The organism is Stenotrophomonas sp. NY11291 (assembly GCF_023277365.1).
Classification (GTDB): Bacteria; Pseudomonadota; Gammaproteobacteria; order Xanthomonadales; family Xanthomonadaceae; genus Stenotrophomonas; species Stenotrophomonas geniculata.
In genome coordinates, this window is record NZ_CP096975.1 from 2,589,696 (window position 1) to 2,819,203 (window position 229,508).

Genomic DNA, 229,508 nt, shown 5'->3' on the forward strand with positions numbered 1-229,508 from the left:
GGTGCGCCGGGTCGTGAACTGCTGCTGCAGACGCCGCAGCTGCAGGTCCATGTAGGAGGCGCCGAGGCCAATGTTGCGGTCTCGCTGGCCTGCCTGGGCCACGATGTGCAGATGGTCAGCACGGTACCCGGCAACGCGCTGGGCCGGCATGCCGTGGCCGAGCTGCGGCGGCATGGCGTAGGCGTGGCCGGCGTGCGCGAAGTGGATCGCGACCGCATGGGCCTGTACTTCCTGGCGCCCGGTGCGGTGCACCGCGCCAGTGAAGTGGTGTATGACCGGGCGGGGTCTGCATTCGCAAACAGCAGCGCCGAGGATCATGCGTGGCCCGCTCTACTGTCCGGCGCGCAGCTGCTGCATGTCTCCGGCATCAGCCCGGCGCTGGGCGACAACGTGGCCGGGTCCGTGCTGGGGGCCGTGCGTGCGGCGCGCGCGGCGCGCGTCCAGGTGTCCTTCGACGGCAATTACCGTCCCTCACTGTGGCGACGTTGGGGCGGCGACGCCGGGGCGATCCTGCGCGAAGTCTTCGCCGAGGCCGACATTGTCTTTGCCGATCATCGGGACATCGAACTGGTGCTGGGGCTGCACTTTCCGCTGGACGATGCCGTCGCCCGAACCGAAGCCGCTGCGGCCGCCGCCTTTGCCGCATTCCCGCATCTGCAGTGGTTGGCGTGCACCCAGCGCGATGTGGTGAGCGCAGACCATCACATCCTGGGCGCGCTGCTGCTCGGCCGCGACGGCTCGCGGGCGCAGGCACCACCGCGCCCGCTCCCCGGTATCGTTGATCGCATCGGGGGCGGCGATGCCTTTGCCGCCGGCATCCTGCACGGAATGCTGTCCGGGCTCGACGCAGAAAGCACAGTGCGCTTCGGACTGGCTGCGGGCGCGTTGAAGCACGCCATTCCCGGTGACTTCAGCCCGGTAGCTGAGGCGCAGGTGCTGGCCCTGCTGGGCGATGGAGGTGCGGATGTCCAGCGCTGAATGCCGAACGCGCGTGGTCACCCCGCCGGGGTGGCGACGAAGCGACGGTTGGGACGCAGATAGATGCTGCCGGAACGGGCATCCAGCAGGATATTGAACTGCTGCAGGACTTCGCTGCCAAGCGTCCCGTCGTCCGTGGAGCCATCGTCATCGACGGTGATCGAGGCTTTCGGCCCCTTCAGTTGCAGGGTCGAGATGCTGGCCACGGGCACGCGCACGTCCACCGCGCGGATCTTCCGGCCCGCGCTGCCGCTGAACTGTGATGTTCCAAGTCGTTCCGGAAACGCTTCCTGCAGGCGGTGGGCGCTGCCGAAGGCGTAGGACAGGTCGATGTTGCCGTTGCTGCCGGTGTCCAGGGTAAGCCAGGGTGCGAAAGTGCTGCTGCCGTTGCCGAGCGTGACCTGGATGGCTGGGATATTGTCGATCCAGCGCACGTTGGCCCGGATATACCCGGCAAGGTCGGGAACATCGTCGTGCACGCGCAGCAGGCTGCGGTCGTAGTCGATCTCCAGCACCTTGCCCTGGAAGAAGGTCCAGCCCAGTACTGCATCGAAGGGGCGCCCCGTGTAGTCGATCACCACGGCCCCCATCGGTCGCTGCACGCCGCCGATCTGCACGGCGTTGTGCGTGCTGTAGTCGAGAAGCGTGACGCCATCGGAACCGGTGTTCTCACTCTGGTCGTCAATGACCAGCTTCGCGTCCTGCTGGATGCGCCTGGCAACGGCGATGGCCGACGCGCCTGTATCGACGAGAAAGCGCAGTGGTCGCGAGCCGTTGATCGTACCCTCCACGTAGATCCGGTGATCCTTGCCCAGCTCGAACGGAACTTCGGTGACCGCAGCACCTGCTGCGAAAGGCACCAGCATGATCAACATCGCGCATTGAAGCGCAGTACGAGGCAGTTCGCACATCCGAGGGCTCCTTCGGTCAGTAGAGCTGCAGCAGCGGTTGCCGGGCTCATTGCGGGTTGGATGCAGCTGCCGGTGAAAAGGTTTAATGCGCCGGAACTGCTTCACCGGTACGCCACCAGGACGGGATCATCGTCCGGAGATCCACGCCTCAAGTGCTGCGGTGTCCCGCATGTCGCCGGTATAGCGATGATCGGGCACGTGTGGTTCGTTCGAACCACGCACCCGCCCCCGGAACACCTTCATCGGCACCGAAATCCTGGCCAGCCCGCTTGGCAGCCGCTCTGGCCGCACGTCCATGTAGAGACTGTCGGCCGATGTTTCGACGCCCACCTGCACCGCGCCCAACCGCTTCCACAGGTCCAGCGCATCCAGGCAGGCCGAACCACAGGCGGCATCAGCCACGATCACCACCCTGCCCTTGCGCAGCGGTGCGGCCGGGCCTGAGGTTGGTGCTGTATCTGCGCTGGCCTCGGATGGCTCGCGCCACAATGCCTCACCCCGGCCGCGTGCCTGTGCCATGCCCGCCGTCACCGACTCCAGCATACGACGCAGCTCTGGCGACGCGTCGGGCGCCTGCACCAGCTTCTGCAGGAAGCTGCGCAACTGGGCGATGTTGGCCTCGGAGGTCCGCCACTCCACCCAGCTGGGGTCGGGCAGCACGTCCACGGCGGCCCGGCCCCAGATCAATCGCGACAGTTCGATGCTCCATTGCGAAGCTCCGCCGCTGTTGCCGCGCAGGTCCAGCACCACCGACGGTGCCTGCTGCAGTGCTTCGGCTTTCGGAGCAAGCTGCTCAAGCAGGGCGGTCAGTTCCTTGAAGTTCTGCTCCGTGGGGTCGGCATTGAAGCTGCTGGTGGTGATCCAGTAGCCGCCATCGGGCATGATGTGCCAGCCGTTGGCCGGGCGGAAGCTGCGCCGGGTATCGGCCAGACGCTCCTTGCGCTGTGCCGCCTGCAGTGGCTGCCACTGCAGTGTGTAGGATTTCTCGTGTCCATCCACCTGGAAAACGCAGGTGCGCAGCGTGGGCACGAACGGATTGCCCTGATCCAGCAGCACTTCGCCACCGCCGTGGATGCGGCTGGCCTGCAGGTTCCAGCGCCCGCTGAAGTCCCCGATCCGGCGCGCAGCCAGCGTCTGTGCATCGATGCCATCACAGGACAGCAATCGCGCCCCAAGTGGCGGATGGCCATGGCCACCATCCACGGTCATGACCAACTGCGCATCGCCGTCGAAACCGGTCAGGAACCCGGGCCATTGCGTTGGAACATCGGGAGCGTCGGCAAGCGCGTTGAGGCTGACATGCCCATCGTTGAAGAACGCCGCATAGCCTTTCATCGCCCACCAGTAGCCCTGGTAGTTGGTGACCCGACCTGCACGCGAACGTGCAAGCGCCTGGGCCTCGTCGAGCTGCGCGCCGAACCCGGGATTCCGCAGATCCACTGCGCCCGGATGACTGCCACGCAGGGCGGCGTCGGCAGCGTCCAGATCCTTCAACAGCGTGTCCGGCCAATCGATCGGCGCACCTTTCGCGGTGGGTGCCGCGAGCACCGCACCGAGCAGCAGCCATGCAATGACCATGGATTCATCCGTTTGCCGGGACAAACACGAGTCTCGCAGTTTTCCGGCCCGGTGTACCGCGCCCGCCGCAACGGGCGCGGCCGCACATCAATGCAGCGGCACTTTCAGCACCGACGGCGCATTGGCTGGCGAGGTGAAGGTCACCGCCCCACCCAGCTGGCTGATGCCCGCATAGCGCAGGTCCACGGTATCGACCACCAAGGTCAGGCGGCTGCCGGCTGGAAGGTTCCAGCTGCTCGCTTCCAGCCGCAGGTCGAGCGTTTTCGCCTGGCCCGGCGTGGCACCGCGCAAGGTGTACGGCTTGTGGCTGATCAACTGACCATTGCCCAGCACATCCTCGGCGTACAGGTAGGCGTACAGCGTGGTGTTGGCACGGCTGGGCGTGACCGTCAGGCGCACTTCCGGCGCACCGTCCAGGCGTTTGGCGCTCCACTGGATCGGCCCCTGCCAGACACCGGCGGCACTGCGGCCAACAAACGGTACGTAGGCACCCGGCGGCAGGTTGATCATCTGCAGCGCGCCGGAGGCCATCGCCACGCCGGAATTGGCCGCAGTCAGCAAACCGCTGCCGATGCGGTAGTTCCAGCCGGTGCCGCCACCGTGCTCGGCCAGGCCGCCGGTCGGCAGCAGCAAACCAGAGGGTGCGGTCAGGCCGTAGCTGACCGCACCCTTGCTGGTCGCCTGCCAGTCCGGGTAACTGCTCCAGCTGCCCTTCTGTGACTTCAGCTGCACCGCCGGCTGGCGGTCGATGCCGTTGGCCACTGCCTTCAGATAGTGATCGAACCAGTCACCCACCTGGTCATAGACTTCGTTGGGAATGCCCAGTGCACCGAGCGCTTCGTTGAGCGCGTGGTCACCGTGGCGCAGCTGCAGCTGCTTCGGGCCTTTCAGCCGGTTGAAGAAATCAACCAGCTGGCCCGGCGGGAACAGGCTGTCGTTGAAGGCGTTGGCCAGGAACACCGCCGGCTGGTTGGCGTTGATCTCGTCGATGCTGGCCGCGGGACTGCGCTGCGCCGCCACCGGCAACAGCGAATCCACCGCGCCCTGGTAGTTGCCCGCCAGAACATTGCGGTTGATCGTGGCCAGCTCCGCGCCAGGGCGTCCGGTCACCAGGCCGGCCGCAACCAGCAGTGCGATGCCCTGCGCGCTCGGGGTGTCGTTGCTGTACAGCGAGGCCTGCAGATCGGCCCAGCCACTGAGCGCGGCCACGGCCTTGATGCGCGGATCGCGTGCCGCCGCCAGCAGGCTCGTGCCCGCACCGTAGGAGATGCCCGAAACGCCGATCCGGTCCGGGTCAGCGCGGGTGTTGTCCAGCGCCCAGTCGATCAGCGCGCTGACATCCTCCACCGTGGAGGGCCCGGCGATGTCGATGCTGCCGCCGGATTCCCAGAAGCCACGCGAGCTGTAGCTGATCACCACATAGCCGCGCTGTGCCAGCGACTGCGCCACCCCCACGTACTCCACGCTGGGCACCGCCCAGCTGCTGGGCATCACCAGCAGCGGATAGCGCCCGCCGCCCGCATCCTGCGGTTCGATGACGAAGGCCCCGAGAGGCGTTCCATCCCAGCCGGCAATGGTGCGATGGGTGGTCTTGACCGTCGCGGCCCAGGCAGTGGGCGCCAGGCCGGTCAGCAGGATCAACAGCAGCAATACCTTGCGCATCGTCGTCTCTCCCCGTCGGTGGTGGTGCAACGGGTTGGACCGTACCAGTGCGAATGGTGCGTGGCACCTTGCGACGCAGCATGACGTTTGCTGCACGTTCGCAGCGCTTGTTGGCTGAACAGGGGGCGCTGCACGCCCCCTGCCCTGCATTGCCTTACAGGTCTACGCCGAAGCCCATGCCGGCAGACCTCTCGCCATTGCTGAAGGCACCACCCAGCGAGAAGGAAGCACGCTCGCCGATCCGTTTACCGTATCCGATCGACAGCGCCTGCTCGCCGCCCTGGAAGCCGGCACCCACCGCAATGCGACCGCGCGGGCTCTGTGAGCCGGCGGCGTTGATGGCCATGTTCAACATCGCCGAGCTCATCGCGCCCATGCGATCGATCCGCTGGTCCTGATGACGCAGGCGGCGTTCCATCTCCTGCTTCAGCCCGTTGTTGTCCAGCGCGAACTGCGCCAGGCGCTGGTCGGTGTAGGCATTGGCCGTCGTCACCGCCTGCGCGGACTTCGTATCGGTATAGGAGTTGGCCGAGGAGAGCGTGGTTGCGCTACTGGCATCGGTATAGGCCTTTGAGGTCGTCACTGCCGCGGCGCTGCTGGCATCGGTATAGGCCTTTGAGGTCGTCACTGCCGCGGCGCTGCTGGCATCGGTATAGGCCTTTGAGGTCGTCACTGCCGCGGCGCTGCTCGCGTCGGTGTAGGCGTTGACGGAGTTGATGGTCGCCGTGGCCCGCGCATCGGCATAGCTGTTGGCCGAAGTCAGCGTATTGGCGTTGGCGGTATTCATCTGATTGAGGTTCACCGCATCGGTGCCCTGCGTGGCGGCGGCCACGTTGGTCAACTGGCGTTCGTTGCCGGCGCTGCCTACCGATACCGAGTTGGCACGGTCGGCGACGGAGCCATTGCCCAGTGCAACGCTGTCGTTTGCAGAAGCGATGGCACCATTGCCCACGGCACTGCTGTTGTTGCCACTGGCTTCGGACAAGCTGCCGAGCGCGGTGCTGTTTTCGCCCGTGGCGTTGCTGCCAGCGCCTGACGCGGTGGAGAACGAGCCCGTTGCGGAGCTGCCCGAGCCACTGGCACTGCTGAAGTCACCACTGGCGGTGGCGCTGTCGCCGATCGCCGCACTGTTGGCGCCGGAGGCGGAAGCACCCACGCCCACGGCTGCGCTCTGGTCGCCGGAGGCGCTGCTGGCTGCGCCGATCGCCGTACTGCCGGTGCCGCTGGCACTGGCGCCGGTTCCGACGGCCGCCGATAGATCACCGCTGGCATCGGCACCACTGCCGCACGCCAGCGAGGCGGCACCACCGGCGCTGGCGCCACCGTTGGACACGCCGCCGAAGCCATCGTCCAGCTGGCAGGTATCACCGGCCCACGCCGGTGCGGTTGCCATGGCCAGTGCCACGGCAAGGATGTGCTTGTGCATCGTCTTCACGGTACCCCCGAGGTCCATCAGGAAGGGTTCCCGGCAAGCGCCGGAAACGGTGGGAAACCGGCCGCCCCTGCACAGGGGCGGCCGGGATGCTGCAGGCGCCTTACGGCGTTACGGTCAAGGCGACACGGACAGCAGTCTTCGGCGTGCTCGGGTCATTGCTGCCGACACAGACGAAGCCCGAATAGCTGCCCGGCGCGAGGCCGCTGGCATTGATCTGCACCTGCGTGCTCTGGCTGCCGCCTGCGGAGATGCGGCCCAGGGCACGGGTCGGTGTGCCGATCCAGCCGGCGCCGCACGCATTGCTTCCGCCCAGCCCATAGGCCAACCCAGGCGCGCCGGCGGTGGCGGACCAGGCACCGCTGCCATCGGGATTGATGATCGCGCTGCGGTACACGCTGTCGCCGCTGGTGGCGTTGAACCAGAACCAGCTGGTAGCCAGCGGCGCGCGCACCGAGACCACCAGCCAGTAGCGGCCTGCCGGCAGGTTCACGTTCTGGCCTGCAGCGGCCAGGTCAAGGTTGATGGTGGCCAGCGTGGCCGACGTTCTTATGCCCGGACCGCTGACGGTGGAGGTGTAGCTCCACAGCGCCAGCTGCGGGCTCGATTCCGGATTGCCCTCCGGATTGCCGCCAACATCCCGGTAGATCGACCAGTTGATGTTGGTCGAAGTTGCCAGCGAGCCACCGTTGACGAAGCCGTCAGCGACGATGCGGGTAATGCCGGTGGCCTCGCCCAGAGTGAAGTCATCGGCACCAAGCTGTGCACGTGCACCCACTGTCGCCGCATCGGTGAAGCGCGTCGAGCGACGGCCATTGGCGTTGTTTGGCGCCTGCGCTACCAGCGTGCGGGTGCCCACTCCGGAATTGTCGATCTGCCATTCCAGCGGTGAGCCGCCGGTATTGGCGATCTGCAGGTTCACCGTTCCACTGCCACCGGCCGGCAGGGTCAGCGAGTTCGTCGGCGGCGTGGCGGCGATCTGCGGCGGCGGCACCGACACGGCGATCGGCAGGCGCAGCAGCGGCTGGCTGGTATCACCGCCCTGCGGTGAGAGGGTGAGCCTGGCAAAGCGCCAGCTGCCATCGTTCGGTACCGAACCGGTGGTGACGATGACCCGCACCGACTTGCTTTCACCCGGCGCCAGGGTAAACACCGATGGCGAGACAACCGCGGTCAGGCCCTGCACCTTCGCCGTCCACGTCTGCCGGGTCGGCAGCACATTGCGGAACACGCGGGTGAAGCTGCAGCTGTCCGCGCAGCTGCGCTTGCCGAGGCTGGCGATGTTGAGCGACGACACTTCACCCCCATTGGCTGGATTGGCGGCCAGGAAGTTGGTCTTGGTCTCGTTGAGCACCAGCCCTGCGCGCAGTGCCTGGTCCACCTGGATGCGTCCAGCGCCCATCGCGAATGCGTCGGCCGGTGTGACGCCATCTTCCTTCAGCACCTCCTGCCGCGCGGTCATCATCAACGCCGAGCGTGTCTCCTGCACGGTCCAGTCAGGACGCGCCTGGCGCAGGAGCGCGGCGGCACCGGCGTGATGTGGTGATGCCATCGAGGTGCCGTCCATCAGGCCGACGGCGTTCTCCGAGCCGGTCACCTCATTGCCTGCGATCACGGCCAGCACACGCACACCCGGGGCGGTCACGTCCGGCTTGACCAGATCAAAGATCCCGGCCGGGCCGCGCGAACTGAAGTCGCCCAGCACATCCGGCGTATTGCTGATCTTGCTGGCCGGATAGGCAATGCCGGCGGTTGCGTTGTTGCCAACGCTCGACGCAAAGGTCCGCAGTGCATTGGCGTCCGACTGGTCGATGGCGAAGGCGGGAATGGTCGCCCCGGCCACGTTGGGCAGGATGGGGGCCGGCTGGTTGTTGCCGATCAGCACGGCGATCGCACCCGCTGCAGCGGCGTTGTTGACCTTGTCGCTGAAGTTGCACGAGCCACGGCGGATCACCGCAACGGCGCCCTGGAAGGTATTGGCCGGGAACGGCGCGCACCCATCGTTGGCACTGTCGATGCCTGCACTGACACGCAGCGGCGTGGTTGCAGGAATCGGCGTTGCGAACGGCACGCCGCCCGAGCCTTCGGTCAGCAGGATGGCAGTGAGCGCCGGCGGCACGCTGCCGGGGCCGCTGACCGCAGCGAACAGCACGATGTCGCCGCGGCCATGCGTGGCCGCCGCAGTGCTGCCGGTCCAGGGTTCCAGATGGCCCATCGTGTTCGGACCTGGGCCGGAGTTGCCGGCCGAAGTGGCCACATAGATGCCGGCATCGGATGCGTTGAGGAACGCCAGCGAGACCGCCTCTCCCCACGGCGCGGTGCCACCGGCAATGGAGTAATTGATGACGTCGACCACGCCATCGGCGAGGGCCTGGTTGACCGCTGCCAGCGTCGAGGTGTTCGGGCAGAAGCCGCGCCCGGTAGAGACCTCGGTGTAGCAGGCGTCGTAGGCGATGATGTTGGCGCGCGGCGCAACACCGGAAATGTGGATCTGGTTGCCACGGTAGGACGCAGTGTGCGGGTTGCCGGCGGCGGTGGAAGCGGTATGGCTGCCGTGACCGTTGGTGTCACCAAATCCAGGCTCCTCGCGTACGTCCGCAACGCCACACTGGTTGCCCGGCGCACCGCAGACGAAGTCGTAGCCGCCGATCAGCTTGCTGTTGCAGCGACCTTCGTCGATGCCGCCCGGCGCGCAGGTACCGAGGTAGTTGCCTGCGCCCAGCGGATTGACGTGCTCGTAACCATCTTCGGCGCGGGCGGTGAAGGCCGGGCTGCCGAAGTTGATGCCCGAGTCGATGACGCCGACCACCACACCTTCGCCACGGAACGGCGCAGGTGTGCCGTTCCACAGCGCAGGTGCGCCGATCAACCCCGGTCCGACGTCGGTGTCCTGCTCATACTCCCTGTACTCTTCAACCAGCTGCACATCGGGAAGTGCGCGCACGCGCTCCGCTTCCTGCGGGTTCATCTGCAGCACCGATGCGTTGATCGCATGCTGCATGCGCCGTTCGACCTTTACGCTGCGACCCAATGCTGCATTGATGCGGGCCTCGTGCTGTACCTGGCGGTCAGCGAGGAAGCGCACATAGTCCTGCGAGCGTGCCCCCTTTACAGCGATGCGCGGTGTCGGCGCATTGCCGGTGGCTGCCGCTGCACGCGCGGCGCTGGCGGATGGGCGCATGCGTTCCGGTGCCGCGAGGCCCTGGATGTCGCCCTTGTAGGTGGCCAGCGGCTCCTCGCGGTAGACCACGATATAGCGGTTGGAGAGCTCGGCGAAGCCGCTACCCGGACCGCGTGCCGCAGGCCCGGACGGATTGCCGGCGCGCGCGTCCACCGAGGGATTGCCGGTCTTTGACTGGGCACCGGTACTGCGTATGCCCACGGCAGCGGCGGCCAGTGCGGCACCCGCCACCAGGGTCAGTGCAACCCATTTGCTTCGTTTGATCCATGCATTGCGCATCGAATACCCCCTTTTCATTGAAAGCCCGAGATGCACGCCGGCGTCAACGCCGGCGCTGTGATGTCTGGTGCTTCAATTGCGGGTGCGGCGCGTAGTCCCCGACGCCTTGCACCCCGCTGCGCCCCGGCAGCAGAATCGACACTACCTCAAAATTTGACGCGGCGCACAGTTTTTCGTGACAGCGGCAAGACAGAGATCAGTACGCGAAAGTATGGATGCGCGCCTGCATGGCGTAGCCATGGCCCCGGCCGCCGAAGCGGCAACGCGTTCGTTGCCCGTCGTTGAAGGGCAACGGTGTCCAGTGCTATGACTGCCTGCGCCCATCAACGCACGGATGCCATGGATATTTTCCGCACTGCACTGATTGCCGGTGTTGCCTGTGCAGCAGGACCGGCATGGTCCGCTGAATCACCGATCGCAGACGCCGACGCGCGCGGAATCTTCATCGAAGCACAGCACCTGTGCCAGGTCGATGGCGGCCAGCTGTGGGGGCAATCCCTGTGCGGGCCGATGATGCTGGTCGATCCGAAGAGCCGCCAGGTCACCGCCTCGCATGCGGATGTACACGGCGCGTTGAAGGGGAGTGGCGAGGTGTTCGTGGGCCAGCTTCCGCCCGATGCGATCGTTGCCAACACCGCCGTGGAATGGTCCGGCATACGCTGGACGCAACTGCTCTGGCCATTGCCGCAGGACGTGTCCAGGCGCAGTACGCTGCTGGCTCACGAAATGTTCCATCGGTTGCAACCGGCGTTGCCCATCACCGCGCCGACCGAAGGCGGCAACGAGCACCTCGACACACTTGAAGGACGCTACTGGCTGCAGCTGGAATGGCGCGCGCTTGCAGATGCGCTCACGGCCACCGATGCAATGGCGCAGCACACTGCGGTGAACGACGCACTCGCCTTCCGCGCCGAGCGCCACCGCCAGTTCCCTGCGGCAGCGCAGGAAGAAGCGGCGCTGGAATTGAACGAGGGCCTGGCCGAGTACACCGGCGTGTTCGTCGGCAACCCAACGCGCTCCACACGTATCCAGGCGGCGCTGCATGACCTTCGCGCGCACGTTGCCGATCGCAGTTTCGTCCGCTCTTTCGCCTATGCCACCGGTCCGGCCTATGGCCTGCTGTTGGACCAGGCGGCCCCCGGCTGGCGCAACCATCTCGCCCACCCCGCCCGGGACCTCGGCACGCATCTGGCCGAAGTGACCCGGACCCCGATGCAGCGGGGTGCGACCGAGCTGCGGGCCGCTGCTGCGCGCTACGGCGGACGGGCACTGCGCGAAGCCGAAATGCTGCGCGAACGGCAGCGCATTGCGCAGCTGGAACACAACCGTGCGCGCTTCGTGACAGGCCCGGTCGTGCGGCTGGATCTGCGCAGCATGCGCATCCAGTTCAATCCCAACACGATGCAGTCGTTGCCGGGCCGTGGCACGGTATATCCAACGATGCGGCTGACCGACACCTGGGGCAGCCTGGACGTCACCGACGGAGCGTTGATGCAGAGCGACTGGAAGGCCGTGTTCGTGCAGGCACCCGCAACTGCCCACCCGCCGCTACAGGGTCCAGGGTGGTCGCTGAGTCTGAAACCAGGATGGTTACTGGTGCCGGGAACACGCAACGGCGATTACGTGTTGAAGGCGACCCCCTGACAACACCCGCAGGCATCGCGATGCTCTAGCACGCGAGCGTTTCAGCCACGTCCTGCTCCATTTGACACATCTCCAGTGCTTGCGCGCTGTCACAGCTTCGTCTTTTCATCGTTGACCGAAAGACGACAGCTTGTGACGCTTACGACACCGCACGGCCTCCACGGCCCTGTCATCGCGGTCACGTCTCACCGCAATCCGTAGCACCCGTCTCCGCAACGTCCCCCATGACCTCGCCTCGGCCCGGTCGTGGCGGACGGCTGCGCCCTGAACTTCTGCTGGAGAACCGCAATGCGCCTTGCAAGCCTCTTCTTCGCGTTCGTCCTCAGTGCCTTCGCTGGCGCTGCCCAGGCCCAGGTCGTCACCCTCAACAAGGGCGGCTTCGTGCTCACCTACGACTGCAGCATCCACAGCGCCACCCGCTACGAGTACACGCTCACCGCCGACACCGGCTCGGCCGCGCGCCCGTCCAGCTTCTACAAGGATCCGGACCTGCCGGCAGGCTGCCTCGGCCAGACCAGCACCGCCTCCTACGCCAGCATCAAGTCCGGCTACGACCGTGGCCATCTCGTCACGTCCAATCACATGGACTACAACGCGACCTACATCCGCCGCGCCAACTACATGACCAACATCGTTCCGCAGGTGTCCAGCTTCAACCAGGGCATCTGGGTGAAGGCAGAGAACGTGGCCGAGTGCTACCGCGACATCGCGCCGGTGGATGTCTACGGTGGCGTGGTCTACGGCGACGCCTCCAACGACTACTTCCTTTCCAGCCACGGCATCCCGACACCGGAGTTCTTCTGGAAGACCATCATCACCCGTGACCCGAACACCGGCACGGCCAAGGCGATCAGCTGGATCATTCCCAACGAAGCCAATCTCGGCAGCCTCGACAGCTACCTGGTGACCATCGCCGATCTGGAGGAGCTGCTGGGTGCGAGCTACGTCGCGATCAACGCACCGGCCTCGCTGAAAAACATGCTGCCGGCCAGCACCTGGCCGCAGCCGGCGGGGTGTGACCTGGGCTGACCGGCCTGCCGGGAATGGGTGGCACCCTGCCCGGGTGCCACGCAAGGATGGCTGTGGGAAAATGACGGGCAATTGCACCACCGCATTGCCCCCTGGAGCTGTAGATGTCCCGTTTTCCCTTCGATGCCGTGCTGTTCGACTGCGACGGCGTATTGGTTGATTCCGAGCCGCTGGTGGCCCGCGTCCTCTCCGAGATGCTGACCGAACGTGGCTGGCCATTGACTCCGGCACAGGCGGGTAAAGTCTTCCTTGGCCAATCCGTTGCCCACTTGGCCGGACTGATCGAAGAACGCACCGGCAAGCCGTTCACCGAGGCGTGGCTTGAAGAGTTCCGCCAGCAGCGCAACCGGGCACTGGAACGTGACCTGGAAGCGATCCAGGGGGCACCCGAGGCCGTGCGTGCGATCGCTGCGGCCACCGGTGGGCGGATCGCCTGCGCCTCCGGCGCCGATCTGCTAAAGGTGAAACTGCAGCTGGGCAAGGTCGGCATCCTCGATGCCTTCGGCGACCACGTCTACAGCGGCCAGGACATGCCGAACACCAAGCCGCACCCGGACGTCTACCTGGCGGCCGCTGCCGCGCTGGGTGTGGATCCGAAGCGCTGCGCGGTCATTGAAGACACCGTGACCGGTGCGACCGCCGGTGTGGCCGCAGGTGCCACCGTGTTCGGCTTCAGCGAGGGCGGCCCGCACCACAGCACGCCCGAGGCTCTGCGCGCGGCCGGTGCCCAGGTGATCTTCCAGCGCATGGAAGATCTTCCCGCACTGCTGGCGGCCTACACTGCCGACGCTGCCGCCTGACCCGGCGTCAACCCGCAGCGCCCTGCCCGGCGCTGCGGCACCTGCCGCTGTAGTGCAGCGCAAACAGGTACAACCCGGTGAACAGCTGCAGGAACAACGGCGGCAGCGGCGAATAGGTGATCCACGCCGCAGGCTCGCCCTGCCCCAGCCCGCGCACCACGAAGTTGGCGATCACCGCCAGGGTGAACACGATCGAGGTCCAACGATGCACGGGCCGTGCCCAGCCACCGCGGCTCATTGCCGGCGCCTCGCTTCGGAACGGGCTTCGATCATCTTCCAGCCATTGCCCGATGGATCGCGGAATCCGGCGTCGACGGCGCCAAAGCGCTCGATCGGCTCCTGGGTGAATTCCACGCCCTGTGCCAACCACTGCGTGTAACGCGCCTGGCAGTCATCCACAGCCAGCACCAGGGGCGGCATTGCGCCTTTGGCCACCAGCTGCTGCAGCGAAAGCGCGGTGGCCGCATCGTGGGTGGGCGGACCCGGCACGAACAGGCCCAGCTGGAAACCGTCCTGGCCTGAGCTGCGTACCGTCAGCCAGCGGTAGCTGCCATTGCGCACGTCGGTATGCACTTCGAAACCGAGCTTGCCGACGTAGAACGCCAGCGCCTCATCCTGGTCGCGCACATACAGGCCGACCGTGTTCACCATATCTGACATGCAGCACCTCCTCTCAAGTGCGCCTACGTTACGCCCCGACGAGGCGGTTCTGCTTCTCCAAAACTGCGCCAATGGCTGGGACGGCGAACGTGAAGGAATCAAAAGTACATGGCCTCCCCAAAAGCGGATGAATACGCAGTTCCGCGACGGCGGATAATCCGCCCCGGCATTAAGTCAATCTAATGTGATGCCAATCACGCACGCGCCTGAGGGCGCATGCGATAACCGCGCGGACCGGGATTCATCGGTACCATCACGCCGACAGGGAGCGCATCATGCAGGACGTAACGCAACGCCAATGCAAAGTTGTGTCCGACAGCCGCTGGTCGCTCAGTACCTTCATGGAATTCTATGAGCGGATATTGAGCCCTCGCATTTTCCAGCCTTACGGGATGCTGCTGGCCGGGGAAATCGCCAGCGACATCGATGCAGGGTTCGCGGTCAAGGACGTGCTGGAAGTGGCATGCGGCACCGGGGTGATCACCGCCAGCCTGTATGAGGATCTTGCGCGGCCACGGGGCTTGCGGCTGGTGGCCAGCGATCTCTCGCAGATTGCGGTGGACATGGCCCGACGTGTCCTGAACCCCGAGATCCAGCAGAACGTTCCGTTGTTGGCCGACGTGGACATGGCAGAGCTTCCATTCGATGACAACAGCTTCGATGTGATTGTCTGCGGCTTCGGCCTGATGTTCCCGCCCGACAAGGCGCGCGTGGCCAGGGAGTTCCGGCGCGTGCTGCGGCCGGGGGGGCGTGTCTACGCGACGATGTTCCACTACAACCAGCTCTTCGAACTCACCCGCCAGCAATCGCAGCTGCATTTCGGCATGCCTTCCCGGTTGATGGACGCGGCGCTGAGCCTGACCGACCCGTCGCCGATCACCCGCGCCTTCGCGATCGAAGGGCTGTCCCGGGCCAACGACGTGCCTGCTGGGCTGCATCCCCTGTCGTTCTCGCTCGACGCAGCCGGTGCGCGCGAGTTCCTGTTCAATGCCTGCATCCTGCTCGAAGAGTTCAACCAGTGCGACACCCGCACCCGTGAGCACTACCTGGACCTGATGCTGGCGCAGTTCGGCAAGGACGTGCCTGACCAATGCTACCGGGTGGAGGCATGGTTGCTGCGCGGCCAGGCCGATCCCGCCAATGCGGGCACGACGGTGGACATCGCGTCGCCCGACTTCTCGCCGCTGGTGCGCTGCCAGCAGCTGACCCATCGCGCGTCCAGCGCGGGCGTCGAGTGCGCAATCTCCGTGCAGGAGGCACAGGGGCTCGCTGCATTCACCGCTGCCAAGGCGGAGTTCCTGGCTGAGTATCCCGGCTTCCCCGACGCATCGGTAGAGAAGATGCGCAACGAGGAGTACGCACGGCTGGACGAGCAGCACGTTACGTATCTGGATCATGTAGGCGGAACCCTGCCACCCGAAAGCCTGCTCGAACAGGACCTGCAGGCGTTGAAGCACGCAATCCTGGGAAATCCGCATAGCGGATCGAAGGCCTCGCAGGCGGCATACCAGGAGGCGCGGGATGCCATCTACGCCTTCTTTGACTGCTCTCCGGACGAGTACGAAGTGATATTCACTGCGAACGCCAGCAGCGCGATCCGGCTTGTGGCGGAATCGTTTCCGTTCCAACCGTGCACGCAGCTGCTGTTGACCAAGGACAATCACACGTCGGTGCATGGACTGCGCGAATACGCCAGGGCCAAGGGCGCCTCGGTGAAGTACATCCCTCTGGACGACGATCTGCTGCTGCACGACGACCTGATGCGGCGTGCGCTGCAGCGGCTGGGCGACGGCGCCCCACACCTGCTGGCCTTTCCCGCCCAGTCCAACGCGACCGGCGCGCGGCATGACCTCGCCTGGATCGCCCGCGCGCAGGCGCACGGTGCGATGGTGCTGTGCGATGCAGCCGCACTGGTCCCGCAGGCGCGGCTGGATTGCGGCACCCTTCAACCGGATTTTGTGGTGGCCTCGTTCTACAAGATCTTCGGCTACCCCACCGGCGCAGGCTGCCTGCTTGCCCGCCGCTCGTCGCTGCAACTGCTCAGGCCACCGTCCTTTGCCGGTGGCGGAGTCTGCTACTACTCAGGCCCCTGGTCGCCCACCGAGCGGCTGCTGTATCGCGATGCCGGGCAACGTTTTGAGGTGGGAACACCCAACTACGCCGCGTTCCCGGCGATCGCCCGGGGCTTTGCCTTCGTGGCACGGATGGGCGGCGCCGAAGCCCTCGCGCTGCACTCCACTGCACTGGCCCGGTGGATCGAGGTGCGTCTTGCCGCGCTTCGCCATACCGTGCGCGGCGACACACCACTGTGCCGCGTGTACGGCCCGCCGGCACAGCGGAAAGGAGCGACGGTGATGCTCAACTTTTTCGACTGCTATGGCTCGATCGTGCCGCATGCCCGCGTCAAGCACCTCGCCGACCGCTTCGGCATCACCCTGCGCAACGGATGCTTCTGCAACCTCGGAGCTGTCCAGCAGGCAACCTATGCAACTGCGGGTGCCGAGCACTGCGAACTGGACAAGACCGGGAAGATCCTCGACTGCACCGCCTTCGATGAGAAGATCCTGGACAAGGGAGATTGTGGCGCGGTCAGGATTTCATTTGGGCTCGGTTCGAATTTTGCCGACGCCTACCGCTTCCTGATGTTTGCGACCTGCCTCCTGGACACCGACGTTTCTGGTCTTGAAGGTGTGCTCGCCGCGAGTGACCCTGAAGCCGATGCCGGCAGTCCTCGTACCGCTCCTGCCGTGCCGGCCTGACGCTCCACGGCGAGTGCCACCGCCGGCGCGCGACGGCGACGTTGTTCCAGCACGGATGTGTCCAGGCGGGGGCGCTGCGCGGCGCGTGCGTGGCATTCCGGCACACTGGCCGACGCCGCCTGGGCTGCACGCTCACGCTCGCGCACATTACCCGGGCTGTCACCGGTGATGTCACGGAAGATGCGGCCAAAGGTGCCCAGGCTGCGCCACCCGGTCTGCGCGGCGATTTCGGTCACCGCCAGATCGGTATCACGCAGCAGCGCCACCGCTCGTTCGATGCGGCGGCTGAGCAGATAACGGTGCGGCGGCAGCCCGAAGGCCTGCTTGAACGAGCGGGCGAAGTGCGCCGGCGACACCGCACTGACCTCAGCCAGGCGCGCGACGGGCCATTCCTCATGGCTGGCCCGATCCATCCGGTCCTTGGCGCGCAGCAGTCGCCGCAGCAGTTCGGGGCTCTGGCTCATGGCATTACCGCCCGGGCCAGGTAATGGCGGGCTGCATGCCGCGCCTCGGCGGCCTGCTGGACCAGCCAGTCACGGAATGCAATGACCTTGGCACTGCCACCTCGCGCCGTGGGTGCCACGAACCAGAAGCTGCGACCGTCGCTGGCCACCCCCGGATGCGCCTGCACCAAACGCCCGCTGTCCAGCTCGGCCTGGAACAGGATCGGCGAACCAATGGCGATGCCCTGCCCTGCGATCGCGGCGCCGACATCCAGATGCTCGACGGCAAAGGGCGCGACGAAACTCTCCGGTGCCGGCGGTGGAAGGTCCCCGTGCGCGGCAAACCACAGGGCCCACCAGTCCGGCCGCCCGAGCAGGGGAATTTCCAGCGCGCTGCTGCCCAGCCCACGGGTCGCTGGCAGCAGCGCCGGCGCACACAACGGTGTGAACACGCTGGGAAACAAAGGAGTTGCCTGAAGACCTGGCCATTCGCCCTGGCCATTGCGGATGGCCGCATCGAAGTGACCGGCGGCCAGATCCTGCGGCGCTGCCGACAGGTCCAGCTCCAGCACGAACTGCCGGTGGCGGGCGCGGAACGTGCCCAGCCGCGGCGTCAGCCAACTGGTGCCCAGCGTGGGCAGTACAGACAGGCGCAGTCGCGCCGCATCCATGTCTGCGGCGCGCATGAAGCTGGCGCGCAGTGCATCGAATGCCCGGGTGGCCTCCTGCGCGACGCTGGCCCCCGTCGCCGTCAGTTCTACGTGCTGTGCATGGCGCAGGAACAGGCAGGTACCGGTCTGGGCTTCCAGCCGCCGCACGTGGTAGCTCACCGATGCCGCGCTGGTGTCGAGCTCTTCGGCGGCACGCGCGAAGCTGCCCAGCCGCGCCGCCGCCTCGAAGGCACGGATGGCGGCAAGCGACGGAAGCTGGCGTTGGGTCACCATAAGTGTGGCTTAGCCTGAGCCCCGATACCTGCGTGGTCAATCCCCCCTCGTGCCCGCAACGATGGAGGCACCTTCGGTAGCGGATCAGCACATGGATCGACGGCAGTTCCTGGCCACTTTGGCCGCCGCGGCAGCGTCCACCGCCCTGCCCTCCGGGTGGGCCCTGGCCAGCCACAGCGAAGATTGGACATGGTTGCAGGGCAACTGGCGGGTCCGGCACCAGCGCCTGAAGGAGCGCCTGGTGGGCGATACCCGCTGGGAGTCTTTCACCGGCTCCAGCGCGGTATGGCTCACCCTGGGCGGACTCGGCACCATCGATGACAACGTCATGGCGCTGCCTTCGGGCCCCTACAGGGGCCTGGGCGTGCGTGCATTTGATCCGGTGTCTTCCATGTGGTCGATCTGGTGGATCGATGGCCGCAATCCTGCCCATATCGAAGCCCCCGTGCGCGGGGGCTTCGAGGGCGATGCCGGCAGCTTCCGTGGCACCGACCGGATCGACGGGCGCCCCATCGATGTGTGGTTCCGCTGGCATGACATCCACGGCGAGGAGCCGTGGTGGGAACAGGCGTTCTCCGACGATGCCGGTGCGCACTGGGAAGTGAACTGGCGCAACTGGTTCCGCCGCACTGCTGCGGCCCCCTCTCCGCTTCCGAAGCTGCCGGATGCACCGGGCGACTTTGATTTCCTGGTGGGCCATTGGAACGTGCGCCATCGTCGCCTGCGCGCTCGGCTGGCAGGCAGCGATGCGTGGGACGCGTTCAACGGCACCCTGCACAACTGGCCGGTCCTGGGAGGATTCGGCAACGTGGGTGACAACCTGATGGACGTGCCTGGAGCACCGCTGCGCGGCATGGGCATCCGTGCCTGGAATGCGACCGAGCGGCACTGGCTGAGCTGGTGGCTGGATGGCCGCGAGCCGACCCGGATCGGCGCGCCACTGCGTGGTGGTTTCCAAGCCGGTGTCGGCCGCTTCTTCGGCGAAGACCAGCACGACGGTCGATCAATCCAGACGCGGGTGATCTGGTCACGCGTTACCCCGCGCTCGGCGCGCTGGGAACAGGCGGCCTCGGCCGATGGTGGGCGCAGCTGGGAAACCAACTGGGTCAGCGACTTCGAGCGACAGGCATGAAGGCGCTGCTGGCCGTGATGCTGCTGGTTGCTGCGTCGCCTCCCGCGTCTCCATCAAGGGTGCTGCGGATCGTCGGCCCCGCCGAGCGCTTTGCCCCGGGCGTTGCATCCACGCAATACGACGAGATTCGACTGACCTTGAGTCCGGACGGGAAAACCGCACTGTGGTTCAGCCGCAACCGGCCCGGCGGTCCGGGCGGGTATGACATCTGGGTCTCCCGCAACGATGGGCAGCGCTGGCGGCCGGCGACGCCGGTGCCGTTCAACACGCCGGGGCGCGACTTCGATCCCGCCTTTTCCGCCGATGGCCGCGTGGTGTATTTCTGTTCGGATCGCGCAGGCGGCCAGGGCGGCGACGATCTGTATCGGGTCAGCATGGGGAGCGACGGTCGATTCGGGGAGCCGGTCAATCTTGGCCCCGCAGTGAACAGCGCGGCCGATGAGTTCGCGCCGATGCTCTCGCCGGACGGTCGTACGCTGTTGTTCTCCAGCGATCGTGCGGGCGGTGCCGGCGGCCATGACCTCTACAGCGCCACGATGATCGGCGGCGTGGCGCAGCTGGCACGGCCGCTGGCGGGAGACCTCAATACCGCAGCGCAGGAGTTCGATGCCACCTTCCTGGGCGACGGCCGAACGGTGGTGTTTGCCCGCGCCCAGGACTTCGGCAGTGCACCGGTGCGCCAGTTCATTGCCTACGCGCGTGGAGGCCGTTATGACGCAGGCCATGCATTGCCCTCGCCCTTGAACGAGGCCTCCGGCGACAGCTACGGCGCGATGCTGGATGGATCGCAACCCGACACCTTGACCTATTCGGCGCGGCGCGCGGACGGTGCAGGGTTGGACCTGTACCGCATCCGCTATCGGATGATGCGCCCTTGAAGGCAGATGTTGTCGATTCCCGGCGCCCCGATTCGTCGAGAGGATGACTACCCCAGGAGAAAACGCAGATGGTCTCACACCAGTCCCTTGCCTGCGCCTGCGGCCAGGTCCGCCTGACCGCCACGGGCCAACCCATTGCCACCGTCGAATGCTGCTGCGACAGCTGCCGCAAGGCCGGCGCCATGCTGCAGTCGATGCCCCGAGCACCGGCCGTGCTGGGCCCGCACGGCCAAACGCTCTTCGTAATGCACCGCAAGGATCGCGTCAGCATCGATGCCGGGCATGCCATGCTGCGTGCCTTGCGATTGTCCAGCAGGGGCGGCAGCCGCCGCGTGCTGGCGGGCTGCTGCAATACGCCGCTCTTCCTGGAGTTCAGCGGCGGCCATTGGCTGAGCCTGTATGGCCTGTTGTGGCCGGCATCGACAAGACCTGCCGTGGAGATGCGGACCATGGTCAGTGATCTTCCTGATGCGTCTGTGCTTCCTGACGATGTGCCGAACCTGAAGACCCGGTCGCTGCGCTTCTATGCGCGGTTGATGAAGGCGTGGATCGCCATGGGCTTCCGCAGCCCACGCATCGAGGTCGCGGGAGATACCCATGCCTGAGCCCGGACGGATCGAGATCGAAAGCATCACCACGCCCGGGCACATCCAGCGCGTGGATCGCGCCAAGTACCTCGCCATGCGCCATGCCTTGCTGCGGGCGCTGCCCGCGCAACCGCCCGGCCTGACTGTCGCGCAGGCGAAACAGGCACTGCTGCCACACCTGCCCGCCGCGCTGTTCCCAGCAGGTGCCACCGCCGGCTGGTGGTTGAAGGCCGTGCAGCTGGACCTGGAAGCCAAGGGCGTGATCGAGCGCGTCGCGGGCAAACCGTTGCGCCTGTTCAAGCACCTGGCGGCCGGCTGATCAGCGCTGTGCAGGCAGTTCCAACCGGTGCTTGCGGCACAGGCGATACACCGTGACCCGCGATATCTGCATCTGCCGCGCGCACTCGGAGACGTTGTAGCCGGTCTGGCGCAGGGTCTGCAGTAGTACATCGCGCTCGGCCTGGCCGCGCGCGTCGTGCAGCATCGCCGCGGGCAGGACCGCTGCCAATGCGCCCAGCTCCAGGTCACGCTCACTGATCAGCTCGCCCTCGGCCATGATCGCTGCACGCTGCACACGGTTCAGTAGTTCGCGTACGTTGCCGGGCCAGTCGAAGCGCCGCATCGCCTGCAGTGCGGCCGGTGCGAAGCCGCGTGCACGCACGCTGTGGCGCAACCGGAAGCAGCGCAGGAAGTGCTCGGCCAGCAGCTGCACGTCGGCACCGCGCTCGCGCAGTGGTGGCATCAGCAGGCGCAGCACGTTCAGGCGGTAGTAGAGATCGCTGCGGAACCGCCCCTGCGCCACCGCGTGTTCCAGTTCGACGTGGGTCGCGGCAAGTACCCGCACGTCCGCGCGCAGCGGCTGGCTGCTGCCCACGCGCTCGAAGGTTCCCTCCTGCAGCACGCGCAGCAGGCTGGTCTGCGCTTCTGCCGGCAGATCGCCTACCTCATCAAGAAACACCGTACCGCCATGGGCGGATTCGAACACGCCGATCTGCCGCTTGTCGGCACCGGTGAACGAGCCACGTTCGTGGCCGAACAGCTCCGACTGCACCAGGTTGGCCGGAATCGCACCACAGTTCACCGCGATGAAAGGCCTGCCGGCGCGCCCCGACAGCGCATGCAGCGCATGTGCAGCCAGTTCCTTGCCTGTACCGGTTTCGCCGGTGACCAGCACCGGCAGTTCCACCGGCGCGAACTTGTGCAGCACCGTGCGCACCGCATGCAGCGCAGCGCTTTCGCCAATCAATGCGTGCGGTCCGTATCCACTGCAGGTTGCATCGACAGGCGGATCATCCGCATCGAACTGCTGGCGCATTGCGCAGACCAGGTCCTGCAGGCCGAACGGCAGCGTGAAGCGCGCGCCGCATCGCTGCAGCAACGGCAGCCAGGCCGGCGATGTGGGTCCGGCCCCCGGAGGCAGTACCGCCAGCCAGGGCAGATGCTGGTGCTGCTCGATCCACGGTGCCAGCAGCTGCAGCGCCGCCGCATCGAGATGGCGCAGATCGAGTACGGCGAGCAATCGATCGCGTCCACGCAGGCCTATCGCCATGGCGGGATCGGGATGGATGCTGCGCACGTACCAGCCCGCTGCCGCCAGCGCACTGCGCTCGTTCGCCAACGGCTCGCCAAACCAGAGCACGCAACGTGACGTAGAAGCCTCCGGGACCGCTGCCATGCTTCCCCCAGCATCCGGACACCGTCGGCGGACTGTCAGGCAATCACCGGCGTGCCGCCCCCCCGCCGGGACCTCTACGGCCACCGGGGCGGCCTTTGTTGGGCGGATCCTAGCGCTTCCCTAAACAGCGACGCAATGAGCAGTGCGTCAAGGAATTCGAGGCTGAAGCGGCACCGTTGCAGACGGCGACGCCGCCTGTAACACCCATGCAACAGTTGCACGCCGCCCTTACCCTGTGGTGCCTGGGGCTTCGAAATCCCAACAATTCCGCGACGTGCCTGTAACAGCGCGGCAGCAGCCCGGTCAGGTACTGCACGGTCCCATTGTTGGCGGGTGGGCACTTCGAGGTTGGCACGGTTGATGCGTGGTTCCGCCGCACCCATCGCGGGAGATCGGCATGGACGGCATCACCCTGATTCGCGGCCTGGCCGCAGCACTGGCAATCGCCCTGCTGTCGGTTGGCACCGTCGCGTCCGCATCGGGCGCCCGCCAGGGCGTGAAGGCACAGCCGGGCGAAATCGTCCTGTTGCGGGACGTATCCGCGCGGCCTGCCTATCGCATGGCACCACCGGGCATGGCGCTGATTGCCGACCCGAAGCCACAGCACGAGATCGCCACCGCATTGGGCGCCGGTGGCACGACGAACGGCATGGACGAGTTGAGCGATGAGGACTATGCCGGCATGGGTGCCGGCCAGGCAGCGTCCATCGCGGCGCCGGGCGGTACCACCGTTGAACGTGTCACCCAGCAGGCCCTGGGCGGGACGCTTGGCCGCAGTGGTGATGGCATGGTCGGCAGCAACCTGGGGGGCGCCATGAGTGGTCCGCTCGGTGCTGTCGGCAGCAGCACCCGCGGTATCGCCGATACCGTGCGCGGCGCACTGGCCCAGTTCCCCCTGCAGGGCACGGCCCCGGCAGGTGGAAAATGAAGGCCCTGCACGGGTTGCTCCTGCTGCTCGCCGCCGCGCCCTGGGCAACCCGGGCCGATGACTACAGCGGCATGCTCGCCTATCTCGACGTGGCCCACATCGACGGCCACGCACTGGCCGGGGCGACGGGTGCCATCGCCGTGAACCAGGCCGCCGGCGACCTCAACGTGCAGGCCAACCTGCGGGGCATCGCCAAGGGCGATCGCGCCGACGTGGCGATCAATGCCCGGCAACTGCAGCAGGGCAACCGCGTGCTGTCCGGGCCGCTGCAGGCCACCGCGCTCATTGGCGGTGACGCACTGGCCGGTGCCAGTGGCATCGCATCCATCAACCAGGCCAGCGGCATCGCCAACACGACGCTCAACGTCGTCAGCGCGACGCTGGCCCGACAAGGCATACGCGAAACCGACGATACGGCCTTGGCCGCCGAGGGTTCCGCGTTGGCAGGGGGGCGGGACGACACCGGTCGCGGCGTCGCGACGGGCACCCGCAGCGCCGGTGTAGCCAGCACCGCACTGCGGGGATTCGACGGGGTCCTGCAACTCAATCAGATCGCGGGCAACGGCAACGACACGGCCAACGTACTGGGCCTGGTCGTGCAGGACCGCCCGTGACAACCACCCAACCGATGCACCACCTGATGAGAGAGAGGGCACCATGAAAGCGACCGTCAAACAGACCATGCTCGCCATGGCGATTGCCACTGCCTCGACCGCCGCTGCGGCCAATGGCTGGGACAACCAGAACGCCAACGCGAACATCAACCACAACCACACCGTCAGCGAGACCCGCAACGACACGCACAACCACACCGACAACGACGTGCGCAACCGCACCGTCAACGTCAATGTGCAGAAGCACAGCAACATCCAGGCCGACGAACGCAAGGAAAAGAACAACCACGGCGTCGACGTGAACCTGGAGAAGGACCTGCGCCTGAGCACCGACATCAATTTCTCCGGCGACCCGAACATCACCGGCGACATCGACCTCGACTCGGCGGCCATTGCCGTGATCGACAACCGGCAGTCGATCAGCAACAACGCCACCAGCAACAGCCTGGTCACCAACAGCGCGTCGATCGGTGACAGCGTCGGCGCCGGTGCCTCGGGCAATCTGGGCTTCAATGTCGTCTCCGGCGACAACAATGCGCAGGACAACGCGGCCTCACTATCTGCGGCCGATGCGTCCTTCAGCTTCGGCATGGCCGACGCCGAGGTGTTCGTCAACCAGGCCGGCTTCGGCAACGCCACCATGAACTCCGGTGTCACCAACGCCGCAGGTCTCAGCGGCAACGCCTTTGGCGGCGCGTCCGGCAACATCGGCGTGAACATCGCCTCGGGCAACAACAATGAGCAGAAGAACGCGCTCGCGGCGTCGGTAGCGACCACGGCGGTGGCCCAGTCGAGCATCAGCTCCAACCAGGTCTCCACCGGCAACACGGTCAGCAACGCCGGCTTCGTGCAGTCCTACACCGATACCGTGCAGGTCGGCATGCGTGGCGGCGTCAGCGGCCTGACACTGGCCTATGGCGCGGGCACCTACCGCGGCACCGGCAACGCCTACCAGATGGCCAACTACTACCTGGATACGTGGAGTGGCGAGCTGCCGCACCCGGGTGGCAACAGCACCGGCCATATCGATCTGGACAACCAGATCCAGAACGCCACGATTAACCCCAACCGGCCAGGGGTGGGCGGCCTGGGCTTCGATACGCGTGAGAGTGGCACCAGCCAGTTCGTCGAACTGGGCGTGGCTGACCTGTATGCCAGCCTCAGCGGCACGGTCAGCACCACGCGCTGGGTGAACGTCAATGCGACCAACACCTCGGCCTTGTCCGGCAGTGCCTTCTCGGGCGCCTCCGGCAACATCGGCGTGAACGTTGCTGCGGGCACCGGCAACCTGCAGGCCAACAGCCTTGCCCTGGCAGTGGCCCAGCCCAGCACCGGCGGCGGTGGTGGCAGCGGCGAGTAAGCGCAACACCCCGGCCGTCCGCCAATGGCCGGGTCCCCGGGAGCCCCTGTTCCTCCTCCCCCTTGGGACAGGGGCTCCCCCCTGCTGCCGGAGAACGTAGATGATCCGTTGCCCTCCATCGATGCGCCTGCTTGCCTTCCTGTTGCTGATGGGCACCGCATCGGCATGGGCGGGCGAGGTCCACTTCGCCGGCGTGCTGCCCAATGGCGCGCTGCTGCAGCAGAAGGTGGAAAGCATGCAGGAGCGGCGCTACCGCAACGTGGTGCGCCAGCACACCGATTACAGCTGCGGGGCGGCCGCATTGGCGACCATCCTGCGCCATGCCTATCACCTGCAGACCGACGAAGCGACGGTGATCGAAGGAATGATGGGGGTTTCCGATCCAGCGCTGGTGGCCGAACGCGGCTTCTCCCTGCTCGACATCAAGCGCTACGTGGAATCGCTGGGCATGCGTGGCCGGGGCTACCGCATCGATGAAACACGACTGCGCACCCTCCGCGTGCCAGGACTGGTGCTGATGGATTTGCGCGGCTTCCGCCATTTCGTGGTGCTCAAGCAGGTGCGCAACGGCATCGTGGAAGTGGCTGACCCGATCCTCGGCAACCGCAGCCTGGCGCTGCCGGAGTTCCTGGCCGCCTGGCCATCGCGCGCGGTCTTCGTGGTGATCGGCAGCGACTTCGATCGCAACACCGTTCTTCTGCAACCCAGCGAACGGCCAAGCGCCCGCGCGCTCTACGCGCGGCAAGGGCCGATCACCGATGCCGAACTGGTCGACTTCGGCTTCAGCCACGCCGACCTGTTCTGAGGAGGTACGACCATGTTCCGTCAACACGTATGGATGGCTCTGCTGCTGATGGCCCCTGCCCTGCCCCTGCAGGCCGCCGACGGCAGGACCGGGCGTGGACTCACGGAAATCCCCGACCCGGAGCTGAGCCTGATGCGGGGGCGCTACACCGTGGGTGGCAACAACGTTGCCTGGTTCGGGGTCACCATGGTGTCGCAGTGGCAGGCCAGCAACGGCACGACCCTGCAGGGCAGCCTGACCCTGGGCATGGACTTCCGCGGTGGTGGCGCGCCGAAGCTCAGCTTCCAGCCCAGCGTGCATGTCACGGCAGCCGATGCGCCGCTGCCCGATACCCACGGACGCAGCATCGACAGCAGCGGCCTGGCCAACGCCAGCGGCCTGGTGCAGAGCGTGCAGGTGGCCGGCGATGGCAATGTCGCGCGCAACGTCACCACGCTGACCGTCCGCGAGGGTGGCGTGCCGGCTGTTCTCTCTGATGGCGCAGGCAACATCACCGCGCAGCAAGCCGGCGCCAGCGCGACGGCCGTGCTGGAAGGCAACCAGGCACGCCTGCTGCTGCAGGTGGATGGCCAGGGGCTGGTGCAGCAGTGGATCCGCAATGGCAGCGTCGGCCAGGGCATCGCCCTCGCTGGTGACGGCCAGATCGCCAGCAACCAGCTGCGGCTGGAGCTGGTGCGCAACGCCGTGGGCGGCAACCTGCCGTTGAGCCAGAACGTGGCCCAGGCGATTGCGTTGAACCGCGGCATGGGGCCGGGCCAGTAGCAGGGCCTGGCATTGGGGGAAACGCTCCACAACGCAGGACACGAACATGCACACCCTGATGAGGATCACCCCGTTGGCGCTGGCGGCGCTGGCGGGCACCGCCCTTGCCGTGCCGCCGACGCCTGACGATGGCGCAGACGTGCAGGCCCTGGCCAACCAGCTGGAACAGCTGAAAGCCAACTACGCACAGGAAGTGCGGCGGCTGCGCGAACTGGACATGCAGGTGCAGGCCATGCAGGCACGCTTGGGCGGGCGGGTTGGCCCAGCCTCGACCCCACCGGCCGCACCATTGGCGCAGGCAGCGGCCGCCGCGGTTCCACCGAGCAGCGAGGGCTACGCCAGTACCGCTGCCGAGGCCCAACAGGCCAAGCAGGAGTCGCGGCGCAGCGTGGACGACGTGAAGCAGCAGCAATCGGCCCTGTTCTCCCGTCGCTTCACCATCGAGAACAGCCTCACCTACGCCCGCTATGACCGCAAGCAGCTCACCCTCAACGGCTTCCTCGCGTTGGACGCCATCTTCCTCGGCAATATCGCCATCGAGAACGTGGAGTCCGACTCGCTGACCTATAACGTGGCGGCCCGCTGGGGCGTCAGCCCGAACCTGACCCTCAACCTGGATGTGCCCTACCTGGCGCGGCGCACCGTATACCAGAAAGGCGGCGCCGGCGGTGCAGCGGCCGCCATCGCGCAGGAGCAGACCAACGGCAACGGCCTGGGCGACATTGCACTGAGCGCGAACTACCGGCTGTTCGGCGAACGCGGCTGGCGCCCGGAGACCGTGCTCACGGCCGGTGTCACCGCCCCCACCGGGCGCGCACCCTACGGCCTGGACTGGAAGGTGATCGAGCGCGATGACGACGACTACATCCGCTTCGCCGTGCCGCGCGAGCAGCCCACTGGCAACGGCGTATGGCAGGCCAACCTCGGCCTGTCGATGGTGAAGACCGCTGACCCGGCCATCCTGTTCGCCAACATCGGGTACGTGCACTCCATCCCTCGCGGCTTCAGCGACATCGACAGCAATCCGGATACGGTCAGCCCAGGCGACGTGAAGCTGGGCGGCTCGGTGTACTTCGGTGCAGGTGTTGCCTTCGCATTCAACGAGCGGACCAGCCTGAGCCTGTCCTTCAGCGACCGCATCAGCGCCCGCGCCTCCACCCGCTTCCAGGGCGGCAAGTGGATGAAGGTGATCGGCAGTGACGCCAATGCGGCATCACTGAACCTGGGCGTGACCTATGCGTTGAACCAGCACACCACGCTGGTGACACTGCTGGGCATCGGACTGACCCCGGACGCACCGGACTTCACGCTGGCGTTCAAGATTCCTTACATGCTCTAGCGGCCACTGCCCATGGCATGATGGGCGATCTGCGGCCAGCGGACGTCCATCATGCGCATCGGATTCCTGGGACTTGGAGTGATGGGAACGCCCATGGCGACCCATCTGGCTCGCGCAGGTTACGAGGTATGCGGCTGGTCGCGCTCCGACCGCAACCATGCGGCCGCGCGCACCGCCGGCATCAACGTCTGCGAGGCGGTGGACGAGGTATTCGCGGCCTGCGACACCCTCATCCTGATGCTGGCCAATGACGATGCCATCGACAGCGTGCTCGATCGGCATGGCGCGGCGTTTGGCGAGCGGGTCGAGGACCGCCTGCTGATCAACATGGGTACCAGCTCGGCAGCGTACTCACAGGCGCTGGCCGAACAGATCCGCGCCGCGGGCGGCCGCTACGTGGAAGCGCCGGTGTCTGGCTCACGCGTGCAGGCCGAAGCGGCGCAGCTGGTGATCCTGCTGGCCGGTGCCGATGTCGACCTCGCGGCAGCCGCCCCACTGGTTGCACCGATGGGCAGGCAAACGGTGTGCTGTGGTGCAGTGCCGTCCGCACTGCGCATGAAACTGGCGGTGAACCTGTACCTGATCACCTTGGTCACCGGCTTGGCCGAAGCGGTGTACTTCGCCGAAGCACACGGCATCGAGCTTGATCGCTTCGCGCAGGTGCTCAACGCAGGGCCGATGGCCAGCGAAGTATCGCGAATCAAGCTGGACAAAATGATCCGTGGTGACTTCAGCGTGCAGGCGTCGATCACCGACGTGCGCAAGAACAGTGGGCTGGTAGCCGCTGCCGCCCATGAGGTGGGCATGCATGCGCCCTTGATCGACGCCAGCGACGCGCTGTTCGCACAGGCACTGGCGTCCGGATCGGGGGCGCTGGACATGGCGGCCGTGCTGCAGGCGGTACGGGCCGGGCCAACCGGCACTGGCCGGCGCTGATCCGGATTCATGTTCCGGCACTACTGCCGTCCTCCACCGCTGCTATATTCAGTCCAGCTCGGCAGGCATGGTGCCTGCCTTCGAATCACAGGGAGTTGGTCATGGGTCTGGTACAGGCGGTGAAGGGTGCGGTTGGCGGTGTGCTGGCCGACCAGTGGAAGGACTTCTACACCGTGCCGGCGGGCCTGCCGTCCACGGCCGCCCTGTTCGCGGCGGTGCCGCAGGGCACCAACGCCGGCCGCGGCTCCAACACCAGCGGCTCGTCCAACATCATCAGCAACGGCTCGAAGATCATCGTGCCGGAGGGCTACGGCCTGCTGCTGTTCCAGGACGGCGCGATCACCGCGTTCGTCGCCGAACCGGGTGGCTACGAGTGGCGCTCGGACGATCTGAACTCGCAGTCGATCTTTGCCGGCGACGGCCTGGTCAGCACCTTCATCAAGCAGAGTTGGGAACGCTTCAAGTTCGGCGGCCAGCCAGGTTCGCAGCAGGCGGCCTATTTCGTCTCGCTGAAGGAGCTGCCGGACAACCGCTTCGGCACCCAGTCGGAAATCTACTGGGACGACGGTTTCCTCAACACCCAGGTAGGCGCGGTCACCCGTGGCTCGTACACGCTGAAGATCGTCGACCCGATCCTGTTCGTGAAGAACTTCGTGCCGGCCAGCTACCTGCAGCCGGGCCAGGTGTTCGACTTCACCGATCTGGACAACGCCGCCGCCAGCCAGCTGTTCAATGAAGTGGTCGGTTCGCTGGCGCCGGCCTTCAGCCTGTATACCAACGATCCGGGCAAGGGCAACCGCATCACCAAGCTGCAGCAGGACTCGCTGGGCTTCGCGCAGAGCCTGTCGGCCGCCGTCGAACAGGGTTACCAGTGGAAGTCCGACCGCGGCCTGGCCATCGTCAAGACCGCCATCGTCTCGATCGAGTACGACGCCAACACCCGCGAGCTGCTGAAGACCGTGCAGCGCGCCGATGCGCTGTCCGGTTCGCGCGGCAATTCCAACCTGCAGGCCAGCGTCGCCCAGGGCATCCAGTCGGCCGGCGAAAACGGCGGCGCGGCAGGTCTGGTCGGTGTCGGCATGGCGTCTGGCATGTTCGGTGTCGGCGGCATGCAGCAGCCGGCCACCCCGGCGGCCGACGATCCGGTCGCCAAGCTGAAGAAGGCCAAGGAAATGCTCGATCTGGGCTTGATCACCCAGAGCGATTACGACGCGCTCAAGGCCAAGGCATTGGGCCTGTAACGGCAGGACGCACACCCAACATGTCCGATCCCCGAAACGGCCCACCGCCGCTGCCCGGATCCGCGCCCGCGCCGCCGCCGCCCCTGCCGGCGGCGTCGTTGGATGGGCCCGGTTCGCCGCAGGACGCCCCTCCCCTGCCCGGCAGCTTCCCGCTGGACACCTCCAAACTGCCGCAGGCCATCCGCGATGAAGTGGAAGCGCCCGATCCTGTTGCCATCGATACCTCGGCCAGCGAGCTCAAGGACGGTCTCAACCGCTGCCCGAAGTGCGGCGCCACCGACATCCGGCCCAAAGCCGGGACCGATATCCTGGTCTGCCTGTACTGCCGTCACGAATGGCATGGCGCGCGGGTCGAGGAAGAATTCGGCCTTGGCGAAGCCATCGACCAGCTGCGCGGTACGGTCATCGCCTCCGGCGCGCGTGACATCGATGCCGACACCTCGGCACTGATGACGTTCAAATGCACCGGGTGCGGCGCCGAAGTCACGGTCAATACCGAGAGTACGATGACGGCGCGTTGCCACTGGTGCCGCCACGTCTTCGGCGTCAACGAGCAGATCGCCAACGGCGCGGTGCCCGATGCGGTGCTGCCCTTCCATATCAAGAAGGACGATGCGGTCGCGCGCATCCGCCAGTTCGTCGACAAGCGCCGCATGTTCGCGCTGAAGGCATTCAAGGACCAGTTCACCCCGGAGAACGTGGTGGGCGTGTTCCTGCCCTACATGATCGTCGACAGCAATGTCAGCGCGGCTGTGGCCGGCAAGGGCGAGATCCAGACCCGGCAGTACACCGTAGGCAGCGAGAAAAACAAGCGCACCCTGTATGACGCCGACGTCTACCAGGTCGAACGCCAGGTCGATTTCACCGTGGATGACCTTCCGCTGGAATCCTCGGCCGAGCGCGGCAATCTGGATACCCGCGCCAACACCAACAACATCATCAACACCATCCTGCCGTTCGATACCAAGAACGCGGTGAAATGGAACGCTTCGTACCTGGCCGGCTTCACCTCTGAAAAGCGCAACCTCGACGTGGAGAAGCTGCGGCCGCGGCTGGAAGACCAGCTGCTGTCAATTGCCCGCGCACAGGTGGAAGGTTCGGTGAAGCGCTACAACCGTGGCGTGCGCTGGGAGCAGGAACAACTGGAGGTGCATGGCACCCGCTGGGTGTCGATGTACCTGCCGGTGTGGTTGTATTCGTACCACCAGCCCGGCAAGAACGGCGGCATGTTGCACTACATCGCAGTGAACGGCCGTACCGGCGAAACCATGGGCAGCGTGCCCGTGCAGCAATGGAAGATGCTGCTGGCGGCCCTGGCCACCGGCACCGTCATTGAAGCCCTCGCAATTGCCTTCCTGGTGGCATCGACATGAGTGACGACAGTGGCCTCTGGCTGTTGGCGGCAGGTCCGGCCGGCGCAACCGCGCTGTACTGGGCGTTGTACCGCTATTACCGCAACACCGACAAATCGCACTCCTTCGAGCACGAGACCGAGATCGAGGCCAAGCCAGTCACTGGTTCGGACCAGCAAGTCGGCCGGGTCACCGGCACCGAGGAGAAGCGCATCCGCGGTGACAACGTGTACGAGTACCGGAAACGGGTAGTAAGGGTGAAGCCCGAACGGTAGCGCCAGGCCATGCCTGGCGGCGGGGAGTGCCGGCCGAGGGCCGGCATCCCTTCGGTCTCTGGACGTCAAAGGGGAGCCGGCCAGCGGCCGGCACTACCTATCAGCCGGCCTGCCCCAGCCGCGCCTTCAACTGCTGGATCTCCTGTTCGCTGACCCCGATCGCCTTCAGGTAACCCTCCGCACCACCATACTGGCTGTGCAGCGCCGCCAGGAACTGCTCCATGTTGTCCGGCGCAGTACCTGCCATGCCCGCCATCTTGCGACCGATCTCCGGGTTCTGCTTGACCAGCGCCATGAGCTGCGCGTTCATCGCGCTGTCCTTCGGCTGCCCTTCCAGGTAATGCGCGGAGATCGCGTAGTTGTGCACGATCTCGGCCTTCGACACGCCGGCCAGGTCCAGCAACAGGCCGGCGATGATGCCGGTGCGGTCCTTGCCGGCCGTGCAATGGAACAGCACCGCACCATCCTGCTGCGCGGCGATGCGCCGGAACACCTGCTTGAACTGCGGCTGGCTGTGGTCCAGCCACTGCACATAGGCTTCGCCCAACGAATCCGGGAAGCTGGCCATCATCTTCTGCAGGTCCATCTTCTCGGTGCCCATCAGCGAGATGCGCTGATAATCGAAACGATCATCGCCGGCCAGCAGGTCCGGCGACTGTGCTTCCTCATCGGCGGTGCGCAGGTCGATGTCCAGCTTCACGCCCGCGGCGACCAGGGCATCACGGTCGGCATCGGTGAGGCGGCCGAGGTCGGCGGTACGCACGAACGCATTGGCTGGAATCGGGCCGTGGCGACCCTGCAGGCCGGCGAACGTACGTACGTTCCAGGCGCCCTGCAGCGGAATCACCCGCTGTGTGTCGGCGGCGACAGGCTTCACATTGGCGGCGGTCGTCGCCTTCGTGGAGGCCGCCTGCGATGCGTCGGCGGCAACCGCGGTTGCGGCCATCGGCAGGCTCAGCATCAGGGCCAGGGCGAGTTCGGTATGGCGGATCTTCATGGGGCTCTCCGTTCGAATCAGAAATTGACGGCCATTTCCAGGCCGAAAGTACGCGGGTCGTTGAAGATGCCGCTCTGGCCCAGCGCCGCGCTGTTGATCTTGTAGAACAGGTGCTGCTCATCGAGCAGGTTGCGTGCCCACAACGAGAACGACATCGTGGTGCCGGTGCTGTTGACCGGAACATCCACCAGTGCCACCCGTGCATTCACCACGAAGGAGCTGTCGGTGAGCATCTGGTCGTACTCGCTGGAGTAGTAGCCATCGGACCAGTTGCCATCCACATGGAACTTCAGTGCCGAGAAGTTGGCGAACGGCACCAGGTAGTCCACCGACAGGCTTCCTGCATTTTTCGGGGCCAGCAGCGGCTGCACGGTCACCTGCACGCCGGCGCCGAACGGGTCCGTTGCGGTCTGCGCATCGATCTTCGTGTAGGCGTAGTTGAGGCCGAGCGTGAGGTTGTCCATCGGCATCACGTTGAACTCCAGCTCCGCACCCCGGGACTTGCCATCGCTCAGCGCATTGGTGGTGACCATGGTGGTGCGGGTTTCACCGCTGTTCGGGTCGAACGGCAGCGAGAAGTCCATCTGCTTGTGCGCGATGGTCGAATCGAACACCGCCAGGTTCAGGCGCGCACGGTTGTCCCAGAACTGAGACTTGAAGCCCAGCTCATAGGCCGTCACTTCCTCTGGACCGAAAGCGGTGTAATTGGTCGAGCGCGAGTTGGCACCGCCGGCCTTGAAGCCGGTGCTGTACTTGGCATAGACCATTGCGTGCTCGCCAAGGTCGTAGGCGATGTTCACCATCGGGTCGAAGCGGCTCCAGCGGTCCTTGAACGCAAGGTTCGTTGCCGCGCCATTGACGATGTACAGGCTGCCCTTCTTGTCGTCACGGGTGTAGCGACCGCCGGCAGTCAGGTGCAGTCGCTGCAGCGCTTCGGGCGTCCACGTGGCCTGGCCGAACACGCCCAGGCTGTCGGTCCACGCCTTGCTGGCGCGGTCGATCCGTACACGGGAAAGATCCAGCGGGCTGGTCGCCGGGTTCACCGTATAGCTGTTGCCGCCCGGCCCCCACACCAGCATGTTCGGCGTCTGCGCGTTGTCGCCTGCGGTTTCGTGGTAGTAGAACGCGCCGCCGAGGAACTGCACCTGCGAGGTGTTGCCGATCAGCTGGAGCTCCTGGCTGTACTGGTGCTGGTAGACCTGCGCCAGGCTGTAACGGCCGAAGGGCGTGCCGGCGCCGCCGTAGGCCGAAATCGCATCGACCAGGCCCATGTCGAACTGGCCCTGGGTCAGTTCGCGGTAGGAACTGATCGATTTCAGCTCAAGGTTGTCATTCAATACCCACGACAGGTTCAACAGATGGCCACTGGTGCGGCCGATGTTGTCTTCCTGCGGTCCACCCAGGATGGCGCTGCCGCGACGGTCCTGGCTGGCACCGGCCTTCTGCAGCGGGCTGAGGTAGGCGCCCGATGCCAGCACCTGGGTGTGGTACGGCGTGGTGGCATCGTAGGAGCGGTCGAAGGCGTACAGCAGCGAGAAGTCATCGCTTGGCTGCCACAGCGCGCTCAGGCGGGCGCCGCGCTTGTCATAGCTGTTGAAGTCACGCTCGCCGCGCATCGGGTTGTCGGTGGTGCCGCCGCGCTTGGCCTGCACGGCGTCGATCTTGAAGCTGACATCGCCCACCTTGGGCAGGTCCAGGTGCAGCGCGCTGTTGTAGCCGCTGAAGTTGGACACCCCCGCGCTGACGCTGCCGCCAAACTCGCCGGTCGGCGCCTTGGTCACGATGCTCACCGCACCGCCTTCGGTATTTCGGCCGAACAGCGTGCCCTGCGGGCCCTTCAGCACTTCGATGCGCTCCACGTCGTAGAGCATGCTGCCCAGGCCCTGCGCACGGCCCATGAACACACCGTCGACGTAGATGCCGACGCCGGCATCGCGTGCGGGTTGGTTGGCGTCGCCGGAGGCGCCGATGCCACGGATGCCGATGTTCAGTGCAGAACTGCGGGTGGCGAACGGTGTGACCCGCAGCGACGGGATGGAACCATCAGACAGGCTGCCGAGTGAGATCGCGCTGCGATCCTTCAGCGCTTCGGCATCGACCACCGACACCGAGATCGGCGTCTCCTGCAGGTTGGTAGCGCGCTTCTGCGCGGTCACCATCACCTGGTCGAGGGCGACCACGGTGCGCGCTGCATCAGCGGATGCGCTGGCATCCGCAGTTGGACTTTCTTCGGCATGGGCCAGCGCCGGCAGAGCGGCAGCGATGGCGAGGGTGAGCAACGGGCGGTGCAACGTGGCGTGGCGCATCGGACTCATTCGCGGAAGGAGAAGGCCGGCGCAGTCTGGGAGGCGGGAATTACAAATGAATGACCGTTCATTCACATCTTTTGTGACGTACTATCCCGCCTCTGGACGCCCTGACCTCACGCAATGACGCCGAAATCCACCGTAGCCCCGACCTCCGAAGATCCCGCTGCGGCCCATGCCGAGGCCCAGCGCCGCCGCATACTCGACGCCGCCCAGAAGTGCTTCATCACCCGCGGCTTCCATGCCGGATCCATCGGCGACATCGCTGCCGAGGCCGAGATCAGCCAGGGGCTGATGTACCGCTATTTCGCCAACAAGCGCGCCCTGATCCTGGCCCTGATCGAGCGCCAGCTGCGCCACGACCAGGCCTCGATCAGCGAGATGCCCGCAGCCTCCGACCTGGTCGACGGGCTGCTGGAGTGCTACCAGCAATGGGCGCGTGGTGAGGTACTGCCGATTCACGGCAACGCGATTGCCAGCGTTGCGCTGTATGCGGAGATCAATGCCGAGGCCCATCGCGATCCGGAGCTGGCCGCTGTGCTGCGTACCCACGACAAGCAGACCAGCGCCGCCATCCAGGCCTGGCTGCGACAGCGTGATGCGAGCCTTGGCCGGGCGCTGGACGAAGAACGGATTGCCGGCCGCACCCTGTTGCTGCGGTTGCTGGTGGAGGGACTGGCGATGCGTGCCGTGCGCGATCCGGACCTGCCGCCGGCGCGGGTACGCGCCCTGCTGGCCGATGCCATTGGGCGCGTGATGGCCGATTGAACGGTAGTGCCGGCCGCTGGCCGGCACCCCGGGCCCAAACGGTGGTATCAGATGAAGAAGCGGGCCGGCAGAGCCTTCTGCGCGGCCTGCGCGCTCGCCCTGAAGTACCAGGACGCCAGCGCAAGAAACCCCATGACGATCAGCAGCCCGTATCCAGGGGGTCCCCAGCTTGCGATCGGGGCTGCACTTGCCGCTACGAGAAACTTGCCACCCGCAGCGAGCAGGAGGGTGTTGGAGATCCGCGCGACGCTGGCGCAGAGCAACAGAATGAGGAGGGCGCACCAGGGAAATTTGTGATTCATCGAAGTCTCTTCAGGTTATGGAAAATGGTCAACGTCGCTTCGAACAGGGTTGGCAACGAGGACTGACCCCAGCGTAGGGCCTGGCGTCCGCAGTCACGTCGTCTAACCGGCTTGATCGCAGTGGCAGTTAGGCGCCAGCCCGGCCCCGGCACATCGGACACCTGCACATCCCGGGAACATCCCCGTCCGGAAGATCAGGCATCCACCTGCCCTCCCCCTTGCCTTGATGTCAGTCCCCACCGGTTCCCGTCTGGTCATCTACGCCGCCCTCGCGGGCAACCTGGCCATTGCCATCGCCAAGTTCATTGCCGCAGGCATCTCCGGCAGCTCGGCCATGCTCAGCGAGGGCGTGCATTCGCTGGTAGACACCCTCAATGAGGTGCTGCTGCTCTACGGCCTGCGTCGTGCAGGCAAGGCCCCTGACCCGGTACATCCTTTTGGCTATGGCCGCGAGCTGTACTTCTGGAGCTTCATTGTCGCCCTGCTGGTGTTCGCCGCCGGTGCCGGCGTTTCGGCCTACGAAGGCATCCAGCACATCCGCCGGCCGGAGCCAGCTACCAACCACGCGTTGAGCTACAGCGTGCTGGGCATCTCCATCCTGTTCGAGGGGGCTTCCTGGTGGGTGGCGCTGCGTGAGTTCCGGCGCACCAAGGGCAGACTTGGCTACTTCGAAGCATTCCGCCGCAGCAAGGACCCGTCCACCTTTACCGTGCTGCTGGAGGATAGCGCGGCCCTGCTGGGCCTGGTTTTCGCATTGATCGGGCTCGTGGCCGCCCAGGCCCTGGACATGCCGGTGCTTGATGGTGTGGCGTCGCTGTGCATCGCCGGCGTGCTTGCCGCCACCGCCTTTCTTCTCGCACGCGAAACCAAGGGACTGCTGGTAGGTGAGCCGGCCCACCCGGCCGTGGCCGAGCGGATCATGGCCGTGGCGGAAACCGATCCAGACCTGCGCCGCGCCAATGGCGTGACCACCATGCAGATGGGACCACAGCAGGTCGTGGCCATGCTCAGCGCGGAATTCGAGGATGACCGGCGCACGCCGCAGATCGAGGCCTGCATCACCCGCATCGAAACTGCAGTGAAGCAGGAGTTTCCGGAATTGGTGGCACTGTTCGTCAAGCCGCAGACGCCGGAGGTCTATGCTGCCCGGCGCGCTGCACTGGCCACGCCGCCAGCACCGGACTGATGATGTCTCTGTACGCGCTTTGCCCTGCAGATCCTCCGATGCAAGCTCCGCCGGCGCGCGCTCGTTCGCGACCACCGTCACGCTTTTTCACCCCTCGCGTGCAGTTCGCAAACGCAGGCGGAAGCGCGTCACGTCGGCATCACCTCACCGTAGCGATACATAACGTGGTGCGCACTAGCGTAGTACCTGACAGCCGCCGAAGCCGCCCTCGCCACCCAGCCCTGCAAAGCGCCATGGACGAAGCCGACCGCCTGCTTGAAATCGATCGCCTGCACCTGCTCGACACGCCAGCCGAACCGGTGTTCGATGCAATCGTTGCTGCCGCCCGCGCAGCGACTGGCATGACCATGGGCCTGATCTCGGTGGTCGCCGAGGAGCGCCAGTGGTTCAAGGCCAATATCGGCCTTGAAGGTGTCAGCGAGACTGCACGCAACATCTCGTTCTGTACTCATGCCATCGAGCAGGACGAACTGTTCGAGATCCCGGATGCCCGGCAGGACCCGCGATTCTCCACCAACCCCCTGGTGACCGGTGGCCCGCGCATCCGCCACTACGCGGGAATCTCGCTTGGGTCAGCGCAGGGTGCCCGTATCGGAACACTGTGCCTGCTCGATCCGATGCCGGGCGTACTGTCGCCCTCGCAGCGCGAACTGATGGTGCATCTGGCGCGGGTCACCACCCAGGTGCTGGAACAGCGCAGCACCCTGATGGCACAGGTCGGCCAGGCCAAGGCACTGCACCGCGAACTGAAACGCAGCGAGGACTTCCTGGAACGCACCAACCGCGCGGCACGGGTGGGCGGCTGGGAGATGGACCTGCTCTCCCACGAAGTACGCTGGACCCGCGAAACCAAGCAGATCCACGGCGTGCGCGGCAACTATCAACCCACGTTCGACACCGCACTGTCCTTCTATCGGGAGGACAGTCGCAACATCATCCGCAGCGCGGTCCAGCGCTGCATCGAGGAAGGCACCTCATGGGAAGTGCAGCTGCCAATGACCACCGCCGATGGGCGCTCCATCTGGACCCGGGTGGTCGGTGGCCGTCAGCAGGTGGATGGGCACCCTCGCCTGGTCGGCGCCATCCAGGACATCACCGAGGAGCGTGCCGCGCTGGATGCCCTGGAGGCGAGCGAAACGCGCTACCGGCGCCTGTTCCACTACAGCCTCGGCCTGATCTGCACGCACACGCTGGAGGGCGTGCTGACATCGGTGAACCCGGCGGCCGTGCAGTCGCTGGGCTTCGATGAGACTCATATGATCGGGCGCAGCCTGTGCGATCTGATGCCTCCCGAGAAGCGTGCTGCATTCAAGGCCTATCTCGCGCGGATCACGGTCAACCACACCGATGCCGGCGTCATCGAACTGATCGCTGCCGATGGCACCCGCCATTTCTGGGCGTATCACAACGTGCTCGACAGTGAGGCGAACCCACCCTATGTGCTGGGCCATGCACAGGATGTTACTGCACTGCGGATGCAGGAGCAGCAGCTGCGCGAGATGTCCTTCAAGGATCCGCTGACCCAGAGCTACAACCGCCGCTTCCTGCCGCGCCTGGACGAGCTGGTTGATCAACCCTGGGCCTGCCTGATGTTCGATCTGGATCATTTCAAGCAGATCAACGATACGCAGGGCCATGCGCGAGGTGACACGGTGCTGGTCGAGTTCGCCGCCTTCCTGCGCGCTCCATTGGGGGCAATGGAAAGCGTAGTGCGTATGGGCGGCGACGAGTTCATGGTGGTGCTGACCTGCCCGGAGCCGGGGCGGTTGGCCGCGCTGGAGCAGTGGTATACGCAGCAGGCCGGTCGGTCACCCACGCCCTTCTCACTGGGTGCGACCCACCACGCCCCGGGTGAGTCGGTGGCCGACACCCTGCAGCGCGCCGACAGTCGCCTGTACCGCGAGCGCGCACGCGTGCGCACGCACCCGCGACCGGCAACCTGAGACTCTCCCCGCAGCGGGCGCGACCCTACTCCGCCGCCAACGCCTGGATCGGGTCGAGCTGTGCGGCACTGCGCGCCGGGAAGTAGCCGAAACCGAGCCCGATGGCAGACGAACATGCCAGCGCGGCGAGCACCGGCCCAGGCGTGAACAGGAACGGCACCCCCAGCGACAGCAGGCTGGACAAGGCGCCCACAGCCAACGCGAACAACACCCCGAGTACCCCGCCGAACAGGCAGATCAACACGGCCTCGATCAGGAACTGGCGCAGGATGTCGCCCTGACGGGCACCCACCGCCAGCCTCACACCGATCTCGCGCACGCGCTCCTTCACCGACACCAGCATGATGTTCATCACCCCCACGCCACCGACCACCAGCGCCACCGCTGCAATGGCCGAAACCAGTGCCGCCATGGTCTGGCTGGACTTCATCACCGCCTTGCGGATCTGGTCGGCGTTGTAGATGAAGAAATCACGCCGGCCGTGCAGGCGTTGCAGCTCCGCACCCAGCGAGGCTTCAGCGGCGGTGGTTGGCACGTCATCCCGCACGCGTACGGTAATGCTCTCCAGCCGCTGGCTGCCAAGCAGACGCGAGGACGCGGAGGTGTACGGCGCATACACCGTCGGCGTCGCTCCGCCGGCGAATGCGTTGGGGCCAACCACGCCGATCACTTCCACCGGCATGCCGCCCAGCAGCACCGTGCCGCCGATCGGATTGCCGCTGAACAATGCCTTGGCCGCCTTCTGGTCGACCACGCCCACCGCGCGATGTGCCTCCACCTCGGCATCGGTGAAGAACCGGCCCGCCTTCAGGCGCAGCCCGCGCACACGTGGTAGATCAGCGCCCACGCCAAGCACCTGCGTGTTGGCGCGCCGGTTGCCCTGCAGTGCGGCCACCGAGCCGCTCAGGTTGGGGCTTACGCTATCCACGTAACTCAACGCGGCCAGGTGATCGGCATCGTCCACCACCAGCGTTTCAATCTCGCCCGAGCGCGGGTCACCGAAGTCCGCGCCCGGGAAGATGTCCAGCGTGCTGGCACCCAGTTCGTTGATCTGTGACTCGACCTGTGCCTGTGCGCCCTTGCCCAACGCAACCACGGCCACCACCGCAGCCACGCCGATGATGATGCCCAGCATGGTCAGCAGGGTGCGCAGCCGGTGGGCCAGCATCGAACGCACCGCCATCCGTGCAGCTTCCCTGATTGCATCCAGGCGCGCGCGGCGCTCGGCGGCCGGTTCTGGACGGCGCTCGGGCACAGCGGCACTGCGTGCAACCGCAGGATCACCCATGCCACGGTCGGATACGACCTGACCGTCTGCGATCTCGATCACGCGTGAAGCGTGCGCGGCAATCGCTGCATCATGGGTCACCAGGATCACGGTATGGCCCTGTGCATGCAGGCGCTTGAGTTCCGTCATCACCTGCCGGCCGCTGGCATGATCCAGCGCGCCGGTCGGCTCATCGGCCAGCACGATGGCGCCGCCATTCATCAGCGAACGCGCAATGGAAACGCGCTGCTGCTGGCCGCCGGACAGCTGGCTGGGCCGATTCGTGGTGCGCTCACCCAGCCCCAGCGTTTCCAGCAGCATGCGGGCACGGGCGGTGCGCGCATCGGCATCCACGCCCGCATAGACCGCCGGCAACGCCACATTCTCCGTGGCGCTCAGGTTCTCCATCAGGTTGTAGCGCTGGAAGATGAAGCCGAAATGCTCGCGGCGCAGGTGCGCCAGTTCATCGGGTGACATCTGCTCGGTTGCCACGCCCTGCACGCGGTAGCTGCCTTCGGTTGGCCGGTCCAGGCAGCCCAGGATGTTCATCAGCGTGGATTTGCCCGAGCCGGACGGGCCGATGATGGCGATGAACTCGCCCGCCTCGATGCGCAGCGACACGTCCTTCAACACCACCACCTCACCGGCGGCCGAGCAGTAGGCGCGCGATACGCCATGCAGTTCCAGCAGCGCGTCGACCATGCTCACATCCCCAGCAGGCTGGTGGGCTCGGCTTCCGCGCCGCTGGGCGCCTGCCCGACCACCACGTTCTCGCCCGCTTCCAGGCCAGACAGGATCTGCACGGCGGTGGCGGTGCGCAGCCCGGTGGTCACTGCGCGCTCGCGGGCACGGCCTTTCGCATCGACCACCTGCACGGTTGCGCGGTTGCTGTTCTTGTCGTCGGACTCGCCCAGCGCTGTCAGCGGCACCTGCAGTGCATTGGCCACGCGTGCCAGTTGGATCGTCACCTTCACCGTCATCGAGGGCTTCAGCATCAAGCCCGGGTTGGCCACGTCGAACAACCCGGCGTAGTACACCGCCTTCGGCGTCTGCGCCGATCCACCGCTGTTGCCACTGGCCACATCGGCAATCGACGACGGCGCAGGCTCAAGCTGTTGCAGGCGCGATTCATAGCGGCGCCCGCTCGGCCCCAGCGTCGAAAACCACAACGGCTGGCCGGGTGCGATCAGTTCCACGTCGGCCTCGGCGATCTCGGCGCGTACGGTCATCGTGTCCATCTGTGCCAGCATCACGATGGTCGGCGTGGTCTGCATCGAGTTCAGCGTCTGCCCGGCATTGGTGACGATGGCCACGATGTAGCCGTCGGACGGTGAGACGATGCGGGTGTAGCCGAGGTTGATACGGGCGGTCTCCACCTGGGTCACCGCCTGGTCGATCTGCGCCTGCAACGCGGCGGCCTCCGCGCGCGCCGCATCGCGCGCCACACGGGCCGCTTCGAAGCCTTCCTGCGAGACCAGCCGCGATGCCACCAGCTGCGACTGGCGCTCGTACGTGCGAAGGGCCTGGCTGTAACGCGCCTGGCTGGCCGCGTGCTGCGCACGCAGTGTGTTGGTGGCTGCTTCGGCGCTGCGCAGGGCGATGCGCTGCGGCTGCGAATCCACTTCGGCAATCAGGTCGCCAGCGTGCACGCGCTGGCCCAGCACCACATGCAGGCGCGTGACCTGGCCCGACACCTGCGCGCCCACCGCCACCAGTTCCTTGGGGTTGACCCGGCCGACTGCCTGCACAGTCTTTTCCAGGTCCGCCACCCTTGCCGGGGCCGTGATCAGCGCGGCATCATCACCTTCGGCGAACAGCCACCCACCGGTGCCGCCTGCAAGAAGTACAACGATTGCGGCAATGATCCAGGTCCTGCGGTTGTTCATCGGAAGGCTCGCATGCACGCAGCCACCGGATGTGACCGCAGAAGCCGCAGTCTGGAAGGTGGTGGTGGATGTTTCTTGGAGCCACTGTGGAGATTGCATGGAGGCCGCACATCCGTTCAGGCACGGGGCCCGCTCCTGAACGGCACGGATCGCGTCCACGAAATCTCGACACAATCTCGACCAAGTCTCCATCAACGGCTCCTAGCCTTGTCGGCCTCGCCGACTGCGCTCCCGCCGTGTCCCTTCCGTTTCCAGACCTGCCTCCCATCGATATCCGCCGCGCCTACCTTGCCTGGTGCGCGCCTTCGCCGTGGCTGCTTGCACTGGTGCTGGCGTCGACCAGTGCCTGGATGCTTGCCAGCGCGAACCCGGCGCCGCCCCTGCTGGCGGGCGCCTGTGCCGCCGCGTTGGTGTGGTTCCGCAGCGAAGGCCCCGGTCATTCGGCGCGCGCGGGCACCCTGGCGTCGGCGTCGCTGATCGGCCTCGCGGCCTGGTCCGCCTCCGCCGCTGACGTGAGCCTCATGCCAGCAGGGATGGCGGCTGTCCTGGTGGCTGCGTTGCTTGCCCTGCGCCTGCGGGCCGTGGTCCGCATGGCCCGTCGCCTGCAGGACCGGGTGGACGCAACGGGCATGCAATCGCGGTGGAGCAAGCTGCCTGCGGCCGTATCGACCCTGCTCGCACAGCACCTGCGCGCCACCACAACACTGGCGCCCGCCCTGCAGCACACGCTGGTGCTGGCCACCCTGGCCTGGGCCGCCCACGAAGAAGCGCAGACCCTGGAACGGCCACGATGACACCGTCGCCGGCGTTTCCCATTCCTTACTTGAAACCGCAGCATGCAATGAAATCCGATGCCCGCACACACCTGGCGCCCCTGGTGCTCATTGCCGAAGATGAAGGCGAAATCGCGGACATTCTCGGCGCCTACCTGGCCCGCTCCGGGCTGCGCAGCGCCCGCGCCGCCGACGGCGAAGCCGCCCTCACCAGCCACCGCCAGCTGCGCCCCGACCTGGTGCTGCTGGACGTGCAGATGCCGAAGATGGACGGCTGGCAGGTGCTGAGCGAGTTGCGCCGGCGCGGCAACACCCCGGTAATCATGCTCACCGCACTGGACCAGGACGTGGACAAGCTCACTGGCCTGCGCGTCGGTGCCGACGACTACGTGGCCAAGCCATTCAATCCCGCCGAGATCGTCGCCCGCATCCAGGCGGTGCTGCGCCGTAGCGCGAAGCCCATTGCAGAAGAGCCCAACGGGCTGATCCGGCAGGGGCCGTTCGAGATCGACCTGCGCAGCCATGAAGTCACCGTGCGCACCGATGACCACGTGCATGCTCTGAGTTTCACGCTCACCGAGTTCCGTCTGCTGGTACACATGGCGCGCGCACCGCGCATGGTGCACAGCCGGCTGGATCTGCTCCAGAGCTGCCTGCCGGAAGGCGATGCGCAGGAGCGCACCGTGGACAGCCACGTCAGCAAGCTGCGCCGCAAGCTGGAGGAAGCAGGCGTCATCGGCATTCCCGCCACCATCCGCGGTGTCGGCTACCGCTTCCTGGACTGAGCCGATGAACCCCAAAGGCAAGAGCATCGGGCGCCAGATCACGCTCTCCATCACGGTCGCGTCGCTGTGTTCGACCGTACTGTCGATCAGTGGTTTCTACCTGTTCTATTACCTGATGGAGGTGTTCTATCCACGCTGGTACGACGAACCGGAAACCATCATGCCGTCAGGCCTGGAATGGCTGTGGATCGGCCTGACCGCCACCGTGGTCGTTGCGCTGGCCACATTGATCGCCTCGCGCCTGACCCGGCGCATCATCACCCCGCTGAACTCGGTCGCCGAAAGCCTGCGTCGCGTCGCCAGCGGTGATCTGGAGGCGCGTGCGCGCGGCGGTGACACCTCGATGACCGAGGCCGCCACGCTGGTCAGCGACTTCAATTCCATGGCCGAGCGATTGAGCCGGATGTCGGAGAACCGCGTGTTCTGGAACGCGGCGATCGCACACGAACTTCGCACGCCGATGACCATCCTGCGCGGCCGCCTGCAGGGCATCGCCGAAGGCGTGTTCGAGCCGGGGCCGGAGCAGTTCAACAGCATGCTCACCCAGCTGGAGGGCCTGACCCGCATCATCGAAGACCTGCGCGTGGTCAGCCTGGCCGAGAGCGGCCACCTCGATCTGCGCCTGCAGCGCAGCGACGTCAGCGTGCAGGTGGCAGCGGTGGTCGAAGCGATGTCGGAGGCGCTGACCGAGAGTGGTTTCTCGGTGACGTTGGACGCACGGTCTTCGCTGGCCGACTGCGACCCGGCGCGCATCCGCCAGGCGGTGCTGGCGCTACTGGAAAACGCACGCCGCCATGCCATTCCCTGCCCGCTGCGAGTACACGTGACGCTGGCCGAAGGCCATTGCACCGTAACCGTTGAGGATGGTGGCCCCGGTGTGCCGGACGACCTTCGCGACAGCATCTTTGAAGCCTTCCAGCGCACCGATGTATCGCGCTCGCGGCAGAGCGGCGGCTCCGGTCTCGGCCTGGCGGTGGTGCGGGCGATTGCCGTGGCCCATCACGGAAAGGCGCGATGCCGGGCGACCGAACGTGGCGGCAGTGCCTTCGAAATACGCTGGCCGGTGCACGCGCGTCGTTGAGAGCGCGGCGTTGCGGCAGACGCTGCCCTGGTAGCGGCCCACCTTGGTGGGCATCGGCACACTGCGGCGCCAACCAAGGTTGGCGACCACCACGACTCTGGTAGTTGCCCACCTTGCTGGGCACCACGCCCTCCGCTGAACGCCGCCGGTTCCTCCACGCAATCTCCATCGTCCCTCCATGCCCGCTCCAAAGGGCTGCAGATACTGGGCGCGACCCGGGAGATGGCAGGCATCGTCCCCTGCCCTGTCCCCGACCCACCCAGGCACCCCATGAAACACCCCCATGATCCAGCGGCCGCCGCCGGCAGCATCGGCCAGCAGAATGCGGCCGCCACCCTGAAGGCCATCCTGCGCACCTACCCCTGGCAGCTCACCGGCACGTTCTCGCTGGTGGCACTGGAGAACTCACTGCTGCTGGCCTATCCCTTGTTCGCCGGCTTCGCGGTGGACGCGATCATCAGCAGCAACATCGGCCATGCCGTCTCCTATGCCGGCGTGGTACTGATGTTCTGGTTGGTCGGTGCCGCCCGTCGAGCGGTCGATACACGCACCTTCACCCGCATCTATGCCGATCTGGCGGTGAACGTGGTGCAGGCGCAGCGTCGGCTGGGCCAGGCCACGTCCACCTCGGCGGCACGCGTGGTGCTGGCCCGCGAGTTCGTCGACTTTTTTGAAAAGCACGTGCCGATCATCGCCACCGCGCTGGCATCGATGTTCGGTGCGGTGGCCATGCTGCTGGCGATCGAGCCGATGGTCGGTGCCGCTGGCCTGGTCACCCTGCTCGGCGCCCTGCTGGTGCTGCCCTCGTTCGCACGCCGCAACGAGCAGCTGCATGGCCGCCTGAACAACCGCCTGGAACACGAAATCCGGCTGGTCGACCGGGTCAGTCCCTCGGTGCTGCGCCGCCACTACACCACGCTGTCGCGCCTGCGCATCCTGTTGTCAGACCGCGAGGCCGGCGCCTACGTGGTGATCGGACTGGCTGCCGCGGCATTGTTCGCGCTGACCATCGGCCGCCTCGCCACCACTGAGGGTGTCACGCCGGGCCACGTCTACGCGGTGATGACCTATCTGTGGACCTTCGTCGGCAGCCTGGACGATGCGCCGTCGATGGTGGACCAGCTTGCACGGCTGAAGGACATCGGCCGGCGAGTCAGTCCCGGGATGGACGACGCGGAGCACAAGGACGCCGCTTGACCGGTAGATGCCACCTTGATGGGCACCGACACATCGCGGGGCCAACCAAGGTTGGCGACTACCGGGAGCGATAGCTACCAATGCGCCGCTCGGCGCTACAGGAACTCCGCCATGCGCTGCAGCTCGTCTTCCAACGCGCCACGAAACACCCTGTCGCGGGCCAGCGACTTGCCGGCATAGCCCACACTTGATGCCAACTCACCCTCGTGCACGCTGAGATTGGCCCAGCCCACCACCTGGTCGTGCCACAACACCGGCAGTGCGTAGTACCCATACTGGCGCTTCGGTGCAGGTGTATACGCCTCGAACTTGTACACCCATCCCCACAGCAGCTCGAAGCGGCGGCGGTCCCACACCACCGGGTCGAACGGCGCCAGCAGGCGCACCTGTTCGTCCGGTGCATGGCGGCGCGAGCGCGGATTCTCGTCCACCGGCCAGTACCAGGTGGTGCACTCCAGCGTGCAGCTGGCCAGTTGTTGCTTGGCCAACGCCAACGCCTGCCGGGTCTGCTCGGCCAGATGTGGGGCGCCATAGCCCAGCAGGCGCACCAGATAGGTCAGGCTGGCCGAGGGCAGCGGCGCGTACTTGCGCACCACCAGATCGATCAGGGCGGCGGCCCGTTCAACCTGCGCCTGCTCGCTGGCGTCCGGCTCGGCGTGCTCGGCCACTGCATAGATGCGGGTGCCACTGTCGCGCCGCTGCACCCGCAGCAGGCCACGGTAGTGCATGCCGTCAAGCAGATGCGTGCTTGCGTTGCTGGTGCCGCCCCAGTAATTGGTCACCCGCCCATGCGCGAACGCCTGGTCCACCTCACGCGGGTGCACGCTGCCGCGCTCGCGCACGAAGGCCAGTACGTCGGCCGCGCGGCGATGGGTCTCGGCGTCCCATTCGCGCTTGGACACGCGCGGGTGCATCAGTGCCAGATGCTCGCGCGGCAGGAAGCCGTAGTTCACCAGGCAATCCTCTTCCACCGGCAGGCGCGTGTAGCGCCGCTCAAGATCGCCTGCGCGGTAGTCCTTCACCCGGTGGCGCAGGGTCAGGTCCTGTGCGCGCGCCGGTGCCCTGATCGGGTCGGCCTGCACGAAGCCCAGCCGTCGTATCGCGGTCAGCAGCGTAGTCGGCTTGAACAGGGTGCGCGCCACCGCGTAGCGGCGAAGATCATCGAGAGTAGGCGTGGCAGGCATGGCCGCATTGTATTCTCGACACCACGCGATCCGTCCAGTAGAGCCAGGCCATGCCTGGCTGGCGTCAGGGTGAAAGGCCAGGATCGTTCACGCATGGCGTGCATCTACCGAAGCCGCGATACCTCCAGCGAACCGATCACCAGCGCCCGCATGCCCTGCTTGAACTCGGTGATCACCTGTCCTTCCTCGTCGTCCGCAATCGCATAGATCGTATCGGCGCCGGCGATGCAATAGAACGCGATCGTGGCCAGCAGCCAGCGCGCCTTGTCCACCGGCAGGCCGAACACATCAGCCACGTGTGCCTGGTGCGAGGCGATCTTTTCCAGCATCGGCGCGGTCGCCACCGTGCGCCGCAACAGGTACGGTGGCAGCCCGGGATGCGCCTTCACCACCTCGCACAGTGACTCCACGAACCGCATCAGGTAGGCCTCCAGCCCACCCGGTGCGTCGACCGACGCGCGCGGAATCTGCCAGCGCTGGAACACCGCCTCGGCCACCAGGCGTTTCAACGCCTCCAGGTTGGCCACGCGCTTGTACAGCGCCGCCTGGGTCACCGCCAGTTCGGCGGCCACGTTGGCCATGGTCAGGTTGGGTAGGCCCAGGCGGATGCCGATGTCGGCCAGGCGCTCCGGGGTGATGGTGGGCGGGCGGCCACGGGGCGGCGCCGTTGGATCGGAGTGAGGGCTCATACGGTGCGTGCTCATACCCTGCTGAGGGTGCCAGCAAAGGGACCCTCTTGTCCGCTTCGATTGATTTAGTTTAATTTACTCAACTAATTCGGAATGCGTCCAGCACGCTGCCCGTAGTCGAGCCCATGGCTCACCTTCCGCCAGGTCCCCACCCAGCCAACAACCCTGCGCTGCGCCCTCTCCCCGTGCTTGCCGTCGGCAGCGCGCCAGGCGCGCTCGCGCCTGCGATTCACAGGAATCTGGCATGACCGTGTACAACTTCTCTTCTCTGCAGCATCGCGCTGCCGCCGCATCTTCCGGCCCGATGCATCCACCAGGCATCGCCCGGCGCTACCGGATGTCGGCCCTCGCGCTAGGGCTGCTGGCCTCGTTTGCCGCGCTGGCCGACTCCGCGCCGTCCACCCTGCCCTCGGTGCAGGTGCAGGAACAGCGCCGGGTCACTGCAGACTATGCGGGCGGGCAAGTGGCCGCTGGCAGCCGCGTCGGCCTGCTCGGCGACAAGGACTTCATGGACACGCCGTTCAATACGGTCAGCTACACCGAGTCCTTCATCCGCGACCGCCAGGCCAAGGACCTCACCGACGTCATCGCCGCCACCGACCCCACGGTGTTCAGCAACGGCGTCACCGGTTCGTGGAGCGAGAACTACGCGATCCGAGGCTTTGCCTCCAACACCAGCGACACCACCTTCAATGGCCTCAGCGGCATGGCGCCGTACTACCGCACTTCGCCGGAAATGTTCGAACGCATCGAGGTGCTGAAAGGCCCCTCCGCGCTGCTCAACGGCATGCCGCCGGGCGGCTCGGTCGGTGGCAGCGTCAACCTGGTCCCCAAGCGTGCCGGCGATCAACCGCTGCTGCGGGTCAGTGCCAACTTCGCCTCCGATGCGCAGTTTGGCGCCCATGTGGATGCGGGGCGTCGCCTGGGCGCGGACAAGCAGTTCGGCATCCGCTTCAACGGCGCGTACCGTGATGGTGATGGCGCGGTCGGCAAGCAGAGCAAGAAGGTGCAGCTCGGCGCACTGGCAGTGGACTGGCGCGGCGAACGTGCGCGGCTGTCGGCCGATCTGTACAGCGCCGATGACCGCGTGGACGGCCCGGCACGCGGCGTCGGTCTGGCACCGGGCGTGGCCATTCCGCGGCCGCCGCGTGGCGATACGCTGATCAACCCGGACTGGGCCTACGTGGACAGCCAGGACAAGGGCGCGATGCTGCGGGGCGAGCTGGACATCAATGACACCCTGATGGCCTACCTGGCCTACGGCACCAGCAAGACCGACTACCGCTACAATGGTTCGATCAGCGCGCAGATCCTCAATCCAGCCGGCGACTTCACCACAGTGATCGGCCAGCTCGCCTTCGATATCAAGAAGCAGTCCGCAGATGCCGGCCTGCGCGGCTCGTTCCACACCGGCAGCATCGGCCATCAGTGGGCCGCCAACGTGACCCACTACCAGCACACCCAGAACGATTACGGGCGCCGCAGCGTGCCGGGCTGGGACTGGACCACCAATCTGTACAACCCGGCATGGGGCCCGGCGGCACCGTTCGTAGCGCCGCACATCTCGCACACCGAGCTGCGGCTGGACAGCCTCGGTTTCGCCGACACCCTCGCCTTCGCCGATGACCGCGTGCAGCTGACCCTGGGCGTGCGCCGCCAGCAGGTGGTCAGTGAGACCTTCAATGTCGCCAGCGGTGCGCGCACCTCGCGCTACGACGAGAGCGCCAACACGCCGGCAGCGGCGCTGCTGGTGAAGGCCACCGGAAGGGTCTCCATCTACACCAACTACATCGAAGGCCTCAGCCAGGGCGCCACCGCGCCGATGACCGCTGCCAATGCCGGTGATGTGTTCGCACCGTTCCGCACCAGGCAGAAGGAGCTGGGCCTGAAGCTGGACCTGGGCAGCTTCGCGCACACCTTCAGTGTGTATGAAATCAAGCGGCCCAGCAGCTACACCGACCCGGTCACGAATATCTTCTCGTTCGGTGGCGAGCAACGAAATCGCGGCGTGGAATGGGGCTTCTTCGGCACGCCACTGGATGGCGTGCGCCTGCTCGGTGGCGTGGCCTACGTGCAGCCGAAACTGACCCGCACGGCCGGTGGCGTGAATGAGGGACGCATCGCCACCGCCGTAGCGCAACGGCAGGCCAAGCTGGGGGTGGAATGGGATGTACCGACCTTGCAGGGCCTGACCTTGACCGGCAATGCCACGGCGATGTCGAAGCAGTACATCAGTGCCGACAACAGCCTGTCGGTGCCGGGCCGCACGTTGTTCGATGTCGGGGCGCGCTACAGCACCACCGTGGCGGGTCGACCGCTTGCGCTGAGAGCCAGTGTGAACAACGTGACCAACAAGGCGTATTGGGGCATGCCGTTGCTTTCCAGTCTAGCGCTGGGAGCGCCGAGAACGGCGCTGGTGTCGGCGACGATGGACTTCTGAGGCAGGCGCCTCCACGCCAGACATGCATCACCTGTGGAGTCGAGCCTGCTCGGCTCGCTTTGCCGGTCACGCATGGCGTGGATTTCCCAGAACGTGTAGAGCTGAGCCATGCTCGGCTCCGGCTCGCCCGCTGAGTCGGGCATGGCTCGACTCTACACACGCCGATGGCGGCATGCTTCACCCCCACCTGCGACGCGCATTCCTTGACCGCATCCGGCATTCAAGACACTCGACATGCCAGTTCCGAAATTACACAAGCAGATGGGCAACCAACGCCAGCACCGCCAGATGCCCCACGTAATACCCGTAGAACGCCCACCGCCAGCGCGGCAGCTGCCACGGCACCCGCGCCGCCAGCAGCACTACCGGAATGGCCAGCAGTGCCCAGCCGTTGTGGTTGGCCCAGCACACCGCTGCAAGCGCAACCAGCAACAGCCACCACGCCCGGTGCCGGAACGCGATCCAGGCCAGCAGCACGCTGCCAACCCCGGCCCACTGATAGTCCACGAACATCGGCAGCACGCCGGCAGCCAGTAACAGCTGCACCGGCCGATTGTTCGCCAGCGCATGTACGGCTACTGCTGCAACTGTAAAGGTGAGCAGGATGTTGAGCGGCAGCCAGAAACCGAACGCCAGTGCATGCAATGGCTGCGCGATCAAGCCCCATAGTGCCAATCGGCGCATCGACTTGCGCAGGTCGGCCTCCGGCTGGGCGAGATTGCAGGCCATCACCAGCGCGAACAGCGGGAAGGCGATGCGCCCCAGTTCGCTGACCACCGGCACGTAGCCGCCGAAGACCACCTTGGCCACGTGGTCACCCGTCATGGCCAGCAGTGCGATCCACTTCAGCAGCTCGCGCGCGCCGCTGCTGAGGGTGAAGAAGGTTGACGTCCCGGTCGTGGTCGCTTGCATCGCGGAAGCTTATGCGCATCGGCCAGCGCATTTCCAGCGCCGCGCAGGAGCACGACGCTGCAGGCAGCAGGCGGGGGCGCTATGCTGGCCGCCCCTGCTTGTGAGACGTCCGCCGTGCGAACCCTATACCCCGCCATCGAGCCGTACCGCGAGTTCACCCTGAAGGTGAGCGATCTGCACACGCTGCACATCGAAGAGTGCGGCACGCCAGAGGGCATTCCGGTGGTGTACCTGCACGGCGGCCCGGGTGCTGGCATCTCGCCCACCCACCGCCGCTTCTTCGATCCGGCGCGGTACCGCATCGTGCTGATCGACCAGCGCGGCAGCGGCCGCTCCACACCGTTCGGCGAACTGCGCGACAACACCACGCAGGATCTGGTGGCCGATATCGAGAAGGTGCGTGAGCACCTGGGCATCGAGCGTTGGCTGGTCTACGGCGGCTCATGGGGTTCGACGCTGTCGCTGGCCTATGCGCAGGCGCATCCCGAACGCGCCACCGGCCTGATCGTGCGTGGCGTGTTCCTCGGCCGCGAGATGGAGAACCGCTGGTTCGCCGAGGCCAACGGCGGTGCGCGCTGGATCTTCCCGGAACGCTGGGAACGCTATGAGGCCTACATCCCGGAAGCCGAGCGTGGCGACATGATCGCGGCCTACTGGACGCGCATGGATGGCCCGGATGAAGCGACCCGCATCGAAGCCGCGCAGGCTTGGCTGGGCTGGGAAGACAACGCCGCCACCCTGCAGCACGACGTGGATGCGCAATCCACCGACGACCCGCTGGAAACATTGGCAAAGGCCCGCATTGAAGCGCATTACTTCCGCAACAGCATCTTCCTGGAGCCGGACCAGCTGCTGCGCGATATCGATCGCATCCGCCACCTGCCCTGCGTGATCGTGCAGGGGCGCTACGACATCATCTGCCCGCCGCGCAGTGCGTGGGATCTGGCCAAGGCCTGGCCGGAAGCCCGGCTGGAGATGGTGACCTCCGGCCACAGCGCGAACGAGCCGGCCACGGTGGATGCGCTTGTGCGGGCGACGGACGCCTTTGCCGACCGTTTCTGAGCAGATGGTGGTGCCGGCCGCTGGCCGGCATCCCACCGTTCGAGGGTAGCGTCGACTCCGCGCAATCGCTGCTGCGCGGCCAGGTGAATGGCGACCCACCGGCAACGGTCCACGGCCCCATTCTTCGCAGCCCGCTTACAGCTCCGCGCAGAAGATCCGGCGGTGACCACCGCACCGGTGGTTCGCCCTTTCCCCAGGAGCACGCCATGACCGGTTATCGCTGCCTTCCCATCGCTCTCTCGCTATCTGCGGGCCTGCTGCTGGGCGCCTGTACCAATCCGCAGGAGGCCAGCAAGGCCACCGCCGCCGAGGACGTGACAGAAGTAAGGCTCATCCCTGCCTACGAATCGCTGGACAAGGACAAGGACGGCATCGTCACGCTGGCCGAGGTGGATGCCGTGGCACCGGACTGGGCCGAACGACTGCACGCCTGCGACACCGACCGCAACAAGACGCTGAGCCGTGGCGAGTACGACGTGTGCAAGCAGACCAGCGCTTCGCATTGATCCATCATTGAGCCCTCGACTGACGCTGCGCATGCCGGCTATACCAAGGTATAGCCGGGCTAACCCACGAGCCTCTAGGCCCGTCCCATTCAGGGGCGGACAATAGCGCCACTGGCCAGGGCAATCCTGGCCGGCACCCTCCCCTCATGGAGACGCAGATGGACCCCGACCCTGCCGGGCGCACCGCGCCCCGGATGACCGCTTGTTGCCTGTTCCTGGCGCCTGCCCGCCGGTCCCTGCCTGCCTGAGTGACGGGGGACCGCCAGGCGCCGCTTGCCTGGAGATCGCCCCATGTCCTACAAGATCCTCTACATCACCCTGCGCCGCCTGATCGGCGAGCGCGATGTTGCCGCGCTGCGCAGCCAGCTGCTGCAGCACGGCCCCGTGATGTTTGCCCGTTCGCTGTCACTCGGTTCGCCACGCGTGGTGGCCGACGCCTTGTCGCTGCTGCCGATCAGCGAGCGCATCACCGTGCTGCGTCATCTGCCCTATCCGCTGCGTGATGCGATGAAGCCGCTGTGCATCGGCGGCAGCCAGCGCCTGCACATGCAGCCGTGGTCGCCGGCGGTGCTGGCGATGCGCCACGCCTGATCGGTTGCATCCGTTCCGTTCGTGTTCCGGCCCCGGCCGGCTCTGACATTCGAGGAGAGTCCCATGAGCCTGCTCAACGCCTGGTTCAATGCCTTCCTGCGCAGCCGTCGCGCAGGCAACCTGTTCCGTCGCCGTGCGATGCCCGAAGCCGGGTTTGGCCCGGGCAGCGCCGACGCGGCACCGTTCGCGCTCACCACCGGCCTGGTCACCCTGGCCCAGCAGGAGGAAGCCGAGCTGCTGGCCACGCTGGGGTCGCATGCCGATGGCCTCAGCCCGCATGAGGCCGAGGAACGGCTGGCGACGCTCGGCCCCAACGAGGTGGATCACGAAAAGCCGCTGCCGTGGTGGCGGCACCTTTGGCAGTGCTACCGCAATCCGTTCAACCTGCTGCTGACCGTGCTGGCGGCGGTGTCCTGGCTGACCGAGGACATCAAGGCCACCATGGTGATCGGTGCGATGGTGCTGCTGTCCACGCTGATCCGCTTCGTGCAGGAGGGCCGCTCGAACCGTGCAGCCGAGCGGCTGAAGGCGTTGGTCGGCAATACCGCGCGCGTGCTGCGCCGCAATCCCGGTACCGAGGCCGCCGATGTGGCCGACCAGTACTTCGGTGCGCACCTGCACAGCCGGCGCCCGGCGCGCCTGCTGGACCTGCCGATCCGCGAACTGGTGCCCGGCGACCACATCGTGCTGTCGGCCGGCGACATGATTCCGGCCGACTGCCGCGTGCTGACTGCCAAGGACCTGTTCGTGGCACAGGCCGCGATGACCGGCGAGTCGCTGCCGGTGGAGAAGTTCGCGCACCCGGGCGACGGCCTGGCTGGCCTGCTGGAACAGCACAACCTGCTGTTCATGGGCACCAATGTGGTGTCCGGCACTGCCACCGCCGTTGTGCTGGCCACCGGCAACCGCACCTATTTCGGCACGCTGGCCCTGCGCAGCACCGCCACTGACCGCGCGCCGACCGCATTCCAGGCCGGCGTCAACAGTGTCAGCTGGCTGCTGATCCGCTTCGCGCTGGTGATGGTGCCGTTCGTGCTGCTGATCAACGGCTGGACCAAGGGCGACTGGACCGAGGCGTTCCTGTTCGCACTGTCGGTGGCAGTGGGCCTGACGCCGGAAATGCTGCCGATGATCGTTACCTCCACCCTGGCCAAGGGTGCGGTGCTGCTGTCGCGGCGCAAGGTGATCGTCAAGCGCCTGGATGCAATCCAGAACTTCGGCGCGATGGAAGTGCTGTGCACCGACAAGACCGGCACCCTCACCCAGGACAGGATCGCGCTGGAGCGTCATACCGATGTGTTCGGCCACGATTCGGAAGACGTGCTGAAGTTCGCCTATCTCAACAGCCACTTCCAGACCGGGCTGATCAACCTGCTGGACCGTGCGGTGCTGGAGCACGTGGAGCTGCAAAGCTCGCTGCGGCTGTCGCAGGACTACCACAAGGTGGATGAGATCCCGTTCGACTTCGAGCGCCGCCGCATGTCGGTGGTGGTGTCCGAGCGCGAGGACCATCATGAGCTGATCTGCAAGGGCGCGGTGGAAGAAATGCTGGCGGTGTGCAGCACCGTGCGCGAGAACGGCCAGGACATGCCGCTGGATGAACATCGCCTGGCCCGCGTGCGGCAGACCACCGAAGAGCTGAACGAACAGGGCCTGCGCGTGGTGGCGGTGGCGATGAAAGAGACCGCCGCCAGCCAGACCACCTATTCGCAGGCCGACGAATGTGGCCTGACCCTGGTCGGCTACGTCGCCTTCCTGGACCCGCCGAAGGAATCGGCAGCGCAGGCGCTGCAGGCGCTGGCCGCGCATGGCGTGGAGGTCAAGGTGTTCACCGGCGACAACGAACTGGTGACCGCCCGCGTCTGCGCGCAGGTGGGGCTGGACGCCGACACCATCCTGACCGGCCCGCAGATCGAGCGCATGGATGATGGCGCATTGTCACGGGCACTGCACCACCACCGCGTGTTCGCCCGGCTGACGCCGCTGCACAAGGAACGGCTGGTACGCGAGCTGCGCGCCCAGGGCAAGGTGGTCGGCTTCCTCGGTGACGGCATCAACGATGCCCCGGCACTGCGTGCGGCCGATATCGGCATCAGCGTGGACAGTGCCGTGGACATCGCCAAGGAGGCGGCTGACATCATCCTGCTGGAAAAGAACCTGATGGTGCTGGAGGAAGGTGTCATCCAGGGCCGGCGCACGTTCAACAACATGCTGAAGTACATCCGCATGACCGCCAGTTCCAACTTCGGCAATGTGTTCTCGGTGCTGGTGGCCTCCGCCTTCCTGCCGTTCCTGCCGATGCTGCCGCTGCAGCTGCTGGTGCAGAACCTGCTGTACGACATCTCGCAGATCGCCATTCCGTTCGACAACGTGGACGAGGAACTGGTACGCAGGCCGCTGAAGTGGAACCCGGCGGACATCGGCCGCTTCATGGTGTTCTTCGGGCCGATCAGCTCGATCTTCGACCTGACCTGCTTCGCGCTGATGTGGTACGTGTTCGATGCGCGCACCGCCGGCGACCAGAGCCTGTTCCAGTCCGGCTGGTTCGTGGTCGGCCTGCTGACCCAGACCCTGATCGTGCACATGATCCGCACGCCGAAGGTACCGTTCCTGCAGAGCATCGCCGCGCCGCCACTGCTGCTGATGACCGGCCTGATCATGTCCATCGGCGTGGCCCTGCCGATGAGCCCGTTGGCCGGTTACTTCAAGCTGCAGGCGCTGCCGGCTGGCTACTGGCCGTTCCTGGTGGCGATCCTGTTCGGCTATGCGGTGCTGACCACCGCGCTGAAGAAGTTCTACATCCGCCGGTACGGCTGGCAGTAAACGCCCGCCGCTTGTCCAGGGAGAAACACAATGGACATCAATCCCAACCTGCCGGCCTTCAACGCCGGCGCGACCTTGAGCTCGCTGATCAGCCTGTCGGTGGCGTTCGTGCTGGGCACGATCATCGGCCTGGAGCGGCAGCTGCGCCAACGCACCGCCGGCCTGCGCACCAATACGCTGGTAGCGGTGGGCGCGGCAGTGTTCGTCGATCTGGCGGTGCGCTTCCATGACCTGTACGGCGGTCCACCCTCGCCGCTGCATGTGGTGGCCTATGTGATCTCCGGCGTCGGCTTCCTCGGCGCCGGTGCGATCATAAAGGACGGCGCCCAGGTGTCCGGCCTGAACACCGCCGCCACCCTGTGGGGCTCGGCGGCGGTAGGTGCGTGTGCCGGTATCAAGCTGCTGCCCGAGGCGGTGCTGGCGGCAGTGTTCGTGCTGGCCGCAAACACCCTGCTGCGGCCGGTGGTGAACCGCATCCAGCGGCAGCCGCTGCCGGAAGCGTTCAGCGAGGCGACCTATGCGATCAACGTGGTCTGCCAGCGCGAGCAGCAGGCCGAGGTACTGGACCGGTTGTTGCTGCTGCTTGAGCAGGCGCAGTACCCGGTGCGCGCGGTGGACCAGCGGCCATTCGGCGAGCGTGACGTGGAGATCGAAGCGGTGCTGTATGCCACCACGGTGCATGCCGGTGAGCTCGATGCCGTGCTGGCCACGCTGGCGACCACGCCCGGCGTACTGCAGGGGTTCTGGAACGCCAGCCTGGAGGAGTAGTGCCGGCCGCTGATGGACGCATCCCGCCGGGCATGGCCCGGCGCTACCGTGCACCGCCTTGGTAGGTGCCGACCGTGGTCGGCACAATCCGTCAGGCACCATGACCGCGCACAACCCATGCCGACCAAGGTCGGCATCTACCGAACAGCGCTTTGCTATCCTTTCCACCCACGCCAGGGAGCCATCCCGATGCCATCGCTGTCGCCCCGCCGCCCCCTGGTCGTGCTGGCCCTGATCATCGTGATGGCGGCCATCTTCCTGGTCGATACGGTTACCGACTACGCCGTTGCCGCCGCCTGCTTCTACGCTGCCGTCATCCTGGCGGCGTCACGGCGCCTGCCCGCACGCGGTCTCATCCTGCTTGCCGCGGTCTGCATCGCGTTGACCGGCCTCAGTTTCTTCCTGACCCGCTTCGGCACCTACCGCATCGGCCTGGTCAATTCAGCGATCGGCATGCTGGTGATCGGCATCACCACGTATCTGGCATTGAAGATGGAAGCGGCCAAGGCCGCGGTGCAGGATGCGCAGGCCCGCCTGCTGCGGGTTGCCCGCGCCTCCACCGTCGGCGAGCTGACCACCTCCATCGCGCATGAAGTGAACCAGCCGCTGGCGGCCATCGCCAGTAGTGCCGAAGCCTGCCAGCGTTGGCTGGCGCAGGATCCGCCGAACGTGGACAAGGCCCGGCAGACCGTGGCCCGCATCCTGGCCGACGCGCACCGTGCCGGTGACGTGATCGCCCGCATCCGCGGACTTACCCAAGGCGCCGCTCCGGAACGGCACGCCTTCGACCTGAACCACGCGGTGGAGGAAATGCTGGCGCTGTCACGCAGTGAACTGGACCAGCACGGCGTGGCCGTGGCCCTGCTGCTGGATGCCGACCTGCCCCCGGTGCAGGCCGATCGTGTGCAGGTGCAGCAGGTGATCGGCAACCTGATTCTCAATGCGGTGGACGCAATGGAAACCGTGCCTCCCGCCGACCGACGCCTGTCGCTGCTGACCCGACGTGACGGTCAGCGGGTCAGTCTCAGCGTGCGCGACCGCGGCGTCGGCCTGCCCGCCGATCATCCCGAGCGTGTATTCGATGCCTTCTGGACCACCAAGTCACACGGGCTGGGACTGGGCCTCAGCCTGAGCCGTTCGATGATCGAGGCCAACGATGGCCAGATCCGCGCCGAACGACCAGCAGGCGGCGGTGCCTGCTTCGTCTTCGACCTGCCCATCGCCACGGACGTTCAACATGCGTAAGCCCGTTGCCCCTGCCATCGACCCAGCACCCATCGTCTATGTAGTCGACGACGATCCGTCGGTGCGCGCCGCACTGGAAGACCTGCTGGCCTCAATGGGCCTGCAGGTGCGGGCGTTCACTTCCACCCAGGCCTTCCTCGAACACGAACTGGAAGATGCGCCGGCCTGCCTGGTGCTGGACGTGCGCATGCCCGGCCAGAGTGGGCTTGAATTCCATCGCACGATGGGCAGTCACGGTCTGCAGCTGCCGGTGGTGTTCATCACCGGCCACGGCGACATTGCGATGGGCGTCAACGCGATCAAGGACGGCGCCATCGAGTTCCTGACCAAGCCCTTCCGCGACCAGGAACTGCTGGATGCCATCCACAAGGGCATCGAGATCGACCGCCAGCGGCGCCGCGACGGCGACGTGCTCGGCGCGCTCCAGCAACGCTGGGATTCGCTGAACGCGGGCGAGCGCGAGGTGGTCGATGGCGTGGTACGCGGCCGCCTCAACAAGCAGATCGCCGGCGACCTCGGCGTCAGCGAGATCACGGTGAAGGTGCGCCGTGCGCAGGTGATGCGCAAGATGGGCGCACGCACCCTGGTCGACCTGGTGCGGATGTATGACCGCCTGCAGGCCGGCAGCGCTTGACTCCGGGAACGGTCTATTCCGGCTCCGGCAACACATAGACCAACCGGTAGTCGTGGCGGCCTTCACTGATGGAGATCTCCAGTGTGCCGCTCAGACCGAGCAGTCCTTCACTGCCCGAATCGGGCACCACCACCACGTTCAGCTCCGGCGTTCCCCGAGTCATCAGACCGTTGTGCTGCAAGGTAAAAGCGCCCTGACGCCCAGCCAGCGTGGCCGTTACCCGTTCCATCGCCACATAGCCCGCTGAGCCCTGCACCGGGCTGCGGAATGCCAGCATCTGGCCGACACTGCTGCCCTGCAGGTCACCATGGAAGACCTTGTCGATCGACATCACCCCGATCGGGCCGTCGTTGCCACCGATCGGCAGCAGCTTCACTTCAAAGGTTCCGCGCGCTTCGCCCTGCATCCTGCTCTCCCTCGTCGATAATGCGGCAACGGCACGTGCGGATCATGCGCGCCGCAGGCGACGCTTCAACTGCGTATCCATCAAGCCCACCGCCAGCAGCACCGCGCTGGTCAGCCAGCCGGCGCCCAGCAGATGGGTGTGCGGCAAAACCACCCCCAACACGACCAACGCCACTGCACCGACCAGATGCGAATACGGGGCGCGCCCGTACACGATGCGCTTGTACAAGGCGCTGCCCAGCAGGTAGATCAACGGTCCGGCAACCAGCACCGTAGCGTAGACCAGGGTCACCGCCGCGCCAGGATGGTCCATGACCAGGTCATTGCCGACCGCGGTGGCGATGATGCCGGCGATCAGCAGCGCATGCACGTAGTGGAAGTTGGCCCCCATCCGCCCGGCGTCCTCGGAATGGGTGATCGCCGCGGTGGCATCGCGGCTGGAGATGCCGAAATACAACCACCACATGGCGATGGTGCCGGCGAAGGTGGCCAGCACCGCCGAGACCACATCGCCGCTCCAGTGCTCGACCTCGCTGAGCACGCCGCCAGTGGCCAGCAACGTTTCACCCAGCGCGACGATGACGAACAACTGGCAACGTTCGGCCAGGTGCCCGCCTTCGATGGTCCACTCGCGGGTGTGCGAACGGCCCAACCCCGGAAACGCGAAGCCGAACATCGGCGAGATGTACTCGCAGGCCACCGCCACCGCCCACAAGGCCAGGCGCAGGTTGCCCTCGGCAGCAGCGCCTGCCAGCCAGAAGCAGGCCGACACGCTCACCCACGCCAGCATGCGGCGGAAATTGGGCGCCAGCGGATGGTTGCGCCCGACCTCCAGCAGCACGAACACCGTGCGCCCGACCTGCATGGTGGCGTAGGCCCCCGCGAAGACCCAGGCGCGTTCAGCGAAGGCCTCGGGAATGGACGAGGACATCAGCAACGCCAGCAGCATGGTGACGAACAGCAGGCTGCGGATGCGTGGCGTCTCCGGATCGAACCAGTTGCTGACCCAGCAGGCGTACTGCCAGCCCAGCCAGACCGCGAACCACAGCACCAGGGTCTGCATCACCCCGACCAGATCCAGGTGATGCAGCAGATGGTGGCTGAGCTGGGTAACCGCAAACACGTAGACGAGGTCGAAGAACAGCTCTTCGTAGGTCACGCGGGCGTGGTGGCCATCGCGCTGGCGCAGGGCAGGCAGTCGCAGTCGTGTGCTCATGGCCGTCCTTCAGCGCGCCAGGCGCCAGTACAGCAGACCGGCCAGCAAGGCCGGCACCGCGAACACCAGCAGCAGGATCGGCAGTTCCTCCCGGACGGCGTAGCCGGCCTTGCTCACGCCCACCCACATGTTGGCCACCGTCACCAGCAGCCAGGTGGCGATGAACGCGATCAGGGCCGTGGGCAGCTGTGACTGGCCTACGCTCCACAGCCGCCCGAAGAGCAGGAACACCCCCAACAACAGCACCCCACCCACCATCACCAGAAGCACGTGCATGGTCCATCTCCTTGAGCCTGCTGGCAGGCTAGCCGCGGCCGATTCTGCGCTCCAGCCGATGATCGTGGTTTCACTTTCCAGCCTCGCCGAACAATCCCGATCCCCGAACCACATAGCAAACGAGAACGGTTCCCATTAGTATTGCGTCATCGCGCAGGGATGCCCTCCCCGTGCCCGCCCCTTGCCCCTGCTTCCGGTCCGGATGTCCCAACTACCTTCCCCACACCCTCCTGCGCTGCCGCTGGTGTCCTCGCTGGTGCGCCACTACGAGGAACTGGTGGAGTACCTGCGCTGCCGTTTCCGGTCGCCAGGGCTGGCCCGTGAAGTGGTGCACGACGTCTGCGTGCGGCTGCTGGAACGCCCCGCCGCCTACGATGCACGGCAACCCATCGCACTGCTGCGGCGCATCGCCCACGATGCGGCGGTGGACCGCTGCCGCGCCGAGGATCTGCGCCGGCACTGGGTGGAGTCGCGTGCCGAACTGCCCGATGATGCCTGCCCACGCCCAGGCCCCGAGCAGCAGGCGCAGGGACAGCAGGCGTTGCAGCGCCTGAGCGCGACCATCGAGCGCATGCCCTGCCGGCGCCGGCAGGTCTTCATCCTGCACAAGATTCACGCGCTGCCGCAGGCCGACGTCGCGCAGCGCATGGGCATCGGCCTGAAGGCGGTGGAGCGTCACCTGCGGCTGGCCATGGCCGATTGCCGCCAGCAGGGCACGCTGCAATGAGCGATGCACCTGCACCACCGCCGCCACCCGAAGTCCCCAGCACCGACCAGATCCTGGACCAGCATCGGGACGCCCTGAAGCAACGCTTTCCGCTGCCCGACCCGGAAACGCTGCGCCGCCGGGGTGGCGGCGCGAAGCGGGTACTGCCCGTGTTGCTGGTGCTGGCCGGCGCCGTACTCGTGGCCGACCCGGCCTGGCAGGTCCGCGATTACCAGACCGGCGTGGGCGAACGCCGTGAACTCGTCCTGGCCGACGGCAGTCGGGTACAGCTGGATGCAGGCACCCGCGTGCAGGTGCGCCGCCATCTGCGCTCCCGGCAGGTGCTGCTGGAACAAGGGCGGGCACGCTTCGAGGTGCAGCACTCGGCCTGGCGACGCTTCGGGGTGGATGCCGGCCCGGTCCACGTGCGCAATTACGGCACGGTGTTCGACGTCGACCGCCAGGGGGAACTGAGCGAAGTGACACTGTGGCGCGGCGAGGTCGGCGTGCGCGTCGACGAGGGCGGCAGCGAACAGCGGCTGAAGCCAGGGCAGCGCCTGCTGGCCCAGCGCGGTTCGCTGTCACCTCCGGAAGCCATCGATCCAGAGCAGGCGGACTGGACCACCGGACGCCTGCAGTTCGACCGCATGCCACTGACCGAGGTCCTGCGCATCCTGCAGCGCTATCACGACCGTCCCATCGTGCTGGACGACCCAGCGCTGGGGCCCCTGCAGGTGTCGGGCGTCTTCGATGCCGACCGCGCCGAGACCGTACTCGCGCTGCTGCCCGAGATCCTGCCGGTGCAGGTGCATGCCGGCACCGATGGCAGCCTGCATCTGCGCGCCCGCGATTGAATGCCACACCGAGGGTGGGTTGCGCGCCGTCCCATCCGGCAAGTGCTTGAAACCTTCCGAAGGACCCCCGCATGACCCGCCCTGTTCCGCCTGCCGCTCTGCGCCGGCTGGCCCCCACCCTGCTCGCTGCCTGCCTGTGTGCGGCCCTGCCCGCCACGGCGCAGACCGCTGCGTCAGCGCCCATCGAGCTGCACCTGCCGGCCGGCCCGTTGCAGGCTTCGCTCAACTCGCTGGCGCGGCAGAGTGGCATCCAGCTGTTGTTCGCCGCCGACAGCGTGAGCGGCCGCAGCGCCCCGGCTGTTGATGGCCGCTACACCCCGCGTGAGGCCCTGCAGCGGCTGCTGGCCGGGCAAGGCCTGGCGATGCAGGAACGTTCGCCGGGTGTGTTCGTGGTGAGTGCCGCGCCAGCGCCGGCGAAGCCGCGCACCCCGGCCCGGGCCGCATCATCGGCGCCGTCATCCGCCACGACGACGTCGCTGGCCCGCGTTACGGTCTCGGCCTCGACCGCGCGCATGCCGCAGGGCGAGACCGCCATGCCCAATACCATCACGGTGCTGACCCGCGAGGACATCGCCCAGCAGCTGGCGCTGGGTTCGGATGTGTCGCGGGTGCTGTCGTCACAGATCCCGGCATTTGCCCCGGCGCGCGAAAAGATGTCCAACTACGGCGAAACCCTGCGTGGCCGCGGCATCCTGTACATGGTCGACGGCGTGCCGCAGTCCACGCCGCTGCGCGATGGCTCGCGTGATTCGCACACCATCGACCCGGCGATGATCGAACGCATCGAGGTCATCCACGGCGCCAACGCGCTGCAGGGCATCGGCGGCACCGGCGGCATCGTCAACATCATCACCCGCAGTGCGCCCAGTGAGCCGGGCGCGTTCCTGCTCGACACCAACGTCAGCTACAGTGCTGCCCTGCCCAGCCGCCACGACGACAATGGCCAGCGCGGCTCGGCCCTGGTGGGCGTGCGCGGCGAGCAGTTCGACCTGGTGGCTGGCCTGGCCTATGAGAAGCAGGGCCTGTACCACGACGGCGAGGGCCGATCGATCGGCACCAACGCGCAGGGCGAGCTGATGGACTCGACCTCATCGAACGTGTTCGCCAAGCTGGGCTGGAACATTGCCGAGGGCCATCGCCTGCAGGTCATGGCCAACCGCTACGAACTGCGCGGGATGGACAACTACCTGGCCATCAACGGTGACTATCGGACCGGTCGCCCGACCATTTCGGTCCCCGGCGATACGCCACTCGATCCGCCGATGAACCGCTCGCGTTCGCTGACGGTGGACTACAGCGCCGCCGACCTGCTCGGTGGCCGTTTCCAGGCGCAGGCCTTCGCGGTGGATTTCGAAGGCCGCTACGGTGCCAGCCAGTGGGACCCGTGGGGCAACACCGGCGCCAACGCCGCCTGGGACCAGACCCAGAACGAATCGGACAAGCGCGGCTTCAAGCTGACCCAGAGCTGGACCCGCGTCGCCGACACCACGCTGGACGTGACCCTGGGCCTGGACGGCCTGCGCGACCGCACCCACCAGGTGCTGCTGGCCAGTGGCATGAACTGGGTGCCGCAGACCACCTACCAGAGCCTGTCACCGCTGCTGCAGCTGCACTGGTGGCCGACCGATCACCTGATGCTGTCCGGCGGCCTGCGTTACGAGAAGGGCGAGCTGGAGGTGGGTGACTACACCACGCTGCCCCGTTACGGCGCACGCAAGGTAGCCGGCGGCAAGCCGACCATGAGCGAGACCCTGCCCAACTTCGGCGCGGTCTGGTACATCAACGACCGCCTCAACGCCTACGCCTCCTATTCGGAAGGCTACACCGTGGCCGACGTCGGCCGCGTGCTGCGCGCGATCAACCGCGACGGACAACGCGTGGACAGCCTAATCGACCTGTCACCGGTGGTGTCGGACAACCGCGAGATTGGCCTGGAGTACGACGATGGCCGCTTCAGCGGCGACATCGCCTACTACACCTCCGAATCCAAGCTCGGCTCGGTACTGATCTACGATCCGGGCATCGATGCCTATGCGGTGCAGCGCCAGGCCACCCGCGTGGAAGGCTTTGAAAGCAACCTGCGCCTGCGGTTGGGCGACAGCCGGCTTGGCCTGGGCTATGCGCGCGCCAACGGCCGCTACGACGCCGACGTCGACGGTCGTCTCGACAGCGACCTCGCCGGCGTGAACATCGCACCGAACCGGCTGACCGCGTTCTGGGAACAGAGCTGGACGCCGCAGCTCAGCACGCGCCTGCAGGCCAGCCATGCCTTCGACCGCGATTTCGACCTGCGTGGCGCGCAGGTGGCGGAGTTCAAGGGTTACACCACTCTGGATCTGGTCGCGCGCTATACGCTGGACAAGCACGCCTTCACGCTGGGCGTGCAGAACCTGGCGGACAAGCAGTACATCAGCTACTACTCGCAGACCACGCCGTCGAATCCGAGCTATTTCTCCGGCCGCGGCCGGGTGCTGACGCTGGGGTGGCAGTACCGGTACTGATCCATGGCGCCCTTATGGGAGCCATGAAATCTATGCGAGACGCGATGAAGGGGGCCCATGCTAGTTTCTGGGCCTCCTTCAAACGGACGTGAACCATGCGTTGTTCCCTGCTCGCCTTCGCCCTGACCGCTGCTGTTCCGGTCGCGCACGCCAGTGCCGCCGACGCACCACTGCCGCAGCTGCGGGCCTACACCGTGGACACCTCCTGGCTGCAGCCGATGGCACCGCTGCAGATCGCCGACCACACCTGGCAGATCGGTACCGAAAACCTGACCGCGCTGCTGGTGCAGACCGCCGAGGGCGCAGTGCTGCTGGACGGCGGCATGCCACAGATGGCCGGCCACCTGCTGGACAACATGAAGGTGCGCGGCGTGGCCCCGCAGGACCTGCGACTGATCCTGCTCAGCCATGCGCATGCCGACCACGCCGGCCCGGTGGCCGAGCTCAAGCGTCGCACCGGCGCGCACGTGGTGGCCAATGCCGAATCAGCGGTGCTGCTGGCGCGCGGCGGCAGCAACGACCTGCACTTTGGCGACGGCATCACCTATCCGCCCACCAGCGCCGACCGCATCATCATGGATGGCGAAGTGGTCACGGTGGGCGGCATCGCATTCACCGCGCACTTCATGCCGGGGCACACCCCGGGCAGCACCGCCTGGACCTGGACCGATACGCGCGACGGCAAGCCGGTGCGCATCGCCTACGCCGACAGCCTGAGTGCACCGGGGTATCAGTTGAAGGGCAATCCACGTTATCCGCGCCTGATCGAGGACTACAAGCGCAGCTTCACCACCGTGCGTGGCCTGCCCTGCGACCTGCTGCTGACCCCGCACCCTGGCGCCAGCAACTGGAACTATGCCGCCGGCAGCAAGGCCGGCGCCAAGGCACTGACCTGCAGCGCCTACGCGGATGCGGCCGAGAAGACGTTCGACGCGCAGTTGGCCAAGGAATCTGCGGCACACCGCTGATCCTGTAGAGCCGAGCCTACGCTCGGCTTGCCGGAAGAAAACAGCCGAGCGTGGGCTCGGCTCTACACAGGACACGTGGGAAGGTGCCGGTCAGGGCGACCGGCACCTGCGACCATCAGCCACCCTGCCCGTGCTGGGCAAACGGCTCGGTGCTGCCGTCGGTGCGCACCAGCTCGACGGTATACGGCTGCACGTAGCCATCCGGCATTTCCATGCCCGGCGAACCGGCCGGCATTCCGGGCAGCACAAGCCCGCGCACCGCCGGTCGCTCGGCCAGCAGTCGCTTGATGTCCTCGGCCGGAATGTGGCCTTCAACCACGTAACCACCGATCTCGGCGGTGTGGCAGGAGGCCTTGCCGACCGGTACACCCAGGCGGACCTTGATCGGGTTCATGTCGTCGGTGTCGCGCACATCCACCTGGAAGCCTTCGGCCTTCAGGTGATCGACCCAGATGCCGCAGCAGCCACAGCTGGCAGTCTTGTGCACGATGGCGATGGGCAGTGCAGGATCCACCTGCGACGGACCGGCCATGATCGGTGCCGCAGGGGCTTCGCTGGCAACCGGCGTGGCGGCGGATTCTTCAGCGGCACGCGCGCAGGCGGTGGTGGCCAGCACGGTGCCCAGCAGCAGGCCGAGGGAGAGAGAACGGTTCATGGTGTTGATTCCTTTGCAGATGCGGGCAACGCGGCCCGCTGCCTGCGCATCGAAGGCACAGGCAGAGTCGAGAATGAGTCGAGCAGCTATGGCAGGTACTTGAGGCCTGCAGGGAATCACACGATGGGAGGTCGTAGCGGATCCGGCAACGGCGGCGGTGCGCGTTGCTGGGCGCTGGCTGGCAAAGGCGCCTCACGCCATGGCGAGGCGGGCGTTCCGCTCAGGGAGGCGAGCATGCCGAGGCTGGCCGGCGGGCATTCGCACTCATTGCTCTGGCAGACCGTTGATGCTGCATCGTCGCAGCATCCGGCCATGGCCGCCGAATGCGGTGCAACGCAATGGTCCTGGCTGGCAGGGCCGCTGTACGAAGACGCGGCGAGCGCCAGCGCCGGTGCATTCAGCACCAGGGCGACAAGCAACATCCATCGCAGCAGCAGGCCAGACAGGTTCACACGCCGATGATAGCCGATGCGCGCTACGCAATCGCCGCGGCCATCGCCTGCACCCGCACCGGAATCGACTTGGCGGCGGGCGTGCCGCTGATGCGGTCGTAGTAGTCCAGCGGCAACAACGGGTTCAGCTCCGGGTAGTAACCGGCCAGCGCGCCGCGCGGCATCGGGTAGTCCAGCACGGTCAGGCCCTCGATGCGCCGCTGCACGCCATCGCCGCTGATCGTCTCCAGGCTGACCAGCGCCTCCTTCTGCAGTCCGCGCGCCAGCCGGTCCTCGATATTCATGAACAGCACCATGCGATCGTTGTACACGCCGCGATAGCGGTCGTTGTAGCTGTAGATGGTGGTGTTGTACTGGTCGTGCGAGCGCACGGTGGCCAACCGCAACATGTCCGGATCGTGCACCGGATCGTCCACGTCCAGGCCGGGCATCACCAGGATGTTGGCCTTGCCATTGGGCGTGGGCCAGACGCGGCGGCGCGGCGGAATGTCCAGATGGAAGCCGTGTGGCTGCTGGATGCGCTCGTTGAAGCCGGTGTAGATCTCCGGGTACACGGCAGCGATCAGATCGCGGATGGGCGCATAGTCGTGCATGCACCGCGCCCAGTCGACCTTGCTGTCTGGCAGTGCGGCCATCGCCATGCGGCAGACGATCTCGACCTCGGGCAGCACCTCGGTGCTGACCGGTTCGAGCACGCCGCGCGAGGCGGTCACGTTCGACATCGCGTCTTCGATGGTGACGAACTGATCGCCGGCCGGCGTGACGATGCGCTCCGAGCGCGCCACCACCGGCAGGATCAGCGCATCGCGGCCATGAACCAGATGACCGCGGTTGAGCTTGGTGGCGATGCCCACGGTCAGGTCCAGCCCACGCATCGCTTCATACGCGCGAGGCGTATCGGGCACCGCATGGATGAAGTTGCCACCCAGGCCGATGAACACCTTGGCGCTGCCGTCCAGCATCGCCTCGATGGATTCAACCACATGATGGCCATGCTCACGCGGCGGATCGAAGCCGAACACCTGCTGCACGCGGTCCAGATAGGCCGGCTTGGGCTTCTCGTCGATGCCGACGGTGCGGTCGCCCTGCACATTGGAATGCCCACGGATCGGCCCGATGCCCGCACCGGGCTTGCCGAAGTTGCCGCGCAGCATCAGCAGGTTGGCGACCTGCTGCAGCAGGCGCGAGCCATACTGGTGCTGGGTCAGCCCCATGCCGTAGCAGATCACGGTGGCCTTGGAGCGGATGTAGATCTCCGCACAGCGTCGGATCTGCGCCTGCGAAATGCCGGACACCTGCACGATCTCGTCCCAGTCCTGCGCCATCACGTCTTCGCGAAGCGCCTCCAGCCCCACCGTGTGTTCTGACAGGAAATCATGGTCGAGCACGCGCTCGCCCTGCGCCTCGCGCTCGAACATCACCTTCATCATGCCTTTGATCAGAGCCAGGTCGCCGCCGATACGGATGTGCACGAACTCGCTGGTGATCTCGGTCGAACCGAACGTGGCCATCTGCACCACGTCCTGCGGCTCGGCAAAGCGGATCAGCGCGCGCTCGGGCATCGGATTGACCGCCACGATCGGGATGCCGCGTTTGCGCGCCTCGACCAGGTTGCTCATCATCCGCGGTGAATTGGTGCCGGTGTTCTGGCCGATCACGAAGATCGCCTCGGCGTGCTCGAAATCCTGCAGCACGATCGTGCCCTTGCCCACCCCGATGGCCGGCGGCAGGCCGCGGCTGGTCGGCTCGTGGCACATATTCGAGCAGTCCGGGAAGTTGTTGGTACCGAACTCACGCACGAAGATCGAATACAGGAACGCCGCTTCATTGGGCGTGCGCCCGGAGGTGTAGAACTCGGCCTGGTGCGGGCTGTCCAGCGCCTGCAGGTGGCGGCCGATCAGCGCGAAGGCATCATCCCAGCTGCACGGCACGTAGTGGTCGGTGGCTGCGTCGTAGCGCATCGGCTCGGTCAGCCGGCCCTGCATCTCCAGCCAGTAGTCGGTCTGCGCCATCAGTTCGGTAACGGTGTGCTGGGCGAACAACTCGCGGCCGGCGCGGAACTGGGTGGCCTCCCAGGCCAGCGCCTTCGCGCCGTTCTCGCAGAACTCCAGCTTTTTGCGTTCGTCGGCGTCGGGGAACGCGCAGCTGGGGCACTTGAAGCCACCCGGCTGGTTCATCGCCAGCAACGCCTTCGAGCCTTTGCCGATCACGCTTTGCTGCAGCAGCACCTTGGCCGTGGCACCGGCGGCACCCCAGCCACCGGCCGGCTGGTTGTACGGCTTGTAACGCGGTGGCTTCTGCTCGGACATGTTCGGGAACCTGGCGGGAGGAACGCGGTAACAATGGGCACAACGCGGTCCGGCGGTGCTTTCCAACGCACGGCCAGCCCCACAGTCAAACACGGCCTGCACGGCTTCGCCAGTGGGTGCACGCTGTTTTCAGCGCAGCCTGCCATGACAACGGTTACACCCGCGTCAGCGCATGGCCACTGCGCTATTCTCGACGCCATGGGTGATCCACCACCTGCGTATCTCCTTAGTCCGGACGCGCTGCATGCCTGATTCGACCCCACCGCACACCCCGCCTGCCGGCACGGCCCTGCGCCCGTTGCAGCGCTGGCGCAGCGAGGGGCAACAGCCGCTGGTCGACGTGGTGGCTGAGGAAGTGCCGGTGGCGCTGCGTTACAACGGCGCCGCCTTCGCGGTGATGATGGCCACACCCTGCGACCTGGAGGACTTTGCGCTGGGGTTCTCGCTCAGCGAGGGATTGATCGCTACACCTGCCCAATTGCTGGCCATCGAGGTACGACCGCAACTGGAAGGCATCGAGCTGCAGATGACCGTGACCGAGGATGCACCCGGTGCCGACCTGGATCCGGCCAACGGGCGCCTGCTGCCCGGCCGCGGTGGCTGCGGCCTGTGCGGCACGCGTCAGCTGGAGGAAGTGCTGCGGCCGCTGCCCGAGGTGCGCGAACGGCGAACCTACCCGCCAGCAGCCCTGCAACGGGCGCTGGCCACGCTGGTGCAGCATCAGCCGATGAATGCGGTGAGCGGTTCGACCCATGCCGCGGCCTGGGCCGACGCCAGCGGTCGCATCGGCTGGGTGCGCGAAGACGTCGGCCGCCACAACGCGCTGGACAAGCTGATCGGCGCCCTGCATCACAATGAACACACGATCGAGGGGGGGCTGCTGGTGATTTCCAGCCGCGCCAGCTACGAAATGGTCAGCAAAGCCGTACGGGCCGGCGTCAGCGTACTGGCTGCTGTCTCGGCACCGACCGCGCTGGCGATCGACCTTGCCCGTAGTGCAGGCCTGTGCCTGGTCGGGTTCGCGCGGGAGCGCGGATTCAACGTGTATACCCATCCCGAGCGGCTGCAGGCGAACGATAACCGGGACGACTGAGAACGACCGGGAGCACGACGCCCCCGGTCTGGCACAGCTCAGCGCAGCGCCACCTTCGGGAAGTCCACCGGCACGTCGAACGCTACGTTGACGTAGTTCGTGAACAGGTTGAGCGCTACGTGGGCGAGGATCTCAACGATCTGCTCATCGTCGAAGCCGGCCGCACGCAGCGCCTGCACATCGCCATCGGTGACCTGCGCACGCTGCTCGACTACCTTCAGCGCGAAGTCCAGGGCAGCGGCGGTAGCCGGGTCACTGGACTGACCGATCTGTGCAGCGGCCATCTGCTCGCTGCTGGCACCCGCCTTGCGGCCCAGCGCGGTGTGTGCGGCCAGGCAATACTCGCAGGCATTGCGGTTGGCGATGGCCACGGCGATCTGCTCGCCCAGCAGCGGCGACAGGCGACCGCCGCCCAGCGCGCCGAACGAACCCCACATGCTCTGCAGGGCGGCTGGCGAGTTGGCCACGGCGCGGAACATGGCCGGGGTGGCGCCGAAGGCAGCGTGGACCTGACCCAGCAGGGCCTCGCGGTCGGCGGTGGTGTTGGCGGCATCGATCAGGGGGACACGGGACATGGTGGATCTCCTTGGGAAAGCGCCCGGGATTGGACGACCCGCTCATCCTAGGTAGACTCGCTGGACGATTCAGGCGCAATCAGCCACACATGTTGTCCATTCATCCATGAGCACGCCCACCGATACCTCCCCACCCGACCGTCTCTCCTCCCTGCTGGAACGCTTCCGGGTGCAGGCCGCGCTGTTCCACAGCGGTCCGCTGTGCGGGCGCCATGTCTTCGAGCCGCAGCCCGGTCGTGCCTTCCTGCACATCCTGCGCCAGGGTGAAATGGAGGTCCGCCAACCAGGCGGCGATATCGCGCTGCCCCGGTTGAAGATCGACACACCCAGCCTGCTGCTGTATCCGCAGCCGCTGCACCATGTGTTCTTCAATGCACCGCTGGATGGCCCGGATTTCACCTGCGCCACGCTGGATTTCGATGGCGGCGCGCGTAATCCGATCGTGCAGTCGCTGCCGCCGGTGATGGTGGTGCCACTGGCCGCGATCGGCGAACTGGATGACACCCTGCACCTGCTGTTCGCCGAGGCCGATCGCCAGCGATGCGGTTCACGGCTGCTGACCAACCGCCTGTTCGAGGTGGCGCTGATCCAGATCCTGCGCTGGGTGGTCGATCACCCGGATGCGGCCGGCGTCAGCCATGGGTTGATGCGGGGGCTGTCGGATGCGCGGCTGGCCCGTACGCTGGTGGCGATGCACCAGGCGCCGCAGGACGATTGGACGCTGCCGCGCATGGCCGCGACCGCCGGCATGTCGCGCAGTGCCTTCGCGGCCGTGTTCAAGGACGTCATGCAGGCGACGCCGGCCAGTTATCTGCTGGACTGGCGGCTGAGCCTGGCCTGCGCGCAGCTGCGGGCCGGCGTGGCGGTCAAGCAGGTGGCGATCGAGGTGGGGTTTGCCGATACCGCCTCGCTGTCGAAGGCGTTCCGCAAGCGGCTGGGGGTCTCGCCGCGGGCGTGGTTGGCGGCGAGCGCAGCGCCGGCTGGGTAAATAGGTAGCGGGTAGAGTCGACCGCGGGTCAGCTATCGCGCGAAGCGCGGGGTTTTCGTTGCCTGACCGAAGAGCAGTCGAGCATGGCTCGACGCTACAAGTGCGGTGACCCATCAGGCTTCGCCAGCAGCCCGGCGATGCGCTCGGCAACCTGGGCACGTACGCCTTCATCCAGCTGCCCTTCGTACATCGCCTCGTAGATCCACAGGCCATCGGCGGCCAGCCGCGCCACGAAATTGTCGAGCGCGGCGCTATCTTCCGCTGCACCCGCCTCCGGCGGCAGCGGTGCCCAGCGACGTACCGCCGGCCCCCACGGACGCTCATCGGCGTCCGGGTCGGCCGATTCGAGCATGAACATCAGTTCGGCACGGGTGGCACTCTGCGCCGAGACACGCACGAAGGTCTGGTAGCGCTCCAATGCCGTCGCTTCATCCGCGCGCTTGCCGAGTAGCGTTTCCATCGACGTTTCCCAGGCCTGCACCAGGTGCTCGTCGATGCCGCGCAGCAGCACCTCGCGCGACGGGAAGTGGTACAGCAGGCCACCGCGGGTCAGCTTGGCCTCGGCCGCCACCGACTCGAAGGTCACCGCGCGCACGCCGTCACGATTGATCACGTTGACGGCGGCGTCGAGGATGCGATCGCGCTTGCTGGTTCTCATCGCTTCATTTTACGCGATCGGCCGCGCCCTCGCGGCTGCCAACGCGGCCACGCAGCAGCCGCGCCAGAACCGCCGCGCCCAGCGCCAGCACCACAGTGATCACCAACAGCACGATCTGGTAGCCGCGGTCATACGCCGCCGCAGCCAGCACGAACCACTCGCCCTGCCCGCTCTCGCGCGCGGCATGCAGCGCCTGGGTGAAGCCTTCACGGGCCAGCTCCGGCATGTCAGCCGAGACCGGCAGGAACGCGCTGTACATCGCGGCACTCAGGCTGCCCAGCATCGCCACCGCCAGCAGGCCACCGAACTCATAGGACACTTCTTCCACCGACGAGGCCATGCCCGCACGGTGCGCCGGCACGTTGTTGAGGATGGCGGTGGACGCCACCGAGATGGCCGAACCCATGCCGAAGCCGGTGATCGCCATGCCTGCGACCACCCAACCAAGGCCGTGCGGGAAGCCGAACGCCACCACGCCGACGCCCAGCGCACCTGCGGCCAGGCCACCACAGATCAGCGGGCGCAGGCCCACCCGGTGCAGGATGCTGCCGCCGAGCAGCGCACTGGGCAGGCTGCCCAGTGCCGCCACCGACACCAGCAGGCCCGCCTGCAGCGGCGTGAAACCTGCCACCAGCTGGAAGCGCTGCGTGGTGACCAACTGCAGGCCGGCCATCGCGAACAGGGTGAACACCGCCGACAGTGTGCCGGCCAGGAACGCCGGATTACGGAAGATCGCAAAGTCCAGCAGCGGGTACGGCAGCTGCTGCTGGCGGCGCGCGAACGCCGCACCGCTGATGACGGCCAACACCAGCGCGGCTGCGCCCAGCGCATATGAGGGCGGCGTGGCGATCAGCGACTTGATCGCCAGCACCAGGCCGGACAGTGCAGCCAATGCCAGCACTGACGACACCAGGTCCCATGGCCGCGAGGTGTCGCGCTGTCCTTCCGGCGCCAGCAGCAGCGTGGCCACGAACGCGACCACCACCACCGGCACGTTGATCAGGAACACCGAGCCCCACCAGAAGTGCTGCAGTAGCCAGCCGCCCATGATCGGGCCGAGCGCCGCACCGACGATGGCGACCGAACCCCAGATCGCGATGGCGATGTTGCGTTCGCGTTCTTCGTGGAAGCTCAGTCCGATCAACGCCAACGTGGCCGGCATCATCGCAGCCGCACCGATCGCCAGGAATGCACGCGCGGCAATCAGCTGCGTTGCGGTGTCAGCGAACGCCGCTGCCAGCGAGGCGACGCCGAACACCACCAGGCCGATCAGGAACATGCGCCGGTGACCGATGCGGTCGCCCAGCGTGCCCGCACCCAGCAGCAGGCCGGCCATCACCAGCGGATAGGCGTTGATGATCCACAGTGCCTGGCCGGCACTGGCCGAGAGTTCCTCGGTCAGGGTGGGCAGTGCGGTGTAGAGCACGGAGTTGTCGAGCGTAACCAGCAGCAGGCCAGCGGCGACGGTGAACAACAGTGCCCAGCGACGGGCACGCGACAGGGCCGGAGCACCGGCCAAGGGCTGGGACAAAGCCATGGGAGAACCTGATGGGGGTGGAGTACGATCATAACTATACAGGATGTCCTGTATAGTTATGAAAACAGCGCCGCCGTTTCAGATTGGGGCCCGGGCAATGTTCATGTTGTCGTGCCCCTCATGCCGGGCCGTGGCCGGCGTCAGGGATCATCACCGGCAGTCTTCCGGCAGCGCGGCAATCGCCGATACCACCGCCGCCTGCATGCCCTGCCCCACGGCCATGTCCAGCTCCCCACCAGTCCCCCCATGCTGGCGCCGCAGCTCGTCTTCGCATACCCCGCGCACCCGCGCCCGGGCATTCGCGCGCAGGCTGCTGCAACGCCAGTCGACACCACCCAACGGCAGCACCGAGTACACCACGCTGTTGCAGGCGTTGCCGGCGCGCTGCTGCAACGACAGTCCACCGAAATCGCGTGGTTCGCTGCTGCGCTGCGGGTCGAAGTAGCTGTCCGGGAACGTGCGCGCGTACTGTTCGATGTCCACGGCCATGCGGCGCCCACCGGCCAGCGGCATCTGCAGCGGCTGCCCGCATTGCGTCGCATCGGCGCGATGCTGGATGTACTGGTAGATCGGCCGATCCAGCGATGGGTCCTGCTGGGTCACCGCGCTGACTGCCGCCAGCACCGGCAGCGATGCACGATTGGCCATGCGCGCCAGCAGCCCGGCCTGCGCCGGCTGGCAGCGGTCGCGCAATGTTGCTGCGAGCAGGAAGAGCACGTCGTTGCGAAACGTGTGGTCATCGGCCAGGCGCTGTTCGATACGCTGGCTGGCATCGGACGCCGGTGCCGGAAACGCGACCGCCGGCGGCGCGGTGGGTGCGCGCTGCCGCTGCCACCACACCAGCAGCACCACCGCGCCCAGCAGCACCCCGGCAGCCATGAGCCAGCGCCTGCGCATCAGTTGCGGATCGCCGTCAGCGTCGCCGCCGCGGCATCGTAGGACGCGCTGGCGATATCCGCGTCGAAACGCTTCACCTGCAGGCGGCCGGCAAGCCGGTACGGATCCCACAGATCGCCCAGCGCAATCGGCGTCGCCAGGGTCACATGGATGATCTGGTTCGGCGGCGGCGGCGGCACGTGGATGCACGCGCCATAGAACGGTACGAACAGCAGTTCATCGACCAGGCCGGCATCGTTGGTGCCGAGCGGCACCACGTAGCCATCCAGGTCCACCGCGCGCCCGTCGACAGCGTCGACCACGCGCGAGGAGCCGAACTGCTTGGCGCGGTCCGGGCTGGAATGGTCGATCTCCAGCCCCGGTGGCGTGCCCGAGCCGGTGTCGTCGATCAGGCCGCCCACGCCCTCCATGCCATTGCGTGACAGGCCAATCTGCGGGGGTGGGCGCTGGTAGGTCACTTCGTCGGGCCGCAACGCGTCCCAACGGTCGATGGGGGCTTCGGCCGTGGCGGAGGGCGTCGGCTTGTCCTGTGGCCCGACCACCAAGGCATCGCCGCCCGGCGCCGTACAGCCTGCCAACCACAGGCATCCCAACGCCAGCAACAGGTGACTACTGTTCATAGGGCCTCAGCTCTGCGTCACGCATGGTGTAGGCCGAACCGGCCAGATCGTCATCCAACCGTTCGGCGCGCAGGGTGCCCGCCAGGAAGAACGGCGAGTACATGTCCGGCATCTCGATCGGGCGCGGCAGCACCACGTGCACGATCTGGTTCGGTGGTGGTGGTGGCACGTGGATGCAGGCGCCGTAGTACGGCACGAACAGGAATTCGGTCAGCCGCCCGTCCTGCGCGTTGGCCAGTGGTACCACGTAGCCCGGCAGGCGCACCGGCCGCTGCAGGACCGTGTCCACCGTGCGGAAGGTGCCGAACTGCGGCATGCGCCGGTTGCCGTTGTGCTCGACCTCCGGGCCCTCGCCCCGCTCCAGTGCGGCCAGCTCGTCCTTCGGCATCATCTGCAACCAGTCCAGCTCCTGCTCCACAGCGCCTGCAGGGTCATCGCGGTCGACGACCGGCGAGGGTGGCAAGGCCTGTACGCCGGTATCCACCGGCCGCTCACAGGCGGCCAGCGCCAGCACCATTGCCACTACCCGCATCCATCGCATGCTCAACCTCCCGGTGAAAGGCCATCGGCCAAGGTGCGCCGGTAAGCGAGCAACGCCGGGACCAGCCCGGCTACGGCGCTGATCAGCAGCACGCCCGCTGCCCATGCCAGTTCACGGCCATCCGGCCAGACATGGGTGATCGACAGACCGAAGGTGGCCAGTACCCAGCCGCGCCCGGCAATGCTGGCGACCACCAGCAGCGACAGGGCCAGCACGCTGGCCACCGCACTGGTCGCCACCGCTTCCACCACGAGCAGGCCCGCGATGTAGCCCGGTCGCGCACCGGTGGCACGCAGGATGGCCATCTCGCGCCGGCGCTCCTGCAGGGTGGAGACCAGCAGCGCCACCAGCGAGACCATGCCCAGCAGCACCACCATTGCACTGATCAGCTGCAGGGCTCGCTCGGCGGTGCCCAGCGACTGCCACAGCTGCTGCAGGGTCACGCCGGGCAGGATCGCCAGCATCGCCTCGTCCGGATACTCGTTGATCCTGCGCTGTACCGAGAACGTGGCGATGCGCGAGTTCAGGCCGAGCATGAAGGCGGTGATGCTGGTCGGGGTCAGGTCCAGGTGGCGCGCCTGCTCGGCGCTGACGCTCTGGCTGCGCAGCTGCACGCCCGATCGCCAGTCAACATGGATCGCCTCGATGGCCGGCAGCGAGACCAGCAGCGACGAATCCACCGGCGTGCCGGTGCGCTGCAGGATGCCTGCAACGCGGAACGGCTTGTCGGCATGCGTGGCCAGCGTGACCGCGCCGGTGCCGTGCGCCAGCACGATCTCGTCGCCGAGGCCGACCTTCTGCGCGCGAGCCACCTCCGCGCCGATCACCGCGTCATACAGATCATCGAAGGGCCGCCCCTGTGCAAAGGCCAGCGCGTGGCCGGAACCATAACGATAGTGTTCAAAGTAGCCGCCAGTGGTACCCACTACCCGGTAGCCGCGCCAGGAATCGCCCAGCGACAACGGCACCGACCACTTCACCTGCGGCAATGCGGACAGCTCCTGGTAGGACTGCCAGGACACGTTGTTGGTCGGGTCGCCGATATGGAACACCGAATACAGCAGCAGGTTCACCGGTCCCGAACGCGCACCGACGATCAGATCGGTGCCCGATACGGTGCTGGCAAACCCCTCGTGCGCCTGCGTGCGTACACGCTCGACGCCCAGCAGCAGCACCACGCTGAGGGTGATGACCAGCACGGTCAGGCCCACGCTCAACGCGCGGCTGCGCAGGCTGGCCCAGGCAAGCTCAAGCATGGCCGGCACCTGCCTGGTTGATCTCGGACAGTGAAATGGTGCGATCGAACAACGGCTGCAGGCTGTCGTCATGGCTGACCACCAGCACCGTGGTGCCGGCCGCCTGGCACTGCGCGGACATCAGCTGCAGGAAGGCGCTCGCCGCTTCGCGGTCGAGCGCCGAGGTGGGCTCATCGGCCAGCAGCAACGCCGGCCGGCCGATCAGGGCGCGCGCTGCCGCCACGCGTTGTTGCTGGCCGACACTGAGCGTACCCGCCCGCCGCTGCATCAGCTCAGGATTGAGCTGCAGGGCCTGCAGCAGGCGGGCGATCTCGGCATCCAGCGGCCCGCTGATGCGTGCGCTGCGCAGGCGCGAGAAGCGCAGGCCCAGCGCGATGTTGTCGCGCACGGTGAGGAACGGCAGCAGATTGAACTGCTGGAAGATCACGCCCAGCTGGTCGGCACGGAAACGATCCCGCGCCGCACCCCCCATGTCCTGCAGTGCGTGGCCGGCCACCTCGACACGGCCCTTGCCGGGCAGCAGCACGCCCGCCAGCAGGCCCAACAGGGTGCTTTTGCCGCCACCGCTGATTCCGCGCAGCAACACGCTGCTGCCCTGCTCGACCCACAACCGCGGGATGTCCAGCACCAGCCGCGTGCCGTAGCCGAACTGCACGTCTTCCAGCGAGATCACCGGTGCCGCGCTCACGGTGCCAGCACCACGCGCAGGTTGTCGGGCGTCAGCACACTGCGGTTTTGGCCATTGGCGGTTGCGCTGTTGACGATGACTTCGTGCAGGCCCGGGAAAAGTACGGGCAGGCGCACGACGATGGCGCGCAGCGCGGCAGGTTTGGCACAGTGGTACTGCAGCGTTGCGCTGAAACCTGCGTGCCGGTGCTGTCCCGGCGGCGGCGCGGCGGCCGTCGCGTCGAAGCCCTCCGCATCGGCTTTACTGGTGGCCAGACGGCAGCCCGCAGCGGTGGGCAAGGTGACCCAGTTGCCGCCCTTCAGCAATGACGTCGCCCGTGCCAGCGCGGCCTGCTCGGCTGCATTGGCCGGCGGCCGCTCGTAATCGAGGATGCCGATGCCGGGGGCCTGAAGGCCGAATTCCAGGGTTTGCTGTTCAAGCGCAACATCGACGGTCGCCTGGCCGTGCACATGCGGTGCGTGCTGGCGGATGTCATGGGCCTGCGCGGCGCTGGCAGCCAGCAGCATGAAAAGAGCAGCGGGAAGCTTCATGGGAAAGACTCCAATTGTTACTATGTAACATTATGGACCACATTCCCACGACCCCCGCAAGGGCCCTGGCCCAGCCGCCAACTTCGGCACGCTGGCACCCCCGCTTCGATCTTGCCGGTGCCTGGCTGTCCCTGGCCTGCGCCGCCCACTGCATCGCCCTGCCCCTGCTGCTGGCCTTCGTGCCGGCAGCGATGATGGCGCTGCGCTCGTTCCAGCATCCCGGCCATGGCGCGATGACATTGCTGCTGATGATGTCGCGCTGGGAATGGCTGTTCGCGCTGCTGGCCTCCTCGTTGGCCTTGGCGAGTACCTCGGCCGGGGTGCACCGGCATCGGCGCTGGCGGCCTGTGCAGCTGGCCTGCGCCGGCGCCATCCTGCTGCTGTCGGCCTCTCTGTACCTGCCGCTGAAGGAATCGCTGCTCTGGCATGGCGTGGCCACGGCATGTGGTGGCGTGCTGTTGGCGTTCGCTCACATCGGCAACCGACGGGCGCTGCGCAAACGGTAGTGCCGGCCGCTGGCCGGACGGAAAAACACCATCCACGCATGGCGTGGATCTACTGATGCACTTCCGGCAGCCGGCCAGCGGCCGGCTCTACCCTTCTCTATTCGTCGAACGGTCGCTGTCCCAGCGTCTGCGTCACGTGGTCGACGAAACAGGTGATGCGCGCGGCCAGCGCGGTGTTGCGGTAGTACACCGCATTGATCGGCTGCCGCACCTCCTGCGTCTGCTTGGCAAACAGCTGCGCCAGGCGGCCATCACGCCGGTCCTGGCGGGTCAGGAAATCAGACAAGCAGGCGATGCCCAGCCCGGCCACCGCCATCTGCCGCAGTGTCTCGCCACTGGATGAAGCGATCGCCGGCTCGATCACGAAAGGCCCACCATCGGCATCGTGCAGCGGCCATTCGTTCAACGAACTGGGCTGGGTGAAGCCCAGCAGATCGTGCTTGCGCAGCTGCTCCACGCGTGTCGGCGTGCCATGCCGTCGCAGGTACTCGGGACTGGCGACGACGCGGATGCGGCTGTGGCCGATCGGCCGCGCATGCAGGGTGGAATCGCGCAGCACGCCGATGCGGAACGCCACGTCGGTGCGCTTCTCGATCAGGTCGGTGATGCCCTCGTTGGAATTCAGCTCCAGCTCGACCTGCGGGTAGCGCTCGCGGAAGCCCTCCAGCAACGGCACGATCACGTGCAGCATGAACGGCGTGGCGGCGTCCACGCGCAGGCGCCCGACCGGCTGCAGCCGCCGCGCGGCCATCTGGTCCTCGGCCTCGTCCACCGTGGCCAGGATCGTGCGCGCGTACTCCAGGAACGCCGCGCCTTCCTCGGTCAGCTCCAGCCGCCGCGTGGTCCGCCGCAGCAGCGTGGTCTGCAGCTTGTCTTCCAGCCGCGCCAGGGTGCGGCTGGTGGCGGAGATGGTCAGCTCCAGCGCCTCGGCCGCCGCCGTGATCGAACCACTGTCGACCACGGCCACGAAGGCCTTCAGCTCATCCAGGGTGGTTTTCATTTTTTACCTCGGCGCAAAAGCGTTTCCCGTATACACAGCTTAATCAACAAATGTAAAGCGCCCACACTTCGCCCTGTCCCGAGCCCACCGGCTCCCAACGAAGTCCCTGGAGTCCATCATGAGCGTTCCTTCCTTTGGCGTCGGCACCTTCCGCCTGACCGGCCAGACCGTCATCGACTCGGTGCGCAACGCCCTCGAGGTCGGCTACCGTGCGGTCGATACCGCGCAGATCTATGGCAACGAAGCCGAAGTCGGCCAGGCCATCGCCGAATCCGGCGTCCCACGCGACCAGCTGTTCCTGACCACCAAGATCTGGGTGGACAACTACGCCGCCGACAAGCTGATCCCAAGCCTGCGCGACAGCCTGGCCAAGCTGCGCACCGACTATGTCGACCTGCTGCTGATCCACTGGCCGGCGCCGGGCAATGGCGTTGAACTGCGCGAGTACATGACCGCGCTGGCCGACGCCAAGACGCTGGGCCTGACCCGCCAGATCGGTGTGTCCAACTTCAACATCGAGCTGACCCGGCAGGCCATCGAGGTGGTCGGTGCCGGCGAGATCGCCACCAACCAGATCGAACTGAGCCCCTACCTGCAGAACCCGGCACTGACCACCTTCCTGCAGGACCAGGGCATCACCGTGACCTCCTACATGACCCTGGCCTACGGCAAGGTGCTGAAGGATCCGGTGCTGGCCACCATCGCCGGCAAGCACCAGGCCACCGTGGCCCAGGTTGCGCTGGCGTGGGCGCTGCAGCGCGGTTACTCGGTCATCCCGTCCTCGACCAAGCGCGAGAACCTGGCCAGCAACCTGCTCGCCCAGGACCTGCGCCTGGATGCCGATGACATGGCCGCGATCGCCGCGCTTGACCGCAACGGCCGCGAAGTCGATCCGCCGGGCCTGGCCCCGGCCTGGGACTGAGGCGCCAGGCCATGGGCAGTGCGATGACCCGGTTGCAGGCCGGTGGTTTCAGCATCGGCATCGAAGCACCGCTGGACAATGACTGGACGCCGCTGGGCGAACAGGCACGACGCGCCGCGCGACGCCTGCCCGGCGAACCGGACCTGCAGTGCCATGCAGAACTGGCACGCTTGGCCGACCGCCTCGGCTTCCGTGCGCTGTGGGTGCGCGACGTGCCGGTGTACGACCCGGCCTTCGGTGATGCGGCACAGGTGTTCGAGGTATTCAGTTACCTCGGCTATCTGGCTGGCATCACCAAGGACATCCTGCTGGGTACTGGTGCGGTGGTGCTGCCGATCCGCGAGCCGTTGCTGACCCTGAAGTCGGCGCGCAGCGTGCAGCGGCTCAGCGGTGACCGCCTGCTGCTGGGCGTGGCCAGTGGCGACCGCCCGGTGGAGTACCCGCTGTTCGGCCGCGACTTCGACACCCGCGGCAGCCGCTTCCGCGAGCAGATCGCACTGCTGCGCGAAGGCGCCGCCGCGCACCTGCCGCAGGGCCTGGACGTGCTGCCTGCGGATGGCCCGGCCCTGCCGCTGTTCGTGGCCGGCCTGGCCCAGCAGCAACCGGCGTGGATCGGCCAGCACATGGATGGCTGCCTGGCCTACCCGGGCACGCCACAGGACCATGCGCAACGCGTGGCGGCTTGGCGCGCCGTGGCCGGCAACAAGCCGTATGCCAGCTTCATCCACCTGGACCTGGTGGCCAATGCCGATGCCCCCCTTCAGCGCTGGCGATTCGGCCTGCGCGGCGGCCGCAACGCCCTGCTGGCCGAGCTGCACGCCATGCAGGCGGCCGGTGTCGACCACATCGGCCTGCAGTTCCGCCGCAACGAACGGCCGTTGGCCGAGACCTTCCACGAGATCGCCGAGTACGTGCTGCCGCACTTCCCGGCCCATGCCGACGCCGCTGCGCCGCATGCCCCGCTTGCCGCCCCCGCGACGGCCAGACAGTTACCGGAGCTTTGCCATGAAAATGAACACCCTGGCCGCGCTTGCGCTGGCCACCCTGCCGCTGTCCTTCCAGGCCACCGCCGAGGACTGGTACCCCTCTGCCTACGGCGCCAACGACGAGATCGGCGCCGCCAACCTGCTCACCACGGACGTGGTCAAGCACGCGGTATCGCTGGTCAGGACCGGCAAGACCTATCCGCTGGCGGTGCCGGTGGACAAGAACCTGCCCGCGTTCCGCCACCGCAGCTTCCGCCTGTACAACGTGCAGGTCGGCCAGCAGGCCGGCAAGTCGCTGGGCCCCAACAGGTTCACCTTCAACGATGAACTGGTGAACGCCTGGACCGGCGTTGGCACCCAGCTCAACGGCATCGGCCATATCGGCATCGACAACGTCTACTACAACGGCAACAAGGCCGCCGACTTCGTCACCGTGGACGGTGTGCGCAAGCTCGGCGTCGAGAAGGTGCCGCCGATGGTCACCCGCGGCGTCGTGCTGGACATGACCGCGCACTACGGCAAGGCGATCGTGCCCGGCGGCACCGAGTTCACCGTGGCCGACATCCAGGCCGTGCTGAAGAAGCAGGGCCTGAGCCTGCGCAAGGGCGACGTGGTGCTGTTCAACACCGGCTGGCTGGAACTGATCGGCAAGGACGACAAACAGTTCCTGGAAGTGGAACCGGGTATCGGCATGGAGGCCGCGAAGTGGCTGGCCGACCAGGGCATCGTCGCCTTCGGTGGCGACACCTGGGCCTCGGAGGTCTACCCGAACCCGAACGGTGCCGAGGAGTTCCCGATCAACCAGTACATGCTGGCCAAGCGCGGCATCTACAACCTGGAGCTGATCGACAGCCGTGCGCTGGTGCGCGACAAGGCCTGGGAATTCCTGTTCGTGCTCGGCCAGCCGCTGTACGTCGGCTCGACCCAGGTCAACATCAACCCGGTGGCGATCCGATGAACGCGGCGTCCACCCTGCCACTGTTCGCCGGCCGCCGCTTCCGCGTCAGCTATGACGGCCTGACGGCAGACAACGCGTACAGTGCCGATGGCCGCCATGTGCAGTACGCCATCGTCTCAGGCGCCTATGCCGGTGCACAGGGCGAAGCCGCCTGCGAGTGGCAGCAGATCAGCGAAGGGGTCTATGTCATTTCGTGGCAGGAAGCCGATGGCGCAACGGTCGTGCATGTCGATGACTTCGTGGGCGGGCATTCGCTGGCCTGGTTCACCGCCACCGATGGCAGTTTCCATCGCATGCAGGGGCCGCTGCACGCGCTGTGATGCCGGCCAGCGGCCGGCACTACCTTGTTAGTGGGCCGCACATTACAGATCGGTAATGTGCGGGTCAGGGCAGCGAAAGGCGCTGCCCTCCACCCTGTGGGCCACGTCTTCCACAGGTGTCCCACGCATGGCCCGCTCCCTGCTCCGCTCCACCGTCCTTGCTGTCCTGCTGACCGGCCTCGCGGTTGCGCCGCTGGCGCTGGCCCATCCCAGCCTGGTGCGCTCGACGCCGGCCGCCGACGCCACCGTAGCCCCGGCGACCGAGATCACGCTGCAGTTCAGTGAGAAGGTGATGCCGCGTGCCACCCGCATCGAACTGAGCATGGACCATGGCCGCATGAAGATGGCCATGCCTACCGTCGCGCAGGACGTTTCCGAAGATGGCCACACGCTACGCGCGCGTTTCGCCAAGCCGCTGCCCGCCGGCAGCTACGCACTGCAATGGCGCGCGGTCGGTCAGGACAGTCATCCGATGACCGGCAGCTACCGCTTCACCGTGAAGTAAGGCTGCCGCCATGGCCGAGCTCTCGCCGTATGCGCTGCGGCTGGCGCTGTACCTGGTACTGATGCTGCTGTTCGGGCGGCTGCTGTTCGTCCGCCCCGGGCTGCCACGCGGCATCTCGCTGGCGCTCGCCGTGGTTGCGCTGATCCTGGTCGTCATCGATGCCGTGAACCGGTTGTCGGGCGTGCTCGGCATCCCGGCAGCCGATATCGACCCAGCAACGGCGCACTGGTTCCTCACCGGTACGCCGGTGGGTGAGGCGGGGCTGCTGCGCATCCTGGCCCTGCTGGCAATGCTGCCGCTGCTGGCAGTCAATCGCCCGGTGCTGGGCCTGCGCCGTCTGGCGCTGCTGATACTCACGGCGGTAGCTCTGGCCAGCCTCGCCTGGAATGGTCACGCCGCCGCCGGTGATGGATTCGGCGGGACGTTGCGGCTCGTGGCCGGCATCGTGCACCTGCTGGCCGCCGGTGCCTGGGCCGGCGCGATCGCCGCCATCCTGCAGCTGGCGCTGCGTCCACAGGGCCTGCGCCTGCACGAACGTACCCGCGAACTGTGGCAGGCCGCGCACAGCTTCGCCGTGCCGGGCACGATCATCGTCGCCCTGCTGGCAATGACCGGCACCTATACCTATGTCGATCTCGGCGGTTCCATACAGACCCTGACCGGCGCCGCACATGGGCGTTGGCTGCTGCTCAAGCTGGCGCTGGTCGGTGGCATGCTGGGGCTTGCCGCGCTGCATCGCTGGCGGCTGGTGCCGGCGCTGGCGGTCTCCATCCGCGGCGGCTGGCAACCCAGGCCGCTGCGCTCACTTCGCCACAGCCTGGCCTGCGAATCGGTGCTGGCGCTGCTGGTGCTGGCCTGCGTGGCGGTGCTCGGCACTCTGGACCCATTGGCATGACTCATCCGTTCCAGCACGGGCCCAAGCTGCGATGATGGGCACACCATGAAACTGCTGATCGTCGAAGACGAACCCAAGACCGGCAACTACCTGCGCCAGGGCCTGATCGAGGCCGGCTACGTGGTCGATCTCGCCTGCAACGGCATCGACGGGCTGCATCTGGCCGGCAGCGGCGAGTACCAGCTGGTCATCCTCGACGTGATGCTGCCCGGCCTGGATGGCTGGAACGTGCTGTCGCGGCTGCGCGAGGCCGGATGGCAAGTGCCGGTGCTGTTCCTCACCGCGCGCAGCAGCATCGCCGACCGCGTTCAGGGCCTGGAGCTGGGCGCCGACGATTACCTGGCCAAGCCGTTCGCCTTCGCCGAACTGCTGGCGCGCGTGCGTACCCTGCTGCGCCGCGGCCAGGCATTGCCGCAGGCCGAGCGCATCGTCATCGCCGACCTGGTGGTGGATACCCTGCGCCGCCGGGTCGAACGCGGCGGCCAGCGCATCGCCCTCAGCCAGAAGGAATACACCCTGCTGGAACTGCTGGCGCGCCGACGCGGTGAAGTGCTGCCGCGCTCGTTGATCGCCTCGCAGGTATGGGACATGAACTTCGACAGCGACACCAACGTGATCGACGTGGCGATCCGCCGCCTGCGCGCGAAGATCGACGATGACTTCGACGCCAAGCTGATCGTCACCGTGCGCGGCATGGGCTATGTGCTGGAGGCGCCGGACGACGGTGCATTGCACAGCGGATGAGCCTGCGTCGCTCCATCGCGGTACGGCTGACGCTGCTGTTCGCCATCGTGGCTACGCTGGTGCTGGCCGCATTGGGCGTGGCGATCTATGTCAGCGCCCGCCACGACCTGGTGGCCCAGGACTTCAGCGAACTGGAGAACAAGGTTGCGTTGATCCGTGACCTGGCCGGCAACGGACCTGCGTCCGCACGCGGGCAGCGCTTGGCGGACGCACTGGGCCACCATCCGGATATCGCCTTCCACATTGTTGATGGGAGCGGCGCAGTGCTCTTCTCAACCGCACCGGCACTGCTGCGCGAGCATGCACGCAGCCAGCCGATCGACGCCGCGCCACGGCGGCACGACTGGATCCTCGCCGATGGTCGCTGCATGCATGCCCTGCACCTGCGCCAGACCCTGGCCGACGGCAGCGAGCTGGTCACCCTGCTGGCCATCGATGACGACCGCCACGCCGATTTCCTGCAGCGCTTCCGCCATCTGCTGGCGATCGCCATCATCGGCGCCGCCGCGGCCAGCAGCCTGCTCGGCGGCTACGTGGTGCGGCGCACGCTGCGGCCGCTGCGCACGCTGGCCGATGAGGCCCGGCAAATCACCGCCGGCCGGCTGCAGCGCCGACTGAGTGCACGCAGCGCACCGGCCGAACTGGAGCAGCTGGCGCAGACGCTCAACGGCATGCTGGCGCGCCTGCAGCAGGACTTCGCGCGGCTGACCGAGTTCTCCGGTGATCTCGCCCATGAACTGCGCACACCGATCACCAACATGCTGACCCAGGTGCAGGTGGTGCTTGCGCACCCGCGCAGCAATGAGGCCTATCGCGAGACGCTGGCGTCCTGCGCCGAGGAACTGCAGCAGCTGGCGCAGACCGTGGGTGACCTGCTGTACCTGGCGCAGGCCGAAGCGCCGGGTGCACTGCCCTCGCGCGAGCCAGTGGCGCTGGATGCGGTAGTGGATTCGCTGCTGGAGTTCTACGAGCTTCTGGCCGAGGACCGACAGTTGACCCTGCGCCGCGAAGGTGTGGCGAGCGTGGAAGGCAACCGCTTGATGCTGCACCGGGCGATTGCCAACCTGCTGTCCAACGCGTTGAAGTACGCAGCCGTGGGCAGCGAAGTGCGGGTGCGGCTGGTCGAGGCCGATGGCGTGTGCAGGGTCAGCGTGCACAACCTTGGCACGCCGATCGCCAGCGAGGCGCTGCCGCGCCTGTTCGATCGTTTCTACCGCGGCGAGCGTGGCCGCCAAGAAGGTGCCGGACTGGGCCTGGCAATCACACGCGCGATCGCACAGGCGCACGGCGGCAGCGTGAGTGTTGTCTCGGATGACACCGGCACCCTGTTCGAGCTGGTGCTGCCGAGCACCTCAGCCCGGTAGTCCCGGCTGCTGGCCGGCAACCCCGGTCTGCTCAAACACCCCGGCCACCCAATCGATGAACACCCGCAAGCGCGGTGACGGCGTGCGGTTGCGTGGGTAGACCAGGCTCAGTGGACTCGGCGTCGGTGGCGTCTCGGGCAACAGCTCCGCCAACTGTCCGCGCGCGATGTACGGGTCCATCCGGTAGCGCGGCGCCTGGATGATGCCCAGGCCCGCCAGCGCGGCACCAAGGAACGCCTCAGCACCGGACACTCGCACCCGTGCCGGCAGCGGCACGTAGCGCACCTGCCCGCCCTGCTGGAACTCCAGGGGAATCAGCTGGCCGGTGGCACTGGAGCGGTAGCCGACCATCTGGTGGCCGTCCTGCAACGATTCGATGGTATCGGGCAGGCCGTGCGCCTGCACATAGCCCGGCGAGGCCACCGTGACCTCGCGCAGCATGGTCAACCGTCGCGCCGCCAGATCGCTGTCGGCCAGCGTCCCCACCCGCAACGCCACATCCACGCCTTCGCGCAGCAGGTCGACATAGCGGTCACCCTCGCTGACGTCCAGTTCGATCTCCGGGTAGCGCTGCAGGAATTCCGGCAGGTGCGGAAACAGCAGGTGCCGGCCCAGCGTGCCATGCACTTCGATACGCAGCGGGCCGCGTGGCGGCGCGTCACGGAACGCAGCCTCGGCATCATCCATGTCGGCGATCAGGCGCAGGCAACGGCCATAGAAGGCCTCGCCTTCCAGCGTCGGCACCACCACCCGCGTGGTCCGGTGCAGCAGGCGCACGCCCAGCCGCTGTTCCAGCGCCTTGATCGCGTCGGTCACTGTGGCCCGCGGCAGGCCGAGGTCCTCGGAGGCCCGGGTGAAGCTGCGACGCTCGACGATACGGACGAAGGCGCGCATGGCCGTGAAGCGGTCCATTGTTCGGCTACCCGAATGATGTTGGCGGATTATGCATGATTATCCGGGCGGGAGAGATGACGAAGATGGCCCTGCGCCATTCGGGCGCGCTGTGCTGGAACCGACCATGACCCTCTCCCCCGCCCGCACTGTCGCCCTGGTCACCGGCGGCTCCCGTGGCATCGGCGCCGCCATCTCCCGCCGGCTCGCCGCCGATGGCCACGCGGTCGCGATCAACTATGCGGGCCGCCGCGACGACGCCGAAGCCTTGGCGGCCGAACTCAACGCAGCCGGCGCGCAGGCGATCGCGCTGCAGGCCGATGTCGCCGATCCGCAGGCGGTGCGGCAGCTTTTCGATGCCATCGAGGCGCGTTTCGGCGGCATCGACGTGGTGGTCAACAGCGCCGGCGTGCTGCAGCTGGCGCCGCTCGCCGACACCGACGACGCCCTGTTCGAGCGGGTGATCGGCATCAACCTCAAGGGTGCCTTCAACGTGCTGCGCGAAAGCACACGACGGATGCGCGACGGTGGCCGGCTGATCACCTTGTCCACCAGCGTGGTCGGCATCAAGCTGGAGAACTACAGCGTGTACGCGGCCAGCAAGGCAGCGGTGGAGACGATGGGCGCCATCCTCAGCAAGGAGCTGCGCGGGCGCAACATCACCGTGAACGCAGTGGCCCCAGGCCCGACCGCTACCGACCTGTTCCTGGACGGCAAGTCACCGGAACTGATCGAGCGGTTGGCGAAGATGAACCCGCTGGAGCGGTTGGGTACGCCGAAGGACATCGCCGGTGCGGTGGCCTTCCTGGCCGGCACCGACGGCGGGTGGATCAATGGCCAGGTCCTGCGCGCCAACGGCGGGATGGTGTGAAGACCCTTTCTCTGGCTATCCTCGCTCAAACGGACGAGAGCCACGCGCATGGGAAAGCCGGGCATCTGGTATTGGCTATGGATGATCACCCTCCTGATGGGAGGTCTGTTGGCACTGGCGACGCTGGTACTGTGGACCCGGCTGCCTGGCGACGTTCGCAATCTGGCCATGGCGCTGACCTGGGGGCTGTGGGCACTGGCCATAGCCTGCTTCTTTCTGGGCGGCATCGTCGCTGGCTTTACGATCCGGGGCGTCAACCACGGCAGGAAAGTCTGGCGTGCGGACAGGCCGCGAGTTTTCTGGCTCTGCCACATCACCACGACGATGCTGTGCGTCAGCTGCCTGGGCCTGCTGATCGTACCCATGATGATTGCCTGGCAGGGCGTGGCGTGGTGACGTAGCGCTGCTGTAGAGCCGAGCCCATGCTCGGCTGCTCTTCGCGCAGAAGCCAGAAGCAGCCGAGCATGGGCTCGGCTCTACATTATCGTCAGCCCATCCGGGCCTCGCGGCGCTGGTGTACCCAGTAGTACAGCGTAGGCAGCACCAACAGGGTCAGCAGCATCGCCGACAGCAGGCCGCCAATCACCACCACCGCCAGCGGTTTCTGGGTCTCGGCACCAATCGCATGCGAGGTCGCCATCGGCAGCAGGCCGAACATCGCCAACAGTGCGGTCATCAGTACGGTGCGCAGGCGCTGCAGCGAGCCCTGTACCACCGACTGCAGCAGGTCCATGCCCTGCTCGCGCAGCTGCGCGAAGCGACTGAGCATCACCACCCCGTTCAGCACCGCCTGCCCGAACAATGCAATGAAGCCGATCGCCGCCGACACCGACAGTGGAATCCCAGTCAACCACAGGGCGAGGATGCCGCCGATCATCGCCAGTGGCACGTTGGCCAGGATCAGTGCGGCGCTGCTGACGTCCTTGAAGGCATCGAACAGCAGTACGAAGATGATCAGCACCGACAGCGGGATCACCCAGCCCAGACGCTTCATCGCACGTTGCTGGTTCTCGAACTCGCCGGACCACTCCAGCCGGTAGCCTTCCGGCAGCTGCACGCTGGCCTCCACGCGCTTGCGCATGTCGGCCACCACACTGCCCATGTCACGCCCGGCGATGAAGATGCTCACCGCCTTTACCCGCTGTGCGTTCTCGCGCGAGATGTTGATCGCGCCGCTGGCCATGCGGAAGTCGGCCACGTCGGCCAGCGTCACGGTGTGGCCATCGCCGATGCCCACCGGCACCGTGCGCAGCCGCTGCAGGTCGCGGTCGGCGTCGTCCAGGCGCAGCGTGATCGGGAACCTGCGGTCGCCCTCCCACAGTTCACCGACCTGGCGCCCGCCCAGTGCGGTCTCGATCACCTCGTCGATGTCGCGCACATTGAGGCCATAGCGCGCGGCACGGTCGCGGTCGATCTCGATCTGCAGCTGCGGCAACGACCCGTCACGGTCAATGAAGGCGCTCTCCACGCCCTCCACACCACGCACCTGACCCAGGATCGCCTGCGCCTGCTGATTCAGCACGTCAAGGTCCGAGCCGCTGACCTTGATCACCACTTGGCCCTTGATCTGCGAGATGCTCTCCAGGATGTTGTCGCGCACCGGCTGCGAGATCGAGAACTCAGGCCCCGGGATGCGCTGCTCCAGCGTGCGCTGCAGGTCGCTCACCAGTTGCCGCTTGTCCACGCCCTTCGGCCACTCCTTCTCCGGCTTCAACGCCACCAGCGCCTCGATCTGGTTGGCGCCCTTGGCGTCGGAGCCGTCTTCCGGGCGGCCAAGCTTGGCCACCACCGTCGACACCTGCGGGAAGGTGCCGACCAGCTCACGGATGCGCCGCGACTGCTGCTGTGCTTCAGCCAGGCTGGTGCTCGGGTCGAGCGTGGCGGTCAGCCAAATCGAGCCCTCGTCCAGCTCCGGCAGGAACTCCGAACCCAGCCGGGTGCCTAGTGCGAGCGTGCCGACCAACAGCGCAACCGCGGTCAGTACCACCGCACGCGGGCGGGCCAATGCACGCTCCAGGATCGGCCGATACCAGCCGGTCAGGCGGTCCATCAGCGGATTGCCATCGCGCATGCGGTCCCGTCGCAGCCACCAGTAGCAGAACAGCGGCACCACGGTCAGCGCCAGGATCAACGCACCGATCAGGGCCGAGGTCACCGAGTACGCCATCGGTGCGAACATGCGGCCTTCCTGGCGCTGCAGGGTGAAGATCGGGATGTGCGCGGCGATGATGATCAGCATCGAGAAGAACGTCGGGCGACCCACTTCCGATGCGGCTGAAAGAATGGTCGAGAACCGCGTCTTCCGATCGGCCGCAGGTGGCAGCTTCGACAGTCGCGAGACGATGTGTTCGGTGACGATCACCGCGCCATCAATGATGATGCCGAAATCCATCGCACCCAACGAGAGCAAGTTCGCCGGCACACCCCACAGATGCAGGCCGAGGAAGGTCGACAGCAGGGCCAGCGGCATCATCGCCGCCACGATCAGCGCGGCCCGGGCGTTGTACAGGAACAGCCACAACACCAGGAACACCAGCACTGCGCCTTCCAGCAGGTTGCGGAAGACCGTCTTCAACGTGGTCGTGACCAGCCACGAGCGGTCGTAGAACGGCTCGATGCTGACCCCGGCCGGCAACTGGTTGGCCTCGATCTCGGCGATGCGCGCATGCAGGGCGTCGAGCACATCGGACGGGTTCTCGCCCTTGCGCATCAGGACCATGCCGAACACCGCATCGTCATTGTCGTCCTGGCCGACCAGGCCCTGACGCGGAAGGCCGGTGTCGGCGATGCCGGCCAGGTCGCGCACCAGGATAGGCGTGCCCCCGCGCTGCGCCACCACCACGTTGCCGATGTCCGCCGGCGAACGCATCAGGCCCACGCCACGGATCAGGAACTGCTGCTGCCCACGCTCCACGTAGCCGCCGCCCGCATTCGAGCTGCCCTTCTCCAGCGCCTCGGCGAACTCACCGAGGCTGATGCCACGGTCACGCAGCTTGTCCAGGTCCGGCTTGACCTGGAAGGTGCGCGCGAAGCCACCGAAGCTGATCACATCGGCCACGCCCGGCACGGTGCGCAGGCTGCGTTCCATTGTCCATTCCTGCACGGTGCGCAGCTGGGTCGGCGTCATGTGCGGGCCTTTCAGCACATAACGGTAGATCTCACCTACCGCCGAGCTCATCGCCTCCAGTTCCGGCGTTACCCCTTCCGGCAGTTCCACGCCCTGCAGGCGTTCCAGCACCTGCTGGCGCGCGAAGTAGTCATCGGCCTTGTCATCGAAGGTCAGGATGATCATCGACAGACCGAACTGCGTATGCGAGAACACCCGCACCGAATGCGGGATGCCGGACAACGCCACCTCCAGTGGCATCGTCACCTCGCGCTCGACCTCTTCGGCGGCACGGCCCGGGTGCAGCGACACCACGGTCACCTGGGTGTCGGATACATCCGGGAAGGCTTCCACCGGCAGTACGCGGAACGCGGCAATGCCAGCACCCATGAACAGCAGCAGTGCCAGCATCACCATCAATGGCTGGCGCAGGCAGTAGGCAATCAGGCGATCGATCATGGAGCGGCGTGCCCCGTGCCGGTGCTGGCGGCGGCCGGTGCGCTGTCCGCCAGCTGCTGCAGCAGCAGGCCGCCTTCTACCACCACCCTGGCGCCTGCGGCCAGACCCTCACGCACCCACAGCCGGCCATCGCCCAGCTCCTCGGCATGCACCGCGTGACGCACGAAGCGGCCCTTGCCCTCCTCCACGAACACCACCTGCTTGCCGTCGATCAACAACACGGCCGCATCGGGCAGCGAGACACCGCCCTCGGCCGGCAACGCCACCTGGGCGCGCACGTACTGCCCCGCCTTGAAACCGCGTGCGCGGTTGTCCAGCTCGGCGCGCGCCTGCACCACGCGGCGTTCGCTGTCGACGAAGTCATCCACGTGCTGCAGGGTCGCCCGCAGCGGCTGTCCATCGGCCCCGGGCACGCTCACCTGCATGCCCGCCTTCAAGCGTCCGGCCAGGCTCTCGGGAACATCCAGCAGCAGCCACAAGCGGTCAGGATCGCCAATCACCGCCAACGGTTGTTCGCTGTCGGGGCTGACCGCCATGCCCGGGCTCATCCGCCGCTCCACCAGCACGCCATCGATCGGCGCGCGCAACGGCAGGCGCTGGTCGACGTGCTGGCCATTGCCATAGGCCTTGGCGAAGGCGGTCGCACGCGCGTGATCGGCCTGGCTGCCGGCGAAATTGGCCTCGGCCTCGTCCAGTTCGCGGCCCGACGCCACACCTGCCGCATGCAACTCGCGGGTGCGCTCCAGCTCCTTGCGCGCCTGCTGCAGCTGGGCACGGCCGCGCACGCCCTCCGCCTGGGCCTGGCCGAATTCGGGCGAAGTGATCCAGGCGATCACCTGGCCCGCCTTCACTTTCTGCCCCGGCTGTGCCTCGATGCGCGCCACCTGCCCCGCCAACGGCGTACGCAGCGCGCTGGAGCGCGTCTCGTCCCAGACCACCCGGCCCGGCAGCTGCAGGCTGGCGCTGGCGCCGGCGGTGACCGCCTCGCTGCGTAGCACGTCCAGCTGGCGGCTACCGGCAGGAAACTGGATCTGGCCAGCACTGACCTTCGGCGCGTCCTCGGTATACGACGCCGGCTCGCGGCCGCAGCCGCCCAGCAGGGCCAGCGCCAGCAAGGCCGGCAGCACGGCCCGTCGCGCCTGCGGTCGATAAGCGACGGTGGACTTCATCGGGGCTCTCCTTCAGCAACGGATGTGGCCGCTTCCCAGCGCGCCAGGGCAATGGCATGGTCGGCACGCGCTTCAATCAACGCGGCCTCGAACTCGCGCCAGCTGCGGCGCGCATCCAGCAGATCGGTCAGGCTGGCGGCGCCGCGGCGGTAGGCCAGCTCGATGCCCTGCACCGCCCTGCGTGCGGCGCCGGACTGCAGTCCTTCGTAGTCGCTCCGGCGCTGCGCGGCGGACTGCGCGCTGGCCTGCAACTGGTCCAGTTCGGCACGCGCTTCGCGCTGCAGCACCTGCAGCTCCAGCGCGGCACTGTCACGGTCGGCCTCGGCACGCTGGATCGCGCCGCGTGCACGTGACGGGCCGCCGAGCGGTATGGTCAATGACACACCCCACGTGACGCCGCTGATGTCAGCCGGCTCGCGCTCGGCCTCCACGCCCAACTGGATGTCGCGGTGGCGCTCACTGCGCGCCAGTGCCACACCGGCGTCGGCCGCGGCCAGGCGCGAACGTGCCGCGCGCAGATCGGCACGCTGCTGCGGATCGAACGCACGCACGCTGGCCACGCTGCTGGCCTCCGGCCAAGGATCATCGGCGCTGAGGTCATGGCTGTCGTCGCGGCCGAGCAGCAGCCCCAACGCATGCCGCGCATCGCGCAGATCCAGCGACGCCTCGCGCGCCGCGTCGGCCACCGCCAGGTCGTCCACTGCCAGCCGCGCGCGGTCGACCGGCGCCATCGCCCCGGTGGCAACCTGCTTGTCCGCCGCCGCCATCTGCTCGGCCGAACTCTGGCGGTTGGCATCGGCAATCTGCGCCCGCTCCTGTGCGCCCTTCAGAGCGAAATAGGTTTCATGCAGCGCCACCTGCTGGCGGCGCCGCGCATCGAGCATCTCCAGCCCGGCCACTTCCAGCAGCGCATCGGCCTGGCGGATACGCAACGCACGCTTGCCACCGCGCTCCCAGGTCCAGCCCAGGCCCACGGTGCTGTCCACCCGCTTGTCCTGCCAGCGTCCGGAGCCGATGCCATGCTTGGGGCTGATCTTGCTGGTGCCGATCGACAACTCGGTGGCCGGGCGCAACGCCGCCGTCTGCACATCGCCCTGCACGCCGCGCAGCTCCAGTGCCGCCGCACGCAGGTCCGGGTTGTGTGCTTCCATGGCGCGCTGCGCTTCCTGCAGGGACAGCGCCGAAGCGGTGGGCGCGCACAGAAGAGTGGCCAGCACGGCCGCAAAACGAGGGGAGAAATTCATGCACGTCACGGTAAGGTGATGCACTTGCGCCAAACTTGCCCCAACCTTGCACGAAGCTTGCAATGCGAATCCTGCTGATCGAAGACGACGCCGCGCTGGCCGATGGACTGATCCGCGCCCTGCAGGGCGCCGGCCATCTGTGCGACCACCTCTCGCGTGGGCTGCACGCGCCGGCGGCACTGGCCAGCGCACCGTATGACGTGATGGTGCTGGACCTTTCATTGCCTGACGTCGATGGCCTGGACCTGCTCTCACGCCTGCGCAACGACGGCGTCACCCTGCCGGTGCTGATCCTGACCGCACGCGATGGTGTGGAGGACCGCATCCTCGGCCTCGACCGCGGTGGCGACGACTACCTGGCCAAGCCCTTCGCCCTGGGAGAACTGGAAGCGCGCCTGCGTGCGCTGTCGCGCCGCCGCAGCGATGCACCGGCGCAGAAGCGGCTGGGCCGGTTGTGCTTCGACAGCGTCCGCAATGAAGTGCAGGTGGACGGTCAGCGCATCGAGCTGACCGCGCGCGAGCTGTCGCTGGTCGAGGCACTGATGCAGCATCCCGGCCGCACGGTTACCAAGCAGCGCCTGTTCGACGCGCTGTACAGTTGGGACCACGAGGCCAACCTGTCGGTGATCGAAGTGCATGTCAGCCGCCTGCGCCGCAAACTGGAACAGACCCACGCCGGCGTCGGCATCCGCATGCTGCGTGGGCTTGGATACCGGTTGGAGGCCGTGGGTGACTGAGCGCGTGCACAGCCTGCGTGGCCTGCTGCTGAGACGCCTGTGGCTGCCACTGCTGGTACTGCTGTTGTGCAGCGCAGTGGGTTCATTCGCCTTGGCGCGCTTCTACGCCGGCCAGGTCTACGACCGCTGGCTGCTGGATTCGGCGATGTCGTTGTCCGAGCTGGTGACGGTGCAGGACGGCCGCGCGTCCATCGAGATCACCCCGGCGGTGTCGCGCATGTTCACCTGGGACACCGCCGACGAAGTGCATGGCGAGGTGGTCGACGCCGCGGGTGGGCGCCTGTATGGCGACCTGCCCGAGGCATTGCCACGCCCGTCGATGTCCGCCGGCAGCGACGACCCGGTCTACTATGATGCGCGGCTGCGTGGGCAGGCCGTGCGCATGGTCGAAGTGGTGGTCAGCGCCGGGCCGGGTCATGACATCCGGCTGCGCGTGGCCGAGACACTGCGCAAGCGGCACCGGCTGGAGCGCAAGCTGCTGCTGACCAGCGTTCCGTTCCAGGCTGCGATCCTGGCACTGGCGGCATGGCTGGCCTGGTCCGGTACAGGCGCTGCCGCACGCCATGCCAACCTGGTTGCGCGGAAGCTGGCCAGCCCGCGGCCGGATCCATTGGCGCCGCTGGATCCGGCGCAGGAAGCTCCGCGCGAACTGTGGCCGGCGGTGGAGGCCTACAACGCGCTGCTGCAGCGCCTGGACGCGATGCAGGATGCACAGCGGCGCTTCGTCAGCAATGCCGCGCACCAGCTGCGCACGCCGCTGGCAGCGATGCAGGTGGAGCTTGAGAGTTCATTGCGCCAGCACGATCCGCAGGCCCAGCAACTGGCGCTGTCCGGCACGCTGGCCGGGCTGGCGCGGCTGCAGCACCTGGTCAACCAGCTGCTGATGCTCAGCCGATCGGAAGATCCACATGGCAGTGCACTGCCGCTGCAGCCGCTGGATCTGGCCGCGCTGGCGCGCGGCGTGGTCGAGCGTTACGCCGATCGCGCGTTGGCTGCGGGCGTGGACCTGGGTTACGACGGACCCGACGACGGCGTGCAGGTGCAGGGCGATCCACAGCTGCTGCGCGAGGCACTGGGCAACCTGCTGGACAACGCGCTTCGCTATGGCGCCTCGCGCGGTGTGATCACCCTCGGCGTTCGGCAGGAGGTCGAAGGCATGCAGGTATGGGTGGACGATGACGGCGCCGGCATCGCCGAAGCCGAACGCGCGCGCGTCACGGAACGCTTCTACCGGGCGAGCAGCGAGGGCGACGGCTGCGGGCTGGGGCTGGCGATCGTGGCCGAGATCGCGCAGCGGCATGGCGCGACCCTGATGATTGAGACCGCTCCGATCGGTGGCGCGCGGGTGGGGTTGAGGTTCCGTTCCCGCTGACGTCCTGCGTGCCAACCAAGGTTGGCACCTACCAGAGGCACCCCGGCCGGAAGATTCCGGTAGTCGCCCACCTTGGTGGGCGCCGCTGACCTCCCACGTGCCAACCAAGGTTGGCACCTACCAAAGGCGCATCAATGCAGTCCGCCGGGCATGGCCCGGCGCTACCGTTATGGCGTCGTCATCGAGTACGGCGCCTGCGCGCCCTGCCCCGGCCAATCCTTGTTCGGCTCGGCCTGCATGGTGAAACGCAGCTCGCCACCTGCCAGGATCTCGTCATGGCGCAGGAAGGTGCGCTGCAGCGGCTTGCCGTTGAGGCTCACGTTGCCGACGTAGGTGTGCCTGTCATCCAGCCCATCGGCCACGATGGTGAACGCCTTGCCGTTCGGCAGGCGCATCGCGGTCTTCGGCAGGAACGGGCGGCCGAGGATGTACTCGCCCGAGCCCGGGGCCACCGGATAGAAGCCCAGGGCGGTGAACACGTACCACGCCGACATCTGGCCGACATCATCGTTGCCGGCCAGGCCATCGGGGCGATCGGCGTACTGGGTGTCCATGATCTGCTTCAGGCGCGCCTGGGTGCGCCACGGCTGGCCAGCGTACGAATACAGGTAGGCCACATGGTGACTGGGCTCGTTGCCATGCGCATACCAGCCGATCAGGCCGGTGATGTCTTCCATGTGCTCGAAGATGGACGGATCCACCTTGGCGTTGAATACATCGTCCAGGCGCGCGAGCAGCTTGTCGCTGCCACCGTGCGCTGCTGCCAGTCCGGCAACATCCTGCGGCACGTACCACGAATACTGCCAGGCGTTGCCTTCGGTGTAGTCGGTGCCATAGCCGCTGGCGCTGGGGTCGAACGGAGTGCGGAAGCTGCCATCGCGCTTGCGCGCACGCATGAAACCGGTGTCCTTGTCGAAGGCATTGCGCCAGTTGCCGGCACGCTTGTCGAAGGTCGCCGCCACATCGGTCTTGCCCATCGCCTGCGCCATGCGCGCGATGGTCCAGTCATCGAAGGCGTACTCCAGCGTCTTGCTGGCGGCCTCGCCTTCCTCGTCGATCGGCACATAGCCCAGCTCGCGGTATTGCGCGATGCCGTCATAGGGGCCGTAGTTGGCAGTCTCGATCATCGCCTTCAGTGCCTTGTCGGCGTCGAAGCCACGAATGCCCTTCACGTAGGCATCGGCAATCACCGGCACCGCGTGGTACCCGATCATGCACCAGTCTTCCAGGCCATGGAACGACCACACCGGCAGCATGCCGTAGGGGCTGTGCTCGTGGTGGGCCAGCATCGAATTGACGAAGTCGCTGTTGCGCTTCTCCGGCTGCACCAGCGTCAGCAACGGGTGCAGCGCACGGTAGGTGTCCCACAGTGAGAACGTGGAATAGTTCGTGTAGCCCTCGGCCTTGTGCACGGCATTGTCCGGCCCGCGGTACTGGCCATCGGCATCCATGAACAGCGTCGGCCCCAGCAGGGTGTGGTACAGCGCGGTATAGGCACTGCGGCGGGCGTGCTCGGGCGCATCGATATCGAGCACCGACAGCGCCTGCGTCCATTCCTGTTTCGCCTGCGCACGCACGCGGTCGAAATCAAAGTCGGCCACTTCCGCGTCGAGGTTGGCAATGGCGCCGGCTTCGCTGACCGGCGAGATCGCGACCTTGACCACCAGCGGTGCATCCAGCTTGCCGAATGCGAAGGTACCGACCAGCTGGCGGCCCTCGACCTGTGCGCGCTGCGCTGGATCCTTCTCGCCCGGCGGCGGGAAGCCCTTGTAGACGATGTCCTGCTCGGTGTTGTGCAGCTCATGCCCGGAAAGCGGCCGCGAGAAACGCATCGCGAAGTACAGCTGGCGACCTGGCGCCCAGCCGCGCGTCTCCCGGAAGCCGGTCACGGTACCATCGGCGCGCACCCGCACCCGCGACCACAGCACCTTGCCCGGGTAGTCGTACATGCTGGTGCGCATGTCCAGCAGCACCTTGGCGTCGGCGCCCTTGGGGAAGGCGTAGCGATGCACGCCCACGCGCGCACTGGTGGTCAGCTCGGCGCGCACCTTGTAGTCGTCCAGGGTGACGGCGTAGTAGCCCGGCTCGGCCTTCTCATCGTCATGGCGGAAGCGAGAGGCATAGCCGCTGCCTGGCTTCTCAGGATCGCCACGCTCCAGGCCGGGACTGCCGGTGAACGGCATCAGCAGGATGTCGCCCAGATCGGAATGGCCAGTGCCGGAAAAATGCGTGTGCGAGAAGCCGACGATGCTGCTGTCGTCGTAGCGGTAGCCGGCTGCCCAGCCATAGGCCTTTTCGCGTGGCTGGATGCGTGTGTCCGGGCTGAGCTGGACCATGCCGAACGGCACCGTGGCACCCGGGTAAGTGTGGCCTTCACCACCCGTACCAATGAACGGGTCGACCGAGGCATAGGCCTTGTCGGCGGCGGTTCTGGCAGGCGCGGCCGAAACCAGGCCGGAAGCGAACATCGCCGTGGCGGCGACAGCGATCAGGAGACGACGGTCCAGCGTGGGCATCGGCATTTGGATCGATTCAGGTGATAGCCGGATCCTAGCACCGGGCCTGCCACGCCGCATGCTGCAGTGCGACTGCCCGGCTTCCCACGCCCGGTTCAATCTTCAACCGGGAAGCGCGCTCTGCAACGACATGAGATCCGCGCTGTCCAGCGGCCTTACCACCCGCGCGATCTCTTCTCCATCGCGCAGCAGCACCACCGTCGGCCACAGCTTCACCTTGAACGCTCGCCCCAACGGCCTTCCCTTGCCATCCTCGATCTTCCAATGCGGCAGATCGTTCGCTTCGACAAAGGCCTGCAACGCGGGCTGCGCGGCCTGGCAATGACCACACCAGGGCGCACCGAACTCCAGCACCTGCCAGCCAGGCTGCGCCCCCACCTCCGCAGAGGTGGGCCCGTTCGCAAGGTGATCACGCATGAACGGCATGAGCGCTACGCCGCCAGTGCCTTCTGGATGTCTTCCAGCGGCGCGTTGGTCAGATCCTTGGCAATATCCCCGAGCAATCGCGCCTGGACCTCTTTATGCAGCAGCGGACGAATGCGACCCAGCGTGGTCGGGTCGGCGATCAATACCAGGTGCGCATAGCGGTTCTTCAAGGCATCTTCGTTGAGCTGTTCGGCCACCTGCTTGGCGAACGTGGCCTCATTGAGCTGCGAGACTGACATGTCCTTCGGCACGGCACCCGCAGGCCCCTGCCCGGATACACCCTGCTCGCTGATGTCCTGCAGGCGCAGTTCGCCTTCCTGCTTCAGGGTCAACTGGTGGTTGCTGCCCACGTTGGTGAACACCCGCGCCGAACCACCGTCGGCTACCACGATCAGAGTTCCTTCGGGAATCGTCCGCGCCATTGCATCCTCCATCAATCCGAAAAGTGGGTGTGCGCTCCACCTTATGCACGCCGATGTCACCAGAGCGGGTACAGGATGTGATCCCGTCATCGCAATCTGCAATCAGCGCTAAATTTGTCCGCCTGCCTGCCGCTATGGCCTCCATCATCGCGAGGAACCTCTGTGTACGCTGGCTCACTGTTCCACGTCTGCTTTGCCACCAGCCTGGCCATTGCCGGCTGTGCCGGTTGCATTCACCAGTTCCTGCTGGGCCAACCGTTCTTCGCCCTGGCCATCATGCTCTCGGTGCTCACCATGATCGGCGCCGCACTGGTCACGCGGAAACTGGCACTGCCGGGCGCCTTGGCGATGGCCTGCACGGTGTTCGGTTTGGTGGCGAAGTCGGCCTGAGCCTTCTGAACAGGCGAGGTGGAACACAGCGTGCAGATCAGCCTGCTTCGCTGCATGCTCACGCCGATGCCGTTATGATGAACGGATGATCGACACGACCCACTACGTGACGGGCGCACCTGTTACGTGGGAAGCACTGCCGACCGGCGCTTCGCTTGCCACGAATGCTCCCGCCCTGCATTTCCATCGCCTCGCGCTGGATCCCGGCGGATGACGCCCGCAGGCCCTCTGCCTGCACCCCTACGCTGATGTGATACCCGACCGCTGACTGCGCGGCCGCTGTTATCCCGTTGTCGCGTCTCTGCCTCTGCGGCGGTGCTTCGCCGTGCGCGTGGCATTCCGCCTGCACACATTCCCCGGCCCCCACGCCGCCTTCCGATGCCCCTGCGCCACTTGCGCCTGCATCGCCGTTTCCGATTTCCGGGACACACCACAGCACCCATTCCCCTATTCCATACCTACAAGGGAGCCCCTATGCAGGACACGCCCGATACCCATGCCCACTTCGGCTGGTTCAAACGCCGCCGCCATCTGAAGGTCGATGAGATCACCGTCGTCGACAAGCCCATGCTCAAGCGCGCCGTGGGCGCCGCCGCACTCGGCAATGCCATGGAGTGGTTCGACTTCGGTGTCTACGGCTATCTGGCCGTCACCATCGGCCAGGTGTTCTTCCCGTCCAGCAACCCCACGGCACAGGTGATCGCCGCCTTCGCCACCTTCACCGTGGCATTCCTGGTGCGTCCACTCGGCGGCCTGGTGTTCGGCCCGCTCGGCGACCGTTATGGGCGCCAGAAAGTGCTGGCGTTCACCATGATCCTGATGGCGCTGGGCACGTTCTCGATCGGCTTGATTCCCTCCTACGAGCGCATCGGCATCTGGGCACCGGTGCTGTTGCTGCTGGCACGTGTGGTGCAGGGGTTCTCCACCGGCGGCGAGTACGGCGGTGCGGCCACCTTCATCGCCGAGTATTCCACCGACCGCAACCGCGGCCTGATGGGCAGCTGGCTGGAGTTCGGCACGCTGGGCGGCTACATCGCCGGCGCCGGAACCGTGACCGCGCTGCACATGCTGTTGAGCAGCGGACAGATGCTGGACTGGGGCTGGCGCATTCCATTCCTGGTGGCCGGCCCGCTGGGCCTGCTCGGCCTGTACATGCGCATGAAACTGGAGGAAACGCCGGCCTTCCGCGCCTTCGCCGAGGAAGCCGAGAAGCGCGAGCACGACCGGCCCGGGCTCGCCGCGCTGTTCCAGGTACATGGCCGCCAGTTGCTGGTCTGCATGGGCCTGGTGCTGGTGTTCAACGTGACCGACTACATGCTGCTGACCTACATGCCCAGCTACCTCAGCGTCACCATGGGCTATGCCGAGAGCAAGGGCCTGCTGCTGATCATCATCGTGATGCTGGTGATGATGCCGCTGAACATCGTCGGCGGATTGTTCAGTGACAAGCTTGGCCGTCGCCCGATGATCATCGGTGCCTGCATCGCGCTGCTGGTGCTGGCCGTACCCTGCCTGCTGCTGATCGGCAGCGGCAACGACTGGCTGATCTTCCTCGGCCTGATGCTGCTGGGCCTGGCACTGGTGTGCTTCACCAGCTCGATGCCGTCCACGCTACCGGCGCTGTTCTATACCCCGGTGCGCTACAGCGCACTGTCGATCGCCTTCAATGTGTCGGTGTCGCTGTTCGGTGGCACCACGCCACTGGTGACCGCATGGCTGGTGGAACGTACCGGCGACCCGCTGGTGCCGGCCTATTACCTGATGGGCGCGGCGGTGATCGGCCTGATCACGATGCTGTTCGTGAAGGAAACCGCCGGCCTGCCGCTGCGCGGTTCACCGCCGGCGGTCGGCAGCGACAAGGAAGCCGCCGCACTGCTGAAGAGCGATGTGCCGGTGACGGTGGACCCGAGCCTGCCGCCACTGCCGGAGACTGCGGAGCCTGAGCAGGTAAAGCCGGCCTGAGGCTCGGCGAAGCCGGCGTTGTCGTACGGCCAAGCCCGCGCGCGGCTGCCTTTCGAGGGATCAGCCGAGCGTGGGCTCGGCTCTACAACGTACGCGCCCTCAATCGCGCGCAGCGTTCAACTCCATCGCACGCATCACGATGGGTTTGGCCCAGTCCGGCGTGTGCAGCAGCTCGGCCACCGAGACCGGGTACTGCAGCTGGCCGTGCGCCATCGCCAGCACCGGCAGCGGCTCGACGCAGCCGTCGGCGTCGGCGGGAGCGCTGTTGTCGTAGACATGCAGCTCGGCCAGGTGTGGCAGCAGTTCCAGCAGGTTCTCGCGTGCCGAATCGAAGCGGGCGTGGATCTTCTCCACCGGAATGTCATGGCCACCGGCGGCCACCCGCGCTGCAACACGGGCAATGTGCAGGTCCACCGTGGCCAGGCCACAGAACCAGATCGCGACGTGATGGTGCTCGCAGGCCTCGCGCAGCAGGCGCGGAATGGTGTTGCCGCCCAGCGTGGTCTCGAAGGCGAAGTCCGTGCCATCGGCCATGGCCTGGCGCAGGCGGCGGGTGCCTTCCTGCCAGGCCTCGGCATTGGCGTCGGGCAGCGGCCAGCCCGCCTCTACCAGGCGGCGGGTGAACGAATCGGGGTTGAACCAGCCCAGTCCTTCGGCTTCCAGCCAGGTTCCCAGCAGCGAACTCTTGCCGGCGCCGTTGACGCCGGCCAGCACCAGGATCCGCCCCATCGGTCAGAGCGGACGGCCGAGGGTGACCTTGCGGCCGCGGCGGATCGGCTGGCCCAGCACCTTGCCCAGCCCCTCACCGCGCTGCAGGCCAGCCAGAGTCTGGTCGAATTCGCCGCGCAGGCGCAGCAGTTCTTCACTGCGCTCACCGGCATCGCTGCCGGCGGCCTTGGCCAGCAGCTCCTGGTAGGTGCGGATGTCCACGATCACCGCTTCGGGGTGGTTGTGGTTGGTGATGACCAGCGCCTGCTTCTCGCGCACGGTACGCATCAGGCTCGGCCAGCCCCGGGTCTTCACCGACGAGGCTGGGGCCTTCTCGAGGCCAGGCAGATCCAGCGGCAGGGTCATGGCACGGCTCCGGGCAGGGTGGATAATGGCCACTATACCCAATTTGGCCCAATTGGGGATAAATGGACCTTTACCTGCCGGAACCGTCCGCCGCTGCGCCCGGCGCATCGGTCTGCAGCAGGCTGTCACGCTCGCGCAGCGGGAAGCGGATCCAGGCATCCAGGCCTTGTGGGCCAAAGCGCAGCTCGCCGCTGCCGGCCAGCTCGTACGGCACGCGCTGCTCGATCAGCGCCCGGCCAAGGCCACGCTGCCGGGGCAGCTCCCAGTCTTCCACGGCGGCATGGCGTTCACACCAGTGCAGCCCCAGCCACGGCTGCCCACCCTGCACCTGCAGGTGCCAGGTCACCTCGATCCGGCCATCCTCATGGGTCAGTGCACCATGCCGCAGGGCGTTGGTCGCCAATTCGTGGATCGCCAAGGACAGCACTTCGGCCGCCTTCGGCGGCAGCAGCACGTCCTCGCCCTGCAGGCGGTAGGCGGCCGCTGCTGGCGTCTGCGCCGCGATCTCCTCATCGATCATGCCACGCAGGCAGACCCCGGCATTGGCGCCACGGGTCAGCAGGCTCTGCGTGCGTGCCAGCGACATCAGTCGCCCGCACAACCGTTCGGCGTATTCATCCACACTGCTGACCGACTCGCGGGTCCGCCAGGCAATGGCATGGATGGTCGACATGATGTTGCGCACCCGGTGCTGCAGCTCCGCCAGCAACACCGACTGGCGCTCGGCGGCACGCTTGAGATCGTCGATGTCCACGGCGATGGCGAACACCCCGCTGACCTCGCCATCGCCATCGCGCAGGGGCGCGGCCGCGACCCGGGTCCAGCGCGCGCGGCCATCGTCGTGCAGGTACTGGAACTCCAGCCCCGGCACCACGGTCTCGCCGCGCATCGCACGGGCGATGGCGAAATCCTCCGGCCCGATGGCGCTACCGTCGGCATGCCAGCCACGCCAGCGATGCAGGTTGGCCTCATCGGTGGAAGGCACCTTGCCGCTGGGCAGGTAGGCACGCATCTGGTCGTTGGACAGCAGCATGCGACCCTGCAGATCGACGATGCACAGGCCGACCGGCAGCATCCTGAAGGCCAGCTCCAGGCGTCGCTCGCTCTCGCGCCGCCGTAGTTCCTCGCGCTCGCGCGCGGCCCGCGCCAGATGCGCGGCGGTGGTCTCGAACATCGTCACCAGCACGCCGTTGATGCGCCCTTCCTCACCACGGATCGGGCTGTAGGTGATGGTGAACCAGATGTCCTCCAGACGCCCCCGGCGGACCAGCGGATACAGCTTGTCCTCGAAGGTGAGCGTCTCGCCCTGCCAAACCCGGGTATAGAGCGGCCCGTTGATGTGCCAGACCTCGGGCCAGCACTCGCGGGTCGGCTGGCCGAGTCCACCGGGATGCTTGTCGGCCAGGATCTCGGCATAGCCATCGTTGTAGAGCTGCACCAGCTGCTCGCCCCACAGCACGATCATCGGGAAGCCATGGGCCAGCATCAGGTCCACGGTAGCGCGCAGGTGGGGCGGCCACTGCGCGCAGGCACCCAAGGGCGTGGATGACCAGTCATGGCGGGCGATACGCGCGGCCATGCCATCGTGGCGCGCATGCAGGCGCGGCGCAGGTGGCATCCCGCCACGCAGCGTGGCGGCGTGGATGCCTTCAGGACGGCGCGACATGCCGCGCAATCAGGCGATGCCCGCAGAGACCTGCGGCGCCGCCACCAGCCCGGCCAGCTGCTGCACCAGGGTTTCGATGTGATAAGGCTTGGTACAGCGCGGCGCGCTGGCGAAGCGGCTGGGCAGGTTGTCGTCGTAACCGGAGGTCAGCAGGAAGGGCGTACCCGCTTCGGCCAGCCGATCGGCCAGCGGATAGACCTGCTCACCGCCCAGGTTGATGTCCAGCAACGCCACATCGATGGCATGGGTATCGACCAGCTGCCCCAACGCCTGCAGGTCACCGGCAGGCCCCACCACCTGTGCGCCTTTCAGCTCCAGATAGTCGACCAGGAACATCGCGATGGCGAATTCATCCTCCGCCACCAGTACACGCAGCCCTTTCAGGCCCTCTGGTTTGTTGCCCGCTTCCAGCACGACCGGCGCTCGTCGATACACGCGGCCCACCTCTGCCGCAACGCCTGCAGGATGCGCGAACCGGGCTACAAGAGCGCGTGATGATGGATGAAGGTCGCGGCCACGGCGCGTTCACCGCGGCATTGCAACGCCGCGTTCAGAAGGCACGTTCCCACTTCAGGCTGAGCAGGCTGCGGTCGTGGCTGTACAGCCAGCCGACGTTGCTGTCGATGCGCGCGTAGCGCAGGCTCAGGCTGGGTACCAGCCCGGCCACGGCCAAGCGCTCGCTGCGCACGATGGCGATCAGGTTCTGTTCGTCGTCCTGCCTGCGCGCCTCCAGCAACGGACTCCAGGTGTCGTAGTCGCGCTGGCGCAGCGACACGAATACGGTGGCCGTGGTGCCACTCCACTGCCGCGCCGCGCCCAGCCGCAGGCCGCGCTGGCGGTAGCCGTTGGCCGGGTCGGCTGCGCTGCTGTCGGTGACATCCAGCCCGGCGAAGACCGTCCAGCGTGGATTGAGCGCGCGGAACCAGGTGGCGTACAGCGATGCCAGCTCGCCGTCGTAGTTGCTGGCAAGGCCCTGCTGGCGGTAGCGCTGGCGCTTCCAGTCAGCCTCCAGCTTGAGCAGGCTGCGTGCATCCAGGGCGTACTGCCATTCCGCGTGCACGCCACTGCCGCCCTGCAGCGCATGGTTGCCCAGTGCCTGGTAGTCATAGCTGGGGGCGAGCATCACGGTCTGCCGTGCACTACGCCAGCTGTAACCCGCCTGCACGTTGGCATTGAGCTCGTTGTACGCACTGTGCCCGCGCCATGCCTGGCCGAAGGCGAGACCGCGCACGTACAGCCCATGATGCCCGCCGAGCACCCAGCGCCGTTCCAGGCTGGCGTCGTAGTCGAGGCCCGCCGCGCGCTGGGCGTCCGGCAGTTTCCGTTCGATGATGCAGGCGTCGCCCACGCCGAACAGGCAGGTGCGACTGGCCGAACTGCGGTTGATGTTGTCACTCCATGCCGGGCCGGCGGACAGCGCGCCTTTCCAGCGCTGGCGCGCCTGCAGAGCACTCAGGTAACCGTCCACGCGCGCGCGGACGCCGGCCGTGGCCGGATCATCGGCATTGATGCCTGCAGCGATGGCTGTGAACAGCGCGGCCGCATCGCGATCGCGCTGGTCTTCCGCATAGACACGTGCCAGCTCGAGGCGGGCCGGCAGGAAATCCGGCTGCGCCGCCAGCAGCGCTTCGTACTCCATCGCCGCGCGACGATGGTCGCCTGCCACCCGCGCCAGCGCCCCCTGCGCATAGTGGCGCAGCAGGGGGTCATGCCCCGGCAGTTCGATGTACTCATCGAGGAACGCAGCGGCGGCCTGCCATTGCTGATGCTGCAGAGAGAGGTAAAGGGCCTGGCCAAGATCATCGACGGTGCGCTCCACGCGCCGCGTCTGGCCGTCGATGGTGATGGTCGGCCGCTCCGACTCGGCCTGCTGCAGGCGCTGCTGGTCCTGCTGCTGGTGGCGCAGTTCGGTGCCCTGTTCAAGCACACGACGAAGATCGTCCTGCTGGGCGCGCACCTCGGTGGCAGCCAACAGCAGTACGACAAGGAAAATGGAATGGCGCATGGTCGATCCGTGGTGGTGCATGCAGCGGGCCGAAGCAGGGACTGGCGGATCGCGGCTTGTCCCTGCCCTGCCCCGTCAGGGGCGTGGCGATCAGTTCTTGCTGCCGCCGAAGGCGGTGTCGTACTGGCTGTTGCCGCTGAAGGTGGCGATACCGGCCAGGGTGGCCGCGTTGGCGCCGAAGAACTGGCCCTGGCTGGTGCCGGCAACGCTGCCGTTGGCGGTGGCGGTGCCGGCGAACGAGGCGTTGGCGCTGTTGATGTTGGCGTTGACGTTGATCGACAGGCCGCCACCGCTCAGGCCACCGAGCAGGGTGCCATTGCCGAAGTTGGCGCGGAACGTACCCGACAGCAGGTTGCTGCCATTGAACTTGTTCAGGCCTGCCACGCTGTAGGTGGCCACGCCGGCCGGCAGCGTGGTGCCGGCACGGTCACCGACGAAATAGACCTGGCGGTTGTTGAAGCCACCAGCGGCGCCATCCTTGGACCACTCGCCGAACCACACATCGCCGCTGCCGACCTTGACGAAGTTGAAGTGGCCCATGCCGGAATGGCTGCCCGGGGTACCGGTGATCGGCATGGCCAGTGTGCGTACGGTGACACCATTGACGGTGGTCGGGGCCGAGTAGGCCGCCAGGCCCTGGAAATCGACCGGCTTGGCATTGGACACGGTGCCAACGCCGATACCGGCCTTGCCGGCCGAGTGCGGGCCGCCGTTGACTTCCGACGCACCCACCTTGACGTACAGCTGCGCATCGGTCGCCGGGCTGGCAGCGCCGACGATGTCGGCCGCCTGCGCAGTGCCGGCCAGGGCCAGTGCAGCGGCGACGGCCAACAGGGAACGGTTGATCGTTTTCATGGTATTGCTCCTTGGGTTGAGGGAACTACGGGTACAACACAAAAAGGAACGGCGGCGGATCAGTTGCGCTGACCGCCGAAGGACGTATCGAACTGGCTGTTGCCGGCAAAGGTTGCGATGCCGGTCACCGCACTGGCACCGGCGCCGAAGAACTGGCCGCTGCTGGTACCGATGATCGAACCATTGGCGATGGCCGAACCGCTGAACGCACCGGTGGCGCGATCCAGCGTGCCGCTCGCGGCGAGCCTGTATCCGGTCCCGACCAGGCCGGCGGTGACGGTGCCGGTATCGAAATTCGCCCGCAGTGCACCTTCCAGCACGCCGCTGCCATCAAAGCGGTTGATGCCAGCCAAGGTGTAGGTCACGATGCCTGCTGGCAGCGAAGTACCGGCACGGTCACCGACGAAGAACACCTGGCGGTGATTGAAGCCCGCCTGCGCGCCGCTGGATGACCATTCACCGAACCAGACATCTGCATTGCCCACCTGCACGAAGCTGAAGTGGCCCACGCCAGCGGTGGCGAACGGCAGGCCTGCGTCCGGGCCCAGCGTGCGGACCGTGGTTGCGCCACGCACCACCGTGGTGGCGTAGGGCGCCAGGCTGGCCACGTCCACTCGCGCCGCGTTGGCATACGGCCCCAACGAAATGCCTGCGCGACCGGAACGGTGCGGACCGGCATTGAGTGTCGATTCGCCTGCGTTGATGTAATGGACGCCGTCCTGGGCCGGGCTCTGCCCGCCAGCGATGTCGGCAGCCATGACCGGCATGGAAGCCAGCAGGCCGATCGAAAGTACAAGGGTGCGGGGCTGTTTCACGGTTGATTCTCCCTGTCGAATACGGACTCAGAAGCGCGCGGTGATGCCAAGCTTGATCGTGCGGCCCGGTGCCGGAAGCGTTGAGCGTGTTGCCGGGTCGACGTAATAGCGGTTGCCGAGATTGCTGCCGACCAGCTCGACGCTGGCGTGCTGGTTGAAGCGCCAGCGGGCGTAGGCATCCACCGTGGTGATGTTTCCCCAGGTGAAGGGCACGTTCTGCCAGAGCAGGCTGCTGCCCCCGGCGATCAGGCGGTCGCGGTAGGCCTGCAGGTCCGGATTGTCGTGCCGCTGGTAGTGCACGATGCGGCTGCCCAGCTCCAGGCGCTCATCGAACAGGCGGGTGCCGAGTGACCAGTTCACCGACAGCTTCGGCGTGGCCTGGGTCAGCAGATAGCCGCTGACGAAGCCATCCTGGACGCAGTTGGGCACCCGCCCCTGGTCCGCATCCAGCCGTACCGCCGAGCTTTCATCGCAGACTTCGTTTTCAAGGATGCGGCTGATGCCCAGATCGGTGAAGAAGCGCCGGTTGTCGAAGCGCGCCTGCAGCTCGATGCCGCGGATGGTCTGCTTGTCGATGTTGTCGAACATGAAGTACGCATCACGCTCGATGACATTGCGGGTCTTGTGCACGTAGTAGGCCAGCTTGACGTCGGCATCGGCGGTGTTGCCGAACAGCCCGGAAAGGTTGTGCACGTACCCCAGCTCGTAGTTGTAGGCATGCTCCGGCTTGAGTGGATACAGCGGATTGAGGCTGCTGGAGAACGCAATGGTGCTTTCGAACATGCTGGGGAAGCGCACCGCCTCGCTGTAGCGCAGATAGGCACGAGCGGCCGGCGAGAAACGCACCGTCGCCGAGAACGTCGGCAACCAGGCGTGATCGCGGTGCCGTTCGTTGCGCCCGGCCACCGACTGCATCGCCCCGCCCCCGATCCTGCAGCGGATGTCGGTGCCGAGGACCATCGGCAGCAGCCCGGGGATGGCGGCGACCTGGCCGTTGAGGCAGGGATTGGTGGCTCGGCTGTAGTTGCCGTTTGCATCGGGCAACCAGGGAACGCCGTGCTGGACCTCCCTGGGTGTCTCGTACTTGCGCAGCAGGTCGGCCAGCGACTGATCGACGATCCAGCCCATGCCGATGCTGTCCCAGAATTCCCGCTCGCTCTCGAGTGCGTCGATCTCGCCCTGCAGGCTGTCCGGCCGCGGTGGCAGTTCATTCACCCGGTACTGCGCTTCGCGCGGCACGATCGAGGTCGTCTGCAGTTCCGGGTGGGCCTGCAGGAAGTCGTCGAACGCCCAGTAACGGCTGTAACGCACGCCGGCATTGAGGGTCAGGAAGTCGACCGGACGCCATTCCAGCGTGAGGTAGCCCTCGCCCTCCTGGCGACGGCCGGCACGCGGGTACATGCGCCAGCCGTCGGACGGGCCGAAATACGGGTCGCGCGAACCGAGCTTCTCGTATTGCCAGTTGCCGCCCACGGTCAGGTCCAGGGTCGAATGCAGGGCGAAGCGGTTGCTCAGGGTCAGGCCGGTCCGGTCGTTGCTCGCATTTGCCAGCGCGGTGTTGCGCAGAATCGGGCTGGCGCCGGCATTCCAGTCCGGATTGCCCGGGGCGAAGTTCGGAAAGCCGCCTGCGGTGTATGTATCGCTGTCCGTCTCTGTGCGCCACAGGTTGGCGTAGAGGTCCAGCCAGCGGCTGCCGGCCGGCTGGAAGCGGTACTCCAGGTTCCAGGCATCGGACGCAACCCGGCTGAGCGGCCACTGGATGCGCCCATAGTCCGGTGCCGACAGGATGCGCGACGGCATGATCTCGCCGTAGTGCGACAGCGTTCGCCGCCAGGTCGCCTTCAACTGCTGGTCATCGTTGATCTGCCAGCTGCCCTTGACCAGCCAGGACTCCTGTTCGCTGGAAGTATTGGGCACTTCATCGCCGGGCTTGAAGTAGCGCGCCAGCGTGGTGATGTAGTCGATGCCCTGGTACTCGAACTGCTCGCGCCGGTCCTGGTCGTAGTAGGCGCTGCCCTGGGTCCCGGAGAAGTAGTTGCCGCGCTTGCGCCAGGCGTAGGCGGCCATCAGGTCGACGTTGTCGCCACGCACGCCCAGCGCCAGGCGCCAGGCCTGGTCCTCGCCATCGAGGGGGTTGTTGCCACTGCGCGACTTCACCGGCACCACCAGGGTGCGGTCGTCGTAGGGCGAGTTCGGCGAGCCCTGCGGAAACCCCGGCACGGTGCGGTAATCCTCGCCGGTGTGCAGCCGCGGCAGGCGTGGCGCCACCGCATTGCTGCTGCCTTCGATCTTCAGCTCCCCGCCGAAGCGCTCACCCGCTTCCACGATGTCATCGACGTCGATGGTCTTGATCACCAGCGCGCCACCGATCCCGCTGTGCACATCGCGCACCAGCCCTGGCCCCTTGATGACCTGGATGCCACCCATCAGGTTGGGATCGATGTAATTGCGGTTGCTGACGCCGTTGTAGCCGCGCCAGACCGTGAGCGCCTGTTCGCCACCGTCGATGCTGACCGGCACCCGCCCCGGCCCCTGGATGCCGCGGATGTTGATGTCCAGCGCGCCGCTGTTGCGCGCATCGCCACTGAACACACCGACCAGATCCTTTACCACGTCGGCCGGGTTGGAGCCGCGATAGCGCTCCACCCGGTCGCGCCCCGAATACGCCGTGGTCAGGTCCAGCGCGAACACATCATCGTAGCCGCGCCGATCACGCGCCTCGCCCCCTTCCGACTGCAGGCGGCCGGCCACGTCCAGTGTTTTGGTCACCCGCACCCCTTCCCCCTCACCCGCCTCCGCTGCGGCCCGCAGGCTCCAGGTACCGTCCATGCCGCGCTGTGCACGCACGCCGCTGCCGCGCAACAGCTGCTGCAGTGCCTGCATCTGGCTGTACTCACCACTCACTGCACTGGAGCGGCGGCCCTCCACCAGGTCACTGCGGAACACCACCTGCACATCGGCCTGGCGGCCAAAGGCACGCACGGCGTCGGCCAGGGGCTGTTCCGGAATGGTGTACTGGCGCAACGGTGCGACGACCACCGGTTGCGCCTGCACGGCCGGCACCCAGGCCAGCGGCAGCAATGCGGTGGAGATGGCAAGAGCCAGGACGGTGGCGCGACGATGACAGGCGGATGCCGTGGACGGCATGGACAGGAACTCCTCAAGCGTGGCGGAACCACGGGCACATCCAGTGCCGGTGGCATGTCTGGCTTGAGGAGAAACGGTGTTTCGCTCTGGCTATACCTCTATAGACAGCAGGGCACAGCGAGTGCCCACGGTTTTTTCATGCTTTTTTCCATGTGGCGCGCTGTGCGCTGTGCCGCAGGCACCTCACCACACCACCAGCGCTCCGCCGGGCAAGCGCTGCACACGCAGTCCTGCCTGCGCGGCCACCGCATTGATGGCGGTCTCCGATTGCTGCAGGTGGAACAGGCCACTGACCCGCACGCTCGCGCCCTGCCCGCCCAGTACCCAGACCGGGGCACGCCGGTAGCGCGCCAGGTCGGCGATGGCCTGCGCGGCCGGCTGATCGTCGATCACTACCTCGCCACGCCGCCACGGCGCCATGGTCGCGGTATCTTCCAGCTGCACCGGCTGCAGCCAGCGACCGTCACGGAACACACGTGCCTGCCCGGCATGCAGGCGCTGCACACTGCCATCACCCGGGCGCACATCGACCCCGCCCTCGCTGACCTGGGTCAGGACCGTGGTGTCCTGCATCGACACGCTGAAGGCCGTGCCGATGTCACGGATCTGGCCGCCCGCCGCCTCCACCTGGAACGGGCGCGCCTCGTGCGCTACCTGGAACCAGGCCTGGCCGCGCAGCAGACGAAGGTGGCGCTGCTGGCCATCGAATTCAATCGCCAGTGCGGTGCCGGCGTCGAGTACCGCGGTGCTGCCGTCCTCCAACTGCACCATGCGCGGTGCATCGGTGCTGTGCAGGTCACTGCGTGCCAGCAGCAGCGCGTGCGGCGCAGCGGCAACCATCAGGACCACGGCGGCAGCACTGGCCAGCAGCCACGGCAGTCGGCGGCGTTGCGCGATCGGGCGCAGCCCTTGGCGATCAGCCGTCAACCCAGGCAGCGCGGCCAGCACCTCGGGCCCGGCGGCATCCAGGCTCTGCCAGAAGGCCTGCTGCTGGCGCCATGCCAGCGCATGGCGGGGATCGGCCTGCAGCCAGCGCTGCAGGGTTCGTTGCTGGCGTTCCGGCAGCGGGCCTGCACTGCACCGGATCACCCAGCGCAACGCCTGCCTGGCCTGACGCGGCGAGGGTTCGGACGTGGTCATGGTTGTGGCCTGCCGCACCGCGAACGGGTGCGCCTTCCTGTTGTGACAACGGCGGGCGCGATCTGCCCACGGCAATCACGGCTCATCGGCGTGTTGCCTGCTGGTGCTGCTGGATCAACAGTGCCGCGCGCATTACGTATTTGCCGACCACGCTCTTGGAAATGCCGAGGCGGGTGGCGATCTCGCGCTCACTCAGGCCCAGGTATCGATTGAGCACAAAGCACTCGCGCACCTGCGCCGGCAAGGCAAGGATGGTCTGGGTGATCTCGCGCAGCTGTGCCTGGTCCAGCGCCTGTGCCTCACCGTCGTGGCCTGCATCGGCCATGTCGGTGGCGTACGCGGCCATTGCGCGCCGCTCGCGGGCGTCGGACTGACTGCGGTTGAGCGCGTGGTGATAGGCCATCCGGTACAGATAGCCGCGCGGCTCGAGGATGGGGGGATCGCCGGGTACGCTGCTGGCCTTCAGGTACAGGTTCTGCAGCGTGTCCTCGGTACTGGCCGGGTCGAGATAGCGCGCGATGAAGCGAGACAACGCACGGCGCTCGCGAATCAGCAGCTCGACCAGCGCCAGGGCATTGGGAGACATAGGTGCCAAGGCCGGACCGGGGAATGATGGGCGTGATGGCGACGGTCCGGACGTGGATTGTGGGCTGCCGGGCCGCAGGCGGCAAGCCGCCGCCGCCCACATCATCCATGCAGGGCAGATCCGAGCATGGCTCGACGCCACAGTGGGATTGGCCGAACATGACTCGGCCCTACAGACAACAGGAGATCCCGATGGCCTACGCACGCATTGTTTCGACCGCCGACAACTACCTGCACCACATCAGCAATGGCAGCTTCGATGTGGATGCGGACGAGCCCGCGTCGTTGGGCGGCCAGGGCAAGGGTTTCGCACCGTTCGACCTGTACCTGGCCTCGCTGGCGGCATGCACCGCCATCACCCTGCGCATGTACGCGCAGCGCAAGGGCTGGGAGCTGGGCGAATTCCATGCCGAGCTGCGCTCGGAACGTGACGCGGATGGACGCTTCCACGTGCACCGCGTGCTGCATGCCAGCGCCGAGCTGAGCGATGCGCAGTGGCAGCGGTTGCTGGAGGTGGTGGAAAAGACCCCGGTGACCCTGGTGATGCGCGAAGGTGCACGCATCTCCAGTGAGCGTGGGGCTGCAGCGTAACCCCATCCACGCCTGGCGTGGATCTACAGACGACGCTCGCCGGGCATGGCCCGGCGCTACCGGAGCGGCGCGGGGCCATCGGGTAGCGCCGGGCCATGCCCGGCGGCCACTCAGCGCCGTGAATGCAGCACGGTGCGCTGGCGCATCGCGTTGAATTCCTGCTCCACCTGCTGGATGTCTTCGGCCTGGAACCCGGCCGCATCCAGCAGCTGGTCGGCGGCGGCCGCCGCCAGCGGATCATCGTCACGCTGGCGCCAGCAGCGCGCCGGCAGGAAATAGCCTACTTCGCTGCGCCCGCGCATGATCACCACAGGCCGGCCCGCATACAGCAGGAACTCGGCCAGGTGCTGGCGCAGCCCCTCCACTGAAACATAGGCCGGTCCCACACCCAGCATCTGGCTGGACGGTTCAGGACTCTCGAACAGCTTGCGACGGCTCATCCACTCCTCCTTTTGAACAACGCGTGGTCTCCCTTCCTTAGACGGGCGCATCGCTGCGCCCCCGCCACGCACGACGTGATCCGCATCACGCCCGCCACTCAGAACCCGGTATTGAACTCCAGCTGGAACACGTCGATCGACAACGGCGCACCGGACACTTCCTTGGCCGCCATCCACTTGCCGCTGATCCAGCTGCGCGCATCCAGCGCGTAGGCGCCGCCCACGTAGTAGCCACGGGCGTTGGTGCCGCCGAGGTGGAAGTTCGGGTCGTTGTACGCGTCCGGCAGCGCATCGGCCTCGATATGCTTGTAGCCCAGCAGCGCCTGCCACTGGCCCTTCTCCTTCAGGTCAGTGGCGCCGAAGGTGGCCTGCACCATCCAGGCGGTGTCGCCACTGCGGAAGGTATCGATGCTGGCGGCGCCACCGGCACCGTAGTTGTTGACGATGCCGTTGTTGGCGCGGCTGAACATGGCCTGCTTGTCGTAGGCCAGGTTGCGGATGTAGTCGCCATCCAGGCGCAGGCCGATGCCCTGGGCCAGCTGCGTATCCCAGCGCAGGTTGAGCGTGGCCAGGCGGAATGCCGAGGCCAGGCCGACATACTGCGGGGTCGGCGTGTTGGCCGGGTCCAGCGGATTGCGCGCGATGTCGCGGATCAGCATCAGGGTATTGCCCTTCTGCATGAACGCTGGGCGCGACCAGTCGGTATCGCAGCCCACCGCGCCCGCATATAGCGCGCACGGCGAGGACAGGCGGCCGCTGATGTTCTTGAAATCGTAGTAGCCCAGTGCGGCACGCAGCGCATTGTCGTCGTTGAAGCGCCAGTTCATGCCGACCTGTGCACCGGACAGCCACTTGTTCTCGTTCGGGGTCTTGACCCGGCTCTGGCTGGGCGCGCTGTCGGAGGTGTACTCCAGCGGTACCACGGCCAGGTTGGCGAACAGGCCGAGGTCACCACTGTCAAAGTCATGCTGCAGGTTGGCGGCCAGGCCGTCGAAGTTCAGGTCGTTGGAGAACAGCGTGTCGCTGGTCCAGAACGGATTGCCGAAGCGGCCGCCGCGCACCGTCACCCAGTCGGCCGGACTGTAGGCCAGCCAGGCCTGGTCCAGCCACACGTCCTTCTTGCTCAGGCCACCACCCAGCTGCTCGGTGGTCGACACCGGGCCATTGCTGCTGCCGCTGGCCAGGCGCACACCGGCCGTGGTGTGCTGGCCGATGGTCGCCTCGATGCCCAGGCGGGCGCGGATGCGCCACAGGTTGCGGCGGTCCTGGCGGGTGTTCAGCAGCGGCGGCAGCTGCAGGTTGGTGTTGGTGTTGGTGTCGAAGCCGTTGCCGGAATTGATCGACGACCAGTTGCTCACGATGTCGCTGTTGCGTTCGGAGAAGAAGCGCGACTCGCTGCGCACGCGCATGTCACCGGTCACCTTGATGCGCTTGGTCCACTCAGCCACTTCGTTCGGTGCCGCCCAGCCCTCGGACCTGGCCTGCGCCATCACATCCTGGCGCACTTCGTCACGGATGCCGTCGCGCACGCTCTGCGGCACGTAGGGCACGCGCACGTCGCCGGCCTCCAGGGCCACGCCACCGCTGGCGGCCGAAGGTGCGGTGGTTGTAGTGCGCGATGCGGCCGCTGCTTCAGCCTCGGCCTGCACCAGCAATGCCTGGCCGTCTTCTGGCTTCAGCGCGCCGCTGGCGATCAGGCCCTTGATCAGCTTGACCATGGTGGTTTCTGCGGCCATCGCACCGGCCGGGGCGGCCAGGCTGAGCAGCACGGCGCAGCACAGCAGCGCCCGTCGGGCCGGCCGCGAGCAGCGGGAGTCGGTTCGTGCGCGGACGTGGTCGTTCATCACGGTTCTCATCGAAAGAAGGGAAATCACGGAGGTCGGGAATCAGGCCCCGGGCCGGCGGCCCTGGATCAGCACGCGGGCGGGGAAATCGAGCGACGGCGGCGGTGCCTGGTCGACCTTGCCGATGCGTCGCAGTGCATCGAGCACGGCCGCGTCGGCCTCCCCGTTGCCACTGCCACGCACCAGCTCGACCTTTTCCAGGCGGCCATCGTTGGACAGCCACACATTCACCTGCAGCTGGAACGCCAGGCGCTTGACCTTGTCGTCGCGCGAGATCGCCTGCTGCATCAGGTAGCCGAGATAGCGCCCATAGGTGGCATTGCCGGCGCCGCCACGGCCCACGCCGGATGAACCGCCGCCACTGCCGGACTGGATGCCGAAGTTGTCACCACCGGCCTGCGCATCGGCATTCATCGTCACCGGGTCGGCGTTGTCCGGGGTCGGCGTCGGCTCTTCCGCCGGCGTCGGTTGATCCAGCGGCTCCGGCTCGGGAATGGTCTCTTCCGGCGGCGTCTCCGGCTCCGGTGGCTTTTCCGGCGGCGGTGGCGGCGGCGGAGGGGGGGGCGGCAATGCCAGCATCGGCGGCTGCACCACCGGCCTGCGGGTGCTGGCGGTGTCCTTGAACAGCATCCACCATACGGCGATGCCGAGCACCAGCAAGGCGGCCAGCACCAGCGCGACGGTCACCAGCAACTGACGACCGCGCATGCCGGGCTCCGGCCGAGGGGATTGATGGGCCGTCATGCCTCAGCCCTGCGCCTTGCCGGTGACCAGCCCGACCTGGGCCAGCTCCAGCCGCCGCAGCAGGTCCAGCACCTCGACCACACGGGCGTACTGCACCTGCGCGTCACCGCGCACGATCACCGGGAAATCCGGGGTGGTCGCGCGCTCGGTGCGCAGGCGATCTTCCAGCTCGGCCATCGTCACCGGATAGGCATCCAGGAACACCTGACCACTGGGGTCGATGGTGATCGCCTTGGTCTTCGGCTTCTCCAGTGCCACGCTGTTGCTGGCCTTCGGCAGGTTGACCTCGATGCCGGGGATGGAGGCGTTGCTGGTCAGGATGAAGATCACCAGCACCACCAGCAGCACGTCGACGAAGGGCGTTACGTTGATGCCCTTCTCGCGCTTCTTGATGCCGAACTTCGCCTTCTGGCCCATGGCGCGCCCCTCAGCCCTGGACCGCGGCCGGGCCGCGCCCGTCCTGCTCTTCGGCCAGGCGCGCGGCGAACTCGTCGATGAACACCGCCATGTCGGCGCCGATCGCCTCGGCACGTGCACCCAGGTAGTTGTAGCCGAACAGCGCCGGAATCGCGACGCCGAGGCCGGCTGCGGTACACAGCAGCGCCGCGGCCATGCCCGGTGCCACCGAATTGATGTCCACCGCGCCGGCCATCGCCGCCACCACGAACACCAGCATGATGCCGATCACGGTACCGAACAGGCCCACGTACGGCGCGCCTTCGATGGTGGTCGAAAGCCAGTTCATGCGCCGTGCCATCGCTTCCTGCTCGCGCACCATCACCGCATCCATCGAGGCGCGGATCGCGGCGATGGTGGCGCCACTGAGGTAACCGCTGTTGCCATCGCGCTGGTGGCGCTGCTGCATTTCATCGATGGCCACCTGGTAGATCCGCCACAGCGAACCGTCGTGCATCGCGGTCGGCGCCTTGCCCTGGCGGTCCATGTCGGACAGCGTGCGCAGCGGCACGCCGGACAACTTGCCGAAGCTCTCGGTGAACACCGCATTGGCCTTGCTGGTACGGCCGAAGTGGCGCCCCTTGGCGATCATGATCGCCCACGACAGCAGCATCATCAGGCCGAGGATCGCCACCACCACCCAGGCGTCGAACGGCATTGCCTTGAGGATGAAGGCGAAGTGGCTCTGACCGGCGGACTGCTCGTCGGCACCGTAGCTGATCAGGCGCGAGTCGGCGCCCTGTGCGGTGGCATCGGCCAGCAGCAGTGCCGCCGGTCGTGCCACGCGAGAGATACGCAGCTCATCCAGTGCGCCCTCGAAATTGGCCAGCGGCTGCGCCGCGCCAGGAGCATCGGCGCCCACCACCGGGGCGGCGCCCAGCGCCGGCAATTCGCCGCTCAGCTGTGCGACCACGCGGCCATTGAGGTACAGCTGCAGAGCGCCCTTCTCCGCAGTCAGCGCCACATGCGCCCACTGCCCTTCCGGAATCGGCTGTGCCGGCGTGCTGCGATGGCCATTGAGCTGCACGAACGGCACCCGGTTCTCGATGCCCAGCACCAGTTCGGAAGCACCGTCACGACGGGCGTAGATCGCCTGTGCGGCGTTGTTGCTGCCCGGCTTGATCCAGGCCGAGACGGTGAGCGGCGCGCCCGCCTCCTGCGCAAGCGATGCGCTGGCCGGCAGCGGCAGCGGGGCTGCGCCCAACTGAACGCCGCGGCCGATCACCGAGCCTTCCGACGGCGGCGCCACGGCCCCGGCGTTGTTTCCATACGCGGTGGTGTCGCGTGCCGGCGCATTGGCCTCGGCAAAGTGGTAGACCAGCGTGTAGTCCGGGTCGAACACCTGCTGGCCATTGCCGCTGGCCGGGGCCTTCTCGTTGCCGTAGTACATCCAGATCGTCTGCGGTGCTGCGGCGCTGACCGCCGGTACGTCCACCCAGACCAGGGCCAGGCCCAGCCTGGGATCGAACTGTTCGATCTGGTGGGCCAGCACGGTGCGGCCATCACCCGAGACGAAGCGCAGGTCGTTGCCCGCGTCCTGGGTGCCGTCGAAACCGAAGTTGCCGGTATGCAGGCGCAGCAGCAGCGGCGTGCGACCCGGGTCACCGGCCAGGCCCGCGCCCTGCGGGCCGGCGTCGACGGTGATCGGCTTGCGGTATTTCCATTCGGCCTGCCACCAATTGGCATCGGCCGCAGCGACCGGCAGCGCAACCAGCGCGGCCAGCAGCAACAACACTCGGGAAAGCAAACGGTCCATGCGAAGGGTCTCCGGAGAACGCATGTTCAAGGGAAGGGTCAGTAACTGGTGCTGATGTTGAAATGCAGGCGCGGGTCGTCCTTGCGCGTGACCGGGCCATCGGCATAAGGCCAGGCGTAGTCCAGGCGCAGTTGCAGGTGTTCGCCGAGGCGCATCTGCGCGCCCAGGCCGACCGAGGCCAGGTTGTACTTGTCACGCTGTTCGGGCAGCGGCTGGCGCAGGCGCAGGTAGGCCGCATCTGCAAAGCTGTAGACGCGCAGATCAGTGCCGCTCCACAGCGACCACGCCGGGGTGCGCCATTCCAGGCTGGCCAGGCCGCCGTAGTCGCCGATCGCCTCGGCCGACAGATAGCCGCGCACGGTGTACATGCCACCCGCGGCAAACTGCTCGGCCGACACCAGTGGCGCGTCGGTCACCTGCAGTGAGCCACGTGCGTACCACTGCCAGTCGTTGCCGAAGGTGTGGGTGTTGGCCACGTCGGCCTTGAAGGCCACGAAGCTCGGGTCGGCCCAATAGCGCTTCTGGCCGAAGGCGGTGGCGTCGCTGCCGTAGCCGAACAGGCGGCGGGTGCCGGCCACCAGCTGTGTGTTGATGCTCAGCTGATCCTGCTCGCCCTGGCGCACGCCCACGAAGGCCAGCGTGATAGGCGCGTACTTCAGCGGCGTCTTCAGGCTGTCCTTGCCCATCTGGGTATCTTCCTCGGTGTCCTTGAAATCCACACCAAGGCTGAGCTGGCGCCACCACTGACTGCTGCCGGCCAGTCGATAGTTGAGCTTGAGGCCGATCGAGTGACCGTTGCCGATCACGTTGGTACCGGTGCCGGTACCCACCTGCCCACCCGCGTTCAGCACGCGGCTGTCGGATTTGTAGCCGGACGCTTCCAGGCTCCACGGCGTGCCTTCGAACGGCATCGTGTACGAGGCCGAGAACACCTTGGCCTGTTTGGTGTCTTCCGGTGCCAGATACACGCCGATGTTGGCGCTGTGCCCGCGCTTCCACAGGTTGTCGTAGGCCAGCGATGCACTCAGGCGCAGCTTCTCGGTGTCGGCGCTGTGGTCGTTGTTGAGTGACGCGCTGGCACGCCACGGCGACTTTTCTTCGACCTGCAGGTCCACATCCATCGTGCCCGGCACCTGGCCTTCGCGCACCAGCGGCATCACCTGGCGACGCCCGCCCTCATTCAGCGCGGTCAGTTCCTTCTGGGCCTGGTCGAAGTCCGGCACCTTGCCTTCCGCCAGCGCTGGTACGCGTTCGCGGATGCGCTCGGGCGATTCGTGCTTCGTTCCCACGACCCGCAGCTGGCCGATCGGTGTCTGCTGTACCTTCAGCAGCACTACGCCACCACTGACCTGCTGCTCGGGAAGCTCCACATAGACCGACTGGTAGCCCGCCTGCTGGTACAGCGCATTGACTGCATCGCGTGCGTTCTCGACATCGGCCAGGGTCTTTCCCGGGCCGAGGAAGGGCTCGACCGCGCGCTCGATCTGGCGCGGATCGAGCACGGTATTGCCACGTACGATGTATTCATTGATGTTCACGCTGGGCGCAGGCGCTGCCTCCTGCGCGAACAACGGCAGCGGCATCGCGGCCAGGGCCAGCACCAAGGGATGCAGGCGCAAGGGAAGGCGGACGGCTCGGCACGGAACAGGAGTCATCGAAGGCATCGCGTCGTATCGAAGGTAATGGCCATGGAGCGGCGCGTGGGTCTACCAACAGGACGTGCACGTCGCGTCAAAACCGCCAACAGTTTTATGACAGCACTGTCATCTTTTGACAGCGCCGCAACGCACGCAGGCGGACCCTGCCTTCGCCACACGTCTTCATTGCAGAACGTCGATTGCCGCGGGAAGTTCGAGATGCGTGAATCATTGATAATGGAGCTGCGCGCTGCCCTCACCCTTGCGTTGCTGCTGGTGTTGGCCCCGCTTCGCGCCGACGAGGCGAAGAAGCAGGAAGGCGCCGCGCCCTGCATCGAAGTACAGGTCAATGGCGAGCGCATTCCGGCCTGGGACTGCCTGCAGCGCAAACTTGCGCCGGCATCGAAAACGGCGAAATCACCGGCGCTGCCGGAGGCCGAACGCCTGATGCGGCAGCCCGGCAACCAACTGATGCAGTACAACCTGGAAGGCACACGACAGCGCATGGGCGATGCCTTTGGTCGTTCGGTGGTACCGCAGCGCCCGGCGCGCTGAGCCTGCACAGTCGCGGTGCAAAGCCCCAGCCCGGCAGGATTCTGTAGCGTCGAGCCATGCTCGACTGTTCTTGCAGGCGCAGCCGAGCGTAGGCTCGGCTCTACAGTGCGGCCGGCACGATGCCATCGCTCGGCACGGGCGGCAGCTCGGGCACCGGCAGGCTGCGCGATTGCCCGGCCTGGTTCAGTTCCACCGCGCTGGCACTGATGCTGGCCAGCACCGTGCAAGGTCCGAGCCGTTGGCCGGGCGCATACGCTTCCGCCGGGCGTCCATCCACCGAGAGCAGGGCCAATGGCGCATGGTCACCGGCCATCACGCCCAGCACCACCACCTCGGTCTGCACTGCACCGGGGGACAGCAGCCGCACCAGCGGCAGGCTAGCCACTGCATCGAACATCGGCCGTACCGGCGCCACGGCCTTCGCCTCGCTGGCCGCGGCCGCTGGCGCCACGGCAGACAGGGTGACACCCCAATAGGCCACCACGGCCAGCAGCAGCGTCGCCGCCAGCAGGGTCAGTATGCGATTGCGATCCCAGCGCCTGCCATCCATGTTCCGCACCACCGCCACGTTCGTGTCCGCCCACGCTAGCAGCTGTGGCTGACGCTTTTGTTTCATCATGCCGGCCTACGCTGGCAGGTATCGACCCGGACAGGAGGCAACGTCGATGCAGCGCGTGCCGCGTGGTTTCACCCTGCTGGAACTGATGGTGGTGCTGGTGATCATCGGCATCTGCACGGCCGGAATCGGGCTGGGCCTGGGCAGCCTGCTCGACCCGGGCCGGCAGCTGCGGCAGGAAGCCGAGCGGTTGGCGCAGCGCCTGCAGGTGGCGCGCGATGAGGCGCGCATCGATGGCCGCCCCCTGCGTTGGCAGGCCGACGCCAACGGCTATCGTTTCAGCCGCCGCGAAGGCAGCGGTTGGGTGACCGTTGAACACGATGATCTGCTGCGTCCGCAGAAGTGGCAGGCAACGGGCATTGCGGTGCAGCCCGCCAACCCCATTGAGCTGAGCCCGGAGTGGATCGGTATCGCCTGGGAGCTTGGATTGTCGCTGGAGGGTCGCAAACTGCGCCTTCGTGATGATGGCAGCGGACAGTTGCAGGTCGTGCAATGAAGCAGGCGGCGCGCGGATTCACCCTGATCGAAGTGCTGATCGCATTGGCGATCGTATCGATTGCACTGGCGGCGGTGATGCGCTCGGTGGCAGTGGCGACCGACGATCAGTCACGGCTGCGTGATCGTCGCCTGGCACTGTTGTGTGCGCAGGATCGCTGGCAGGAACTGCGCCTGAGCGGACAGGCACCGCAGGATGCCCGGCAACGCTGTGTGCAGGGGCGCAGCAGCTTTCTGGTGCTTCAGCATCTGGGCACGGGCAGCGACGGCCAGCCGCAGCTGGAACTGAGCGTGGTTGCCGAGGATGCTCCCCGGCAGTCGCTGGCGAGGATGCAGTTGCCGTGGACGGCGGCGCAATGAGGCGCGCCGTCCGCGGCTTCACCCTGATCGAGGTGATGATTGCGATCACCATCATGGGCGTACTGGCACTGATCTGCTGGCGGGCGCTCGACAGCGTGGCCAACAGCGACCAGCGCCTGCGCCAGGCCGATGCCGAGACCACGACGGCGCTGCGCGTGCTGCAGCAGTTCCAGCGTGATATCGAAATGCGCGCAGACGATGCGTTGATGAATGGTGCAGTGCGGCCGGCCGATCAACCGCAGCGGCTGCTGCCGCCTTCGCTGGTGAGCGAGCGGCATCCGGATGGGAGCTTCGCGCTGGAGATCACCCGCAGTGTCGGCAGCGATGGGCTGCGCTGGCAGCGGGTGCGCTGGTGGCGGCAGGGAAGTACGCTTTGGCGGGCCAGCGGCGCAGCGACGGATCGGTATCCCCTGCCGGCGCCGGATCTGTCGAAGGGCATTGCCGTGGCGCGCGAGGTACAGCGGTTCGAGGTGCGGGCCTGGCAGCCAGGAACGGGATGGGCCGTGTTGCCGAGCGAAGGCGAGGTAATGCCGGCCACCGGACTTGAACTGCGGTTGGGCCTGCGCGATGGGCGTGGGCCGCTGAGTTACCGGCGGGTGCTGGAGCTTTAGGATTCTTCCCAGGCAAGGCATCCACGCACGGCGTGGATCTACGGTGGGTGCCGACCGTGCCTTGGTGGGTGCCGACCGTTGGTCGGCATTGTTGTTGGCTCCGGAATCCGCGCATTGCATGGATCCCCCCGCCTGCCGCCGGGCACTCTCCTGCACCCGGCGGCGTTGTGTCGGTGGTCCTCACCGCTGATGGCCGCTCCCTGCCCTCCGTGCCGTCCTGGCTGGGGCCGCCACCGCTCCGTGGCGGCTGGCCCGATGCTGTCCGTTCTTCCGGCCCGATCGCATCCACGCAAGGCGTGGATCTACCTTGGTGCCGACCGTTGGTCGGCACGCTTGCAAGAGGCCTACCGGCGCTGCGTGCCCTCGTCGCGACTTGCCTGCGGGAACTGGAAGGCACTGTTGGCGTCATAGCCAGCGTTGGCAGTATTGCCACGCGCCGGCGGGTTGATGCTGCTGGTGCCGCTGCCGAAGCCGAGGATCTGCACACTGATCACCGAAGGCTGGTTGCGCCGCGCATCATCCTGGCTCTTGCGCATCACATCCTGTGCCGCTTGGCTGGCGCTGTTGGCTGCTGCACTGGCCGAGGCCAGCGCGTTGACGTTCACCGTGGCCAGCACGGGCAGGCCCTTGCTTTCACCCTGTACCTGGATGTTGGCGGCGTTGAGCACCTGCAGCGCGGCCAGGTTGATGTTGCCCGAGACGCGGATGCCAGCCTCGCCCGCATCGATGGTGCCCAGCGGCGCGATCAGGTCGACGTCGCCCGGTCGTACTTCGGCAATGGGGTTCAACGTTGCGATGCCTGCACCGCTGGCCGGGGCCTGCGGCGACAGCATCACGTTGCCCCAGCCGTCATAGACGCGACGCGGTGGCGTGTACAACAACGTAGTCTGCGAACCACGACCGGCATTGATGTCACCCTGCTCCGACCAGGCCAGGATGTCTCCGCCGAACGTTGTCATCACCCGAGACAGCCCCAGCAGAACGCTGTCCTGGCTGAACAGACGGATGTCACCCTGCCCCTGGGTCACCAGCCCGGCACTGGCCGGCGGCACCACGCCCTGCACACCCACCACGATCTGTCCGCCCGGCGCCATCAGCTCGATGTTGCCGCCGGCTTCGGTACGCACGCCGGAGCCTCCGTACATCAGGATGTCGCCGGTGCGCTGGATCGTCGCCCCCGTCGCATCCTTGTCCGGCATCAGCGTGGCGATGGCCTCGCGGCCGCGCAGGTAAGAACCGAAACGCGGGCCTTCGGCATCGGTGTACTCGCGGCCACCTTCACGCAGTTCGGCGTAGTAGACCTGGCGCAGGAAGATGCGCTGCTGTTCCTTCGGCAACGCATCGAACGCAGCCAGCGCCGCGTCGCCATCGGCGGCCATGCCGAAGCGTTGCTGCAGCCACTGCTTCAGTTCCTGGTCGTAGACCTTGACTGCCCTGCCCGACTGCGATGCCAGCGATTGCGCGGGATCGGCCAGATTCGCAGGATCCAGATAGCGGGCACGCAGGGCCGCGAAATCGATCTGCTGGTTGCCGGCCGTCAGCGCGATGCTGGCGCCGGGACGGGTATCGCCCTGCACGATGCCACCGAGGCTGACGATGCTGCCCGCATCCTCCTGGCGCAGCTGGCGGCCGGCACTGATCTCGGTGTTGCCGGGGCCGGCGATGGTCGCGTTCAGATGCACGATGTCGCGGCCCGCCGCCACCACCGTGATGTCGGTGGGCGCGGTGTTCAACGCGGTCATCGACACCCCGAGGATGTCCCGGCCTGCCCGCAGTTGCACGGCGCCGGCGGCCTCGAACCAGTTCAGCTGCGTGCGCTGCCCCCCGTTGGGAGTCAGCGTGCGTTGGGCGCCGGTGGCCAGACCGATGATGTCGCCCTGCACCGCGTAGAAGCGGCTCGGTGCCAGTGCCGCAGAGACCGTGGACAGCGGTGTACTGGGGCCGAAGGCGAACAGCGGAAGCGATGCCTGCGGCGATGCAATGTTGCCGTCCACCGACAGGTTGTGACGCGAGCGGGTCACATTGCCGCTGGAATCCCCCTGCTCGGCCATGAATGCAGGGTCGAAGGGTCCCGGCAGGCGCGCGTCGCTGGCGGAGCGCGCGATCTGGGTCGCGCCACGCTGGGCGAAGATGCCGCCACCGGCCAGGACGTCCAGCCGTCCTGTCGCCGAGGGTGCCAGCAGGATCACATCCTGCGTCCCCGGCGTGGTGCTGATCCGGTCCAGCTTGACGTCGCCCCGCGCAGCAACGGCGCTGAAGCGCGAAGGATAGAGCCAGTAGTTCAGCAGCTCCTCCCGGCTGCCCGGTGCCAGCGCAACCTGCTCGGGCCACAGATTGCTGCCGGTCACGTTCTCCGGCCCGGCCAGGCCCGGCGCCAGGTCGCCACCGGCACTGAACAGGTCCACGGCGGTCGTGTCGGTCCACAGGGAGAACCAGGTGCTGCCCGCAGCGCGGCTGCCGTTGTCCTGCACCACCGCGCTGTAGTTGGCCAGTGGAACCCGACCGGCATCGGCGACGCCGCCGAGCACGACGTCACCCCGCGCCTGCAGCTGCGCGACCGCATCGCCCAGCACCAGCACCGGCCCGCCCATCGGGCGAGCGGCGTCGGCGGCGAACAGATCGGCCGCACGCAGCTGGCCCAGCGTCGCGTAGCTTTCCAGGGTGACGCCCATTGCACCGATGCGTCCCGCATCCAGCTGCAGGCTGCCACGCAGATTGCTGAAGGTACCGTTGAGGTCGAGATTCTGTCCCGCCCTGGAGGCATTGAGGCTGGAGAACGTCGCCCGCAGATTCGGATTCAGTGCGCCACCGATACGCAGTTGCAGGTCGCCGCCGCCGGTCAGGTGCAGCTGGCCATCGCTGACCCGGCCGGTCGATCCCACCGCCGCGATGATCGCACCCGAGCGCGGTGCGATCGTCGAGTCCAGCGCGTCACCTATCGCATCGCGCACGCCGGCGTCACGCCCGGCCTCCAGCGTCAAGTTGCCGCCGCCCAAGGTACCGAAGCCGGTGAAGCCGACCATCCGCGGAGAGGCGCCAGCAGCAGCGGACACGTTGGTGTAGGCGCCAAAGTTCACCCACCAGCTGGTCGGCACCGGCTCCACACCGGTGGTGCTGCCGGTTCCCTGCCGCCACAGCCAATTGCCGACCGCGGCACTGGAGTACAGCGCCCAGTCGCGCTCGCTGGTGCCCGACTCTGCGCGCCCGGTCCAGACGTCACCGACGATATCTCGCCCGGCTTCGACGCGCAGGTTGCCGCCATGATCGGGATACCAGGCCTGGTAGCCGGCCAACGCGGCATCATAGCTACCCGGCACCAGGTTCGGACCCAGCAGTGCGGTGTTCCTGGGGGCTGCTGCACGGGGCGAATTGAAGGCAGCGTCGCGGCCCTCGCCCAGCGTGGTGGGAGTGCCCGCCGTGTACACACCGAAGCCGGACTTCATCACGACATCACCGGCAGCGAGCAGTTCCAGGTCCCCCTTGCCGGTGCGCAGCACGCTCCAGGCCGGCGTGCCCGCGCGCTTGCCGTAAGTTGTCACTTCGGTCTGCGTGCCACCGCCGGCGCAGTAGCTGGGTGCGGTGCTGCAGAACTGGTCTTCGGTCATGCCGAACATCGCCGCGAAGTCCTTCGCAGGGGTGCCCACGTAGGACTCGTCACCCCAGTAATCCAGCGAGCCCTGCGCGGCCACCTGGCGGGGGGCCGGGCCGCAGTAGTCGGCCGACATCGCGCAGAACTCATCTTCGGTGAAGCCGTACATGTCGGCCAGCTCCGCGATCGGACGGCCCGCATAGGAGGTGTCGCCGATCCAGTCCAGCGATGCCCGCTCGGTCAACGCACGATCACCCACCCAGATGATTTCGGTCTTGACCGTACCGATCGAGCCCTGGTGGGTGTCGGCCAGCACCACGCTGCCTTCGCTGCCCCAGCGCCGGCTGCTTGGATCGGCTGCCCCGGAATCGGCACCGGCAACCACGGTCAGGTCCCAGGAGGTGGTGCCCTCGGCCAGCATCGGCGCCAGCGCCCAGTTGCGCCCCTGGTTGCCGTTGGCATCGGCCGGCCGCAGATTCACCGGCGCGTCGCCGGGCAGCTCCACCTTGGTCAACGATGGGATGTACGCGCCCACCTTGAGCTCGACTTCCCGCGCCAGGCGCAGCGCAACCGGCAGCACCGCGCCGGCGGGCCACTCCTGTGCCGCCATCTGGACCGCGCTGCGCAGGCGGAAGCCGGCGCCCAGCCGCGCGCCGGCCGCCAGCACCAGCGGCTCCTGCAGCACGGTGCCCGCCGCCAGCGTCTGCCCGGACTGGGTGGTCACCGCCGCACCCAGCACCGTGCCCGCAGGCAGGCGCAGGGTCTGCGAGATCACCATCGGCGCGGGCAGCACGGTACCGACCGGAAGCGTTACCGATTCGACCGGCACGTCATAGTTCAGGCGGGTGCCGGCCTGGAACTCGGTGCCCGGCTGCAGCTTCACCCCGTCCACCGGCACCACCAGGTCGCCACCGAAGGGGGTGTGCCCGGCGCTGCCATTGCGAGCCTCATACAACTGCCAACCGCCCTCGTCCGGCGTGGACGGCGGCGGTGCGAAACCATCATTGATGCTGCCGTGCACGTTGATGTTGCCCTCCGCGCGCAGCACCAGCGACGCCGACTCGCCGAAGCCGCGCCGCGCCGGATCACTGCGATCGGCATCGGGCCCATAGCGGTAGCCGGACAGGTCGATGTCACCGGATACGGTCAGGTCACCTCCGGGATTGGCCTCGCTGCGGCGGGCGAGGATCTGCACGCCCGGGCGCAGGCGGTGCGCGCCCAGCGCAGCCGTGCGTTGTCGGAGGTCCGCATTGGCCAGCGCGCCGTCCATCCACGTGCGGTTGTCCGGATCGACGATCTGGTCCAGCCATTGCTGAGTGACGCGCTGCGCGCGGTTGCCGTTGATGTCGACACTGTCCGCCAAGGGGGCGTCCTCATAGCGTCGCACCGCATTGACCTGGATATCGGCCGCACCTTCGACGCGCAGTCCGCTGGCGACCGTTATCGCCGCATCGTTGCTGCCGATGCGTGGCGCATCGATCTTCAGGGTGCCGCGGGCCACGCCGTCGTTCTTCCCGCGGCCGCCGCCCGCCGCCACAGCCGTGCCCGCGCGCAGGTCCATGTGGGCGCCGGCGCCGATGTCGATCCCGCCGGCGGCGCTGCCCAGTTCGATCGTAGCCCGGTTCGGGCTGTCGATGATCTTGCCCTGGCTGTCCACGCGCAGGCCGGTGCCATGCGTATCCAGCGTGCCCTCCACCTGCAGACCGTCACGTGCGTACAGGCGGATCGCACCGACCTGTTCGCCGCTGGCGTCGATGCGCCCCGCTACGCGCAGGCTGCCTGCGTCGAGGCTGATGTCGACCCTACGCGCCTTCACCTCGTCACCGATCAGCAGATCACCCTCGCCGATCCGGAACGTGCGCCCGCCGGTGACACCTCCTGCGTTCAGGCGCTGGTTCAAGCCTGCGAAGTCCTGCAACGTGCCGGCGCGAACCACGAGGTCTGCGCCGCCGTAAGGCACCACGGTGCCACCTGCGTCGTAACGTCCACTGGCAGCCCCCTCGATGCCGCCGGCCAGATCGACCCGCCCGGCCAGCGCGTTCACCGTCAGCCGTCCGCCGCGGTTGTTGCGCGCCGAGAGATCGATGCGCGAGGCGGCATCAGTGCTGACGTCCCCCGTATCGCTGGAAAGGAGCACGTCGCCGCCCCAGCTGTACCTGTCCACGTCGTACAGCGTGACCCTGCGCCCCGCCAGATCCAGCGCCGCCTGGCTGCCGAGCGCGATGCCTTCGCGCGCGCTCGCTGACAGCCGGCCAGAGGCCAGTGCGATCGAGCTGTCCAGCGCGATCCGCTGCGCATCGATGCTCAGTTCGCTGCCCAGCGCGTCGCCGCGGGTCGTGCCGCGGCCGCCCTGCAGACGGAAGTCGCCGCCGGTCCGCACCCGCAGCTGCGCACCGGGATCGGCCGTCAGCAGCGGCGTGTCGATGCCGATGCTGCCACCGCTGTACTGCCAACCCTTGTCCGCGAGATAGTCGCCGCGCTGCTGGTACACGTCCAGCGTGCCCAGCGCGGAAAACAGCAGCTGCCCGGACGCGCTGAGGTTGAGGGCGCTGAAGCCGAGTACCTGACGGTTGGCAGGCACCTCGGAGCTGGGACGGCTGAACGGGGCGCGCGCCAGCTGCAGGTTGCGGGTGACGATGTCCAGCTGCCCCGCGCCGAGCCGGTCCACCATCGGATCGGCCGGCGGCACCGACGCATCGCTGCCCGGCGCCTGCGTCGCCGCCAGCGAACCGTCCCAGACCAGTGTGTCCACCAGGATGCGCGCACGGTCGCTCGCCGCACCATAGCCATGGATGGCCTGCGCGCCCAGTACCAGCGTCTGCAGGCCACCGCGGCCGGTGGCACTGTCGCGCGCATCCAGGTCGACGCTGCCGAAGACGTTGACCGAATCCCGTGCGACCAGGCTCAGCGTATCCAGCGCCGGTGCGCCGGTGGCATCATTGCCGCGCAGCAGCTGCTGCAGCACGGACTGGTTCATGGTCATGCCATTTGGCAACGCCCCTGCGGCCGCCGCCTGCGCGATCGCCTCGGCGCTGCCGAGGTTGAGCGCCGCCATGCTCACGCCAAGCTGGCGCGTGCCATAACGGGCGGAATCGCGCATCTGCAGCACACCATCGGTGGCCACCCCGATGCTGCCATCGGACACCAGCCGTGCCTCGCCTTCGCAGTCGGTCTGGCAGCCGCCGATGTCGATCGCGACCGGCCCGGCCGCCACACCGGTCGTACCGGTGATCAGGTTCAGGCGCTGGTTCGAGACGGCCAGCAGGCCGCCATTGACCTGATAGGGCACGGTCGGCGCGGACGCGCTGTCGCGTGCGAAAGACAAGGTGTCGAGTGTCGCCCCGGCTTCGACCAGGATGCCGCTGCCACCGGACGCCGCAGCCACCAGTATCTCCGGCGCCTGCAGGGTCGCACCGGAGCGGATCGCCACATCGCGCACCGAGCCGGACACCGCCACCAGCGAAGCCGACTCGTTGAACTGTCCGCCGATCACCATGCGTTCCGGCCGCAGCGCATTGAGTGCGTCGTCGGTGAAGGTCGCGCCGCGATCGTGCGCCTGCAACGGACTGCCGGCAGCAGCGACCTCCAGCGAACCCACGGCCGGGCTGGCGAGCGTGGCGACCAGGGTACCGCCGCGCCCCTTTTCATTGGCCGCGGAGAAACGCGCCGTGCCGGCGAAGTCGATGGCCGCGATTCCCTCGCGACCAGCGCCTTCACCCAGTGCCAGGGTCAGGCCCAGCGCATCGATGGTCTGCCAGCCGCGCGCCTCGCCACGACGGTCGGCGGTGGCCTGCACGAAGCTGTTGTAGCTGGTTTCGTTGTAGCCGGAATGCCGGCGTACCACCGCCGCCGGCGTCAGCAGGATGTCGGTGAGCAGCGGCGACGCCACCCCACCCAGTGCCGATCCCTGCCGGCCGGACACGCGCCAGGTACCGGTGCCGGTCTGGATCGGCTGTGGCACGCCGGAGGTCCCCGTCGCGCCCAGCTCGACGCGGAATGCACCCGGCTGCAGCGCGAAGCTCGCCGGCAGCAATGTGTAGGTGCCCGCAGGCAGGCCGGGAACGCCGGCGGGTACGGTGATCTGCTGGCCCACCGCTGGAGCAGCGAAGCCATCATCACTGCTGGGTGCGAAGCTGCCGGCACGTCCCGGCACGATCGCGTACACCGGGTTGCCGGAGGCACTGAACGCATAGCGCGGGTTGGCATCGGCCAACGCGGTGCGCAGCACGTCGACGGAGCCACCGCGGCCTGAGACGAATGCCGCGCCGGTCAGTTCGCCGCCACCTGACACGTCCAGCAGCGCATCGGCATGCACATCCACGTCGTTGGCGGTAAGGGTCACGCCATTGGACGCAATGCCGGCCGGCGTCAGTGACTCCAGGCTGCTGCTGCCCCTTCTCCACGACACACCGTCCACGGTACCGCCGTAGGGCAGCGCCAGACCTGCGCCACTGGTGGAGGTGATGCTGCCCGGCAGCAGCTCCACCCGACTGGCACGTGTGCCGCCCAGGACCAGGCCGCCCAGCTGCAGCGCCCCCATCGGCGCCTGCACGTTGCCGCCCTGCTGCACGGTGGCTGCCACCAGCTGCAACGCGCCCAGCGCTGACTCGGGCGGAGTGGTCGCCGCCGTACCCGTACCCCGGATGCGCAGCACCGCATCCGGATCTGACCAGTATCCGGGCGTCGCCACGGTCGCCGCAGACGCACCCGCGACCAGATAGCCCGTCGCACCGGAGGTGGGGTACAGCCGGGCGGCACTCACGTCCATCGACCCGCTCGCCATCAACGCACTGATCGATCCGCCGTTGGACACCGCGTTGAGCAGCCGCACGTCGCTGCGGCTGTCGAGCACGACCTGGTTGAAGCCGGGCAGCCAGGTGACATCACGGATGTCGATCAGATCAGCCCTCGCCGACAGCACGTGGTCGCCTTCCGCAGCCGACGCCACGGTATCGGTGACCACCAGGTTCTCACCCGGCAGCGACTGCCAGTGCGACTGTGCCAGCAGCAGGTGCGGAGCGCTCAGCGAAATGCCGCTGGACTGCGGTGCTGCCAAGGCCATGCCGAGGCTTGACTGCCCCTGTCCGTATATGCGCAGGCTCTGGCCCATGCGCAGGTCGACATCGCCCTCCGCGCGGACGTCACCGAATACGGACAGGGTGTCGAAGCCACCGGCCTGGATCTGCTCCACCGACAGCGCCGCGTGCCCATACTCCAGCCGGTCCGGCAGCACCGCGTCGGCCGGGCTGCGCTGGCTGAGCGTAATGCCGCGCGCGCGCAGCACCTCCTCGCTCGCGCCGCGCGCATGAACGCTGCCACCAAAGGCCACGCCCAAGGTGCCGCCGTGCGCGCCACTGCCGCCGGCAGAGGCATCCATTGCGCCGTCCAGATACAGAGCGTTGGCCGAACGCAGCACGATCTGCCCGCCGTCGCTGTCCACCCGGGTGCGCCCCTTCCCGTCGACATCCAACGGCGCCGAGGCGCCCGCTGCCCGCAGCTGCGCGCCACGCTCGAGCACGACGAAGGCTTCAGGCGGACGGTTGTCCACCGACGCGGAGCTCTCCCAGTCGAGCGCGCCGCCGATCTCGATGCGCCCCCCCGCCCGCACCTGTCCCTGCAGGCGGCCACCGGCGTCGGCCAGTGACACCGCATCCGCACTGGCATCCAGCAGCGCACCGTCGGCGAACCGCCAGGTCCGCTCGCTCCGCTGCCCGGCATAGAGCGTGGTCGGCAGGCGCACATCGTCGATGCTGATGCGTCCTCCCTGCGCACGCAGCGTGCCTTCCACATCGATGTTGCCGGCGCCGAGCAGGGAGATCGCCTGCCCCGGGTCGACCTCGATCAGTGCGGCCTTGCCCACCCGCAGGTCGCCGCCGACGCTGTTGCGATCCGAGCGCACGCTCACGCTGGCACCGCTGCGCTGGCGGACCAGCCCGCTCATCGGATCGGCACTGTAGAGCGGTGCCAGCCAGCTCTCCAGTGCCTTCTTCCGGTCCGTCGCGACGCGCGCGTCTGCGGTCATCCGAAGGCCCGGCATGCGCGCTGCCAGCTGCGTGCCATCGGCAACCTCCAGCCCTTGATGGCCATTGATGTCGTACTGGGCAAAGCCACTGCCGAACAGGCCGGCATCCACCTGCAGCGCTGCTGGGTCCGCCGGATCCGCATCGCCCACCCGCACCCGGCCACCGGTGCCCAGCGAGAACGTGCCGCTGCCCTGGCCACGGCCGCTGAACCGGCTGCCCTCGCCCAGCTGCACCCGGCCGCTGCCGTCCGTTGCAACCGTGCTGCTGTTCGCCTGCAGGCTGATGCTGCCCCCTGCGCCGATACGACCTTTGCCGCGCAGGTCCAGCGCGGCGCCGGCCTCGACGTCGACCGTCGCCCCGGCACCCACCCTCACGTCATGGCTGTTGCTCAGGCTCAGACGGCCGCCATCCGTCCAGGCACCACCCGCATCCAGTGGCACCCCCAGCGCTGCATTGCTCCATTCACCGGAGAGATCGATCCGCGTGCCGTCGGCAATGGCGGTGCGGGCGCGGCCATCGTGCAGCAGCGCCGTCGGCCGGCCCTGGACATCCAGCAGGTTGCCCGCCGACAGCTGGCCGCCGGCAATGCCGATGTCGCCTGCCAGTTCCACCTCGCTGCCGGTCAGGTTGAGCTGTCCACCTGCCTGAAGCCGGAGGTTGCCGTCGATGCGGATGCGATCGGCGGTCGCCAGGTCGATCCGTCCCCACTGCTGGGCACTCAGCGCTGCGATATCCAGCCACACCGTGTCACGCCGCTCCTCGTTGACCGGCGCCAGCAGTGACCATGCCGCCTTCGTCGGCGCCTTGTCATCCAGGCGCACATCCGAGACGAACACACCACTGCGGCCCTGGCCGTCGTAGCGCCCCAGGTACAGCTGCGCATTGCGCGCGACCGCCGTCTGCGCCTGCGCATAACCGTCCAACGCGGTATCCGGCCTGCGGTTCTGCTGCGCGCCCTGGAAGGTGGCAGTCTCAACCTGCCCATCCAGCACCGCGGTCGGTGCGGAGATGATCAGGCGTCCTGCATCGCGGCCGACCGTGTATCCGTTATCGACACGCTGCGCCGCGAATACAATCGGATCACGGAAGGTCTCGGTGATGCCCCAGCGCTCCTGCTTTACTTCATGGCCGCTGTACAGGCCATCGAACAGCATCTCGCCCGGCGCGTCGTCAAGGCGGTAGACCTGGCCATCGACGCCGCGCACCCAACTCTGCCGGATCGCGCCGCTCTGCACATCCAAGCTGCCACCGGCAAGGTTGATGCGTGAGCCGCCGTGCGTGATCACTTCCCTGCCGCCCAGCAGGACGGTGCCTCCCTGCGCGGCCCATTCGCCGATCGAGTGCCCCTGGTTGTCGAGATAGCCACCCACTTCCAGCAGGCCGCCTGCAGCGTACCAACGCTCACCCTCGTAGCCCCCGGTACCGGCCGGAACGTGGACGAGCCTGCGGCGGTCGACCCAGACTTCGCTGCTGGTCAGCTTGCCGCTGTCGCGGTTGTCCAGGGCATCGCGCAGTTCGTTGCCCTGCACCTTGACCTGGACATTGTTGCTCTCCATCGACACCTGTACGCCCACTGCGCCGGACACGTCCACGCGCGCGGCGTCGTCTACGTAGCTGCGAGCCGCCGCATCGGCGATGATCTGGCCGCCCGTGGCAACCGTCAGCGAATCCGCGCTGAAACGGATGTTGCCACCCGAGACGATCTCCACCCGCGACTGGTCGCGGCGATCATTGTGCTGGGACAGATTGTCGAAGGTTGCCGAGCGCGTGCCAGCGCGGATCGCGTCCTGCTCTGCCGACTCCTTGATGAGGCTGTCACGCTGCGTATCCAGGACCGTGGCCTTGCCATCGTCCTCGATCAGCACCGCCGTGGTGGCTCCATCGGCAAGCGTGACGCTGCTGGCGGTATCACTGGCCGAGGCCAGAAGATGCACGGTGCCGCGCTGTGCCAGCGTGGTGCTGGCCACGGCCACACCGGCCTGCTCCACACTGCGCCCGGCCAGAGTCACGTCACCCTCGAGCGCGCGTATCAGGCCGGTGTTGCGCACGCTGCCAGCCGTGCTGCCAGCGATGAAGCGCGGCGCGATTTCATTGCCCCGGGTGGTGGAGCTGGTGTTGGTGGCCGTACCCACGCCACGCCGGATCACGAAACTGTCACCGGCAGCAAGCTGCGCCTGGCCCTTGCGCGCCTCGATATGACCAGCATTCTCCACGCTGTGCCCAGCCAGCAGCACGTAGCCACCGCCGCGCGTCGCACTGGTCGGCTCATGGGTCGCGATGCGGGCGCCCTGCTCCACCATCACCTTGCCAAATGCATCGCTGAGCGCGCTGCTGCTGGCGTCGGGGCTGTAGAGGCCATTGTCGCGGAACTGCGCATCGCTGATCCGTGCTGCAGCCGCCAGCAGATTGCGTACATTGACCTGACTGTTGTTGCCGAACACCACCCCGTTGCGGTTGGCCACGAACACCGTGCCATTGGCCTTCAGCTGGCCCAGGATCTGGCTGGGCCGCGCCTGCGGATCGTTGACGCGGTTCAGTACTGCCCAGTCAGGATTCTGCAGGAAGTTCAGCGTGGTGTTGCCGCCGATGTTGAAGGTCTCCCAGTTCAGGATCGCCTTGTCCGCGGTCTGCTCGACCGTGACCTGCACCCGCCCGTCGCTGCCCTGCGACTGGATTGCGTCGCGCGCATTGAGCCAGCCGCGGGTCAGCGGGTTCTGGTCGACGCTCAGGCCATCCTTGCCGAGGCCATCGGCAACGATGAAGCCAGCCTCGCGGCGCGCCTGCCGCGCCTGTTCCTGCAAGCGCTGCTGCAGGGCAATCGCCTGCGCCGCTGTACCGAGGTTGTCGATCGACTGCTGCAGCTTCTGCCGTGCTGCATCCTGCTGCTGGGCCGGCAACTGGAACTGGATCGGCACACCGTTGGGCATCCGGCCACTCTGTGCCGCGCTGCCCTGGGCCGCGCCCCGCTCGGCGAACCAGCCCGGGCTGAACGCCTGCTGCGCCTGGCTGGCCGGGGCCACCACGCTGCCCAGGGCGACCGCGATGGCCCACGCCATCGGATGATTGCGGCGCATCGGCGCGGCCGGATGAACAGCGGACGGGAGCGGGTGCGACATCGGAACCTCATCAACCTGGTGGGCCGCGGCTGCGGCGACGATCGGGGAGGCACGCGCAACGCATGCCCTGCCACTGATAGACGGTTCACGTGACACGAAGCCGACAGCGAAACACTGCGGCGGCGGCACCGTCGCGGAAATGGCGACGCCGGCCCAGGGCCGGCGTCGGGTCAAGCAGGATTCAAGCAGTGCTGCGGATTACAGCGGACGACCGATGCCGGCGCAGGTGCTGGGATTGTTCAGGCCGGCAGTGCTGCTGGCCAACACGAAACGGTTGCGGATCGCATCGCGCCACTTCTTGGGCAACGGGGCAAAGCCATGGCCGATGATCGATGCCTCGTAGGCGGCCGGGTAGGTCGCCGAATAGTGGCGAGCCAGGAAACCTCTCAGCTTGTTGGCAACCGTCTGATCCTTGTAGCACTGACCAATCAACAGGTAGGTGTAGCCGATGATGGGGTAGATGACTGAAGGATTGCCCATGTAGGGAGCCCAGTTGGCAGGATCCTGAGCAGCGATGCCGGACGGAGGATCGAAAACAGTCAGGATGAATTCCCATTGCGCCCGATCCGGCGAGAAGCCTCTGACCTTTGCGACTTTGGTCGCATCGGTCAGGCTCGGGATCACGTCCGGCCCGGCGTAGCCGATACGGCCTTCAAACGCGTAGACAGCGTTGTACAGCGAGGTGTCCCCGGTGGCCGGAGCGGCCACCAGGAACCCCGGCAGGCTGCCGTTGGCATCGCGCTTGTAGAGGTCGGCGAAGGTCGACTTGATGGCGAACTTGCCGCCCACCAGGTTCGAGGTCTCAGCCCGCTCACGGGCGCAGTTAGTGGCAAGGAATCGGGTGAGAATCTCGCTGGTTCCGCTGCTTTCCGGACGGTACACGACCTGGATCGGGCCGCTGCGGTTGGTGTCGATGGTCGACCAGTCGCTGATCGCACCCGAGAACACGCCGCAGATCTGCGCCACGCTCAGGTCCACCGCCGAACCGGCCTTGTTGAACGGGATGGTGACCGAGGTGGCCACCGACGGCACCTGGATCAGCGCGCCGTAGCGGTTGGCGTTGGTCGGCTGGTTGAAGTTGGTGGTGTAGGTACTCAGCTCGGCGCTGCTCAGCACCGAATCGCTGCCAGCGAAATGCACGGTGCCGGTGGTCGAGAACAGCGCCGAGTTGTTTTCCAGAAACGCCTTCTTGCCGGTACCCGATCCGGTCACGGCGTAGCTGAAGTTCGCCGGCAGGATGCTGTCGGCCGAACCCTTGTAGAGGTCGGCCGGCAGCGAGGCACCGCCGCCGGTAACGGTCTGCGCCGAGGCGGCGCCCACGGTAGCGAGCAGCACGGTAGCAACCAGCGCGGCCAGGGTCTTGTACTTGCTCATGATCTTCTCCTGAAGGGTTTACTGCGAAGGGAAACGCCAAGGGAGGTACCGTTACTGCACGCCTGCTGTCATCTCCCAGCCCGCTGCATGAGGACACGTCCATCCTCATTCGTGCCTACGCGAGCTCTGCAGCGCAGCCCCGTGTTGCCGGACCACCAACCACAGCTGGAGGCGTCCGACGTCGTGCATTCGCCTGATGCGAGTGACCGCGCACTGGACCGCACTGGCGGCGGTGATCGGAGACACGCGCAACGCATGCCCTGCCACTGATAGACGGTTCGCGTGACATGAAGCCGACAGCGTGCAGCGGACCATGACGTTGCACGCCGCACGGCGGAAATGGCGACGCCGGCCATAGGGGCCGGCGCCGGGTCAAGCAGGGTTCACGCGGTGCTGCGGATTACAGCGGACGGCCGATGCCCGAGCAGGTGCTCGGATTGTTCAGGCCGGCCGCGCTGCTGGCCAGCACGAAGCGGTTGCGGATCGCATCACGCCAGGCCTTGGTTAGCGGGATGAAACCGTGGCCGGTGATCGACGCCTCGTAGGCCGTCGGGTAGGTCGCCGGATAGTGACGGGCCAGGAAGCCGCGCAGGCTGGTGGCAACCGCCGAATCCTTGTAGCACTGGCCGATCACCAGGTTGGTGTAGCCGGCAATCGGATAGCCGGCCGACGGGTTGCCGAACACCGGCACCCAGTTGGCGGGGTTCTCGGCGGCGGTGCCGGTCGGCGGAGCGACGGTATCCAGGGTGGCCTGCACGCTCACCTGGTCAGGCGAGAAGCCCTTGACCTTGGCAACCTTGGTCGCATCGGTCAGGCTCGGGATCACGTCCGGGCCGACGTAGCCGATGCGGCCATCCACCGCATAGACAGCGTTGTACAGCGAGGTGCCGCCCGTGGCCGGCGCGGCAACCAGGAAGGCCGGCAGATTGTTGTTGGCATCGCGCTTGTACAGGTCGGCGAAGGTCGACTTCACGGCGAACGTGCCGCCGACCAGGTTCGAGGTCGCAGCCGGCTCGGCCGCGCAGGCGGCAGCCAGGAAGCGGGTGAACATTTCGCTGGTGCCACTGCTCTCGGTGCGGTAGACCACACGGATCGGACCGCTGCGGTTGGCGTCGATGGTCGACCAGTCGCTGATCGCACCCGAGAACACGCCGCAGATCTGTGCCACGCTCAGGTTGACGGCCGAACCCGGCTTGTTGAACGGGATGGTGACCGAGGTGGCCACCGACGGCACCTGGATCAGTGCGCCGTAGCGGTTGGCATTGGTCGGCTGGTTGAAGTTGGTGGTGTAGGTGCTCAGCTCGGTGCTGCTCAGCACCGAATCGCTGCCGGCGAAATGCACGGTGCCAGTGGTCGAGAACAGCGCCGAGTTGTTTTCCAGGAACGCCTTCTTGCCGGTGCCCGAACCGGTCACGGCGTAGGTGAAGTTCGCCGGCAGGATGCTGTCGGCCGAACCCTTGTAGAGGTCGGCCGGCAGCGAGGCACCGCCGCCGGTAACGGTCTGCGCCGAGGCGGCGCCCACGGTAGCGAGCAGCGCGGTGGCAACCAGCGCGGCCAGGGTCTTGTACTTGGTCATGATCTTCTCCTGAAGGGTTTACTGCGAAGGGAAACGCCAAGGGAGGAACGGTCATTGCACGCCTGCTGTCGCCAGGGGCCTCCCAGCCCGCTCTGCGACGACGTGGCTATGCTGGTCCGTGCCGATGACAGGCCGCTTAAGAAACCTGTGGAAGATCGAAAAAAGGTGTGGAGGATTGTGTGGAGAAATCCAGGCACCAGTAGATCCACGCCATGCGTGGATGTGCCGCCCATGTCGCGCGTCGGTTGATCCATCCACGCATGGCGTGGATCTACTGCACCAGCTGATTCATTTCCATGATCGGCATCAGCACGGCCAGCACGATGGTCAGCACCACGCCGCCCATCACCAGGATCATGGTCGGCTCCAGCAACGCGGTCAGTGCCATCGCGCGGCGCTCGATCTCGCGCGAGATCGTCTGTGCCGCGCGATCCAGCAGTGGTGCCAATGCGCCGGTCTTCTCGCCACTGGCTACCAGATGCACCAGGATCGGCGGATACACCTTCTGCACCTTCAGCGCAGAGCCAAGCGCCGCACCTTCGCGCACGCGTGCGGACACATCATCGGCACAGCGCGCCAGCAGTGCATTGCTCAGCGTCTGCCGGGCAGCTTCGAGCGCGCGCAGCAGCGGCACGCCCGCATCCAGCAGGATCGCCAGTGTCGAGGCGAAGCGCGCACTGTTCACCCCCAGCACGAAGCGCCCGATCATCGGCAGCCGCAGCAGCATCGCGTCCCAGCGCAGGCGCAACTCGGGCCTGCGCAGGGCCAACCGCCAGGCCACCACCAGCGCAGCGATGCCGAGACCCACCCACACGCCCCAGCTGCGCACGAAGGCGCTGGCCGCCAGCATCACCTGGGTCAGCATCGGCAGCGTCTGCCGCGCCTGCACGAACGCGGTCACCACCTGCGGCACCACGTAGCTGAGCAGGAAAATCACGATCGCCACCGATACCAGGCTAATCGCCGCCGGATAGATGAAGGCAGTCAGCACCTTGGCCTGCAGCGCGTTGCGTTCTTCGATGTAGTCGGCCAGGCGCTCCATCACTCGCGCCAGGTCGCCGGAGTCTTCACCCGCCCCCACCAGTGCCCGATAGATCGGCGGGAAATCGCGAGGCCGCGCGGCGAGTGCCACGGTCAGGCGCTGACCAGCACGTACATCCGCACGCACGGCAGTGAGTGCCTGCGCAACATGCGGGCGCTCGGCCTGCTCGATCACCGCACTCAAAGCACCTTCCAACGGCAGGCTGGCGGCCAGCAGACTGGCCAGCTGGCGCGTGGCCCAGGCCAGCTCGCTGGCGGACAGCCGCCGAGCGCCCCAGCCACTGCCGGCACTGCGCGCCGCGCTGACCTGCACAGGCGTCAGCCCACGCCCGCGCAACAGCTGGCGCGCACCGCGCGGGCTGTCGGCATCCAGCTGACCCTTCTCGATGCGGCCCTGCGCGTTGGCAGCCTGGTAGTCGAACAGTGCCATGCAGACCTCAGTCGTCGCCGGTGACGCGCAGGATTTCTTCCAGCGTGGTCACCCCGCTGTCGACCCAGCGCTGGCCGTCCTGTCGCAGGGTCCGCATGCCGGCACGCCGTGCCGCCTCTCGTAGCGCAGGCTCGCCCTGCCCTTCATGGATCAACGCGCGCGCGCGGTCGTCCACCACGAACAACTCATGGATGCCGGTGCGTCCTCGATAGCCGCTGTTGGCGCAGGCCGCGCAGCCCACCGCGCGCCATACGGTGCGACCCTCGCCGTCCACCTCGGCACGACGGCACTGCGTGCACAGCCGCCGCACCAGCCGCTGCGCCAGTACGCCGCGCAACGACGAAGCCAGCAGGAACGGCTCCACGCCCATGTCGGCCAGGCGGGTCACCGCCGAGATCGCATCGTTGGTGTGCAGCGAGGCCAGCACGCCATGCCCGGTCAGCGACGACTGCACCGCAATCTGTGCGGTTTCCAGGTCGCGGATCTCACCAATCATGATCGTGTCCGGATCCTGACGCAGAATCGCGCGCAGCGCGGTGCCAAAGCTCATGCCGATGCGCGCGTTGACCTGGATCTGGCCGATGCCGGCGAAGTCGTACTCCACCGGGTCTTCCACGGTGAGGATGTTGCTGGTGCTGCTGTCGAGCTGGCCCAGTGCGGCGTACAGCGACGTGGTCTTGCCGCTGCCGGTCGGCCCGGTGACCAGCACGATGCCGTGCGGCTGCCGGATCAACCCGGTAAACGTGGCCAGGGTGTCATCGGCCATGCCGAGTCGCTGCAGCTGCAGCCGGCCGGCATCCTTCTCCAGCAGGCGCAGCACAGCACGCTCACCATGCCCCGTCGGCACCGTGGAGACACGGATATCCAGTGGCCGGCCGCCCACACGGATCGCGATGCGCCCGTCCTGCGGCAGGCGCTTCTCGGCGATGTCCAGGTGGGCCATGATCTTGATGCGCGACACCAGCGCCGCATGCAGTGCGCGCCGGGGCTGCACCATGTCGCGCAGCGTGCCGTCCACGCGGTAGCGCACCACCGAATGGGTCTCGAACGGCTCGATGTGCAGATCGCTGGCGCCATCGCGTGCAGCCTGTGCCAGCAGCGCATTGATCATGCGGATCACCGGCGCATCGTCCTGCGCATCCAGCAGATCGGTGACCTCCGGCATGTCCTGCATCAGCCGGTCCAGGTCGACTTCGCTTTCGGCGGCACCGACCACGGCAGCGGCATCACCGCCGTCACGGTACTGCTCACCCAGCCGCTGCTGCCAGGTCGCGGCATCCAGTGTCTGGAACGGCAGCGGTCCATGCCGGCGGCGCAGCTCGGCCACGGCCCACGCCGCGGTGTCGGCGGTGCCAAGCAGCACCGGCTCGCCGCCGGCCTCGGACAGCATCACGCCATGGCTGCGCACCCAGGCGTACGGCAGCGGCGCGGCGGCGCTCACGGCCCAATCACCAGTTCCGGCGTGTAGCCCAGCCCACGCAGCTGCTGCAGTGCCGGGTCCAGCGTTGCCGGATCGCGCGGCAATCGCACGCGCAGGCGCTGCCCGCTCTCGCCCGGCGTCGCTTCGGCATAGGCCTGCAAGCCCAGTGCCCGCACCTGCGCCACGCCCTGGCTGGCACGCGCCGGGTCCAGCCCCTGTGCGAACTGCACCAGCTGAGCATCGCCGTCACCGGCCGGATACAGCGCTGCCAGGCTGGTGTTCTGCAACGGCTGGCCCTGGCCATCGCGCGCATTGCCCTGGCCGAGCACAGACAGGTCCTGCGGCGGCAACTGCGGTGCCGACAGCGCCGGCAACGCCCAGCTCTGCACGGGTTGCGCACCGGCCTGCGCATTGCGCATGTAGTCGTAGCGGTCGCGGGTCAAACGCTGGCCGGCGGCGGGGTCACGCACCACGTGCGGGCGCAGGAACACCATCAGGTTGGTCTTGGAGCGCTTGCGCGTATCACTGCGGAACAGCGCCCCCAGCACCGGCAGCTTGCCCAGCCCCGGCACCGCATCACGACCGTGGCTGACGTTGTCCTCCAGCAGGCCACCCAGGACCATGATCTGGCCATCGTCCAGCAGCACGCTGGTATCCAGCGCACGCTTGTTGGTGATGATGCCGGCGGCACTGTTGGCACTCTGCGCGTCGATGCTGCTGACTTCCTGGTAGATGTCCAGCTTCACCGTGCCGCCCTCGGAAATCTGCGGGCGCACCCGCAGCTTCAGGCCCACGTCCTCGCGCACGATGGTCTGGAACGGGTTGTTGCTGCCACCACCGCCGTCGGTGACGTAGCGGCCGCTGACGAACGGCACGGTCTGGCCGACCATGATGCTGGCTGCCTCGTTGTCCAGCGTCATCAGGTTCGGCGTGGACAGGATGTTGGCGCCGCCCTTGCTCTGCAGCGCGTTGGCCAGCGCTTTCATGTTGAGGATCTGGCCGACACCGGGCAGGTTGATGGTGCCGTCGATCACGCCGATCTTCAGGCCATCCTTGGGCAGCACGTCCAGCGTGGTACGCGCGCCGGTATTGAGCCCGCTGCCGCCGGTGGCACCACCGAAGTGGGTGCCACCAAAGGTGCGTCCATTGCCCAGCATCCACTGCACGCCCAGCTCAGCCGCGTCGGTCTGGTTGACCTCCACGATCAGGCTTTCCACCAGCACCTGTGCACGGCGCTGGTCGAGCTGGTCGATCACACGCCGCAGGTTGCGGTACACCGGCTCCGGTGCCGAGATCAGCAGGGTATTGGTGGCCACGTCCGCCTGCACCGAGATGCCGTTCTGGCTGAAGCCGGTGCTTCCCGCATCGATCGGGTCACGGCGGCTCGGGTCCAGGCGCTGCGATTCCAGCGCATTGCCTCCGGTCTTGGCCTGCTGTGGCTGCGACGGCTGCGTTGGCGGGGAACGATTGGCGTCACCCGGCAGTGGCGTGATGCCTTCATTGCTGCCCATCGCTGGTGCATCGCTCTGCCCGGCCACCACGCCACGCAGCACACCGGCCAGCTGGTTGGCCTGGGCATTGCGCAGGTAGACCACATGCAGGTTGCCGGACTCGTCCTGCGCGCGGTCCAGCTTCTCCACCAGCTGACGCGCCAGGCGGGTGCGCCCGGGGCTGCTGGAACGCAGCAGCACGCTGTTGCTGCGCGGGTCAGCCATCACCACCACCTTCTGGGTGGGCTCGGCGCCCTGCGCATCCAGCAGCGGCGCGACCATCGCCGCGACGTCAACGGCAATCCCCTGCTGCAGCTTCACCACATCGGTATCCATGCCGGCCGGTGTATCGACGCTGGCGATCACCCGTGCGATGCGCTCCAGGTTGTCGGCGTAGTCGGTGATCACCAGGGTGTTGTTGCCTGGATTGGCGGTGATCGGATTGTCCGGACTGATCATCGGACGCAGCACCGCCACCAGCGCCGCTGCGTTCTCGTAGCGCAGCGCGAAGGTGCGGGTGGTCACCTCACCGCTGGCACCACCAGTGCCGACGCGTCCTCCCAACAGCTTGGCATCGGCCTGCGGCACCACCCGGCTGACGCCGCCGTTCTCTACCACGGCGAAGCCACGCATGCGCAGTGCGCCCAGCAGCAACTGGTAGGCCTGGGTACGGCTGACCGGGCCATCGGAAACCACTGTCATCTTGCCGGTCACCCGTGGGTCGACCAGGAACTGGCGGCCGGTGAAGCGTGCGGCCATGCGCAACACGCCACCGATATCGGTGTCGACCAGGTTCAACTGCACCGGCTCATCGCGGGCGTCCTGCGCCAGCACCGACGCCGGTGCGTGGGCCATGCACACGATCAAGGCCAGTGCGGTACTGCAGGCAAGGCTGCGCATCGCCCTCATGGATGGGCACCCACGTTGAGCGCCATCACGATGTTTCCGGAAATCCGCGCCGCCGGCATGTTCGCATCCCCTGTGCGTGTCAGTTGCAGCTGCTGCAGTTCGATGGCCGGATCGGCCAGCACGGGCAGCAGCCAGTTCCACAGCGCGTCAGCGGGCACCGCGTGCACCTGCAGGTGCCAACGCCCGTCGCGCGCTTCGATATGCAGTCCGTCGGCGAGGCCGGCTGACTTGATTCCATCACGCAACCCGGCCATCGTCGGGCGCTGCCCCTGCGTCTGCTGCTGGCGCTCGCGTGCCTGCAGCAGTGGTGCCAGTACACGCGCCTGTGCCTGCAGCCGCGGCAGCTCGGCCTGCCAGTGCGTGCGCTGCTTCAGCAGCGGCTCCAGCCACAACATCCACAGACCCGCCGCGAGCAGCGCCACCACCATCACCCACAGCATCAGCCGCTCGCGCGGTGGCAGGCGTTGCCAGCGTTGCTGCAGGCCTGCCAGTCCCTCGCCCAGTCGCAAGGTTCGGGTGGTCACTGTCCAGCCCCGTTCACCCGCAGGCGTCCACCGGCTTCGCGCGCCAGCTGCAGGCCCTGCGCCCGCACCGCCTGCTGCCAGAGTTCAAGTCGCTGTGGATCATCGGCCAATGCCTGGGCATCGGCATCCAGCTCCATGTCCAGCTGGCCCGGTTGGTAATGCAGGCTGCGCACCTGCCCCGCCAGCTCCGGGACCGCCTGCAGCGTGCTGGCAACCTGGCGCTGCAGCGGCGGCAATGGCGGCGCCGGCGGTGGCACCGCAAGTGCTCGCCTCGCCTGCAACACCGGGTCCACCACATCGGTGACCTCCGGGAAGCGTGCGCTGAACTGGCGTGCCATGTCCTGTTGCAGGGCCTCGCCCTCACTTCGCCACCGCGAGACCTGCAGCTGCAGACCGAGCGCGGCCAGCAACATCGCCGCCAATGCCAGCCCGATCGCAAGCCGCGGCGCTTGCTGGCTCGCCCCGGGCAGCGGCAATGACCAGCCTGGCAAGGGGCCAGAGGCCTGCCGTTCATGGGGGATGGCGGTGGCCGGCAGGCTGTCCGGCCACGTGGGCGGCACACCATCGATCCACTGCACGGCCTGCATGCCGGCCTGTTGCAGGCGCACTGCCAACGCATGCATCACCGCACAGGCATCACGTCCGCCATACCATTGAACGAAACCCCGGTCGCGCCCGCTGCGTACCAGCAGGTGCTCGCCGCTGGCCTGCAGCGTGGCATGACCGTCCTGCCAGGGCAGCAGCAGCGGCGTCGGATACAGCGCCTGCAACCGCAGTGCACACGAAGCCAGCAGCTGCTGCGCCTGCAGCAGCGCCTGCTGGCCCAGCCAGGCCACAGGAACCGTGCCGTCCGTCGCCTGCACACCGTGGGCCAGCGCTACCTCCTGCAGGTCATCCAGCAGCATCGCCTCCACCTCACCCTGCAGCGCCGACTGCAGACGGCGCCCGGACAACGGTGGCAACTGCAGTTCCAGCAGGATCAGGTCGTTCGGATCGAGGCAGGCATGCACCGCAGCCTGCGGATGGCGCAGGCCCAGCGCCGCCAGCGTGTCGCGGCCGTGAGCCAGCACCTCGCCCTTGTGCAGCTGCGCCCAGTCCACCGCGCTGTCGGCGCGCAGACGCTCAAGCGCCGGCAAGCGCACCCGAAGCTGCACGGTCATGCGCCGATCCTCGTCCACACGCGTTGCACACGCACGCCATCGTCGCGGTACTCGCGCCAGAGCAGCGCGCGAAAATCAACCGCGCTGCCGTCAGCCTGCACCTGGCCGACTGCCAGGAACCACTCGCTATGGATACCCAGGGGAAGCACGGCCATCTGTTCGTTGCTCAGTTGAAGTCGATTGGCGATGTCGCCGCGGTTGAGCAGCCAATGACCGCCGTCGCGCTCACCGAGCAGCGCCTGCAGCCGTGCGGGCTCGACCGCAGGCGTCACCGCCTGCAGAACGCTCAGGTCGCTGGTATTGGCGTTGACCAGGGTCTGCGCCGGCAGCACCACGGTGCGTCGCGCCAGCGCCTGCAGTGCCACCGGATCGGCACCGGCCAGTGCCTGCGCGATCAGTGATTCGCGCGGCAGTGGGGCCTGTGCCTGGATGTCACCGTCGCGCAGGCGCGCCTGGATGTGGTCCGCCGCGGATGCGCAGGCACCCTGGCCCAACCCCTGTGCAGCACACAACGCGATGAACGCGCGCCGCGCCTCGGGGTCCGGCCTGCCATGTGCCAGCAGGTTGCGCAGGTTGAACATCGACTGCGCATCGACCAGTTGCAGCTGCACCGGCAACGGCGCCTGCAGTTCCAACGGGCGCGCCCAGCGCCCGCTGCGCACCGTGGTCAGCTGTTCCTTTACATCCTCACGCAGCTGCTGCGCCGCACGCTCCAGCGTGACGTCCACCGCCATGCGCACCTGCGCGCGTAGCTGGTCACCACGCAACGCACGCAGCTGCGCCGACTGCCGGGTCAGCAGTGCCGTGGCAATCACCGCCACCAGTGCCACCACAAGCAGGGCGACGATCACCGCCATGCCACGTTGACGGACACTCGAAACAGAACGCATCTGGGCTGACATCGGCCTGCCTCACAGCTGCCAGGAGCCGATGTCCGCGTTCCCGGCGTCGCCGCCGGGCTTGCTGTCCGCGCCTAGCGAGAACACATCGATGTCGCCATGGGTTCCGGGAATCTGGTACTGGTACGGATGGCCCCACGGGTCATTGGGCAGGCGATCCAGATAGGGCGTGACCGGCATCGTGCCACCGCCCTGCGGGGGCTTCACCAGTGCCTGCAGGCCCTGCTCGGCACTGGGATAGCGACCGTTGTCCAGCTTGAACAGCTTCAAGGCCTGCATCAATGCGGCAATGTCCTGGCGCGCCGCCACCACGCGTGCCTGGTCGGGACGGTCCATCAACCGCGGCACGATCAGCGCGGCGAGGATGCCGATGATCACCACCACCACCATGATCTCGATCAGGCTGAAACCCTTCTGCCGAGCTTTGCGACCACGAACCTGCCTTGCCATTGTTCCGCCCTCGTCATCCTGGAAGAGACCGCTGCGCCATGGTCAGCGGTGCATGTGTCAGTACGATAAACATCCGCCGGCAATTCGCTGCGCGTGTGCCTGTACGGGCGCACCACGCGCAGCCGGTGCACATGCAGACTCGAACAGATGCCGCGGTACGCTGGCCAGCGCATCGTCGATGCAGCCGCGCAGCAACGGATGCGCGCAGGCCTGCAGCAGCCGCACGCACTGCATCGGAGACCACGCTGTTCCATGATCGAGGCCGATGAACATCCGATAGGCCTGGTGATAGCGCAGGTCGTCGTACACGCGCTGGGCACTATTCAGATCGCGCATGACCACCAGCAGGGCCGCGCGTTGCAGCAGCCGCGCATCGCCTGCATCAAGCGGCAGCGGGCTCATGGCCGCTTCGGGCCAGGGCCGCAGCTGCAGATCGATGGCTTTTCGCAGCGCCACCAGTGGGTGCGCACTACCATCCAGCGCCGCCCAGCGCGCCGCATCTGCCCAGGCGTCACTGGACAGCACCCAGACCCAGGAGTGCCCATAGCGCTGCACGTTCAATGGCGTATGCCGCGCCTGCTCCAGTGACTGGCTCAGGTGACGATCCAGCTCCAGCATGCTGATCCTGCGACTGTCTGCCATCGGCGCCGCCCGTGCTCCGCGACGCGTGGTGCGCCGTACTCTGGAGAAGACGTCAGCAAGGCAGGTGAAGCGACAGCGCACATGCAGCTCTGTGCGCTGCGTGGCGCTTCATCGCCAACGTCATCGCAGCGTCATCCGCCTGCAGGCTTCGCGCTCCAGTCGCGGTGCGTCGCCCCCGCAACGGCGCGCCAGTATCGCCACATCGCTGCGCGCGGCGAACGCGGCCAGCGCATCGGTCATCTCCGCGTCATCGCACCATGACCCCATCGCAACGCGCAGCGCCGGCAATTGCCAGCTGTCCATCACACCGTGGGTACCGGCCACGAACCAGTGCCACAGCCGATGGTGCAGCACCTGCTCATGCAGCTGCGCCAGATCGTCAATGCCATGAACCCCCGTCAACAGCAGTGCGCGCGCGAGGGCCGCAGGTGACAACGCACCGGCTTCAGACAGGGGAAGCGCCTGCTGCTGCAGGCGCAACAGCATCGCCAGCGGGTGCGACTGCGGATCGAAGTCCAGCAGCACAGCCTTTTCCTGCCACTGCGCGTCGGACACCACGCACACCCATGGCGAGCCGTAGCGGTGCACCATCAACGGCCGTCGCTGGGTTGTTTCCAGCAACGCCGACAGATTGCGACGCAGATCCAGCACACCGATGGTCTCGTTGCGCATCCTTGGCTTCTCCTTGCTTGCAACAGCCCTGCGCGGTGCGCACGGCCAGCGTCTTCATCTATCCAAGGACGGCAATGCCACCCGGAAAGCGACGCAGATCCAGCGACATCGTCAGTCGCAGCTGCTCCAGTGCCGCGTCCGGATCATCGATGCGGAAGCGACCGCTGACCGGTGCGCGCGCCAATGCCGATTCGCCCAGCAGTACCTTGCCGCGGCGGTAACGGTTGATCTCCTCCACCACCTCACGCAGCGGTGCGCGGCGGAACACCAGCATGCCCTCGGTCCAGGCACTCACTTCCGACGCCACGGCCTCGGTCACCACACCACCGAGGCGCTCGTCGTACTGGGTCTGCTGGCCCGGCTGCAGCTGCAGCCGGCCCTGCGGATGCTCGATGCGGGCACTGCCCTGCAGGCAGGTCACCCGCACCTGGCCATGGGTGTTGCGTACGTCCAGGCGCACCGCTCCCTCATCGGCAATCACGCAGCCCGGGCCCGCGAACAACGCCAGGCGCAGGCCGGCCTGGGTCTCGATCGCGGCCTGGCCCTGCACCAGCTCGAAGCCTTCGCCCTGCGTGTCCGCGCGGCGGCGCAGGCTGCTCTGCGTATCCAGTTCGATCTTCAGCTGCGGCAAGGGTGCAATCTGCAGCCGTTCACCGGTGCCGGTGTGGAAATCGGCCGCCATCGCCGTCACCGAGGGCCATAATCCCAGCGGCGGACGGATCGCCGCCACCACCACCAGACTGGCCGGCGCGGCAATCGCCGCGCCCAGGAAGGCACGCCGGCTCCAGCGCTGGGCCGGCGACGGCGCGACCGGTTGGCGCGCGGCGGCGGGCAGCTGCTCGCCGGCCAGCCGCACCTGCTCCCACTGCCGGCGCGCACGTCCGAACGCTTCACGATGACGCGGGTCGGACTCGCACCACGCGCGGAACCGGCGCCCGTCGGCGGCGGTCGCCTCGCCCGAGGTCAGCCGCACCACCCACGCGTGCGCCTGACGCTCAACGGCATCCAACGGGCGTTGCGGGCGATCGTCAGGATCCATGGGGGCTCATGCCGGACCCGCACGCTGCGGGGTTCTGCTCGGCGTCAAAGTGTAGACGGATGCCGTCGCTCAGAACCGCACCTGGCGCCCCTGCCCGCTGCGCTCGGCCAGGTAGTCCTGGGCCGCCTTCAGCTCACGCTGCACCAGTCGCAGCGACACACCGAGGTGGTCGGCCACGTCGCGCTGCTGCAGGCCGTCGACACGGATCGCCAGCAGGATGCGGCGACGACGCTCGGGCATGCGCTGCAGCAGGCCGACCATGTCTTCCAGCGCGAAGTCCAGTTCGGCCGCCTGCGCCGGGCCGGGTGCCGGGTCGGCCATGTCCATCAGCGTATCCACCTCCTCCAGGCTCAGCAGGCGGTGGTCAGCACGTTGGCGGTCGATCACGGTGTTCATTGCCATGCGCAGCAGGTAGGCCGCGGGGTTCTGCACGGCGTCCAGGCGGTCACGGCGCGCGCTCAGGCGCATCCAGGTGTCCTGCAACGCGTCGCCAGCCAGCTCTTCCGAGCCCAGCTTGCGCACCAGCCGGCGCTTCAACTCATCGTAGGCACCCAGAAGGTGGTCCATCAGGTCAACTGCCCCAGCCGTACCGTTGCTCATGTTCGAATCCTTGAAGTCATGGAAGGGGCGCGCGCCGGCCACAGTCGTGGTCGGTGCCGGAAGGTCGGATCTGCAGCGTTACCGGCTGCGCCAGCGCGCCAGCCTCGGCCGCCAGCACCAGGCCCTGCATCGCCTGCAGCAGGCGTGCATCGCGACGGGCGCTGCCACTGCCTGACAGCAGCTCGGGCGCATGCACCCGGCCTTCGCTGTCGACATGGAAACGCAGCGTCGCGGCATAGCGGCCGGGCGCGATCTCCGGGTCGTCACAGAACACTGCGCGCAGGCGCTGCTGCAGCCCGCCGTAGCGACGCCGGCGCTCGGCATCGGGAAGATCGACGCCAACACCGGGTTCGGCGACGGAGGACGTGCCCCGGCGCAGCACCACACGCTGCTCGCCGATCACCTCGGCCTCGATACCGGAGTCCTGCAACAGCACCTGTAGCGCAGGCAGCGGCGCCAGGCTGGCGCGCAGCGCATGGCTGCTGCGGCCCGCAGCAAGATCGCCCGGGTACATCACCGACCACCCGCTGATGACGCTGAAGCGCTCGACCGCCTGTTCCAGCGGCTGCGCGGGGATGTCGTAGGCATGAACACCGTCCTGCGCGGCGGCGGCAAAGGACAGCAGCAGCCATGCGGCGATGGCCACCTTCCAAGTTCTGACCGCATGGTGTCCATTCAGCCCCCTGACGTAGAACACATGACCCTCGGCAGCGACAGCAGCTGCAGTGGACGCGCACCACGACCGGAACCCCGGCCCGCGCGCGACCCGCAAGCGGGCTCAAACCGTACCGGGGGCACATGTCATTGCGATGACCGCCGCCCACAGCCTGGCGTCGAGCCAGGCTCCGTAGAGCCAGTCACGCATCAGGAATCAATGAATCGAACAGACCACGCCATCTCCGCATGGGGGTCAGAGCCCATTGCGAAGCAACGGGATCCAACCCCGACAGATCGCGGGGAACTGTCAGGCAGCGGGGCGGTGTGGCCAGGCAGGACCGTTGGCGCCATGGATGGCGCCATCGAGCCCCCAAGGAAGGGTTTACGGCGTGTCCTGCCTGGCCACACCGCCCCGCCGCCCCACGGAGCATCGCTGTTGCTGTTGCTGTTGCTGTTGCTCCTGAGGTTGCCGGCCAGCGGCCGGCACTACCCGCGGGTGCCGGGTGCAACCCGGCCGCAACCACCCATCCCTCAAAGCGGCAGCTGGGTCGTCTGCTTGATCCGCTGCATCGGAATCTCGGTCTTGGTGTTCTGCACCCCGGCAATCCGGTTCAGGTGCTGCATCTGGAACTGCCGGTAGGCATCAAGGTCCGCCACCGCCACCCGCAGCAGGAAATCGCAGTCGCCCGCCATCAGATGGCATTCAAGCACTTCCGGGAAAGACTTGATGCTGTTGATGAAGTGGTTGGTGGTGTCCTCGTCCTGCCCGCGCAGCCAGACCCGCACGAACACCGTGAAGCCACGGCCCACCTTGGCCTCATTCAGCAGGGCAACGTAGCGGTCGATGTAGCCGCCCTCCTCCAGCAGCCGTACCCGCCGCAGGCAGGCCGACGGCGACAGCCCGACCAGCCGGGCCAGCTCCAGGTTCTGCAGGCGGCCGTCGCGCTGCAGGGCGTCGAGGATGCGCCGATCGAGGTTGTCGAGTTGATACTGCATGCAATTTCGCCCTTGACGCCTTCAGCCGCATGAAATTTCAATCATCCAGAATCAAGTGGCATCAACGCAACCCGATTTCGCGATTGGACCGCTAGCATGGGCCACCCCCACCTCGTTGTGCCGCTCCATGGACGCCCGTACCACCCTCCCCCTGCCCGACACCTGCGATACCGCCCCGCGTGCCGAATTCCTGCGCGGCCTGCGTGCCGCCGTGCCGGTGATGATCGGCTTCATTCCGTTCGCCCTGGTGCTCGGCGCGCAGGCGGCCCAGAAGGGCCTGAGCGCACTGGAAGTGCCACTGATGACCGGCCTCAACTTCGCTGGCGGTTCGGAGTTCGCCGCCGTCGAACTGTGGACTTCGCCACCGCACATCGCATTGATCGTGGCGATCACCGCGCTGGTCAACAGCCGCCACCTGCTGATGGGCGCCAGCCTGGCCCCGCTGCTGCAGCATCTGCCGCGCCGCCGGGTGCTGCCGGCGCTGTTCTTCATGTGCGACGAAAGCTGGGCGATGGGGGTTGCCGATGCGCGCCGCCGTGCGCTCGGCTTCAGCCTGGCCTATTACCTGGGCGTTTCGGCAGGGCTGTACACGGTCTGGGTGGCCTGCACGGCACTGGGCGCGATCGTCGGCCCGATGTTGGGCGACATCCATGCCTACGGTTTCGACATGGCCTTCCCTGCGGTATTCCTGGTGCTGCTGCGCGGCATGTGGCAGGGCATGAAGGCAGCACGGCCGTGGCTGGTCAGCCTGATCGTGGCCGCCGCCACCTACCTGCTGATCCCGGGCGCGTGGTACGTGGCCAGCGGCGCACTGGCCGGCCTGGCGGCCGCCTGGCTGCTGGCGGAGGACGCGGAATGATCTTCAATGGACTGATCCACTGGACCTCGGTGCTGACCATCGTGCTGATGGCCGCCGCCACTTACCTGACCCGCATCGTCGGCTTCCTCGCGCTGCGCAACCGCACGTTGAGCAGGCGCGCCGTGACGGTGATGGAAGCTGCGCCGGGCTGCGTGCTGATCTCGGTGATCGCCCCGGACTTCGTCGCCGACAAGCCCGCCGACCTGGCTGCACTGGCGATCACCCTGCTGGCCGCCACGCGGCTGTCGATGCTGCCGACGGTGCTGATCGGCGTGGCCTCGGCCGGCGTGCTGCGCTATCTGATGGGCTGAACGCAAGAACGCATTCACCACGTGTTGCGACTGGAGACTCAAATGTCGCCATTGGCACGACCTGAGCGTTCGTCTGGCAGTTCAAACGTGGCCCGGAGCCACCTGCTGGAGGTGTTTGAAAAAATTCCGATTGCCTGATCGAGCCGGAGTCGATACGCATTGATTGCCGAGTCGGCTGGTCGAGCTGATCGGTCAATCGAAGTCCTACACGGAGAATACCAATGAGCAATCTACGAACTATCGTGGTGGCAATAGGTATCACTCTCACCTCTGCCGGCTGCGGGCCAATGGAGTGGCAGTTGAGTGCATCGTGTGAAGAAACCAAGAAGTGCCGGATAGAAGGCAGGATCGGTGGCAAGATCGGCGGAGGAGAACGCAATGGCCTACCCTGGTTCGAGCGGATTCTGCAGGCGTCGACATCAGAAGTGCCAGATGCCGCGCAGTTCGAAATCGACGTCTCGGGTTCATCCATAGCCTTCCCAGCCAATGGATCTGTAACTCTGCTGCTGTTCGATGGCCGGCAAGGATCCACCATCGCCGCCAAGCAGTTCCAATGGCATCGAACAGGAACCCTCCTTCGACTTGTCGATCCGGATGGTGCGAACGCGTGGGCCGCAGCTGCGGCCGGTCCGGCTACCGAGTTGAGGTACGACCTCGCAACATTCGATGTAGGTGCGGCTCCTGGGCCAAACACCATTGCGGCGGCCTCTCGATACAGAGGAGCCACCAAGGCGGCCTCAGTCTCGGACTTTCAAGTCTGTACGAAGTATCCATCGCCGTATCAGTGCGGGCTGACCCCTTGATGCAACGCCGTCAGTCCAAGCGTACCCAACCGGGCTCCATTCTTGGGCACTACGCTGGCCTGACGGCAATCCTTCTGGCCACAAGTGCGTGCCAATCCATTCAGCTGCCTCCCCGGAACCTGGTCGGCAACGATGGCGCATATGCCACACTGCTGCGAGGCCCTTCCTCACATCTGAAGATCAGCACAGTGTCGGTGCTATCCGGCCCGGAAAGCTCGGAGCATCCCAATCGATCCATCCAGTGCAGGTGGTCATCCGTCGCAACTCGAGTTCTCTGGGCAGATGGAGCGCTCTCGGCCGCGCAGGCGTCTCGGCTCTGCAAGGCCGCCGCACGATCCGCTGGACTGCCGCTCCAGGCCAATGGGCTTGAACGGACGCCTGTGCGCTATCAGCTCACGATCGTAAGTGACGGAGGTGGCATCTGGCGACAACTGCCAGGACCAGAGCAGTCAGGCCAGATGGTCAGCTTCTGGTTTCCCTCCAGCCCCGAAATCGATTCGCTGCGCAGGCGCGCGATCGCCACCACCGCACACGAGTTCCAGCATATCGCCACTGTATTGTCAGGGCAGCCTCGGCGCGGCAGTCAGCGTGAACCTGACGCCTATCTGGCAGGTGCATGTGCCCAGCTGTTGATCGAAGGCGCCCTTGCACGTGCGGACCTCCCTGGCGGACACGACCCCCGAGCTGATCCGTTTCTGCCACCCGCGGCCAGGCACTCCGCGCATGCGGGCAGTACGACCGCAACAGCGCTGCTGCGGTTCTTCGGTGACGCGGAAACCTTGCGCATCAATGAGGGAGGCCGCCACCTGGTGCAGCATTGCCACGAGACGATCGGTTTTCCTCTGCAGCAGTGAACGCCCACTGCGACACCCCGTCGCAGGCCGTCGCGCCATCCGCTTGATCAATGTCAAACCGCCCGCCGCCGCGCGGGCGTATTTCTATGCAGGACCCGAACACGCCGGCGCTGCCGGCATCCACAAGGACCCTGCGATGAGCTACATCCCCGACAACGTCCAGCTTCTGAACGCCATGCAGAACGTCATGGTGATCTCCACCACCGACCTGCAGGGCAATATCACCTATGCCAACGACCTGTTCTGCACGCTCACCGGCTTCGCCCGCGAGGAACTGATCGGCCAGCCGCACAGCATCGTGCGCCACCCGGATGTGCCCAAGGCGGTCTACAAGGACATGTGGGACACCATCAAGGCCGGCAAGACCTGGACCGGCATCGTGCCCAACCTCGGCAAGGGCGGCGTGCTCTACGTGGTAGACACCACCGTGCAGCCGCTGTTCGACGCCGACGGCAACATCACCTCGTACATCAGCATCCGCCGCGTGGTGAACGACCTGATGCAGAACTACGACCTGGTCGAGTTCAGCAAGGAAAAGTTCGACGACTTCTACGAGGCCGCGTGAACGCCCTCCCGGCCAGTACGCCCTTCAGCCGCCTGCTGGTGGGTTTCGCGTCCGAGTCGGGCAACGCCCGCGCCCTGGCCCAGCGCCTGGGCGCGGACCTGCAGCCGCACGGGCCGCAGGTGCTCCCGTTCAACGACATCGACGTGGCCAGTCTCGGCCACGGCGATGTGCTGCTGGCGATCTCCAGCTCGTTCGGCGATGGCGAACCGCCGGCCAATGGCGAGCAGTTCTTCGAAACACTGCGCCAGACCCCGACGCTGCGCGGCCTGCGCTATGCGGTGTTCGGCCTGGGTGACACCGGCTACCCCAGTTTCTGCGGCTTCACCAAGGCGCTGGATGTAGCACTAAGCGAGCGCCAGGCCCAGCCGCTGCTGCACCGCGTGGACGCCGATCTGGGCTACGAGCAGTTCTTCCAGCAATGGCAGCCGGTGCTGGGCCAGGTGCTGGAGGGTGACCTCAGCGCTGGCCAGGACCTGCGCCTGCAGGTCACCGCCTATGGCGAAGACAATGCCTTTGCCGCCCCCATTCTCGAGCGTCGCCGCCTGAACAGCAGCGACCCGGCCGCGTGGCACCTGCAACTGGACATTGCCGGCAGTGGCATGGCCTATCGCGCGGGCGACACCCTGCACGTAGTACCCGAGAACGATCCTGCCCTGCTGCAGGCATTGGCCACCTGGTACGGCGACACCACCGCCGTGGCCGCCCTGCATGACCGCGAGCTGCGCCTGCTGAGCAAGGGGGTGCTGCGCGAATTGGCCCGGCTCAGTGGCAGCGAATTGCTGAAGGACCTGTTGAAGGTCAGCCAGAAGCTTGAACTGGACGCCTACCTGCACGGCCTGGACCTGCTGGATGTGCTGCAGGACCACGCCACGCCGGACAGCGTGCCGCTGGCCCGGTTGCGCGAACTGCTGTCACCGCGGCTGCCGCGCGCCTATTCCATCGCCTCGCACCCGTGCGACGACCAGCTGAGCCTATGCGTGCGCGAAGTGCGCTACACCCTGCGCGGCCGCGAACGCTTCGGCACTGCCACCGGCAGCCTGCTGCATGGCGGCGACCATGCCCGTGTGTACTGCCGCTCCAACCCCGGATTCCATCTACCTGACACCGGCGAAGCGCCGCTGCTGCTGGTCGGCACCGGCACCGGCATCGCACCGCTGATGGGCCTGATGCAGGAGCTGCAGGCCAACGCCTGCGAACGTGAAGTGCACCTGGTGTTCGGCGAGAAGCATCGCCAGCACGACTACCTGTACCGCGACCAGCTGCAGGACTGGCACACGCGTGGCGTGCTGGCCGGCCTGCATACCGCGTTCTCGCGCGATGGCACCGAAAAGGTCTATGTGCAGCACGTGCTGCAGCAGCACGCCAGTGAAGTGCGCGATGTCCTGGCCCGCGGCGGGCATCTGTACCTGTGCGGCAACAAGAACCACCTGGAGGGCGCGGTGCGCGAGGCCATCGATGCCATCGGTGGTGAAGGACACTGGGACACACTGCGGGGCGAAGGCCGCACGCACTGTGAACTGTATTGATCCGTTGATCCTGTAGAGCCGAGCCCACGCTCGGCTGCTGTTGGCGGTGTCGCGCAGAGCAGCCGAGCATGGGCTCGGCTCTACAGGTGCAGGTCAATCGCCGACGATGCGGCCGTCGACCACGCGCGCCACCTGCTGGCCGAACATGGCCACGTCCTGCGGGTCGTGGCTGATCAACAACAACGGGATGCCGGTCCGGTCCAGCACGGTTTCCAGCTCCTGGCGCAGGTGCTGGCGCAGGTCGTGGTCCAGTGCGGAGAACGGCTCATCCAGCAGCAGCGCCTGGGGCTGCGTCACCAGGGCGCGCGCCAATGCAGTGCGCTGGCGCTGGCCACCGGAGACCTGCGAGGGCAGCAGATCGCCCACCGTGTCGATGCGGAATGCGTGCAGCCACTGCTCCACCGCATCGAAGCGCTGGCGCGCGCGCGGATTCAACCACCCGCGCTCCAGCCCGAACGCCACGTTCTGGCGCACGCTCAGGTGCGGGAACAACGCGTAATCCTGGAACACGTAGCCCAGCCGGCGGCGCTGCGGCGGCAGATCCACGCCGTTGGCCGCATCGAACAAGGTCTGCCCCTGCACGCGCACATGTCCCTGCCCGGGCCGCAGCAGCCCGGCCACCGCCTTCAGCGTCAGGCTCTTGCCGGCACCCGAGGGTCCGAACAGCACCACCTGCCGCTGCGTGCACTGCAGCGATACGTCCAACACGAAATCCTGGCCGGCCGCCCGCAGGCGGCGCTGCACCTGCAGGTCAAGCCACATCACGCAGCTCCCGGCGACGTCCGCCCACCAGCCGCGCAGCCAGCAACAGGATCACGATGCAGACCACCGAGGTCAGGATCACCAGCGCATTGGCCCTGCCATCCTGACCGGCCTGCACCGCCTCGTAGATGGCAATCGACAGCGTCTGCGTCCGGCCGGGAATGCTGCCCGCCACCATCAGCGTCGCGCCGAACTCGCCCATCGCGCGTGCAAACGCCAGCAACAGACCGGCAAGAATGCCACGCCAGGCCAGTGGCAGCGTGATGCGGAAGAACACCGCCGCTTCGGACACTCCGAGCGTGCGTGCGGCCTGCTCCAGCTGCCCGTCCACTTCCTCGAACGCCGCGCGCGCCGGCTTGAACACCAGCGGCAACGAGGCCACCGCCGCAGCGATCACCGCGGCCTGCCAGGTGAACACCAGGTTGATGCCAAACCACGATTGCAGCCACGCACCGATCGGGCCGTTGCGACCGATCAGCACCAGCAGGTAGTAGCCCAGCACCGTTGGTGGCAGCACCATCGGCAGGGTCAGCAGCGAATCCAGCAGCTCACGGCCTGGAAAGCGCCGACGGGCCAGCAGCGCGCCCAGTGCCACGCCCAGCACCAGATTGATCGCGGTGGCCCAGCCAGCCACCTTCAGCGACAACCCCAATGCGCTCCAGTCCAGATCCATGCCTCAGGGCGTGCCGAACCCGTGTTTGGCCAGGATCGCCTGGCCCTGTGCCGAACGCAAGAAGGCGGTGAAGCGCCTGGCTTCCGCCTGCTGTGGGCTGGCCTTGATCACGGCCAGCGGATAGGCAATGCGCCCAGACACCGGCACCGCAAAGGCGCGGCGCACGCGGTTGGGCATCGCCTGCGCATCGGTGGCATAGACGAAGCCGGCATCCACTTCACCCCGCGCCACGTAATCCAGCGACTGGCGCACGTTCTGCGTCGTGATGATCCTGCCCTGCAGCGGCGGCCACAGGCCTGCCACTTCCAGCGCACCCTTGGCATAGCGGCCGACCGGCACGCTGTCCGGGTTGCCCAGTGCGATGCGCTGCACACCAGCACCGGCCAGGTCCTTCAAGGTATGCGGCGCAGCCTTGGCCTGCGGCGGCACCACCACCCACAGCGCATTGACCGCGAACACCTCGCGGGTGCCGGCCGCCAGCAGGTCCTGCTGCTGGGCCTGGTCCATCGTGGTTTCATCGGCCGACGCGAACACATCCACCGGTGCGCCGCGGCTGATCTGCTGCAGCAGCACGCCGGAGGCAGCGAAGTTGAAATCCACCTTGGTTCCCGGGTGCGCCTTTTCGTAGGCCGCGCCCAGTTCGCGGAAGCTCTCGGTCAGGCTTGATGCCGCCGACACCGTCAGCTCGGCCGCCCAGGCCGGCACCGTGGACAGCAGGCCCAGCAACAACAGTCCAGCTCGCTTCATCGTCGGCTCCCGGCCAGGTTCAGTTCGGATCGGATTCGTCGGCCACCGCCAGCGCTGCCAGGCGCTCGGGCTGCAGCAGCAGGATCTCGCGCTGCTTCACCACGATGATCCCATCATCGCTCAGGCGGCGCAGCACGCGGCTGGCGGTTTCCGGCGCCATCCGCAGGTAATTGGCGATCTCGGTACGCGCCATCGTCAGGTTGAAGCGCGTGGCGGAAAAGCCGCGCCGCGCGTAGCGCTCGGACATGTCCAGCAGGAACGCAGCCATGCGTTCTTCGGTACGGTGGTTGGCGGCCAGGGTCGCGACCTTGCCGATCTCCGCGCTGAGCAGGCTGAACAGCTTGGCCTGTAGCCCCGGCATGCGGGTGGCCAACAGGCTGAGCTTGGGGAACGAGATGCGGCACAGGTGCACGGTGTCCAGCGCCACCGCATTGCAGGGAAAGCGTGAACCGTGGATCGCGTTGAGGCCGATCACTTCACCCGGCAGGCTGAAGCCCAGCACCTGCTCGTTGCCCTGGCTGTCATCGACGAAGGTCTTGACCATGCCAGCGCGCACCGCAGCAATCGAATCGAACGATTCGCCAGCGCGGAAAATGTAGTCACCCGCATGGAACGGACCGACATGGTCCACCAGCACGTGCAGATCGCCCAGTGCTGTCTTGTCGTAACCCTGCGACATGCATGCGTCGGAGAACGCACAGGTACTGCAGAAGTGCAGTGCGTCGCCATCATCGGCGGCGGCGGGGTTGGGTGTGGCCCGGCCGAGACGGCCCTGCGAAGGCGGAATTGAAGACATCGGTGCAAGACTCAAGCGATGGCGGCCGCCGGCCGGAAGCATGCGGCCATCATACGCCACAGCAGGCGCCCTTCTTCGGCCAGGCGCAGTACGCGCGCATCCCACTGCGCCCAGCCGCGTGCCAGCAACGGCGACAACGCGGGCAGCTGGTCGGCAAAACATTCCTCGAACGGTTCATCGTTGCGCCACTCGAAGGCAGCCGCATCGAGGGCGTGGTCACAGGCAATGCTCTGCGCCACTTCGGCCACCAACCGCTCGTCCTCGGACAGGATCAACCCGGCAGACACGCCCATGTGCCCGGCCTGCAGCCGCGCACGCCATTCGCCCAGTTCGTCCTCCAGCCGGTAGAACACCTCGCCGATCTGGCTGCAGGCGGACAGCCCAAGGCCGATGAAATCGCTGCGGTCGCGGCGTGGCACACCGGCAAGATCGCAATGGCGCTGGCCATCGCCCGGACCGTGCGGGTTCGGCAGATCGCCGCGCTGATAGTGATCGCCACCAATCGGTTCGTAACCCGCAGCGCGCAGCAGGCGCCAGGCCTGCAGCCAATGGACGGCCGAGGGATGTTCCGGCAGCGCACACGGCGCCGGCAGCAGGATGCGCTCCGGCGCCTCGGCCAGCACCTCGTGCAGCCGTTCAATGAAGCCGGCGTCCTCGCTGCCGGGTACCCGCAACTGGTAGTAGCGCGCGGTGAAGCCCACCTGTCGCGCCTGTGCCAGCAGGGTCGGCCCCGGTGCATCGGCACGATCGATCACGTTCAAGCGGGTGCAGCCCACCGCACGCAGCTGCGCCGGCGCCAGCGCGCTGCCTGCGTCCAGCCGCACCTCCACCTGGGGCCGCGCCACGGTGCGCAGGTGCTGCGGCACCGCATCCAGCAGCTGGCCCAGCTGCGGCGGCGGCAACGTCTCGGCCAGCCCCAGCTGCAGCACCATCGCCACCACTTCACGGTCCTCGGCCAGCGCGTCGGCCTGCAGCCGCAGCGCCAGCAGCAGGGTATCCAGATACGCCTGCGGTGGCGCATCGCGTCCGCCACGGCCGGCCTGGAAGCCGAGCGTCAAGCCACGCGGAATCAGGTGCTCGTTGCTGGCGCGCACGGCGGCGCGCCACCCGCTTTCGCCAAAGCCGGTGCTGAACTGGTCAGCCGGCGGAAACAGCACGTGCCGGGGCTGCCGCAGCAATGCCGCCTGCAGCGCAGTGTCCTCGCTCTCGTCAACGTGGAAGCTCATGGCAGACATCTTCGCGCGTTCCTCTTCGCGTGGCCCTGATTGAAATCAAGCGCGGCGCATCTGATGGTTGCTGCCGGCCAGCGGCCGGCACTACCCCTTCACCCACCATTTGGTAGTGCCGGCCGCTGGCCGGCAAACACCTTCACCCGCCGCGCACCCGCTCGGCGGCGGCCGCATCGATGGCTTCGGGCAGATCGGTTTCGCGGTCGATCTGCGGGAAGTGGCGGCGTTCCATGCGACGGATCGCAAAGTGCATCCACGCCAGTGCAGCCGCCACCAGCACGAACAGCAGCATGAAGCAGCTGCTCCAGATGCCCACCGCGTCATTCAGCGCGCCAAACACGATCGGCAGGATGAAGCCACCCAGGCCACCGATCATGCCGACCACGCCGCCCACCGCACCCACGTGCTTGGGGTAGTACACCGGAATATGCTTGTAGACCGCGGCCTTGCCCAACGACATGAAGAAGCCCAGCACGAACACCAGCACGGTGAACATCACCACCCCGATGGCCAGATGGAAGTGGATCGGGCCATGGATGCCCTTCACCACATACTCGGTATCCGGGTAGGCCAGCAGGAAGGTGCAGATGGCCGACACGCCGAAGGTCCAGTACATCACCCGGCGCGCGCCCATCCGGTCCGACATCCAGCCACCGACCACGCGGAACAGGCTGGCCGGGATCGAATAGCACGCCGCCAACATGCCGGCGTGGCCCACGTCCATGCCATAGGCGCCCACCAGGTAGTGCGGCAGCCACAGCGCCAGCGCCACGAAGCCGCCGAACACGAAGAAGTAGTACAGCGAGAACCGCCAGACCTGCAGGTTCTTCAGCGGCGCCATCTGCTCGGCGAACGGGACCGGCTTCACGCCCTCGCGGCGGCGCTGCTCCAGCGACGGGTCTTCCTTGCTGAAGAGGAAGAACAGCACCGCGGTAACTGCCAGCGCAACGGCCCAGACCTTGGCGACCATGGTCCAGCCGGCCGCCACCATCACCAGCGGCGCCAGCAGCTTGGTCACCGCCGAGCCAATGTTGCCGGCACCGAAGATGCCCAGTGCGGTGCCCTGTTTGCTGGCCGGGAACCACTTCGAGACGTAGGCCACGCCCACCGAGAAGTTACCGCCGGCGATGCCCACGCACAGCGCGGCAATCAGGAACTGGGTGTAGGTCTGTGCGTAGGTCAGCATCCAGGTGGCCACTGCGCCACACAGCATCACCAGCACCATCACCTTGCGGCCACCGAACTGGTCGGACCAGATGCCGAGGAAGACGCGGCTGACCGAGCCGGTCAGCACCGGCGTGGCGATCAACAGGCCGAACTGGGTGTCATTCAATCCGAGCTGTTGACTGATCTGGATACCGATGATCGAAAAGATCATCCACACCGCGAAGCACACGGTGAAGGCGAACGTGCTCAGCCACAGCGCACGTTGCTGCTGCCCGGCACTGGCGGGGGCAAGGGCCTGGTTCATGAATTTTCCTCGTTCAAGGGGGTTCAGCCGATATCCGCTTCGGCTTCGATCTCATCCAGCCCGCGCACCGGGTAGCGCTCCTGCAGCTGCAGCAGGTAGGCCTGCACCTCGCGTTGCCGTACCTGTAGCTCCAGGTAGTCACGCAGCTGCGGCAGCACCGTTTCGAACGGCTGCGGCTGGCCTTGCTCGCGGGCATCGACGCAGACCACGTGGTAGCCCCAGCGCGATTCCACCGGGAAACCGGCCAGGCCCTCGCGCAGGCGGAACACCTGGCGGTCGAACTCCGGCGTGGTCTGCCCACGCTGCAACCAGCCCAGGTCGCCGCCCTCGCTGCTGGATGGGCAACGCGAATGGCGCAGGGCGAAATCGGCGAACAGGTGCGGCGACTCCTTCAGCAGCCCGACCAGTCGCTCGCCCTCGGTGCGTGCGGCAAAGCGCCCGGCCACATCATCGGCCGGCGCAGCCAGCAGGATATGGCGCAGGCGCACGCGGTCGGGGGAGCGGAAGCGCTCCGGGTTCTGCTCGAAGTAGCGCCGGCAGTCTTCATCGGTCGGCACGCGGTCTTCGATCGCATCTTCCAGCAGTTGCTGGATCAGCACTTCCTCGTCGCTTACCCGGTTGCCCTCCGGCGCCTGCAGCCCAAGCCGCTGCGCTTCCAGGCGCAGCAGCTCACGCACCACCAGTGCACGTGCCGCTTCAGCACGTGACTGCTCCGGGCGCATCGCCCGGTGGTGCTGCATCTCGCGGGCGATGTCAGCCTCGCTGATCGCGGTCTCGTCCACGAACAGCCGGCACGGTGCCGGCTGCCCGAGCGAGCGCGGCCCCTGCGCTGCCGCGTCATGGTGGTGCGAATGCGCCTCGGCGGGAACCGGCGCAGCGGAGTCGATCACGGTGATCGGCAGGAATTTCGGCAGGCTGCCCATGGCTTACTCCCGCGGACCGTAGCGCAGCGTGGCCTGGCGGCGGCGCACCACTTGGTACGGCCTCCACAGGTAACTGATCGGAATGCTCCACACGTGCACCAGGCGGGTGAACGGCGCGATCAGGAACAGGGTCAGGCCCAGGAAGATATGCATCTTGTAGACCCAGCTGACGCCCTCGATGTAATCAGCGGCACCGGCGCGGAAGGTCACGATGTGCTGCGCCCACTCGGCCAGCTGCACCATCACCCCGCCGTCCAGGTGGCCGGACGAGATGCGGATGCTGTACAGGCCCAGGCACAGCTGGGCGAACAGCAGCACCAGTACCAGGGTGTCACCGAAACTGCCGGTGGCCCGCACGCGCGCGTTGAACAGGCGGCGTACCAGCAAGATGCTGATGCCGATGAAGCACAGTGCGCCGAACACACCACCAACCACCATCGCCAGCATCTGCTTCTGCGAGGAGGTGATGAAGTGCTCGTACACCGCGTGCGGGGTCAACAGGCCGACCAGATGACCACCGAGGATGGCCAGGATGCCGATGTGGAAGCAGTTGCTGCCGATCCGCATGCCCTTGTCCGACAGCATCTGGCTGGAGCCGGTGCGCCAGGTGTACATGGCCTTGTCATAGCGGGCCCAGCTGCCGATCAGCAGCACCGCCACGGCGATGTACGGGTAGTACTGGAAGGCGAATTGATGCAGGGAGTAACTCATGGCTGGACCTCTCGATGCGAAGGACGGGCCGGCGAACGCACGGGCGGCTTGCAGTCTTCGGCGGGGGCTTCGGCGCCGAAGCGCACCGCCTCCTCCTCCCACAAGCGATCCATGGCCTCGGCGGTATCGTCGCGGACTTCCTCGCTGGCACGCTGGCGCAGCGCCTGCAGATCGGCCTTGCCGTCACCGGCTTCGACCAGGATCTCGAACAGCACCCGGTGCGGCAGCTCACGCTCGGCGGCACGCGCCGCCAGCATCCCGGCGATATGGCCGATGTGGTGCAGCCACTCGCGGGCCTCGCTGCCGGGGCGATGGGCCAGGAACTCCAACAGCAATGGCAGGTAGTCCGGCAGCTCGCGGGCATCCAGTTCGAAGCCGTTGCGGCGGTAGGTTTCGATCAGGTCGACCATGGCCTGGCCGCGGTCGCGCGACTCGCCATGGATGTGTTCGAACAGCAGCAGGCTCATCGAGCGGCCGCGATCGAAACTGGCCAGCCACGCCGCCTGCGCATCCAGCGCATCGGTGGCCAGCAGCTGCTGCACGAAGCTGCGCAGCTGCTGGCGGCGGGCGGCATTCAACGCCGGGGCGTCGCAGGCGGCGAGCAGTTCCTCGCCGTGCTGCCACAGTTCTTCACGGGGGTAGTCCAGCAGCACCCCGACCAGCTTGAGCACGCTCATCAGACCACCTCCTTGCGGCGGTGGTTGGGACCGTTGTCGACCACGAAGGTGGTGCTCTTGCGCTGGCCGAACAGGTCGGCCGGGCTGTCACCATTGCAGCCGTTGCCGAAGGTGAAGCCGCAGCCGCCGCGCTCACCGAAGGCGTCGTTGGCGTACTCGCGGTGGCCGGTCGGAATCACGAAACGGTCCTCGTAGTTGGCGATGGCCAGGTAGCGGTACATCTCCTCCACCTGGGCGATGCTCAGCCCGGTCTGCTCCAGTACCGCGGTGTCTTCCACGCCGTCCACGTTCTTGGCCCGGCGCCAGGCACGCATGGCCATCAGCCGTTCCAGCGCGCGTACCACCGGCGCCTCGTCACCGGCCGTCAGCAGGTTGGCCAGGTAGCGCATCGGGATGCGCAGCGACGCCACGTCCGGCAGTTCGCCGCTCATGCCCACACGGCCACGCTCGGCGGCGGACTGGATCGGCGACAGCGGCGGTACGTACCAGACCATCGGCAACGTGCGGTATTCCGGGTGCAGCGGCAGCGCCAGCTTCCAGTCGATCGCCAGCTTGTACACCGGCGACTGCTTGGCCGACTCCAGCCAGCTGTCCGGGATGCCCTCCTTGCGCGCGGCGGCGATCACCGCCGGATCGTTCGGGTCCAGGAAGATGTCCAGGTGGGCCTGGTACAGGTCCTTCTCGGCCGGCACCGAGGCGGCCTCGGCGATGCGATCGGCGTCGTACAGCATCACGCCCAGGTAGCGGATGCGGCCCACGCAGGTTTCCGAGCACACGGTCGGCTCACCCATCTCGATGCGCGGGTAGCAGAAGATGCACTTCTCCGACTTGCCGCTCTTCCAGTTGTAGTAGATCTTCTTGTACGGGCAGGCCGACACGCACATGCGCCAACCGCGGCACTTGTCCTGGTCGATCAGCACGATGCCATCTTCCTCGCGCTTGTAGATCGCACCCGACGGGCACGCCGACACGCACGCCGGGTTCAGGCAGTGCTCGCACAGACGCGGCAGGTACATCATGAAGGTCTTCTCGAAGGCGCCGTAGATCTCCTTCTGCACCTGGTCGAAGTTGTAGTCGCGCGAGCGCTTGCTGAACTCCGAACCGAGGATCTCCTCCCAGTTGGGGCCCCACTCGATCTTCTGCATGCGCTCGCCACTGATCAGCGAACGCGGGCGCGCGGTCGGCTGGTGCTGGCTGTCCTTGGCGGTATGCAGGTTCTGGTAATCGAAATCGAACGGCTCGTAGTAGTCGTCGATCTGCGGCAGGTCCGGGTTGGCGAAGATCTTGGCCAGCATGCGCCAGCGGCCACCGGCACGCGGCACCAGCTTGCCGGCGCGGGTGCGCACCCAGCCGCCATTCCACTTGTCCTGGTTTTCCCATTCCTTCGGGTAACCGATGCCCGGCTTGGTTTCCACGTTGTTGAACCAGGCGTACTCGACGCCCTCGCGCGAGGTCCAGACGTTCTTGCAGGTGATCGAGCAGGTATGGCAGCCGATGCACTTGTCCAGGTTCAGCACCATCGCGATCTGTGCACGGACCTTCATCACACCACCTCCTTGGCGGCGGCCGGTACGGCCTCGCCATCTAGCCAATCCACCTTGTCCATCTTGCGCACGATCACGAACTCGTCGCGGTTGGTGCCGCAGGTGCCGTAGTAGTTGAAACCGTAGGCCAGCTGCGCGTAGCCACCAATCATGTGGGTCGGCTTGAGCACGATGCGGGTCACCGAGTTATGGATGCCGCCGCGGGTACCGGAAATCTCCGAGCCCGGCACATTGATGATGCGTTCCTGGGCGTGGTACATCATCGCCATGCCCGGCATCACGCGCTGGCTGACCACCGCACGCGCGGCAATCGCGCCGTTGACGTTGAACAGCTCGATCCAGTCGTTGTCGACGATGCCGGCACTGCGCGCGTCGTCCTCGCTGATCCACACGATCGGGCCGCCACGCGACAGTGTCTGCATGATCAGGTTGTCGCTGTAGGTGCTGTGGATGCCCCACTTCTGGTGCGGGGTGATCCAGTTCAGCACGATCTCCTTGTTGCCGTTCGGGCGCTGGTTCAGCAGCGGCTCCACCGTGCGCGTGTTGACCGGCGGCCGGTAGCTCATGAAGGCCTCGCCGAAGTCGATCATCCACTCGTGGTCCTGGTAGAACTGCTGGCGACCGGTCACCGTGCGCCACGGAATCAGCTCGTGCACGTTGGTGTAGCCGGCGTTGTAGCTGACGTTGTCGTCTTCCAGGCCCGACCAGATCGGAGAGGAAATGATCTTGCGCGGCTGTGCCTGGATGTCACGGAAGCGGATCGCCTCGTGCTCCTTGCCCACGGCCAGGTGGGTGTGCTCGCGCCCGGTGAAGGTGCCCAGCGATTCCCAGGCCTTCACCGCCACATGGCCGTTGGTTTCCGGCGCCAGGTGCAGGATCACTTCGGCCGCGTCGATCGCGGTCGAGATGGCCGGGCGCCCCTGGCTTACGCCTTCTTCGTGCACGGTGTGGTTCAACTTGCCGAGGAATTCGACCTCGTGCTTGGTATCCCAGCTCATGCCCTTGCCGCCGTTGCCCTGCTTGTCCAGCAGCGGGCCGAGCGAGGTGAACTTGCGGTACAGGTTCGGGTAGTCACGCTCAACCACCGTCATCGACGGCATGGTCTGGCCAGGGATGGCCTCGCACTCACCTTTCTTCCAGTCGGCCACGCCGAACGGCATGCCCAGCTCGTTGGGCGTGTCGTGCAGGGTCGGCACCAGCACCAGATCCTTCTCCACACCCAGCACGCCGGGCGCCATCTCGCTCACGGTGCGGGCCACCTCCTTGAAGATGTCCCAGTCGCTGCGCGATTCCCACGCAGGGTCCACCGCCTTGGACAGCGGGTGGATGAAGGGGTGCATGTCCGAGGTATTGAGATCGTCCTTCTCGTACCAGGTCGCGGTCGGCAGCACGATGTCCGAGTACAGCGCGGTGGTGCACATTCGGAAGTCGAGCGTGACCAGCAGGTCCAGCTTGCCTTCCGGCGCCTCGTCGCGCCACTTCACCTCCTGCGGCTTCACTGCGCCCATTTCGCCCAGGTCCTTGCCCTGCAGCCCGTGGCGCGTACCCAGCAGGTGCCGCAGCATGTACTCATGGCCCTTGCCCGAGGAACCGAGCAGGTTCGAGCGCCAGATGAACATCATGCGCGGGTGGTTCTGGCTGGCGTCCGGGTCGGCGAAGGCGAAGTCCAGCGAGCCGTCCTTGAACTTGCCCAGCGCGTAGTGCGCCGGGGCCACGCCGGCCGCTTCGGCCTCGCGTACCAGCTGCAGCGGGTTGCGGTCGAGCTGCGGGGTGCTCGGCAGCCAGCCCATGCGCACCGCGCGCAGGTTCAGGTCAGCCAGGCTGCCGCCGTACTTGCTGGCATCGGCCAGCGGCGACAGCAGCTCGTCCACCTGCAGCTTCTCGTAGCGCCACTGCCCGGTGTTGAAGTAGAAGAACGAGGTGCCGTTCATGTGGCGCGGCGGCTTGCTCCAGTCCAGCCCAAACGCGAGCGGCTGCCAGCCGGTCTGCGGGCGCAGCTTTTCCTGGCCCACGTAATGCGCCCAGCCGCCACCGGTCTGGCCCACGCAACCGCACATGATCAGCATGTTGATCAGGCCGCGGTAGTTCATGTCGTTGTGGAACCAGTGGTTCATGCCCGCGCCGACGATGATCATCGAACGGCCATGGGTCTTGTCGGCGGTACGCGCGAACTCGCGGGCGATCTCGATCACCTCGGCGCGCGACACGCCGGTGATGCGCTCCTGCCACGCCGGCGTGCCCGGCACCATGTCATCGAAGCTCGATGCCACGTTGCCGCCGCCAAAGCCACGGTCCACGCCGTACTGGGCCAGCAGCAGGTCGTAGACCGTGGCCACCAGCGTCTCGCCGCCGTCGACCGTGACCAGCCGGCGCACCGGAATGTTGCGGTCCAGTACGTCTTCGGCCGGCGCGGCAGTCCAGCCGTCGCTTTCAATGCCACCGAAGTACGGGAAGCTCACCGCCTCGATGCCGTCGTTGGCGTCGGACAAGCTCAGGCGCAGGCGTGTGTCGGCGCCATTGCTGGCCTTCTCTTCGATGTTCCAGCGGCCCTTTTCACCCCAGCGGAAACCGATGGAGCCATTGGGCACCACGATCTGGCCACTGTTCTCGTCGTAGGCCAGGGTCTTCCAGTCCGGGTTGTTGGCTTCACCCAGCCCGCCCAGCTCACTGGCACGCAGGAAGCGGCCCGCCACCAGGCGGCCATCGTCGCGGCGCTCAAGGCGCACCAGCATCGGCATGTCCGAGTACTGGCGGCAGTAGTCCTGGAAATACTGCGAGGGCGAATCGACATGGAACTCGCGCAGGATCACATGGCCGAAGGCAAAGGCCAGCGCCGCGTCGGTGCCCTGCTTGGGGTGCAGCCAGTGGTCGGTCAGCTTGGCCAGCTCGGAATAGTCCGGGCAGATCGCCACCGTCTTGGTGCCGTTGTAGCGCGCCTCGGTGAAGAAGTGCGCATCGGGCGTACGCGTCTGCGGCACGTTCGAACCCCAGGCGATGATGTAGCGGCTGTTGTACCAGTCGGCCGACTCGGGCACGTCGGTCTGCTCGCCCCAGATCTGCGGCGAGGCCGGCGGCAGGTCGCAGTACCAGTCGTAGAAGGACAGGCAGGCGCCACCCAGCAGCGACAGGTATCGCGCACCGGCAGCGTAGGACACCATCGACATCGCCGGAATCGGCGAGAACCCGACCACGCGGTCCGGGCCGTACTGCTTCACCGTGTACAGGTTGGAGGCGGCGATGATCTCGTTGGCCTCTTCCCACTGCAGGCGCACAAAGCCACCCATGCCGCGGCGGGTCTTGTACGAGCGCGCCTTCTCCTTGTCCTCCACGATGCTGGCCCAGGCATCGACCGGGGCCTTGCTCTTGCGGGCTTCGCGCCACAGGCGCAGCAGCGTGCCGCGGATCAGCGGGTACTTCAGCCGGTTGGCGCTGTACAGGTACCAGGAATAGCTGGCGCCACGCGGGCAGCCACGTGGTTCATGGTTGGGCAGGTCCGGGCGCGTGCGCGGGTAATCGGTCTGCTGGGTTTCCCAGGTGACCAGGCCGTTCTTGACGTAGATCTTCCAGCTGCAGGAGCCGGTGCAGTTCACGCCGTGTGTGGAACGTACGATCTTGTCGTACTGCCAGCGGGCGCGGTAACTGTTTTCCCAGTCGCGGCCCTCGCTCTTGGCAAAACCATGGCCATCGGCAAAGGTCTGGGGGTCACGCTTGAAGAACTGCAAGCGATCGAGGAAATAACTCATCGGGGATCTCCCTTTGCGGACATCGGCATCGTGGCTGTGTGTGTCATCTGGCTGCGGTGCGTTTTCATGTCGTCAGCAGGGTGTCTCGGCACCGCGCCGGTAGTACCACCACCAGGTCACGGCCAGGCAGGTGACATAGAAAACAACGAATCCGTACAGCGCCATGTCGGGGCTGCCGGTCAACGTAATGGACGAGCCGTAGCTCTTGGGAATGAAGAAACCGCCGTAGGCACCGATCGCACCGGAGAAGCCGACCACCGCGGCCGACTCGATGCTGGCCTGGTGTGCGGCCGTGGCCTTGCCCTCGGCGTTGTCGTTGGCCGACCAGCGCTCATGCAGGGTGCGGAAGATCACCGGGATCATGCGGAACGTGGTGCCGTTGCCGATGCCACTGAGCACGAACAGCGCCATGAAGCTGAGCAGGAAGCCATGGAAGTTGCCGCCCTGGCCATCGCTGGGCAGGAAGTGCAGCACGCCGAACACCGCCGCGATCATCAGCGCGAACACCCAGAAGGTCAGGCGTGCGCCACCCCAGCGGTCGGCCATGCTGCCACCCACCGAGCGCATCAGAGCGCCCAGCAGCGGGCCGATGAAGGCGTAGGCCAGCGGATTCACGTCCGGGAACTGGCTCTTCACCAGCATCGGGAAGCCGGCCGAGAAGCCAATGTAGGAACCGAAGGTGCCGATATACAACCAGCACATCAGCCAGTTGTGCTTGCGGCGGAAGATCACCGCCTGCTCGGAGAACGACGAGCGGGCGCTGGTCAGGTCATTCATGCCGAACCAGGCCGCGATGGCGCACAGCGCGATGGCCGGCACCCAGATGAAACCGGCGTTCTGCAGGAACAGCGCAGCCCCACCCTCCACCGCGGGCTGCGGTGCACCACCCAGCGCACCGAATACGCCCACGGTGATGACCAGCGGGATCACCGCCTGCGCCACCGACACGCCCACATTGCCCAGGCCGGCGTTCAGGCCCAGCGCCAGGCCCTGCTTCTGCTTGGGGTAGAAGAAGGAGATGTTGGACATCGACGACGAGAAGTTCGCGCCGCCGAAGCCACACAGGACCGCGATGGCCACGAACACCCAGTACGGGGTGGCCGGGTCCTGCACCGCAAAGCCGAGCCAGAGCGTCGGCGCCAGCAGCGACGCGGTGGACAGCGCGGTCCAGCGGCGGCCGCCGAAGATCGGGATCACGAACGAATAGAAGATGCGCAGGGTTGCGCCGGACAGGCTGGGCAGCGCCACCAGCCAGAACAGCTGGTCGGTACTGAAGTTGAAGCCGATCTTCGGCAGGCTGATCGACACCGCCGAGAACAGCACCCATACCGAGAAGGCCAGCAGCAGCGAGGGGATCGAAATGACCAGGTTGCGGGTGGCAACCCGCTTGCCGGTGCGCTCCCAATAGCCGGGGTCCTCCGGCGTCCAGTCGCTGATGACGCGACCCGGACGGGCAGTGCTGCGGACAACAGGATCGCTACCGACGGTCATACATGGCTCCAAGGCTGTGGAATGACGTGAGTATTGCTTTCAAGTTGTGACCCGTCGTCATGCAGCCATTAGGCCGTGCAGCAACTACGACGGGGTTGATCTGGATCAATCAGGAGCCGGTTTCCACCCTGCCCCTGACAAATGTCAAATCGATGAAGCGGTATTGCGGCGCGTGACTCCGCGCTGGCGCACGCTATCGCGCACGTCCACATCGAACTGCAGCTGAAGCTGGCTGCCATCTTCCAGGGCAATGTCGAATGGCAGGCCATCCCGGCACGGCAGCCGTGCCGCCAAGGCCTCAACTGCCGAGCGCGGCAGTACCAGGCGGCAGAAGGTGCCACCATCGAGCAGTACCGGTTGATCGCCGCCATGCAGCGACACCGCCATGCCCCAGCCCTCGATACCGCCGAAGCGGGTCATGTTCTCGACCGATTCACCGGCCAGCAGGCGCGCCAGTTCGGCCTCATCCAGGCGAAGCCGTACCGATTGGTCCTGCAACTGCACTTTCATGACGCAACATCCTCCCATTGTTCGGGGGTATTGCAGTTGACCAGGCAGGCTTCGTCAACGCTTTCAAGCGCCAGCACGTGCATCTGCAGGCGACGCTGGAGCGCCTGTACAGAGCGCGGCCCTTCCGCATCATCCAGCATCGCGGCCAGCACGCTACGAGTGGCATTGTCCACATTCAACAGCATGGGAAAGGGATGCCCGTCAAAGATCGTGCACGCGCCCCGCCCCTCGGCAGCCAGCCGTTGCAGCAGCCGTGGCGCCAGCAACGGCGTATCCACCGCTACCACCCAGGCCGGGCTGTCGGGCATCTGCTGCATCACGCTGTGCAACCCTCCCAGTGGGCCGCAGCGCGCAACCTGATCGGGGATGCCACCGAAGGTCGGATAGTCACCGCTTACCCATACCCGTTCGGCGCCAGCCTGCATCAACAGGCCACGCATGTGTTCCAGCAGCGTGCGGCCCTGCCACGGCAGCAGTGCCTTGTCGCGACCCATCCGGCTGGACAGGCCACCGGCCAGTACGATGCCGTTGATGCTCATCGCAGTAGAGCCACGCCATGCGTGGCTGCGTCGGCATCAATGTTGATGATCATGCGCATGGTCATCGGCATGTCCGGGTTCGCTGTCCACGTGACACAGGCTGCAACCCTCGCTCCACTCGCTGTCGCCGTCCTCGTAATGCTCCTGCTTCCAGATCGGGCACTGGTGCTTGACCACCTCGATCAACTGCCGGCAGGCGCGGAACGCCTCGTCCCGGTGCGGGCTGCCGGCGGCCACCACCACCGCCACATCACCAATGCCCAACCGGCCCTTGGCATGGGCCACATACAGTTTCAGCTTCGGGCCAAACGTCGCCTCGACCTCGGCGGCCAACCGCTTGAACTCGTTCAACACCAGCGGCTCGAACAGGTCGTAGGTGATCCCGGTCACCGGCCGGCCGATGTTGACGTCGCGCACCTTGCCGATGAACACATCGATGCCACCGAAGCCCGGATCGGATACCGCCGCGATGCCTTCGGCCGGATCGATCGCCGCCTGCGCGCGGTCCACCACCTTCGCGATGATCTTCTCGTTCATCGCTCAGCCCCCGCTCACCGGCGGCAGGATCGCCACCCGGCCATCGTCGGGCAGCGCCTCGTGATCGCGCAGCACGCGTTGCTGGTCGGCAAACGCCGAATAATCCAGCAGGCCGGCACGGAAACCCGGCCAACGCAGCGGCAGCAGCTCGCGCAGCGCCTGGCGCAGATCGGCCACGGTGCCACCGGCCACATCCACGGCGATCTCGCGGCTGGCATCCAGATCGGAAAACGCACCGAACAACTGCAGATTCACCTGTTTCATCATGACTCCTGGCTCACCAGCTGCACCGGTTCGTGGTGACCCCAGCCTTGCACGCGCACGAAGGTGCCAGCGCTGGCCAGGTCTCCCTCGGCCTCCAGCACCACCCAGGCGTTGGCCTGCAGCATGGACATCAAACGGAACGACTCCTGCCCGGACAGCACGCGCGCACTCAGGCGCCCCTGCCCGTCCATTTCCACCCGCGCACGCGCGTGGAAGCGCAGGCCCGGCGGCTTGCGCACGTCGGCCTGCAGCGGCAGCTGCAACATGAGCTCCGGCGCCAGCCCCAACAGGCGGCGCAGCACCGGCTCGACGAAGAAACGCTGGCCCACGGCCGCCGACACAGGGTTGCCCGGCAGGCCAAAGTACAGTGCGCCATTGGGCAGCACCGCGAACAGCAGCGGCTTGCCCGGGCGGATGGCCACCTTGTGGAAGACGATGCGCGCACCACGGCCGCGCAGCGCATCGGGAACGAAATCGTAGCGGCCGGCCGACACCGCACCGGTGCTGATCAGCACCTGCGCGCCAGCGGCCAGCGCTTCATCCAGCACCGCATTGAACGCGGCCACGTCGTCGCCCACCGTGCCCTGCCAGACCACCTCGGCACCGGCGGCCTGCAGGCGGCCGACCAGGTACGGCCGGTTGCTGTCACGGATCTGCCCGGATTCCAGCGTCTGCGCCGCCTCGGTCACCAGCTCCTTGCCGGTGGCGATCACTGCCGCCTTCGGCCGCGCCACCACCGCCACCTGGCCCACGCCGATGGCATGCAGCAGGGTGCGCGCATTGATATCCAGCACCTGCCCGGCCTGCAGCACGCGCTCGCCTTCGCTCACGTCCTGGCCGCGCAGGCGCACATGCTGGCCCGGCTTCACCGATGCCTTCAAGGCGATGCGGGTCGGGCGTCCCTCCTCGCTGGCGAGGATCTCCACGTTCTCGACCGGCACCACCGTATCCAGCCCGGACGGCATGCGTGCACCGGTCATGATTTCCCATGCACCCTCGCCGCCTTCGGCGCCGGCATCGCCGGCCGCCTGCCAGCCCTGCACCGCGAATTCGGTGCCGGCCTCGAACGCCGCGCCGTTGGCGCGCAGCGCGAAGCCGTCCATCGCCGAGTTGTCGAACGGCGGCAACGACTGCCCGCTGTGGATGTCACTGGCCAGGGTACGGCCGCCGGCCTCATGCAGCGGCAGGCGCTCGGCCGGCAGCGGCGTGGCTGCGTCCAGCAGGTGCTTCAGGGCTTCGCTGTAGGCAATCATCAGTGGCCACCACCCTCGACCATCGCCAGGGCATGGCCCAGTACCGGCGCCAGGATGTCCAGGCACTGCGCCGCCGCCTTCGGGCTGCCGGGCAGCGCGAACACCAGCATGTTGCCCAGCTGCACCACCTCGGCGCGGCTCAGCCAGGCCATCGGCGTGTGCTGTGCACTCAGTGCCCGCACCATCTGCGCCAGGCCATGTACCGGCCGCGCGTTCAGGGAACGCAGCGCCTCCGGGGTCAGGTCACGCGGGCCCAGCCCGGTACCACCGGTACACAGGCACAGGCGCACGCCCTCGGCGGCCAAGGCCTGCAGGCGGCCCGCCAATGGCTCGATGCCATCGGGCAACACCTCAGCGGCCACCACCTCGCCGCCCAGCTTTTTCAGGCCGGTCACCAGGGTCGGGCCAGAGATATCCTCATAGGTGCCGTCGCTGGCGCGATCGCTCAGCGTGATCACCGCGCAGGCCGCGCCCTCCAGGCCCTTCGGCGCACGCGGCTTGAAACGCGTGCGCTCGGCATCGTCCATGCCGTCGGGGTGCAGCCAGACACCGCGCTTGCCGCCTTCCTTGAACAGCAGGCGGATGCCTTCGATGCGCAGGGCCGGTTCCACCGGCTTGCTCAGGTCGTACAGGGTAAGCAGCGCCGCGTTGACGCCGGCCAGTGCCTCCATCTCCACGCCGGTGCGCGCCTCGCTGGCGCACTCGCACCACACGCGGATCGCCTGCCGTTCCGGTACCGGCGTGCAGAACACCTGCACCAGTTCCAGCGGCAGCGGATGGCACAGCGGCATCAGCATCGAGGCCATCTTGGCGCCCTGCAGGCCGGCAATCTCGGCCATCACCAGCGCATCGCCCTTGGGCAGGCGGCGCTCGACGATCAGCGGATAGGCCACTGGACCGGCATGCAGCTCGCCCACCGCCACCGCACGTCGGCGGGTGATGCGCTTGTCGCGGACATCGGCCATATGGAAGGCCGCATTCAATTCCCCACTCATCGTGTTGCTCATCCTCCGATGGAGGCCAGGTGCGGGGTCAGCCCGGTCTGGCCCTGGTGCAGTCCATGCCCGGCCGCTTTCAGGCCAAGCTGTGTGGTGATGCGTGCCAGCAGCGCGTCATGGTCGTCGTCGCTCTGCAGCAGCGGGCGCAGCGGCACGCCGAACTCGCCGAACAGGCACAGCCGCAGGTCGCCCTTGGCGGTCACCCGCAGGCGGTTGCAGCCCTTGCAGAAGTCGCGCGAATACGGGGCGATGATGCCGATGCTGCCGCGATGGTCAGGGTGGCCGAACTCGCGCGCCGGACCGGCATCGGCGGCGCGCGGCCGTTCGTGCCAGCCAGCCGCCAGCAGCTGCTCGATCACCACGTCGGCGCGCAGGTGGTGGCGCTGGAAATAGGCTTCGTTGTCGCCGGTGCGCATCAGTTCGATGAAGCGCACGCTGAAGGGACGATCGCGCAGGTAGTCCATCCACTGCGGCAGCTCGTCGTCGTTCAGGCCACGCAGCAGCACCGCGTTGAGCTTGATCGCCGGCAGGCCCAGCGCCTGCGCCAAGGCCAGGCCCTGTTCGATCTCCGGCAGGCGGTCATGCCCGGTGATGGTCCTGAAGCGTTCGCGCTGCAGGCTGTCCATGCTCACGTTCAGCGCGGTCAGGCCGGCGCGGTGCCACCCCGGCAGGCGCCGCGGCAGCAGCGTGCCGTTGGTGGTGATGGCCACCTTGCGGATGCCCGGCACCGCCGCCACGGTGGCGATGATCTCATCCAGGTCCTTGCGCAGGCTGGGCTCGCCACCCGTCAGGCGGATCTTGCTCATGCCCAGCGCGGCAAACGCACGCACCAGACGCGCGATTTCATCCACCTGCAGGAAGCGCGGGCGGCCATCGGCCTGGTAACCGTTGGGCAGGCAGTAGCTGCAACGGAAGTTGCAGGCTTCGGTCAACGACAGGCGCAGGTACGGAAAGCTGCGTCCGAAACCGTCGGTGAGTTGGCTCATGGCTGGTCCACCTTGTTGCTCCACCGTCTTGCCTGTGCCCGGAACGGCCCGGATACCCTCGCCTGCTGGAACGATTGCCAGAGTACGCGGCCTTCAGTTCCATGGGCATGACTTAAATCAATCGTCTTCGGCCCCGCGCGGCAGGCGTTATGGCAGCATGCGGCTTTCCGTGCAGCGGGCGTGTGACAACCCTCATGATGATGAACGATTTCCAGCAACTGCTGCATGCCGCCGGCCAGCAGGCTGAACCGCAACGCTTGCTGTTCGTATTCGTGCGCGCCGAGCTGCCCGAATCGCCCACCGGTGACCAGCGCGACCGGCATGACCGCCGCGAGGGCGGCACCCTGTCGCCGGTACTGTGCGTGGACAAGCTGCCGGACGAGGTGCCCAGCTTCCAGGCGCTGGCGGCCGAGTCGACCACCACCGGCATCGACTGGGACCTGGTGTTCGTGGCGGCACTGGATGGCAGAGGTGGTTTCGCACCCAACAGCGACGAAGCCGCGCGCCCGCTGAAGCTGATGGTCAACGCCATCCACGACGGTCAGATCGGCCGCTTCGCCGCCTTCGACCGGGGCGGCGAGCCTGTTCAGTTCTATTGAGCCACCAGCTGCAGGGTCAGAAAGAAGATCACCAGCACAGTGTTCAGCCCCCAGGCCACGGTCAGCCCGCGCGCCGCCACGCCCAGGTTGGGGTTGTGCGCGGCGGGCGCCGCCCGCCAGACCGCCGGGATGATCCAGCCGGTATAGAGCAGCAGCACGGCAAATACCCCCAGCAGCAGCGGGGTGCGCTGGTTGGCCAGGGCCCAGAGGGCCACCGCCCACAGAATATTGCTGGGAATGACGCCCTGCAGCCAGAAAACACTCCAAAGGCGGGAACGGCCCTGAGTGTCGGGGGTTGGGTGCAGCGAAGCGGTCGCGGTCATAAGTCTCCTTCTGTTTAGGAAACGTGCTGAACAAGCCTGCGCTTGGTGGCTGGGAACGTCAAGGAACAACGGAATCGGTAGCGCCGGGCCATGCCCGGCGGAATCCTCCATGTTCATGCGCCGTCGGCTCGCCGGGCGTGGCCCGGCGCTACCGGTCCTGTTATCCCTGTCGCCATCGCCCCTCCCCACCCGCCCCCTTCCTCCTTCCAACCCCGACACCTGTCGCAGATTGCACGGTGCGGGCGAATCACCGCGCCAGCCTGTGCTGGCAGTGCTTAACAGCGTGGGAGAATGCCGAAAGCGTCTCCAATCGAGTGATGTTTGCAACTCTTCTGATTGGCATTGCACAGCGCCAAGGGCTCAGATGGCGTGCCACCGGAAAAGGGTGGCCGGGCTTCGAATCCCGTGTTGGCCTTGAGTAAGTGCGCTTGCCAGCCGGCGTCACCATGCGTGGCGCCGGCTGGCAATCCGACTGCCGGCTATGGCGGGCGGTGCGTTGGGGGCGTTCGCGCCCGCCGGCTTGAGGCCAACCCGGATTCGAACCACGTACCGCCCGCCACCTTTCGGGTGGCGGCTACCGATTGCCCTGCACGGAGCCTCGCCATGAACGAATCGGACTTCCCGCATCTGCACGCCTACCGCAGCACCGCCGGCGACGACGGTTCGCCACAGGCTGCGCCTGCGGTGGACAGGAACACCTTCATTGCCAATCTCCACCGCATCGGCTCCGGTGCGGCGGCCGACGGACAGCCCTGGCCGGAGCGGCATCAACTGCCCGGCCGCTGCCTGGCCCTGGCCGATGCCGATTGTGCGTTGAGCGGGTTGCGGGTGGTGCTGGAAATGCTGCTGGCGGCGGAACGCACCCGGCAGAACGGCGAACCCGGGCAGTACGTGGGCGACCGGGTGATGGAGGGGTTGGTCATGGCCTGCCAGTCGTTGTGCGCCCAGGCGGTGGGGCGGTTGCAGATTGATCCGTAATGGCAGCGGACGATCAGGCTGCTCCCTCCATCATCCGACATAGGCTCTTTCATCGCGCGACCGATTGTGGCCTGCCCGCCCGACATGCCAGCGGCGTAGCGCCCTTGTCCGGTGGAATCGCGAGTACATTCCAGCGCTCGGCCAAGGTGCGTTCGACACGGGAAGAAAATGACTGGGCCTCGGCAGGCTTCCTCCCTTCAGAGAAGCCGATGGCTATTTCGAAGCGATCCAATCCGAGGTTCCCCGCCTCCATTCCGGAGCCATCTTCCCGCTTGACTCCGACGTAGACGACAGGACGCTTCACGTCCACCTTTGACCTGGCAAGCTGGCGATCCAATTCCGCGCTGCCATCAAAGAACTGCATCTTTTCGTCCTGGGCAATGGCGCTGAGGGTCTGCTTGAACCGTTTCATGCCCTCTTGGTCATGCACGCAGAACTGGATCATCTTGAAGGGCCGTTTTCCTACAGCCCATGCGCCGCCAGAGAATCCAAGTCCCGCTCCAATCAGAAGTAGCGCTGTCAGGAGCCTCACCATCATCGAGGTCCAAGTATGCAGAGTGTGGCGGCCAACGTCGCCGCAGGGCCAAAAATCAGGAAACCAAGCGCATCGTTGAGTATCGGATTGGGCCCGGAGCCATCGCCCACGATTGTGATCTGCGACCCGATTCCCAGCGGCCCAGGCGCCACCTTCCACGATACCGTGCCTGGATGGAACTGATGGCCAGGACGCGTTGAATTTACGATCGTCATGTTCGTTGAGTCCACCCACTGAGTAATGGGGTTTCGTCCACCGTTCCCGACAAGCTCAACGTCCGGAGTGAACCCCTCTCGGGCCGGCGGCGCACCTGGAGCACTTACCACTCTCGCAGCTCTGAATGCGGACTGCGGAGAGCAGAGACTGAATCGATCAATGCAGTAGACGTGATCATCCTCGCACAGACCAAACGGATCAGCAGCACCAATCGGCACTCGGAATCTGGTTACCGAACACTTCGCTCTTGTTGCTCCACTCCCAGATCACGACATTCCGCACCGGGTCGATCACCGCGCGGCGGCGTGCCTAGATGATCCGGCTGGATGTAGGCCAGCTCTGGCACACCTGCGCTTGGCACGCTGATCATCGCCACCGGATAGTTGTCCAGCGCGATGGCCCACTGCTGCGCCTGGCCCGTGGCGACTAGTTGCCCAGCTACTGCACAGCCTCGCCGTACAACGTGACCGGTCGGGTACGCAGCACGCTTTCACCGCGAAGGTTGTAGGCATAGCTTTCTAGCACCGCATCACCGTGCATTCATGCGTTTGGCATCGTTGTAGGTGAACGCATTGCTATCGACGCTGGTAGTGTTGCCGGCCGCGTCATGGCTGCCCGCTTCACCATCCACTGCAGTCAGTCGATGGCTGGATGCTGGATAGGTGTAGCCGGTAGTTCCCGTCGAGGTGGTCAGCGCGGCCATTACCGGTGGCGCCGCAGGCATAGGATCAATTCAGCGCGGTCGAAATCCAAGGCTCTGCGGCGATTATTCAGGGCGTCCTCAGGAACGCTCGCCTTAAGTAAACCGACGACCCGCAAAATGCGACCGCCCCCACAAGCCAGCTTCCAAGTAATAGCGACGGCCAAAGGTCTGCTACCAACGCCGTTGCTCCGAATCTCTCAAGGCTCTGTAGAAGCAAGCGCCCCCCCCCATCAACTGCCAGATTGGAAGAAGTTACAGCCACGACCCCGAGTACAAGACCAGCGATCAACCCCACCACTAAACTTCGCGGGATGCGGCGCATACTTTCGCATCGAGAGAGCGCATAGAATGTAACCGAAAGAAGTAGTGAGAGAAGCAGTACGTATGGAACTCGCATCGCCCCTATCTTCATGAAAGCGGATATCCATATCCATCCCGCAGAATTCAGAGAGACAGATAGAGTGAAGCATATCAATGATGAGATGAGCCTATCCTTCACTTGACTGGACATTCTGCCGCCTTTGTACTCTTTTGAAGAACACCCGGGAAGAGTGTTTGCTTTATCCCACACATTCCATCCAACGCGCCGGACACGTGGCTCGCACACCAGAAGCCACGTGCATCCCCCCACTCCTCCGCGTTCGCAATGAGAGTTAACTCTTGCTCCGGAGTCAGAGGGATCACCGTTAATTCAACTCGACTACCAGTTCCCACCTGATACTTTTTGTAGCTGGCCAAGCTGGCATCGCGCCCCTCAAATAGCCCACCGGTTCCTCGACGACCACCAGGTGCGTAGCTGCCGGAAGGGTCGTAGAGGAAATCAGGCTTGCCAGGTATCGAAACATGAATCGCCGAATGGCTTGCAATACCGAAATCGTATGTCGTTATTAGCGTCGTCGTCAGCCCAAGCGGATCAGTAAATCGGGCGGGGTTCGAGATCACGTAGCCATACGTACTGACGCCCGCGCTCAACCCAACGGGATCGCTCTCCACGTATCTAGCCGACGCCGGGTCATAGTCACGGAAGTAGTTGTAGAACAACCCGCTCGCATCCGTCGCCTGCTGGCCCGGGAAGCGTAGCGCCAGTTCGAATGCCACACCATCGCCATCCGGATCGGCATTGGGAATCTGGTTGCCGAACACCTCGCTCTTGTTGCTCCACTCCCAGATCGAGACATTCCGCACCGGGTCGATCACCACGCGCGGTGTGCCCAGGTGATCTGGTTGGACGTAGGCCAGTTCCGGCACGCCGGTACTCTGCACATTGATCAGCGCCACCGGGTAGTTGTCCAGCCAGATGGCCTGCTGCTGCGCCTGGCCCGTGGCCGAGTAGTTGCCCAGCCACTGTCCTGCCTCGTCGTACAGCGTGATCTGCGCCGCGCCACCGGCCGGGGTGCGCAGCACGCGCTCTCCACGATGGTTGTAGCCATAGGTTTCCAGCACCGCATTGCCCTGCTTCACCGCGTTCATGCGATTGGCATCGCTGTAGGTGAACGTCTTGCTGCCGATGCTGGTGGTGTTACCCACCGCGTCATGGGTGCGCGCTTCGCCATCCACCGCAGTCAGGCGATGGCTGGTTGCGGGATAGGTGTAGCTGGCGGTGCCTGCCGACGTGGTCAGCGCGGTCCGATTACCGGTGGCGTCGTAGGCATAGGTTTCGATCGGCGTGCCGGTCGTGCCGTCCTGGGTCTGGGTCAGGCGGCCCAGCGTGTCGTAGGCGTACTTGGCGAGTACCGTTGAGCCTGTGCCGTTCTTCAGCTCGGTGATCGAACCGACCGGGTCGTAGCCATAGCCCAGCGACAGGCCACCTGCGGCCGGGTCGTGTACCGCCTGCGGGCGATAGTCCAGGTCCAGCGGACGCTGCAGCTGTCGGCCATTGCCATAGGTCCAGCCCGTCGCCGGGCCGAAGGCCGCATAGGTCACGTTGTTCACCACGATCTGGCGTGCCTGGCCGGGCCGGGTCAGGCCGACCTGGCTGATGCGGCCCTGAATATCGCGCACGTAGTCGGCCACGGTGCCGTCGGGGTAGGTCAACGCGGTCAGGCGACCCGACTTGCTGTAGGCATAGCGCAGCGTGCTGGCGACACCATTAACGGTCTGCACCTTGCGGGTGACCTGCCCGAAGCGGTCATGGCAGTACTGGGTGCTGCCATTGGCGTGCAGCACCTGCCCCAGACGCCCCTTGGCGAAGCGCTCGTCGGCGGCACAGGCGGCAGGCGCCACGTCATAGCTGTAGCCCGCGTCCAGATTGGGATCCGGGTAGGCGATGCCGATCAGGCGGTTGAGTGCATCGTAGTGATAGGTGGCGGTGACGCCACGCGCATCGGTAGCCGTCTTGCGGTTGCCGGCGGCATCCACGGTGAAGCTGCTGGCGCCACTGTCCGGGCTGACCTGCCCGGTCAGATCACCGAAACCGTTGTAGGCATAGGTCGTATGCAGGCCTTTCGGGTCGGTGACCTGGGTGACCTGGTCCAGCGCGTTGTACTGGCTGCGGATCTCCGCCGCCACGCCGCCGACATCCTGCAGGGTCTGCGCCAAGCGGTTCAACGGGTCGTACTGCTGGCTGGTCACGCGCTGCAGGGCGTCGGTCACGGTCTGCGGGTTGCCGTTGGCATCGTAGGCAAAGCCGGTAGCGTGGTTGCCTGCGTCCTTCAGTGCGGTCAGCTGGCCGAGTGTGTTGAACGTCCGTGCCAGGGTACGGCGCAGGGTACCGCCTGCATCGAGCGTGTCTTCCTTGAGGCGATTGCCGGCGTTGTCCAGCGTGTAGTGAATCGTGTTGCCGGCGTTGTCCTCGATGCCGGTCAAGCGCAGCGCCGCATCGTAGACGTAGGACACGCTGCTGCCATCCGGCTCGGTGATTCTCTGCACTTGGCCGGTTGGCCAGTAGCTCAGCTGGGTGACCCGATCCTCGGCAGTGGTCGCGCCGCGCACGGTGATGGAGGTCGGCCAGCCGCGGGGATGGTAGGTGTAATCAGTCACCACGCCGTTGGCGTCCTTGACCGACAACGGCCGCCCGAAAGCGTCGTAGGCCAAGGTCTCGACCGTCTGGCCCAGCGCATTGGTCACGCTGCGCAGGTCGCCCTTGCGATAGCTGCAGGCACCTCCGGTCGCGCACCCTGCATCATCCGCCGAGTAATAGGCATAGGTAACGGCATCGGCCACATCCGTGCGCGGGCCATCCACACTCTTCAGCAGCCCCTCCACCGGGCAGCTGCCTGCCGCTGCCACATCAGCGGCTTCGCAGTACGTGTAGCTGGTGATGCGCGTCTGACCGGAAGCGGTGTCGGTCACCGTGTTGGCCGTCGGCTGGCGTCGGGCATTGAAGGCCGTGCGGGTTTCGCGGCTACCGATCCGGGTGGTCAGTACCGCATTGGTTTCGACGTCGCGCGCCGTGGTCACCACACGCTGCTCGGGCAAGCCGACCGCTTCGGTCACGGTATGGATGCTGACGGCACGACCGCTTACCGGATCGGTGCCCTGCGCATAGGTGTGCTTGGTCTGGATGCCGCGGCGATCGGTGTAGGTATCCAGACGCCGGCGGAAGTCGACACTCTGGTCGTAGTAGGTTCGGCTGACCGTTCCCTGCGAATCCGTCAGGCCGGTCACCTTGCGCGACGGAGCGCTATCGCCTCCGGGTGTCAGGGTGTAGTCGGTCTGCCGCCCAAGCGCGTCAGTCACCACCGCACCGCCATTGGGGCTGTAGGCCAGCGTCACGCCATCGGCACCGCCAGCGTGCTGACTGGAAATAACACGACCGTCGGAATCATAGACAAAAGTGCTGTAGCGACGCCCGTCTTCCGCCGTAATGCCGGTCAGGTGCTGGGAGAAAGCCTGGTTCTCATAGTGATACGTGCGCACGCCGCCACCCGCATAGGTCACCGTAGCAACCTGGTTCTGCGGCGTGTAGGTGTAGGTGGCGAGCGGAATGCCTTCAACCAGCACCGAACTGATCAGCGCCTCATAGTCGTTGGACTGGTAGACGAGCTCCAGTGTGCGCCCACTGCTGTGGGTGACAGCCGCAAGGCGGTCGCTGTCATCGTAGATGTAGGTCAGCGACGTGCCATCCGGGAAGCGCTTGGCGGCCAGACGCCCGTCCGCGCCGAAGGTCGAGATGGAGCCCGCTGAATACAGCGTCCAGCTGCCGTTCTGGACAAGACGATCGCCACTGTCGTCGTCCGCCTCATAGGCCTGGCCGATCTTCTTGAATGCCCGCTGGAAGCCGGTGCTCTCAATGAGGCCCACACTGTCAACACCATCCAGTGCCAGGTGGGCGCCCAGCGAATGGGTCCAGCCATAACCGAAGCCACCGGATGAGGTGGAGATGCCGGAGTGATAGAAACGCGTCAGTGCGATCCAGCCCAGATCAAAGTCCTGCGCGATTTCGTACTTCTCGCCGGTTTTGACGTCACACGGATTGCCGACATTGCCGTCGCAAGGTGCCTTATTCGTCGCCTCGCTGTCCTCTTCCGAGGGACAATTCGTACCGGCGCTGTCCTTGTCGCACTTCTGCGACTTCGAGGTGATGGTAGCAACGAATTCTTCGCTGACGCAGGCGTTGTGCTTGTTGGACCACTGCGTGAATGGGATCGGGCAGTTCAAGCGCCGGGTACGCGCGACCGCCACCGTTCCGGTGTACGGCGTGCAGGGTGATTCAGCCGTATTGTTGCCAGCCATTGAAGTCAGATCGTAGTAGCGTGACTCCATGACACCTTCCTGATCGGGCGAGGCTGCAAACCAATCGCCAGACGGAGTGACCGCCGCCCCGGGGCACACGGGATTGTTGGCTTGTTGGTCCGCAAGAAAATCAGCAACCATCGCCTCTTCGGTCGGGAATATGTCACGCCCAATGTAGGACCAGTCCGGATCGGAGGGTTGCGCCTTCCCCATCCAGTAGGTGATCGACGTGTTGCCGTTCAAGTCCACGACTTTCGACTTGATCTTGTCGACGTACTGCCAGCCGAACTGGAACTCCGGCGGGAACGGGCTGGGTGCGGGCAGGTTCTTGATGGCAGCCACCGCCGCCTGCTGGGTCTTGTATTGAGTCGCATCGCCGCCGGGCTGCGAAATACGCCAGGTGATCCTGCTTTCCTGCGCCTGTGCCACGGCAGGGGCGAAGCCGCCGACGGCAACAATCGCCAGCACGGCACACGAAATGGTCTTCAGTCGTTCCAACATCCCTGTTCTCCTTCCTGGACGAACACAGCGCCGGCGGGAACGAGAACGCGGAGCTGTGCCCCGCGTCATGCTTCGGATCGTCCCTGGTCCGGAATGCGGCAGTGCCACATGCGGCCTTTATCGTTGAGGACGCTTGCATATTCAAGTGTGGAGTCGCGTAACCGGTCACAGATTCAAGCATCCGTGGCCATTCAGCGGCCTACGCCCCGCTCCCATGACTTCTTCTACAGGGAGGCCGTGTTCATAGCTCACAACACTAGCAGCACAACTGCCGCACACGCCCTGCTCTTCTCGGGCTTCACGCGTGGCTCGCACCGCTACCTGGCAACCGGCCACACCCTCCAGCGCGAGGACCCTGCTGCGGTGGTGACCGCGATTCAATCGGTCTGCGACACCGCGAAGTAGCCGTTCCGGGCAACGGCTTCCCCCATTGTTCCCCGCTACTGCCCGCGCAGCCGCACGGCAAAGTACCGCGCCGGGGAAAGGCCAAGCGCCTTCTTGAACATCGTGATGAAGGCCGTCACCGACTCATAGCCCAGCGTCTCGGAAACGCGTTGTACCGGTGCACCCGCGGCGAGTTCACGAATGGCGATGAGCAGATGCAACTGCTGCCGCCAGCGCCCGAAGGACAAGCCCGTTTCCCGTTCGATGAGCCGGGTCAACGTGCGCTCGCCCAGGGCCAGGCGCAAGGCCCACTGGCCGATGGTGCTGCGGTCTGCCGGATCCGCCGACAGCGCCGCAGCCAGCGCACGCACCTTCGGGTGATGGCTGACCGGCAACGACAGGTGCTCGGCCGGCATCTGTACCAGCTCGTCCAGCAACACGCGCGCCAGCCGGTCGGTGTGGCTGCCATGCGGGTAGTCCAGCGGCGCGTCGGCCAGGTGCAGGATCATCTCGCGCAGCATCGGGGAGATCGCCAGCGTCACGCATTGCATGGGCAGATCGACGATGCCGGGCTCGACGAACAGGTAGCACAGGCGCGCGTTGGCGGTGGCGCGGTTGCTGTGCGGCATGCCACCCGGAATCCAGACGCCACACTGGGGCGGCACGATCCACAACGCATTGGCCACTTCGCAGGTCACCGCCCCATGCAGCGCAAGAATGAGCTGACCCTTGCGGTGCTCATGCACGGGAATCTCCGCGTCGTGCTCGGCCACCTGCAGGCGGCTGGCGACCGCCGGGCGATCGGTCTCGTCCGGGTCCAGGTCAAAGCCGGGGAGCGAAATGCGAGCCATTCTCACATTGGCCGGTTTTAGCGATTGATTGTCATTGTAGCGAAATTCGCCAGTGCGGCCGATCACTAGCATGAGCCGCATGCACTCCCCCACCCCGTTCCGCCCCTACATGCGCCAGGCATTTGCCCGGTTGAAAAACCCTGCCCTCAGGACCGATCAGGAAGCGCTGCTGTTCTCGCTCAAATGTCTGCTCGCCGCGTCGCTGGGGCTGTATGTCTCTCTAAGGGTCGGCCTGAATCGCCCGTTCTGGGTGATCGGCACGGTCTATCTGGTGTCACAGCCCCTTTCCGGGGCAACGCTCAGCCGCGGCCTGTTCCGCCTGCTCGGTACCGTGGGCGGGGCCGTCGCCACCGTCGTGCTGGTGCCACGTTTCGCCAATGCCCCCCTGGTGCTGAGCGCCGCACTCGCCACGTGGATGGCGCTGTGCCTGTATCTGGCGATGCTCGACCGCACGCCACGTGCCTATGCGTTCCTGCTGGCCGGCTATACCACCAGCCTGATTGGATTTCCTGCGGTGATGGTGCCGGGAGACGTGTTCACCATTGCCATCACGCGGGTGCAGGAAATCGCCATCGGCATCCTGGCTGCAACGCTGGTACATGCGCTGGTGCTGCCGCGCCGGGTCTCGATGCGCGTGCACGCGCGGGTTGCTGCCGTGCTGGATGATGCGGAACGATGGACACGGGACACGCGCGCCGGTGCATCGGACACGGTACTGGCGACGGACCGCTCGAAAGTGGCCGCCGACCTGCTCGAGCTGCATGTGCTGTCGATCCACCTGCCCTACGACAGCGCCCACGGCGTGGCGCAGGTGCAGATCCTGCGCACCCTGCACGACCGGATGCTGGACGTCCTGATGCTGTCCAGCGCGGTGGAAGATTCCATCGACCGGCTGCGTTCACCACAGGCCTGCGCGATGGATGCAACGGGCTGGCGCGATCTGCTGCAGGCAGGCCTCGCCGCGCAACAGGCCGAGCTCGACCTCGCCCACGCCGACTGCCGCGTGCTGCAGGCGCAACTGCACACTGCCCGTCCCGACTGGCGTCGGCATGTACCTGCCCGCCTTGCACGACATGTGCAGGGTGCGGTACTTCACCGGGATCATCGGCTTGCCCTGCGCAGCGCGCTGGGCGCATTCGCCGGCATCCTGCTGAGCTGCGTTCTGTGGATCGTCACCGGCTGGTCGGAGGGCGCCACGGCGGTGTCCATCATCGGCACGGCGTGCGTGCTGTTCGGCACGATCGAAGCGCCGGCACCGCATGTCATGCGCTACCTGGTGGGATCGTGCATCGGCGTGGCCGTCGGCCTGCTCTACGCTCTACTGATCTTCCCCGCGTTGTCCGATATCACCGGCCTGATTGCCGCGCTCGCGCCGGTGCTGCTGCTGTGCGGATCGTTCCTGGCCCGGCCGCCCTTCATCATGGCCGCCCTGGGCGTGGTGCTGACCTTCCCGATCATCGCAGGCCTGGGCGCGACCAATTCGGTCAACATCGTCGGCGCACTCAACAACAGCGTTGCGCTGTTCGTGGGTACGACGGTGGCACTGTGCAGCATGCAGCTGTTCCAGACCGCCGACGCGGGCCGCAACCGCGCACGGTTGGAGCATTCGATCCGTCGGGATATCGCACGACACACCGCCGGACGAGGTGATGTGACCCGCGCCTGGCTCAGCCGCATGCTGGATCGAATCGGGCTGCTCGCTCCAAGGTTGCAGGGCCGTTCCAGCGCAGTACACGAGCTGCGGGCATTGTTTGCGGACGTTCGTGCGGCACATGCATCCAGCCAACTCCGCACACTGGACAAGTACCTGGACAACCCGCACGTTCGGGCGCTACACGCGGCGCTGGTCGAACGCGTCGCCGCACATTTCAGGGTTCGCGCCCACGCGCCACGCAGTGTCGATGCCCATCTTCTGAAGTTGTTGGACTGCATGCGCGAGGCCGCAACAGCCATCGCCGAGGCCGATCGAGGGAATCTGCTGCACCTGCTCAGCGGGTTGCGCCGCGACCTGCTGGCCTCACCGCTCACCCATCGGCACTGACCGCATGCTCTCCGATCTTTCCATTGATGGCGTGCTCATTCCCGGCCTGCTCGCCGTGGCCGCCGTCGCACTGGCGCTGTCGATGCTGACCTCACGCCTGCTCGCCAGCCTCGGTCTGTACCGGCTGTTCGCCGCGCGGCCGCTGGTGGGCCTGTCCCTGTTCGTGATCCTGGCGGAGCTGATGATCCGGCTCTCGCCCCTGCTCGAGAAATGAAATGAAAGACCTGCTTGCTGTCATCGGGCGCTGGAGCGCAACGCTGGGCGTGTGTGCGCTTGCCGCCATTGCCGCGCTCTCCCTCTGGAATCGTTACGAAATGCGCCCGTGGACGCGGGATGGGCGGGTGCGCGCCGATGTGGTTCGCGTTGCGTCGGACATGGGGGGGCTGGTCACCCAGGTGCTGGTGCGCGACAACCAGCGGGTCAGTGCCGGCCAGCTGCTGCTGGTGCTCGATCAGCCACGCTTCGCCGCCACGCTGGAGAAGGCAGACGCGGCGGTCAGGAGCGCGCATGCCACGCTGGCGCTGGCCCGCCGCGAATCGGCGCGGGACAACGCACTTGGCAACCTGGTCGCTTCGGAAACCCGCGAACGCAATGCCGCCAAGGTCGATACCGAGCTGGCCGCGCTGGCGCAGGCACGGGCTGAACAGCGCGTTGCCCAGCTCAACGTGCAACGCACCGAGGTGCGCGCAACCACCGATGGCATCATCACCAACCTCGACCTGCACGCGGGCGACTACCTGCAACCCGGTGCGCAGGCACTGGCGCTGATCGACACCGGCAGCCTGCGTATCGAGGGCTACTTCGAGGAAACCAAACTGGCCTGCATCACCGAGGGCGATGCCGCCGTGGCCCGGCTGATGGGCGACAACCACGACGTCCGCGGACACGTGGATACCATCGCCGCCGGCATTGCCGACGATCAGCGCTCAAGCACACACAACCTGCTGCCCGCCGTGGCGCCAACTTATACCTGGGTGAGGCTGGCGCAGCGCATCCCGGTACGCATCCGCATCGATGATGCGCCGTCGGATATCCGCCTGATCGTGGGTCGCACTGCGAGTGTGACCATCACACCCTCGGCACCGGGAGCCTGCAAGTGAGCGTGCGAACACTACGCGGTGGGCTGCTTGCCCTGCTGCTGCCCATGACGGCCTGCGTATCCGGCCCCGACTATCACCTGCCTGCGAATGCGGTCGCGGCCTCCCCCCAGGTGGCGCGGGCGTTCGTCTCGGGCCAGGAGGCATCGTTCAGCCAGGACGCGCCACCAGATCAATGGTGGCACCTGTACGGCGACCCCCGGCTTGACGCCTACGTACGCGAAGCACTGGCGGCCAATACCGACCTGCGCGCCGCCGATGCCAACCTTCGGCGCGCCAGCGCAACCGTGCTGGAGTACCGCGCGCGCGGTGCCGTGCAAGCCGACGTGGATGCATCGGGCACGCTCACCCATACAGGTGGTTACGCCCAAGCGTCGGCCGCGCCGCAGTCGTATGCGCTGGGCCTTCACCTCTCCTATCCACTGGATCTTGCAGGCGGCATCCGCCGCGGCATCGAAGCCGCCAACGCGGACGCCGAGGCCGTCGCTGCGGCACGCGACCAGGTCCGCGTGGTCGTCGCTGCTGCCGTCACGCGTGCCTATCTCCAGGTGTGCACCCGCAATCACACGCTCGCCGCAACCCGGCAGGTGCTGGCGATCCAGCACGCCACGCTGGAGGCAACCCGCCGCCTCGCCGCAGGCGGCCGAGGAACGGACTTCGATGTCAGCCGTGCCGGTGCCGCCGTCAACCGCAGCGCGGCGGGGATACCGCACCTGCTGGCCGAACGTCAGGCCGCACTGTTCGAACTGGCCGCATTGATGGGCAGGGTGCCGGCAGACTATCCGAGGGAGGCGGAAGCGTGCCCGCGCCCCCCGGAGCTGGAGCAGGCGCTGCCGGTCGGTGAGGGCTGGCAGCTGCTACAGCGGCGCCCTGACATCCGTGCCGCCGAGCGGAGCCTTGCCGCGGCCACGGCGATGATCGGCGTAGAGACCGCGGAACTTTATCCGCGGGTCACCCTGGGCGCATCCCTGGGCACAGCAGGCACGCGAGGGCAGCTGCTTTCGGCCGACGGTTTCGGGGCGAGCGTCGGGCCGCTGCTCTCATGGCACTGGCCCAACCGCCGCGTGGCCAAGGCCCGCATCGCGGCGGCCGGCGCCAATGTGGATGCCGCTCTTGCCTCCTTTGACGGCATCGTGCTGCAGGCACTGCGCCAGACCGAGACCGCGCTTTCTGCCTGCACGCAGGAGCTTGAACGCGAGCGCAGCCTGGCGCAGGCGCGCAGGGACGCGGCGCGCGCAGCCGGACAGGCACAGCAGCTCTACCGCTTCGGCAGGATCGATTTTCTCGACGTGCTTTCGGCCCAGGCCGCGCTGGCAGATGCGGAGTCCGCACTGGCGGCCTCCCGCGCGGAGCGGGTCGACCGTCAGATGGATGTGTTCCTGTCACTGGGTGGCGGTTGGGCTGCAGGGGCCGTCGCCATTGGTGCGGCCCGCTGACGTCGTCTTCGCAGCAGCAGCCGCTACCCGATCTGTTCATGAAAGCCCTGTCCACATCCGTATTCATTCACACGGCCTGCCCTATATTCGCGCTCACAGCGCCGCATATCGCGGCCATGACGGAGGCATCCCGATGACATCCATACGTCTTCTTGCCATTGCCGTGGGCTCGGCCGCAGCACTCGCCGTAGCGCCCGCCTTCGCCGATCCGCCGCACCACGCCCGCGGCAACGGCCCGCCACCGCATGCGGGCGGCCCGCATAACCGTGATGCGCCGCCGCCGGGCTGGCAGAAGAAGGCCTGGCGACGTGGCGAGCGCCTGCCGTGGGCCGAAGTGGACCGCCGCTACTGGGTAGACGATTACGCGCGCTATGACCTGCGCGAGCCGGGCCGCGACCGGCGTTGGGTGCGCCAGTCCGACAACGAGTACCTGTTGGTGGAGATCGCCACCGGGCTGATCATCGACGCCCTGCATCGCTGAAGCGACCTGCAGCGTCCCACATGGAGCGATTTACCCCGGTGCAGACACCCTACGACCGGGGTCGCTCCGGTCGGCGGTGTTTGCGCCCACCGCGCCCCACATGCCTCCGCTGCCGCCCGGCATGCATGCCCTCCCGCAGTGCGATATGCCCGAACATCAGCGCCGCGGCAACGAGCCCCATCGCAACCAGTATTTCGAATCCCCAATCACCAAAGAGCAGGCGGATGGAGATCTCCAGTGAGCACAGCCTGCCGCAGCTCAGGCCGTGCTCGTTGAAGCCATAAATGAGCACCATTACGCCCATCAGCCCGCACAACGCCATCAGGGCCAAGCTTGCGATGAAGATGAAAGGTCGATGGATACGCATGCGCTCGTCGCGGTCTTCTACGGTGATGTCCAGCGCGACGTTGCGAGCACGCGATCGGAGGCATCCAGCTCTACCGACCAGGCTTGGGTATCCAGGCCCAGCCGGTTCTCATACCACCGTCGCTGCGCACAGCGACCACCGCATCCACTGCTGGCATGCGGGTAAAGGGAGCACCGGCATGCTCCACCACGTCAGGTTGCCCCGGCACCCGCAGTACCTCGGCCCTGCTCGCCCCGACCGGGACCGAGGCAAGCGCGTGGGAATGCCACGCTGAGATCGCCGAGCAACTGGCAACGTACGCCACGAACAGGCCGGCAAGCCCCTCCATCAGTGTCCTCATTGACAGACCCCCTCCTGCGCCTCGCGCCCACGCATCATCCGCGCAGACCTTCTTCAACGTCAAACCTCGACAAGCGGGCCTGTTGCAGCGCCCGGCATCCGTGCTAGCGTGCGCCGACCGATGATTCAGGATGAACACAGGGACGCCCGTCGATGGCAGGCAAGCGCCGGAAGGACAGGATCGCGCAGGAGATCGGCCTGTTCATGCAGCAGTACGCGCGCAAGGCGCAGCGCCATACCGAACCCAACGACCGGCCGTACGATCGGAAACTGGAAGCGCGGCTCAAGCGCTTGCCACCGGAAGAACTGGGTAGGCTGCTTTCCGGAGAAGAGGACGACGATGACTAGCCCCGCCGGAATGGCCAGGCGCGCCATCGTCGTGACATTCTGTAGCGCGCTCGGCGCCTGCGGACTGGTGATGGACAGTTCGTTCGACACTCTGTGCGAGGCGCTTGACGCCGACATGGTGAACAAGGGATGGATTCCCGATTGGGTACCCCACGAGGCGACCGACCTGCGCGAGGTACACGACCTCGACTCGAACACCAGCGCGCTGGCCTTCACCAAGCCCCCTGCGATACCACTGCAGCTGCCTGCGGATTGCCAGGCAACCACATTCAACGACCGCGATCCTGTTGCGTTCAATCGACACTGGTGGCCTGGCGACGCGACGCTCAGCGCGTCGTACCGCGTCTTTCGCTGCGCACCTGAATCCGGAAAATCGGTCTTCGTCGCCATCAACAGGACCGAAGACCGCGTGCTCTTCTGGCGAACCTACGCACGGTGATGCGCCCGCACCGTCGCCCCTCTTCTCAGGAACCCGTGATGCCCAACGCGCGTGCACGCTTCGCCGCCCTCGCCCTCTCTCTCGCGGCGTGCCTGCCGGCCTACGCCGCGCAGAACGCCCCCGCCGACATCGAAGCGATCGAACAGGTTGTCGAATCCTTCCGGACCTCGCTGATCAACAAGGACAAGCCGACCTACATGGACCTGTTCTTTTCGGACAAGCCGGAAGACATCGGCTGGCAGTATGTTTCCGAGGACGTGCGCCTGCAGGACATCCGCAAGGCCAAGCCCGATGCGATCAAGGCGCGGCAGATTCCCGCCAACAACTTCATCGCGCTGATCGATGGAGCGGTGGCCTCGCCGAAGCCGAAGGAGGAGACGTTCTCCAACACGAAGATCGAGACAGACGGCGACGTGGCCTCGGTGTCGTTCGACTACAGCTTCCACGACGATGGGGGGAAGACCAACTGGGGCAAGGAAATGTGGCAGCTGATCCGCACCGAACAGGGCTGGAAGATCTTTTCGGTGATCTATTCGATCCGCGACTCACGCAGCCCGGCCGATTGAACGTCGCTTGAGGACGCTGAGCGCCGATTGCCGATTGCGATCCATTCAGCCAGGGCATTGGCATCCGGCAAGAGATCGGGCAGAGTTCGGCCACGCGCAAGGACGCACGCCATGACCCGCCTGCTGATCATCGAAGACAACCCCGAGCTGGTTGCCAATCTGTATGCCTTCTTTGAACCGCTGGGCTACGTCCTGGACGACGCCCGCGACGGCGCCAGCGGACTGCGCCGGGCCACGCAGCACGACTACGACGCCATCCTGCTGGACCTGATGCTGCCGCGGCTGGACGGCATGACGCTGTGCCAGAAGCTGCGCCAGGAGTTCCAGAACCCGGTACCGATCCTGATGCTGACCGCGCGCGATCCGGTCGAAGACCGCGTGCAGGGCCTGGCCCTGGGCGCGGATGACTATCTGGTCAAACCGTTCTCGCTGACGGAACTGGATGCGCGGATCAAGGCCCTGGTACGACGCGCCCAGGGCCGCCAGGTCCAGAGCGTGCTGGCGTGGAAGGATCTGCAGGTGGACACGCGCTCGCCGCAGGCCTGGCGGCAAGGCCGCCGCATTGCGCTGACACCCACGTCGCACAAGCTGCTGATGTGCCTGGTGCGCGCGGCGCCCGCTGTGGTCCGCAAGCAGGAGATGGAATACCTGGTCTGGGGCGACGAGCCACCGGACAGCGGCGCGCTGCGAACACACATCCATGAGCTGCGCCTGCAGGTGGACCGCAGCTTCGACGCCGCGCTGATCACCACGGTGCACAGCGTCGGCTGGCGCATGCAGGCGTGAGCCCTGCCTCCCTCTACCGCCGCCTGAGCTTGCGTGCCCGCATCACGATCTCGTTCGTGCTGTTGATGGCCGGTGCCATGGGTTTCATCGTTCTGGCCGAACAGGTCGACTACGACCAGGTCCGGTCTGCTGTCGTCGCGCGGACCCAGCACGGTGAAGTGGAAAGGCTGCAGGCCGCGCTGGCTCGTGGCCAACGCCCCGCCCTGCCACCGGGGACCCAGCTGTTCGATGCCCATGACGCGCCTGTCGTGCTGCGCCAGTACGGCCCGGGCCATCACGGCGAAGAGGCGCCCAACGAGTGGCACCTGAGCGTCTTCAACAACGGCGACCAGCGCTACTACCTGCTGCAGGATGCGGCGCACTATGGCTATCTGGAACAACTGATCAACGCCTTTGCGGCACTGGTCATTTCGATCTGCGTGCTCGGCGCCTTCCTGATCGGCCGCAAGGTAGCGACGCACGTCATCGCACCCATCACGCGATTGGCGGACGCGGTGCAGGACGGCCAGAAGCCTTTTCCCTACCAGGACGCGCGCGATGAGATCGGTGTACTCGCCCGCGCCTTCGCCCGACACAGTGACGAGCTCGAACGGTTCCTGCATCGCGAACAGTGCTTCAGCGGCGATGCCAGCCACGAGCTGCGCACGCCGCTGGCCATCATCGGCGGCGCTGCGGAGACGCTCGCCTGCCAGCTTCCGGCCGACAGCCACCTGGTTCCCAGCGCGGAGCGCATCCTGCGCACCACCCAGGAGATGCAGCGCCAGCTGACCTGCCTGCTGCTGCTCTCACGCGCCCCCAGTACCGTGCCGCGCAACAAGGTGGCGCTGCGCCCGCTGATCGAATCCTGCATGGAGCGCTGCCAGCCGTGGATTTCCGGCAAGCCGGTGATCGTTGCGTTTGATGCCCGGCATGACGCCGTGCTGGACACCAACGCAGATCTGGCGCACAGCGTGATCTGGAACCTGCTGCGCAACGCCTGCCAGTACACCGAAAGGGGCGAAGTGAGGATCACCCTCCACGACACCGCACTCACCTTCGCCGACACCGGACCCGGCCTGCCCTCCAGTATCGACCCACAGCAGTTCCAGCGCTTCGTGCCCGGCAGCCCGCACAGTGGCGAGGGACTGGGGCTGTCCATCGTGCAGCGCATCGTCGAGCACCTGGGTTGGAGGATGACGGTGCGTTCCTCGCAGCAGGGCTGCCGGTTCAGACTGGAGTGGCCCATCTGACGGTTTCCTGACGCGCGCCTGCACATGCTGGGGATTGCTCACTTCACGGCGGAAACGGCATGCAGCACCCCAAGGACAGCGGCAAGTACCCGCACGGCAAGAGCGGCCTGAGCCGCATCTTCCACACCCTCATCCATTCGCGCGATGGTTTCATCGCCACCTTCCGCGGCGAGGCGGCCTTTCGCCAACTGCTGCTTCTGCACGCGCTGTTGATCATTGCAGCGTTCGTGCTGGACATCAGCAAGCTCGAACGGGCGCTGGTGCTGGCGGTCTGCTTCATCAGCCTGCTGGTGGAACTGCTCAACTCGGCGATCGAAGCAGTGGTCGATCGCATCTCACTGGAACAGCATCCACTGTCCAAGAACGCCAAGGACATGGGCAGCGCCGCGCAGACCACCGCACTGTTGATGGTGGGCGCGGTGTGGGGCGTGATCCTGCTGGGCTAGTCCGCCCAACCTGACAACTTCCTGATAAAGCGGTTTCGATACTGCGCGCACTCCCGCTCCACGGAACCTGCTCGTGCGTCAACGCCGCCGTTTTCCACGGCCCCATCCGATCGTTCTGGTCTGGGCCACCGCACTGTTCTTCACCACGATTGGAAACATCGCCCTCTGGAAGACGCTGTGGGGGCTGATCGACCTCAACAGCCTGCGCAGCGTGCTGTTCCTGGCCAGCTTGCCGGTGGTGCTTTTCTGCCTGTTCAACCTGCTGCTGACGCCACTGCTGGCACTGCCGTTCCTGCGCAGGCCGCTGCTGGTGCTGCTCGTTGTCGTCAGCGCCACCTGCAGCTACTTCATGCTGCACTACAACGTGCTGATCGATCGCAGCATGGTGCAGAACGTGTTCGAGACCAACCAGGCTGAACTGAACGCCTATCTGTCGCTGCCACTGCTGTTGACCCTGCTGGCGCTGGGCGGGCTGCCCGCGACCGGGCTGGCCCTGGTGCGCACCGCCAGCGGGGCGGGCTCGATACGTTCGTTCCTGGTGTGGCCAGTCAACGTCCTGGTATCCATGATGGTGCTGCTGGCGATCGGCTTTGCGTTCTACAAGGACTATTCGTCATTGCTTCGCAACAACCGCTACATCCGCGACCAGGTGCTGCCGTTGAACGTGGTGCGGCATACCCACGGTTACCTGAAGAGCCTCTACAGCACCCGCCAGCAACCGCTGCGCGCGATTGGCATGGACGCACGGCGCGCGCCGGGCCCGCGCCCGAAGCTGGTGATCCTGGTCGTCGGCGAGACCGCGCGATCACAGAACTTCCAGCTCAACGGCTACCCACGCGCGACCAATCCCCGGCTCTCGCGCAAGGAAGGCGTCATCAGCTTCAATGATGTCTCCTCATGCGGGACCGCCACGGCCATCTCCGTGCCGTGCATGTTCTCGCAGATGACCCGAGGCCAGTACGACGACGTGCGCGCCGCAACCGAGGAGAACGTGCTCGACATGCTGCAGCGCACCGGCATCCGCGTGCTCTGGCGCAACAACAACAACGGCGGCTGCAAGGGCGTGTGCGAACGCGTACCGACCGAGGACATGCCTGCGCTGAAGGTGGCCGGCCAGTGCGTCAACGCCGACGGCACCTGCTACGACGACGTGCTGCTGCACCAGTTGGGCGCACGCATCGATGCCATCAACGGCGACGCCCTGATCGTGCTGCATCAGCTCGGCAGTCATGGGCCGACCTACTTTGAACGGTATCCCGCAGCGTCGCGGGCTTTCAGCCCGACCTGCGACAGCAACCAGATCCAGCATTGCAGCAACGAGGCGCTGGTCAACACCTACGACAACACTCTGGTCCACACCGACCACCTGCTGGGCAAGGCCATCGACCTGCTGCAGGGCTATGCGGACCAGCGTGATGTCGCACTGATCTATGTGTCCGACCATGGCGAGTCGCTGGGCGAACGCGGGATGTACCTGCACGGCACGCCCTACTTCATCGCCCCGCGCGAGCAGACCCAGGTGCCGATGGTGATGTGGTTCTCACCGGAATTCAGCCGCAACGCAGGCCTGGACCTGGCCTGCCTGCACCAGAATGCCCTGCACCGGGCGCACAGCCACGACAACCTCTTCCACTCGCTGCTGGGCCTGTTCGCGGTCAACAGCGGGGTGTACCAGCACGATCTGGATGTGTTCGCAGGTTGCCGCGCGTCGGCTTCGCCGGCTGTGGCCACCTCACCGGCCAAAGAAAGGCGCCGGCTGATGCCGGTCGCTGCCCGGAACGTGGCGCGCTACTGCGCCGCCAGGGCGAAATCCAGGCCCGCACACACCGCCGCCACCTGGGCGTCGTTGCATTCCTGCGGGTTGGTGCGCGGGCTGTCCGGGTAGACCTCGGTGGTGGTGGCAAAGCGCGCGTCGGTGAAGCCGGCGCAGGCGCCGATCGAACGCGATTCACCCCAGACCACGCCCGGCGACTGCAGCGGCAGGCCGACCAGGTTGCCTTCGGCATCGGCCGGGGCGATATGGGTGACCGGGGCCACGGCGGTGATCAATGCCTTCTGGAACTCGGCCTGCGGATCTTCGCTGTTGCCGATCACGTAGAAACCATCCGGAATGGTGTCGCGCTCGAATGGCTTGCCGTCGCGGGCACAACGCGCCGGATCGAACTCCTGCAGGTCGCTGTCGGTGGTCTCGTGCAGGTCCAGGTGCACCAGCAGGTTCGGCTTGCGCTCGGCCACCCAGCGCATCAGCGCGGCGGCTTCCTCGATCTGGCCGCCGTCACGGAAGCTGCGGTTCGGGTCGATGGCATCCGGGTTCCAGCGCTGGATGCGCTCGTAGCCCCATGGGCTGACGCACGGCGCCACGATCAGGTTCAGCCGGCCCAGGTAACGCTCCGCCTGCTGCTCCAGGAACTGCAGGGCACCGTGCACGCCGCTGGTCTCGTAGCCATGCACGCCACCGGTGATCAGCGCGGTCGGCAGCGCCGGGTTCCAGTCGTGGTTGACCACGGCGAACAGCGGGTAATGGTCCGGCGCATAGTCCAGCTGGCCGTACTGGATCACATCGAAGCTGTCGTCCAGGCGCTCGAGCGCGGCCACCACGTCGTCGTGGTAGCTGCGCCGGCGCTGCTGGCGGGCCCGCCACTGTGCGCGTTCCGCGTCGCCCCAGGGCTGTCCGGGGGTGCCGATCGGGTAGAACTGCGCAACGGTCATTGGGGAACTCCAGGGGTCGAACGGGATGGGTGCAGCCGGACATTCTAAGCCTTGTCGCGCCTGCGGGCGCCCCCGCCCCGCCCCGCCTTCATCCAGCCGGGGTCATCTGGTTGTAAAATCAATGGTTTTTGGCCCCTCACCCCTTGATGGCGAACGCAGCGCAGCCGGTCCTGGGTGGACCGGAGTTCCTCCGCCTGCTCGCCCGTCTCAGCGACGGCGCGATGCCGGCCACCAGTCCCGCCCTGACCGATCGCCTCGGCCAGTGGGTGGACTGGAGCCGTGCCGTGGCCCTGTCCGGGGCGCTCGGCGGACGCCTGCCCGAGCCCGGTGAAGCCGCCGAGGCAGTCGAGGATGTACTGGCCGACTGCGCGCAGGCGCACGCCAGCCTGCTGGCCTCGATCCGCGAGGATGCCGAGGCCGAGCGCCTGCTGGACCTGGCCGAAGCTGCCGCCGCACCCAACTTCGCCTCGCTGCGCCAGCGCTACCGGGTACTGCAGCAGGCCATCCAGACCGCCACGGGCCGCCTGCGCGGCCGCCTGCGCGACCAGCTGGTGCAGGTTTCGCCCGAGCTGGCGCGGCTGGCCGAGGTCGATGCGGTGATGGAACAGACCCTCACCCCGCGCGAGCACAGCCTGCTGGCCACTGCGCCGGCCGTGCTCGGCGCCCGATTTGAACGCGTGCACGGCCAGCCCGGCTGGCGCACGGCCTTCCGCCATGACATGCGCACGCTGCTGCTCGCCGAGCTGCAGCTGCGCTTCCACCCGATCGAAGGGCTGCAAGACGCCCTGCGCTCCCACTGACCGGAACACCATGTCCAGAACTGCTTTCCATGTCGTTGTCTTCCTTGTCGGCCTGCTGGCCGTGTGCTGGATCGGCATTGGCTACGTTTCGGTGCATCCGCTGGGTGCAGCGGTGGCGGCGATCATCGCGGCCTGCTACATCGCCGGTGGCGTGGAGCTGTACCGCTACCGCCAGGCCAGCAACGGCCTGCGCGCCGCACTGAACGACCTGTCCAGCGCGAAGGAAAGCCTCGCCCCCTGGCTGGAGCGCGTGCCGGTAGGCCTGCGCAACGCCGTGCGCCTGCGCGTGGAGGGCGAGCGCACCGCCCTGCCCGCACCGGTGCTGACCCCTTACCTGGTCGGCCTGCTGGTGCTGCTGGGCATGCTCGGTACCCTGCTGGGCATGATGGACACGCTGCGTGGCACCGGACTGGCCCTGCAGAGCGCGACCGACATGGCCGCCATCCGCGGCTCGCTGGCCTCGCCGGTGCAGGGCCTGGCGGTGGCATTCGGTACCTCGATCGCCGGTGTGGCCAGCTCGGCCATGCTCGGCCTGCTGGCGGCGCTGCTGCGTCGGGATCGGCTGCAGGCCGTGCAGCAGCTGGACCGGGCCATTGCAGGCGACCTGCATCCCTACTCGCAGGCCTGGCAGCGCGCCGAGTCGCTGCGCCTGCTGCAGGCACAGTCCGCCGCGCTGCCGGCACTGGTCGACCGCCTACAGGCGATGACACAGACCTTTGAACAGCACAGCACGGCCGCCAACGAGCGCCTGCTGGCCGGCCAGGCCGAATTCCTGACCCAGAGCCAGGCGCTGCAGGAGCGTCTGGCGGTCTCGCTGCAGCAGTCGCTGCGCGAAGGCGCCGAAGCCAGCGCCGCCGCCATCGGCGGTGCGCTGCAGCCGATGGCCGAGACCACGCTGGCTGGCCTGGCCCGTCACAGCGAAGCACTGCACGCCCGCGTCGAGCAGGCCGTGCAGCAGCAGCTGGCTGGCCTGAGCGACGGTTTCGAGCGCAGCCGCGTTGCGACCGAAGCCAGCTGGGCCAAGGTGGTGAGTGAACAGAGCCAGGCACAGCAGGCCCTGGTGGACGATCTGCGCCAGCACCTGCAGGCCTTCAGCGATGGCCAGGGCACGCAGGCCGAAGCACTGGTCGCGCGCATCGGCGAGCGCCTGCAGGTCGATGCCAACGGCAACGCCGAGGCCTGGCGCGCCGCCATCGAGCAGCAGCAGGCACTGAACAGCGCGCTGGTCGAGCGCCAGCAGCAGGCGCTGCTGGCGGCCGGCCAGCAGCTGGACGAGCATGCGCAGGCATTGCTGCGGGCACTGGAGCAGCGTCACGACGCCAGCCAGTCGTTGCTGCAGGACCACGAACAGCAGCGCTCGCAGCAGTGGCAGGCCGCCCAGGCTGCCGCCGCAGCTGCGCACGCCGAACTGCAGGCCTGCCTGGACACTCGCGAACAGCAGCGCCAGGCGCGCTGGGACGCGGTCAGCGCCGAACTGCAGCAAGCCCACGCCGCGCTGCATGCGCAGCTGCAGGCCGGCGACGAACAGCGCCTGCAGCGCTGGAGCGATGCCTTGCAGCACGTTTCCACCGACCTGGCCGAGCGCCTGCGGGCCAACGGCGAGCGCCTGGCTGCGCAGCAGCAGCAGGTCTGCGACACGCTGGCGGCGACCGCACAGCAGATCGGCGAGAACGGTCGTGCACAGGCCAGCGCAACGCTGGCCGAAGTCTCCACCCTGCTGCAGACCGCGGCAGCCGCGCCGAGGGCCGCTGCCGACGTCATCAACGAACTGCGCAGCACGCTCTCTGAAAGCCTGGTGCGTGACAACGCAATGCTGGAAGAACGCGGTCGCCTGCTGGCCACCGTGCAGACCCTGCTCGATGCGATCAACCATGCCTCGCACGAACAGCGCACCGCCGTGGACGCGCTGGTTGGCGGATCGGCCGAGCTGCTGGAGCGCGTCGGCAACCGCTTCACCGACCATATCGCCGCCGAGACCGGGAAGCTGGACGGCATCGCCGCAGCGCTCAACGGCAGCGCCGGTGAAGTGGGCCTGTTGGCCAGCACCTTTGGTGAAGCGGTCGCGCAGTTCGGCAGTGCCTCCACCGAGCTTTCCGGCCGCCTGGAACAGATTGGCGGCGCACTGGATGCCTCGCTGGCCCGCAGCGATGAGCAGCTGGCCTACTACGTGGCGCAGGCGCGCGAGGTGGTCGACCTCAGCCTGCTGTCGCAGAAGCAGGTGATGGAAGAACTGCAGCAGCTGGCCACGCGCCGCGGCAAGGCCGGCAGCGCATGAGCGACGAGCTGGAGGTCGATGGCGGCTCACACGCCCCGATCTGGGCCGCCTTCGGCGACCTGATGTCGGTGCTGCTGGGTGCGTTCGTGCTGATCCTGGTGGGTGTGGTCGCGGTGCAGCTGGAGCTGTCGCAGCGGTTGGACCAGGAAGTGAAGCAGCGCCAGGCCGAAGCCAAGCGCCTGCAGACGCTCGAACAGGCACTGGCTGGCCCGCTGGCTGCCGGTCGCGTGACGCTGGTTGACGGCCGCATCGGCATCAGCGGCAGCGTGTTGTTCGCGCTCAACTCCGACCAGCTGCAGCCGGAAGGCCAGGAGCTGCTGCGCAGCCTGGCGGCACCGCTGGCCGCCTATCTGGGCAGTCGCGAAGAAATCCTCATGGTCAGCGGCTTCACCGATGACGCGCCCGTGCGCGAAGGCAACCGCCGCTTCGCCGACAACTGGGAGCTGTCCGCGCAACGTTCGCTGACCGTGACCCGTACCCTGATTGCCGATGGCGTACCGGCTGACGCCGTGTTCGCCGCCGCGTTCGGCAGCGAGCAGCCGGTCAGTTCCAATGCCAATGAGGAAGGACGCGCACGCAACCGTCGCGTGGAGATCGCGCCGATTCCCAAGCCCAAGGCCCCGGATGCCAAGTAAGCCGCCCGCACTGGAGGGACTGCGCGCACTGGTGCGCGACCTCGATGCGGGGTCGCGCTCGCTGCCGCATTACCCGCGGGTGCCGATGCTGCAGCAGGTCCAGCGCGAGTGGTCGGAACTGCGCAGCGAACTGCAGGTGCGCCGCTCGCTGCGCGCCGAGGCTCCGGCTGACGGCGGCCCGCTGAACTCGGCGGTGCTGGTGCAGCGCATGCTGGACACGCTGCAGGCCGCCAGCCCAGGTTACCTGCGCCATTTCATCGACTACGTGGACACCCTGTCCTGGCTGCAGGCGCTGCAGGACGGTGCCGTGAGCAGTGGTGACACCGCAAAGCCGAAGCGCACGCGCAAGCCGCGCAACGCGGGTTGATCGCACAGTGACGCCGACCTCGTTCGGCGCCCCCGTAGACGCCAACCTTGGTTGGCGTTCCACCAACGACGCCGCGCATGCCAACCAAGGTTGGCATATATCAATGCATGCTCCGGCATGCCACGCGTGTAGCGGTGTCACCAGACAGTCATCTGTCTAGCGCACCATTTTCACGTGGACCCACGGCGCGTGCAGCGCCTGCAGTCGCATCGCTTGTCTCCCCTTTTTTAATTCCATGAGCTCCGCGCCAGCGCGGTGGCTCGTGCCTGCCTGAGTGTCTGCAACATGACGAAGACTTTGTTGGCCGCCGCGCTGTCGATCGCGCTTGCTCCCGCGGCCTGGGCGCAGGATGCTGCCCCGACCTCCCATGGCACGTCCGCCACCGACCTCGATGCGGTTTCGGTGATCGGCAGCGGTGAAGCGCGCCAGGTGCAGCGCATCACCCGCGAGAACCTCGACATCCTACCGCCGGGTACCAGCCTGCAGAAGACCCTGAACCTGCTGCCGGGCGTCAACGCGCAGTCGGCCGATGCGCTGGGCACCAACGAGCAGTCGATGACCCTCAGCCTGCGTGGCTTCAACTCCACCCGCCTCGGCTACACGCTGGATGGCGTGCCGCTGGGCGATGGCGCGTACAACAACTACAACGGCCTGAGCATCAACCGTGCGCTGATCAGCGAGAACATGGCCGGCGCCGAACTGGCCGTGGGTATCGGCAGCCTCGGCACGCCGTCCACCAGCAACCTCGGTGGCACCATCTCGTACACCTCCGACCGCCCGGCCCAGGAACTCGGCGGCCGCGTGGTGCAGACCTTCGGCAGCGATGCCAACCGCCGCACCTTCGTGCGCGTGGACAGCGGCGAGTACAACGGCTTCTCCGGCTACGTTTCCGGCATGAACGCGGTCTCCGATCTGTGGAACGACCAGACCGCCTACAACAAATCCACCACCAAGCAGTTCAACGCCAAGGGCGTGTGGAACTTCGACCGCGGCCAGATCACCGGTTTCGTCGATACGTCACGTACCACCCAGGCCGACTACTTCTACCTTTCCAAGGACGAGATGTCGCGCGGGCTGGGCTGGGACTGGGGCGGCTATGCGCCGGACTGGAACAAGGCCGTGGCCAAGGCCTACTGCAATACCGCCAGCTTCAACGCGAAGAAGTGCGACAGCAGCGGCCCGGACAAGGATGCCGACGGTGCGTTCACCGCCGGGCAGATCCTGCGCGATGACAACCTGTACTACCTGGCCGGCGATTTCTTCCTGGCCGATGGTTTCAGCCTGCGTGCCCTGGCCTACCACCACGACGACCGCGGCGAAGGCCACAACTGGAACAGCGGAGCGTGGTCGAACAAGGGCACCGCGCAGGAAATCCCGATCATCTTCCGCAACACGATCTATACCATCGACCGCGATGGCGGCACGCTGTCGTTCGATTGGGAACTGGGCGCGCACCGCATCGAGGGCGGCGTCTGGTACGAGCGCAACACCAGCAGCGCCGAGCGCTACCAGACCGCCGTGGACGGCCCGCGCGACCTGAGTGGCATGAACACCCTGCCCTCCGACGTCGGCGTGTTCGCCCAGCGCACGCGCTGGAAGACCCACCAGTTCTTCCTGAAGGACACCTGGCGCCTGCTCGATGATCGCCTGACACTGGAGTTCGGCGCCAAGAGCCCGCATGCCACCTCCGATGCGCAGGCCCTGCCGGGCGACGCGAAGGCGCCGATCTCGCCGACCTCCAACAACCAGTTCGCCACCGGCTCACTGAAGGCCAGCAAGAACTTCCTGCCCAGCATCGGCGCCAACTTCCGCCTGGCCGAGCATCACGAAGTGTTCGCCAGCTACGCCGAGAACATCGCCATGTTCCAGGGCGGCTTCAAGCTGGGCCCTCAGGCAGTCAGCCAGGCCACCTGGAACGCGCAGGGCAACCTGAAGCCGGAAGAATCCCGCTCGCTGGAGGCCGGCTACCGCTTCGTCACCGATACCCTGCAGGCCTCGGTCGCGGCCTACAGCGTGCGCTTCGACAACCGCCTGCTGCAGTACAACCCCTGCGACTCGCGGCAGCCGGTCGGCCCGACCTGCGGCAACCGCTTCTACAACGTGGGCGGCGTCGACAGCCGTGGTGCCGAGCTGACCGTGCTGTGGACCCCGAACGAGCACTTCAGCTGGTACACCTCGGCCTCGCTGAACCGCTCGACCTATGCGTCGAATTACGTGCAGGCCGGCGTCGAGCAGCAGATCAAGGGCAAGATCCAGACCGATACACCCAAGCAGCTGCTGGCCACCGAGATCACCTGGCGCGACAACGGCTGGTTCGCCAGCCTGCGCGGCAAGTACACCGGCGAACGCTTCTACACCTACACCAACGACCAGGGCTTCGGCGGCTTTACCGTGTTCGATCTGGCCGGTGGCTATGACTTCGGCCAGGTCGGCTTCGCCAAGGGCATGCGCGTGTCGTTCAACGTGACCAACCTGACCAACAAGCGCTATGCCAGCAACCTGGATTCGAGCGTGTTCGCCCCGAGCGACCCGGCCGGCAAACTGTACGTGTTCCATGCCTCGGCACCACGCCAGGTGTTCGGTACGATCGACCTTCGCTTCTGATTGACCGCCCGGAGTCCACCGATGCTCACGACCGCCCTGCTGCTGGCCACTCTCTCCGCCAGCGGATACTCCACTCCGCATGAGGCAACGGGCGCAGCGCCGCGTACCCTGCAGCTGGGCGGTCGCAGCTATGTGGACAAAGGCCTGGTCGCCGCCGGGCGGCTGTCGGCGGGCACGGTGGACTTCCTGGGCGACACGCTGGGATCGTTCTCGTCGCTGGCGGTGCAGCCCGGCACCTGGAAGCGCACTGCCAACGGCTACGAAGGCGTGTTGTGGACCCTGCCCGACCGCGGCCGCAACGATCCCGGGGCTGGCCTGTTCTACGACTACAACGGCCGCGTCGAGCGCATGCAGCTGCGCATCGACGTTTCCCCGGGCAAGCCCGAGCTTGGCACGCTGACGATGGCGCCTGACAAGGGCGTGGTACTGAAGGATTTCAACGGGCAGCCGTTCACCGGTGCCGACCCGGGCGACCACACGGTCACCCAGCGCCAGGTGGTGCTGCCTTCGCCGGCCAGCGGCGCCTGTGCGGGCAAGGTCTCGCTGGATGCTGAGTCACTGCAGTTCACCGCAGATGGCCACTTCTATATCGGCGACGAGTACACCGCCAACGTCTACTACTTCGATGCGCAGGGCCAGGTGCAGGGTGTGATCGTGGCACCGCCCGCGATCCGTCCGCAGCGCGACGGCAAGCCGGCGTTCGGTTCGCTGGCGCCACCGCAGACCGGCCGACGCAACAACCAGGGCGTGGAAGGCATGGGCCTGTCACCCGACGGCAGCCGCCTGTTCGTCGCCCTGCAGAGCGCGACGCTGCAGGACAGCGCGCAGGGCAACGCGGCGGGCCGCATCAACACCCGCGTGCTGGTCTACGACGTGACGGCCTCGCCAACGCCACAGCAGCCGATCGGCCATTACGTGATGGCTTTGCCTGCCTACGCGCACGACGGCAAGGGCAAGCTGGACCGAACCGCGGCGCAGAGCGAGCTGCGCGCGCTGGACGGCCATCGCTTTCTGCTGCTGGCCCGCGACGGAAACGGGCTGGGCAAGGACGGCGACGACCCGATCGTCTACAAGTCGGTGCTGCTGGTCGATGTGGCCGATGCCACCAACCTGGCCGAAAGTGCTTATGAAACCGGCACGGCCTCGGTTCGGGCCGACCCGACCGACACCGCGCTGAAGCCGGAGATCATGCCAGCACGCAGCGACGAACTGCTGAACCTGCTGGACCGCCCGCAGTTGGCCCGTGCCGGGCTGGACCTGGACACAAAGCGCGGCCCACATGCCGGACTGCTGTCAGAGAAGTGGGAAGCCATGGACGTGCTGCCGGCGCTGGACCCGCAGCACCCGAACGACGTACTGCTGCTGATCGGCAACGACAACGACTTCATCGCCCGCCACTGCCGCATGCAGGGCCAGGCCTGCGACAGCCCGTACGACAACGACAACCGCGTGCTGGTGTACCGCCTGACCCTGCCTTGAATCGTCGCCGGGCTTGGCCCGCCGCTACCGGATCAACCCGCTGTTTGTTGTAGGGCCGAGCCCATGCTCGGCTGCTTTTCCTTCAGGCATCCGTATCTCTGAAGGAACAGCCGAGCATGGGTTCGGCTCTACAAAAGCTCACCCACGCAGGGTGGCGCCGCCGTCCACATACAGGTCGCTCATCGCCACATGCCCGGCCTGTTCGGAGAGCAGGAACATCACCGAGTGCGCGATGTCCTCCGGGGTGGCCAGCTTGCGCAGCGGAATGCCGGCCTTGTAGGTTTCAAGGTTGCCGGCGATCACCCGCTCGGCACCATGCTCGTCCAGCCACATGCCGGTCTGCATCGGGGTCAGTGTTGAACCCGGGGCCACGATGTTGCAGCGGATGCCCAGCGGCGCCAGTTCCAGCCCGAGGCAGCGGGTAAACATCGTGGCGGCGGCCTTGGAGGCCGCATAGGCCGCCATGCCGTGCCTTGGTACACCGGCCGCATTCGAGCTGACGGTAACGATCGCGCCCTGCCGACGCGGTGACATCACCCGCGCCAACGCCCTTCCGACATGGAACACGCCATCGGCATTGACTGCAAACACCCGGCGCCAGTCGTCGTCGGTGGTCCCGGTGACGCCGCCCACATGCAGTACGCCGGCCACGCTGGCGGCCAGCATGATCGGCCCGATGCTGGACTCGACCTGATCCACCAAGGCGTCCACGGCGGCGCTGTCGGTTACATCGAGTGCGAGCGACTTCACCCGGGTATCGGCCACGCGCGGCGTCTCGCGATCGGTCGCCACCACCGTGCAGCCGGCCTCGGCCAACAGCCGTACCAACGCCTCGCCGATGCCGCCGGATGCACCCGTAACCAACGCCACGCGGCCGTCGAAACCGGTCAACTGCATGTTGCGATCTCCTGTTGCTCATCCCAGTGGCGCAGCCGCGCCGACAACCACGGCGCCAGCTGCGCCACCGCATCGCGGCCGGTCAGTTCGACGTGCAGGAACGGCAGTTCCAGCGCCTGCACCCTGCGCGCGTGGGTCCGCCACAACGTCGATTGCAGCTGTGGCCGCGCCTGATGATCCCGACCAGCACGGACGTGCACCAGCGTGCCGTCGAACGGTTGGTGAATATGTTCGCGGATCAGTCGATTGGTGCCGGTCACCGCGCGCACCAAGCCATCGAGCACCACATCCGGCAGGCTGCCGAGTGCACTGCCGCCACGACGCAGGAACGCCAGAATGCGTTCACGGCTGTCGAGTTCCGGATGCGCATCCGGATCGTGGCCGGCAATCGCCAGCAATGCCCGCAATGCGGCGATGGGATCGGGTTCCGGTTCGGCCCGCCAGCACTCGCTGGGATACGCGTCCAGCAGCACCAGCTCGCCGACGTCGCGACCGATTTCATGCAGGCGCACTGCCATCGCCTGGGCGAGGATGCCCCCCACCGACCAGCCCAGCAGGTGCACCGGCCCCTTTGGCTGCAATGCGACCACGCGCTGTACGTAGTCGTTGGCCATCGCCTCGATGCTGCTCGGCAGCGGCTGCCGCGCGTCCAGTGCCGGCGACTGCAGGCCGTACACCGGGCGTGCCGGCTGCAGTGCCCGGGCCAGGGTGCGGTAGTTCCAGGCAATGCCCCCGGCCGGATGCAGCACGAACAGCGGCATGGGCCCGGCGGCGTCGGTTGCGGCCAATGCGATCACCGGCCCCAGTGCATGATCGGCCAGCGCGGGAGGCTCGGCAATACGAACCGCCAGTGCGGCCACGGTGGGCTGCGCAAACAAGGCACCCAGACCCAGATCGCAGCGCCAGCGCTGCTCGATCGCCAGCAGCAGGTGCACCGCCGACAGCGAATCACCACCGAGACTGAAGAAATCTGCATCCACCGCCACCGGCGCCTCACGCCCAAGCGCCTGTGCGAACAGCAACGCCAGCTCCTGTTCCAGCGGCGTGCGCGGTGCCAATCCAGCGACGTCATGCTGTGGTGGTTTCGGCAACGCGTTGCGGTCGAGCTTGCCGTTGGCGGTCACCGGCCAGTGGTCCACGCCGACAAACGCCGAGGGCACCATATAGTCCGGCACGCGCGTGGCCAGGTGGCTGCGCAGCATTACGGCATCGGCAAGCGCGGTTGGCACATAGGCCACCAGCCGGGCATCGCCGGGCGCGTCCAGGCGCAGCAGCACTTCCACGCGCTCCACGCCAGGCAGTTCGCGCAGTGCCGCCTCGATCTCGCCCAGTTCGATGCGCAGGCCGCGCAGTTTCACCTGGTGGTCGCTGCGGCCGAGATACTCGACCGCACCATCGCGGCGCCAGCGTGCTACGTCGCCGGTGCGGTAGATGCGCTCGCCCGTCAGGAAGGGATCGGCAAGGAAGCGCTCGGTGGTCAGATCATCGCGACCGAGATAGCCACGCGCCAGCTGGACGCCACCCAGGTACAGGTCACCGGGCACGCCCACCGGCACCGGCTGCATCCGGGCGTCCAGCACGTACAGGCGGGTGTTCCAGACCGGGAACCCGATCGGCACCGGCCGCGAACGATCCTGCGCCGACGCCGGCCAGTAGCTGACATCCACCGCAGCTTCGGTCGGGCCATACAGGTTGTGCAGCTCGGCGTGCACACGCGCGTGGAAGCGGTCGCGGGACGAAGCATCCAGCGCCTCGCCACTGGTGAACACCCGTCGCAGCTGCAGCCCTTCGGAGGCCGGTGCAGCGAGGAAGGCATCCAACATCGATGGCACGAAATGCGCCGTGGTGATGCCATGCTCGCGGATCAGCCGCGCCAGTTCAGTGGGATCGCGATGCGCGTCCGGCCCGGCGACCACCAGCGTGGCCCCGCACAGCAGCGGCAGGAAGAACTCCCAGACCGAGACGTCGAAGGTGGCCGGGGTCTTCTGCAGCACGCGGTCATCGGCGCGGATGTCGTAGTGCTCGCGCATCCACAGCAGGCGGTTGACGATGGCACGGTGTTCGATGACCACGCCCTTGGGCTCGCCGGTCGAGCCGGAGGTATAGATCACGTAGGCCGCATCGTCAGGTGCCGGATCGGCCCACGGTGCGGCAAAACTCAGCGCAGTCCACTGCTCCGGCGCGAGCACCGGTACGCCGGCCACGCGCGCCGATACGTCCGCCGCAGCCAGTACGCACACCGGCTGTGCCGACGCGAAAATACGTGCCAGCCGCTCATCGGGATGGGCCAGGTCCAGCGGAAGGTAGGCCGCGCCTGCTTGTAGCACCGCGACCAGAGCGATCACCAGCTCCAGCGAGCGCGGCAATGCCACCGCCACCACGCTGCCCGGGCCGACATCCATTGCCCGCAGCTGTGCCGCCAGTGCGAAGCTGCGCGCTTCCAGCGTTGCGTAGTCCAGCGTAGTGTCGCCGAACACCAGTGCCGGCACGTGCGGGTCCCGATCCATGCCCTGCTGCAGCAGCTCGACCAGGGTCGTCTCCGGCAGCGCGTGCGCGGTGGCATTGAAACCGTGCAGCACCTGCTGCGCCTCCTCGGGCGTCGCCAGAGGTACGGCTGCGATATCGTCAGCCTGCAGTGCCGCCGACACGAAATGCAGCAACCGCGCCGCGTGCGCCTCGACATCCTCGCGACTGTACAGCGCGGGATTGGCCTCGATCTCCAGATCCAGCAGACGCTGGCCATCGCCGCGGAAGCCCAGCGTCAGGTCATCCACCGGCCCGGTGCACAGCACCTCCAGCGTCGCCTGCACGCCCGTCAGCGCCAGCGGCTTGTAGAACGGCTGCACATTTACCATGGGACCGTGCAGGCGCTGCTGCGCGCCCACCAGGCCCAGATCCCGGCGCAGTTGCTCGCCTCGGTAACGGCCGTGCTTGCGCCCTTGGCTGAGCTGCCGGCCCAGGCTGCGGGTAAAGGTTTCGACGCTGCCCTCGCCGGCGGCCACGCGCAGCGGCAACACATTCATCACCATCGCCGGTACCCGTGCCGACGCGTTGCCAAGCCGGCCCATGTAGGGCACGCCCAGCACCACTTCATCGGCCGCGCTCATCCGCCGCAGGTACTCGGCCGACAACGCGGCCAGCACGTCTGGCCAGGGCTGCAACCAACGTACCGATGCCGGCAGCAACTGCTCACGGAATGCCGCATCGAGCGGCTGCACCCAGCGCAGCGCGTCGTCACTGGCCGCGAGCGTACCGGCCAGGCCGACGCCCGCCGGTGCCCCCTGCATGTGCTCGCGCCACCACTGCCCGGCCTGCGTGCGGCGCGGGTCGGCACGATAGGCGGCATCATCGGCCAGCACGCCAGTCAGCCCCGGCAGTGGCTCACCGGTACGACCGGCATACAACGCGCACACGCGATCAGTGAACAGCGCCATGCCGTAACCATCGGTGGCCAGATGATGCACACGCAGGTACCAGACCCAGCGCTGCCCGCCCAGCTCAAGCAGCACCTGCTGACTGATCCGGTCGCGGGTGGGATCGACCGGGCTCAGCCGGTCGGCGTGCATCAGGTTGCGGGCCGCAGCGGCGGGATCCGTCTCGGTGGACACATCACGCACCGAAAGCAACGGCACGTGTGCGGGGTCATGCCACTGCAGCGGCTGGCCATCGGCCCCTTCGGCAAAGCGCAGCGCGAAGGCCTGGGCCTCGCCTGCAGCCTGGTCTGCCGCTGCGACGAACGCGGCCACGTCCAGCGGGCCATCGATCCACACCGCGTGCGCGGTATTGAATGACGGGTTGTCCGGTGCCAGCCGCTGTGCGAACCACAGTCCCGCCTGGGCCTCGGTCAATGCCACCGGCGTGGCCAGCGCGGCGGCGTTCATGCGTTCTGCGCGGCCTGCAGCGTCTGCACCACGTTCCACCACTGGCGCAGCGTGGTGTGTTCGGCCAGCTGCGAGAACTCCAGCGGCAGGCCGGTGTTGCCCCAGGCCAGGACCAGGCCGAGCATGCGCATCGAATCCAGGTCCAGGTCGATCAGGTTGTCGTCGTCACCGATCTCGGCAGGTGTGCACTCCAGCACGCGCGCCACATCGGCACGCATCCGCTCCAGATCCAGCACCTCACCCGTGGCAGCCATCACAGCACCTCCAGCAGCTGGTCGGTGGTCATCGGCACCCCGCTGGTGCGTGCGATCCAGTGCAGCGCCTGATCGTGATCGGCGCGCGAGAAGTCCGCCACCGCGTCAGCGGCGATGAAAGCCTCGATGTCACGCTGGAAGGCCTCGACCACGGTCGCGGTGCAGCCGATATGGGCGTACACGCCGGTCACCAGCAGCTGGTCGCGCCCACGTACCCGCATCAGCGTCTCCAGGTTGCTGCGCTGGAAGGCGCTGTAGCGGTGCTTCACCAGCACGTGCTCGCCTGGCTGCGGTGCCAGCGCCTCGATGATCGGCTCGTGGTCGGCGCTGCGGCGCATGCCCGGCCCCCACAGATCGGCCTGCAGGCCACGGTCACGGCGATCCTGGTCACCATGCTGGGCGGTGTAGAACACCGGAATGCCGTGCGCGCGGCAGTGCGCCAGCAGCCGTGCGATGTTGTCCACGGCCGGCCGTAGCGGTGCATTACCGGCGTCGAAGGCGGCCAGGAAGTAACGCTGCATGTCGTGCACCAACAGCGCGACACGAGCGCGCTGCGGGCGCCACGGGCCACGCGCCTGCGGCAGTTCGGCGGCAGTCGGCAAGGGATAATCGGTGATACGGGGCAGCGCCATCAGCGCGTTCCTCCTGTCTGTTGCAGATGACGCGCACGCAATTGCGCGCGCAGTTCGCGGCGGCTGATCTTGCCGACCGCAGTGGTATCGAAACTGTCGACGAACACGACCTGGTCGGGCACCTTGAACGCCGCCAAGCCGCGCCCGCGCATCCAGGCCTTCAGTGCCGGGGCCTTGAACGGCTCGCCCTGCGCGATCACGAACGCACAGCTGCGCTCGCCCAGATACTCATCGGGAATGGAGACCACGGCGGCGTCGAACACACCCGGGTGCGCCAGCAGGTGGTCCTCGATCTCCTCAGCGGAGATCTTCTCGCCAGCGCGGTTGATGTGGTCACCCGCACGGCCCTGCACCACCAGGTAGCCTCCGGGCAGCTGCTGTACGCGGTCGCCGGTGCGATAGAAGCCGTCGTCGGTAAACGAGCGCGCATTGGCCACCGCATCGTTGTGGTAGCCACGGATGGTGTACGGGCCACGGGTGAGTAGATGCCCCACCTCGCCCTCGGCCACCGGCTGGTCATGGTCATCGACCACGCGCACTTCATCATCCGGACTGATCGGTCGCCCCTGGCAGGCCACGATCAGTTCTTCCGGATCATCCAGGCGGGTGTAGTTCACCAGCCCTTCGGCCATGCCGAATACCTGCTGCAAGGTACAGCCGAGGCCGTCGATCACCCGCCGCGCGGCTTCCGGCACCAGCTTGGCGCCGCCCACCTGCAGTACCTGCAGGCTGGACAGGTCATGCCTGCTGGTGGCGGCCGCCTGCGCCCACAGCAGCGCCAGCGGCGGCACCAGCCCGCAGCAGGTCACCTGTTCGCGGGCGATCAGCGGGAAGGCCACATCCGGTCCGGGGCCGGGGCTGAGCACGACGCGGGCACCGGCGTACAGCGCGCCGAAGAAGCCGGGCGAGCTCATCGGGAAGTTGTGCGCAGCCGGCAGCGCGACCAGGTAGACGCTGTCGCGGTCTATGCCGCAGAGGTCATTGCTGGCGCGGAACGAGTAGATGTAGTCGTCGTGGGTACGCGGAATCAGCTTGGACAGCCCGGTGCTGCCTCCGGAAATCTGCAGGAACGCTACCGATTGCGGGTCCGGATCGACCGGCAGCTGGCTGCGATCGCCCTGCAGCGCCTCCAGCGCGACGAACTCCGCCGCATCGCCGTCGATCACCACATGGCGAACCGCCGGGACCTCGGCCTGCAGCGCCCGCGCCAGCCCGCGGTGATCGAAGCCGTCGTGCAGTGCCGTGGTGATGTAGGCACTGGCTTCGGCCTTGCTGGCGAAGTGCACCAGCTCGGTGATGCGGTGCGCCGGCAACGCGTACACCGGCACCAGCCCGGCACGGAACAGGCCACAGACCGTGGTGATGAAGCCTGCCGTGTTGCCCAGCTGCACCAGCACCCGCCCCCCTGGCTGCAGGCCCAGCGCCAACAGGCCGGCGCCGATCCGCCCGGCCTCGTGCCACAGCTGTGCATAGCTCAGGCGGACGTCGCCGGCGACCACCGCGATGTCATCGGCATAGCGTTCTGCACGGTCGCGCAGGAACGCCGGGAAGGTCTCGCCACGCCAGTGACCGGCCTCGCGATAGCGCGCCACCAGCGCGTCGGGCCACACCTGCTGCAGTGGCAGGCGGGAGGATTCAACGGAAGCATTCATGCGGCAGGCTCGATGGCGGGCGCGGATTCATGGACACCCAGCGCGTTCAACAGGGCAGCAAACTTCGCTGCGGTTTCAGCCACCTCGGCCTCGGGGTGCGACTCGGCGACGATGCCGGCACCGGCATACAGGCGCAGTTGCGTGCCCTGCAGGCGCGCGCAGCGGATCGCCACGTACCAGTCGCCGTCACCCTGCGCGTCCAACCAACCCACGGCGCCGGCATAGAAGCCACGCGGTACAGGTTCCAGCTCGCGGATGCGCTGCAGCGCCGCCAACCGCGGCGTACCGCAGACCGCCGGCGTGGGATGCAGCTGTGCCAACAGCTCGGCCGCCGATGTCTGCGGAAACTTCAGGGTGGCGTGGATGCGGGTGCCGAGGTGCCACATGCTGGCGGTGGCATGCAGCACCGGGCGCGGCTGTGCATCGATGTGGCTGCAGTACGGTGCCAGGCCTTCGACGATGGCTTCGACCACGTGGCGGTGCTCGTCGTGGTCCTTGGTCGAGGCCAGCAGCGCCTGCGCCGCACGCTCGTCCTCGGCGGCATCGGCACTGCGCCGCGCGGAACCCGCCAACGGATGCGACAACAGTTCGGCGCCGCGCTTGCGCAGCAGCAGCTCCGGCGTCGCACCGACCAGCCATGCCGGTGCCTGGCCCAGCTCCACCGGAAGCGGCACCGCGTAGGTCGCCACCGACGGATCCGCGCCCAGGCGTGCCAGCAGCACGTCCGGAGAAAGCGCCTGGCGGGTGCGTGCCAGCAGGCTGCGCGCCAGCACCACCTTATGCAGGTTCTGCTCGGGCGCACGCAAGGCCTGCACTGCCGCAGCGACTGCAGCGGCATAGTCCTGCGGCACAGGTTCGGCCCGCAGGGCGCCGTCCAGCGGCGGTGCGGCCTGCGGCTGCAGTGCCAGCGCCGGCAGCAGGCGCTCGGGCTGGTACAGCGCATCGTCGGCACGCGGCTCGAACGGCACCGCGCCAACCAGCAGGCCCGGGCCGCCACGCTGCTGGGCAAAGAACTCCGAAACGCGTTCTGCCAACGTCGCCAGTGCACCGGCTGGCAACGTGGCGCGGCAACCGCGGGCGTGCACGTGCTGGCCGGCATGCTGCAGCAGGAACAGCGACGCGTCGTCGGTGCTCTCCTGTGGTGCTGGCGCAGCCTCCGGCCACGCGCCCTGCATCAGGGAATCGTTCATGGGGTCTCCTTCATCCGATGCGCTGCGGCCAGCGCGCACAGCAACAGCAGCAGCGCGCCCACCAGCAGGTAAGGCAGGCTTGGCCCGCCGCGATACAACAGCGTGCCGAGCATCGGCCCGGCCACCATGCCCAGCCCTTGCGCGGCCGCCACGGTGCCTGCGGCGGCGCCCTGCTCGTGCGCCTCTACCGCATCGGCGGCCAGCGCCTGGAACGAGGGGAATACGAAGCCCATGCCGAACGCAGCCAGCGCATACGCCGCAGGCAATTGCCAGGCCTGCTGCACGCCCGCCACCGAAGTGAAGCCGATGCCGGAAATGAGAGCGCCGAGGACGATCCAGCGACGTGGATGCACCTCCAGCTTCATCACCAGCGCCTGCGCCAGGATCAGGCCGACGCCAACGGCGGTGAGTGCAATGCCGGCCATGCGCGCGCCGGTCGCCGCATCCAGACCCAGGCGATCAATTGCGAAGAAGCCGACCGTGACCTGCGCGATAGTCACCGAGACCATGGCGATGAACGCTGCCAGCTGCGGCAGGCACAGGCGCGCGTCGAGGCGGCTCATCGGCGTGCGGCGCTGTGCGGACGCGCCCACCACGGGCGGTGTAGCCGGCAGCCGCCAGGCCAGCAATGCCAGTGCCAGCAACGGCAGCAGCGCGGCCACGTACAGCGCCAGCGACAGATTCGTATAGGCCAGCCAGCCCGCGGCGGCCGGGCCGAGCACCATGCCCAGCGCGTTGGCACTGCCCAGGCGGGCGAGGAATTTTGCACGCTGTCCGGTGGGTGCCTTGTCGGCGATCAGCGCGGCTGCGGTAGGAGGCACAGCCGCGTAGAACAGGCCGATCAGGCCACGCGCACCGACCAGCACCAGCACTGACACCAGCACCGGCGGCGCTGCCTGCAGGGCGACATCGATGAACACCGCCAGCGCGATATAGACGACGGTGTAGGCGCTCATCGCCAGCATCAGCACGCGTTTGCGGCCGATGCGGTCGCTGAGCTGGCCCCAGGGGCGCGCGGCCAGCATCCACAGCACGCCTGCGGCGGTGACCGACAGGCCGGCATGCCACTCGGACAGGCCGAGCATGCGGACCACCGGGCCGATCACAGCGACGAAGGACATCATCGCCATGGTGCCGATCAGGGCAGCCAACACCAGCGCCGGCAAGCCGGGAACGACGGGACGTGCGTGCATGAAACACCAGCCGTAACAGGAAAGGATTGGCCGGGCGCGTCTGCACGCCCCGCCCGGCACCCGCCCCACTCAGGACCGGATGCCACGCTTAAATGATAACGGCTCGTATTTGCATTTGATACCCATTCTCTTGAATGGGCATGCAACAGTGGGTTCAGCGCATTGCACGCAGGCCCAGCAAGCCACGGCGCTTGAACCACCACTCCAGCGGCAGCGTCACCAACGGCGGGATGGCCGCCAGCAGGGCCAGGGCACTGGCCCACCACGGCCAGCGCAGGCGCACCGCCGCAAACAGCGTGACCGCCACGTACACCAGGAAGGCCACGCCGTGCAGGGGCCCGAACAGCTTCACCAGCGCCACGTTGGTCATGGGGCCGTACTTCATCCACATGCCGATGAGCAGGCCGGCCCAGGTCACGGCCTCGATGAAAGCGACCGCGGCGAACAGGCGTCCGGTCGAGTGCATGGGGGAACGTTGGGTCACGCGGGGCTCCGGCATCGGGGTATCAAATGCGAATGATACGCAGATGCACGCCCCATGTAGAGCCGAGCCGTGCTCGACTGCTGGAACGTGTGCACCAAGGTGGACACCTACCGGAGCATATGTGGCAGCACCTGCTCTCCAATTTCGCGCAGCACCGCGTCCATCGGTCGCCCGTTGTCGACCAGGTTGAACATCACATGCGCCACGCCCTGCACATGTACGCGCAGCAGGTAGTCGCGCAAGCCATCGCGGCCAACCTTCAGCCCCAGCGGCAGTGGCTCGGGTGGCGCCTGCGGATCGGCCTGCAGATCCAGCAGCATCGACTGCACGAACGGCTTGCCTGGCCCAGCGCCTTGCGCCTGCGCCTGTTGCCACAGGCCGATGCGCCCTTCCTGTGCGGCTTCCTCGCGGTGATAGGTAGCCCAGCCTTCGGCCTCGCGCGCGATCCACTGCAGGCTCTGCCGCGCAGTGCCCACCACCAGCATCGGAATGCGCGTGGCCGGGGCCGGCAGCACGTCGAAGCCACCGGTCGCCTGCCGCACGGCGGCCCGCTCATCGGCCTCCGGTGACAGCGCCGCGCGCAACAATGTCCAGCGCTCACGGAACGTCGCCGCCCTGCCCTCCAGATCCTCGCCGAATGCGGCGAACTCTTCCGGGCGGTCGCCCGAACCCAGGCCCAGCACGAAGCGGCCGCCACTGATCCGGTCCAGGCTCAAGGCCGACTTCGCCACCTGCAGCGGCTGGCGCAACGGCAGCACGATGGCCGCGCTGCCAACCACGATCCGCTCGGTCGCCGCAGCCAGCATGCCCAGCCACAGGAACGGATCGTCCAGCGCGCTGGCTGTCGCATCTGGCCCCTGCGGGACCATCAACGGCACATCGCGCGTCCACAACGCGGCAAAGCCCAGGTCATCGGCCAGTCGCGCGATACGTCGCGCCTCACGTGGATCGGCCAATCCATGCGACGCCACGGGCGTCATCAGGCCCAGGCTCAGACCCTGCTGCCGAAACAAGGCAGCGTACGCGGGATTGAAATCACTCATGCCGCCAGCTTAGCGTGCAGGCCTGCGGCAACGATGACGCGCCGCCCACCACTGGAAGAACACTGCATGCCGAGGATCCGCCCTGCCCACGTCGATGACCTGCCCGCGATCAGCGCGGTGTGCCTGGCTGCATTCACTGCGGCGGTCGCACCTTCGCTCAGCGCCGCCGGCATCGCCACCTTCGGCAATATCGCCGCGGCCGAAGCATTCGGTACGCGCCTGCAGGGCGACAACCACATCCTGGTGGCCGAGCAGGACGGCCGCGTCGTCGGCGTGATCGAACTGAAGGAAGGCCGGCACCTGGCGATGCTGTTCGTCGATCCCGCCTGCCAGGGCCAGGGCATCGGCCATGCTTTGTTCGTAGCCGTGCTGCCGAAGGTGCGCGAGCCGGTCCTGACCGTGCGCGCCTCACTCAATGCAGTACCAACCTACCTGCGCTACGGCTTCACGCTGGACGGTGACGTCGGCGAGTTCAATGGGCTGGTGTATCAGCAGATGGTGCGGGCAGCGGCCTGAAGGCATCCGCCGGCCAATGCCCGGCGGGCGTCATGCCCTGCCGCACGCCCGTCATAAGCAAACTGAATCAGCAGGCTCCCCGGCCGTTCCTACAATGCCCTGTCACCCTGCCCTTCGAGATGCTGCCGATGCGCGTCGCGCTTTCCGTGTTGCTGCTGGCTTCGGCGCTGAGCGCCTGCACCCCGGCCCCGGTTTCCACCGCCAACTCCGCCGAGGCGCCCGCGCCGGCCAAGGGAATCGCCTGGCGCCAGGGCGACGTCGATGATGCCTTCGCCGAGGCCGCCGACAGCGGCAAGCCGGTGCTGCTGTACTGGGGCGCCGTCTGGTGCCCGCCGTGCAACCAGCTCAAGGCGGGCCTGTTCAAGGACCCGGCCTTCATCGCGCTGACCAGCAAATTCGTTCCCGTCTACCTGGATGGCGACGAGGAAGGTGCGCAGGCCTGGGGCGAGCGCTTCGGTGTGCGCGGCTACCCGACCCTGATCGTGCTGGACCCACAGCGCAACGAAATCACCCGCGTGGCCGGCGGCAATGATGCCACCGAACTGACCCGGGCACTGACCGTCGCCGCGGGCCGCCGCAGTGCTGTTGCCGCCACCTTGGCCACCGCGTTGGCAACGCCGGACCGACTGGCCGCAGAAGACTGGCAGGTGCTGGGTGACTACGGCTGGGAAGTGGACGCCAACCGCCTGGCCGGCGAGCGCAGCAGCGAGGATGTGCTGCGCCAGTTGTCCAAGGCCGCACCCGACGCTGCCCTGCAGCGCCGCTTCGCCCTGCTGGCCTTGGCAACGGCCGAAAAGCCCGATGCCTCGCCCACCGAAGTACGCGAGCTGCTGCAGGCCGTGCTGGCGCAGCCCGCCGAAGTCCGCCGCAACCGTGAGTTGCTGGGCTATGCAGGCGTACAGCTGGTCAAGCAGGCCAGTGCCGGGCCGGCCACCAGCAACACGCTGGGACAGCAGCTGCTGGTGGCATTGGAGCGGGCAGACGCCGAGCGCGGCGACCGCGCCGACGACGCATTGTCGCGTGCGTTGACCGAAGTGTCGCTGGCCCGCCAGCAGCAGCCGAAGGGCGCATTGCCCGCGGCCCTGGTTGATCGGGTCAAGCAGCGCGTGGCTGCTGCCGACGCTGCCGCCACCGATGCGCATGCGCGCCAGGCCACGATCAGCAGCGCGGTCTACGCACTACGCCAGGTCGGTGACGACGCAGGCGCCGAGTCGCTGTTGCTGGCGGAACTGAAGCGCAGCGAACAGCCGTACTACTACATGCCCGAGCTGGCCGAACTGGCCGAGCAGCGCGGCGACACCGCCGGTGCGCTGGAGTGGTTGAAGCGTGCCTACGACGGTGCGCAGGGCCCGGCCACCCGCGTGCAGTGGGGCGTGCTGTACGTGGAGGGCCTGCTGAAGCTGGCGCCGGACGACGCACCACGCATCGAGCAGGCCACCGCCTCGCTGATCGCCGAACTGGAAGCGCAGCCTTCCGGTTACCACCAGCGTACCCGCCAGCGTTTCGAACGCCTGGCAGGACAGTTGAAGACGTGGAGCGGCAAGCACCAGGGCGCGGAGACGCTGGCGCGGCTGCAGCAGAGGATGCAGCAGGCGTGCGGCGATCAGGTAGATGGCGCGTGCAAGGATTGGTTGAGTTGAGTTGATGAAAACGCTGGCGGCTGGTTCGCATGCCGGCGCTTTTGTTGATATCGGTTGTGGCGGGGGGAGGGGCTGTCCGGGACACGCCGTAAACCCATCCCTGGGGGCTCGATGGCGCCATCCATGGCGCCAACGGTCCCAGCCAGCCCCTCCCCCCGCCACCGGACAGTTTCCTGCGAGCGCGGGCAGCACATCAGCGCGCCGGTGAGGTTCGAAAAGCGGGTTCAGTAGTGCCAGCCCATGGCTGGCAGCTCGCATTGCATGAATGCTGCCAGCCATGGGCTGGCACTACTGAAGCCGCTCTTCCTCTTGCCTTTGACTCCGTTTCCACGCCGCCGCAGGGAACTGTCCTGCAGAGGTTGACGGGGGAATCAAAGCGGCGAACGCGCGCGCATCCCAATCCCGCCCCTTGACCTCAACCAATGTTGAGGTGCGATAACAGTCTCCCCACGGCCAGCCCTCTGGCCTTCCCCACGGAGATTGCTTCGATGTCGTACTCGCTTCCCCCGCTTCCCTATGCCTATGACGCCCTCGAGCCGCACTTCGATGCGCGCACGATGGAGATCCACCACAGCAAGCACCACCAGACCTACGTCAACAACCTCAACACCGCCATCGAGCAGGCCGGCATCGCCGAGCAGCCGATCGAGGCGCTGATCGCCAACCTCGATGCCGTGCCCGAGGCGCAGCGTGGCGCGGTCCGCAACAACGGCGGTGGCCACGCCAACCACAGCCTGTTCTGGACCGTACTCAGCACCAACGGTGGTGCACCCGATGATGAACTGGCCGCCGCCATCAACCGCGATCTCGGCGGTTTCGATGCCTTCAAGGATGCGTTCACCAAGGCTGCGCAGACCCGCTTCGGCAGCGGCTGGGTGTGGCTGACCAGCGATCGCGATGGCCGCCTGCAGGTGGAAAGCAGCGCCAACCAGGACAGCCCGCTGATGGGTGCAGCCGTCGGCCTGTCCGGCAATGCCCCGATCCTCGCACTGGATGTCTGGGAACACGCCTACTACCTGCACTACCAGAACCGTCGCCCGGACTACATCGGTGCGTTCTTCAACATCATCAACTGGGCCGAGGTCGGCCGGCGCTACCGCCAGGCCAGGGCCTCATGAGCGGCGAGACACTGCCGTACGCCGGGCCGTGGGCGGGGGTTTTCCCCGCCCCGGCCCCGGTGCCGTCGGTCGAGATGCCGCCGCGGGCCCTGCGGCGGCTGCTCGGCCACTTTCCTACCGGCGTGGCCATCGTCTGCGCGCGCGATGCGCAGGGCAAACCCATCGGCCTGACCATCAATTCGTTCGTGCCGGTGTCATTGCAGCCGCCGCTGGTGCTGTGGAACCTGGCGTTGCACGCGCAGAGCCTGTCCACCTTCCAGCGCGCCACCCGCTTTGCGATCAGCGTGCTGGCAGCCGACCAGGAAGCATTGGCCCGTCGCTTTGCCGATCCACAGGTACGCAACCGCTTCGACGGCCTGGCAATGCTGGATGACGACGAGGACAGCCCACCACGCATCGCCGGTGCAGTCGCCCATCTCACCTGTACCCGCCACGCGATGTGGCCGGTGGGCGATCACCTGCTGCTGGCCGGACGCATCATCGAGGTGCACGAGAACGGCGGCGCGCCGCTGCTGTTCCATCGCGGCCGCTTCCAGCCCGGCCCCACCGAACTGCTGGTGGAGGTGCGCGGATGAACATCGAAGCCCTGGAATGCATGCTTGCGGCCGGCAAGGACGGCGCGCTGCTGCGCTTCGGCCTGGGCAAGGGCTGGCTGGATGCCGGCAACCCGGTGCGCGCGGCCACCCATCTGGGCCGTTGCGTGGTCCTTGATCCGCAGTACTCGGCCGCCTGGAAGCTGCTCGGCAAAGCCTGGCTTGCCGGTGGCCAACCGCAGGCGGCGCGCGAGGCGTGGCAGCGTGGACTGAGCGTGGCCGGCAGCAAGGGTGACCAGCAGGCACGCAAGGAAATGCAGGTGTTCCTGCGCCGCCTGGACCGCGAACAGGCGGCCCTGGCGAAGGCGGGCTGAGTCGATCAGCCCGCGTTGGCCGATGCCGGTGCGGACATGATGTCCGACATCGGCAGGCGGCGCGGCTTGCTCGGGAATGCGTGACGCAGGATGCGCCAGACCACCTGGCCGAACTGGCGCGGCAGCGAGCCGTTGTTGTAGTGCTGGCCGTAACGGCGGCAGATGTCCTTCACTTCCTTGGCAATGGCCGCATAGCGGTTGGCCGGCAGGTCCGGGTAGAAGTGGTGCTCGATCTGGTGGCTGAGGTTGCCCGACAGCACATTGATCAGGAAGCCGCCGCTGATGTTGGACGAACCGCGCAGCTGGCGCAGGTACCAGTGGCCGCGCGATTCATTGCGCAGGCATTCCTTCGGGAAGGTTTCCGACTCGGCGGTGAAGTGGCCGCAGAAGATGATCACGTAGGTCCAGATGTTGCGCAGGCCGTTGGCCACCATGTTGCCCAGCATCACGGTGAGGAAGAACGGGCCGGCCAGCAACGGGAAGAACACGTAGTCCTTCAGCACCTGGCGGGCCATTTTCCGCGCCACCGGGCGGGTCTGCATCCACATCGCACGGCCGCTGATGCGACCTTTCAGCCAACGACCCAGGCGCAGGTCCTGCGCGGCAACGCCCCACTGGAACAGCAGCGCGAAGATCGGCGCGATGATCGGCTGCAGCAGGTAGAACGGCTTCCAGCGCTGTTCCGGGAAGATGCGCAGCAGGCCGTAGCCGATGTCATCGTCCATGCCACGCACGTTGGTGTAGGTGTGGTGGCGGAAATTGTGGGTCTTGCGCCAGTTGTCGGCGGTGGCAACGATATCCCACTCGTAGGTGTTGCCATTGAGCTTGGGGTCGCCGGTCCAGTCGAACTGGCCGTGCATGACGTTGTGGCCCAGCTCCATGTTCTCCAGGATCTTCGACAGCGCCAGCAGCAGCGTGCCAGTGATCGCGGCCGGCCACAGCAGCGGCATCCAGAACAGCGGCGAGAATGCTGCCAGGAACAGCAGGCCACGGCCACCGACGCCGAACCATCGCACGGCAGCAGCCACACGGCGGATGTAGCGGGTATCGGAGGCGCCGAGGCTGCCGATCACACGGTCGCGGATCGCATCGAGTTCCTCACCGAAAGCATGCATCTCGGCGGTGCTCAGGGCACGGTCGGTAGCGCGGGTCATGGCAGGCGTCCTCAGAGATCCAGAGTCAGGTCGGTGGTCGGTGCGCTCACGCAGATCCGCACCGGCTGTGCCGTTTCGGACTGCAGGTCGCCGGTGCGAAGGTGGCGGGTGGCGCCACTGACGCGATCACAGGTGCAGGTGTTGCAGATGCCCATGCGGCAACCGTGCTTGGGCTTGATGCCATGCGCTTCCAGGCTTTCCAGCAGCGAGCGGCCTCGCGGCACGCTCAGCTGGCGGCCACTGCGCGCAAGCGTCAGCGACACCTCGCCTTCGCTGCTGGCATCGCGCAGTGGCGCCGGCGGGGTGAAGGCTTCGGCCTGGAAGCCAGCCACCTGGTGCGCCAGGCGTTCACGCGCAGCGGCAACGAATCCATCCGGACCGCAGGCCAGCACATGGCGCTGCGCCAGCGGCGTGTCATCGCCGGCCACCTGCAGACCATGGGTATCGATGCGCGCGGCCGGCGCCTCACCCTCGCGGGTGGTCAGCAGATGCACGCGCAGGTTCGGATGTGCCGCGGCCAGCGCCTGCAGTTCATCACGGAACTGCAGATGGGCGGCGGTGCGCTCCCAATAGAACAGGTCCACCGGTGCTGCCAGCGGGCGCTGGCAGGCGTCGCGCAACAGGCTGCGCATCGGCGTGATGCCACTGCCGGCAGCCAGCAGCAGCACCGGCGCCGCGGCCGGCATATGGAACTCGCCGAAGGCGGCATCGAGGCGGAACAGTTCGCCCGGCTGTGCATGGTTGACCAGATGCTGGCTGACCCGGCCGCCATCGATCGCCTTGACGGTGATCGCCAGCTCGCGCCGACCCAGTGCGGTAGGGCTGTAGCTGCGCTGCCACAGGCGCCCCTCAATCTCGACGCCCAGGGTGACGTGCTGGCCGGCGCGCATGCCGGCCCAGTGCCGGTTGGTGCGCAGGACCAGGGTCGCCGCGCCCTCGCCGGCCGGCTCGCGCCGGACCAGTCGGGCCACCGGCTCGCGCAGGGTCCACAGGGGATTGAGCTGGCCCGCCCAGAAATCGAACAGCGACGGCGAGACCCAGCGGTACGGAGAGAACAGGGACGGACGGACGACAGCGCTCATGGGCGCACTATACGGGCGCACATACACCTGTGTATACATGTGTATATTGAACCGGATTGGGTATGATTCAGCCTCGCCCCACCGGAACCCCCATGGCCGCCGCCACCGCCTTGTCGACGCCTGAAGATGCCAACAGCCCGGCCCGCCGTACGGTGAGCCGCGAGGATCTGCTGGCCGCCGCCCTGAAGCTGATCGGGCCGCACCGCAGCCTGTCCACGCTCAGCCTGCGCGAAGTGGCACGTGAGGCCGGCATTGCGCCGAACAGCTTCTACCGGCAGTTCCGCGACATGGACGAACTGGCCGTGGCGCTGATCGACGCGGCCGGCCGCTCGCTGCGCACCATCATCGGCGAGGCCCGCCAGCGCGCCACGTCTACCGCCACCAGCGTGGTGCGCGTTTCCGTGGAGACCTTCATGGAACAGCTGCGCGCCGACGACAAGCTGCTGCACGTGCTGCTGCGCGAAGGCGCGGTCGGCTCGGACGACTTCAAGCATGCGGTCGAACGCGAACTGCACTATTTCGAAGAAGAGCTGCAGCACGACCTGGTGCGCCTGGCTGCACTGGACGGCGCCGTGCTGCATGCCCCCGAGCTGGTGGCCAAGGCCATCACCCGGCTGGTGTTCGCGATGGGTGCCACCGCCATGGACCTGCCGCCGGAGAAGGATCCGGAACTGGTCGAACAGATCTCCACGATGATCCGCATGATCATCGTCGGCGCCCGGACCCCCGCCGCATTCCGCCGCGGCTGACGATCCGACCGCGCCTACACGGCAACTCCATTCTATGGACATGACCACCGGCAGGGGTGTGGTCGCATTATGTAATGTTATAACACTCGCATGATCTGGCTCGACTGGTGCCCCACGCGCAATGGCCTCGGCCTCGTTATATAGCAATTGCTATATTAATAAGCCTCTGCTTTCATGTGCGTCAGCCAGGTCGCCCTCGCCGCCTTTCTTCTCCCAAGGACGACGCCCTCATGCCCGTTGCCACGCCCCTCTTCCATCGGCTGCCCCTGGCCGCCGCCATTGCCCTGATCCTGCCGCTGCCTGCACTGGCCGCCACCTCGAAGCCGACCGAGCTGGACCGCGTGCAGGTCAAGGTCAGCACCGCCACCCGCAGCGAACGCCTGCTATCCGATGTCCCGATCCGCACCGAAGTGCTGCGCAAGGAAGACATCGCGCTGCGCGCGGCCACCGACTTCTCGCGCGCCGCCGAGCTGATCAACGGCCTGCGCGTGGAAAGCAACTGCCAGAACTGCAACACCAGCGAAGTGCAGCTGCTGGGCCTGCCCGGTGCCTACAACCAGCTGTTGTTCGATGGCATCCCGCTGTTGTCCACGCTGGGCAGCGTGTACGGCCTGGAACAGATCCCGGCCGGGTTCGTCGACCGCATCGAAGTGGTCAAGGGCGGCGGCTCGGCGCTGTACGGCCCGGGTGCGGTGGCCGGTGTGATCAACCTGATTCCGCCGCTGCCGGCGCGCAGCGGTGGCCATGTGCAGGCCGGCGTGGATGTCCTGAAGGGCACACCGCAGAAGAATGCCGACGTGCGCCTGGACCTGGTGGCGAAAGATGCCGACGCCGGGCTTTCAGTGATCGCCCAGCGCAACTGGAACAGCGGCATCGACTACAACGGTGACGGCTACACCGAGATCACCCGCAAGAACCTCAAGGTCGGCGGGCTGCAGGCCTGGTACGCGCCCACGCCGGGCACGCGGCTGCGCCTGGACCTGCAGGTGACCGATGAAACCCGGCGTGGCGGCAATCGACTGGATCAGCCCGAATACCTGGCCAACATCGCCGAATCGCTGGATACGAAATACCGGCGCGGCAGCGTGTCGTGGGATCAGGAAATCAATGCCGACGCCGATTTCCGCCTGGCCTACGCCTTCGCCGACATCGACCGCGACAGTTTCTACGGCGGTCTTGGCGACGTGGTTACCGATCCGTCTGCCCCCGGCCATGACCCGTCGCAGCTGGATCCCAACGTGGCCGGCAGCGCGGCCTCGCGTTCGTGGCGCCAATACGGCCGCACCCACAACCCGCTGCACTACATCGACAGCCAGTTGAACTGGCGCCTGGGCGCGCACGCGCTGGCCTTCGGCGTGCAGTACAAGCACGAGGCGCTGCGCGACGACAACCGCACCGGTGACGGGCAGCGCCTGGCGGTGCTGGAAGATGCAACCTTCCACAATCTGGGCGCCTTCATCCAGGACGAGTGGAGCCTGCGTGACAACGTCGACCTGGTACTGGGCGCACGCGTGGACAAGAGCTCGGAGCTGGACAGCGCGGTGCTCTCGCCGCGCATCGCCCTGGCCTGGCAGGCCACGCCCAACCTGAAATGGCGAGCCGGCATCGCCACCGGCTTCCGTGCACCGGAGATCTTCGTCGAGGACGTGCACGTCGATACGCTGGGTGGCGAGCAGGTGCGCGTGCGCAACACCGATGGCCTGAAGGAAGAGCGCGCGTTGACCACCCTGTTCGGCTTCGACTGGCGCTCGGACCCGGCCAATCCAGTGTGGAGCTGGGATGCTACCGCCTCCTATGCACGCATCCGCGACACCTTCGCGCTGGGCGAGATCCAGCGCGGCGATGACGGACAACTGAGCCAGCTGCGCTACAACGCCTCCGGCTCCAACGTGCTGGGGGCGGAAACCAACCTCGGCTGGCAGCCGTCGCCGCAGTGGCGCCTGACCGCCGGTGCCTCGTGGTACCGCTCGCGCTTCCGCGAACCGCAGCGCATCTTCGACGACACCGGCGACGGTGGCGACACCATCATCGAAAGCCGCGACTACCTGAAGACCCCGCGCTGGACCGGCCTGGCGCAGCTCAGCTGGATGCCCGCCGAGCCGTGGGAAACCTTCGTCGCGCTGCGCCATACCGGGCCGATGTCGGTGCTGAACAACCGGTTGGGCGAGCTGCGCCGTACGCGTTCCTTCCTGGTCACCGATCTTGGTGCTCGCTGGCACCGCCATCTGGGCGCGCAGGCGCAGCAGGAAGTGTCGGTGGCCGCGGGCGTCAAGAACGTGTTCGATCAGCGCCAGAAAGATCTGGAAGTGGGCGCGCTGCGTGACAGCGACTATGTCTACGGGCCGCGCTTCGCGCGATCGTGGTACGTCAACCTGCGCTATGCGTTCTGAAGCTCTGCGAGCGTTGTTGCTGGCCTGTGCCGTGCTGCTGGCCGCACCGGCGATGGCTGCGGACCTGCACGCGCAGGTCTCGGCCTCGCTGATGCGGCCGGAACAGCGCTCGCTGCGACCGATGCAATGGACACAGGCGCCGAAACTGGTGGCGCTGTACTTCGGTGCCGACTGGTGTGCACCGTGCCATGCCTTCGTACCCACGCTGCGCAGCGTGCGTGATGCCCTGCGCCAAGCCGGCGCCGATACCGAAGTGGTGTACGTCAGCCAGGATGAGAGCGAGAGCGCGCTGCGCCGCTACATGCACGCGCAGGACATGCCGTGGCCGGTGCTTGACCCGCGCCGCGCTGCGCGCATGCCGGCCCTGCAGGCATTGGCCGGGCTGGCACCGCCGAATCTGGTACTGATCGATGCCGACGGCACGGTGCTGGCCAATGGCTGGCAAGGCCGGCGTTACCAAGGCCTGCAGCCGGTGTTGAAGGAATGGACGAAACGGGCGTGCGCGCAGGAACAGGCCCGCTGCCCGCCTGACCTGTAGCGTCGAGCCATGCTCGACGCATTCCATCACCGTGCAAACGGCAGCCGAGCATGGCTCGGCTCTACAAAAACCGGGATCGCGCGAACGGCCGCCGGGCATGGCCCGGCGCTACCGTTACGGCGCCTCGCCCTCGGCCTTGCGCACGAACGCCTCGAACAGCGCCAGCGTCTGCTCGCTCACATGGTGCTCG

Annotated in this window: 204 protein-coding genes and 3 pseudogenes (2 of these 207 cut by a window edge); 96 read left to right on the plus strand and 111 right to left on the minus strand. The window is 66.9% G+C overall.

The window, feature by feature from the left end; genetic code table 11:
• Positions 1–978, plus strand: partial view of a sugar kinase gene (locus M1L61_RS12130; RefSeq protein ID WP_248853515.1) — the 3' portion only. The gene continues 42 nt to the left of window position 1, outside the view; only the last 978 of its 1,020 coding nucleotides appear in the window; the start codon falls outside the window, past its left edge; its stop codon occupies positions 976–978.
• A 17-nt stretch (positions 979–995) separates the two neighbouring features.
• Here M1L61_RS12130 and M1L61_RS12135 read toward each other — a convergent pair whose 3' ends face one another.
• The 5 genes from M1L61_RS12135 to M1L61_RS12155 all read right to left on the minus strand — a co-directional run bounded on the left by M1L61_RS12135 (position 996) and on the right by M1L61_RS12155 (position 10,021).
• Positions 996–1,994, minus strand: a complete 999-nt coding sequence (locus M1L61_RS12135; protein WP_248853516.1) for a retropepsin-like aspartic protease — start codon at positions 1,992–1,994, stop codon at positions 996–998.
• 21 nt (positions 1,995–2,015) lie between these two features.
• A complete protein-coding gene (locus tag M1L61_RS12140; protein WP_248853517.1) occupies positions 2,016–3,467 on the minus strand; it encodes a S41 family peptidase in 1,452 nt (483 codons plus the stop codon).
• Between the two features lie 87 nt (positions 3,468–3,554).
• A complete protein-coding gene (locus tag M1L61_RS12145) occupies positions 3,555–5,129 on the minus strand; it encodes an alpha/beta fold hydrolase (RefSeq protein ID WP_019336523.1) in 1,575 nt (524 codons plus the stop codon).
• 154 nt (positions 5,130–5,283) lie between these two features.
• Positions 5,284–6,555: a YadA-like family protein gene (locus tag M1L61_RS12150; RefSeq protein ID WP_248853518.1), complete on the minus strand. Its 1,272-nt coding sequence runs from the start codon at positions 6,553–6,555 to the stop codon at positions 5,284–5,286.
• Positions 6,556–6,664: 109 nt separating this feature from the next.
• The gene (locus tag M1L61_RS12155) at positions 6,665–10,021 is read right to left on the minus strand and encodes a S8 family serine peptidase (RefSeq protein WP_248853519.1); all 3,357 of its coding nucleotides are present in this window, start codon (positions 10,019–10,021) and stop codon (positions 6,665–6,667) included.
• Positions 10,022–10,360: 339 nt separating this feature from the next.
• On the opposite strand from M1L61_RS12155, the gene M1L61_RS12160 reads away from it, so the two are divergent.
• The 3 genes from M1L61_RS12160 to M1L61_RS12170 all read left to right on the plus strand — a co-directional run bounded on the left by M1L61_RS12160 (position 10,361) and on the right by M1L61_RS12170 (position 13,494).
• Positions 10,361–11,665: a hypothetical protein gene (locus M1L61_RS12160; RefSeq protein ID WP_248853520.1), complete on the plus strand. Its 1,305-nt coding sequence runs from the start codon at positions 10,361–10,363 to the stop codon at positions 11,663–11,665.
• 288 nt (positions 11,666–11,953) lie between these two features.
• Positions 11,954–12,694, plus strand: a complete 741-nt coding sequence (locus M1L61_RS12165; protein WP_019337401.1) for a DNA/RNA non-specific endonuclease — start codon at positions 11,954–11,956, stop codon at positions 12,692–12,694.
• A gap of 104 nt (positions 12,695–12,798) precedes the next feature.
• Positions 12,799–13,494 (plus strand): HAD family phosphatase, encoded by a 696-nt coding sequence (locus M1L61_RS12170; protein ID WP_010485561.1) that lies wholly within the window; start codon positions 12,799–12,801, stop codon positions 13,492–13,494.
• Positions 13,495–13,501: 7 nt separating this feature from the next.
• Here M1L61_RS12170 and M1L61_RS12175 read toward each other — a convergent pair whose 3' ends face one another.
• Positions 13,502–13,732 carry a hypothetical protein gene (locus M1L61_RS12175; protein WP_019337402.1) on the minus strand — a complete coding sequence of 77 codons (231 nt, stop codon included), beginning with the start codon at positions 13,730–13,732 and terminating at the stop codon, positions 13,502–13,504.
• A complete protein-coding gene (locus tag M1L61_RS12180) occupies positions 13,729–14,154 on the minus strand; it encodes a VOC family protein (RefSeq protein WP_019337403.1) in 426 nt (141 codons plus the stop codon). Before M1L61_RS12180 ends, M1L61_RS12175 begins: the two co-directional genes overlap by 4 nt.
• A 275-nt stretch (positions 14,155–14,429) precedes the next feature.
• On the opposite strand from M1L61_RS12180, the gene M1L61_RS12185 reads away from it, so the two are divergent.
• On the plus strand, positions 14,430–16,913 hold the full coding sequence (locus M1L61_RS12185; RefSeq protein ID WP_235651772.1) for an aminotransferase class V-fold PLP-dependent enzyme: 2,484 nt from the start codon (positions 14,430–14,432) through the stop codon (positions 16,911–16,913).
• Positions 16,914–16,945: 32 nt separating this feature from the next.
• On the opposite strand, the pseudogene M1L61_RS23180 reads toward M1L61_RS12185, so the two are convergent.
• Positions 16,946–17,377 (minus strand): annotated as a pseudogene (locus tag M1L61_RS23180) (helix-turn-helix transcriptional regulator); the annotation flags it as partial.
• A complete protein-coding gene (locus tag M1L61_RS12195; protein WP_248853521.1) occupies positions 17,374–18,300 on the minus strand; it encodes a LysR substrate-binding domain-containing protein in 927 nt (308 codons plus the stop codon). The gene M1L61_RS12195 and the pseudogene M1L61_RS23180, both read right to left, overlap by 4 nt.
• Before the next feature lie 91 nt (positions 18,301–18,391).
• On the opposite strand from M1L61_RS12195, the gene M1L61_RS12200 reads away from it, so the two are divergent.
• The 4 genes from M1L61_RS12200 to M1L61_RS12215 all read left to right on the plus strand — a co-directional run bounded on the left by M1L61_RS12200 (position 18,392) and on the right by M1L61_RS12215 (position 21,216).
• Positions 18,392–19,432 carry a hypothetical protein gene (locus M1L61_RS12200; protein WP_248853522.1) on the plus strand — a complete coding sequence of 347 codons (1,041 nt, stop codon included), beginning with the start codon at positions 18,392–18,394 and terminating at the stop codon, positions 19,430–19,432.
• Positions 19,429–20,310 (plus strand): PD40 domain-containing protein, encoded by an 882-nt coding sequence (locus tag M1L61_RS12205; protein WP_049409623.1) that lies wholly within the window; start codon positions 19,429–19,431, stop codon positions 20,308–20,310. The genes M1L61_RS12200 and M1L61_RS12205 overlap by 4 nt, the downstream gene beginning before the upstream one ends.
• Positions 20,311–20,378: 68 nt before the next feature.
• Positions 20,379–20,915 carry a hypothetical protein gene (locus M1L61_RS12210; protein WP_049409621.1) on the plus strand — a complete coding sequence of 179 codons (537 nt, stop codon included), beginning with the start codon at positions 20,379–20,381 and terminating at the stop codon, positions 20,913–20,915.
• A complete protein-coding gene (locus tag M1L61_RS12215) occupies positions 20,908–21,216 on the plus strand; it encodes a hypothetical protein (protein WP_019337410.1) in 309 nt (102 codons plus the stop codon). Before M1L61_RS12210 ends, M1L61_RS12215 begins: the two co-directional genes overlap by 8 nt.
• Here the strand turns inward: M1L61_RS12215 and M1L61_RS12220 are convergent, their stop codons facing one another.
• Complete coding sequence (locus M1L61_RS12220) at positions 21,217–22,572, minus strand: sigma-54 dependent transcriptional regulator (RefSeq protein WP_235650534.1); 1,356 nt, start codon at positions 22,570–22,572, stop codon at positions 21,217–21,219.
• A gap of 397 nt (positions 22,573–22,969) precedes the next feature.
• Here M1L61_RS12220 and M1L61_RS12225 point away from each other — a divergent pair, with 397 nt between their 5' ends.
• The 10 genes from M1L61_RS12225 (at position 22,970) to M1L61_RS12270 (ending at position 32,184) form a co-directional block, all read left to right on the plus strand.
• On the plus strand, positions 22,970–23,500 hold the full coding sequence (locus M1L61_RS12225; protein WP_248853523.1) for a hypothetical protein: 531 nt from the start codon (positions 22,970–22,972) through the stop codon (positions 23,498–23,500).
• Entirely contained in the window at positions 23,497–24,114 is a 618-nt protein-coding gene (locus M1L61_RS12230; protein ID WP_248853524.1) for a hypothetical protein, read from the plus strand. The genes M1L61_RS12225 and M1L61_RS12230 overlap by 4 nt, the downstream gene beginning before the upstream one ends.
• A 43-nt stretch (positions 24,115–24,157) precedes the next feature.
• Entirely contained in the window at positions 24,158–25,474 is a 1,317-nt protein-coding gene (locus M1L61_RS12235; protein WP_248853525.1) for an adhesin, read from the plus strand.
• 100 nt (positions 25,475–25,574) lie between these two features.
• Positions 25,575–26,279 carry a C39 family peptidase gene (locus M1L61_RS12240; RefSeq protein ID WP_248853526.1) on the plus strand — a complete coding sequence of 235 codons (705 nt, stop codon included), beginning with the start codon at positions 25,575–25,577 and terminating at the stop codon, positions 26,277–26,279.
• A gap of 12 nt (positions 26,280–26,291) precedes the next feature.
• Positions 26,292–27,041, plus strand: a complete 750-nt coding sequence (locus tag M1L61_RS12245; RefSeq protein ID WP_126561197.1) for a hypothetical protein — start codon at positions 26,292–26,294, stop codon at positions 27,039–27,041.
• A 46-nt stretch (positions 27,042–27,087) separates the two neighbouring features.
• A complete protein-coding gene (locus tag M1L61_RS12250; RefSeq protein WP_126561196.1) occupies positions 27,088–28,380 on the plus strand; it encodes a transporter in 1,293 nt (430 codons plus the stop codon).
• Positions 28,381–28,407: 27 nt separating this feature from the next.
• Positions 28,408–29,316, plus strand: a complete 909-nt coding sequence (locus M1L61_RS12255) for an NAD(P)-dependent oxidoreductase (RefSeq protein ID WP_283102634.1) — start codon at positions 28,408–28,410, stop codon at positions 29,314–29,316.
• 101 nt (positions 29,317–29,417) lie between these two features.
• Complete coding sequence (locus tag M1L61_RS12260; RefSeq protein ID WP_049455166.1) at positions 29,418–30,557, plus strand: SPFH domain-containing protein; 1,140 nt, start codon at positions 29,418–29,420, stop codon at positions 30,555–30,557.
• Positions 30,558–30,577: 20 nt separating this feature from the next.
• Complete coding sequence (locus M1L61_RS12265; protein WP_248853528.1) at positions 30,578–31,930, plus strand: TFIIB-type zinc ribbon-containing protein; 1,353 nt, start codon at positions 30,578–30,580, stop codon at positions 31,928–31,930.
• A complete protein-coding gene (locus tag M1L61_RS12270) occupies positions 31,927–32,184 on the plus strand; it encodes a hypothetical protein (RefSeq protein WP_248853529.1) in 258 nt (85 codons plus the stop codon). Before M1L61_RS12265 ends, M1L61_RS12270 begins: the two co-directional genes overlap by 4 nt.
• Before the next feature lie 100 nt (positions 32,185–32,284).
• On the opposite strand, the gene M1L61_RS12275 is transcribed toward M1L61_RS12270, so the two are convergent.
• Both M1L61_RS12275 and M1L61_RS12280 read right to left on the minus strand, forming a co-directional pair.
• Complete coding sequence (locus M1L61_RS12275) at positions 32,285–33,181, minus strand: tyrosine-protein phosphatase (RefSeq protein WP_010485522.1); 897 nt, start codon at positions 33,179–33,181, stop codon at positions 32,285–32,287.
• A 17-nt stretch (positions 33,182–33,198) separates the two neighbouring features.
• Positions 33,199–35,496, minus strand: coding sequence for a TonB-dependent receptor (locus M1L61_RS12280; RefSeq protein WP_248853530.1), 2,298 nt, complete (start codon positions 35,494–35,496; stop codon positions 33,199–33,201).
• A gap of 114 nt (positions 35,497–35,610) precedes the next feature.
• Here M1L61_RS12280 and M1L61_RS12285 point away from each other — a divergent pair, with 114 nt between their 5' ends.
• Positions 35,611–36,255, plus strand: a complete 645-nt coding sequence (locus tag M1L61_RS12285; protein ID WP_248853531.1) for a TetR/AcrR family transcriptional regulator — start codon at positions 35,611–35,613, stop codon at positions 36,253–36,255.
• Positions 36,256–36,302: 47 nt separating this feature from the next.
• Here M1L61_RS12285 and M1L61_RS12290 read toward each other — a convergent pair whose 3' ends face one another.
• Complete coding sequence (locus M1L61_RS12290; RefSeq protein WP_248853532.1) at positions 36,303–36,557, minus strand: hypothetical protein; 255 nt, start codon at positions 36,555–36,557, stop codon at positions 36,303–36,305.
• A gap of 226 nt (positions 36,558–36,783) precedes the next feature.
• Between M1L61_RS12290 and M1L61_RS12295 the strand changes: the two genes are divergently transcribed.
• Both M1L61_RS12295 and M1L61_RS12300 read left to right on the plus strand, forming a co-directional pair.
• Positions 36,784–37,743 carry a cation diffusion facilitator family transporter gene (locus M1L61_RS12295; RefSeq protein WP_248853533.1) on the plus strand — a complete coding sequence of 320 codons (960 nt, stop codon included), beginning with the start codon at positions 36,784–36,786 and terminating at the stop codon, positions 37,741–37,743.
• 233 nt (positions 37,744–37,976) lie between these two features.
• The gene (locus M1L61_RS12300; RefSeq protein ID WP_197576434.1) at positions 37,977–39,686 is read left to right on the plus strand and encodes a PAS domain S-box protein; all 1,710 of its coding nucleotides are present in this window, start codon (positions 37,977–37,979) and stop codon (positions 39,684–39,686) included.
• 25 nt (positions 39,687–39,711) lie between these two features.
• Here M1L61_RS12300 and M1L61_RS12305 read toward each other — a convergent pair whose 3' ends face one another.
• Together M1L61_RS12305 and M1L61_RS12310 are read right to left on the minus strand one after the other, a co-directional pair.
• Positions 39,712–41,655 carry a MacB family efflux pump subunit gene (locus tag M1L61_RS12305; protein ID WP_248853534.1) on the minus strand — a complete coding sequence of 648 codons (1,944 nt, stop codon included), beginning with the start codon at positions 41,653–41,655 and terminating at the stop codon, positions 39,712–39,714.
• 2 nt (positions 41,656–41,657) lie between these two features.
• Positions 41,658–42,839, minus strand: a complete 1,182-nt coding sequence (locus M1L61_RS12310; RefSeq protein WP_248853535.1) for an efflux RND transporter periplasmic adaptor subunit — start codon at positions 42,837–42,839, stop codon at positions 41,658–41,660.
• 236 nt (positions 42,840–43,075) lie between these two features.
• Between M1L61_RS12310 and M1L61_RS12315 the strand changes: the two genes are divergently transcribed.
• The 4 genes from M1L61_RS12315 (at position 43,076) to M1L61_RS12330 (ending at position 46,675) form a co-directional block, all read left to right on the plus strand.
• A complete protein-coding gene (locus M1L61_RS12315; RefSeq protein WP_248853536.1) occupies positions 43,076–43,633 on the plus strand; it encodes a hypothetical protein in 558 nt (185 codons plus the stop codon).
• A gap of 47 nt (positions 43,634–43,680) precedes the next feature.
• On the plus strand, positions 43,681–44,397 hold the full coding sequence (locus tag M1L61_RS12320; RefSeq protein WP_248853537.1) for a response regulator: 717 nt from the start codon (positions 43,681–43,683) through the stop codon (positions 44,395–44,397).
• 4 nt (positions 44,398–44,401) lie between these two features.
• Positions 44,402–45,478, plus strand: coding sequence for an ATP-binding protein (locus M1L61_RS12325; RefSeq protein WP_049455161.1), 1,077 nt, complete (start codon positions 44,402–44,404; stop codon positions 45,476–45,478).
• Between the two features lie 270 nt (positions 45,479–45,748).
• On the plus strand, positions 45,749–46,675 hold the full coding sequence (locus tag M1L61_RS12330) for an ABC transporter six-transmembrane domain-containing protein (protein WP_248853538.1): 927 nt from the start codon (positions 45,749–45,751) through the stop codon (positions 46,673–46,675).
• Positions 46,676–46,770: 95 nt separating this feature from the next.
• Here the strand turns inward: M1L61_RS12330 and M1L61_RS12335 are convergent, their stop codons facing one another.
• Together M1L61_RS12335 and M1L61_RS12340 are read right to left on the minus strand one after the other, a co-directional pair.
• On the minus strand, positions 46,771–47,859 hold the full coding sequence (locus tag M1L61_RS12335) for a crosslink repair DNA glycosylase YcaQ family protein (RefSeq protein WP_248853539.1): 1,089 nt from the start codon (positions 47,857–47,859) through the stop codon (positions 46,771–46,773).
• A 104-nt stretch (positions 47,860–47,963) separates the two neighbouring features.
• Positions 47,964–48,548: a TetR/AcrR family transcriptional regulator gene (locus tag M1L61_RS12340; RefSeq protein WP_100445843.1), complete on the minus strand. Its 585-nt coding sequence runs from the start codon at positions 48,546–48,548 to the stop codon at positions 47,964–47,966.
• Between the two features lie 244 nt (positions 48,549–48,792).
• On the opposite strand from M1L61_RS12340, the gene M1L61_RS12345 reads away from it, so the two are divergent.
• Complete coding sequence (locus tag M1L61_RS12345; RefSeq protein ID WP_248853540.1) at positions 48,793–50,988, plus strand: TonB-dependent siderophore receptor; 2,196 nt, start codon at positions 48,793–48,795, stop codon at positions 50,986–50,988.
• Between the two features lie 249 nt (positions 50,989–51,237).
• Here the strand turns inward: M1L61_RS12345 and M1L61_RS12350 are convergent, their stop codons facing one another.
• Positions 51,238–51,900 carry a TraX family protein gene (locus tag M1L61_RS12350; protein WP_248853541.1) on the minus strand — a complete coding sequence of 221 codons (663 nt, stop codon included), beginning with the start codon at positions 51,898–51,900 and terminating at the stop codon, positions 51,238–51,240.
• Between the two features lie 114 nt (positions 51,901–52,014).
• Between M1L61_RS12350 and pip the strand changes: the two genes are divergently transcribed.
• The 7 genes from pip to M1L61_RS12385 all read left to right on the plus strand — a co-directional run bounded on the left by pip (position 52,015) and on the right by M1L61_RS12385 (position 59,529).
• Positions 52,015–52,962, plus strand: coding sequence for a prolyl aminopeptidase (gene pip / locus M1L61_RS12355; RefSeq protein WP_248853542.1), 948 nt, complete (start codon positions 52,015–52,017; stop codon positions 52,960–52,962).
• A gap of 206 nt (positions 52,963–53,168) precedes the next feature.
• On the plus strand, positions 53,169–53,468 hold the full coding sequence (locus M1L61_RS12360) for a hypothetical protein (RefSeq protein ID WP_010485475.1): 300 nt from the start codon (positions 53,169–53,171) through the stop codon (positions 53,466–53,468).
• A 291-nt stretch (positions 53,469–53,759) separates the two neighbouring features.
• Positions 53,760–54,059, plus strand: coding sequence for a hypothetical protein (locus M1L61_RS12365; RefSeq protein WP_005413574.1), 300 nt, complete (start codon positions 53,760–53,762; stop codon positions 54,057–54,059).
• 63 nt (positions 54,060–54,122) lie between these two features.
• Positions 54,123–56,882: a magnesium-translocating P-type ATPase gene (gene mgtA / locus M1L61_RS12370; protein WP_100445851.1), complete on the plus strand. Its 2,760-nt coding sequence runs from the start codon at positions 54,123–54,125 to the stop codon at positions 56,880–56,882.
• Between the two features lie 30 nt (positions 56,883–56,912).
• A complete protein-coding gene (locus M1L61_RS12375; RefSeq protein ID WP_248853543.1) occupies positions 56,913–57,650 on the plus strand; it encodes an MgtC/SapB family protein in 738 nt (245 codons plus the stop codon).
• Between the two features lie 189 nt (positions 57,651–57,839).
• Positions 57,840–58,895 (plus strand): ATP-binding protein, encoded by a 1,056-nt coding sequence (locus tag M1L61_RS12380; protein WP_248853544.1) that lies wholly within the window; start codon positions 57,840–57,842, stop codon positions 58,893–58,895.
• Complete coding sequence (locus tag M1L61_RS12385) at positions 58,888–59,529, plus strand: response regulator transcription factor (protein ID WP_248853545.1); 642 nt, start codon at positions 58,888–58,890, stop codon at positions 59,527–59,529. Before M1L61_RS12380 ends, M1L61_RS12385 begins: the two co-directional genes overlap by 8 nt.
• A gap of 13 nt (positions 59,530–59,542) precedes the next feature.
• On the opposite strand, the gene M1L61_RS12390 is transcribed toward M1L61_RS12385, so the two are convergent.
• From M1L61_RS12390 to M1L61_RS12400, 3 genes are read right to left on the minus strand one after another with little or no spacing between them, the layout of a single operon-like run.
• Entirely contained in the window at positions 59,543–59,935 is a 393-nt protein-coding gene (locus M1L61_RS12390) for a DUF3224 domain-containing protein (RefSeq protein ID WP_010485465.1), read from the minus strand.
• Between the two features lie 42 nt (positions 59,936–59,977).
• Positions 59,978–61,150, minus strand: coding sequence for a low temperature requirement protein A (locus M1L61_RS12395; protein WP_049481051.1), 1,173 nt, complete (start codon positions 61,148–61,150; stop codon positions 59,978–59,980).
• Positions 61,151–61,159: 9 nt separating this feature from the next.
• Positions 61,160–61,426, minus strand: coding sequence for a hypothetical protein (locus M1L61_RS12400; protein ID WP_010485461.1), 267 nt, complete (start codon positions 61,424–61,426; stop codon positions 61,160–61,162).
• Between the two features lie 202 nt (positions 61,427–61,628).
• On the opposite strand from M1L61_RS12400, the gene M1L61_RS12405 reads away from it, so the two are divergent.
• From M1L61_RS12405 to blaL1, 4 genes are all read left to right on the plus strand, one after another.
• The gene (locus M1L61_RS12405; RefSeq protein WP_049455150.1) at positions 61,629–62,153 is read left to right on the plus strand and encodes an RNA polymerase sigma factor; all 525 of its coding nucleotides are present in this window, start codon (positions 61,629–61,631) and stop codon (positions 62,151–62,153) included.
• Complete coding sequence (locus tag M1L61_RS12410) at positions 62,150–62,986, plus strand: FecR domain-containing protein (RefSeq protein ID WP_191849436.1); 837 nt, start codon at positions 62,150–62,152, stop codon at positions 62,984–62,986. The genes M1L61_RS12405 and M1L61_RS12410 overlap by 4 nt, the downstream gene beginning before the upstream one ends.
• Before the next feature lie 71 nt (positions 62,987–63,057).
• The gene (locus M1L61_RS12415) at positions 63,058–65,487 is read left to right on the plus strand and encodes a TonB-dependent receptor (protein ID WP_248853546.1); all 2,430 of its coding nucleotides are present in this window, start codon (positions 63,058–63,060) and stop codon (positions 65,485–65,487) included.
• Positions 65,488–65,582: 95 nt separating this feature from the next.
• A complete protein-coding gene (gene blaL1, locus M1L61_RS12420; RefSeq protein ID WP_248853548.1) occupies positions 65,583–66,455 on the plus strand; it encodes a L1 family subclass B3 metallo-beta-lactamase in 873 nt (290 codons plus the stop codon).
• Positions 66,456–66,570: 115 nt separating this feature from the next.
• Here the strand turns inward: blaL1 and M1L61_RS12425 are convergent, their stop codons facing one another.
• Positions 66,571–67,110: a DUF411 domain-containing protein gene (locus M1L61_RS12425; protein ID WP_010485452.1), complete on the minus strand. Its 540-nt coding sequence runs from the start codon at positions 67,108–67,110 to the stop codon at positions 66,571–66,573.
• 475 nt (positions 67,111–67,585) lie between these two features.
• Positions 67,586–69,871, minus strand: a complete 2,286-nt coding sequence (locus M1L61_RS12430) for an FdhF/YdeP family oxidoreductase (protein ID WP_248853550.1) — start codon at positions 69,869–69,871, stop codon at positions 67,586–67,588.
• Between the two features lie 244 nt (positions 69,872–70,115).
• On the opposite strand from M1L61_RS12430, the gene fdhD reads away from it, so the two are divergent.
• Complete coding sequence (gene fdhD, locus M1L61_RS12435; RefSeq protein ID WP_057502802.1) at positions 70,116–70,964, plus strand: formate dehydrogenase accessory sulfurtransferase FdhD; 849 nt, start codon at positions 70,116–70,118, stop codon at positions 70,962–70,964.
• A 38-nt stretch (positions 70,965–71,002) separates the two neighbouring features.
• Here fdhD and M1L61_RS12440 read toward each other — a convergent pair whose 3' ends face one another.
• Positions 71,003–71,539: a peroxidase-related enzyme gene (locus M1L61_RS12440; RefSeq protein WP_159360222.1), complete on the minus strand. Its 537-nt coding sequence runs from the start codon at positions 71,537–71,539 to the stop codon at positions 71,003–71,005.
• Between the two features lie 106 nt (positions 71,540–71,645).
• Between M1L61_RS12440 and M1L61_RS12445 the strand changes: the two genes are divergently transcribed.
• Positions 71,646–72,527: an AraC family transcriptional regulator gene (locus M1L61_RS12445; RefSeq protein WP_248853551.1), complete on the plus strand. Its 882-nt coding sequence runs from the start codon at positions 71,646–71,648 to the stop codon at positions 72,525–72,527.
• 94 nt (positions 72,528–72,621) lie between these two features.
• Here the strand turns inward: M1L61_RS12445 and M1L61_RS12450 are convergent, their stop codons facing one another.
• The 8 genes from M1L61_RS12450 to M1L61_RS12485 form a co-directional block, all read right to left on the minus strand.
• On the minus strand, positions 72,622–73,185 hold the full coding sequence (locus M1L61_RS12450) for a TetR/AcrR family transcriptional regulator (RefSeq protein WP_019337218.1): 564 nt from the start codon (positions 73,183–73,185) through the stop codon (positions 72,622–72,624).
• A 4-nt stretch (positions 73,186–73,189) separates the two neighbouring features.
• Complete coding sequence (locus tag M1L61_RS12455; protein ID WP_248853552.1) at positions 73,190–74,722, minus strand: MFS transporter; 1,533 nt, start codon at positions 74,720–74,722, stop codon at positions 73,190–73,192.
• 150 nt (positions 74,723–74,872) lie between these two features.
• Positions 74,873–75,619 carry a hypothetical protein gene (locus M1L61_RS12460; RefSeq protein WP_019337216.1) on the minus strand — a complete coding sequence of 249 codons (747 nt, stop codon included), beginning with the start codon at positions 75,617–75,619 and terminating at the stop codon, positions 74,873–74,875.
• Entirely contained in the window at positions 75,619–76,239 is a 621-nt protein-coding gene (locus tag M1L61_RS12465) for a DUF3299 domain-containing protein (protein ID WP_019337215.1), read from the minus strand. The genes M1L61_RS12460 and M1L61_RS12465 overlap by 1 nt, the downstream gene beginning before the upstream one ends.
• Complete coding sequence (locus tag M1L61_RS12470) at positions 76,229–76,780, minus strand: DUF3299 domain-containing protein (protein ID WP_019337214.1); 552 nt, start codon at positions 76,778–76,780, stop codon at positions 76,229–76,231. Before M1L61_RS12470 ends, M1L61_RS12465 begins: the two co-directional genes overlap by 11 nt.
• Positions 76,781–76,782: 2 nt before the next feature.
• Positions 76,783–78,036, minus strand: a complete 1,254-nt coding sequence (locus M1L61_RS12475) for an ABC transporter permease (protein ID WP_010485431.1) — start codon at positions 78,034–78,036, stop codon at positions 76,783–76,785.
• Positions 78,029–78,724, minus strand: coding sequence for an ATP-binding cassette domain-containing protein (locus tag M1L61_RS12480; protein ID WP_010485429.1), 696 nt, complete (start codon positions 78,722–78,724; stop codon positions 78,029–78,031). The genes M1L61_RS12475 and M1L61_RS12480 overlap by 8 nt, the downstream gene beginning before the upstream one ends.
• Positions 78,721–79,254, minus strand: coding sequence for a DUF2796 domain-containing protein (locus M1L61_RS12485; protein WP_019337213.1), 534 nt, complete (start codon positions 79,252–79,254; stop codon positions 78,721–78,723). The genes M1L61_RS12480 and M1L61_RS12485 overlap by 4 nt, the downstream gene beginning before the upstream one ends.
• 32 nt (positions 79,255–79,286) lie before the next feature.
• On the opposite strand from M1L61_RS12485, the gene M1L61_RS12490 reads away from it, so the two are divergent.
• The gene (locus M1L61_RS12490) at positions 79,287–79,760 is read left to right on the plus strand and encodes a MerC domain-containing protein (protein ID WP_248853554.1); all 474 of its coding nucleotides are present in this window, start codon (positions 79,287–79,289) and stop codon (positions 79,758–79,760) included.
• Between the two features lie 97 nt (positions 79,761–79,857).
• Here the strand turns inward: M1L61_RS12490 and M1L61_RS12495 are convergent, their stop codons facing one another.
• Entirely contained in the window at positions 79,858–80,760 is a 903-nt protein-coding gene (locus M1L61_RS12495; protein ID WP_248853556.1) for a LysR family transcriptional regulator, read from the minus strand.
• Positions 80,761–80,878: 118 nt separating this feature from the next.
• Here M1L61_RS12495 and dkgB point away from each other — a divergent pair, with 118 nt between their 5' ends.
• The 8 genes from dkgB to M1L61_RS12535 all read left to right on the plus strand — a co-directional run bounded on the left by dkgB (position 80,879) and on the right by M1L61_RS12535 (position 87,454).
• On the plus strand, positions 80,879–81,682 hold the full coding sequence (gene dkgB / locus M1L61_RS12500) for a 2,5-didehydrogluconate reductase DkgB (RefSeq protein ID WP_043396134.1): 804 nt from the start codon (positions 80,879–80,881) through the stop codon (positions 81,680–81,682).
• Positions 81,683–81,693: 11 nt separating this feature from the next.
• Entirely contained in the window at positions 81,694–82,995 is a 1,302-nt protein-coding gene (locus M1L61_RS12505) for a TIGR03571 family LLM class oxidoreductase (RefSeq protein ID WP_248853557.1), read from the plus strand.
• Entirely contained in the window at positions 82,883–83,626 is a 744-nt protein-coding gene (locus M1L61_RS12510; protein ID WP_248853558.1) for a cyclase family protein, read from the plus strand. Before M1L61_RS12505 ends, M1L61_RS12510 begins: the two co-directional genes overlap by 113 nt.
• Complete coding sequence (locus M1L61_RS12515; RefSeq protein WP_043396144.1) at positions 83,623–83,946, plus strand: hypothetical protein; 324 nt, start codon at positions 83,623–83,625, stop codon at positions 83,944–83,946. Before M1L61_RS12510 ends, M1L61_RS12515 begins: the two co-directional genes overlap by 4 nt.
• Positions 83,947–84,073: 127 nt before the next feature.
• The gene (copC, locus tag M1L61_RS12520) at positions 84,074–84,451 is read left to right on the plus strand and encodes a copper homeostasis periplasmic binding protein CopC (RefSeq protein WP_043396147.1); all 378 of its coding nucleotides are present in this window, start codon (positions 84,074–84,076) and stop codon (positions 84,449–84,451) included.
• A gap of 10 nt (positions 84,452–84,461) precedes the next feature.
• Positions 84,462–85,346, plus strand: a complete 885-nt coding sequence (copD, locus tag M1L61_RS12525; protein WP_197577944.1) for a copper homeostasis membrane protein CopD — start codon at positions 84,462–84,464, stop codon at positions 85,344–85,346.
• A 45-nt stretch (positions 85,347–85,391) separates the two neighbouring features.
• Positions 85,392–86,090 (plus strand): heavy metal response regulator transcription factor, encoded by a 699-nt coding sequence (locus tag M1L61_RS12530; protein ID WP_049481014.1) that lies wholly within the window; start codon positions 85,392–85,394, stop codon positions 86,088–86,090.
• Positions 86,087–87,454 carry a heavy metal sensor histidine kinase gene (locus M1L61_RS12535; RefSeq protein ID WP_191862907.1) on the plus strand — a complete coding sequence of 456 codons (1,368 nt, stop codon included), beginning with the start codon at positions 86,087–86,089 and terminating at the stop codon, positions 87,452–87,454. Before M1L61_RS12530 ends, M1L61_RS12535 begins: the two co-directional genes overlap by 4 nt.
• Here M1L61_RS12535 and M1L61_RS12540 read toward each other — a convergent pair.
• Positions 87,443–88,366 (minus strand): LysR family transcriptional regulator, encoded by a 924-nt coding sequence (locus M1L61_RS12540; RefSeq protein WP_248853559.1) that lies wholly within the window; start codon positions 88,364–88,366, stop codon positions 87,443–87,445. The genes M1L61_RS12535 and M1L61_RS12540 overlap by 12 nt on opposite strands.
• 106 nt (positions 88,367–88,472) lie before the next feature.
• Between M1L61_RS12540 and M1L61_RS12545 the strand changes: the two genes are divergently transcribed.
• Both M1L61_RS12545 and M1L61_RS12550 read left to right on the plus strand, forming a co-directional pair.
• Positions 88,473–89,216, plus strand: a complete 744-nt coding sequence (locus M1L61_RS12545; protein ID WP_248853560.1) for an SDR family oxidoreductase — start codon at positions 88,473–88,475, stop codon at positions 89,214–89,216.
• Between the two features lie 81 nt (positions 89,217–89,297).
• On the plus strand, positions 89,298–89,612 hold the full coding sequence (locus M1L61_RS12550; RefSeq protein WP_248853561.1) for a hypothetical protein: 315 nt from the start codon (positions 89,298–89,300) through the stop codon (positions 89,610–89,612).
• 91 nt (positions 89,613–89,703) lie between these two features.
• Here M1L61_RS12550 and M1L61_RS12555 read toward each other — a convergent pair whose 3' ends face one another.
• The 3 genes from M1L61_RS12555 to M1L61_RS12565 are packed head-to-tail and all read right to left on the minus strand — an operon-like array spanning position 89,704 to position 95,194.
• On the minus strand, positions 89,704–92,781 hold the full coding sequence (locus tag M1L61_RS12555) for a CusA/CzcA family heavy metal efflux RND transporter (protein WP_248853562.1): 3,078 nt from the start codon (positions 92,779–92,781) through the stop codon (positions 89,704–89,706).
• The gene (locus M1L61_RS12560; protein ID WP_248853563.1) at positions 92,778–93,950 is read right to left on the minus strand and encodes an efflux RND transporter periplasmic adaptor subunit; all 1,173 of its coding nucleotides are present in this window, start codon (positions 93,948–93,950) and stop codon (positions 92,778–92,780) included. Before M1L61_RS12560 ends, M1L61_RS12555 begins: the two co-directional genes overlap by 4 nt.
• A complete protein-coding gene (locus tag M1L61_RS12565) occupies positions 93,947–95,194 on the minus strand; it encodes a TolC family protein (protein ID WP_248853564.1) in 1,248 nt (415 codons plus the stop codon). Before M1L61_RS12565 ends, M1L61_RS12560 begins: the two co-directional genes overlap by 4 nt.
• 62 nt (positions 95,195–95,256) lie before the next feature.
• Between M1L61_RS12565 and M1L61_RS12570 the strand changes: the two genes are divergently transcribed.
• Positions 95,257–95,931, plus strand: coding sequence for a response regulator (locus M1L61_RS12570; RefSeq protein WP_019659837.1), 675 nt, complete (start codon positions 95,257–95,259; stop codon positions 95,929–95,931).
• Positions 95,924–97,303, plus strand: a complete 1,380-nt coding sequence (locus tag M1L61_RS12575) for a sensor histidine kinase (RefSeq protein WP_248853565.1) — start codon at positions 95,924–95,926, stop codon at positions 97,301–97,303. Before M1L61_RS12570 ends, M1L61_RS12575 begins: the two co-directional genes overlap by 8 nt.
• Before the next feature lie 167 nt (positions 97,304–97,470).
• Here M1L61_RS12575 and M1L61_RS12580 read toward each other — a convergent pair whose 3' ends face one another.
• The 3 genes from M1L61_RS12580 to M1L61_RS12590 all read right to left on the minus strand — a co-directional run bounded on the left by M1L61_RS12580 (position 97,471) and on the right by M1L61_RS12590 (position 100,667).
• Positions 97,471–99,825 carry a GH92 family glycosyl hydrolase gene (locus tag M1L61_RS12580; protein WP_248853566.1) on the minus strand — a complete coding sequence of 785 codons (2,355 nt, stop codon included), beginning with the start codon at positions 99,823–99,825 and terminating at the stop codon, positions 97,471–97,473.
• Positions 99,826–99,921: 96 nt separating this feature from the next.
• On the minus strand, positions 99,922–100,245 hold the full coding sequence (locus M1L61_RS12585) for a thioredoxin family protein (protein WP_248853567.1): 324 nt from the start codon (positions 100,243–100,245) through the stop codon (positions 99,922–99,924).
• Positions 100,246–100,250: 5 nt separating this feature from the next.
• A complete protein-coding gene (locus tag M1L61_RS12590) occupies positions 100,251–100,667 on the minus strand; it encodes a host attachment family protein (RefSeq protein ID WP_019337746.1) in 417 nt (138 codons plus the stop codon).
• Between the two features lie 162 nt (positions 100,668–100,829).
• Between M1L61_RS12590 and M1L61_RS12595 the strand changes: the two genes are divergently transcribed.
• The 3 genes from M1L61_RS12595 to proP all read left to right on the plus strand — a co-directional run bounded on the left by M1L61_RS12595 (position 100,830) and on the right by proP (position 103,019).
• Complete coding sequence (locus M1L61_RS12595) at positions 100,830–101,057, plus strand: hypothetical protein (protein WP_109814239.1); 228 nt, start codon at positions 100,830–100,832, stop codon at positions 101,055–101,057.
• Positions 101,058–101,142: 85 nt separating this feature from the next.
• On the plus strand, positions 101,143–101,271 hold the full coding sequence (locus M1L61_RS23130; protein ID WP_256202341.1) for a hypothetical protein: 129 nt from the start codon (positions 101,143–101,145) through the stop codon (positions 101,269–101,271).
• Positions 101,272–101,531: 260 nt separating this feature from the next.
• Positions 101,532–103,019, plus strand: a complete 1,488-nt coding sequence (gene proP / locus M1L61_RS12600) for a glycine betaine/L-proline transporter ProP (protein WP_248853568.1) — start codon at positions 101,532–101,534, stop codon at positions 103,017–103,019.
• Positions 103,020–103,118: 99 nt separating this feature from the next.
• Here proP and M1L61_RS12605 read toward each other — a convergent pair whose 3' ends face one another.
• From M1L61_RS12605 to M1L61_RS12650, 10 genes are all read right to left on the minus strand, one after another.
• A complete protein-coding gene (locus M1L61_RS12605) occupies positions 103,119–103,748 on the minus strand; it encodes a hypothetical protein (RefSeq protein ID WP_010485380.1) in 630 nt (209 codons plus the stop codon).
• Positions 103,749–103,751: 3 nt separating this feature from the next.
• Entirely contained in the window at positions 103,752–104,093 is a 342-nt protein-coding gene (locus M1L61_RS12610; RefSeq protein ID WP_010485378.1) for a type II toxin-antitoxin system prevent-host-death family antitoxin, read from the minus strand.
• A 70-nt stretch (positions 104,094–104,163) separates the two neighbouring features.
• Positions 104,164–105,759, minus strand: coding sequence for a PAS domain-containing protein (locus M1L61_RS12615; RefSeq protein WP_248853569.1), 1,596 nt, complete (start codon positions 105,757–105,759; stop codon positions 104,164–104,166).
• A gap of 9 nt (positions 105,760–105,768) precedes the next feature.
• Positions 105,769–106,173, minus strand: a complete 405-nt coding sequence (locus M1L61_RS12620; protein ID WP_109814242.1) for a response regulator — start codon at positions 106,171–106,173, stop codon at positions 105,769–105,771.
• Between the two features lie 136 nt (positions 106,174–106,309).
• On the minus strand, positions 106,310–107,764 hold the full coding sequence (locus tag M1L61_RS12625; protein ID WP_043396187.1) for a surface lipoprotein assembly modifier: 1,455 nt from the start codon (positions 107,762–107,764) through the stop codon (positions 106,310–106,312).
• 90 nt (positions 107,765–107,854) lie between these two features.
• Positions 107,855–108,619 (minus strand): Slam-dependent surface lipoprotein, encoded by a 765-nt coding sequence (locus tag M1L61_RS12630; RefSeq protein ID WP_143994531.1) that lies wholly within the window; start codon positions 108,617–108,619, stop codon positions 107,855–107,857.
• Positions 108,620–108,678: 59 nt separating this feature from the next.
• On the minus strand, positions 108,679–109,434 hold the full coding sequence (locus M1L61_RS12635) for a Slam-dependent surface lipoprotein (protein ID WP_134958196.1): 756 nt from the start codon (positions 109,432–109,434) through the stop codon (positions 108,679–108,681).
• Positions 109,435–109,461: 27 nt separating this feature from the next.
• Positions 109,462–112,581 (minus strand): TonB-dependent receptor, encoded by a 3,120-nt coding sequence (locus M1L61_RS12640; protein ID WP_248853570.1) that lies wholly within the window; start codon positions 112,579–112,581, stop codon positions 109,462–109,464.
• A gap of 183 nt (positions 112,582–112,764) precedes the next feature.
• Positions 112,765–113,721: a FecR domain-containing protein gene (locus M1L61_RS12645; RefSeq protein WP_019337755.1), complete on the minus strand. Its 957-nt coding sequence runs from the start codon at positions 113,719–113,721 to the stop codon at positions 112,765–112,767.
• A gap of 82 nt (positions 113,722–113,803) precedes the next feature.
• Complete coding sequence (locus M1L61_RS12650) at positions 113,804–114,307, minus strand: RNA polymerase sigma factor (RefSeq protein ID WP_019337756.1); 504 nt, start codon at positions 114,305–114,307, stop codon at positions 113,804–113,806.
• A 191-nt stretch (positions 114,308–114,498) separates the two neighbouring features.
• Here M1L61_RS12650 and M1L61_RS12655 point away from each other — a divergent pair, with 191 nt between their 5' ends.
• The gene (locus M1L61_RS12655) at positions 114,499–114,897 is read left to right on the plus strand and encodes an OsmC family protein (RefSeq protein WP_010485361.1); all 399 of its coding nucleotides are present in this window, start codon (positions 114,499–114,501) and stop codon (positions 114,895–114,897) included.
• 110 nt (positions 114,898–115,007) lie between these two features.
• Here M1L61_RS12655 and M1L61_RS12660 read toward each other — a convergent pair whose 3' ends face one another.
• From M1L61_RS12660 to M1L61_RS12685, 6 genes are all read right to left on the minus strand, one after another.
• The gene (locus M1L61_RS12660) at positions 115,008–115,337 is read right to left on the minus strand and encodes a hypothetical protein (protein WP_005409871.1); all 330 of its coding nucleotides are present in this window, start codon (positions 115,335–115,337) and stop codon (positions 115,008–115,010) included.
• A gap of 98 nt (positions 115,338–115,435) precedes the next feature.
• A complete protein-coding gene (locus M1L61_RS12665) occupies positions 115,436–117,181 on the minus strand; it encodes a putative porin (RefSeq protein WP_248853571.1) in 1,746 nt (581 codons plus the stop codon).
• 42 nt (positions 117,182–117,223) lie between these two features.
• A complete protein-coding gene (locus M1L61_RS12670) occupies positions 117,224–117,889 on the minus strand; it encodes a cell envelope integrity protein TolA (RefSeq protein ID WP_019337760.1) in 666 nt (221 codons plus the stop codon).
• 39 nt (positions 117,890–117,928) lie between these two features.
• Complete coding sequence (locus M1L61_RS12675; RefSeq protein ID WP_005409874.1) at positions 117,929–118,342, minus strand: biopolymer transporter ExbD; 414 nt, start codon at positions 118,340–118,342, stop codon at positions 117,929–117,931.
• A 10-nt stretch (positions 118,343–118,352) separates the two neighbouring features.
• Positions 118,353–120,137, minus strand: coding sequence for a MotA/TolQ/ExbB proton channel family protein (locus tag M1L61_RS12680; protein WP_248853572.1), 1,785 nt, complete (start codon positions 120,135–120,137; stop codon positions 118,353–118,355).
• Between the two features lie 38 nt (positions 120,138–120,175).
• Positions 120,176–121,792, minus strand: a complete 1,617-nt coding sequence (locus M1L61_RS12685) for a ShlB/FhaC/HecB family hemolysin secretion/activation protein (protein ID WP_241885186.1) — start codon at positions 121,790–121,792, stop codon at positions 120,176–120,178.
• A gap of 201 nt (positions 121,793–121,993) precedes the next feature.
• Between M1L61_RS12685 and M1L61_RS12690 the strand changes: the two genes are divergently transcribed.
• Positions 121,994–122,329 (plus strand): hypothetical protein, encoded by a 336-nt coding sequence (locus M1L61_RS12690; protein WP_029550783.1) that lies wholly within the window; start codon positions 121,994–121,996, stop codon positions 122,327–122,329.
• 100 nt (positions 122,330–122,429) lie between these two features.
• Here M1L61_RS12690 and M1L61_RS12695 read toward each other — a convergent pair whose 3' ends face one another.
• Entirely contained in the window at positions 122,430–122,879 is a 450-nt protein-coding gene (locus M1L61_RS12695; RefSeq protein ID WP_019337764.1) for a general secretion pathway protein, read from the minus strand.
• A gap of 115 nt (positions 122,880–122,994) precedes the next feature.
• Here M1L61_RS12695 and gspH point away from each other — a divergent pair, with 115 nt between their 5' ends.
• The 3 genes from gspH to M1L61_RS12710 are packed head-to-tail and all read left to right on the plus strand — an operon-like array spanning position 122,995 to position 124,411.
• Positions 122,995–123,441 carry a type II secretion system minor pseudopilin GspH gene (gene gspH / locus M1L61_RS12700; protein WP_010485346.1) on the plus strand — a complete coding sequence of 149 codons (447 nt, stop codon included), beginning with the start codon at positions 122,995–122,997 and terminating at the stop codon, positions 123,439–123,441.
• Entirely contained in the window at positions 123,438–123,800 is a 363-nt protein-coding gene (gene gspI / locus M1L61_RS12705) for a type II secretion system minor pseudopilin GspI (protein ID WP_019337765.1), read from the plus strand. Before gspH ends, gspI begins: the two co-directional genes overlap by 4 nt.
• The gene (locus M1L61_RS12710; protein ID WP_019337766.1) at positions 123,797–124,411 is read left to right on the plus strand and encodes a prepilin-type N-terminal cleavage/methylation domain-containing protein; all 615 of its coding nucleotides are present in this window, start codon (positions 123,797–123,799) and stop codon (positions 124,409–124,411) included. Before gspI ends, M1L61_RS12710 begins: the two co-directional genes overlap by 4 nt.
• Before the next feature lie 344 nt (positions 124,412–124,755).
• On the opposite strand, the gene M1L61_RS12715 is transcribed toward M1L61_RS12710, so the two are convergent.
• The 16 genes from M1L61_RS12715 to M1L61_RS12790 form a co-directional block, all read right to left on the minus strand.
• Positions 124,756–137,139, minus strand: coding sequence for a filamentous haemagglutinin family protein (locus tag M1L61_RS12715; RefSeq protein ID WP_248853573.1), 12,384 nt, complete (start codon positions 137,137–137,139; stop codon positions 124,756–124,758).
• A gap of 198 nt (positions 137,140–137,337) precedes the next feature.
• A complete protein-coding gene (locus M1L61_RS12720; RefSeq protein ID WP_248853574.1) occupies positions 137,338–138,513 on the minus strand; it encodes a substrate-binding domain-containing protein in 1,176 nt (391 codons plus the stop codon).
• A 400-nt stretch (positions 138,514–138,913) separates the two neighbouring features.
• Positions 138,914–140,089 (minus strand): substrate-binding domain-containing protein, encoded by a 1,176-nt coding sequence (locus tag M1L61_RS12725; protein WP_248853575.1) that lies wholly within the window; start codon positions 140,087–140,089, stop codon positions 138,914–138,916.
• A 271-nt stretch (positions 140,090–140,360) separates the two neighbouring features.
• The gene (gene gspF, locus M1L61_RS12730; RefSeq protein WP_235650571.1) at positions 140,361–141,560 is read right to left on the minus strand and encodes a type II secretion system inner membrane protein GspF; all 1,200 of its coding nucleotides are present in this window, start codon (positions 141,558–141,560) and stop codon (positions 140,361–140,363) included.
• A 7-nt stretch (positions 141,561–141,567) separates the two neighbouring features.
• On the minus strand, positions 141,568–143,001 hold the full coding sequence (gene gspE, locus M1L61_RS12735) for a type II secretion system ATPase GspE (protein ID WP_019659863.1): 1,434 nt from the start codon (positions 142,999–143,001) through the stop codon (positions 141,568–141,570).
• A complete protein-coding gene (gspD, locus tag M1L61_RS12740) occupies positions 142,998–145,379 on the minus strand; it encodes a type II secretion system secretin GspD (protein WP_248853576.1) in 2,382 nt (793 codons plus the stop codon). The genes gspE and gspD overlap by 4 nt, the downstream gene beginning before the upstream one ends.
• Positions 145,376–145,903: a type II secretion system protein GspM gene (gspM, locus tag M1L61_RS12745; RefSeq protein ID WP_019337770.1), complete on the minus strand. Its 528-nt coding sequence runs from the start codon at positions 145,901–145,903 to the stop codon at positions 145,376–145,378. Before gspM ends, gspD begins: the two co-directional genes overlap by 4 nt.
• Positions 145,900–147,063, minus strand: a complete 1,164-nt coding sequence (gspL, locus tag M1L61_RS12750; RefSeq protein WP_248853577.1) for a type II secretion system protein GspL — start codon at positions 147,061–147,063, stop codon at positions 145,900–145,902. The genes gspM and gspL overlap by 4 nt, the downstream gene beginning before the upstream one ends.
• Entirely contained in the window at positions 147,060–147,965 is a 906-nt protein-coding gene (gene gspK / locus M1L61_RS12755) for a type II secretion system minor pseudopilin GspK (protein ID WP_248853578.1), read from the minus strand. Before gspK ends, gspL begins: the two co-directional genes overlap by 4 nt.
• Before the next feature lie 9 nt (positions 147,966–147,974).
• A complete protein-coding gene (gene gspG, locus M1L61_RS12760) occupies positions 147,975–148,412 on the minus strand; it encodes a type II secretion system major pseudopilin GspG (RefSeq protein ID WP_043396245.1) in 438 nt (145 codons plus the stop codon).
• A gap of 57 nt (positions 148,413–148,469) precedes the next feature.
• A complete protein-coding gene (locus M1L61_RS12765; protein WP_049409473.1) occupies positions 148,470–149,054 on the minus strand; it encodes a hypothetical protein in 585 nt (194 codons plus the stop codon).
• 120 nt (positions 149,055–149,174) lie between these two features.
• Positions 149,175–149,726: a hypothetical protein gene (locus tag M1L61_RS12770; RefSeq protein ID WP_248853579.1), complete on the minus strand. Its 552-nt coding sequence runs from the start codon at positions 149,724–149,726 to the stop codon at positions 149,175–149,177.
• Positions 149,727–149,784: 58 nt separating this feature from the next.
• A complete protein-coding gene (locus tag M1L61_RS12775; protein ID WP_248853580.1) occupies positions 149,785–150,765 on the minus strand; it encodes a DUF4880 domain-containing protein in 981 nt (326 codons plus the stop codon).
• A 69-nt stretch (positions 150,766–150,834) separates the two neighbouring features.
• Positions 150,835–151,365, minus strand: coding sequence for a sigma-70 family RNA polymerase sigma factor (locus M1L61_RS12780; protein WP_019337777.1), 531 nt, complete (start codon positions 151,363–151,365; stop codon positions 150,835–150,837).
• Positions 151,366–151,381: 16 nt separating this feature from the next.
• A complete protein-coding gene (locus M1L61_RS12785; protein ID WP_345779121.1) occupies positions 151,382–152,062 on the minus strand; it encodes an STN domain-containing protein in 681 nt (226 codons plus the stop codon).
• Positions 152,063–152,553: 491 nt separating this feature from the next.
• The gene (locus M1L61_RS12790) at positions 152,554–153,018 is read right to left on the minus strand and encodes an Lrp/AsnC family transcriptional regulator (protein WP_005413654.1); all 465 of its coding nucleotides are present in this window, start codon (positions 153,016–153,018) and stop codon (positions 152,554–152,556) included.
• Between the two features lie 127 nt (positions 153,019–153,145).
• Between M1L61_RS12790 and M1L61_RS12795 the strand changes: the two genes are divergently transcribed.
• From M1L61_RS12795 to M1L61_RS12820, 6 genes are all read left to right on the plus strand, one after another.
• Positions 153,146–153,877: an AzlC family ABC transporter permease gene (locus M1L61_RS12795; RefSeq protein ID WP_010485324.1), complete on the plus strand. Its 732-nt coding sequence runs from the start codon at positions 153,146–153,148 to the stop codon at positions 153,875–153,877.
• Positions 153,874–154,188: an AzlD family protein gene (locus M1L61_RS12800; protein ID WP_043396259.1), complete on the plus strand. Its 315-nt coding sequence runs from the start codon at positions 153,874–153,876 to the stop codon at positions 154,186–154,188. The genes M1L61_RS12795 and M1L61_RS12800 overlap by 4 nt, the downstream gene beginning before the upstream one ends.
• Positions 154,189–154,409: 221 nt before the next feature.
• A complete protein-coding gene (locus tag M1L61_RS12805; protein WP_125438161.1) occupies positions 154,410–154,991 on the plus strand; it encodes a hypothetical protein in 582 nt (193 codons plus the stop codon).
• A 458-nt stretch (positions 154,992–155,449) separates the two neighbouring features.
• Entirely contained in the window at positions 155,450–155,845 is a 396-nt protein-coding gene (locus tag M1L61_RS12810) for a hypothetical protein (protein ID WP_248853582.1), read from the plus strand.
• A gap of 136 nt (positions 155,846–155,981) precedes the next feature.
• On the plus strand, positions 155,982–156,410 hold the full coding sequence (locus tag M1L61_RS12815; protein WP_248853583.1) for a PAS domain-containing protein: 429 nt from the start codon (positions 155,982–155,984) through the stop codon (positions 156,408–156,410).
• Entirely contained in the window at positions 156,407–157,936 is a 1,530-nt protein-coding gene (locus M1L61_RS12820; RefSeq protein ID WP_248853584.1) for a sulfite reductase flavoprotein subunit alpha, read from the plus strand. Before M1L61_RS12815 ends, M1L61_RS12820 begins: the two co-directional genes overlap by 4 nt.
• 93 nt (positions 157,937–158,029) lie before the next feature.
• Here the strand turns inward: M1L61_RS12820 and M1L61_RS12825 are convergent, their stop codons facing one another.
• From M1L61_RS12825 to moaA, 19 genes are all read right to left on the minus strand, one after another.
• A complete protein-coding gene (locus tag M1L61_RS12825; protein WP_019659884.1) occupies positions 158,030–158,698 on the minus strand; it encodes an ATP-binding cassette domain-containing protein in 669 nt (222 codons plus the stop codon).
• On the minus strand, positions 158,688–159,371 hold the full coding sequence (gene modB / locus M1L61_RS12830; protein ID WP_049455117.1) for a molybdate ABC transporter permease subunit: 684 nt from the start codon (positions 159,369–159,371) through the stop codon (positions 158,688–158,690). Before modB ends, M1L61_RS12825 begins: the two co-directional genes overlap by 11 nt.
• Before the next feature lie 3 nt (positions 159,372–159,374).
• Positions 159,375–160,118, minus strand: coding sequence for a molybdate ABC transporter substrate-binding protein (gene modA / locus M1L61_RS12835; protein ID WP_248853585.1), 744 nt, complete (start codon positions 160,116–160,118; stop codon positions 159,375–159,377).
• A gap of 19 nt (positions 160,119–160,137) precedes the next feature.
• The gene (locus M1L61_RS12840) at positions 160,138–160,914 is read right to left on the minus strand and encodes a helix-turn-helix domain-containing protein (RefSeq protein ID WP_248853586.1); all 777 of its coding nucleotides are present in this window, start codon (positions 160,912–160,914) and stop codon (positions 160,138–160,140) included.
• 11 nt (positions 160,915–160,925) lie between these two features.
• Positions 160,926–162,140, minus strand: a complete 1,215-nt coding sequence (locus M1L61_RS12845; protein ID WP_019337806.1) for a coproporphyrinogen III oxidase — start codon at positions 162,138–162,140, stop codon at positions 160,926–160,928.
• Positions 162,141–162,282: 142 nt separating this feature from the next.
• Positions 162,283–163,614 (minus strand): nitrate/nitrite transporter, encoded by a 1,332-nt coding sequence (locus M1L61_RS12850; RefSeq protein ID WP_012480466.1) that lies wholly within the window; start codon positions 163,612–163,614, stop codon positions 162,283–162,285.
• 23 nt (positions 163,615–163,637) lie between these two features.
• A complete protein-coding gene (locus tag M1L61_RS12855; protein WP_235651806.1) occupies positions 163,638–164,537 on the minus strand; it encodes a peptidylprolyl isomerase in 900 nt (299 codons plus the stop codon).
• Positions 164,538–164,540: 3 nt separating this feature from the next.
• Entirely contained in the window at positions 164,541–165,248 is a 708-nt protein-coding gene (narI, locus tag M1L61_RS12860; protein WP_010485313.1) for a respiratory nitrate reductase subunit gamma, read from the minus strand.
• Positions 165,245–165,925 (minus strand): nitrate reductase molybdenum cofactor assembly chaperone, encoded by a 681-nt coding sequence (gene narJ / locus M1L61_RS12865; RefSeq protein ID WP_049409452.1) that lies wholly within the window; start codon positions 165,923–165,925, stop codon positions 165,245–165,247. The genes narI and narJ overlap by 4 nt, the downstream gene beginning before the upstream one ends.
• Positions 165,925–167,469, minus strand: coding sequence for a nitrate reductase subunit beta (gene narH / locus M1L61_RS12870; RefSeq protein WP_049409450.1), 1,545 nt, complete (start codon positions 167,467–167,469; stop codon positions 165,925–165,927). The genes narJ and narH overlap by 1 nt, the downstream gene beginning before the upstream one ends.
• Entirely contained in the window at positions 167,469–171,212 is a 3,744-nt protein-coding gene (locus tag M1L61_RS12875) for a nitrate reductase subunit alpha (protein WP_248853587.1), read from the minus strand. Before M1L61_RS12875 ends, narH begins: the two co-directional genes overlap by 1 nt.
• A 72-nt stretch (positions 171,213–171,284) precedes the next feature.
• A complete protein-coding gene (locus M1L61_RS12880; protein WP_010485309.1) occupies positions 171,285–172,703 on the minus strand; it encodes a NarK family nitrate/nitrite MFS transporter in 1,419 nt (472 codons plus the stop codon).
• Between the two features lie 144 nt (positions 172,704–172,847).
• Positions 172,848–173,213 (minus strand): hypothetical protein, encoded by a 366-nt coding sequence (locus M1L61_RS12885; RefSeq protein ID WP_010485308.1) that lies wholly within the window; start codon positions 173,211–173,213, stop codon positions 172,848–172,850.
• Positions 173,210–173,752, minus strand: coding sequence for a molybdenum cofactor guanylyltransferase (locus M1L61_RS12890; RefSeq protein ID WP_010485307.1), 543 nt, complete (start codon positions 173,750–173,752; stop codon positions 173,210–173,212). Before M1L61_RS12890 ends, M1L61_RS12885 begins: the two co-directional genes overlap by 4 nt.
• Before the next feature lie 36 nt (positions 173,753–173,788).
• Positions 173,789–174,289 (minus strand): molybdenum cofactor biosynthesis protein MoaE, encoded by a 501-nt coding sequence (locus M1L61_RS12895; protein ID WP_019337813.1) that lies wholly within the window; start codon positions 174,287–174,289, stop codon positions 173,789–173,791.
• Positions 174,290–174,292: 3 nt separating this feature from the next.
• The gene (locus tag M1L61_RS12900) at positions 174,293–174,553 is read right to left on the minus strand and encodes a MoaD/ThiS family protein (protein ID WP_019337814.1); all 261 of its coding nucleotides are present in this window, start codon (positions 174,551–174,553) and stop codon (positions 174,293–174,295) included.
• Positions 174,553–175,806, minus strand: coding sequence for a gephyrin-like molybdotransferase Glp (gene glp / locus M1L61_RS12905; RefSeq protein WP_248853588.1), 1,254 nt, complete (start codon positions 175,804–175,806; stop codon positions 174,553–174,555). The genes M1L61_RS12900 and glp overlap by 1 nt, the downstream gene beginning before the upstream one ends.
• Positions 175,806–176,801, minus strand: a complete 996-nt coding sequence (gene moaCB / locus M1L61_RS12910; protein ID WP_049397971.1) for a bifunctional molybdenum cofactor biosynthesis protein MoaC/MoaB — start codon at positions 176,799–176,801, stop codon at positions 175,806–175,808. Before moaCB ends, glp begins: the two co-directional genes overlap by 1 nt.
• Before the next feature lie 8 nt (positions 176,802–176,809).
• The gene (gene moaA, locus M1L61_RS12915) at positions 176,810–177,790 is read right to left on the minus strand and encodes a GTP 3',8-cyclase MoaA (RefSeq protein WP_010485296.1); all 981 of its coding nucleotides are present in this window, start codon (positions 177,788–177,790) and stop codon (positions 176,810–176,812) included.
• A 194-nt stretch (positions 177,791–177,984) separates the two neighbouring features.
• On the opposite strand from moaA, the gene M1L61_RS12920 reads away from it, so the two are divergent.
• A complete protein-coding gene (locus M1L61_RS12920) occupies positions 177,985–178,389 on the plus strand; it encodes a hypothetical protein (protein WP_019337817.1) in 405 nt (134 codons plus the stop codon).
• Here the strand turns inward: M1L61_RS12920 and M1L61_RS12925 are convergent.
• A complete protein-coding gene (locus M1L61_RS12925; protein ID WP_010485292.1) occupies positions 178,383–178,712 on the minus strand; it encodes a hypothetical protein in 330 nt (109 codons plus the stop codon). The genes M1L61_RS12920 and M1L61_RS12925 overlap by 7 nt on opposite strands.
• A 603-nt stretch (positions 178,713–179,315) precedes the next feature.
• Between M1L61_RS12925 and M1L61_RS12930 the strand changes: the two genes are divergently transcribed.
• Entirely contained in the window at positions 179,316–179,690 is a 375-nt protein-coding gene (locus M1L61_RS12930; RefSeq protein ID WP_248853589.1) for a hypothetical protein, read from the plus strand.
• Between the two features lie 49 nt (positions 179,691–179,739).
• On the opposite strand, the gene M1L61_RS12935 is transcribed toward M1L61_RS12930, so the two are convergent.
• The 3 genes and pseudogenes from M1L61_RS12935 to M1L61_RS12945 all read right to left on the minus strand — a co-directional run bounded on the left by M1L61_RS12935 (position 179,740) and on the right by M1L61_RS12945 (position 186,319).
• Positions 179,740–180,135 (minus strand): hypothetical protein, encoded by a 396-nt coding sequence (locus M1L61_RS12935; protein WP_248853590.1) that lies wholly within the window; start codon positions 180,133–180,135, stop codon positions 179,740–179,742.
• 516 nt (positions 180,136–180,651) lie between these two features.
• Positions 180,652–181,169, minus strand: a pseudogene (locus M1L61_RS12940) (RHS repeat protein); the annotation flags it as partial.
• A 470-nt stretch (positions 181,170–181,639) separates the two neighbouring features.
• Positions 181,640–186,319 (minus strand): RHS repeat-associated core domain-containing protein, encoded by a 4,680-nt coding sequence (locus M1L61_RS12945; protein WP_248853591.1) that lies wholly within the window; start codon positions 186,317–186,319, stop codon positions 181,640–181,642.
• A 270-nt stretch (positions 186,320–186,589) separates the two neighbouring features.
• On the opposite strand from M1L61_RS12945, the pseudogene M1L61_RS12950 reads away from it, so the two are divergent.
• Positions 186,590–186,724 (plus strand): annotated as a pseudogene (locus M1L61_RS12950) (alpha/beta hydrolase); the annotation flags it as partial.
• 35 nt (positions 186,725–186,759) lie between these two features.
• Here M1L61_RS12950 and M1L61_RS12955 read toward each other — a convergent pair.
• Positions 186,760–187,554, minus strand: a complete 795-nt coding sequence (locus tag M1L61_RS12955) for a helix-turn-helix transcriptional regulator (protein WP_049409424.1) — start codon at positions 187,552–187,554, stop codon at positions 186,760–186,762.
• A gap of 79 nt (positions 187,555–187,633) precedes the next feature.
• Here M1L61_RS12955 and M1L61_RS12960 point away from each other — a divergent pair, with 79 nt between their 5' ends.
• The 5 genes from M1L61_RS12960 to M1L61_RS12980 all read left to right on the plus strand — a co-directional run bounded on the left by M1L61_RS12960 (position 187,634) and on the right by M1L61_RS12980 (position 192,609).
• Positions 187,634–189,595, plus strand: coding sequence for an FUSC family protein (locus tag M1L61_RS12960; RefSeq protein ID WP_248853592.1), 1,962 nt, complete (start codon positions 187,634–187,636; stop codon positions 189,593–189,595).
• A 4-nt stretch (positions 189,596–189,599) separates the two neighbouring features.
• Complete coding sequence (locus M1L61_RS12965; RefSeq protein WP_248853593.1) at positions 189,600–189,809, plus strand: DUF1656 domain-containing protein; 210 nt, start codon at positions 189,600–189,602, stop codon at positions 189,807–189,809.
• 1 nt (position 189,810) lies between these two features.
• A complete protein-coding gene (locus tag M1L61_RS12970; protein WP_248853594.1) occupies positions 189,811–190,695 on the plus strand; it encodes a biotin/lipoyl-binding protein in 885 nt (294 codons plus the stop codon).
• The gene (locus M1L61_RS12975) at positions 190,692–192,128 is read left to right on the plus strand and encodes an efflux transporter outer membrane subunit (protein WP_248853595.1); all 1,437 of its coding nucleotides are present in this window, start codon (positions 190,692–190,694) and stop codon (positions 192,126–192,128) included. Before M1L61_RS12970 ends, M1L61_RS12975 begins: the two co-directional genes overlap by 4 nt.
• Positions 192,129–192,261: 133 nt before the next feature.
• Complete coding sequence (locus M1L61_RS12980) at positions 192,262–192,609, plus strand: RcnB family protein (protein WP_019337825.1); 348 nt, start codon at positions 192,262–192,264, stop codon at positions 192,607–192,609.
• 49 nt (positions 192,610–192,658) lie between these two features.
• Here M1L61_RS12980 and M1L61_RS12985 read toward each other — a convergent pair whose 3' ends face one another.
• Positions 192,659–192,976, minus strand: coding sequence for a hypothetical protein (locus M1L61_RS12985; protein WP_248853596.1), 318 nt, complete (start codon positions 192,974–192,976; stop codon positions 192,659–192,661).
• A 492-nt stretch (positions 192,977–193,468) separates the two neighbouring features.
• On the opposite strand from M1L61_RS12985, the gene M1L61_RS12990 reads away from it, so the two are divergent.
• The 7 genes from M1L61_RS12990 to M1L61_RS13020 all read left to right on the plus strand — a co-directional run bounded on the left by M1L61_RS12990 (position 193,469) and on the right by M1L61_RS13020 (position 199,014).
• Positions 193,469–193,663 carry a hypothetical protein gene (locus tag M1L61_RS12990; protein WP_049409423.1) on the plus strand — a complete coding sequence of 65 codons (195 nt, stop codon included), beginning with the start codon at positions 193,469–193,471 and terminating at the stop codon, positions 193,661–193,663.
• Entirely contained in the window at positions 193,656–194,102 is a 447-nt protein-coding gene (locus M1L61_RS12995; RefSeq protein ID WP_143994302.1) for a hypothetical protein, read from the plus strand. The genes M1L61_RS12990 and M1L61_RS12995 overlap by 8 nt, the downstream gene beginning before the upstream one ends.
• A 38-nt stretch (positions 194,103–194,140) precedes the next feature.
• Positions 194,141–194,668: a nuclear transport factor 2 family protein gene (locus tag M1L61_RS13000; RefSeq protein WP_248853597.1), complete on the plus strand. Its 528-nt coding sequence runs from the start codon at positions 194,141–194,143 to the stop codon at positions 194,666–194,668.
• Positions 194,669–194,779: 111 nt separating this feature from the next.
• Positions 194,780–195,454: a response regulator transcription factor gene (locus tag M1L61_RS13005; protein WP_143994300.1), complete on the plus strand. Its 675-nt coding sequence runs from the start codon at positions 194,780–194,782 to the stop codon at positions 195,452–195,454.
• A complete protein-coding gene (locus M1L61_RS13010; RefSeq protein WP_248853598.1) occupies positions 195,451–196,683 on the plus strand; it encodes a HAMP domain-containing sensor histidine kinase in 1,233 nt (410 codons plus the stop codon). The genes M1L61_RS13005 and M1L61_RS13010 overlap by 4 nt, the downstream gene beginning before the upstream one ends.
• A 59-nt stretch (positions 196,684–196,742) precedes the next feature.
• The gene (locus tag M1L61_RS13015) at positions 196,743–197,129 is read left to right on the plus strand and encodes a diacylglycerol kinase (RefSeq protein ID WP_010485254.1); all 387 of its coding nucleotides are present in this window, start codon (positions 196,743–196,745) and stop codon (positions 197,127–197,129) included.
• 73 nt (positions 197,130–197,202) lie between these two features.
• Positions 197,203–199,014, plus strand: coding sequence for a phosphoethanolamine--lipid A transferase (locus M1L61_RS13020; RefSeq protein WP_248853599.1), 1,812 nt, complete (start codon positions 197,203–197,205; stop codon positions 199,012–199,014).
• Here the strand turns inward: M1L61_RS13020 and M1L61_RS13025 are convergent.
• Positions 198,918–199,838 (minus strand): M14 family metallocarboxypeptidase, encoded by a 921-nt coding sequence (locus M1L61_RS13025; protein ID WP_248853600.1) that lies wholly within the window; start codon positions 199,836–199,838, stop codon positions 198,918–198,920. The genes M1L61_RS13020 and M1L61_RS13025 overlap by 97 nt on opposite strands.
• A gap of 146 nt (positions 199,839–199,984) precedes the next feature.
• Here M1L61_RS13025 and M1L61_RS13030 point away from each other — a divergent pair, with 146 nt between their 5' ends.
• The 6 genes from M1L61_RS13030 to M1L61_RS13055 all read left to right on the plus strand — a co-directional run bounded on the left by M1L61_RS13030 (position 199,985) and on the right by M1L61_RS13055 (position 207,998).
• Complete coding sequence (locus tag M1L61_RS13030; protein WP_019337835.1) at positions 199,985–200,638, plus strand: DUF3348 family protein; 654 nt, start codon at positions 199,985–199,987, stop codon at positions 200,636–200,638.
• A 10-nt stretch (positions 200,639–200,648) separates the two neighbouring features.
• Positions 200,649–202,913, plus strand: a complete 2,265-nt coding sequence (locus M1L61_RS13035) for a DUF802 domain-containing protein (RefSeq protein ID WP_248853601.1) — start codon at positions 200,649–200,651, stop codon at positions 202,911–202,913.
• Entirely contained in the window at positions 202,910–203,548 is a 639-nt protein-coding gene (locus M1L61_RS13040) for an OmpA family protein (protein ID WP_005409939.1), read from the plus strand. Before M1L61_RS13035 ends, M1L61_RS13040 begins: the two co-directional genes overlap by 4 nt.
• The gene (locus tag M1L61_RS13045) at positions 203,538–203,915 is read left to right on the plus strand and encodes a DUF2894 domain-containing protein (protein ID WP_248853602.1); all 378 of its coding nucleotides are present in this window, start codon (positions 203,538–203,540) and stop codon (positions 203,913–203,915) included. Before M1L61_RS13040 ends, M1L61_RS13045 begins: the two co-directional genes overlap by 11 nt.
• A 285-nt stretch (positions 203,916–204,200) precedes the next feature.
• Positions 204,201–206,519: a TonB-dependent receptor gene (locus tag M1L61_RS13050; protein WP_248853603.1), complete on the plus strand. Its 2,319-nt coding sequence runs from the start codon at positions 204,201–204,203 to the stop codon at positions 206,517–206,519.
• Positions 206,520–206,540: 21 nt separating this feature from the next.
• On the plus strand, positions 206,541–207,998 hold the full coding sequence (locus M1L61_RS13055; RefSeq protein ID WP_248853604.1) for an esterase-like activity of phytase family protein: 1,458 nt from the start codon (positions 206,541–206,543) through the stop codon (positions 207,996–207,998).
• Positions 207,999–208,136: 138 nt separating this feature from the next.
• Here the strand turns inward: M1L61_RS13055 and M1L61_RS13060 are convergent, their stop codons facing one another.
• The 9 genes from M1L61_RS13060 to M1L61_RS13100 all read right to left on the minus strand — a co-directional run bounded on the left by M1L61_RS13060 (position 208,137) and on the right by M1L61_RS13100 (position 219,224).
• Entirely contained in the window at positions 208,137–208,895 is a 759-nt protein-coding gene (locus M1L61_RS13060) for a 2,3-dihydro-2,3-dihydroxybenzoate dehydrogenase (protein ID WP_010485235.1), read from the minus strand.
• On the minus strand, positions 208,886–212,776 hold the full coding sequence (locus M1L61_RS13065) for an enterobactin synthase subunit F (protein ID WP_248853605.1): 3,891 nt from the start codon (positions 212,774–212,776) through the stop codon (positions 208,886–208,888). The genes M1L61_RS13060 and M1L61_RS13065 overlap by 10 nt, the downstream gene beginning before the upstream one ends.
• On the minus strand, positions 212,773–213,030 hold the full coding sequence (locus M1L61_RS13070) for a phosphopantetheine-binding protein (RefSeq protein WP_046986169.1): 258 nt from the start codon (positions 213,028–213,030) through the stop codon (positions 212,773–212,775). The genes M1L61_RS13065 and M1L61_RS13070 overlap by 4 nt, the downstream gene beginning before the upstream one ends.
• A complete protein-coding gene (locus M1L61_RS13075; protein ID WP_019337843.1) occupies positions 213,030–213,662 on the minus strand; it encodes an isochorismatase family protein in 633 nt (210 codons plus the stop codon). Before M1L61_RS13075 ends, M1L61_RS13070 begins: the two co-directional genes overlap by 1 nt.
• Positions 213,662–215,314 (minus strand): AMP-binding protein, encoded by a 1,653-nt coding sequence (locus M1L61_RS13080; RefSeq protein WP_143994015.1) that lies wholly within the window; start codon positions 215,312–215,314, stop codon positions 213,662–213,664. Before M1L61_RS13080 ends, M1L61_RS13075 begins: the two co-directional genes overlap by 1 nt.
• Positions 215,311–216,504 (minus strand): isochorismate synthase, encoded by a 1,194-nt coding sequence (locus M1L61_RS13085; RefSeq protein WP_197601835.1) that lies wholly within the window; start codon positions 216,502–216,504, stop codon positions 215,311–215,313. The genes M1L61_RS13080 and M1L61_RS13085 overlap by 4 nt, the downstream gene beginning before the upstream one ends.
• Positions 216,501–217,697 (minus strand): MFS transporter, encoded by a 1,197-nt coding sequence (locus M1L61_RS13090; RefSeq protein ID WP_159360264.1) that lies wholly within the window; start codon positions 217,695–217,697, stop codon positions 216,501–216,503. The genes M1L61_RS13085 and M1L61_RS13090 overlap by 4 nt, the downstream gene beginning before the upstream one ends.
• Before the next feature lie 154 nt (positions 217,698–217,851).
• Positions 217,852–218,163, minus strand: a complete 312-nt coding sequence (locus tag M1L61_RS13095; RefSeq protein WP_057503679.1) for a DUF3817 domain-containing protein — start codon at positions 218,161–218,163, stop codon at positions 217,852–217,854.
• A gap of 125 nt (positions 218,164–218,288) precedes the next feature.
• The gene (locus M1L61_RS13100; protein WP_248853606.1) at positions 218,289–219,224 is read right to left on the minus strand and encodes a TIGR03571 family LLM class oxidoreductase; all 936 of its coding nucleotides are present in this window, start codon (positions 219,222–219,224) and stop codon (positions 218,289–218,291) included.
• A 66-nt stretch (positions 219,225–219,290) separates the two neighbouring features.
• Between M1L61_RS13100 and M1L61_RS13105 the strand changes: the two genes are divergently transcribed.
• The 5 genes from M1L61_RS13105 to M1L61_RS13125 all read left to right on the plus strand — a co-directional run bounded on the left by M1L61_RS13105 (position 219,291) and on the right by M1L61_RS13125 (position 223,405).
• On the plus strand, positions 219,291–219,740 hold the full coding sequence (locus M1L61_RS13105) for a GNAT family N-acetyltransferase (RefSeq protein ID WP_248853607.1): 450 nt from the start codon (positions 219,291–219,293) through the stop codon (positions 219,738–219,740).
• 119 nt (positions 219,741–219,859) lie between these two features.
• The gene (locus M1L61_RS13110; RefSeq protein WP_248853608.1) at positions 219,860–221,380 is read left to right on the plus strand and encodes a thioredoxin family protein; all 1,521 of its coding nucleotides are present in this window, start codon (positions 219,860–219,862) and stop codon (positions 221,378–221,380) included.
• A 488-nt stretch (positions 221,381–221,868) separates the two neighbouring features.
• Complete coding sequence (locus M1L61_RS13115; protein WP_248853609.1) at positions 221,869–222,498, plus strand: superoxide dismutase; 630 nt, start codon at positions 221,869–221,871, stop codon at positions 222,496–222,498.
• Positions 222,495–223,073 carry a flavin reductase family protein gene (locus tag M1L61_RS13120; protein ID WP_053443186.1) on the plus strand — a complete coding sequence of 193 codons (579 nt, stop codon included), beginning with the start codon at positions 222,495–222,497 and terminating at the stop codon, positions 223,071–223,073. Before M1L61_RS13115 ends, M1L61_RS13120 begins: the two co-directional genes overlap by 4 nt.
• Positions 223,070–223,405 (plus strand): hypothetical protein, encoded by a 336-nt coding sequence (locus M1L61_RS13125; RefSeq protein ID WP_010485209.1) that lies wholly within the window; start codon positions 223,070–223,072, stop codon positions 223,403–223,405. Before M1L61_RS13120 ends, M1L61_RS13125 begins: the two co-directional genes overlap by 4 nt.
• A gap of 5 nt (positions 223,406–223,410) precedes the next feature.
• Here M1L61_RS13125 and M1L61_RS13130 read toward each other — a convergent pair whose 3' ends face one another.
• The gene (locus M1L61_RS13130) at positions 223,411–224,559 is read right to left on the minus strand and encodes an acyl-CoA desaturase (protein WP_005413710.1); all 1,149 of its coding nucleotides are present in this window, start codon (positions 224,557–224,559) and stop codon (positions 223,411–223,413) included.
• 11 nt (positions 224,560–224,570) lie between these two features.
• Positions 224,571–225,641, minus strand: coding sequence for a ferredoxin reductase (locus M1L61_RS13135; RefSeq protein WP_049480882.1), 1,071 nt, complete (start codon positions 225,639–225,641; stop codon positions 224,571–224,573).
• 92 nt (positions 225,642–225,733) lie between these two features.
• On the opposite strand from M1L61_RS13135, the gene fabR reads away from it, so the two are divergent.
• The 3 genes from fabR (at position 225,734) to M1L61_RS13150 (ending at position 229,318) form a co-directional block, all read left to right on the plus strand.
• Positions 225,734–226,390 carry an HTH-type transcriptional repressor FabR gene (gene fabR / locus M1L61_RS13140; RefSeq protein WP_005409961.1) on the plus strand — a complete coding sequence of 219 codons (657 nt, stop codon included), beginning with the start codon at positions 225,734–225,736 and terminating at the stop codon, positions 226,388–226,390.
• A gap of 230 nt (positions 226,391–226,620) precedes the next feature.
• Complete coding sequence (locus M1L61_RS13145; protein WP_248853610.1) at positions 226,621–228,780, plus strand: TonB-dependent receptor; 2,160 nt, start codon at positions 226,621–226,623, stop codon at positions 228,778–228,780.
• Positions 228,770–229,318 carry a thioredoxin-like domain-containing protein gene (locus M1L61_RS13150; RefSeq protein WP_049455087.1) on the plus strand — a complete coding sequence of 183 codons (549 nt, stop codon included), beginning with the start codon at positions 228,770–228,772 and terminating at the stop codon, positions 229,316–229,318. The genes M1L61_RS13145 and M1L61_RS13150 overlap by 11 nt, the downstream gene beginning before the upstream one ends.
• 114 nt (positions 229,319–229,432) lie before the next feature.
• On the opposite strand, the gene mntR is transcribed toward M1L61_RS13150, so the two are convergent.
• Positions 229,433–229,508, minus strand: the 3' portion of a protein-coding gene (mntR, locus tag M1L61_RS13155) for a manganese-binding transcriptional regulator MntR (RefSeq protein ID WP_006372477.1). It continues 395 nt past the right edge of the window; the window shows 76 of its 471 coding nt (coding positions 396–471); the start codon falls outside the window, past its right edge — the gene reads right to left on this strand; its stop codon occupies positions 229,433–229,435.

Excerpts from the sequence above, each read along its gene's own strand:
- M1L61_RS12140 (WP_248853517.1), bottom strand. The coding sequence starts at position 3,467 with ATGGTCATTGCATGGCTGCTGCTCGGTGCGGTGCTCGCGGCACCCACC.
- M1L61_RS13070 (WP_046986169.1), bottom strand. The coding sequence starts at position 213,030 with ATGGCTGCCACGGGTGAGGTGCTGGATCTGGAGCGGATGCGTGCCGAT.
- M1L61_RS12285 (WP_248853531.1), top strand. The coding sequence starts at position 35,611 with ATGACGCCGAAATCCACCGTAGCCCCGACCTCCGAAGATCCCGCTGCG.
- M1L61_RS13090 (WP_159360264.1), bottom strand. The coding sequence starts at position 217,697 with ATGCACGCACGTCCCGTCGTTCCCGGCTTGCCGGCGCTGGTGTTGGCT.
- gspK (WP_248853578.1), bottom strand. The coding sequence starts at position 147,965 with ATGTCAGCCCAGATGCGTTCTGTTTCGAGTGTCCGTCAACGTGGCATG.
- M1L61_RS13130 (WP_005413710.1), bottom strand. The coding sequence starts at position 224,559 with ATGACCCGCGCTACCGACCGTGCCCTGAGCACCGCCGAGATGCATGCT.
- modA (WP_248853585.1), bottom strand. The coding sequence starts at position 160,118 with ATGAAGCGAGCTGGACTGTTGTTGCTGGGCCTGCTGTCCACGGTGCCG.
- M1L61_RS12890 (WP_010485307.1), bottom strand. The coding sequence starts at position 173,752 with ATGAGCATCAACGGCATCGTACTGGCCGGTGGCCTGTCCAGCCGGATG.
- M1L61_RS12470 (WP_019337214.1), bottom strand. The coding sequence starts at position 76,780 with ATGCGATGGATGCGGGTAGTGGCAATGGTGCTGGCGCTGGCCGCCTGT.
- M1L61_RS12400 (WP_010485461.1), bottom strand. The coding sequence starts at position 61,426 with ATGCACGTGCTTCTGGTGATGGTGGGTGGGGTGCTGTTGTTGGGGGTG.
- M1L61_RS12455 (WP_248853552.1), bottom strand. The coding sequence starts at position 74,722 with ATGGCTTTGTCCCAGCCCTTGGCCGGTGCTCCGGCCCTGTCGCGTGCC.
- M1L61_RS12580 (WP_248853566.1), bottom strand. The coding sequence starts at position 99,825 with ATGCCGATGCCCACGCTGGACCGTCGTCTCCTGATCGCTGTCGCCGCC.
- M1L61_RS12385 (WP_248853545.1), top strand. The coding sequence starts at position 58,888 with ATGCGTAAGCCCGTTGCCCCTGCCATCGACCCAGCACCCATCGTCTAT.
- M1L61_RS13100 (WP_248853606.1), bottom strand. The coding sequence starts at position 219,224 with ATGAGTGATTTCAATCCCGCGTACGCTGCCTTGTTTCGGCAGCAGGGT.
- M1L61_RS12410 (WP_191849436.1), top strand. The coding sequence starts at position 62,150 with ATGAGCGATGCACCTGCACCACCGCCGCCACCCGAAGTCCCCAGCACC.
- gspH (WP_010485346.1), top strand. The coding sequence starts at position 122,995 with ATGCAGCGCGTGCCGCGTGGTTTCACCCTGCTGGAACTGATGGTGGTG.
- mgtA (WP_100445851.1), top strand. The coding sequence starts at position 54,123 with ATGAGCCTGCTCAACGCCTGGTTCAATGCCTTCCTGCGCAGCCGTCGC.
- M1L61_RS12330 (WP_248853538.1), top strand. The coding sequence starts at position 45,749 with ATGAAACACCCCCATGATCCAGCGGCCGCCGCCGGCAGCATCGGCCAG.
- M1L61_RS12415 (WP_248853546.1), top strand. The coding sequence starts at position 63,058 with ATGACCCGCCCTGTTCCGCCTGCCGCTCTGCGCCGGCTGGCCCCCACC.
- moaA (WP_010485296.1), bottom strand. The coding sequence starts at position 177,790 with ATGAGCCAACTCACCGACGGTTTCGGACGCAGCTTTCCGTACCTGCGC.
- M1L61_RS12545 (WP_248853560.1), top strand. The coding sequence starts at position 88,473 with ATGACCCTCTCCCCCGCCCGCACTGTCGCCCTGGTCACCGGCGGCTCC.
- modB (WP_049455117.1), bottom strand. The coding sequence starts at position 159,371 with ATGGATCTGGACTGGAGCGCATTGGGGTTGTCGCTGAAGGTGGCTGGC.
- M1L61_RS13150 (WP_049455087.1), top strand. The coding sequence starts at position 228,770 with ATGCGTTCTGAAGCTCTGCGAGCGTTGTTGCTGGCCTGTGCCGTGCTG.
- M1L61_RS12265 (WP_248853528.1), top strand. The coding sequence starts at position 30,578 with ATGTCCGATCCCCGAAACGGCCCACCGCCGCTGCCCGGATCCGCGCCC.
- M1L61_RS13050 (WP_248853603.1), top strand. The coding sequence starts at position 204,201 with ATGACGAAGACTTTGTTGGCCGCCGCGCTGTCGATCGCGCTTGCTCCC.
- fdhD (WP_057502802.1), top strand. The coding sequence starts at position 70,116 with ATGCCTGATTCGACCCCACCGCACACCCCGCCTGCCGGCACGGCCCTG.
- M1L61_RS13025 (WP_248853600.1), bottom strand. The coding sequence starts at position 199,838 with ATGACCGTTGCGCAGTTCTACCCGATCGGCACCCCCGGACAGCCCTGG.
- M1L61_RS12535 (WP_191862907.1), top strand. The coding sequence starts at position 86,087 with ATGAGCCTGCGTCGCTCCATCGCGGTACGGCTGACGCTGCTGTTCGCC.
- M1L61_RS12765 (WP_049409473.1), bottom strand. The coding sequence starts at position 149,054 with ATGGCAGACAGTCGCAGGATCAGCATGCTGGAGCTGGATCGTCACCTG.
- M1L61_RS13040 (WP_005409939.1), top strand. The coding sequence starts at position 202,910 with ATGAGCGACGAGCTGGAGGTCGATGGCGGCTCACACGCCCCGATCTGG.
- M1L61_RS12570 (WP_019659837.1), top strand. The coding sequence starts at position 95,257 with ATGCGAATCCTGCTGATCGAAGACGACGCCGCGCTGGCCGATGGACTG.
- M1L61_RS13145 (WP_248853610.1), top strand. The coding sequence starts at position 226,621 with ATGCCCGTTGCCACGCCCCTCTTCCATCGGCTGCCCCTGGCCGCCGCC.
- M1L61_RS12690 (WP_029550783.1), top strand. The coding sequence starts at position 121,994 with ATGCGTGAATCATTGATAATGGAGCTGCGCGCTGCCCTCACCCTTGCG.
- copC (WP_043396147.1), top strand. The coding sequence starts at position 84,074 with ATGGCCCGCTCCCTGCTCCGCTCCACCGTCCTTGCTGTCCTGCTGACC.
- M1L61_RS13085 (WP_197601835.1), bottom strand. The coding sequence starts at position 216,504 with ATGAACGATTCCCTGATGCAGGGCGCGTGGCCGGAGGCTGCGCCAGCA.
- M1L61_RS12970 (WP_248853594.1), top strand. The coding sequence starts at position 189,811 with ATGAAAGACCTGCTTGCTGTCATCGGGCGCTGGAGCGCAACGCTGGGC.
- M1L61_RS13065 (WP_248853605.1), bottom strand. The coding sequence starts at position 212,776 with ATGAACGCCGCCGCGCTGGCCACGCCGGTGGCATTGACCGAGGCCCAG.
- M1L61_RS12390 (WP_010485465.1), bottom strand. The coding sequence starts at position 59,935 with ATGCAGGGCGAAGCGCGCGGAACCTTTGAAGTGAAGCTGCTGCCGATC.
- M1L61_RS13105 (WP_248853607.1), top strand. The coding sequence starts at position 219,291 with ATGCCGAGGATCCGCCCTGCCCACGTCGATGACCTGCCCGCGATCAGC.
- M1L61_RS12515 (WP_043396144.1), top strand. The coding sequence starts at position 83,623 with ATGAACGCGGCGTCCACCCTGCCACTGTTCGCCGGCCGCCGCTTCCGC.
- M1L61_RS12275 (WP_010485522.1), bottom strand. The coding sequence starts at position 33,181 with ATGAAGATCCGCCATACCGAACTCGCCCTGGCCCTGATGCTGAGCCTG.
- narJ (WP_049409452.1), bottom strand. The coding sequence starts at position 165,925 with ATGAGCGTGCTCAAGCTGGTCGGGGTGCTGCTGGACTACCCCCGTGAA.
- M1L61_RS12185 (WP_235651772.1), top strand. The coding sequence starts at position 14,430 with ATGCAGGACGTAACGCAACGCCAATGCAAAGTTGTGTCCGACAGCCGC.
- M1L61_RS12800 (WP_043396259.1), top strand. The coding sequence starts at position 153,874 with ATGATCTTCAATGGACTGATCCACTGGACCTCGGTGCTGACCATCGTG.
- M1L61_RS12610 (WP_010485378.1), bottom strand. The coding sequence starts at position 104,093 with ATGACCCTGCCGCTGGATCTGCCTGGCCTCGAGAAGGCCCCAGCCTCG.
- M1L61_RS12850 (WP_012480466.1), bottom strand. The coding sequence starts at position 163,614 with ATGAACCAGGCCCTTGCCCCCGCCAGTGCCGGGCAGCAGCAACGTGCG.
- M1L61_RS12215 (WP_019337410.1), top strand. The coding sequence starts at position 20,908 with ATGCCTGAGCCCGGACGGATCGAGATCGAAAGCATCACCACGCCCGGG.
- M1L61_RS12195 (WP_248853521.1), bottom strand. The coding sequence starts at position 18,300 with ATGGTGACCCAACGCCAGCTTCCGTCGCTTGCCGCCATCCGTGCCTTC.
- M1L61_RS12900 (WP_019337814.1), bottom strand. The coding sequence starts at position 174,553 with ATGAAACAGGTGAATCTGCAGTTGTTCGGTGCGTTTTCCGATCTGGAT.
- M1L61_RS12495 (WP_248853556.1), bottom strand. The coding sequence starts at position 80,760 with ATGAAAACCACCCTGGATGAGCTGAAGGCCTTCGTGGCCGTGGTCGAC.
- M1L61_RS12300 (WP_197576434.1), top strand. The coding sequence starts at position 37,977 with ATGGACGAAGCCGACCGCCTGCTTGAAATCGATCGCCTGCACCTGCTC.
- M1L61_RS12655 (WP_010485361.1), top strand. The coding sequence starts at position 114,499 with ATGGCCTACGCACGCATTGTTTCGACCGCCGACAACTACCTGCACCAC.
- M1L61_RS12995 (WP_143994302.1), top strand. The coding sequence starts at position 193,656 with ATGACTAGCCCCGCCGGAATGGCCAGGCGCGCCATCGTCGTGACATTC.
- M1L61_RS12715 (WP_248853573.1), bottom strand. The coding sequence starts at position 137,139 with ATGTCGCACCCGCTCCCGTCCGCTGTTCATCCGGCCGCGCCGATGCGC.
- M1L61_RS12585 (WP_248853567.1), bottom strand. The coding sequence starts at position 100,245 with ATGCCGTTCATGCGTGATCACCTTGCGAACGGGCCCACCTCTGCGGAG.
- M1L61_RS12945 (WP_248853591.1), bottom strand. The coding sequence starts at position 186,319 with ATGTTGGAACGACTGAAGACCATTTCGTGTGCCGTGCTGGCGATTGTT.
- M1L61_RS12855 (WP_235651806.1), bottom strand. The coding sequence starts at position 164,537 with ATGGGCAGCCTGCCGAAATTCCTGCCGATCACCGTGATCGACTCCGCT.
- M1L61_RS12670 (WP_019337760.1), bottom strand. The coding sequence starts at position 117,889 with ATGCGCGGTCGTCAGTTGCTGGTGACCGTCGCGCTGGTGCTGGCCGCC.
- M1L61_RS12335 (WP_248853539.1), bottom strand. The coding sequence starts at position 47,859 with ATGCCTGCCACGCCTACTCTCGATGATCTTCGCCGCTACGCGGTGGCG.
- M1L61_RS13055 (WP_248853604.1), top strand. The coding sequence starts at position 206,541 with ATGCTCACGACCGCCCTGCTGCTGGCCACTCTCTCCGCCAGCGGATAC.
- narI (WP_010485313.1), bottom strand. The coding sequence starts at position 165,248 with ATGAGTTACTCCCTGCATCAATTCGCCTTCCAGTACTACCCGTACATC.
- M1L61_RS12210 (WP_049409621.1), top strand. The coding sequence starts at position 20,379 with ATGGTCTCACACCAGTCCCTTGCCTGCGCCTGCGGCCAGGTCCGCCTG.
- M1L61_RS12885 (WP_010485308.1), bottom strand. The coding sequence starts at position 173,213 with ATGAAAGTGCAGTTGCAGGACCAATCGGTACGGCTTCGCCTGGATGAG.
- M1L61_RS12980 (WP_019337825.1), top strand. The coding sequence starts at position 192,262 with ATGACATCCATACGTCTTCTTGCCATTGCCGTGGGCTCGGCCGCAGCA.
- M1L61_RS12200 (WP_248853522.1), top strand. The coding sequence starts at position 18,392 with ATGGATCGACGGCAGTTCCTGGCCACTTTGGCCGCCGCGGCAGCGTCC.
- M1L61_RS12540 (WP_248853559.1), bottom strand. The coding sequence starts at position 88,366 with ATGGACCGCTTCACGGCCATGCGCGCCTTCGTCCGTATCGTCGAGCGT.
- M1L61_RS13035 (WP_248853601.1), top strand. The coding sequence starts at position 200,649 with ATGTCCAGAACTGCTTTCCATGTCGTTGTCTTCCTTGTCGGCCTGCTG.
- M1L61_RS12920 (WP_019337817.1), top strand. The coding sequence starts at position 177,985 with ATGATGATGAACGATTTCCAGCAACTGCTGCATGCCGCCGGCCAGCAG.
- glp (WP_248853588.1), bottom strand. The coding sequence starts at position 175,806 with ATGATTGCCTACAGCGAAGCCCTGAAGCACCTGCTGGACGCAGCCACG.
- M1L61_RS12660 (WP_005409871.1), bottom strand. The coding sequence starts at position 115,337 with ATGAGCCGTCGCAAGCTGTTCGAGAGTCCTGAACCGTCCAGCCAGATG.
- M1L61_RS23130 (WP_256202341.1), top strand. The coding sequence starts at position 101,143 with ATGATCGACACGACCCACTACGTGACGGGCGCACCTGTTACGTGGGAA.
- gspI (WP_019337765.1), top strand. The coding sequence starts at position 123,438 with ATGAAGCAGGCGGCGCGCGGATTCACCCTGATCGAAGTGCTGATCGCA.
- M1L61_RS12430 (WP_248853550.1), bottom strand. The coding sequence starts at position 69,871 with ATGTCCGAGCAGAAGCCACCGCGTTACAAGCCGTACAACCAGCCGGCC.
- M1L61_RS12815 (WP_248853583.1), top strand. The coding sequence starts at position 155,982 with ATGAGCTACATCCCCGACAACGTCCAGCTTCTGAACGCCATGCAGAAC.
- M1L61_RS12485 (WP_019337213.1), bottom strand. The coding sequence starts at position 79,254 with ATGAAGCTTCCCGCTGCTCTTTTCATGCTGCTGGCTGCCAGCGCCGCG.
- M1L61_RS12165 (WP_019337401.1), top strand. The coding sequence starts at position 11,954 with ATGCGCCTTGCAAGCCTCTTCTTCGCGTTCGTCCTCAGTGCCTTCGCT.
- M1L61_RS12560 (WP_248853563.1), bottom strand. The coding sequence starts at position 93,950 with ATGAAGTCCACCGTCGCTTATCGACCGCAGGCGCGACGGGCCGTGCTG.
- M1L61_RS12565 (WP_248853564.1), bottom strand. The coding sequence starts at position 95,194 with ATGAATTTCTCCCCTCGTTTTGCGGCCGTGCTGGCCACTCTTCTGTGC.
- M1L61_RS12605 (WP_010485380.1), bottom strand. The coding sequence starts at position 103,748 with ATGGGGCGGATCCTGGTGCTGGCCGGCGTCAACGGCGCCGGCAAGAGT.
- M1L61_RS12790 (WP_005413654.1), bottom strand. The coding sequence starts at position 153,018 with ATGCAGTATCAACTCGACAACCTCGATCGGCGCATCCTCGACGCCCTG.
- M1L61_RS12880 (WP_010485309.1), bottom strand. The coding sequence starts at position 172,703 with ATGACCGTCGGTAGCGATCCTGTTGTCCGCAGCACTGCCCGTCCGGGT.
- M1L61_RS13045 (WP_248853602.1), top strand. The coding sequence starts at position 203,538 with ATGCCAAGTAAGCCGCCCGCACTGGAGGGACTGCGCGCACTGGTGCGC.
- M1L61_RS13015 (WP_010485254.1), top strand. The coding sequence starts at position 196,743 with ATGCAGCACCCCAAGGACAGCGGCAAGTACCCGCACGGCAAGAGCGGC.
- M1L61_RS12320 (WP_248853537.1), top strand. The coding sequence starts at position 43,681 with ATGAAATCCGATGCCCGCACACACCTGGCGCCCCTGGTGCTCATTGCC.
- proP (WP_248853568.1), top strand. The coding sequence starts at position 101,532 with ATGCAGGACACGCCCGATACCCATGCCCACTTCGGCTGGTTCAAACGC.
- M1L61_RS12155 (WP_248853519.1), bottom strand. The coding sequence starts at position 10,021 with ATGCGCAATGCATGGATCAAACGAAGCAAATGGGTTGCACTGACCCTG.
- M1L61_RS12725 (WP_248853575.1), bottom strand. The coding sequence starts at position 140,089 with ATGACCAAGTACAAGACCCTGGCCGCGCTGGTTGCCACCGCGCTGCTC.
- narH (WP_049409450.1), bottom strand. The coding sequence starts at position 167,469 with ATGAAGGTCCGTGCACAGATCGCGATGGTGCTGAACCTGGACAAGTGC.
- moaCB (WP_049397971.1), bottom strand. The coding sequence starts at position 176,801 with ATGAGTGGGGAATTGAATGCGGCCTTCCATATGGCCGATGTCCGCGAC.
- M1L61_RS12680 (WP_248853572.1), bottom strand. The coding sequence starts at position 120,137 with ATGGACCGTTTGCTTTCCCGAGTGTTGTTGCTGCTGGCCGCGCTGGTT.
- M1L61_RS12340 (WP_100445843.1), bottom strand. The coding sequence starts at position 48,548 with ATGAGCCCTCACTCCGATCCAACGGCGCCGCCCCGTGGCCGCCCGCCC.
- M1L61_RS12990 (WP_049409423.1), top strand. The coding sequence starts at position 193,469 with ATGGCAGGCAAGCGCCGGAAGGACAGGATCGCGCAGGAGATCGGCCTG.
- M1L61_RS12665 (WP_248853571.1), bottom strand. The coding sequence starts at position 117,181 with ATGAACGACCACGTCCGCGCACGAACCGACTCCCGCTGCTCGCGGCCG.
- M1L61_RS12490 (WP_248853554.1), top strand. The coding sequence starts at position 79,287 with ATGGACCACATTCCCACGACCCCCGCAAGGGCCCTGGCCCAGCCGCCA.
- M1L61_RS12310 (WP_248853535.1), bottom strand. The coding sequence starts at position 42,839 with ATGAACAACCGCAGGACCTGGATCATTGCCGCAATCGTTGTACTTCTT.
- M1L61_RS12205 (WP_049409623.1), top strand. The coding sequence starts at position 19,429 with ATGAAGGCGCTGCTGGCCGTGATGCTGCTGGTTGCTGCGTCGCCTCCC.
- M1L61_RS12935 (WP_248853590.1), bottom strand. The coding sequence starts at position 180,135 with ATGATCCAGTTCTGCGTGCATGACCAAGAGGGCATGAAACGGTTCAAG.
- M1L61_RS12360 (WP_010485475.1), top strand. The coding sequence starts at position 53,169 with ATGACCGGTTATCGCTGCCTTCCCATCGCTCTCTCGCTATCTGCGGGC.
- fabR (WP_005409961.1), top strand. The coding sequence starts at position 225,734 with ATGGCCGCCGCCACCGCCTTGTCGACGCCTGAAGATGCCAACAGCCCG.
- M1L61_RS12685 (WP_241885186.1), bottom strand. The coding sequence starts at position 121,792 with ATGACTCCTGTTCCGTGCCGAGCCGTCCGCCTTCCCTTGCGCCTGCAT.
- M1L61_RS13125 (WP_010485209.1), top strand. The coding sequence starts at position 223,070 with ATGAACATCGAAGCCCTGGAATGCATGCTTGCGGCCGGCAAGGACGGC.
- M1L61_RS12795 (WP_010485324.1), top strand. The coding sequence starts at position 153,146 with ATGGACGCCCGTACCACCCTCCCCCTGCCCGACACCTGCGATACCGCC.
- blaL1 (WP_248853548.1), top strand. The coding sequence starts at position 65,583 with ATGCGTTGTTCCCTGCTCGCCTTCGCCCTGACCGCTGCTGTTCCGGTC.
- M1L61_RS12695 (WP_019337764.1), bottom strand. The coding sequence starts at position 122,879 with ATGGATGGCAGGCGCTGGGATCGCAATCGCATACTGACCCTGCTGGCG.
- M1L61_RS13120 (WP_053443186.1), top strand. The coding sequence starts at position 222,495 with ATGAGCGGCGAGACACTGCCGTACGCCGGGCCGTGGGCGGGGGTTTTC.
- M1L61_RS12245 (WP_126561197.1), top strand. The coding sequence starts at position 26,292 with ATGTTCCGTCAACACGTATGGATGGCTCTGCTGCTGATGGCCCCTGCC.
- M1L61_RS12590 (WP_019337746.1), bottom strand. The coding sequence starts at position 100,667 with ATGGCGCGGACGATTCCCGAAGGAACTCTGATCGTGGTAGCCGACGGT.
- M1L61_RS12955 (WP_049409424.1), bottom strand. The coding sequence starts at position 187,554 with ATGGCTCGCATTTCGCTCCCCGGCTTTGACCTGGACCCGGACGAGACC.
- M1L61_RS12225 (WP_248853523.1), top strand. The coding sequence starts at position 22,970 with ATGGACGGCATCACCCTGATTCGCGGCCTGGCCGCAGCACTGGCAATC.
- M1L61_RS12985 (WP_248853596.1), bottom strand. The coding sequence starts at position 192,976 with ATGCGTATCCATCGACCTTTCATCTTCATCGCAAGCTTGGCCCTGATG.
- M1L61_RS12145 (WP_019336523.1), bottom strand. The coding sequence starts at position 5,129 with ATGCGCAAGGTATTGCTGCTGTTGATCCTGCTGACCGGCCTGGCGCCC.
- M1L61_RS13115 (WP_248853609.1), top strand. The coding sequence starts at position 221,869 with ATGTCGTACTCGCTTCCCCCGCTTCCCTATGCCTATGACGCCCTCGAG.
- M1L61_RS12550 (WP_248853561.1), top strand. The coding sequence starts at position 89,298 with ATGATCACCCTCCTGATGGGAGGTCTGTTGGCACTGGCGACGCTGGTA.
- M1L61_RS12425 (WP_010485452.1), bottom strand. The coding sequence starts at position 67,110 with ATGAACCGTTCTCTCTCCCTCGGCCTGCTGCTGGGCACCGTGCTGGCC.
- M1L61_RS12465 (WP_019337215.1), bottom strand. The coding sequence starts at position 76,239 with ATGAACAGTAGTCACCTGTTGCTGGCGTTGGGATGCCTGTGGTTGGCA.
- M1L61_RS13030 (WP_019337835.1), top strand. The coding sequence starts at position 199,985 with ATGGCGAACGCAGCGCAGCCGGTCCTGGGTGGACCGGAGTTCCTCCGC.
- M1L61_RS12840 (WP_248853586.1), bottom strand. The coding sequence starts at position 160,914 with ATGTCTTCAATTCCGCCTTCGCAGGGCCGTCTCGGCCGGGCCACACCC.
- M1L61_RS12375 (WP_248853543.1), top strand. The coding sequence starts at position 56,913 with ATGGACATCAATCCCAACCTGCCGGCCTTCAACGCCGGCGCGACCTTG.
- M1L61_RS12965 (WP_248853593.1), top strand. The coding sequence starts at position 189,600 with ATGCTCTCCGATCTTTCCATTGATGGCGTGCTCATTCCCGGCCTGCTC.
- M1L61_RS12395 (WP_049481051.1), bottom strand. The coding sequence starts at position 61,150 with ATGAGCACACGACTGCGACTGCCTGCCCTGCGCCAGCGCGATGGCCAC.
- copD (WP_197577944.1), top strand. The coding sequence starts at position 84,462 with ATGGCCGAGCTCTCGCCGTATGCGCTGCGGCTGGCGCTGTACCTGGTA.
- M1L61_RS12645 (WP_019337755.1), bottom strand. The coding sequence starts at position 113,721 with ATGACCACGTCCGAACCCTCGCCGCGTCAGGCCAGGCAGGCGTTGCGC.
- M1L61_RS12380 (WP_248853544.1), top strand. The coding sequence starts at position 57,840 with ATGCCATCGCTGTCGCCCCGCCGCCCCCTGGTCGTGCTGGCCCTGATC.
- M1L61_RS12305 (WP_248853534.1), bottom strand. The coding sequence starts at position 41,655 with ATGGTCGACGCGCTGCTGGAACTGCATGGCGTATCGCGCGCCTACTGC.
- M1L61_RS12440 (WP_159360222.1), bottom strand. The coding sequence starts at position 71,539 with ATGTCCCGTGTCCCCCTGATCGATGCCGCCAACACCACCGCCGACCGC.
- M1L61_RS12230 (WP_248853524.1), top strand. The coding sequence starts at position 23,497 with ATGAAGGCCCTGCACGGGTTGCTCCTGCTGCTCGCCGCCGCGCCCTGG.
- M1L61_RS12895 (WP_019337813.1), bottom strand. The coding sequence starts at position 174,289 with ATGAACGAGAAGATCATCGCGAAGGTGGTGGACCGCGCGCAGGCGGCG.
- dkgB (WP_043396134.1), top strand. The coding sequence starts at position 80,879 with ATGAGCGTTCCTTCCTTTGGCGTCGGCACCTTCCGCCTGACCGGCCAG.
- M1L61_RS12640 (WP_248853570.1), bottom strand. The coding sequence starts at position 112,581 with ATGCCGTCCACGGCATCCGCCTGTCATCGTCGCGCCACCGTCCTGGCT.
- M1L61_RS12450 (WP_019337218.1), bottom strand. The coding sequence starts at position 73,185 with ATGAGAACCAGCAAGCGCGATCGCATCCTCGACGCCGCCGTCAACGTG.
- M1L61_RS13135 (WP_049480882.1), bottom strand. The coding sequence starts at position 225,641 with ATGAGCGCTGTCGTCCGTCCGTCCCTGTTCTCTCCGTACCGCTGGGTC.
- M1L61_RS13095 (WP_057503679.1), bottom strand. The coding sequence starts at position 218,163 with ATGCACTCGACCGGACGCCTGTTCGCCGCGGTCGCTTTCATCGAGGCC.
- M1L61_RS13060 (WP_010485235.1), bottom strand. The coding sequence starts at position 208,895 with ATGCAGTTGACCGGTTTCGACGGCCGCGTGGCGTTGGTTACGGGTGCA.
- M1L61_RS12270 (WP_248853529.1), top strand. The coding sequence starts at position 31,927 with ATGAGTGACGACAGTGGCCTCTGGCTGTTGGCGGCAGGTCCGGCCGGC.
- M1L61_RS12290 (WP_248853532.1), bottom strand. The coding sequence starts at position 36,557 with ATGAATCACAAATTTCCCTGGTGCGCCCTCCTCATTCTGTTGCTCTGC.
- M1L61_RS13110 (WP_248853608.1), top strand. The coding sequence starts at position 219,860 with ATGCTGCCGATGCGCGTCGCGCTTTCCGTGTTGCTGCTGGCTTCGGCG.
- M1L61_RS12240 (WP_248853526.1), top strand. The coding sequence starts at position 25,575 with ATGATCCGTTGCCCTCCATCGATGCGCCTGCTTGCCTTCCTGTTGCTG.
- gspD (WP_248853576.1), bottom strand. The coding sequence starts at position 145,379 with ATGAGGGCGATGCGCAGCCTTGCCTGCAGTACCGCACTGGCCTTGATC.
- M1L61_RS12805 (WP_125438161.1), top strand. The coding sequence starts at position 154,410 with ATGAGCAATCTACGAACTATCGTGGTGGCAATAGGTATCACTCTCACC.
- M1L61_RS12775 (WP_248853580.1), bottom strand. The coding sequence starts at position 150,765 with ATGGATCCTGACGATCGCCCGCAACGCCCGTTGGATGCCGTTGAGCGT.
- M1L61_RS13080 (WP_143994015.1), bottom strand. The coding sequence starts at position 215,314 with ATGAATGCTTCCGTTGAATCCTCCCGCCTGCCACTGCAGCAGGTGTGG.
- gspL (WP_248853577.1), bottom strand. The coding sequence starts at position 147,063 with ATGACCGTGCAGCTTCGGGTGCGCTTGCCGGCGCTTGAGCGTCTGCGC.
- M1L61_RS12675 (WP_005409874.1), bottom strand. The coding sequence starts at position 118,342 with ATGGGCCAGAAGGCGAAGTTCGGCATCAAGAAGCGCGAGAAGGGCATC.
- M1L61_RS12365 (WP_005413574.1), top strand. The coding sequence starts at position 53,760 with ATGTCCTACAAGATCCTCTACATCACCCTGCGCCGCCTGATCGGCGAG.
- M1L61_RS12825 (WP_019659884.1), bottom strand. The coding sequence starts at position 158,698 with ATGTGGCTTGACCTGCAGGTGCAGCGCCGCCTGCGGGCGGCCGGCCAG.
- M1L61_RS12180 (WP_019337403.1), bottom strand. The coding sequence starts at position 14,154 with ATGTCAGATATGGTGAACACGGTCGGCCTGTATGTGCGCGACCAGGAT.
- M1L61_RS12710 (WP_019337766.1), top strand. The coding sequence starts at position 123,797 with ATGAGGCGCGCCGTCCGCGGCTTCACCCTGATCGAGGTGATGATTGCG.
- M1L61_RS12650 (WP_019337756.1), bottom strand. The coding sequence starts at position 114,307 with ATGTCTCCCAATGCCCTGGCGCTGGTCGAGCTGCTGATTCGCGAGCGC.
- M1L61_RS12460 (WP_019337216.1), bottom strand. The coding sequence starts at position 75,619 with ATGCGCAGGCGCTGGCTCATGGCTGCCGGGGTGCTGCTGGGCGCGGTG.
- M1L61_RS12405 (WP_049455150.1), top strand. The coding sequence starts at position 61,629 with ATGTCCCAACTACCTTCCCCACACCCTCCTGCGCTGCCGCTGGTGTCC.
- M1L61_RS13075 (WP_019337843.1), bottom strand. The coding sequence starts at position 213,662 with ATGGCGCTGCCCCGTATCACCGATTATCCCTTGCCGACTGCCGCCGAA.
- gspF (WP_235650571.1), bottom strand. The coding sequence starts at position 141,560 with ATGGCACTGTTCGACTACCAGGCTGCCAACGCGCAGGGCCGCATCGAG.
- M1L61_RS12810 (WP_248853582.1), top strand. The coding sequence starts at position 155,450 with ATGGTCAGCTTCTGGTTTCCCTCCAGCCCCGAAATCGATTCGCTGCGC.
- M1L61_RS12350 (WP_248853541.1), bottom strand. The coding sequence starts at position 51,900 with ATGCAAGCGACCACGACCGGGACGTCAACCTTCTTCACCCTCAGCAGC.
- M1L61_RS12445 (WP_248853551.1), top strand. The coding sequence starts at position 71,646 with ATGAGCACGCCCACCGATACCTCCCCACCCGACCGTCTCTCCTCCCTG.
- M1L61_RS12345 (WP_248853540.1), top strand. The coding sequence starts at position 48,793 with ATGACCGTGTACAACTTCTCTTCTCTGCAGCATCGCGCTGCCGCCGCA.
- M1L61_RS12960 (WP_248853592.1), top strand. The coding sequence starts at position 187,634 with ATGCACTCCCCCACCCCGTTCCGCCCCTACATGCGCCAGGCATTTGCC.
- M1L61_RS12555 (WP_248853562.1), bottom strand. The coding sequence starts at position 92,781 with ATGATCGATCGCCTGATTGCCTACTGCCTGCGCCAGCCATTGATGGTG.
- gspG (WP_043396245.1), bottom strand. The coding sequence starts at position 148,412 with ATGGCAAGGCAGGTTCGTGGTCGCAAAGCTCGGCAGAAGGGTTTCAGC.
- M1L61_RS12295 (WP_248853533.1), top strand. The coding sequence starts at position 36,784 with ATGTCAGTCCCCACCGGTTCCCGTCTGGTCATCTACGCCGCCCTCGCG.
- M1L61_RS12845 (WP_019337806.1), bottom strand. The coding sequence starts at position 162,140 with ATGAGCTTCCACGTTGACGAGAGCGAGGACACTGCGCTGCAGGCGGCA.
- M1L61_RS12720 (WP_248853574.1), bottom strand. The coding sequence starts at position 138,513 with ATGAGCAAGTACAAGACCCTGGCCGCGCTGGTTGCTACCGTGCTGCTC.
- M1L61_RS12925 (WP_010485292.1), bottom strand. The coding sequence starts at position 178,712 with ATGACCGCGACCGCTTCGCTGCACCCAACCCCCGACACTCAGGGCCGT.
- M1L61_RS12630 (WP_143994531.1), bottom strand. The coding sequence starts at position 108,619 with ATGAAAACGATCAACCGTTCCCTGTTGGCCGTCGCCGCTGCACTGGCC.
- M1L61_RS12930 (WP_248853589.1), top strand. The coding sequence starts at position 179,316 with ATGAACGAATCGGACTTCCCGCATCTGCACGCCTACCGCAGCACCGCC.
- M1L61_RS12160 (WP_248853520.1), top strand. The coding sequence starts at position 10,361 with ATGGATATTTTCCGCACTGCACTGATTGCCGGTGTTGCCTGTGCAGCA.
- M1L61_RS12625 (WP_043396187.1), bottom strand. The coding sequence starts at position 107,764 with ATGCGCCATTCCATTTTCCTTGTCGTACTGCTGTTGGCTGCCACCGAG.
- M1L61_RS12150 (WP_248853518.1), bottom strand. The coding sequence starts at position 6,555 with ATGCACAAGCACATCCTTGCCGTGGCACTGGCCATGGCAACCGCACCG.
- M1L61_RS12260 (WP_049455166.1), top strand. The coding sequence starts at position 29,418 with ATGGGTCTGGTACAGGCGGTGAAGGGTGCGGTTGGCGGTGTGCTGGCC.
- M1L61_RS12170 (WP_010485561.1), top strand. The coding sequence starts at position 12,799 with ATGTCCCGTTTTCCCTTCGATGCCGTGCTGTTCGACTGCGACGGCGTA.
- M1L61_RS12220 (WP_235650534.1), bottom strand. The coding sequence starts at position 22,572 with ATGGCAGCGGTCCCGGAGGCTTCTACGTCACGTTGCGTGCTCTGGTTT.
- M1L61_RS12875 (WP_248853587.1), bottom strand. The coding sequence starts at position 171,212 with ATGAGTTATTTCCTCGATCGCTTGCAGTTCTTCAAGCGTGACCCCCAG.
- M1L61_RS12475 (WP_010485431.1), bottom strand. The coding sequence starts at position 78,036 with ATGCTTGAGCTTGCCTGGGCCAGCCTGCGCAGCCGCGCGTTGAGCGTG.
- M1L61_RS12505 (WP_248853557.1), top strand. The coding sequence starts at position 81,694 with ATGGGCAGTGCGATGACCCGGTTGCAGGCCGGTGGTTTCAGCATCGGC.
- M1L61_RS12615 (WP_248853569.1), bottom strand. The coding sequence starts at position 105,759 with ATGTCGCGCCGTCCTGAAGGCATCCACGCCGCCACGCTGCGTGGCGGG.
- M1L61_RS13000 (WP_248853597.1), top strand. The coding sequence starts at position 194,141 with ATGCCCAACGCGCGTGCACGCTTCGCCGCCCTCGCCCTCTCTCTCGCG.
- M1L61_RS12325 (WP_049455161.1), top strand. The coding sequence starts at position 44,402 with ATGAACCCCAAAGGCAAGAGCATCGGGCGCCAGATCACGCTCTCCATC.
- M1L61_RS13005 (WP_143994300.1), top strand. The coding sequence starts at position 194,780 with ATGACCCGCCTGCTGATCATCGAAGACAACCCCGAGCTGGTTGCCAAT.
- M1L61_RS12280 (WP_248853530.1), bottom strand. The coding sequence starts at position 35,496 with ATGAGTCCGATGCGCCACGCCACGTTGCACCGCCCGTTGCTCACCCTC.
- M1L61_RS12780 (WP_019337777.1), bottom strand. The coding sequence starts at position 151,365 with ATGAGCAACGGTACGGCTGGGGCAGTTGACCTGATGGACCACCTTCTG.
- M1L61_RS12250 (WP_126561196.1), top strand. The coding sequence starts at position 27,088 with ATGCACACCCTGATGAGGATCACCCCGTTGGCGCTGGCGGCGCTGGCG.
- M1L61_RS12530 (WP_049481014.1), top strand. The coding sequence starts at position 85,392 with ATGAAACTGCTGATCGTCGAAGACGAACCCAAGACCGGCAACTACCTG.
- M1L61_RS12175 (WP_019337402.1), bottom strand. The coding sequence starts at position 13,732 with ATGAGCCGCGGTGGCTGGGCACGGCCCGTGCATCGTTGGACCTCGATC.
- M1L61_RS12770 (WP_248853579.1), bottom strand. The coding sequence starts at position 149,726 with ATGCGCAACGAGACCATCGGTGTGCTGGATCTGCGTCGCAATCTGTCG.
- M1L61_RS12235 (WP_248853525.1), top strand. The coding sequence starts at position 24,158 with ATGAAAGCGACCGTCAAACAGACCATGCTCGCCATGGCGATTGCCACT.